Source organism: Cohnella rhizosphaerae (genome assembly GCF_029525575.1).
GTDB lineage: Bacteria > Bacillota > Bacilli > Paenibacillales > Paenibacillaceae > Cohnella > Cohnella rhizosphaerae.
In genome coordinates this window covers 403701-634386 of sequence record NZ_JAPDIA010000009.1, presented here as the reverse complement: position 1 = coordinate 634386, position 230686 = coordinate 403701, and the positions used below count along the sequence as shown (strand labels likewise).

Annotated in this window: 177 protein-coding genes and 32 pseudogenes (2 of these 209 only partly in view); 50 read left to right on the top strand and 159 right to left on the bottom strand. The window is 59.8% G+C overall.

All coding sequences use genetic code 11. The features are described from left to right. The 7 genes from OMP40_RS37090 to OMP40_RS37060 all read right to left on the bottom strand — a co-directional run. Positions 1-618: the 5' portion of a sugar-binding transcriptional regulator gene (locus OMP40_RS37090; RefSeq protein WP_277539089.1), read on the bottom strand. The gene continues 333 nt to the left of window position 1, outside the view; only the first 618 of its 951 coding nucleotides appear in the window; its start codon is at positions 616-618; its stop codon lies beyond the left edge, outside the window. A gap of 104 nt (positions 619-722) precedes the next feature. Next, complete coding sequence (locus OMP40_RS37085) at positions 723-1394, bottom strand: HupE/UreJ family protein (protein WP_277539086.1); 672 nt, start codon at positions 1392-1394, stop codon at positions 723-725. After that, positions 1345-1941, bottom strand: coding sequence for a hypothetical protein (locus tag OMP40_RS37080; protein WP_277539085.1), 597 nt, complete (start codon positions 1939-1941; stop codon positions 1345-1347). Before OMP40_RS37080 ends, OMP40_RS37085 begins: the two co-directional genes overlap by 50 nt. A 158-nt stretch (positions 1942-2099) precedes the next feature. Continuing rightward, positions 2100-8918, bottom strand: a complete 6819-nt coding sequence (locus OMP40_RS37075) for an S-layer homology domain-containing protein (protein WP_277539083.1) — start codon at positions 8916-8918, stop codon at positions 2100-2102. A gap of 726 nt (positions 8919-9644) precedes the next feature. After that, the gene (locus OMP40_RS37070) at positions 9645-9968 is read right to left on the bottom strand and encodes a hypothetical protein (protein ID WP_277539081.1); all 324 of its coding nucleotides are present in this window, start codon (positions 9966-9968) and stop codon (positions 9645-9647) included. Positions 9969-10542: 574 nt separating this feature from the next. Continuing rightward, the gene (hisJ, locus tag OMP40_RS37065; protein ID WP_277539078.1) at positions 10543-11382 is read right to left on the bottom strand and encodes a histidinol-phosphatase HisJ; all 840 of its coding nucleotides are present in this window, start codon (positions 11380-11382) and stop codon (positions 10543-10545) included. A gap of 12 nt (positions 11383-11394) precedes the next feature. Then, a complete protein-coding gene (locus OMP40_RS37060) occupies positions 11395-12558 on the bottom strand; it encodes an iron-containing alcohol dehydrogenase (protein ID WP_277539076.1) in 1164 nt (387 codons plus the stop codon). Positions 12559-12796: 238 nt separating this feature from the next. On the opposite strand from OMP40_RS37060, the pseudogene ddl reads away from it, so the two are divergent. From ddl to OMP40_RS37035, 5 genes and pseudogenes are all read left to right on the top strand, one after another. After that, a pseudogene (ddl, locus tag OMP40_RS37055) lies at positions 12797-12946 on the top strand (D-alanine--D-alanine ligase); the annotation flags it as partial. Continuing rightward, positions 12909-13889, top strand: coding sequence for a D-alanine--D-alanine ligase family protein (locus tag OMP40_RS37050; RefSeq protein WP_338131403.1), 981 nt, complete (start codon positions 12909-12911; stop codon positions 13887-13889). The pseudogene ddl and the gene OMP40_RS37050, both read left to right, overlap by 38 nt. Further along, positions 13883-15061 (top strand): alanine racemase, encoded by a 1179-nt coding sequence (alr, locus tag OMP40_RS37045; RefSeq protein WP_277539074.1) that lies wholly within the window; start codon positions 13883-13885, stop codon positions 15059-15061. The genes OMP40_RS37050 and alr overlap by 7 nt, the downstream gene beginning before the upstream one ends. Next, complete coding sequence (locus OMP40_RS37040) at positions 15010-15867, top strand: D-alanyl-D-alanine carboxypeptidase family protein (RefSeq protein ID WP_277539072.1); 858 nt, start codon at positions 15010-15012, stop codon at positions 15865-15867. Before alr ends, OMP40_RS37040 begins: the two co-directional genes overlap by 52 nt. Further along, positions 15860-17023, top strand: coding sequence for an acyltransferase family protein (locus OMP40_RS37035; RefSeq protein WP_277539069.1), 1164 nt, complete (start codon positions 15860-15862; stop codon positions 17021-17023). The genes OMP40_RS37040 and OMP40_RS37035 overlap by 8 nt, the downstream gene beginning before the upstream one ends. 279 nt (positions 17024-17302) lie before the next feature. On the opposite strand, the gene OMP40_RS37030 is transcribed toward OMP40_RS37035, so the two are convergent. The 11 genes and pseudogenes from OMP40_RS37030 to OMP40_RS36990 form a co-directional block, all read right to left on the bottom strand. Then, positions 17303-18373, bottom strand: a complete 1071-nt coding sequence (locus tag OMP40_RS37030) for a glycoside hydrolase family 2 protein (protein ID WP_277539067.1) — start codon at positions 18371-18373, stop codon at positions 17303-17305. 89 nt (positions 18374-18462) lie between these two features. Continuing rightward, positions 18463-18873, bottom strand: coding sequence for a glycoside hydrolase family 2 TIM barrel-domain containing protein (locus OMP40_RS37025; protein WP_277539065.1), 411 nt, complete (start codon positions 18871-18873; stop codon positions 18463-18465). A 343-nt stretch (positions 18874-19216) separates the two neighbouring features. Beyond that, a pseudogene (locus tag OMP40_RS42875) lies at positions 19217-19453 on the bottom strand (hypothetical protein); the annotation flags it as partial. A 61-nt stretch (positions 19454-19514) separates the two neighbouring features. Further along, positions 19515-20042, bottom strand: a pseudogene (locus OMP40_RS42870) (glycosyl hydrolase 2 galactose-binding domain-containing protein); the annotation flags it as partial. Positions 20043-20138: 96 nt separating this feature from the next. After that, the gene (locus OMP40_RS37015) at positions 20139-21149 is read right to left on the bottom strand and encodes an OmpL47-type beta-barrel domain-containing protein (RefSeq protein ID WP_277539061.1); all 1011 of its coding nucleotides are present in this window, start codon (positions 21147-21149) and stop codon (positions 20139-20141) included. Further along, positions 21031-24234, bottom strand: a complete 3204-nt coding sequence (locus tag OMP40_RS37010) for a stalk domain-containing protein (RefSeq protein WP_277539059.1) — start codon at positions 24232-24234, stop codon at positions 21031-21033. Before OMP40_RS37010 ends, OMP40_RS37015 begins: the two co-directional genes overlap by 119 nt. After that, complete coding sequence (locus OMP40_RS37005) at positions 24224-25918, bottom strand: hypothetical protein (protein WP_277539057.1); 1695 nt, start codon at positions 25916-25918, stop codon at positions 24224-24226. Before OMP40_RS37005 ends, OMP40_RS37010 begins: the two co-directional genes overlap by 11 nt. A 101-nt stretch (positions 25919-26019) precedes the next feature. Beyond that, on the bottom strand, positions 26020-26274 hold the full coding sequence (locus tag OMP40_RS40930) for a DUF3502 domain-containing protein (RefSeq protein ID WP_338131381.1): 255 nt from the start codon (positions 26272-26274) through the stop codon (positions 26020-26022). After that, a complete protein-coding gene (locus OMP40_RS40925) occupies positions 26255-27625 on the bottom strand; it encodes a type 2 periplasmic-binding domain-containing protein (protein WP_338131380.1) in 1371 nt (456 codons plus the stop codon). Before OMP40_RS40925 ends, OMP40_RS40930 begins: the two co-directional genes overlap by 20 nt. Positions 27626-27701: 76 nt before the next feature. Next, positions 27702-29468, bottom strand: a complete 1767-nt coding sequence (locus OMP40_RS36995; RefSeq protein ID WP_277539055.1) for an ABC transporter permease subunit — start codon at positions 29466-29468, stop codon at positions 27702-27704. An 838-nt stretch (positions 29469-30306) separates the two neighbouring features. Beyond that, positions 30307-31518, bottom strand: a complete 1212-nt coding sequence (locus OMP40_RS36990) for an L-fucose/L-arabinose isomerase family protein (protein ID WP_277539052.1) — start codon at positions 31516-31518, stop codon at positions 30307-30309. Here OMP40_RS36990 and OMP40_RS36985 point away from each other — a divergent pair. Further along, positions 31499-31795 (top strand): hypothetical protein, encoded by a 297-nt coding sequence (locus tag OMP40_RS36985; protein WP_277539050.1) that lies wholly within the window; start codon positions 31499-31501, stop codon positions 31793-31795. The genes OMP40_RS36990 and OMP40_RS36985 overlap by 20 nt on opposite strands. A gap of 679 nt (positions 31796-32474) precedes the next feature. Beyond that, on the top strand, positions 32475-33278 hold the full coding sequence (locus tag OMP40_RS36980) for an AraC family transcriptional regulator (protein ID WP_277539048.1): 804 nt from the start codon (positions 32475-32477) through the stop codon (positions 33276-33278). A 10-nt stretch (positions 33279-33288) separates the two neighbouring features. Here OMP40_RS36980 and OMP40_RS36975 read toward each other — a convergent pair whose 3' ends face one another. The 20 genes and pseudogenes from OMP40_RS36975 to OMP40_RS36885 all read right to left on the bottom strand — a co-directional run bounded on the left by OMP40_RS36975 (position 33289) and on the right by OMP40_RS36885 (position 52815). Further along, positions 33289-33540 carry a helix-turn-helix domain-containing protein gene (locus OMP40_RS36975; protein WP_277539733.1) on the bottom strand — a complete coding sequence of 84 codons (252 nt, stop codon included), beginning with the start codon at positions 33538-33540 and terminating at the stop codon, positions 33289-33291. 952 nt (positions 33541-34492) lie between these two features. Then, the gene (locus OMP40_RS36970; RefSeq protein ID WP_277539046.1) at positions 34493-35632 is read right to left on the bottom strand and encodes a hypothetical protein; all 1140 of its coding nucleotides are present in this window, start codon (positions 35630-35632) and stop codon (positions 34493-34495) included. 87 nt (positions 35633-35719) lie between these two features. After that, a complete protein-coding gene (locus tag OMP40_RS36965; protein ID WP_277539044.1) occupies positions 35720-36484 on the bottom strand; it encodes a sugar phosphate isomerase/epimerase family protein in 765 nt (254 codons plus the stop codon). A gap of 805 nt (positions 36485-37289) precedes the next feature. Then, the gene (locus tag OMP40_RS36960) at positions 37290-38648 is read right to left on the bottom strand and encodes a hypothetical protein (RefSeq protein ID WP_277539042.1); all 1359 of its coding nucleotides are present in this window, start codon (positions 38646-38648) and stop codon (positions 37290-37292) included. Next, a complete protein-coding gene (locus OMP40_RS36955) occupies positions 38624-38962 on the bottom strand; it encodes a hypothetical protein (RefSeq protein ID WP_277539039.1) in 339 nt (112 codons plus the stop codon). The genes OMP40_RS36960 and OMP40_RS36955 overlap by 25 nt, the downstream gene beginning before the upstream one ends. Positions 38963-38990: 28 nt before the next feature. Then, a complete protein-coding gene (locus tag OMP40_RS36950; RefSeq protein ID WP_277539037.1) occupies positions 38991-39434 on the bottom strand; it encodes an SGNH/GDSL hydrolase family protein in 444 nt (147 codons plus the stop codon). Continuing rightward, positions 39358-40104, bottom strand: coding sequence for an SGNH/GDSL hydrolase family protein (locus tag OMP40_RS36945; protein ID WP_277539034.1), 747 nt, complete (start codon positions 40102-40104; stop codon positions 39358-39360). Before OMP40_RS36945 ends, OMP40_RS36950 begins: the two co-directional genes overlap by 77 nt. A 1-nt stretch (position 40105) precedes the next feature. Continuing rightward, on the bottom strand, positions 40106-41185 hold the full coding sequence (locus OMP40_RS36940; protein ID WP_277539032.1) for a Gfo/Idh/MocA family protein: 1080 nt from the start codon (positions 41183-41185) through the stop codon (positions 40106-40108). 714 nt (positions 41186-41899) lie between these two features. Continuing rightward, positions 41900-42982 carry a sensor histidine kinase gene (locus OMP40_RS36935; RefSeq protein WP_277539030.1) on the bottom strand — a complete coding sequence of 361 codons (1083 nt, stop codon included), beginning with the start codon at positions 42980-42982 and terminating at the stop codon, positions 41900-41902. Next, positions 42972-43673 carry a response regulator transcription factor gene (locus OMP40_RS36930; RefSeq protein WP_277539027.1) on the bottom strand — a complete coding sequence of 234 codons (702 nt, stop codon included), beginning with the start codon at positions 43671-43673 and terminating at the stop codon, positions 42972-42974. The genes OMP40_RS36935 and OMP40_RS36930 overlap by 11 nt, the downstream gene beginning before the upstream one ends. 157 nt (positions 43674-43830) lie before the next feature. Next, on the bottom strand, positions 43831-44796 hold the full coding sequence (msrA, locus tag OMP40_RS36925; protein ID WP_277539024.1) for a peptide-methionine (S)-S-oxide reductase MsrA: 966 nt from the start codon (positions 44794-44796) through the stop codon (positions 43831-43833). 54 nt (positions 44797-44850) lie between these two features. Beyond that, positions 44851-45924 (bottom strand): ABC transporter substrate-binding protein, encoded by a 1074-nt coding sequence (locus OMP40_RS36920; RefSeq protein ID WP_277539022.1) that lies wholly within the window; start codon positions 45922-45924, stop codon positions 44851-44853. Then, a pseudogene (locus tag OMP40_RS36915) lies at positions 45921-46725 on the bottom strand (ABC transporter permease). Before OMP40_RS36915 ends, OMP40_RS36920 begins: the two are co-directional and overlap by 4 nt. Beyond that, positions 46722-47528: an ABC transporter permease gene (locus OMP40_RS36910; RefSeq protein ID WP_217591659.1), complete on the bottom strand. Its 807-nt coding sequence runs from the start codon at positions 47526-47528 to the stop codon at positions 46722-46724. The pseudogene OMP40_RS36915 and the gene OMP40_RS36910 overlap by 4 nt, the downstream one beginning before the upstream one ends. Then, positions 47518-48633, bottom strand: coding sequence for an ABC transporter ATP-binding protein (locus OMP40_RS36905; protein ID WP_277539017.1), 1116 nt, complete (start codon positions 48631-48633; stop codon positions 47518-47520). Before OMP40_RS36905 ends, OMP40_RS36910 begins: the two co-directional genes overlap by 11 nt. A 220-nt stretch (positions 48634-48853) precedes the next feature. Continuing rightward, a complete protein-coding gene (locus OMP40_RS40920; protein ID WP_338131379.1) occupies positions 48854-49060 on the bottom strand; it encodes a hypothetical protein in 207 nt (68 codons plus the stop codon). Between the two features lie 34 nt (positions 49061-49094). Continuing rightward, positions 49095-49742, bottom strand: a complete 648-nt coding sequence (locus OMP40_RS36900; RefSeq protein ID WP_338131378.1) for an RpnC/YadD family protein — start codon at positions 49740-49742, stop codon at positions 49095-49097. A 133-nt stretch (positions 49743-49875) separates the two neighbouring features. After that, positions 49876-50754 (bottom strand): sugar phosphate isomerase/epimerase family protein, encoded by an 879-nt coding sequence (locus OMP40_RS36895; RefSeq protein WP_277539015.1) that lies wholly within the window; start codon positions 50752-50754, stop codon positions 49876-49878. Positions 50755-50866: 112 nt separating this feature from the next. Continuing rightward, complete coding sequence (locus OMP40_RS36890) at positions 50867-51721, bottom strand: sugar phosphate isomerase/epimerase family protein (protein WP_277539013.1); 855 nt, start codon at positions 51719-51721, stop codon at positions 50867-50869. 29 nt (positions 51722-51750) lie between these two features. Beyond that, positions 51751-52815 carry a Gfo/Idh/MocA family protein gene (locus tag OMP40_RS36885; RefSeq protein ID WP_277539011.1) on the bottom strand — a complete coding sequence of 355 codons (1065 nt, stop codon included), beginning with the start codon at positions 52813-52815 and terminating at the stop codon, positions 51751-51753. A 116-nt stretch (positions 52816-52931) separates the two neighbouring features. Here OMP40_RS36885 and OMP40_RS36880 point away from each other — a divergent pair, with 116 nt between their 5' ends. The 7 genes and pseudogenes from OMP40_RS36880 to OMP40_RS36860 all read left to right on the top strand — a co-directional run bounded on the left by OMP40_RS36880 (position 52932) and on the right by OMP40_RS36860 (position 58431). Beyond that, entirely contained in the window at positions 52932-53810 is an 879-nt protein-coding gene (locus OMP40_RS36880; protein WP_277539009.1) for an AraC family transcriptional regulator, read from the top strand. Between the two features lie 201 nt (positions 53811-54011). Then, positions 54012-55049: pseudogene (locus OMP40_RS42865) on the top strand (class I adenylate-forming enzyme family protein); the annotation flags it as partial. Positions 55050-55056: 7 nt separating this feature from the next. Continuing rightward, a complete protein-coding gene (locus OMP40_RS43260) occupies positions 55057-55866 on the top strand; it encodes a hypothetical protein (protein ID WP_459076934.1) in 810 nt (269 codons plus the stop codon). Then, positions 55791-56705, top strand: coding sequence for an acyltransferase family protein (locus OMP40_RS42850; RefSeq protein ID WP_420872137.1), 915 nt, complete (start codon positions 55791-55793; stop codon positions 56703-56705). Before OMP40_RS43260 ends, OMP40_RS42850 begins: the two co-directional genes overlap by 76 nt. Then, positions 56593-56892 (top strand): hypothetical protein, encoded by a 300-nt coding sequence (locus OMP40_RS36870; protein ID WP_277539002.1) that lies wholly within the window; start codon positions 56593-56595, stop codon positions 56890-56892. The genes OMP40_RS42850 and OMP40_RS36870 overlap by 113 nt, the downstream gene beginning before the upstream one ends. 97 nt (positions 56893-56989) lie before the next feature. Next, positions 56990-57892: an alpha/beta hydrolase gene (locus OMP40_RS36865; protein WP_277539000.1), complete on the top strand. Its 903-nt coding sequence runs from the start codon at positions 56990-56992 to the stop codon at positions 57890-57892. Positions 57893-57918: 26 nt separating this feature from the next. Then, the gene (locus OMP40_RS36860) at positions 57919-58431 is read left to right on the top strand and encodes a phosphoesterase (protein ID WP_277538999.1); all 513 of its coding nucleotides are present in this window, start codon (positions 57919-57921) and stop codon (positions 58429-58431) included. Positions 58432-58494: 63 nt separating this feature from the next. Here OMP40_RS36860 and OMP40_RS36855 read toward each other — a convergent pair whose 3' ends face one another. From OMP40_RS36855 to OMP40_RS36835, 5 genes and pseudogenes are all read right to left on the bottom strand, one after another. Further along, positions 58495-59094 carry a response regulator transcription factor gene (locus tag OMP40_RS36855; protein ID WP_277538996.1) on the bottom strand — a complete coding sequence of 200 codons (600 nt, stop codon included), beginning with the start codon at positions 59092-59094 and terminating at the stop codon, positions 58495-58497. Then, positions 59091-60231: pseudogene (locus tag OMP40_RS36850) on the bottom strand (sensor histidine kinase). The gene OMP40_RS36855 and the pseudogene OMP40_RS36850 overlap by 4 nt, the downstream one beginning before the upstream one ends. Positions 60232-60297: 66 nt before the next feature. Next, positions 60298-61314, bottom strand: coding sequence for a Delta(5) desaturase DesA (desA, locus tag OMP40_RS36845; RefSeq protein ID WP_277538994.1), 1017 nt, complete (start codon positions 61312-61314; stop codon positions 60298-60300). Positions 61315-61522: 208 nt separating this feature from the next. Continuing rightward, the gene (locus OMP40_RS36840; protein ID WP_277538991.1) at positions 61523-62932 is read right to left on the bottom strand and encodes a LuxR C-terminal-related transcriptional regulator; all 1410 of its coding nucleotides are present in this window, start codon (positions 62930-62932) and stop codon (positions 61523-61525) included. Continuing rightward, positions 62884-64026 (bottom strand): MalT transcriptional regulator family protein, encoded by a 1143-nt coding sequence (locus tag OMP40_RS36835; protein ID WP_277538989.1) that lies wholly within the window; start codon positions 64024-64026, stop codon positions 62884-62886. Before OMP40_RS36835 ends, OMP40_RS36840 begins: the two co-directional genes overlap by 49 nt. A gap of 313 nt (positions 64027-64339) precedes the next feature. Between OMP40_RS36835 and OMP40_RS36830 the strand changes: the two genes are divergently transcribed. Together OMP40_RS36830 and OMP40_RS36825 are read left to right on the top strand one after the other, a co-directional pair. Beyond that, positions 64340-65983 carry a Kelch repeat-containing protein gene (locus OMP40_RS36830; RefSeq protein WP_277538987.1) on the top strand — a complete coding sequence of 548 codons (1644 nt, stop codon included), beginning with the start codon at positions 64340-64342 and terminating at the stop codon, positions 65981-65983. Positions 65984-66009: 26 nt separating this feature from the next. Continuing rightward, positions 66010-68112 (top strand): S-layer homology domain-containing protein, encoded by a 2103-nt coding sequence (locus tag OMP40_RS36825; protein WP_277538985.1) that lies wholly within the window; start codon positions 66010-66012, stop codon positions 68110-68112. A 70-nt stretch (positions 68113-68182) separates the two neighbouring features. On the opposite strand, the gene OMP40_RS36820 is transcribed toward OMP40_RS36825, so the two are convergent. The 10 genes and pseudogenes from OMP40_RS36820 to OMP40_RS36780 all read right to left on the bottom strand — a co-directional run bounded on the left by OMP40_RS36820 (position 68183) and on the right by OMP40_RS36780 (position 73375). Beyond that, complete coding sequence (locus tag OMP40_RS36820; RefSeq protein ID WP_277538983.1) at positions 68183-68407, bottom strand: hypothetical protein; 225 nt, start codon at positions 68405-68407, stop codon at positions 68183-68185. Beyond that, positions 68404-68925, bottom strand: a complete 522-nt coding sequence (locus tag OMP40_RS36815) for a GerAB/ArcD/ProY family transporter (RefSeq protein ID WP_277538981.1) — start codon at positions 68923-68925, stop codon at positions 68404-68406. Before OMP40_RS36815 ends, OMP40_RS36820 begins: the two co-directional genes overlap by 4 nt. Further along, positions 68879-69514: a GerAB/ArcD/ProY family transporter gene (locus tag OMP40_RS36810; RefSeq protein ID WP_277538980.1), complete on the bottom strand. Its 636-nt coding sequence runs from the start codon at positions 69512-69514 to the stop codon at positions 68879-68881. Before OMP40_RS36810 ends, OMP40_RS36815 begins: the two co-directional genes overlap by 47 nt. A gap of 136 nt (positions 69515-69650) precedes the next feature. Beyond that, positions 69651-69755 (bottom strand): annotated as a pseudogene (locus OMP40_RS42845) (Ger(x)C family spore germination C-terminal domain-containing protein); the annotation flags it as partial. Further along, the gene (locus OMP40_RS36805; RefSeq protein ID WP_338131377.1) at positions 69718-71367 is read right to left on the bottom strand and encodes a spore germination protein; all 1650 of its coding nucleotides are present in this window, start codon (positions 71365-71367) and stop codon (positions 69718-69720) included. The gene OMP40_RS36805 and the pseudogene OMP40_RS42845, both read right to left, overlap by 38 nt. Beyond that, positions 71294-71446 carry a hypothetical protein gene (locus OMP40_RS36800; RefSeq protein WP_338131376.1) on the bottom strand — a complete coding sequence of 51 codons (153 nt, stop codon included), beginning with the start codon at positions 71444-71446 and terminating at the stop codon, positions 71294-71296. Before OMP40_RS36800 ends, OMP40_RS36805 begins: the two co-directional genes overlap by 74 nt. 76 nt (positions 71447-71522) lie before the next feature. Further along, positions 71523-71735: pseudogene (locus OMP40_RS36795) on the bottom strand (spore germination protein); the annotation flags it as partial. A 13-nt stretch (positions 71736-71748) separates the two neighbouring features. Further along, positions 71749-71994, bottom strand: coding sequence for a spore germination protein (locus tag OMP40_RS36790; RefSeq protein WP_277538979.1), 246 nt, complete (start codon positions 71992-71994; stop codon positions 71749-71751). Between the two features lie 507 nt (positions 71995-72501). After that, positions 72502-73036, bottom strand: a pseudogene (locus OMP40_RS36785) (gamma carbonic anhydrase). Between the two features lie 72 nt (positions 73037-73108). Next, positions 73109-73375, bottom strand: coding sequence for a hypothetical protein (locus tag OMP40_RS36780; RefSeq protein WP_277538977.1), 267 nt, complete (start codon positions 73373-73375; stop codon positions 73109-73111). Positions 73376-73524: 149 nt separating this feature from the next. Between OMP40_RS36780 and OMP40_RS36775 the strand changes: the two genes are divergently transcribed. After that, on the top strand, positions 73525-73749 hold the full coding sequence (locus tag OMP40_RS36775; protein ID WP_277538975.1) for a helix-turn-helix domain-containing protein: 225 nt from the start codon (positions 73525-73527) through the stop codon (positions 73747-73749). Between the two features lie 177 nt (positions 73750-73926). Here the strand turns inward: OMP40_RS36775 and OMP40_RS36770 are convergent, their stop codons facing one another. From OMP40_RS36770 to OMP40_RS36745, 6 genes and pseudogenes are all read right to left on the bottom strand, one after another. Beyond that, complete coding sequence (locus OMP40_RS36770) at positions 73927-74235, bottom strand: hypothetical protein (protein WP_277538973.1); 309 nt, start codon at positions 74233-74235, stop codon at positions 73927-73929. 911 nt (positions 74236-75146) lie between these two features. After that, positions 75147-75401 (bottom strand): hypothetical protein, encoded by a 255-nt coding sequence (locus tag OMP40_RS36765; RefSeq protein ID WP_277538971.1) that lies wholly within the window; start codon positions 75399-75401, stop codon positions 75147-75149. Positions 75402-75406: 5 nt separating this feature from the next. Further along, positions 75407-76054: a hypothetical protein gene (locus OMP40_RS36760; protein ID WP_277538969.1), complete on the bottom strand. Its 648-nt coding sequence runs from the start codon at positions 76052-76054 to the stop codon at positions 75407-75409. 113 nt (positions 76055-76167) lie between these two features. Next, positions 76168-77407 (bottom strand): annotated as a pseudogene (locus OMP40_RS36755) (IS110 family RNA-guided transposase). 170 nt (positions 77408-77577) lie between these two features. After that, complete coding sequence (locus tag OMP40_RS36750) at positions 77578-77820, bottom strand: hypothetical protein (RefSeq protein ID WP_277538967.1); 243 nt, start codon at positions 77818-77820, stop codon at positions 77578-77580. 22 nt (positions 77821-77842) lie between these two features. After that, on the bottom strand, positions 77843-78625 hold the full coding sequence (locus OMP40_RS36745; protein WP_277538965.1) for a recombinase family protein: 783 nt from the start codon (positions 78623-78625) through the stop codon (positions 77843-77845). Positions 78626-78829: 204 nt separating this feature from the next. Here OMP40_RS36745 and OMP40_RS36740 point away from each other — a divergent pair, with 204 nt between their 5' ends. Continuing rightward, positions 78830-79054, top strand: coding sequence for a helix-turn-helix domain-containing protein (locus OMP40_RS36740; RefSeq protein WP_277538964.1), 225 nt, complete (start codon positions 78830-78832; stop codon positions 79052-79054). Between the two features lie 27 nt (positions 79055-79081). On the opposite strand, the gene OMP40_RS36735 is transcribed toward OMP40_RS36740, so the two are convergent. The 3 genes from OMP40_RS36735 to OMP40_RS36725 form a co-directional block, all read right to left on the bottom strand. Further along, positions 79082-79390: a hypothetical protein gene (locus OMP40_RS36735; protein WP_277538962.1), complete on the bottom strand. Its 309-nt coding sequence runs from the start codon at positions 79388-79390 to the stop codon at positions 79082-79084. A 198-nt stretch (positions 79391-79588) separates the two neighbouring features. After that, positions 79589-80035 (bottom strand): HGGxSTG domain-containing protein, encoded by a 447-nt coding sequence (locus tag OMP40_RS36730; protein ID WP_277538960.1) that lies wholly within the window; start codon positions 80033-80035, stop codon positions 79589-79591. Between the two features lie 88 nt (positions 80036-80123). Further along, positions 80124-80819, bottom strand: coding sequence for a hypothetical protein (locus OMP40_RS36725; protein WP_277538957.1), 696 nt, complete (start codon positions 80817-80819; stop codon positions 80124-80126). A gap of 139 nt (positions 80820-80958) precedes the next feature. Between OMP40_RS36725 and OMP40_RS36720 the strand changes: the two genes are divergently transcribed. After that, positions 80959-81312: a helix-turn-helix domain-containing protein gene (locus OMP40_RS36720; RefSeq protein ID WP_277538956.1), complete on the top strand. Its 354-nt coding sequence runs from the start codon at positions 80959-80961 to the stop codon at positions 81310-81312. 563 nt (positions 81313-81875) lie between these two features. On the opposite strand, the gene OMP40_RS42840 is transcribed toward OMP40_RS36720, so the two are convergent. The 8 genes from OMP40_RS42840 to OMP40_RS36685 form a co-directional block, all read right to left on the bottom strand. Next, entirely contained in the window at positions 81876-82160 is a 285-nt protein-coding gene (locus tag OMP40_RS42840; RefSeq protein WP_420872136.1) for a CDI toxin immunity protein, read from the bottom strand. A 69-nt stretch (positions 82161-82229) separates the two neighbouring features. Continuing rightward, a complete protein-coding gene (locus tag OMP40_RS36715; RefSeq protein WP_277538954.1) occupies positions 82230-84431 on the bottom strand; it encodes an RHS repeat-associated core domain-containing protein in 2202 nt (733 codons plus the stop codon). 1126 nt (positions 84432-85557) lie between these two features. After that, positions 85558-86025, bottom strand: a complete 468-nt coding sequence (locus OMP40_RS36710; protein WP_277538953.1) for a hypothetical protein — start codon at positions 86023-86025, stop codon at positions 85558-85560. Between the two features lie 26 nt (positions 86026-86051). Then, on the bottom strand, positions 86052-90446 hold the full coding sequence (locus OMP40_RS36705; protein WP_277538951.1) for an RHS repeat domain-containing protein: 4395 nt from the start codon (positions 90444-90446) through the stop codon (positions 86052-86054). Further along, positions 90361-90657 (bottom strand): hypothetical protein, encoded by a 297-nt coding sequence (locus tag OMP40_RS36700; RefSeq protein WP_277538949.1) that lies wholly within the window; start codon positions 90655-90657, stop codon positions 90361-90363. Before OMP40_RS36700 ends, OMP40_RS36705 begins: the two co-directional genes overlap by 86 nt. A gap of 13 nt (positions 90658-90670) precedes the next feature. Further along, positions 90671-92401: a glycoside hydrolase family 78 protein gene (locus OMP40_RS36695; protein ID WP_277538947.1), complete on the bottom strand. Its 1731-nt coding sequence runs from the start codon at positions 92399-92401 to the stop codon at positions 90671-90673. 1 nt (position 92402) lies between these two features. Beyond that, positions 92403-92693, bottom strand: coding sequence for a hypothetical protein (locus OMP40_RS36690; RefSeq protein WP_277538945.1), 291 nt, complete (start codon positions 92691-92693; stop codon positions 92403-92405). Between the two features lie 31 nt (positions 92694-92724). Further along, positions 92725-93420, bottom strand: a complete 696-nt coding sequence (locus OMP40_RS36685; RefSeq protein WP_277538943.1) for a hypothetical protein — start codon at positions 93418-93420, stop codon at positions 92725-92727. 712 nt (positions 93421-94132) lie between these two features. On the opposite strand from OMP40_RS36685, the gene OMP40_RS36680 reads away from it, so the two are divergent. Further along, positions 94133-94672, top strand: a complete 540-nt coding sequence (locus OMP40_RS36680; protein WP_277538941.1) for a hypothetical protein — start codon at positions 94133-94135, stop codon at positions 94670-94672. Between the two features lie 81 nt (positions 94673-94753). On the opposite strand, the pseudogene OMP40_RS36675 reads toward OMP40_RS36680, so the two are convergent. Further along, positions 94754-95678 (bottom strand): annotated as a pseudogene (locus tag OMP40_RS36675) (S66 peptidase family protein). A gap of 119 nt (positions 95679-95797) precedes the next feature. Here OMP40_RS36675 and OMP40_RS36670 point away from each other — a divergent pair. Together OMP40_RS36670 and OMP40_RS36665 are read left to right on the top strand one after the other, a co-directional pair. Beyond that, positions 95798-97302, top strand: a pseudogene (locus OMP40_RS36670) (FAD-dependent oxidoreductase). A 98-nt stretch (positions 97303-97400) separates the two neighbouring features. Then, complete coding sequence (locus OMP40_RS36665) at positions 97401-97634, top strand: hypothetical protein (protein ID WP_277538940.1); 234 nt, start codon at positions 97401-97403, stop codon at positions 97632-97634. Between the two features lie 53 nt (positions 97635-97687). On the opposite strand, the gene OMP40_RS36660 is transcribed toward OMP40_RS36665, so the two are convergent. From OMP40_RS36660 to OMP40_RS36625, 8 genes and pseudogenes are all read right to left on the bottom strand, one after another. Beyond that, positions 97688-98716: a DUF7309 domain-containing protein gene (locus OMP40_RS36660; protein ID WP_277538938.1), complete on the bottom strand. Its 1029-nt coding sequence runs from the start codon at positions 98714-98716 to the stop codon at positions 97688-97690. A 401-nt stretch (positions 98717-99117) separates the two neighbouring features. Further along, positions 99118-99318 carry a hypothetical protein gene (locus OMP40_RS36655; RefSeq protein WP_277538936.1) on the bottom strand — a complete coding sequence of 67 codons (201 nt, stop codon included), beginning with the start codon at positions 99316-99318 and terminating at the stop codon, positions 99118-99120. Continuing rightward, positions 99312-100862 (bottom strand): glycoside hydrolase family 5 protein, encoded by a 1551-nt coding sequence (locus OMP40_RS36650; protein WP_277538934.1) that lies wholly within the window; start codon positions 100860-100862, stop codon positions 99312-99314. Before OMP40_RS36650 ends, OMP40_RS36655 begins: the two co-directional genes overlap by 7 nt. Continuing rightward, a pseudogene (locus tag OMP40_RS36645) lies at positions 100859-101740 on the bottom strand (carbohydrate ABC transporter permease). The gene OMP40_RS36650 and the pseudogene OMP40_RS36645 overlap by 4 nt, the downstream one beginning before the upstream one ends. A gap of 125 nt (positions 101741-101865) precedes the next feature. Continuing rightward, positions 101866-102754 (bottom strand): annotated as a pseudogene (locus OMP40_RS36640) (carbohydrate ABC transporter permease). Positions 102755-102833: 79 nt separating this feature from the next. After that, a complete protein-coding gene (locus tag OMP40_RS36635) occupies positions 102834-104177 on the bottom strand; it encodes an ABC transporter substrate-binding protein (protein WP_277538933.1) in 1344 nt (447 codons plus the stop codon). A gap of 131 nt (positions 104178-104308) precedes the next feature. Continuing rightward, positions 104309-105460 (bottom strand): response regulator transcription factor, encoded by a 1152-nt coding sequence (locus tag OMP40_RS36630; protein ID WP_277538931.1) that lies wholly within the window; start codon positions 105458-105460, stop codon positions 104309-104311. 17 nt (positions 105461-105477) lie between these two features. Beyond that, positions 105478-107265: a sensor histidine kinase gene (locus OMP40_RS36625; protein WP_277538930.1), complete on the bottom strand. Its 1788-nt coding sequence runs from the start codon at positions 107263-107265 to the stop codon at positions 105478-105480. 124 nt (positions 107266-107389) lie between these two features. On the opposite strand from OMP40_RS36625, the gene OMP40_RS36620 reads away from it, so the two are divergent. The 3 genes from OMP40_RS36620 (at position 107390) to OMP40_RS36610 (ending at position 109738) form a co-directional block, all read left to right on the top strand. Beyond that, positions 107390-107725, top strand: coding sequence for a L,D-transpeptidase (locus OMP40_RS36620; RefSeq protein ID WP_277538927.1), 336 nt, complete (start codon positions 107390-107392; stop codon positions 107723-107725). 105 nt (positions 107726-107830) lie between these two features. Further along, positions 107831-108460, top strand: coding sequence for a hypothetical protein (locus tag OMP40_RS36615; RefSeq protein ID WP_277538924.1), 630 nt, complete (start codon positions 107831-107833; stop codon positions 108458-108460). 330 nt (positions 108461-108790) lie between these two features. Beyond that, on the top strand, positions 108791-109738 hold the full coding sequence (locus OMP40_RS36610; protein ID WP_277538922.1) for a transposase: 948 nt from the start codon (positions 108791-108793) through the stop codon (positions 109736-109738). 246 nt (positions 109739-109984) lie between these two features. Here OMP40_RS36610 and OMP40_RS36605 read toward each other — a convergent pair whose 3' ends face one another. The 22 genes and pseudogenes from OMP40_RS36605 to OMP40_RS36515 form a co-directional block, all read right to left on the bottom strand. Next, on the bottom strand, positions 109985-110116 hold the full coding sequence (locus OMP40_RS36605) for a hypothetical protein (RefSeq protein ID WP_277538920.1): 132 nt from the start codon (positions 110114-110116) through the stop codon (positions 109985-109987). A 4-nt stretch (positions 110117-110120) separates the two neighbouring features. Beyond that, the gene (locus OMP40_RS36600; protein ID WP_277538919.1) at positions 110121-112448 is read right to left on the bottom strand and encodes an ATP-binding protein; all 2328 of its coding nucleotides are present in this window, start codon (positions 112446-112448) and stop codon (positions 110121-110123) included. Further along, positions 112366-113127, bottom strand: coding sequence for a hypothetical protein (locus OMP40_RS36595; protein WP_277538917.1), 762 nt, complete (start codon positions 113125-113127; stop codon positions 112366-112368). The genes OMP40_RS36600 and OMP40_RS36595 overlap by 83 nt, the downstream gene beginning before the upstream one ends. 110 nt (positions 113128-113237) lie before the next feature. Further along, positions 113238-113900 (bottom strand): response regulator transcription factor, encoded by a 663-nt coding sequence (locus OMP40_RS36590; protein WP_277538915.1) that lies wholly within the window; start codon positions 113898-113900, stop codon positions 113238-113240. Between the two features lie 314 nt (positions 113901-114214). Then, positions 114215-115264: a lactonase family protein gene (locus tag OMP40_RS36585; RefSeq protein ID WP_277538913.1), complete on the bottom strand. Its 1050-nt coding sequence runs from the start codon at positions 115262-115264 to the stop codon at positions 114215-114217. Positions 115265-115294: 30 nt separating this feature from the next. Next, the gene (locus tag OMP40_RS36580; RefSeq protein ID WP_277538911.1) at positions 115295-116239 is read right to left on the bottom strand and encodes a hypothetical protein; all 945 of its coding nucleotides are present in this window, start codon (positions 116237-116239) and stop codon (positions 115295-115297) included. 6 nt (positions 116240-116245) lie between these two features. Further along, positions 116246-117122 (bottom strand): annotated as a pseudogene (locus tag OMP40_RS36575) (ROK family protein). A gap of 217 nt (positions 117123-117339) precedes the next feature. Beyond that, positions 117340-117837, bottom strand: coding sequence for a hypothetical protein (locus OMP40_RS36570; protein WP_277538909.1), 498 nt, complete (start codon positions 117835-117837; stop codon positions 117340-117342). Positions 117838-117963: 126 nt separating this feature from the next. Then, complete coding sequence (locus OMP40_RS36565; protein ID WP_277538907.1) at positions 117964-120300, bottom strand: ATP-dependent helicase; 2337 nt, start codon at positions 120298-120300, stop codon at positions 117964-117966. Between the two features lie 195 nt (positions 120301-120495). Next, entirely contained in the window at positions 120496-121578 is a 1083-nt protein-coding gene (locus tag OMP40_RS36560) for a lactonase family protein (protein WP_277538905.1), read from the bottom strand. Between the two features lie 1024 nt (positions 121579-122602). Beyond that, positions 122603-123829: an MDR family MFS transporter gene (locus OMP40_RS36555; protein WP_277538903.1), complete on the bottom strand. Its 1227-nt coding sequence runs from the start codon at positions 123827-123829 to the stop codon at positions 122603-122605. A 172-nt stretch (positions 123830-124001) separates the two neighbouring features. Continuing rightward, positions 124002-124466, bottom strand: a complete 465-nt coding sequence (locus OMP40_RS36550) for a DinB family protein (protein ID WP_277538901.1) — start codon at positions 124464-124466, stop codon at positions 124002-124004. 131 nt (positions 124467-124597) lie between these two features. After that, on the bottom strand, positions 124598-124798 hold the full coding sequence (locus OMP40_RS36545) for a CLC_0170 family protein (protein ID WP_277538898.1): 201 nt from the start codon (positions 124796-124798) through the stop codon (positions 124598-124600). Positions 124799-124822: 24 nt separating this feature from the next. Next, entirely contained in the window at positions 124823-125296 is a 474-nt protein-coding gene (locus tag OMP40_RS36540; RefSeq protein WP_277538896.1) for a Ger(x)C family spore germination C-terminal domain-containing protein, read from the bottom strand. Positions 125297-125429: 133 nt separating this feature from the next. Next, positions 125430-125951, bottom strand: a pseudogene (locus tag OMP40_RS43255) (Ger(x)C family spore germination protein); the annotation flags it as partial. Positions 125952-126087: 136 nt separating this feature from the next. Beyond that, positions 126088-126411, bottom strand: coding sequence for a GerAB/ArcD/ProY family transporter (locus tag OMP40_RS40915; protein ID WP_338131375.1), 324 nt, complete (start codon positions 126409-126411; stop codon positions 126088-126090). Continuing rightward, positions 126392-127192, bottom strand: coding sequence for a GerAB/ArcD/ProY family transporter (locus OMP40_RS36535; protein ID WP_338131374.1), 801 nt, complete (start codon positions 127190-127192; stop codon positions 126392-126394). Before OMP40_RS36535 ends, OMP40_RS40915 begins: the two co-directional genes overlap by 20 nt. 5 nt (positions 127193-127197) lie before the next feature. Continuing rightward, a complete protein-coding gene (locus OMP40_RS36530; protein ID WP_277538893.1) occupies positions 127198-128850 on the bottom strand; it encodes a spore germination protein in 1653 nt (550 codons plus the stop codon). Positions 128851-129063: 213 nt separating this feature from the next. Next, positions 129064-129351, bottom strand: a complete 288-nt coding sequence (locus OMP40_RS36525) for an alpha-L-rhamnosidase C-terminal domain-containing protein (RefSeq protein WP_277538891.1) — start codon at positions 129349-129351, stop codon at positions 129064-129066. Continuing rightward, the gene (locus OMP40_RS36520) at positions 129284-131203 is read right to left on the bottom strand and encodes a family 78 glycoside hydrolase catalytic domain (protein ID WP_338131373.1); all 1920 of its coding nucleotides are present in this window, start codon (positions 131201-131203) and stop codon (positions 129284-129286) included. Before OMP40_RS36520 ends, OMP40_RS36525 begins: the two co-directional genes overlap by 68 nt. After that, positions 131196-131252 (bottom strand): annotated as a pseudogene (locus OMP40_RS40910) (hypothetical protein); the annotation flags it as partial. The pseudogene OMP40_RS40910 and the gene OMP40_RS36520, both read right to left, overlap by 8 nt. Positions 131253-131301: 49 nt before the next feature. Further along, positions 131302-131817, bottom strand: coding sequence for a hypothetical protein (locus OMP40_RS36515; protein WP_277538887.1), 516 nt, complete (start codon positions 131815-131817; stop codon positions 131302-131304). Between the two features lie 414 nt (positions 131818-132231). Here OMP40_RS36515 and OMP40_RS36510 point away from each other — a divergent pair, with 414 nt between their 5' ends. Continuing rightward, the gene (locus tag OMP40_RS36510; protein WP_338131402.1) at positions 132232-133119 is read left to right on the top strand and encodes an AraC family transcriptional regulator; all 888 of its coding nucleotides are present in this window, start codon (positions 132232-132234) and stop codon (positions 133117-133119) included. 409 nt (positions 133120-133528) lie between these two features. On the opposite strand, the gene OMP40_RS36505 is transcribed toward OMP40_RS36510, so the two are convergent. From OMP40_RS36505 to OMP40_RS36495, 3 genes are all read right to left on the bottom strand, one after another. Beyond that, positions 133529-133828, bottom strand: coding sequence for a glycoside hydrolase family 2 protein (locus OMP40_RS36505; protein WP_277538885.1), 300 nt, complete (start codon positions 133826-133828; stop codon positions 133529-133531). Positions 133829-133919: 91 nt separating this feature from the next. Then, entirely contained in the window at positions 133920-135590 is a 1671-nt protein-coding gene (locus tag OMP40_RS36500; protein WP_277538883.1) for a glycoside hydrolase family 2 TIM barrel-domain containing protein, read from the bottom strand. Beyond that, positions 135529-136305: a glycosyl hydrolase 2 galactose-binding domain-containing protein gene (locus OMP40_RS36495; protein ID WP_277538881.1), complete on the bottom strand. Its 777-nt coding sequence runs from the start codon at positions 136303-136305 to the stop codon at positions 135529-135531. The genes OMP40_RS36500 and OMP40_RS36495 overlap by 62 nt, the downstream gene beginning before the upstream one ends. Before the next feature lie 112 nt (positions 136306-136417). On the opposite strand from OMP40_RS36495, the gene OMP40_RS36490 reads away from it, so the two are divergent. Both OMP40_RS36490 and OMP40_RS36485 read left to right on the top strand, forming a co-directional pair. Beyond that, positions 136418-137497 (top strand): LacI family DNA-binding transcriptional regulator, encoded by a 1080-nt coding sequence (locus tag OMP40_RS36490; RefSeq protein ID WP_277538879.1) that lies wholly within the window; start codon positions 136418-136420, stop codon positions 137495-137497. A gap of 77 nt (positions 137498-137574) precedes the next feature. After that, positions 137575-137991, top strand: a complete 417-nt coding sequence (locus OMP40_RS36485; protein WP_277538877.1) for a pyridoxamine 5'-phosphate oxidase family protein — start codon at positions 137575-137577, stop codon at positions 137989-137991. Positions 137992-138626: 635 nt separating this feature from the next. On the opposite strand, the gene OMP40_RS36480 is transcribed toward OMP40_RS36485, so the two are convergent. Next, entirely contained in the window at positions 138627-139187 is a 561-nt protein-coding gene (locus tag OMP40_RS36480) for an NUDIX hydrolase (protein ID WP_277539729.1), read from the bottom strand. 2 nt (positions 139188-139189) lie between these two features. Next, the gene (locus tag OMP40_RS36475) at positions 139190-139945 is read right to left on the bottom strand and encodes a Cof-type HAD-IIB family hydrolase (RefSeq protein ID WP_338131372.1); all 756 of its coding nucleotides are present in this window, start codon (positions 139943-139945) and stop codon (positions 139190-139192) included. 216 nt (positions 139946-140161) lie between these two features. On the opposite strand from OMP40_RS36475, the pseudogene OMP40_RS36470 reads away from it, so the two are divergent. Next, positions 140162-141800 (top strand): annotated as a pseudogene (locus tag OMP40_RS36470) (MDR family MFS transporter). A gap of 108 nt (positions 141801-141908) precedes the next feature. Here OMP40_RS36470 and OMP40_RS36465 read toward each other — a convergent pair. From OMP40_RS36465 to OMP40_RS42830, 5 genes are all read right to left on the bottom strand, one after another. Further along, positions 141909-142484, bottom strand: a complete 576-nt coding sequence (locus tag OMP40_RS36465; RefSeq protein ID WP_277539727.1) for a 5' nucleotidase, NT5C type — start codon at positions 142482-142484, stop codon at positions 141909-141911. A 443-nt stretch (positions 142485-142927) separates the two neighbouring features. After that, entirely contained in the window at positions 142928-143575 is a 648-nt protein-coding gene (locus tag OMP40_RS36460; RefSeq protein WP_277538875.1) for a cupin domain-containing protein, read from the bottom strand. A gap of 167 nt (positions 143576-143742) precedes the next feature. Continuing rightward, a complete protein-coding gene (locus OMP40_RS36455; RefSeq protein ID WP_277538872.1) occupies positions 143743-144603 on the bottom strand; it encodes an S-layer homology domain-containing protein in 861 nt (286 codons plus the stop codon). Between the two features lie 201 nt (positions 144604-144804). Then, entirely contained in the window at positions 144805-146451 is a 1647-nt protein-coding gene (locus tag OMP40_RS36450) for a fibronectin type III domain-containing protein (protein ID WP_277538870.1), read from the bottom strand. A 34-nt stretch (positions 146452-146485) separates the two neighbouring features. Beyond that, on the bottom strand, positions 146486-149896 hold the full coding sequence (locus OMP40_RS42830; RefSeq protein ID WP_420872116.1) for a carboxypeptidase-like regulatory domain-containing protein: 3411 nt from the start codon (positions 149894-149896) through the stop codon (positions 146486-146488). A 2118-nt stretch (positions 149897-152014) separates the two neighbouring features. Here OMP40_RS42830 and OMP40_RS36435 point away from each other — a divergent pair. From OMP40_RS36435 to OMP40_RS36415, 5 genes are all read left to right on the top strand, one after another. After that, positions 152015-152527 (top strand): SRPBCC family protein, encoded by a 513-nt coding sequence (locus tag OMP40_RS36435; RefSeq protein ID WP_277538866.1) that lies wholly within the window; start codon positions 152015-152017, stop codon positions 152525-152527. 46 nt (positions 152528-152573) lie between these two features. Further along, complete coding sequence (locus tag OMP40_RS36430) at positions 152574-152906, top strand: ArsR/SmtB family transcription factor (protein ID WP_277538864.1); 333 nt, start codon at positions 152574-152576, stop codon at positions 152904-152906. 172 nt (positions 152907-153078) lie between these two features. Further along, positions 153079-155805, top strand: coding sequence for a DUF4073 domain-containing protein (locus tag OMP40_RS36425; protein ID WP_277538861.1), 2727 nt, complete (start codon positions 153079-153081; stop codon positions 155803-155805). A 49-nt stretch (positions 155806-155854) separates the two neighbouring features. Next, positions 155855-156412, top strand: coding sequence for an S-layer homology domain-containing protein (locus OMP40_RS36420; RefSeq protein WP_277538859.1), 558 nt, complete (start codon positions 155855-155857; stop codon positions 156410-156412). 186 nt (positions 156413-156598) lie between these two features. Further along, on the top strand, positions 156599-157831 hold the full coding sequence (locus OMP40_RS36415) for a ParB/RepB/Spo0J family partition protein (protein WP_277538857.1): 1233 nt from the start codon (positions 156599-156601) through the stop codon (positions 157829-157831). Here the strand turns inward: OMP40_RS36415 and OMP40_RS36410 are convergent. The 5 genes and pseudogenes from OMP40_RS36410 to OMP40_RS36395 all read right to left on the bottom strand — a co-directional run bounded on the left by OMP40_RS36410 (position 157818) and on the right by OMP40_RS36395 (position 167089). Beyond that, positions 157818-158261 (bottom strand): hypothetical protein, encoded by a 444-nt coding sequence (locus OMP40_RS36410; RefSeq protein WP_277538855.1) that lies wholly within the window; start codon positions 158259-158261, stop codon positions 157818-157820. The two genes, OMP40_RS36415 and OMP40_RS36410, sit on opposite strands and share 14 nt — an antisense overlap. 139 nt (positions 158262-158400) lie before the next feature. After that, the gene (locus OMP40_RS36405) at positions 158401-158817 is read right to left on the bottom strand and encodes an S-layer homology domain-containing protein (protein WP_277539725.1); all 417 of its coding nucleotides are present in this window, start codon (positions 158815-158817) and stop codon (positions 158401-158403) included. 18 nt (positions 158818-158835) lie between these two features. Next, positions 158836-158943, bottom strand: a pseudogene (locus OMP40_RS42825) (S-layer homology domain-containing protein); the annotation flags it as partial. A gap of 422 nt (positions 158944-159365) precedes the next feature. Then, positions 159366-160154 (bottom strand): hypothetical protein, encoded by a 789-nt coding sequence (locus OMP40_RS36400; RefSeq protein ID WP_277538853.1) that lies wholly within the window; start codon positions 160152-160154, stop codon positions 159366-159368. Positions 160155-162172: 2018 nt separating this feature from the next. After that, the gene (locus tag OMP40_RS36395; RefSeq protein ID WP_277538852.1) at positions 162173-167089 is read right to left on the bottom strand and encodes a hypothetical protein; all 4917 of its coding nucleotides are present in this window, start codon (positions 167087-167089) and stop codon (positions 162173-162175) included. A gap of 87 nt (positions 167090-167176) precedes the next feature. On the opposite strand from OMP40_RS36395, the gene OMP40_RS36390 reads away from it, so the two are divergent. Further along, the gene (locus OMP40_RS36390) at positions 167177-167392 is read left to right on the top strand and encodes a hypothetical protein (protein ID WP_277538850.1); all 216 of its coding nucleotides are present in this window, start codon (positions 167177-167179) and stop codon (positions 167390-167392) included. Positions 167393-167524: 132 nt separating this feature from the next. Here OMP40_RS36390 and OMP40_RS36385 read toward each other — a convergent pair whose 3' ends face one another. The 5 genes and pseudogenes from OMP40_RS36385 to OMP40_RS36370 form a co-directional block, all read right to left on the bottom strand. Next, on the bottom strand, positions 167525-168079 hold the full coding sequence (locus OMP40_RS36385; protein WP_277538848.1) for an S-layer homology domain-containing protein: 555 nt from the start codon (positions 168077-168079) through the stop codon (positions 167525-167527). Between the two features lie 13 nt (positions 168080-168092). Beyond that, positions 168093-169535, bottom strand: coding sequence for a cadherin-like beta sandwich domain-containing protein (locus tag OMP40_RS36380; RefSeq protein ID WP_277538846.1), 1443 nt, complete (start codon positions 169533-169535; stop codon positions 168093-168095). A 283-nt stretch (positions 169536-169818) separates the two neighbouring features. Next, a pseudogene (locus tag OMP40_RS42820) lies at positions 169819-170139 on the bottom strand (hypothetical protein); the annotation flags it as partial. Continuing rightward, positions 170057-170461 (bottom strand): NHL domain-containing protein, encoded by a 405-nt coding sequence (locus OMP40_RS36375; RefSeq protein ID WP_277538844.1) that lies wholly within the window; start codon positions 170459-170461, stop codon positions 170057-170059. The pseudogene OMP40_RS42820 and the gene OMP40_RS36375, both read right to left, overlap by 83 nt. A 776-nt stretch (positions 170462-171237) precedes the next feature. Continuing rightward, positions 171238-172092, bottom strand: a complete 855-nt coding sequence (locus tag OMP40_RS36370; RefSeq protein WP_277538842.1) for an AraC family transcriptional regulator — start codon at positions 172090-172092, stop codon at positions 171238-171240. A 167-nt stretch (positions 172093-172259) separates the two neighbouring features. On the opposite strand from OMP40_RS36370, the gene OMP40_RS36365 reads away from it, so the two are divergent. Then, a complete protein-coding gene (locus OMP40_RS36365; RefSeq protein ID WP_277538840.1) occupies positions 172260-173576 on the top strand; it encodes an alpha-L-fucosidase in 1317 nt (438 codons plus the stop codon). Positions 173577-174005: 429 nt separating this feature from the next. Here OMP40_RS36365 and OMP40_RS36360 read toward each other — a convergent pair whose 3' ends face one another. After that, the gene (locus OMP40_RS36360) at positions 174006-174857 is read right to left on the bottom strand and encodes an aldo/keto reductase (RefSeq protein WP_277538837.1); all 852 of its coding nucleotides are present in this window, start codon (positions 174855-174857) and stop codon (positions 174006-174008) included. 171 nt (positions 174858-175028) lie between these two features. Between OMP40_RS36360 and OMP40_RS36355 the strand changes: the two are divergent. Both OMP40_RS36355 and csaA read left to right on the top strand, forming a co-directional pair. Next, positions 175029-175479, top strand: a pseudogene (locus tag OMP40_RS36355) (MerR family transcriptional regulator). A 32-nt stretch (positions 175480-175511) separates the two neighbouring features. After that, entirely contained in the window at positions 175512-175844 is a 333-nt protein-coding gene (gene csaA, locus OMP40_RS36350) for a chaperone CsaA (protein WP_277538834.1), read from the top strand. A gap of 101 nt (positions 175845-175945) precedes the next feature. Here the strand turns inward: csaA and OMP40_RS36345 are convergent, their stop codons facing one another. The 4 genes and pseudogenes from OMP40_RS36345 to OMP40_RS36330 all read right to left on the bottom strand — a co-directional run bounded on the left by OMP40_RS36345 (position 175946) and on the right by OMP40_RS36330 (position 179365). Continuing rightward, positions 175946-176641: a polysaccharide pyruvyl transferase family protein gene (locus OMP40_RS36345; RefSeq protein ID WP_277539724.1), complete on the bottom strand. Its 696-nt coding sequence runs from the start codon at positions 176639-176641 to the stop codon at positions 175946-175948. A 109-nt stretch (positions 176642-176750) separates the two neighbouring features. Beyond that, positions 176751-177050 (bottom strand): annotated as a pseudogene (locus OMP40_RS36340) (polysaccharide pyruvyl transferase family protein); the annotation flags it as partial. A gap of 266 nt (positions 177051-177316) precedes the next feature. Next, on the bottom strand, positions 177317-177865 hold the full coding sequence (locus OMP40_RS36335; protein WP_277538832.1) for an NADPH-dependent FMN reductase: 549 nt from the start codon (positions 177863-177865) through the stop codon (positions 177317-177319). Between the two features lie 729 nt (positions 177866-178594). Next, positions 178595-179365, bottom strand: coding sequence for a hypothetical protein (locus OMP40_RS36330; RefSeq protein WP_420872115.1), 771 nt, complete (start codon positions 179363-179365; stop codon positions 178595-178597). Positions 179366-179578: 213 nt separating this feature from the next. On the opposite strand from OMP40_RS36330, the gene OMP40_RS36325 reads away from it, so the two are divergent. Further along, positions 179579-180187 (top strand): TetR/AcrR family transcriptional regulator, encoded by a 609-nt coding sequence (locus OMP40_RS36325; RefSeq protein ID WP_277538831.1) that lies wholly within the window; start codon positions 179579-179581, stop codon positions 180185-180187. A gap of 379 nt (positions 180188-180566) precedes the next feature. Here OMP40_RS36325 and OMP40_RS36320 read toward each other — a convergent pair. The 7 genes and pseudogenes from OMP40_RS36320 to OMP40_RS36295 all read right to left on the bottom strand — a co-directional run. Continuing rightward, positions 180567-181955, bottom strand: a pseudogene (locus tag OMP40_RS36320) (alpha-galactosidase); the annotation flags it as partial. Positions 181956-182040: 85 nt separating this feature from the next. After that, positions 182041-182571: pseudogene (locus tag OMP40_RS40905) on the bottom strand (glycoside hydrolase family 36 N-terminal domain-containing protein); the annotation flags it as partial. Positions 182572-182601: 30 nt separating this feature from the next. Next, entirely contained in the window at positions 182602-185673 is a 3072-nt protein-coding gene (locus OMP40_RS36315; protein ID WP_277538829.1) for a discoidin domain-containing protein, read from the bottom strand. A 24-nt stretch (positions 185674-185697) separates the two neighbouring features. Beyond that, positions 185698-188385, bottom strand: coding sequence for a glycoside hydrolase family 97 catalytic domain-containing protein (locus tag OMP40_RS36310; protein WP_277538826.1), 2688 nt, complete (start codon positions 188383-188385; stop codon positions 185698-185700). Between the two features lie 34 nt (positions 188386-188419). After that, positions 188420-189305 (bottom strand): annotated as a pseudogene (locus OMP40_RS36305) (carbohydrate ABC transporter permease). A gap of 16 nt (positions 189306-189321) precedes the next feature. Beyond that, positions 189322-190218 (bottom strand): ABC transporter permease, encoded by an 897-nt coding sequence (locus OMP40_RS36300; protein ID WP_277538823.1) that lies wholly within the window; start codon positions 190216-190218, stop codon positions 189322-189324. A 36-nt stretch (positions 190219-190254) separates the two neighbouring features. Continuing rightward, positions 190255-191376: a type 2 periplasmic-binding domain-containing protein gene (locus OMP40_RS36295; protein WP_277538821.1), complete on the bottom strand. Its 1122-nt coding sequence runs from the start codon at positions 191374-191376 to the stop codon at positions 190255-190257. A 19-nt stretch (positions 191377-191395) separates the two neighbouring features. Here OMP40_RS36295 and OMP40_RS36290 point away from each other — a divergent pair, with 19 nt between their 5' ends. Then, a complete protein-coding gene (locus tag OMP40_RS36290; RefSeq protein ID WP_277538819.1) occupies positions 191396-192022 on the top strand; it encodes a hypothetical protein in 627 nt (208 codons plus the stop codon). A 161-nt stretch (positions 192023-192183) separates the two neighbouring features. On the opposite strand, the gene OMP40_RS36285 is transcribed toward OMP40_RS36290, so the two are convergent. Continuing rightward, complete coding sequence (locus OMP40_RS36285) at positions 192184-193215, bottom strand: response regulator (RefSeq protein ID WP_277538818.1); 1032 nt, start codon at positions 193213-193215, stop codon at positions 192184-192186. Next, positions 193190-194953, bottom strand: a complete 1764-nt coding sequence (locus tag OMP40_RS36280) for a sensor histidine kinase (RefSeq protein ID WP_277538816.1) — start codon at positions 194951-194953, stop codon at positions 193190-193192. Before OMP40_RS36280 ends, OMP40_RS36285 begins: the two co-directional genes overlap by 26 nt. Before the next feature lie 278 nt (positions 194954-195231). On the opposite strand from OMP40_RS36280, the gene OMP40_RS36275 reads away from it, so the two are divergent. Then, the gene (locus tag OMP40_RS36275; RefSeq protein WP_277538814.1) at positions 195232-196083 is read left to right on the top strand and encodes a copper amine oxidase N-terminal domain-containing protein; all 852 of its coding nucleotides are present in this window, start codon (positions 195232-195234) and stop codon (positions 196081-196083) included. A 273-nt stretch (positions 196084-196356) separates the two neighbouring features. Here OMP40_RS36275 and OMP40_RS36270 read toward each other — a convergent pair whose 3' ends face one another. From OMP40_RS36270 to OMP40_RS40900, 3 genes and pseudogenes are all read right to left on the bottom strand, one after another. Next, positions 196357-197106: a TSUP family transporter gene (locus OMP40_RS36270; RefSeq protein ID WP_277538812.1), complete on the bottom strand. Its 750-nt coding sequence runs from the start codon at positions 197104-197106 to the stop codon at positions 196357-196359. Positions 197107-197112: 6 nt separating this feature from the next. Then, complete coding sequence (locus tag OMP40_RS36265) at positions 197113-198030, bottom strand: MFS transporter (RefSeq protein WP_338131371.1); 918 nt, start codon at positions 198028-198030, stop codon at positions 197113-197115. A 67-nt stretch (positions 198031-198097) separates the two neighbouring features. Continuing rightward, a pseudogene (locus OMP40_RS40900) lies at positions 198098-198247 on the bottom strand (MFS transporter); the annotation flags it as partial. A gap of 279 nt (positions 198248-198526) precedes the next feature. On the opposite strand from OMP40_RS40900, the gene OMP40_RS36260 reads away from it, so the two are divergent. Continuing rightward, a complete protein-coding gene (locus OMP40_RS36260) occupies positions 198527-198931 on the top strand; it encodes a VOC family protein (protein ID WP_277539722.1) in 405 nt (134 codons plus the stop codon). Positions 198932-199837: 906 nt separating this feature from the next. Here the strand turns inward: OMP40_RS36260 and OMP40_RS36255 are convergent. The 8 genes and pseudogenes from OMP40_RS36255 to OMP40_RS36220 all read right to left on the bottom strand — a co-directional run bounded on the left by OMP40_RS36255 (position 199838) and on the right by OMP40_RS36220 (position 206938). Then, positions 199838-200255, bottom strand: a pseudogene (locus tag OMP40_RS36255) (VOC family protein). A gap of 115 nt (positions 200256-200370) precedes the next feature. Then, positions 200371-200775 carry a DeoR/GlpR family DNA-binding transcription regulator gene (locus OMP40_RS36250; RefSeq protein ID WP_277538810.1) on the bottom strand — a complete coding sequence of 135 codons (405 nt, stop codon included), beginning with the start codon at positions 200773-200775 and terminating at the stop codon, positions 200371-200373. Beyond that, complete coding sequence (locus tag OMP40_RS36245) at positions 200696-201139, bottom strand: DeoR family transcriptional regulator (RefSeq protein ID WP_277538807.1); 444 nt, start codon at positions 201137-201139, stop codon at positions 200696-200698. The genes OMP40_RS36250 and OMP40_RS36245 overlap by 80 nt, the downstream gene beginning before the upstream one ends. Positions 201140-201177: 38 nt before the next feature. Then, entirely contained in the window at positions 201178-202233 is a 1056-nt protein-coding gene (locus OMP40_RS36240; protein WP_277538805.1) for an aldose 1-epimerase family protein, read from the bottom strand. Between the two features lie 78 nt (positions 202234-202311). Further along, entirely contained in the window at positions 202312-202863 is a 552-nt protein-coding gene (locus tag OMP40_RS36235; RefSeq protein WP_277538803.1) for a D-lyxose/D-mannose family sugar isomerase, read from the bottom strand. Positions 202864-203726: 863 nt separating this feature from the next. Then, on the bottom strand, positions 203727-204926 hold the full coding sequence (locus tag OMP40_RS36230; protein ID WP_277538800.1) for a carbohydrate kinase family protein: 1200 nt from the start codon (positions 204924-204926) through the stop codon (positions 203727-203729). Between the two features lie 3 nt (positions 204927-204929). Next, complete coding sequence (locus OMP40_RS36225; protein WP_277538798.1) at positions 204930-206099, bottom strand: Gfo/Idh/MocA family protein; 1170 nt, start codon at positions 206097-206099, stop codon at positions 204930-204932. Then, positions 206099-206938 carry a class I fructose-bisphosphate aldolase gene (locus OMP40_RS36220; protein WP_277538796.1) on the bottom strand — a complete coding sequence of 280 codons (840 nt, stop codon included), beginning with the start codon at positions 206936-206938 and terminating at the stop codon, positions 206099-206101. Before OMP40_RS36220 ends, OMP40_RS36225 begins: the two co-directional genes overlap by 1 nt. Positions 206939-207253: 315 nt before the next feature. On the opposite strand from OMP40_RS36220, the gene OMP40_RS36215 reads away from it, so the two are divergent. Further along, positions 207254-207469 carry a hypothetical protein gene (locus OMP40_RS36215; protein ID WP_277538794.1) on the top strand — a complete coding sequence of 72 codons (216 nt, stop codon included), beginning with the start codon at positions 207254-207256 and terminating at the stop codon, positions 207467-207469. A 127-nt stretch (positions 207470-207596) separates the two neighbouring features. On the opposite strand, the gene OMP40_RS36210 is transcribed toward OMP40_RS36215, so the two are convergent. The 3 genes and pseudogenes from OMP40_RS36210 to OMP40_RS36200 form a co-directional block, all read right to left on the bottom strand. Continuing rightward, positions 207597-207797: a hypothetical protein gene (locus OMP40_RS36210; RefSeq protein ID WP_277538792.1), complete on the bottom strand. Its 201-nt coding sequence runs from the start codon at positions 207795-207797 to the stop codon at positions 207597-207599. A gap of 110 nt (positions 207798-207907) precedes the next feature. After that, positions 207908-209247 (bottom strand): annotated as a pseudogene (locus tag OMP40_RS36205) ((Fe-S)-binding protein). Positions 209248-209299: 52 nt separating this feature from the next. Beyond that, positions 209300-210716: pseudogene (locus OMP40_RS36200) on the bottom strand (FAD-linked oxidase C-terminal domain-containing protein). A gap of 398 nt (positions 210717-211114) precedes the next feature. On the opposite strand from OMP40_RS36200, the gene OMP40_RS36195 reads away from it, so the two are divergent. The 3 genes from OMP40_RS36195 (at position 211115) to OMP40_RS36185 (ending at position 213036) form a co-directional block, all read left to right on the top strand. Next, a complete protein-coding gene (locus OMP40_RS36195; RefSeq protein ID WP_277538790.1) occupies positions 211115-211306 on the top strand; it encodes a hypothetical protein in 192 nt (63 codons plus the stop codon). Positions 211307-211495: 189 nt separating this feature from the next. Next, the gene (locus OMP40_RS36190) at positions 211496-212251 is read left to right on the top strand and encodes a FadR/GntR family transcriptional regulator (RefSeq protein ID WP_277538788.1); all 756 of its coding nucleotides are present in this window, start codon (positions 211496-211498) and stop codon (positions 212249-212251) included. Between the two features lie 2 nt (positions 212252-212253). After that, positions 212254-213036, top strand: coding sequence for an SDR family oxidoreductase (locus OMP40_RS36185; RefSeq protein WP_277538786.1), 783 nt, complete (start codon positions 212254-212256; stop codon positions 213034-213036). A 192-nt stretch (positions 213037-213228) separates the two neighbouring features. Here OMP40_RS36185 and OMP40_RS36180 read toward each other — a convergent pair. The 4 genes and pseudogenes from OMP40_RS36180 to OMP40_RS36165 form a co-directional block, all read right to left on the bottom strand. Continuing rightward, positions 213229-214009: pseudogene (locus OMP40_RS36180) on the bottom strand (SDR family NAD(P)-dependent oxidoreductase). Positions 214010-214122: 113 nt separating this feature from the next. Further along, a pseudogene (locus OMP40_RS36175) lies at positions 214123-214912 on the bottom strand (substrate-binding domain-containing protein). 791 nt (positions 214913-215703) lie between these two features. Beyond that, on the bottom strand, positions 215704-216672 hold the full coding sequence (locus tag OMP40_RS36170; protein WP_277538784.1) for a glycoside hydrolase family 172 protein: 969 nt from the start codon (positions 216670-216672) through the stop codon (positions 215704-215706). A 150-nt stretch (positions 216673-216822) separates the two neighbouring features. Then, on the bottom strand, positions 216823-218844 hold the full coding sequence (locus tag OMP40_RS36165; protein WP_277538782.1) for a glycoside hydrolase family 88 protein: 2022 nt from the start codon (positions 218842-218844) through the stop codon (positions 216823-216825). Positions 218845-219048: 204 nt separating this feature from the next. On the opposite strand from OMP40_RS36165, the gene OMP40_RS36160 reads away from it, so the two are divergent. From OMP40_RS36160 to OMP40_RS36145, 4 genes are all read left to right on the top strand, one after another. Beyond that, complete coding sequence (locus tag OMP40_RS36160) at positions 219049-219945, top strand: helix-turn-helix domain-containing protein (RefSeq protein ID WP_277538780.1); 897 nt, start codon at positions 219049-219051, stop codon at positions 219943-219945. Between the two features lie 155 nt (positions 219946-220100). Beyond that, entirely contained in the window at positions 220101-220469 is a 369-nt protein-coding gene (locus tag OMP40_RS36155; RefSeq protein WP_277538777.1) for a hypothetical protein, read from the top strand. Positions 220470-220508: 39 nt separating this feature from the next. Then, a complete protein-coding gene (locus OMP40_RS36150; RefSeq protein ID WP_277538774.1) occupies positions 220509-220928 on the top strand; it encodes a hypothetical protein in 420 nt (139 codons plus the stop codon). A gap of 9 nt (positions 220929-220937) precedes the next feature. Continuing rightward, entirely contained in the window at positions 220938-221096 is a 159-nt protein-coding gene (locus OMP40_RS36145) for a hypothetical protein (RefSeq protein WP_277538773.1), read from the top strand. Between the two features lie 367 nt (positions 221097-221463). On the opposite strand, the gene OMP40_RS36140 is transcribed toward OMP40_RS36145, so the two are convergent. The 6 genes and pseudogenes from OMP40_RS36140 to OMP40_RS36115 form a co-directional block, all read right to left on the bottom strand. Further along, entirely contained in the window at positions 221464-223785 is a 2322-nt protein-coding gene (locus tag OMP40_RS36140; RefSeq protein WP_277538771.1) for an S-layer homology domain-containing protein, read from the bottom strand. A gap of 449 nt (positions 223786-224234) precedes the next feature. Then, positions 224235-225008 (bottom strand): annotated as a pseudogene (locus OMP40_RS36135) (DUF4185 domain-containing protein); the annotation flags it as partial. Positions 225009-225448: 440 nt separating this feature from the next. Next, positions 225449-227470, bottom strand: a complete 2022-nt coding sequence (locus tag OMP40_RS36130) for a DUF6259 domain-containing protein (protein WP_277538767.1) — start codon at positions 227468-227470, stop codon at positions 225449-225451. 294 nt (positions 227471-227764) lie between these two features. Continuing rightward, entirely contained in the window at positions 227765-228355 is a 591-nt protein-coding gene (locus OMP40_RS36125; RefSeq protein ID WP_277538764.1) for a carbohydrate ABC transporter permease, read from the bottom strand. A gap of 270 nt (positions 228356-228625) precedes the next feature. Further along, positions 228626-229279, bottom strand: a complete 654-nt coding sequence (locus OMP40_RS36120; RefSeq protein WP_277538762.1) for a carbohydrate ABC transporter permease — start codon at positions 229277-229279, stop codon at positions 228626-228628. Between the two features lie 344 nt (positions 229280-229623). Next, on the bottom strand, positions 229624-230686 hold the 3' portion of the coding sequence (locus tag OMP40_RS36115) for an ABC transporter substrate-binding protein (RefSeq protein WP_277538759.1). 374 nt of this gene lie beyond the right edge of the window; only the last 1063 of its 1437 coding nucleotides appear in the window; its start codon lies beyond the right edge, outside the window; it ends in the stop codon at positions 229624-229626.

Genomic DNA, 230686 nt, shown 5'->3' with positions numbered 1-230686 from the left:
CGCCTGCCGTCCGAGCGCCAGGATGCGGCCGATATGTCGGTCCGCCTCGATCGTATGCCGCACGATCGCATGGTCGACGATGGCGGGCAGATGAATAAAGTAAGGCACCGTGTGAAACGCCTTGCCGAACAGCTGGACGATCTCGTATGCATAGGTGTTCGTCTCCGAGTGGCTGACGCCGCCGTTCAGCTGCACGACCCGCACGTCCTTGAGCTGCCGGTCCCGCAGCCGGCAAGCCACCTCGTAGAGCGTCGTGCCCCAAGTCACGCCGATCGTGTCGCCGTCCTCCAGCGTCTCGTGCAAATACGCGGCGGTCGCTTCGCCAAGGTACTTTTTAACGACGTTGTCCTCGTATTGAGGCACGGGTACGATGACCGCCTTGCGCAGCTTGAACTTCCGCTCCAGCCCGACGGCGAGCGAGTCGTTGCTCTCCCGCGGATCGACGATCTGAATGCGGACGTAGCCCTCGTCCTTCGCCTGCTGAAGAAAGCGGGACACGGTCGGCCGCGAAATGCCGAGACGCTCGGCGATCTCCTGCTGGCTGTAGTTCAGTTCGTAATACATCTTCGCCGTGTCGATCATGCGGGCCAGCCGGTCTCCGCCTGTCTCTGGGTTCATGCGCAACACTCCGTCCGGGATTTGGAACCATCATAATGCATTCCCGGCCCTGAGTTCAACCGCTTGCGACAGGTTTATCCGTCTCGGCGCCTATCGCGATTCGCCTATCCGCCGAAAGTACGCTCGAACAGCCAGAGGCCGCCGAGCAGCAGCGCCAGACTCGAAGCGGCATAGACGACTCTTTTTTCATGCTTGTACCGGTGCAGCGCGTACAGCAGCGGCAGACAAACGGCGATCAGGCCCAGTTGCACCGCCTCGATGCCGAGATTGAAACTGGCCAGATCGATGCCCAGACTGGCACGCGGCAGATTCATTTCGACGAGTATGTCCGCAAACCCCATGCCGTGAACCAAGCCGAAAAGAAAAGTCAGCACCCAGCGATAGCGCACGTTTGCGCGGAGCATATTGTCGACGGCCACATAGCAGATGCTGAGCGCGATCAGCGGCTCTACGATGCTGCCCGGCACGGATATCCATCCAAGCACGGTCAGCGTGAGCGTAACGCTGTGCGCGATGGTAAACGCCGTGATCATCGCCGCGTACTGCTTAAAGGTTTGGCGGGCAACGATCAGCGAGAACAAGAAGAGAAGATGATCGTATCCGCCTAAAATATGGTTCATGCCCAGCTTGAAAAAGCTGAACCAGCCCGATGCGACGCTGGCTGTATCATGGGATGCGCCTGCCTCCTGCGGCTCGGCATTTGCGGCGGAATCCGATTCCGCCTGCTCAGGGCTCTGCGTTGTCTGCTGCTGCAGGTCCGCGGGGGAGCGACGCATACTCCTCGTCCGTCATTCGCAAAGACCAGGTGCGGTCCTTGCCGGACAGCGCCGCCGTACTCTGGCTCGACCCGTATTTAACCGTCAGCAGGTCGACGTAATTTGTTTTCCGATCGTCGGCGTACAGCTTGTCCGATAGCGAGATTGTGCCGTCATCGGACAACGCAGGGTACGCGAGCTCCAAAACGACGTCGGACGCGTCGCCCTTTCGCTCGAGCCGATAGCTTTCGATTCTCGACCACGGCAGCTCGCTGCCGCCCGTCTTAAGCGTGAGATGCTCTTTAAGTATGGCAGCGAAGGAATCCTTCACCGCTTCGAACTCCGCTGGATCGAGCATGAAGTCTCCGTTAACGTCTCCGCCTGCCCACTCGATGACGGACAGCTCGTCTATCGTATATTCCAGCCGGATCTCCGACTTCGCGATGGTCAGTGTCGAATAGCCTGCGCTGTAGGCATGCGCGGAAGCTGCTCCGCCGTACGGCAGCATGGCGAATAAGGCGATCGCGGCGATCCAGAAGCTTTTCAGGCCTGCGCTTCGTTTGCTCATCGGTTGGGGCCTCCTCGGCGTCGGTTGTTCGTGCGTCATACCAACGTCCAAAAATAGGTTCATAAGCGCTTTGCTCGTCTATGAACCTATTGTTCGATGTTCGTATGTTTCGGAGCGGGACGCCACGTCGCGTGGCGTCCGGTCCCGAAGTGCATGTTTTATTTCATTTGAATCAGATTGAAGATCGCTTGCGCGGCTTCCGCGCGCGATGCAGTGCCTTTCGGCGCGAACGTGCCGGCAGCGCGTCCCTTGAGCAAGCCAAGCGCGGTTGCCGTATCGACGTCGGCCTTCGCCCATGCGGCGATGCTGCCCCCGTCGGAGAATGCCGCAGCGGCAAGACCTGCGGTGCCGATATCCGCATGGCGCATCGCATAGGCCTTCACGAGCATCACGGCCATTTCTTCGCGCGTGATGCGTCCGTTCGGGTCAAAGATGTCCGCGCTTTTCCCGGAAACGAGACCGGCCTTCACTGCGATCGCGACATATTGGGCGTACCAGGTATTCGAAGCGACGTCCTTGAAGGAAATCGCGCCTTGGTCCGTCAGCCCGAGCGTCTCGACGAGCAGCTTGGTGAACTCGGCCCGGGTGACGGCGCGGCCCGGTTCGAACGTCGTGTCCGTCACGCCGGAGACGATCTGCTTCGCCGCGAGCGAAGCGATCGCGCGGGACGCCCAGAAAGTAGCGGTCACATCGGCGAACGATCGCTTGACCTCCAGAACCGCGTATTTGCTGAAGTGACGGACATCGACTGTCCATACGCCGTTCGCGAGCGTACCCCCGACGTACGCAAGCTTGCCGTCGTCGCCGATGTAATATACGCCCGTCAAATCCGGATCCGTGGCTGCATTCGCTGCCAAGCTGAGCGTAATTGGCGTACTGAATTGGCTCATCGTCGTTGTCGTGCCGTCAGAACCGTTTGCTTTTAAGCTGAATTCGTACGCTTCTCCCGCTAGCCTGATCGTGCTTCTGCCGTTTTGAGCGTTTTTCCCGATCGTCGCTTCCGTATCGGACGCGCTGACAGGGATCATTTGCAGCTCAATGCTCGCATCCGCGCGCGCGCCAGTCGGCAGTTGAGCCAGGAGCTGCGTCAGCAAGACGGATGGCAGCTGCACCGACAAGCCGCCTTTGTTCAATACAAGCGCGCGATCCCCGATCGCCGCCATTGCGTCGGCGTTCAGCTTGACATCGGTCGTGCCGGCAGCCAGTTCCACGCTTGCCCGGCCGCTGTCCAGCTTGATGCTGTCTTTCGAAATCGTTACCGTACCTGCTGGCGTCGGTGTCGGCGTTGGCGTTGGCGATGGTGTCGGAGTCGATGTCGATGGCGGAGGCGTCGACGAGGTTTCCGTCTTCGCCGGCACGACCACGCTGATCTCGCCCGTGTCCGCGATCGTCGCATCCGACGTACGCGTGACCGTCAGAATCAGCTTCACCGTCGTCTCCGCTGCCGGCGGCACGATCTTGCCGTCCGTGCCGATGACCGCGGAGTCGCTGCTCTTGATCGCGACCGTATATCCGCTCGGTACCGTCGGCAGCTCAAGCTGCGTCGCATCCTTCGCCGGCGCGGCGATGCTTGTGATGCCGGCTGCGATCTCCGCTGCCGTCGCTTCTACTTTTTTAAGCTCGGTCGTATTTCTGACGCGAATCCGCGTGCCTTCGGAGTAACCTCCGGACATGCCTACCGCTTCAAGCTTGTCGCCGATCCGCAGTACCGGAATCGGTCCGCTTTGATTGATGATATAGCCATCCGCAAATACGAGCACCGGTCCCGATCCGTCGTCGATGACGTAGGAGGTATCGTCCGGAATGTCCGTTACGGTTCCCGTCACTTTCACCAGACGACCCAGGTTGTCCGCGGATACCGAAGCGGCCGTCGACACTTGCGTCGGCTCCTTCGGCGCGCCTGCGCTCACCTTAACGACGCTTTTGTCGAAGCCGTCGAATTCGAGCTCGAGATTGTTCTCAAATACTTTGACGTGTCCATAGACGCGTACGACGTCGCCAAGCGCCAACGCATTGTCCGGCACCTCGTTGAACGCCATGATCCCGCCGGTCCCATCCTCCAGGTAAAAGGCGTCGAAGAATACGCCGGCCGCGCTGGTGACGGTCCCTTGGACGACGGCTTGCGAGCCCTCGGGAAGCTTGCGCGCATCGCCGATCGAAGCGACGACCGTCTCGCGGTGCGCAAGCCAGTTCATCGCGTTCATGGCGAGCTCGTTGTTGCCTTTTTCGTTGTAGCTCTCGTCCATCTGCTTGTCGTTAAATACGTTCATGCCCGACACGATAATCCGTCCGGTCCCGAGCTGCTCGCTCGCGATAGCCGGGATGACGGCGCCGCCGGTCAGATTCGCCGGCGCCGGCGAAGTCGAGACGTTGTAGGTCGCCGTATCGGATTTCATCTGTGCCGAGATCTGGAACGTCGAGTCGTTGCCTCGCGCCAGGATCGTGACGGTGTCGCTGTCCGCGAGCGGCATCTTATTGCCCGCGCCGTCGTTTTTGGCCAAGCTCGAGCCGCTGTAGTATTCCAGGGTCGACACGAAGTCGGTCACGTAGCCGGCCACGGGCGACGGGTGCAGCCGCACGGAATAGTTGGAGGTCAGCGGCGTGCCCCAGAAGTTGCCGTATGCCGTCTCGTCCGCGATGCCGTCGTTGTTGATCAGGATCGACGAGCCGATCGCCGACAGAAGCGGGTTCAGATTTTGATTCGAGCCGCCGTAATTGCTCTTGTCCGCCAGCCAGAGCGAACCGCCGCCCGCGACGAACGCTTTGATCGCGTCGATCTCCGACGATCCGTAGGCCGAGGACGGATGCGAAATATAGAGAATCGATACGCCGCTAAGCGTCGCGCCCGTAATCGCGTTCGCATTTTCAGCGACGGTATAGCCTTCCAGCCTCATCTGCTTGGTGAAAGATTTCAAGTTGTCCTTGTACGTGCCTGTGTCCTTCGTCGTATTCTCATTGTTTTTGGAAGCGTCGATCAGAATCGTTTTCCCGAGCGGCGCCTTGATGGATAGGGATTTCTCGTACGTGTTCAAATCCTGGTCCGCGGTCTTCAGCGTCACGATCAGCTTGTGCTCGCCTACCGGCGGCGAAGCCCAGACGACGCTGGCCGTCGCGGACTGGCTGCTCGCAAGCGCCTCGATCGAAGCCGTGCCGATGAGATGCTCGGCATCCTGCTTGTCCACATAGAACGTCGCCGTAATCCCCGCGACATCCTCCGTTCCCTGATTGCTGACGATCGCATTCAGCGTGGCCGCGTTGCCGCCGACGATCGCGCCGTCAGCCGCTTCGACGCTGCTCACCTTAACCGCGACCGGCACCTCTTCGGACCAGAACGGCGCCGAGTAGATCTGATCGCCGTCCGCCTGCGTCACGCGCACGACGAACCATTGCTGCCCGCCGGACACCGTCACGGTCGGCTTCCAGTTGAACGAGGTCGAGGCCGAAGACGGCTTGTACGTCTCCGCGACGGTACCCCCGTTGGTGATCAGGTCGACCTTGGCGACATTGTCGTTGGTCGTCGTCGTCATATACGCGTAATGCGGGTCCGACTTGTCCTCCTGCACGTCGTCGCTGCCCGAGATATCGAACGACAACGTCTTGCTATCTACGGTCGACCCCATATACCAGCCGTTCGCGGTCGCGTCCAGCCTGGCGTTCGGGTCTTCCGTCATATACACGCGCATTTTTTGCATGGCATCCATGAGCGAGTCCATCGTCAGATCCTTGGCGACGATAACCGTGCGCCGCTTCGTCTTGCCCCAGGTCGCGTCATGGTTGTCTTCGCCGTAGGTCGGCGCGATGTGCCAGCCTTTGTCGAGCGCGCTGAAATAGATGTCTTCCTCATTGGTGTAGGAGTACTTGCCCGAGCCGTTGCCCACTTCGAACATGGTGAACAGCTTGTCCACGTTCTTGTCGTAAGGGAGGAAGCTGTTAAATGCCCCGGTCGGCGCATTCGCATGGTTGAATTGCGCGACGATGTCGTCATACGTCATCACCCAGGCGTAATACTGGCTCAGGTTCTGGTATTTGCCGCCATCCTGCATCCGGTCGATAAAGTTGTCCGTCCCGAATACGTTGGAGTGTCCCCAGGTCGTCGAGGTCATCTCGAACGCCGGGAACACGACGAATTCTCCATCCTTCGTGTTTTCTCGCGAAATGTCCTTCGTCAGCGACCAGTCGGCGCCGCCCTTGCGCTCCGGCATGCCGCCGTGCGAGGCCGTGTCCGCGTCCGTGCCGCGGATCGCGGCGTCGATGTCGTGCGAGTGATCGGAAAAAGCGAACCAGTCGTAGCCGTAGTACTTGGCATCGTCCAGCGCCTTTTGCGGCGTTCCCGCCGCATCGTGGGAGATGTTCGTATGGTTGTGCGTCGTACCGTAATAATGATTGCCGCCGGAGAACCGCTCTTCAATGGTGAACGTCCACTTTTTCACTGCGGCATTGCCAAGATTGTCCTTAACCGCAATCGCGACCTCGTGATCGCCGATCGCCAGGTCCTGCGCCGAAGTCAGCGTCAGCTCGACGCTGCCGGAATCGACGACCGCAGAAGTCGTATAATCCGTTCCGTCGATCTTCAGGCTCACAGAACCGGCCGCGATGCCGTTCGGGTCGGACAGATTGGCTGAGATGACCGGGTGCTGCGTCTCGATTCTCGCGCCTTCGGACGGCTTCAGGTTCGTCACTTCGGGCCCGTCCAGATCCTCGACGATATCGACGACATAGGGCTCCGCCGCGGAGCCGGAAGTGACGCTGTCGGCGCCGGAGACAGCCTTCACGTAAAAGTAAAGCTTGCCCGACTGCGGCACGCTCGCTTGCGCGATTTTGCCGTTGTAGTTCATCTGGTCGGCCGTCGTGAGCGGCACGGACGAATATGCGTCGCCCTCCGCACCCTTGTAGAATAGCGTCACGGCGTCGGCGAACTTGGCCTTCGCGTCGAAGGACAAGTCCATGCCCGTATAAAGCTTGGCCGGCGGCGTATACGCCAGTTGAAGCTCGCCCTTGATGTCCGCTGCGCTGCGCGGAAGCAGCTTGTAGCCGCCGTCGTACGGCGAGACCAGATCCGATTGGGCCAGAATGCCCGTGAACGTAAACGTCTCGTTCAGCGCAACCGCGGCCGCCGCCTGGATGCCCGTCGATTTGAGCAGCTGCACGACCGCGGTATTGCCCGCCGCGTCCGTCACGGTCAGGCTGACGTCCGAATCCGATGTCGGGATGTTCGTGACCTTGCCTTTTAAAGAGACGAGCTTGCCTTCTAGCGGCTCGGCTGTCGCGGCGGCATTCATGGTCGCCGCATCGACGGCGACCGCTGCCGGGACCGCGTCGGCGCCGATCTCTTCCGCGCCGCTCGCCAGAATCTGCGTCGTGCCGCCTGCGAACGCGATCGTGCCGCTCACCTTGACCTTCGCGCCGAGCATGATCGGAGCGGCCGGAGCGGCTGCGCCGATCACGTTCACGGCGCCGGTAGCGTCCTGGATGTAATAATGCGTCGGCGAGCTGCCGAGCGCGCCATTGCCGACCGTGACGACGCCCGTCAGCTCGGCGCTCTCGCCGGTATGCACGGGAATGCCCCGGTTGTCGACGATCTTGGCGTCGGCGATCGTCAGCGGATCCGGCGTATACCCGACGGCATTGACACGCGCGTAGACGCTCTCGGTGCCGGCATACGTATGGGTCACATAAACGCTTTTCACGCCGCCCGGATTCGCAATGGACAGGCTGAATGCGCCGTCCGTGCCTGCAGTTCCGCTGCCGGCAGGCGTCAGAACGCCGCCGCTTAACGTATAGGCGCGCACGTTGGAGCCGGCTGTCGCCGCGCCTGCCGCCCCCGTCAAGCCTGTCGAGCCGTCAAAGGCGATTTTGCCTGCTGCAGGCTGGCTCATGTAGGCGCTGTTCTTGGCGACGATCTCGACCGGATTGGCCGCAGCCTTGGGCACCCAAGTCGTGAAATCCTTGGAGCTGTCCTTGGTGTAGCAAACGCCGGTAAAGCCGAACGCCGCCCGCGGGTCCGTGCAAGCCGCGGTCTTGCGGATGACGACGCCGTTCGCGATATCGGTCGCGATAAAGGGAGCGCCCCAATACATCGTCTTGCCCGCGAAAACCGAGTCGGCGTTGGCGTATGCCAACAGATCGACAAGATTGGCGTCCGTCGGGCTTGTGACCGCGACGCCGCTCTTTTGGATCAGCCCGATGACGCCGCCAGTACCTGCCGAGCTCGCGCCAGAGGTGTTGAGCGTTTTTTCCGCTGTGGCATCCGAATCTGCGACGAACGGCAGCGCCGGCGCCGTCGTACTGGTCGAAGTCGAGCCCTGCACGAGGAAGTAGCCGTGCGCTTTGATCACGCCGCTGATCGGCATTTGATTGCTGGTCGCCGAGAAGCTCGAGGCGCTGGACGAGGAATAAGCCACGACCCATCCCGAGAGATCGATGTCGCTGTCCGTCCGGTTATAGAGCTCGAAGAATCGGTTTTTAAAAATGGCGCCGCCGCCGCCGTTCAGCATCACCTGGCTGAACACGACATCGCCGGCGTTGACCATCGTCGAGGTGGAGCTCGTGCGATTGACCGTAATGGCGTCGCTTAGGAGCTTGCCTGCCGCCTTGGCGACGATCGTCAGCTTCTCGGCGGTAAGTACGGGCGAGAAGGTCAGTCCGAAGGAGCCGTCAGACACGGCCGTCGTGTCGCCGACGGGCGTTCCGTCCGCAAGCATCGCGTAGACGGCAGCGCCCGCGGATACGGCACCCGGCAGTCCCGTCACGGTCTTGTAATCTTTATAAGAAATCTTGGAGGAGACGGGAGTGGCCGTAACGGGAGCCGAAACGCTAACTTTAACGCTTTCCGCTTTGCCGGCTTCTACAGCGGATACGAGCAGCGACGTTTTGCCCGAAGGGTTGTCCACCGTCAGGCTGAACGCGCCGCTGCCGTCGGCTACCGTCTGGTCGATCAGCGTCGAAGCATCGGCGTAGACGTATACCGAAGCATTCACGGACACTGCGCCCGCTTCTCCGGACAGCGTCTTCAGATCCTCGGCGAGCGCGAGCTTGCCGGCTACGGGGGGAGGCGGTCGTTTCGACCGGCGTCTCTCCTCCGCCCGAGATCGGGGTACCGGAGATGACGATGTCGGCAATTCTACCGTTGCCGTTCGATTGCGCGACGGTTCCGCCGTTTACGGATACGCTTGTTGCGTTCACCCAGCGAATCTTCAGATCTGCCTGATTGTCTGCCTCGGCGGGCAGAACCACTTCCCTAGCTTCAGAAGGCAGGGAGCTTGTAACGGCATAAACTTCCGAAGCGTCCTTAAATTCTCCGCCGTTCACGCTGTATTGGAGCTTAAAATCGCGCGGTCCGGTATTTGTCCCGTACTGCTTGGACGAAACCGAGATACCCGAATAGCCCAGCGTTTGAACGGAGGCTTCCCAATAACCCAGTGCCGGGGAAGACCAACCATCGGTGTAAAGCGTTGCCGAACTCGGCGTAGCCTGCCTACCCCCGCTTAACTGGAGGATGGCTCCGCTGGCCATTGTGCCGGAGGTCGCTTCAAAAGAAGATGCTTTGGGCGAGCCGGATGCAAAACTCCAGTTCCATGCGGCAATCTTAGCAGGGCCTGCAGCCGCGACCGACTGTACGCCGACCATTTGAACAAGCAGCGAGAACAGCATGATTAGGACCATTGCCGCTGCCGGCCACTTTTTCGTATATCTGATGCGATTGGTCATGGGAGACCTCCTGAAAAGTTACGAATAAATTCGGTATCGTTCGTGAATTCGGCTTGAAATAAATTCCTTAATCCGGTAAATTGAAAAAAGACTTTGCGCGCAGCAGGAATAACCCTGTCCAAGTGCAGTCGACGAACCGTTATCCGAGCGCCCCGCCAAAAGCTATCGGATAGCGGTTTAATATTTAGAAGTTTGCCTTGCCCCCATCGCAACGCTCCTTCCGCTTCTATTTCAACTTCGATTTTAAACAGCAGCAGTTGGTCAAAACCGAAATGAACAAATGTAAAAAAAGCGATATTACATATGTTTTCCTCTTTCAAATATAATTTAGAAGCATCGCCTTGTAAACGAAAAAAGGCAAACTTTATCGCAATATGTTAGTTTAATTTACACTCACATTACATTCCCAAATGAAAGGGAACTTCGCAAATTTTCATATAGCCGATGATTTCAACTTTACATTTGCTTCGAAAAAGCCGCCTGCACCTTTGTTTGCGCAATGGCGCGAAGCGGTCGGACCGAGGCGCCCTTATTTTTGTTCCTATCGTGATTTGCGGCCCGCTCGCGGACACAGGAGCCTTTATTGCGGGATTGGAGACCCATTTTAACCTGGATCCGGTTGATTAACGACTCTCCAGTCCGAAATGATCGCAATTGGACCGTTTTTTACGAAATAGCGTCATCTGAGTCCGGCGTCCCTGCCAGAGCCTGCATTCGGCTGCTCCCGCAGCGCTCATTTGATTCCCCCCGCTTCCCCTTCCGCTCACCGCCCCGCTCAACGATCCGCTTACCTCCCGCCTAGCGTCGCCCTAAGGTTAACAAATCAAGCCGCCATCGCTCAGACGTAAAAAGACGCGAACCCTCGCGGGTTCGCGTCTTTTTCCATCCGATCGGTCAGCGCGCGCCGCCCTTGGCGACCGCCCGCTCGAACCATTCCCAATCCGCGCCGACTTCGGCCGGCTTGTGCGTGTCCGAGCCGTACACCAGCTCGATGCCTTCGGCGATGCAGCGATCGATGAGCCACTGCGGCACGTACGCCTCGCCGCAAGTCGGCTTGCGGAAGCCCGCCACGTTCACGTCGAGGCCGAGATCGGCAGCCTTCAGCTTCGGCAGCAGCGCCTCGAGCCGCACTCGCGCCCGCGCTTCGTCCATCGGCGGTAGCTCGCGATGGAACTTGCGGATCAGGTTGACGTGGCCGATGCGCCTGCGGATCGACTTCGGCAGCGTCGCCGCCCAGCCGATCGCGCCTTCCACTGCATCGTAATAGGCGTCCGCCACCGCATCCATCGTGCCATAGTGGTCCAGGAACGCGTCCGCGAAGTCCGCCGGCGTAAAGTCGATGCAGCGCATGCCGCCCTTGCCCGGCAAATAATGCACGGACACGACGATGTCCTCCAGCTCGCCGAGCCAAGGCCCGAGCAGCCCGTCGGAATAGTCCGTCATTCCGGGCAAATAGTCCATCTCGAGACCGACGGCAACCTCGATGCGCCCCGCGTAGCGCGTCTTGACCGCGGCCGCATAAGCCATATATTCAGGCAGCTCGCGCCCTGGCATCGCGAGCTCCGCCATCAGCTTCGGGTCGTCCACGTACCGGTCGGGCAGCGGCGGATGCTCGCTCAGCGTATATCGGTCGAAGCCGAGCTCGATCGCGCGATCCAGGTAGGCGTCCGATTCCGCCGGGCTGCCGTGATAACAAAATTTCGTATGCGTGTGTCCGTCCCACTTCAAAGCCATGCCGGCTGCCTCCTACAGACTCATCTCGAGAATTCGCTTGACGTCAGCCTTCCCGAGCTTCTTGAAGGAACCGATCGGACCGAACTGCACCGCTTCGTCCGCCATGCGGTCCAACTGATCGTCGCCGATGCCCAGCTCTCCGAGCGTAGCCGGCGCGCCGATGCGCGTGAAGTAGTCGCGGGTCGCCTGGATGCCGGCGAGCGCGAGTTCGTCCGCCGACTTGCCCGATGGATCGATGCCCCACACCCGCTCGGCGAACTGCGCGAAGCGTTCGGGCTTGGCTTCGTACACGTACTTCATCCAGTTCGGGAAAATGATCGCGAGGCCGGCGCCGTGCGCGATGTCATAGATAGCGCTGACTTCGTGCTCGATGCCGTGGGTCGCCCAATCGGTGACGACGCCGTTCGGCAGCGTGCCGTTCAGCGCATAGGTGCCGGCCAGCAGCAGGTTGGCGCGCGCCTCGTAGTCTTCGCCGTTCGCCAGCGCCTTTTCCCCGTTTTCGATGACCGTCAGCAACACGGATTCCGCGAAGCGGGACTGCAGCGGCACGCCGTCCGTCAGCGTAAAATACTGCTCGAACACGTGCGACATGATATCGACGATGCCGTTCACGGTCTGGTCGCGCGGCACCGAGTAGGTCAGCTGCGGATCCAGGATCGAAAAGCGGGGATAGACGAGTTTGCTCCCCAATCCGCGCTTCTGCTTCGTCTCCCAGTTCGAGATGACGGCGTTGCCGTTCATCTCGGAGCCCGTCGCCGCCAGCGTCAGCACCGTGCCGAGCGGCAGCGCGTCCTCGATCTTGGCTTTGCCGATCGTGAAGTCCCAGGGGTCGCCCGCGTACTTCGCGCCCGCCGCCACCGCCTTGGCCGCGTCGATGACGCTGCCGCCGCCGACGGCGAGGATGAACTCGATCCCTTCGGCGCGCACGATGTCGACGCCTTTATGTACCGTGGTGAGGCGCGGATTGGGCTCGACGCCGGGCAGCTCATGCACCGCCGCGCCGATCGCCGCGAGCTCGGACAGCACGCGGTCGTACAGTCCCGACTTCTTGATGCTGCCGCCGCCGTAGACGAGCAGAATCTTCTTGCCGAACGGCTCGACCAGCGATCCCAGCTTCGAGACCGTATCCTTGCCGAACACCAGCTTCGTGGGGTTGTATAATTCAAAATTGTTCATGGAGCGGCAAACCTCCGATAGCGATTAGTTTGGGGACGCGGCCTCATAGCGACAAGCCGTGCCAACCTCCCTATTATACAGCGCGCGCGCGCCGGTAATCCAACGCAAAGAATGATCCTCTCCTCCGAGCCTTCAAGCAATCTTAAGCAATCCTTAAACTTTCGTTTCAACCTTTTTAAAAGTTGGCGGTTATCTTGTAATCATCGAAGCCAAATCGCGATCCGGAGGTACCAAACCGATGAAAACCAAATTGTTCGTCGTGTACGGCGGCAAATCCGTCGAGCACGACATCTCGCTCAAAACCGCCCGCACCGTCCTCGGCGCGGTCGACGCATCCAAGTTCGAGCTGCATCCCATCTATATCGCGAGGGACGGACGCTGGTGCGCGCCGGACGCGCAAGGCCCCGCGAACTCCGAAGCGGCGGAGCGACTCGTCGCCGAGCCGTCGCACGACAGCGAAGCCGCCTCCATCGGCGATATTCTGCTTCGCAAGCTGGCGCTGCCCGGCAAAAAAGGTCGTCCTGCCGCTCATTCACGGAACCAACGGCGAAGACGGGACGCTTCAGGGGCTGCTGGAGATGCTGAACGTGCCTTACGTGGGAAACGGCGTGCTCGCCGCGGCCCTTACGCTGGACAAGGCGATGTCGAAGCTTGCCCTGGCGCAGGCCGGCATTCGGCAGGTCGAGCACCGCGCCGTCCGGCGCGAACGATGGCTGGCGGACGAGCAGGGCTGCATCGCATGGCTGGAGGACACGATCGGCTACCCTTGCTACGTCAAGCCGTCCTCGCTCGGCTCGAGCATCGGCATCAGTCGCTGCGAGAACCGCGGCGAGCTGACGGCCGGCATCGCGGAGGCGCTGCAGTACGACGCGAAGCTGGTCGTCGAGCGGGAGCTTCCCGGACGGGAGATTCAGGTCGCGGTGATGGGCAACGAGGAGCCGGTCGCTTCGCTGCCGGGCGAATTCATTCACGACAACCGCTTTTTCGACTTTGCTTCGAAATACTCCGACCCTCGGCTGCGCATGTCCATTCCGGCCGAGATCGGCGAAGCGCTGATCGGACAAGTCAGGGCGCTCGCCCTGCAGGCGTACCGGACGCTTGGCTGCGAAGGTCTCGCCCGCGTGGACTTTTTCCTGGACCGGGACGGGCTGCTGTACTTGAACGAGATTAACGCGCTGCCCGGCTTCACGTCCGCCAGCATGTATCCGGTCATGTGGGAGAAAACGGACGGTACGACCTACGCCAAGCTGATCGAGCGGCTGATCGACTACGCGTTCGCCCGCCACGAAGCCAGGCAATCGCTCAGTTACGAGAGGCTGGCCCCATGCTGAGGGAAACGTGGGCGGAGATCGATCCCCGGCGGATCGTGGACAATGTGCGCGCCATTCGCGGCACGCTGCCCGCCGGCGTCAAACTGATGGCCGTCGTTAAGGCGAACGGCTACGGCCACGGCGATCTGGAGGCGGCCGAAGCGGCAAGGCAAGCGGGAGCGGATTGCTTGGCCGTCGCCTTTCTGGAGGAGGCGCTGCGGCTGCGGGCCGGGGGCGTACGACTCCCGATCCTGATTCTGACGCCGATCCGGCCGGACCAGGTCGAGCTGGCGATGGCGCGGGATCTGACGTTGACGGTCACCGGCGCGGACTGGTTCAGGGAGCTGCGGAGGCATTCTCCAACGCTTGCCGGCCGCAAGCTGCGCGTGCATGTCAAAGCGGACACCGGGCTCGGCCGGATCGGCTTCCGGACGGAAGCCGAGTGGGACGCGCTCGTCCCGTGGCTCGCCGCGCCGGATATCGACGTCGACGGTTTCTACACGCACTTCGCGACGGCAGGACAGGCTGACACGGCTTACCTGGAGCGGCAGGCACGCCGGTTCGCGGAGCTGATGACGCGGTGCAAGGCGAGCGGGATCACGGTCCGGCACTACCACTGCGCCGGCAGCGCCGCCGCCCTGCGGTTCCCGGGCCTTGCGCTCGACATGGTGCGGATCGGCGCCGCCATGTACGGCTTTTATCCGGCCCGGCTGACGCCGCCCGTGCCGCTTAAGCCCGCGCTCAGCCTGCACAGCACGCTGATGCAGGTCAAGCGCGTACGGCAGGGCGAGTATATCGGGTACGACAACGCCTACCGCGCCGAGGCCGACGAGTGGATCGGCACCGTGCCGATCGGCTACGCGGACGGCTGGTCGCAGCGTATGCAGGGCGCCCCTGCGCTCGTGCGCGGACAGCGCGCGGCGATCGTCGGCCGAATCGCCATGGATCAGCTGATGCTCCGGCTGCCCGGCCCCTGCGCGACCGGAGACCGGGTGACGCTCATCGGCCGCCAGGGCGGACAGCGCATCGCGTTCGCCGAGCTGGCCGCCCATATCGACGGCGCGGCTCAAGAGATCACGACGGCGCTGACGGACCGCTTGGCCAAGGTTTACGCGAATGCAAAGAAGGAGGCCGAATACGCATGGGACAACGCCTATTTTCAACCGCAGCGGCGGGAGCCGACCGTGATCTGAGCACGCATCGCACGATCCGCGTCGCTCCATCCGCCATCCATGAGGGACATCTCATCCTGGTCAACCGGACGCATCCCGTACGGGAGCCATTCCCGGCGGACAGGCTATCGGCGCTGGACGATTATCCCGCGATATGCGCGCGCTCGCCGGGCATGCTGCTGGAAGCGACGGCGCTCTCTCGTTTGGCGGAGCTGCTCGCAGCTTGCGGCGGGGCGTCCGACATCGTGGCCGTGAGCGGGTATCGGTCTGCCGACGAACAGACCGATATTTATGAATCGTCGCTGCGGGAAAACGGACCTCGGTATACGGCCGCCTACGTCGCCCTGCCCGGCTGCAGCGAGCATCAGACTGGCCTTGCCATCGACGTCGGCCTGGCGGGCGGCGGCGAGCTCGACTTCATCGCGCCCGATTTCCCGGACGGCGGCGTCAGCCTCGCCTTCAAGCGGATCGCCGCGCAGTTCGGCTTCGTCCAGCGCTATTGCGCGGGCAAGGAAGCCGTCACCGGCATCGCCTGCGAGCCGTGGCATTTCCGCTACGTCGGAACCCCGCACGCCGAGATCATGGAGCGGGAAAACCTGTGCCTCGAGGAATACGTCGCGCGACTGCGATCGTTCGCGTTCGACGGCGAGCGCTTGTTGGCGGAGGACGAACGCGAACGCATCGAGATTTATTACGTGCCTGTCGAACCGGACGCTTTTGCTGACGTACCGATTCCGGCCTGCGATTACTTCCGTCTGTCCGGCGACAATACGGGCGGCATGATCGTGACGGCTTCAACCGGCAAAAGGCGGCGGTCCTTTGTCTGATAGACTCGCCAGACCGGCAATAACGGCTAAAACGGATTACCTCGGCCTGTCCTGGCTCAAATTCATAGCCGCCCTGCTCGTCATCGCCAACCATACGGGCCCGTTCGCCGTCTTCGGCTCGTCCGCGGACTTTCTGGTCGACGGCGCGCTTACAAGAATCGCCGTTCCGATCTTTTTCATGACCTCCGGCTTCTTCTACTTCCGCAAGCTGACGGGCGACCCGCTCGCCGACCGGCGCCATCTTCGGCGCTATCTCGGCAGCATCGCCAAACTATACGCCATCGCCATCCTGCTCTATGTGCCGCTCAACGTATATAACGGCTATTTCTCCTCCCCGAAGTTCGGCATCCTTTCCCTCCTGCGGGATCTGGCGTTCGACGGCACCTTCTACCACCTGTGGTACTTGCCTGCCCTGATGATCGGCATCGCCATGCTGCACGGACTGTACCGCGCGCTGAAGCCGGCCTCCGTCATGATTGTCGCCTGCTTGCTGTACGCCGTCGGACTGTTCGGCGACAGCTACTACGGCTTGATCGCGGGCAGCGGCGTTCTGACGGGATGGTACAACGGGATGTTCCATGTCTTCGACTATACGCGCAACGGGCTGTTCTTCGCGCCGGTCTATCTGGCGCTCGGCGCGTTCGTTGCCCGAAGCGAGAAGTGTCGTTCGAGCCGTCCGGCCGCGCATGCGGCGCTTTTCCTCGTCTCGCTGTCTGCGATGCTTGCGGAGGCGCTCTGGCTGCGCGAAGGCGGCATCCCCCGGCATGACAGCATGTATATTTTCGCGGTACCGGCCGCCTATTTTCTGCTGCTGCTGGCGCTCCCCCTACAAAGGACCGGCGAGCCGTACGCTGCGGGAGGGCCGGGCGTGGATCTACGTGCTGCATCCGCTCGCCATCGTGCTCGTACGCGGCGCCGCCAAAGCAACGGGACTGCAGCCATTGTTTATCGGCAACAGCCTCGTTCACTTCGTCGCCGTCTGCTTGCTGTCGGTCGCTTTGGCAGCCGTCGCCGTCCGCCTCCCTTCCCTGCGAACGATTCGGACCGCCTGGCGTCCTCGCGCCAAAGAAGCCGGGTCGGCATCGACCCGGCATTAGCGCTAGCACGAGATTGTAGAGTAACTTTTTTACCGTTACCTATTACAGCGAGGCTGTAGAGCAACTTTTTACCTTTACAGCTTCATTTGTAACGGTCCGCGAGGCTGTAGAGCAACTTTTTACCTTTACAGCGCCATTTGGAACGGTCCGCGAGGCTGTAGAGCAACTTTTTACCTTTACAGCGCCATTTGGAACGGTCCGCGAGGCTGTAGAGCAACTTTTTACCTTTACAGCGCCATTTGGAACGGTCCGCGAGGCTGTAGCGTAACTTTTTGCCTTTACAGTTGCTGGACTAGCTTGGCAACCCCGCTTCTCTTGTACCGCCGCTTCAGGCCCAACTAGTTCCAGGCGATCAGCTCAATCGCCGGGGCTTCGCCTGCTTGGGCGCCCGCGCCGGCGTCTCCTGCTTCGTCATGCACTCCGCCTCCAGCTTCATCGCGCATTCCGTCTCCTGCTTCGTCGCGCACTTCAACTCCATCGCGCACTCCGCCTCCAGCTTCGTCTTCCGGCTCGCCGGAATAGGCCGCCGCCTCCAGACTGCGGTAGGCGATCGTTCTGCGTTCCCCCGGCAGCAGATCGAAGTAGTTGTCGGAAAAGACGAAAGCGCCATGCAAATGAACGGCTTTGGCGTAGCGGTCGGCCGTAACGGTCACGCTGCCGACCCTCGGCCCGCCCGCGCGGGATTCGATCCGCAGACCCGAAGGCGCAAGCTGCATCTCCGCCGGCAGCCCGGCAAAATAGATGCAGCGGTCCTCGCCGAATTCGCCGGCAATGTCCATGATCAGCACGCGGCCGTGGTCCAGCAGCGCGTCCAGCTCCGCCGCCGGAATCGACGCCGCTTCGATCGACGCGCCCGCGCCGGCCGCGAAGTCGAACGACCTGGACCAAACCGCTGCGTCTTCGGCCAGGCTGCCCAGCGTCAGCACGCGCAGCGTCGCCGTTCCCCGGATCACCTCGGGCTTGTCGCTGCATACCCAGCAAGCGTAAGTGCCGGCTTCCTCGTTTTTTTCGATCGACGCGATGACCGGCCGTGCCGCTTTTTGGAAGCCGTAATACCCGCCCTTCGGATACCCGTAATAATCGACCAGACTCCATCCGCTCGCCGGCCAGCAATCGTTGTACATCCAGAACAGCAGACCGCCCGTATAATGCCGGTTGCGCCTGTAAGCTTCCACGGTGAGCCGGGTCAGCTCGTGTTGGACGAACGACATGCGCCGGATGTGCTCGATGGTAGACAGGGCCGGCGGCGCCAGCTTGTCGGCCAGCGTCCGAAGCGCCCGGAAGAGCGAGAAGTCCTTCAAGCCCGGGTGGTTTTTCGTATGGTATTCGAGCATGTCGAACGCCGGATCGGCCAGATCCTCTTCGTTCATCATCCGCAGCAGCGTATGAATCTCCGGCGTGCCGAACAAGGGGGAATTCAGGGCAAAAACGGCTTAACAGACCGGCAAAATAAGACCGGTAGCCGCGTAAATCCGTGTTGCGGAAAACGTCGAACATCTCAAACAGCGCGCCCGTATAGTGCGCGGTGCCGATGGTGAACGAATTGTTCGTGCTCCCCCCCATAAGGACTCGTAGGCTGAAAGGGTCTGGACGGATCGAGCGCCTTGCATAAGCTGCCCGTAATCCGGTTCGCGATCGCCTTCCCCGGATAATCGGGGTCCTCCTCGCCGGCGAACATGCCGTTCTCGTTGTCGCCGTTCCACCAGACGAGACTGGGATGGTTGCGCAGCGAACGGATCGCGCCTTCGATCTCGGCCCTCAGCGATGCCGTCCAATCCCGGTCCGATTCGGGATACGTCCCGCATGCCATCATGAAGTCCTGAACGACGACGATCCCGAGCCGGTCGCACCAGTCCCAGAACGGCTCCGGCTCGTAGATGCCGCCGCCCCAGCACCGCAGCATCGTCATGCCGGCATCGCGGGCCAGCGTGAGCAGATGCGCATAATGCGTATCCGGTACACGCGAGGGGAACGGATCGCAAGGCACCCAGTTGGCCCCCCTTGCAGAAAACAGGAACGCCGTTGACCAGCAGCCGGAAACCGCTGCCGGGGCGATCGCCGTTCGCCTCCCAGACCATGCCGTCCGGATTTTCGGCGGCGGCATCCCCAGTCGTTGCTTGCGCGCGAAGCTTCGCGGTCAACCGCGCCTCCGGGCTTCCTTCCCGGTCCGGAAGCTGCTCGATCCGAACCGTCCGGATGCCGAACGCGCGCGAACGCTCGTCGAGCAGTCCCGAGCTGCCGTACAGCTTCGCGACGAGCCTGTACTGCGCCTGATCGCCGTATCCCGCCGGCCACCAGAGCGCCGGCTCCGCCAGATCCGCCGTCAGCTCCAGCTTGCCGCCGACCGACCGGCGCTCGGCCTGCCATACGATCGAACCGGCCGGGTCCGCGATCGCAAGCGACAGCCGCAGCGGCGCTTCGGCGCGGCAACGCGTATCGACCGCGACGGCGAGAGACGCGCCGCGCGCGTCCAAGGCCTTCGTATACACAAAAAAGATCCTCGATCGCAGCCACGTCCTCGAAGACGAGACGAACGGGCCGCCATATGCCGTAGCTGACGAGCCGCCCTACCCAGTCCCAGCCGAACGTGCACTGCATCCGGCGCACGAACAGCCGCTCGTTCGTGAAGGCTGCGCCCAGACCGGCGTACGACTTGCCCGCAAGCCCTTCCGCGACCGTCCGGAACCGCACCACGAGCTCGTTCGTGCCCTCCCGCAGCAACCCCGACACGTCGAAACGGTAGCGGACGAACATGTTGTCGGTCCGGGCGAGCGGAATGCCGTTCAACGCGATCTCCGCGTACGTATCCAGCCCTTCGAATTCCAGCAGGGGACGTCCCGGCTCCATACGCTCAAGCTCGAACGTCCGGCGGTACGTCCACCGCCAATGCTCCACCCATTGGCAGTCTTCCGCTTGCTTGCGGTAGCCCGGGTCCGCGATCAGGCCGGCCTCGAGCAGATCCTGGTGCACATGGCCGGGAACCTGCGCGTCGATCGCGACGGTCGCTTCCTTTCCCGAAGGGTCTATGCCTTCGCCTTTCAGTTGCCAGGCGCCTGTCAACGCTATCGATCTTCTCATTTGCAATCTTCCTCCCCAAAAAGAGGATGCTCTCCGACGCGGACCGACGCGCAAGTCCAAGGTCCGGCGGGAGCATCCTCTTGCGTTCTTATAACCTCAAGGCAGTTGGAACACGACGGTCGGATCCGTCCCGATATCCTTCGATATATTCGGGAGCGCCGTACCGGACGTCATGCCGAACGTATACGTGCCGGGCAGCAGCTCCGTGCGGATCTCGCCGCCTGCCGTGATGCCGATCGTCCGCCAACTGCCGCCCGCATACACGCGAGCCGTGCCGCCGTCTACCGGGTTGCCGCCGGCATCCTTCAATTGGATGAGAACGCTCGCCGTCTGGAATACCACGGCCGGATCGTCGCCGATGTTCTGTGCCTTCTCCTTGTACACGCCGTCATAGGTAAGACCGAACGTATACGAGCCGGGCAGCAGCTCCTTCGTCGCTTCGCCGCCCGCGGTCGTCCCCATCGTCTGCCAGTTGCCGCCCGCATACACCTTCGCGTCGGCGCCGTTCAGCGGATTGCCCTGGCTATCCTTGAGCTGCACCTTCGCCTTTACCGTCTGGAAGACGACGGACGCGGGACCTGTCGACGTATTTTGCGTCAGTTGCTTGGTCGTGCCCAGATAAGTGACGGAGAAAATGTAGCTCCGCTCCGGCAACGCCTTCGTCACCTGCCCCGAGGCGTCCGTCGTCCCCATGTCCTTCCAGCTGCCGTCGTAATATTTGACGACGCCGCCGACCAGCGGCTGACCCGCGCTGTCCTTCAGCGAAACCGTGGTCACCGTGGCGGCCAGGCTGAAGCTGACACTCTGCTGCGTCTCGGCATTGCCTGCCAGGTCGGTCGACTTGTAAAGAATCGTATACGAGCCCTGTTTGCCGAACGGCAGCGGCGCCGTGTACGGGCTCCAGGTCGTCCCGTTATCGACGCTGTACACGGTCTGCGCGACGCTGGATTCGCTGTCCGATGCCGCAAGCGTCAGCGTAACCGGGCCGTTATACGCGCCGCCCGGACCGTCGGGCACAGGCGGATTCAGCGCGGCCGTCGTGACCGGCGGGGTACTGTCCGCTATGACCGGACGAACCTCGATATCGTCGACGTAGAAGGTTTGCACCGGACCGCTTTGTTCCGTATACAGGTACACCCGAACATCCGTTACGACTCCAGTCTCCTCGATTTTGTAGAAGCCCGATGCCTGCGTCCAGCCCCCCCCTGAGCAGCGGCGCGCTGGTGAACAAAATTTTCTGCTGCGTGACGCCGTCCAGCTTGTATTGCAGACAGATGCGGAACAGCGCAGGCTGCGCGGGTGCCGCATCCAGTTTGGCCCAGGCCGAGTAGTAGTACGTCTTCCCCTGCTCGATCGATGTGGGCATGAAGAACGACGCGTATTTGTTGTTGTTCAGCTTCGTCACCTGCAAAGACTGCGTCCCCAGGCGATGCTCCGACGTCGTCAAAGTCACGCTGGCGCTGGAGCCGTAATAAGACGAAGGAATCGCGGTGCCCTCCATGTCGGGGTTGAGAATAAGATTGCTTCCCAGCACCGCGCCGGCTGGCTGCCCGGAACCGAGCGCCACCGTCACCGCCGTCGTCGCCGTGAATCCGCCGTCGATGGCCTTGGCCGTAATATTCGCGACTCCCGTCTTCTTCGCGAACACCGTGCCGCTGATGTCTACGACGGCCACGTCCGGATTGTCGGAGTTCCAGATCAGCGCTTGGTTATTGACGCTGCTCGAGGGCTGGAACGTCGGAACGAGCGTCTTCGTCTCGCCCATGTTCATCGTCGTCGTCGGGTTGATACTCAGTCCCGTCGCATAGGTCCATGCCGGACTGGACGAGTACGTCACGAGCCTCGCCTCGACATCGTCGAGATAGTAGTCGTGGTTGGTACCGTCGATCTCCGTGTAAAAGTAAAGCAGCACATTGGAAATGGGACTGGTCTCCGCGATCGTGTAATTGCCCTGCAGCTGCGTCCATTGATCGGCGGAGAGCCCGGCGCTGGTGTAAATGATCATCTGCTTGACATTGCCGTCGACCGTATACTGCAAGCAAAGCCGCAGCGGTTCGGTGAGCGTCGGCGCCTTCGCGAGCTTCGCCCAGACCGAATAATGGTACTCCTGGCCTTGCGTGACGGCGATCGGGAAGGAAGCGCTGCCGTAACGGCTGTCCTTGACGACCTTGAGCGACTGATGGCCGCTGTGATACTGCGTGACGTCCAGTCCCAGTGCGCCGTTCTGCACGCGCGCCTGAATCGTGCTTCCTTCCATGCCGGGATCCGCGACCAGATTGGCGCCCAGCGTCGGCAGCGAGGTTGCCGTATCCAACTGCACGGAATCGATGGTGAAGCTGCCGGCCGACAACGTAGGCACGACCCGGATTTGCTTGATCGTCCCTGTCCAGGCCTCCGCGGAAGTCGTATCGAACACGTACTCGCGGAGGGTCGAATCGCTTGGCAAGATATAGGTCGTGAACGACTTGGCCGCATTCCATACGGGATCGGCATCCGTCGTATAATAGAGCTTCGCCTGCGAGCCGGTCGTCTGGTTGCCGAGCTGCACGCGAACCCGCTTGATCGTGGACGCGTCCAGCCCCAGCTGATCCGGCGATTCGACCGCAGGTTCTACCCCGCCGGATACGCCCAGGGAGGTGCCGCCGAATCGGCCGCCCAGCGCCTGTCCGCCGGAGATGCTTCCGTTCGCCGTCCAGCCGTCTCCGAATTCAAAGTCCCAGACGACGCCAGCCGGATAGATCTGGATCTTCTGCGCGGCCGCGTCCCACTTTACGGTAGCTCCGAAGGCTTGCTTGAGGTAGGAGAGCGGGACGAGCACCGTTCCGTTGGCCAGCTTCGTCGGCGCATGTTCGAGCGCGATGGACTGATTGTCCTTGAGCGCCGTCGTACTGCCGACCGTTAATTCGTAGACGCTGCCGCCCTTGACCGCGATAAACTTCTGATTCGCCGCGTCCCACTCGGACCGGACGCCGAGCTGCAGCCAGATGTCCTTGATCGGCACCATGACGACGCCGTCCTGCACGAGCGCCGGCTGGCTGAAGTTCTTCCGCTTGCCGTCGATATACAGCTTGATGTCCGTAGAATCGTCGGCGACCGCCCGGATGTAATCGATGCTGATCGTGCCGATCGCGGAGATCGGATCGATCCGGATCTGCCGGATATTGCCGGTCCAGCTCTTGTTCCGCCACATTTCCACGTAATAATCCGTGTACCCGTCGTCCTGCGGCTTCACGTAGAAGCCCATCGCCTTCGTCTCGTTCCAGTCGCCGTCCAGCTCCGTCGTGAAAAACACTCTGCCGTCGATATCGTACGCGCTGTTTTTCATCCGGATCTTGAGATAAGGCGCGTCCTCCGCCTTGATTCCCAGATGGTCTGCCGAGATGATGCCCGGGTCGGTGTTGTTGGTGGTGCCGGTGAAGGTGCCGCCCGCGACGCTCACCGTGTCGATCTGCTTCAGCACGCTCCAGCCTTCGCTGTCGCCCGGCGTGTTGAACTCCCACGCGGCGACCGAATTGGCGGATATCGCCGGTGGCGTCAAGGTGCGGTTCTGCACGACGCGCCCTTCCGGATACAGCACGTTGATCCGCGCTTTCTGCGTTGCGGTCGGCACGGCATCCGTATGGGTACTGACGCCCGCGAATACGTCGCGGATCGCATCCACGTAACCGAAGCCCGCGAGCCCTGCCGGCATGATGAAATGGCCTTCCCCGTATTCGTTCCAGTTGTCCAGCATGACGAGCTTCTTGCCCAGATTGCCCGCCGACAATGATGGAATATAGGTGTCCTTCGTCCACTGCGCCAGCGACTTGAATTCGGCCGGGGTCGCATAATACCCGGAGCTCAGCCCCCAGGCGGTATCGTCTCTGCCCATGCTGAGGCCCGGAATGACGTCCATCACGCCGGCGTTGTTTTCCAGCGTCAGCTTGAGCTTCTGAAAATCGGGATGCCCGCCGAAGGAGCCCCACGAATAGGCGTAGACGCCGTCGAAGCCCGCGGCCTTGCGGTTCTGCAGATCCTGGGCGCTCGTGCCGTTATACACGTTCAAGATGGTTAGCTCGCCGACGCCGGCATCGCGCGCCGCGTCCCGAAGATCATCCATCAAATCCTTGGCCAGCTCTTTGGTGCCGCCCGCCAGCTTGACGAATTGATCGTAGTTATAGATGGTGAACACCGGCTTGCCGTCAACCTTCAAATACCGGGGGGTCCTTAAAATAATATTCGATCCAGTAGGGGACCAGATTGTCGCGAAAATCGGCGATGTCCTTCGCCGCCGAGTTCAGGTTTTCCCACATGATGGCAAAGTGCGCCAGATTGCTGTACTTGGCATTGAAGTAGCCGTCGTCCAGCGCATCGGACAGGTAGGAATCCTTGATCGGCGCGCCTTCTCCCCCGATCGGCCTGAACCAGCAGGACATCTGGAAGTCGATGCCGTGCTCGAGCATCCACTTGATCTCCCAGTCCGCCGTCTCCGGATTGCCTTCGTCGTAGAAGCCCAGATACGGCGTCCGGTCCGGGAACGGATTGATCACGTCCCAGCCCAGATGATGCCCTTCCCGCCACATCGGGCAGCTCTGCACGCCGACGAGCTGGCTGCCGGTACTTACGACCGCCGGCGCGGGCACATAATCCGCAGGCTCCGGCGTATTCGCATAGACGAGGATATCGTCGAGCCACATCAGGCCCTTGTTCGCGGCCGAGGTGGAGAACCGGATGCCGTCGACGGAAGCGATGCCTGCCGCGATATTCACATCCGCTGCCTTCAATTTGCCGTTGATGTAAAGGTCGGCCTTGTGCGTGGCCGGCTTCAAGACCACTTTAAGGCGGTACCACAAGTTAGCCTTGTAGTCTTCGTAAATCGTCGCGGGCTGTCCGCTCGTGTCCTCATAAACCAGCTTCCCGTTCGAGGTGAACAGCTTGAGCGCCGTCGTACTGCCGCTTCTCAATTCGGCTGTGAGACCGTCGGTCTTAACCGGGATAAAAATCTTGTATTCCGCGGTCAGATCGCCCGAGATCGCGGCGAAGCTCTTCCCAAGCGTCATGCTGCCGGTCGAGGCGGACGCATCGATCTTCAGGCTGTTGACGTCCGGTTTCGGGGCGCTGAGCATCTGGGCGACCTGGATCGTGCCTCCGTTAAGGACGGCCGTCCAATCCTGCGGCAGGTTGCCCGATTCAGGGGTCACCGACAGCAGCCTTTCGTTGACCGCGTAGCCTTTGTAGATATGAAGCGGCGTAAAGAAGAAGTCGCCCGTCGAAGCGACGCCCGTCGTCAGTTGGAAGCGATTCAGCGCGGACACCGCGTTCGCGAAATTTTGGGCGCTCGCCCGCAGGATGCCGTTGACGTAGACATCCGCCTTTTGCGTGGACAGATTCGCAATCACCTTGACGCCATATTCGACATTGGCCGAATACGCCTGCAGGGTCACCGTGCCGCCTCCGGACGTCTCCAGCACGAGATTGCTCCCGCTGGCGCTGGTCGCGATGCTGACGCCGGGCGTGTTGTCGCCCAGCAACTGCCAATGCAAGCCATTAATGACGCTAAACGGCTTGAATCGAAACTCCATCGTCAGCGTCCCTTCGCTCTGGGCCGGAAACTTGCGGCTCATCGAGACGGGAAGCTTCGTACTGGCATCGCTGATTTTTAACGTGTTGTTATAAATGCTCGTCAGCGCGCCGCCCGCGGCGCGGATGTCCCAGCCGGACGGCTGGCTCTCCCCCGGCACCAGGTTGGACAGAAACGCAAAGTCTTCGTCCACCAAATATCCGGCTCCCGCCGGCGCGCTGTCGGCCGAGGCGGAGCGCGGCGCGGCCGCCAAAAAGAAAACGCATACAAACGCAATCGCGCAAAAAGCGGTCCAGCCGTTCTTCATTGAGCGCATAAATGAAGATTCCCCCTTTGCTTGGTTATTAGAGGCAGACGCTTATTCATAAAGGCGGCCCGACTTTCTCCAAGCTGGGCCGCCTTTGCAAAACCGTTCGTTTAGCTGTTATCCGCCTTCCAGGCATCGAACTGCTTTTGCGCTTCGGCCATGATCTTGTCCATGCCCGCCGCATCCAATCGTTTTTGAAGATCGGTATAGTAGCTCTCGAAGTCCGGCATCGAGCCGGTCGTCAGAATCGGATTCGATTCCTTCTGGATGGCGCTCACCTGCGCGATCTCCGTCTTGACGGGCTCCGGATTGAAGATGAAGCCGAGGATGCCCGACGCCTTGCCGTTATCGTTGTTTTTCTTCATCTCCTGAAGCGCTGCGGTGGAGTTCCAGTTCGAATCCCATTGATCCCACAGCGGGCCGAGCCAGTTGTGCCAGATCGCCCAAGTCTGATCCGCGCCGGTCGTCGCTTCGATCGTCGGGTTGTCGTCCTTCACCGTGCCGGACTTGACCGTATAGTTTTTGCCCTCGACGCCGTAGGCCAGCGTATTCAGCAGGTACTTGTCGCCCCAGATCTCGTTGAGCAGCATCATCGCCCGCTCGGGGTTCTTGGAGGTGGCGCTGATCGCCGTCGCGGCGGAGGTCATCGAATTGGTCGAGATCGTCGGGTAGCCGGCCAGCGTCTCTACCGTCGGGAAGCCGTACGTCGCCGTCGACTTCGATCCGTCCTCCGTATAGCCGCCCGAATCGCGCATGACCGCGTACTTGCCCGACTTGGCTTCGGCCAGATAGTCCGTCTTGATGGCCGCATCCTTGGCAATATAGCCTTTTTTTGTAAAAGTCGTTGATCGTCTTGTAGTTCTCCTTGTTCTCGGGCACGCCCAAAATCTTGACGATCTTTCCGTCCTTCTCGCTATAGGAGATGCCCGGCGTGATCGTCGTATAGTCGTACAAGGTGACGCCCGCCGCGGTACCGTTCGCCGTAGCCAGGAGCGGAATCATGCTCGGCTCGTTTTTCTTGATCTCGGCCAGGAACGGCTCCAGGTCCTTGATGCTCTTGACGCTCTTGTAATCGAACTTGTATTTCTCCACCATATCCTTCTTGAAGACGTGCGCGCCGGCCGGCGCGTACGGCGTTTGCGCGGGAATGGCCATGATCTTCCCTTTATACGTAACGGCCTTCCAGGCGCGAGGGTCGACCTTCGCCAGAATGTTTTGGCCGTACTTTTGCAGCAGCTCGTCGAGCGGCAGGAACGCGCCCTTTTGAACGTTGTCGCTGATCCGGTTGGAGGCATACGTGGAAAAAACGATGTCGTAAGGCTCGCCTGCAGCCGAGATGAGCTTCATCTTGTCTTCCCAGCCGGCATTGTCGATCAGGTTGAGATGCAGCTCCGCGTTCAGCTTTTCCTTGATGACCTTGTTCGCTTCCGCCTCGACGGCGGCTTGATCCTTCATATTGTCGATCGGCTTCGGCATGTACCAGCTGAGCTTGACGAAGTCCTTGGTATCGGCTCCGGTATCCGCCGGCTGCGAAGCGGGCGCGCTGGCGCTCGGGCTGGCGCTTGGACTCGCGCTCTCACTGGCGCCGGCGCTTGCGGACGGGCTCGAAGCGCCCTCTTCCTTCGAACTGCAACCGCTTACGATCATGGCCGCCGCCAGCATGGCGGACGTCCCCGTTCCAATCCATCTTGCCTTTTTCCTGCTTGTCGGACTCACTTGGATTGCCTCCCTTGTATATGCCTTTCATTTATAATCAGCAGCCGTAAGCTCAAAAGACTCACGGCTGTAATTATCACCCTTTGACCGAGCCTACCGTCAAGCCCTGTACGAAATATTTCTGAAAGAGCGGGAACACGAGCAGCATCGGACCGGCCGCCAAAATACACATGGCCATTCTGGCGCTTAAGGAGGGCACAAGCATGCCCGGTTTGACCAGTCCGTATTGAATGGCTTCAGCCGAATTCAGATACTCCATGTTTTTCAGCACGCGAATGAGCAAGTATTGCAGCTTCATCAGGTTGTCGTGCTCGACGTAAAGCAGCGTCAGCCACCAGTCGTTCCAATATTGAAGGGCGAAGAACAAGCCCAGTGTCGCCAAGGCCGGCTTGGAGATCGGGATGACGATCTGCGCGAAGATACGCAGCTCGCCGGCGCCGTCGATCTTCGCCGATTCGATGACCGCCTCCGGGATTGTCTGGAGGAAGCCTTTCATCAGCAGCACGAACCAGCCGCTGATCAGATAGGGCAGGATGAGCGCGAGAATGTTGTTCTTTAACCCCAGCCACTTGACCATCAGAATGTACGAAGGAACCATCCCGCCGTGGAAGAGCATCGTAAAAAAGATGAAGAAGGCGAGAAACGACCGGAAACGGTAGTCCTTGCGGGATATCGCGTAAGCGTAAGTCGTCGTCACCCACATCCCGACCAGGGAGCCAATGACGGTCGTCGCGATCGTGACGAAGTAAGACTGGAACAGCACCTTGGGCTCGTGCAGGATGACGCGGTAGGCGTCGAACGTAAAGTTTTTCGGAATAATGGAATAACCGAACTTGACGATATCGTTCTCGCTCTGGAACGACGTGCCGATGATGACGAGAAACGGAAACAGGCTGGCGACGCACAGAGCGATGAATACGAGGTGAATGAACATCTTCCCGGCGGTCGGTCGACGCCGCAGGAGGGTCGTGACGGAATCGTTCATGGCTGCGCTCCTTAGAAAAGAGAATTTTCCGGATTGATTTTTTTTGACGATGTAGTTCGTCGCGAGCACCAGACAGAAGCCGACGATCGACTGGAAGAAGCCGGCGGCCGACGCCATTCCGATGTCGCCCATGTCGATCAGCGACCGGTAGACGAACGTGTCGATGACGTCCGTCGTCTTGTAGAGCAGGGACGAATTGAGCGTCACGTTGTAGAACAGGCCGAAGTCGCTGTAGCAGATGCTGCCGATCTGCAGGATGACCATCATGATGACGATCGGCTTGATCATCGGCACCGAGATGGAGATCGCCTGCCGGATCTTGCTCGCCCCGTCGATCTTCGCCGCGTCGTAATATTCGGAATCGATGCCCATCAGCGCGGCGTAGTAGATGACCGAGCCGTAGCCGAGCCCCTTCCATACGGCGGCCGCCACCAGAATGTAAGGCCAGTACTTGGGATCGCTGTACCACAGAATCGGCTCCTCGCCGAGCGACACGAGCACGCGGTTGATGACGCCGTAATCCATGTCGAACAGCGAGCGGAAGGCGAAGCCCGCCACGACCCAGGAGATGAAGTAAGGGATAAACAAAATCGTCTGATACGCTTTGACGTACCGGCGGCTAAGCTCGTAGAGCAGCAGCGCGATCGTCACGGACAGCGTCGTACCCAGCACGATGAAGGTCATATTGTAGAGGAGCGTATTTCGCAGCACCCGGTAGAGCACGTCCCCGTTGAACAGGAAACCGAAGTTGTCGAAGCCGACCCAGGGGCTGTTCCAGATGCCCAGATTGTAGCGGTAGCTCTTGAAGGGAAGGAGCATGCCGTACAGCGGCACGTAGTTAAAAAGGATGATGAGCAAAAATCCCGGCAGCGCCAACATCGATAATCCGAAGTTTTTTTTTGATCGCCCTGATCATGTGTCCTGCACTTCCTTTTCGCATTGCTTGTCGTGTTAAGCCCAACTTTAGGCGCGGGAAGCGGGAATGTATATTTTAAAAACGGTATTTTCCTGCAAAAACATGCATGAAAGCGCGCGATTGGAGCAATTTGCGAAATCACGAACGGCTCGCAAAAGAAAGCGCCAGCAATGCTCTCGCAATCGATTCGTGCAGCAGTCGCGCATGAGCGGCGGTCAATCCTCGTCCCCGCTCTCTCTCCCGCACTCGACCGCTTGAACACCTGCACGCACGGATTGCGGAATTGCGCCAACTTCTCCGGCGCAGACCGGCAGCGGAGGCGCTTGGACGTCGCCGCGCCTTTTCGTCATTCGTTTATTGGAGGGATAACCGACGAATGTCTGCAAGGCGCTGTACAACGTTACTTGGCGGGACTGCGGCGCAGTCCGGGTGAGGCGGCGATGAACCCGCGGCTTATCGTTTGCTGATCACGCGCAGTAGATGGACCGTGGAGACCTTATTCTTGCTCCTATCGCGATTGGCGACTTTCTTGCGGACCCAGTAGCCGTTGTTGCGGGATTGTCGGTCACTTTTAGCCACTTTTAGCCCTGACTCGAGCTAATAAGGTCCCTCCAGTCCGATACGATCGCCAGGGGGGACCGTTTTAATTAGAAATAACGCCGCCTGTGTCCGCCGACCCTGGCTGACTGGCATTAACGGCTCCGCAGCCTCGTTCGCGCCAACCAAAAAAAACGAGTCCCGCACCGCTTCCGGCGCAAGACTCGCTTCTTGGCTAACCTTCTAAATCTCCTGAACCTCGATCCCCATCATTCCCGCGGTGCGCTTGATCTCAGCAGCCTTGCGGCCGACGCCCAGCGCGAAGTGATGGGTGGGACCGGCGCTGCACCACTGTTCGACGAACGCCGCGACCGGACGGCCGAAGCTGCAGCGCGTGTTGGTGTTGCCGGTTTGCGGAATCGGCCCCTTGATCGACTCCCCTTCGGCGACGATCATCTTGTAGCGGCCCTGCGCCGTCTGCCCGATGCTGAGCAGCGTCACCGGCCCGGCCTGGATGCTGAATTCGACGCCGATCCCCGAGCCGCGCTTGCCGTGGAACAGCTCCAGTCCCCGGATGACCGGACGGTCGTCCGCGATCTTGATATTGTGCGGGCCGTCGTGGCCGACGAGCACGATATCGTCCTTGAAGTCGCACGGGTGCAGCTCGGCAAAGGAGCCGCCCGCCTCGAGACGGTCCATGATCAGCATCGCCGCGCAGGTCTTCAGGTCCGCTTCGCCCGCTAGCGGGATGCCCTTGCCGGTAAGCAAAGAATTGCCGAGCACCATGTTCGCGCCGATCCGCTCGTACTCGTTGTCGTCGAGTCCCTTGTAATAGTAGGCGAGCCCCGTCAGGCCGAAGGCGTCCACGAGCTTGTCGAGACCGACCGCGACCTTGGCGGACCAGGCCAGATCCTCGGACTTGATCGGCCGCGTGACCGGATCGATGAACGGATCGGAGACGGTAAACACGCCGTGGATCTCCTCCAGCTTTTCATCGATCTCCCGCTGGGTGGCGCCGTTCACGGCCTTGGCCAAATCGCACATCTCGAGCATCTGCACGTGCGAGCCAAAAGTCGCCGTAAAGGCCGTCGGATCGCTATTCATGTCGTACATGCCCTCGTACGTATGTCCGAGGTAGCCGATCCGCGCGTACTTGAACGCGCGCCGCGCGTTGGCCGCCCGGCACCAGGACCGTACCTCGGCCATGGCCGAAGGATCGTCGTACAGCGTGCCGACGACCATGCCGGCAGCCGGTCGCCCCGCCCGTACGAGCACGCCCCCGATCTCGGGCAGCGAACAGATGTTGTCGTTGGCCAGCTGCATGTAAGTGGTCGTGTTCGTGTAGTCCAGACGCTGCCTGGGCTGCAGCGCCACGAGCACCGTCGGCACCGACAGGCCCAGGATCGGCGTTGCCGCCGTCGAGGACGTGACGTACGTGCTGAGAAAGACGAACAAAAAAGTCGACATCCTGCTTCTTCAGATGCTCGGTCGCCGCGAACGCCTTGTCCACCGTATCGACGAAACCTGCGCCGACGACCTCGACATCCATCTCGCGCACCCGGTTTTCAAATTCCTGTCCGTAACCGGCGAGCTCTTCGCGCAGTCCAGGGAATTGCTCCCAATAAGGCTCGTGCCCCACCGTCATGACGCCGACGCGAGCGCGCGCGCGCCGGAAATGATTCACCATTCGTTAACGCCTCCTCTTGATCTATACCGCTCCTTTCTATCGTAGAAAATCCCGGCGGAACGAACAATGAAGCCATCCATTTATTTATAAACGATTCTACGATTAAAATAAAAAAAGTAATCTGGAGAAACGAAAACATCCCGACATTCCATCTAATCAAAAGTTATAAAAGCGGATTCAGACGTTCACATTCGATTAGAATAATATTACGGCGCCTGTTATACTAGTACAGCATGTCGAAAATCATCAATCGATTAAATTGCAGGATCTTTACCTCAAACACGCTCTTCAGCGTCGCGGGCCGGTCCAAAAGTTGCTGTAAAGGCAAAAAGTTACTCTACAGCCTCGCGGCACGGTCCAAAAGGTGCTCTAAAGGCAAAAAGTTACTCTACAGTCTCGCGACACGGTCCAAAAGGTGCTGTAAAGGCAAAAAGTTACTCTACAGCCTCGCGGACCGGTCCAAAAGTTGCTGTAAGGGCAAAAAGTTACTCTACAGCCTCGCGAACCGGTCCAAAAGTTGCTGTAAGGGCAAAAAGTTACTCTACAGCCTCGCGAACCGGTCCAAAAAGGTAAACGAACTACCTTGCACTTTTGCGCGATAGATCGCAAGAGTTCGCCATATCAGCCTTAGATGAGCACTTTTTTTGCAAGGCAGCGAGCGCTAGGAGCATGTTTCGAGAGCGGGGAAGCGTGATGTATTCGATATAAAGGGGGAAAGCGGTCGATGATCGAACCGGTGGCGATTTATTACGAGCATTGCGAGCCGGGGTGGCTCGTGCCCAGATCGCGGACGAACAACCATATTGCCGTGCTCGTGACGGAGGGGAATGTCGTATTCGACACGGAGCAGGGAAGCTTCGCGTTGAGCCGGGGGGACATGCTGTTCATGCCGAAGGGTCTCGAACGCCGCGCGTCCCATTCGTCCGAGGCGCCGCACGAGATGTACGTCGCGCATTTTCAGCATGCCGGGGAGGCGGAAGGGCTGCCGCTATGGACGGCGCCGCAGGCGCGCGTCGTCAAGATCCACAACTACGACTATGTGCGGAACCGCTTCGCCGCGCTTGTCCAGTATTGGCTCCGGCAGTCCCCCTTCCGGCCGGCGCTCTGCCATGCCGCGCTGCTGGAGCTGCTCGCGCTGTTCGCGGAGACGTCCGAATCGGCCGCTTCGCAAGGCGCGGCATCGGGTCTCGTCTATCGGCTGGAGGCGTACATCTTGCTCCACTACCGCAGGACGATCACGGTAGGCGAGCTCGCCGCGCACGTCGGCAAGACGCCCAACTATATCAGCGCGCTGTACCGCCAATCGACGGGGCGCACGCTGACGGACTACATGCAGCAGATTCGGATCGCGGCCGCCTGCGACTTGCTTCTGACTTCGCAGATGAACATCGGAGAGATCTCCGATTACCTCGGCTTTTGCGAGCAATCCTACTTCAATAAGGTGTTTAAAAAAATAACCGGCACCCTGCCTTCCGCATACGTGCGGCACAAGGTGAACCGGTCGGCGACGGTCGGTAACTGTCGATGAAGCGTAACGCTTAGTTGATTTGGTTCGCTTTTCGCTGGAGCGCGTATTCCTTCGGCGTCATCTTGTACTTCTTCTTGAACAGACTGAAAAAATACGTTTCGTTCGTAATGCCGACCTTCTGCACGACCTCGTAAACGCTCAGATCCTCCTGGATGAGGAGCTCCGCCGCCTTGGTCAGCCGGACGCCGTTGATCAGATCCGCGATCGACAGCTGCGTCGCGTCTTTATAGATCTTGCTCAAGCTCCGCGTCGAAATTTTCATCATCGAGGCGATCGAAGACAAGCTCAGGCCGGGATCCTGATAGTTGCGATGGACGTACTCCGTCACCGCGTCCACGACAAAGTAGTTGAGCGCATCGGGATCCTCGGCCGTCTCCTTGTTGAACGAATCCCGCAGGCCGCCCCAGACGATGCGCTCGATCTCGGCCATCGTCTCCTTCTCCAGGACATGCCTGCCGATCGAAACCTTCTGAAGCGAGGGCGCCGGCGTCACCTTCGCCTTCTCCAGCGCCTCGATCGCCGCGTCCGCGAGACGGAGAATCGAGATCAGCGCATTGTGATAGTTCAGCGCCGCTATCTCCTCGAACAGGCTCGCCAGCACGTCTTTCATCGCGGACACGTTCCCCGACTTGATCGTCTCCACAAGCCACGTTTCCAATTCCTTGGAATAGGTCGTCTTTTTGTTGTCCGCGCGCCCCCGCAGCCGCTCCTGCGTGATGACGGAGCCGTGGCCCAGCTGGAGACGGTACATCGACTGGTCCATCGCTTGCGTATACAACGCGTGCAAGCCGCCGAGCGTCTCCGTCTTGGCGCTGATCGAAGCGGTGAAGGTCACTTTGAAAAAGCGGGAAAAATGGTCCTGCGCCTCCGCCAGATACGCCGCGAGCCCGTCGAGCCAGCCGGCGTCCGTCTCGGGCACGCCGACGATCAGCAGCACATGATCTTCCTTCATGTCGATGCCTTCGTTCGCATACTTGACGGCCACGATCTCGGAGGCGATGTTGATGAGGGCGAACCGGATCGTTTCCTTGTCCTTGGCGGAGAAGCGCTGCTGGAATTCCTTGTAGTTATCGATCTTGAGCAGGCAGACCGCGTACGCGCCCGACAGCGGCAGGGCGATTCTCGTCTCCTCGAACAGAGGCGCCAGCTCGGCCGCCGGGATGGAGAAGCGCTCCGCAAGCAGCCGGCTGAGCCAGTAATGCTTAATGACGTCTTTATACCGGTCTTTTTCCTGGTAAAAGATATGCAGCTCTTCCATCGATTTTTGATAGACCGTATTCAAGTATGAAATCTCGTCGACGCCTTCGGCTTCGGTCTCGACCGATCTGCCCGGCCTGTTTTGCCTCACGACGTTCACCAAATTGCCGATCGGCCGGTAGATCGTCCGGGAGATGAGGATCGAGACGCCGAGCGCCAGCAGCAGGGCGATCAAGGTAATGAGCAGAATGCTGGTCCGCAGCCTGTCGATCGATCGGTATACTTCGAGGACCGGCTGCGTTTTGAGCAGCGTCATCCCAGCGTCGTCGACGTTCGTATACGTGATTAAATACGGCTTGCCGCCGTACTTGCGTTGAAAAAAAGCCTTCCTCATCGGCTTCGGGGTGAGCGGCTCGGTAAGCCGCCAAGTCGCCTTTAAGCCGCTGCATGATTTCCCGGTCGCCCGTGCCGTCATCCAGGTATTCGCCGGCTTGATCCATGATAAAGATGCTGTCGCCTTTGCGCTCGTCGATCATATTGATCTGATTGATATTGTCGAGCAGCCATTTGGATCGGACATTCACGATGATGACGCCGTCGGGCTTCAGATCGTCCGCCGAGGTCTCGTACATCACGTAGGAAAACACGTACTCGGGCTCGGTCTTCCCGTTCACCAGCTTCTCGATGTTGCGGAAGATCGGCTTCATCTGGGGCAGCAACCGGTCCGAATCGTACAGCGCGCTCAGCAGCTTGTCTTCGAAAAACAGAGGTCTGCCTGCGTTGTACGTCTGGTCCAGATTCCGGTTATAGATGGTAAGAGAATGGATATACGGATTGGCCGACGTGACGGCGCTGGTCACTTTGTTCAGCCGGTTGGCGACCTCGACCATGTTTTCCTGCCTGGCGTACATGACCGCGGCTACGTCGCTGTTCAAATAAAGCGATTGACAAAGGCTGGCGATCGACTGGTCCATGAACGCCATATTGTATTTGACCTGATACAATATTTTCTGGTTGGAGGCGTACTCGTTTTTGACGAGCAGCTTCCGGGCATTGAAGTAGACGACGGCGGACAGCACGACGACGATGAGCAGAATCGCGACGCCGATCCATAAGAGCATTTTTATATAATAGGCTTTGGCCCCGAATCGCTTCATGCTGGCGTCTCCTTTGTTCGGCTTTATGCCTGTCAATGCCGAAGAGGACCGGCATTCGCCGGCCTCTCGCTTTTTTGAAATGACGGTCTAGCGGCCAAGCCTGTCCGCCAGCGCGTGCAGGTTGTCCAGGCTGATCTTTACGCTGTCCATGGCCTCGCCTTCGCAAATATCCTGCTCCACGACGTACCATTCCACGCCGCTTTGCTCTCCCCAGAGGAGCAGCGGTTCGAAATCGATGATGCCCCTGCCGATCTCGGCATACGTTCTGCGTTCGTCGCCGGTCATGTCCTTCAGATGCATCGTCGGCATGCGGCCGCGATACGGCGCGATGAAAGCTGCCGGGTCTTTTCCGGCTTTGCTCACCCAGTATACATCAATCTCCGCCAATACGGCATTGTCCGGGGACGGATCGAGCAAGTACGACAGCGCATCGCGTTCGCCGACGCGCGTCTCGAATTCGAAGGCATGGTTGTGAAAGGCGACCGTGAACCCCTCGTCCCGCAGCTCGGACGCCGCCGCGTTCAATTCCTCGCGCAGCCGGATGTAGCCCTGCTCGTTGCGCCATTCATGCGGCACGGACGGGCAGATCAACCGGTTCGTGCCGAGCTGCCTCGCCTCCGCCTTGACGCGCTCCGGCTCGGCGCGCAGACGCTCGACGGAGATATGCATGCCCGCCGTCTTCAGCCCCGCTTCGCGGAGCACCTCCGCGATCTCCTCGGCCTCGCGGCCGTGCAATCCGGCCGTCTCGACGCCGGCCCAGCCCATACGGCCGAGCGCGCGGAGCGTCGCGGGAAAATCTTGCTCGCATTCCTTGCGCAGCGTGTACAGCTGCACGGCAAATTTGCGCTTCAAGCGGACTCCTCCTTTATTCTACCAAGTAATCTCGATCGCGCCGCTTATCTTGTTCAGCACGAGCCGGTCGTGGCGGATGCAGTCCGCCAAGTCCAGAAACGCAGTCTCGCCTCGCACTTCTACGCGGCCCGCGCGCAGGCTCGCCAGCGGCGGGAATACCGTCACCTCCGCGTCCCGCAGACCGGCGACGAACAGCATCCGCTCCGAGCTCTTGTTCGGCGTCGGACCCGGCGCAAGCTCCCGGCAAGAGACGGACGTCGTCTCGTGCTGATTGACGAAGACGCGGCATTCGTCGTGAAAGGTGCGGTTCGGCCGATAGGCTGCGGCGCCTTCTCCCGTCCGCGTCGTCTGGCCGATCATCGCGGGCACGCCTTCGGGAAAGCGCAGCCGAAGGGTGACGGACGTGTCCTGACGGCAGCCCGTGAAGAAAAAGCCGTTATCGCGGCGCGTGACGAACAACAGCGCCGGCTTGTCCGACTCCGCCGCCTTGGACTGCAGGAGCTCGTAGCCGAACTCGGCGAGCAGCTGGCGGGACAGCGCCGAGATATCCTTGAATCGCTCGGGCTGGCGATTCGGCAGATGGGACACGCCGCCGGATTCGAAGGGCAAGGAGCCGCGGATCCAGCCGATCTTCCCGCCCTTCCATTCCGGCCGTTCGCGCGTCAGCGCCAGGACGCGCACCCGATCGCCCTGTCTGCCCGTCGCGCATACCTTCGTGCCCGAATCGTCCGCGTCGCCTAGCGCCTCGCCGATCGCGCCGCCGCCGAGCAGCGGATCGTGCCTGAATACGGACGAGATCGTCGCCTCATCGGTTATAACATCCTGCGGCAGACCGCTGGAAAGCGCGATCTCGCCCGCTATGCCCTCGTCCTGACGAATGTTCAGCAGCCGCTGCAGCTCCGCGTCGAGAACGCTGCCGTAGACGATCGCGCGGCCGCCCTCCCGGACGTAAGCGGCCAATCGCTCGGCGCGCTCCCCCCGTCAGCCAGGAGGCCGGCGTCCATAAGATCGTATCCCGCAGCCTGCCGCGCGCCTCGCCGGTCATCGCTTCGAACGCGTCCGTGCTCAGCACCGTGTTAAGCGGCAGCCCCTCGTTCACCGCGTTGCGCACGAACCATTCCTCGAAAAAGACGGCTTTGGCCGCTTCGGCCGACCGTTCCACGGAAGCGTGATACTCGCTGAACGGATACAGCCAAGTGAGCAGGCCGGGCTGGTCGGGAAAATCCCGGATCGCTCGCCGCAAGTGGGGAATCACCTCCGCGGGACAATCCGCGTTCAGCTCGCCCTTCTCCGTATCGATCGTCAGCAGCTCGATAATGCCCGGATTCTCAAGCTCGCCGTCGGCATTCACGCGGGCGACCGACAGCGGGCAATAAATATCGTGCGGCTCCCGGTCGTACAGATCCCACCAGGGATTTTGCCAGAACCAGGGGTCGTTCGGGTAGAAGCGGTACGGATACGTTTCTCCCGGCAGGACCGCGATGCGCGACATATAGGAGGCCACTTCCAGCCCGAAGTCGAAGTTCAGCGCGCCCCAAGGCGAATTCGGAGGCGGCAGCTCGATATATTTTCTGCGGTACATCTCCTCCAGCGGAATGAAGTCCTTGGCCAGATCCATGCCCGTCCCGAAGTTCGTCCCGCGCACCTCCGTGCGGTAACCGGGACATTCCCGCTTGAAATGCTCCCAGAACGAGAGGGTCCGGTCCGCGACTTCCCGGTAGTCCGCCGTCGGCATCGACGTGCCGTCGTAATTCGCGCCCAGGTACGTCCAGGGAAAATAGGAGAAGCCGAAGCCGTTCGAAAACCAAATGTAATCGAAGCCGAGCGCCGGGAGGAAGCTGGCGCACTGGCGGCCGAGAAATTCCCCGAACGGGGTGCCCTCGGGAATGCCGTCCGGGTAAGCCGCATAGGCGACCGTGTCCGCATGAAGCTCCGACCATGTGCAGACGACCGTATAATCGGCCTTCAGCGCGACCTCCCGCCCCCCCCAGCTTCGCGCGATTGATCTCAGGGTGCCGTTGATATTTGAAGTCGGAGTAGGCGAACTCGGGTCCAGCGTCGAAGGTGGCGCCGACTTCCATCGCGATGCCGAACCGGTCGCGGGCGATCCGCTTGAACGCCGCGACGATCGTCCGCAGGTTATCGTATGTAATCTCGCAGGCATCGGGCCTGTACAGCTTGGCGATCCGGGGATCGTTCGGCACGATATGTCCGAACCGATCCTCGTTCGCAAAGCCGATATAGCGCCCCCCACTCGATGTTGCGCTCCCCGTTGCCGTCCCAGTCCAGTATCTCGCTGCCGTCCGCCACCCACAACAGCATCGAGCAGCCTTCGGCCATGCCGATCAAGGGCAGCCACTGCCGGATCGCTTCTTCGCAGACCGCTTCGATCGCCGGCAGCGCCATGCTTGTAAATGGCTTTAAACTCATCTCCAGCGTCACCCGCCGGAGTTTCTTGTCCGTCTCGGACCGGCTCATTCGATCAGCCCTTCCTTTATGCTTCTACTTATGCTTCAACGATGGGACGCAGCAGTTCGGCCAGCACGGGCCGAAGCCGGCCCGCGATGCGGTCGTAGCCCAGATCCGAAGGGTGGATGCCGTCCGTCGTGCAATCCTGGTCCGCCTCGCCGAGCAGCGCCGTACCGTCGAAGAAGTGAACGCGATCGTCGCCCGCCAGCCGCTGCCGCTCGACCTCCTCCCGCTGGAGCCGTCCGCGCTCGGCGCGGCGGGCCGCCGCGTCAACGTCGAAAGCCTCCCGTGCCATGCGAATCTGCGACAGGACCAGAATCGGCACGTCGGGATGGCGGCTGCGGTAGATGCCGATGAACGCAGGCAGCGTTTCCTTCAGATGCTCCGTGCTCGGCGTATTGGCTTCATAATCCAGAATAAGCAGGGCCGGATTGTCGATCTGACCGATCAGATGGGCAAGCTCGGGCTCCCCCCTGCGCATTGCCGGAAAATCCGAGATTGACGAATTCGAGCGGGAACATCCGGCTTAAAATATTGGGATAGGCCATGCCGGGACGGGTCGCGCAGGCGCCGTGGGTGATGGAGGTGCCGTAGAGCAGCACCTTCTTGTCGGTAGGAAAGCCCGGGAACTCGGCGATGTTCGATGCCGGTTCGACGCCGACCCATAGCGCCTCCATGCCTTGATACAAAGGCAGATTCAGCGTGATGTCCCGCAGTCCGCGCGGAAGCGTCTCGAACAGGACGGAGACATACTCGGTTTGGGTAAAGTCGAATCGCGTCGTATTGATGTACTTTTGATCGCCGAGCCCGCCGATATAACAATCGATCCCGCATTGGCCCGTGGCCGCCAGCTGGTACATGCTGTACTTGTCCGCCAGCTTCACCCGCACGTACAGCCTTGGTGAATCCGTCCTGAACCGGACCTGCACCCCTGTCGTAAAATTGGCCAGCCGGTCCACTTCCGGTCGAATCGGGTGGCTCGGCCGGAGCGGCAGCCTCCGGAAGACGCCGTCCTGCGCCAGCCACGGAAGTCCGGTCACGCGAAACGGCGAGCCCGGCACGGGCAGCCAGCTCAGCTCCGGCAACGCTTGGTCGCCCACTCTCATATTCGCGTCCGCTTGCCTGTCGTCGCGCGGTTTCTTTTCGCTCATCTCAAACCTCATTGCCGATCGCTTCCATGATCATTTTGACCACCTTTAAGTCTTGCCGGTAGTCCTCCGGCGTCGTTTTCGGCGTCAGGCCGTTCGCGACGACCTCGTAGAAATATTCAAGTTCGCACGTATACGCGTCCTTGTACGTCGGACGGACGACCGTCTCCGCCAGCGAATCCCCGATCGTATCCCGAATGCGCAGCGTCGTCGGCAATTGCCGCAAATACGGCGTATCGTACTGAACGAGAACCGACCGGCGCTCGCCGTACACTTCGATATGGGCGTCGAACCGTCCCTGCTGGTCCACGCCGGTCTCGAACATGACATCGAAGCCGTCGTATTCCAGAATGGCGTTCTTGAATCGGCCGCCCTGCCGGGAGGAGGCCGCCTTCACGCGCAGGGGCATGCCGAGCATCTCCCGCATCGCCGAGAAGTCGTGGCTGTTCAAGCCCAGCAGCAGACCGTACGCGGCATACGCTTCGGCGGAGGCTTCGCCGATGGCTTCCTTCATCAGCCTTGCGTTTCTGTCCTTGCGATCCTGGACGGCCTCGGCCGGCAAATCGCCGAATCGGTGCACATGAATGCCCGACTGCCCGGTGAAAAAAGCATTCGGGCCGATCATGTCGCGCACTCGCGCGTAATTGATCGGTCCCAGCGCCTTCACTTCCTCGAGCGCGCGCATGTACGCCGGCGCGAATCTGCGCATATAGCCGACCATGACCTGAGCCTGCGACGCGTCGCGCGCAAGGATGATTTGTTCGGCTTCCGCGTCGCTTATGCACATCGGCTTTTCCACGAATACGTGAACGTTCTTTTTCAGCGCGGCCACCGCGCATTCGGTGTGGTATTCCATGTTATTCAGCACGAACACGGCGTCCATGTCGACGCGGTCCAGCATCTCCGTAGCGCTGGCGTACAAATGTTCAACCCGGTGCTTTTCCCCCATCAAGGCAAGTAAGCCCGGAGAGACGTCGCAAAGGGCGACGAGCTCGAAGCGATCGGGCATCGACTGCAATATCGGCAAATGAATGATTTGGGCGATCTCGCCCAATCCGATCATGCCGACCTTTAGTTTCTTCATCTCGCAATCTCCTTCGGAACGAATGCTGCGCGCTAACGCTCTGTATCCTGATATTGTCTCGATCTCGCGTCCCGCGGTTCTCCGCCGGCGCGATGCAGCTTGCGCCGCTGCCGCAACCTAAATCTAGCGTCCCGCTCCGGGCTCTGTACACTTCAATTTGCGTCAATTCATGCGATTTGGTGCACGACGGAAAGAAAAGAGAGGAATTGCCTGAAAATCAAATGGCTCGCAGCGGGTTGCTGTCTATGATTCAAGCTGCTCATAGCCGCGTGGCGGCGAGTTAGCCGGAGAAACCGTGCTACTTGGACAGATGGGGCTGTGGGGTGGCGAGTTAGCCGGAGAAACCGTGCTGCTTGGACGGATGGGGCTGTGGAGCGGCGAGTTACCCGGAAAAACCGTGCTACTGTGGCGGATGGGGGATTGGGGCAACTGCACTCAGGCAAATAAGTGTCAAAACGCATGTATTTCACGGATTCAAGCCGTTGCCAGGAAAATAAGTGTTAAAAGGCAATTAATTTCCAAGATCCCGACGTTTTCAAGATAAAGCGGAACCATTAACTGCTTTTTAACAGTTATTTTCAACAGTCAAAGATAATCAGGCAAATTAATTGCTTTTTAACCATTATCGCCCGTTGCTCTAGTGATATGAATGTAAGCCAAGCGCGCCGGATCGGCGTCGACCCGGCGCGCTTATGAGGAACGAGGCTTGCGCCCCTACTTGGTCAACGGCAACCGCACCTGAAACGCCGTGCCGCCCGCTCCGCTGGACGCGGAGATCGCGCCGCCGTGCAGCTCGACGATGTTTTTTGCGATGGCCAGACCGAGGCCCGAACCGCCGCTATGCCGCGCACGGGATTGCTCCACCCGGTAGAAGCGGTCGAACAGCAGCGGGATCGCCGAGGCCGGCAGCGGTTCGCCGTAATTCACGATTTCGGCCACCGCCTCAGTTCCTTCCCGCCGCGCCCGAATATCCACCCTGCCGCCGTCCTTTCCATATCGGATGGCATTGTCGATCAAGTTTTCAAACACCCGCACCAGCTTGTCGCCGTCCGCCGCCACGGCCAGCTCCTTCTCCGCGAAAATCGGGACGCCTTCGATCCCCGCCTGCTCGAACTGAAGCCTGAACTGCACGGCCAGCTGCCCCAGCATCTCGACCAGGTTAAGCGGAGAGAGCCGCAGATGCAGCCCGCCGCTCGTGCGGGTATATTCGAACAGGTCATTGATCAGTCCCTGCAGCCGCAGCGCCTTGTCGTAGGCGATGCCGGTATAGTAGCGCAGCTCCACTTCGTCGCGGTAGCGGTCCTGCTCGATCAGGCCCAAATAGCCGACGATCGAGGTGAGCGGCGTGCGCAGGTCGTGAGAAACGTTCGTGACGAGCTCCGTCTTGGCCCGCTCCGCCCGCCGTTCCTCGTCGATGGAGCGCTTCAGCCGCTCGCTCATGCCGTTGATGCGATCCGCCAGCACGCCAAGCTCGTCTCCCGTCCGGACGGGGATGCGGCTGTCGAAGCGTCCCTCGGCGATCTCGCCGACCCCCTGCGTGATCCGCAGCAGATAACGGATGGTGCCATGGCTGAAGACGAACAAATAGACGATAAACAACGCAAGAATCGCGAACGCGAGCGTGATCGACCTGCCAAAGCGTTCGTAAAACCACCATGTCAGCGCATTCAGGATCGAAATATCGAATTGGACGGCAAGGACATACAGCAGCGCCGCCGTACAGCCCGCGAACCCGAGACTGAGCGCGACCAGCATCAGCAGCTTGAAGCGCAGGCCGAACAGCGGGTTAGGGTTCAATTTTATAACCTACTCCCCATACCGTCTGGATCGGCTTGGCGCCGTCCAGCGCGTGCTCCAGCTTGTCCCGCAGGTTGCTGATGTGCACCATGACGGTGTTGTTGGATTCCAGGAACTTGTCCTTCCAGACCGCTTCGAATATCGCTTCGGCGCTGAACACCTGTCCGGGATGGCCGGCGAGCAAAAACAGAATATCGAACTCCGTCGACGTCAGGTTGATATGCTTGTCCTCCGCCATGACGGTGTGCGTCTTCTTGTTGATCCGCAGCGACTGGATTTGAATCTCGTCCTCCTCGCGGCCCGGCTTCAGCCTGGCGTTCAGTCCGTACGAGCGGCGCAGCAGCGACTTGACCCGGGCGACGAGCTCCAGCGGGTTGAACGGCTTCACCATGTAGTCGTCCGCGCCGGTCATCAGCCCCATGATCTTGTCCATATCCTCGGCCTTGGCGCTGAGCATCAGGATCGGCACCGCATCGTCGGCCCGCACCGCGCGGCATACCTCGAGTCCGTCCATCTCGGGCATCATCACGTCGAGAATGACGAGCTGGACCGACTCCGAACGGATCATCGACAAGGCCTCGCGACCGTCCGCCGCCTTCAAGACACCATAGCCCTCGTTCAGCAAATAGATGGCGATCAGGTCCGCGATCTCGCGGTCGTCGTCCGCGATCAGGATCTGCGCGGCGTTCATCCGGTTTTCCCCCTCTGTCCGTTTATCTCTCAGTATAAAAAAGCATCTCCGTTCAAGCTTCGGATAAAGCTGAAGGATTTATAAAGTTTTCCTAAACAAAAGGACCGTTCAGGCAGCCGAGAACTGCTTAACGGTCCTATGGTAGTCGGGCGGCGGGTTACGCTTGGCCGAACAGGCTCTTATACCGCCCGTAGCCCTCCTGCTCCAGATCCTCGACGGGAATGAAGCGCAGCGCGGCGGAATTGATGCAGTAGCGCAAGCCGCCGAGCTCGCGCGGACCGTCGTTGAACACGTGGCCGAGATGCGAATCGGCCTCGCGGCTGCGCACCTCGGTGCGGATCATGCCGTGCGTGAGATCCTCTTCCTCGCGGACGCCGCCCGAGTCGAGCGGCTTGGCAAAGCTCGGCCAGCCGCAGCCCGAGTCGAACTTGTCCTTCGAGCTGAACAGCGGGGCGCCGGACACGATGTCCACGTACAGCCCTTCGCGGTGATTGTCCCAGAACTCGTTGCGGAACGGATGCTCCGTCGCGTTGTTCTGCGTCACCTCGAACTGCAGCGGGGTGAGGCGCGAGCGCAGCGCTTCCTTGTCCTTGTCCGTGTTCCAGTGCCGCTTGATATAGGCGTCGCGGCCGGAGCCCTTGCGGTACATTTTGTACCGAAGCGGATTTTTCTTATGATAGTCCTGGTGATAGTCCTCGGCCGGGTAAAATTCGGAGGCGGGCTCGATCGTCACCGCGATCGGCTTGTCGAAGCGTCCGCTGGCGTCCAGCTCCGCCTTCGTCTCCTCCGCCGCCTGCCGCTGCTCCTCGTCGTGGTAGAAGATGACCGGCCGGTACGACTCGCCCCGGTCGAAGAACTGCCCGCCGCCGTCCGTCGGATCGACCGACTGCCAGTAGATGCCGAGCAGCTTGCGGTACGGGAACACGTCCGGATCGTACGTGATCTGCACCGCCTCCTGATGGCCCGTCGTCTCCGAGCACACCTGCTCGTACGTCGGATTCGGCACATGACCGCCCGTATAGCCGGATACGATCCCGTGAATGCCCGGCAGCTCGTCGAACGGCGTCACCATGCACCAGAAGCAGCCTCCGGCAAACGTCGCTTTTTTCAAATTCTCGCTCATATCGATATTCCGCTCCTTCCGCATGGGCTTCGCAACTGTATATTTACCCAATTGTTACTTTTTGTGCATCTTGAATTCCAGGAACAGCTCGTTGTAGTGGGCGAGCATTCGCTTGCCCAGATTATCGTACACTTCGAGCTTGTCCGTCAAATCGGGCGCCGGATAAAACCGTTCGTCCTCCGAGATCTCGGCCGGCAATAACGGCATCGCCTTGCCGTTTGGGGTCGCGTAGCCTACGTATTCGGCGTTTTGGGCCGCGTTTGCCGGATCGAGCATGAAGTTCATGAACTTGAGCGCGCCGTCCAGGTTGCGGGCCGTCTTCGGGATGACCATGTTGTCGAACCACAGGTTCGAGCCGTCCTTCGGAATGACGTAATCCAGCTTGTCGTTCTCGTCCATGATCTCCGAGGCGTCGCCCGACCAGACGAGCCCGACCGCGGCCTCTTCGCCCGCGAGCAGCATCTTGATCTCGTCCCCGACGAGCGCCTTGACGTTCGGCGTCAGCTTCTTCAGCTTGGCGAGCGCCTCCTGCAGATGCGTCTCGTCCGTATCGTTAAGCGAATAGCCCAGGCTGTTCAGCCCCATCCCGATCACCTCGCGCGCGCTGTCGACGAGCAGGATGTTGTTGCGAAGCGACGGGTCCCACAGATCGTCCCAGCTGTCGAACTTCAGGTTCCCCACCAGCTCGGGATTGTACACGATGCCGACCGTTCCCCAAAAATAAGGGATCGAGTAGACGTTGCCCGGATCGAACGACTGGCTCAAAAACCGGGGATCGATGTTCGCAAGGTTCGGCAGTTTGGCATGGTCGATCGGCAGCAGCAGATTTTCCTGGCGCATCTTGCCGATCGCGTAGTCGGACGGAACGGCGATGTCGAACGTCGTGCCGCCCTGCTCGATCTTGGTCATCATCGCCTCGTTCGAGTCGAACGTCTGGTAGATGACTTTGATCCCTGTCTCTTCCTTGAACTTGTCCAGCAAGTCGGGATCGATGTAGTCGCCCCAGTTGTACACGGTGAGCGTATCGGCGCCCGAGTAGCCCTGCGAAGAATTCAGCCGGTTGATGGCGATCAGCAGGCCGGCCGCGACGACGATGACGGCGATAAAGGTCCGTACCAGGCTTTTCATCGCGGCACCCCCGTCCCGAGGCGCTTCGCGCTGCGCCGGTTCAATACGTAGTAGCCGAGCACGATCAGCAGCGTGAACAGGAAGATGAGCGCCGACAGCGCGTTGATCGACAGCGATACGCCCTGCCGCGCGCGCGAGTAGATCTCGACGGACAGCGTGGAAAAGCCGTTGCCGGTGACGAAAAAGGTGACCGCGAAGTCGTCGAGCGAGTACGTCAGCGCCATGAAAAATCCGGCGAATATGCCCGGCTTGATAAACGGCACGACGACGCGCGACAGCACCTGCCATCCGCTCGCGCCCAGATCGCGCGCCGCATCGATGAGCGTCGGACTCATTTCCTGCAGCTTGGGCAGCACCATGAGCACGACGATCGGCACGCTGAACGCGATGTGCGACAGCAGCACGGACGTGAAGCCGAGCCGGATGCCGGCCATCGTGAACATAACGAGCAGCGACGCGCCGATGATGACGTCCGGGCTGACGATGAGCACGTTGTTCATCGACAGCAGCGCATTGCGCGAGCGCCGGGTCCGCGTCCGCATGATGGCGAGCGCGCCGACCACGCCGAGAATCGTCGAGATCGTCGAAGACAGCAAGGCGATGACGACCGTGTTCAGCACGATGATAAGCAGCCGCCCGTCCCGGAACACCTCGCCGTAATATTCAAGCGTGAAGCCCTCGAAGCCGTGCATCGTGCCGCCGCTGTTGAACGAGTAAAAAAATCATGTAGGCGATCGGCGCGTACAGCACCGCGAATACGACGATCAGATAGGCCGACTGCCAGCGTTTTGCCGCCTTCATCGTCTCACCCTCCCCGCCTGGCCGGTCCCGGTCAGCAGCATGATGACGACCATGGCGATGATCAGGAACACGGCGATGGCCGCCCCCATGCCCCAGTCCTGCGTCACCAGAAAGTGCTGCTCGATCGCCGTGCCGAGCGTGATGACCCGGTTGCCCGCGACGAGCCGCGTGATCATGAACAGCGACAGCGCGGGGATGAACACGGCCTGACAGCCCGCCTTGACGCCGTCGAGCGTGAGCGGGAACACGACCTTGCGGAACGTCGTCCAGCCGGACGCCCCGAGATCCCGGGCCGCGAACACGAGCGACGGGTTGAGGTCCTCGAGCGCGTTGTACACCGGCAGGATCATGAACGGGATAAAAATGTACACCGACACGAACACGAAGCTGAAGTCGGTGAACAGAATCTGCTGGCGGCCGATCCCGAGCGCCTCGAGCGCGCCGTTGACGAAGCCGTACGTGCCGAAGATGCCGAGGAAGGCGTAAACCTTCAGCAGCAGATTGACCCAGCTCGGCAGGATGAGCAGGAGCAGCCACAGCTGCTTGTGCTTCATCTTCGTCAGCGCGTAGGCCGCGGGATAGGCGATCAGCAGCGAGAACACCGTGATCAGAAACGCGTACCAGATCGAGCTGACGGTCATTTTCAGATAGATCGGCGTCAGAAACTTCTCGTAGTTGCCGAACGTGAAGCCGCCGTCGATGTCGAAGAAAGAATCGTAGACGATAAGGGCGATCGGAATGACGATGAACAGCGCCATCCAGGCCAGGTACGGCGCCAGGTAGACGTTGCGCTTAGCGTTCATCGGCGCTCTCCTCGTACGCGAGCAGCCGCCGGTCGAACTCTTCCTCGGTCTCGCCGAAGCGCATGACGTGAATCGCCTCCGGATCGAACCCAAGTCCGATGCGGTCCCCTACCGTCGCTCGCTTCGTCGAATGGACCATCCACTCGTTGCCCGCGTCGTCGTAGCCGATGATCTCGTAGTGGACCCCGCGGAACAGCTGCGAGTCGACCTTCACGACCAGCTTGCCCGCCTCGGGGGGCGTAATCTCGAGGTCCTCGGGCCTTATGACGATCTCTACCGGCTCGTCCGGCCGGAAACCGCCGTCCACGCATTCGAACGTGCGCCCCGCGAAGCGAACCTCGTAGTCGCGGACCATCTGTCCGGCCACGATGTTCGACTCTCCGATAAAGTCCGCAACGAAGCGGTTGATCGGCTCGTCGTAAATGTCCGTCGGCGTACCGCTCTGCTGAATCGTGCCTTCCTTCATGACGAAGATCTCGTCCGACATCGCCAGCGCTTCCTCCTGGTCGTGCGTGACGAAAATAAAAGTGATGCCGAGCCGCCGCTGCAGCTCGCGCAGCTCGTACTGCATCTCCGTGCGCAGCTTAAGGTCGAGCGCCGACAGCGGCTCGTCGAGCAGCAGCACCTGCGGCTCGTTCACGATCGCACGCGCGATCGCCACCCGCTGCCGCTGGCCGCCGGACAGCTCGGTGATCTGCCGCTTCTCATAGCCCTTCAGGTTGACGAAGCGCAGCGCCTCGAGTACCTTGTTCTCGACGTCCGCCTGCTTCATGCGCTTGATGCGCAGGCCGAAGGCGACGTTCTCGAACACGTCGAGATGCGGGAACAGCGCGTAGTCCTGGAACACCGTGTTCACCTGGCGCTCGTTGGCGGGGACGCGATTGATCACTTTCCCGTCGAAATAAATCTCGCCCGACGACGGTTCCTGAAATCCCGCGATCAACCGCAAAATCGTCGTCTTGCCGCAGCCGGACGGCCCGAGCAGCGTGTAGAACTGCCCGCGGCGGATCTCGAAGCTCACTTCCTTCAGGACGGTCTCCCCGTCCTCGTAACATTTGGTCACCCGCTCGAAGCGGATGATCGGCTGCTCAGCGCTTGCGCTCATTCCGACGCTCCCATCTGCGAACCCTGTCGATTCTCTTATTATCTCCTATTACCCGGATATCGCAACCGCCGCGCGACAGAAAGCCCGTGCGACGGCAGGCGATCGCGCTTGCGCGCCCCGTTTTCGGCAAATCGTCTTCTGTACGGCGGGAGACCGCACGAAAAGCCGGCAGGGCGCCCAAGCATGCGCCATGTCGGCTGTACAGCGTTACGTCTGCGTCTTATCTAGCCTCGGCGCGCAGCCGTTCGATCTCGTCGATCGGCAAGCCGGTCAGATCCTGGATGAGCTCCGGCGCCATGCCTTTGCCGAGCATGCGGGCGGCGATCGCGCGCCGGCTCTCGGCCATCCCCGCTTCCCGGCCTTCCTCACGACCGTCGGCCCTGCCTTGCTTCCACCAGCTGTTTTCCCACTCTACGATCTTGGCCACTTGACTCGCCTCCCCTTGCTTCATACGGTCGACTTCAAGTTTTAACAGCTCTTCCTCGTCCGGTCCGAGCCTGATGTACGATTCGAAAAAAGACGGCCAACAGCTCCATCCGCGCCGGATCCAGCTCCAGCCGGATCAGCATCCGCAAAAACGCCAGCTTGACTTGCAGCGATTCGCTTTTATTATAGCCCAAACTGCTGAGCAGCGCAGCAGCGACAGGATTGCCGGATCCGACGAACTCCCGCCAATTGCGATGTTTGAGCTGCAGTCTGAGATAGCGAAAGCGCATAACGTCGAGAAACGGAAACGACCAACCGAACCGGTCCGGCTCGGCTCTCTTGCGCCCGTGGCTGAACACCGCAATCGGCAGGATACGCCTGCGGTGCGTCTCGTATAGCTTGGACGCGTACAAAAACATTCGCTCCGCAAATGCCGGCTCGTAATAGGATTGCGGTTCGACGTGAATGATGATCAGCGCCTCCTCGCCCCGCAGTCGCGTTTCGATGAGCAAATCCACGCGTCCTTTCCGGCCGCCCGCCAGATCCGTCGCCACTTCCTCCGACAGAAACACCGTATGCGAAAAATCGATTTCCTTCGCGACGTCGGGAAAAAACAGCTCCATGAATTCCCTGAAAAACGTTCGAATAAGCGTCTTGAACAACTGATCGTGATCCAGCTTCAACCTTCGCGCCTCCTCGCCCCGAACGCAAAAACGCCGCCCGGGTCCCGTAGGAACCGAGCGGCGCATGCTTTGCGTCCGTGTCGCGTCTATGCGATTATCTTACCATCGCGGCACGATCGAAACAACAACGAAATTACCTGAACTTGCGAAGAAAATCGACCGCCAGCTTGATATCCCGCTCCGGGCTCGCGCCGACCTCGCGCTCGATCGTCAGGAAGCCTTCGTAGCCGATATCCTTCAACGCCTGAAGGTATGCGGGCCAGTCCACGCCGCCTTCGCCGAGCGGCACCTCGCGGAAGTACTCGCCGGACTCGCCCTGCTCCGCCAGCTTCTCGTGCGACATCGCCTCGTAGCCGAGCGCGCCGTAGATATTGCGGGGATCGGTCTCCTGCAGCCGGATGCCGTCCTTGGCGTGCGTGTGCACGATATACTCGCGGAGGTTGTAGACGCCTTGCACCGGGTCGTCGCCGGTCACCATGACCATGTTGGCCGGATCGAAGTTGACCGACACGCCCTTCGTGCTCATCTTGTCGAGGAAGCTCTTCAGGCGCGCCGAAGTCTCGGGACCGGTCTCGATCGCGAAAAAGGCGCCCCGCTCGCTCGCGTATTGGCCGAGCGCTTCGACCGCGTCGCGCATCGCGGCGTACACGTCGCTCGTCTCGTCCTCGGGCACGATCCCGATATGCGTCGTGACCACGTTCGTGCCGAGGTCGAGCGCCAGGTCGAGGATCCGCTTGGACTTCTCGACCTTCCAGCCGTTCTCGCGCCGGTCCTGAAAGCCGTGTCCCGCGAGATCCCCGACCAGCGCGGAGATGCGCAGGCCGAGCGACTCTACGTATGCGCGCAGCTCGGCTCTCGCAGCCGCATCCAGTTTATCCGGATCCATCTCGCCTTCCACCGCGTAGATCTGCACGCCTTCGGCGCCGATCTCCTTCGCCTTCACCAGTCCGTCGCGCACGCCGACCCGGAAGCTGTCGACGATGACGCCGATCGGATTCGCGATTTGCACCATGCGTATATGTCCCCTTCCCCGTTCATGCTGCCATTCCCTTGATGATCTATGCCTCACTGTCCTAGGCTTCTGTCCTAGGCTTCTGTCCTAGGCTTCTATCCTGTACTTCCGTCTATACTTCCGACCAGATGCGCCGCGCGTTCGCCAGGCCGATGCGCGAGCCCTGCTTGCACTCTTCCATGCCCTCGAACTCCAGCGACAGATAGCCGTCGTAGCCGGATGCCTTCACGACGCGCAGCACCTCGCGCACATCGATGTCGCCCTGTCCGAAGATCGCGCCGCGCAGGTAGTTGCCGGACGCCGTCTTGAACCAGCCCTCGCCCGGATCCTGGTCGCCCCGCCGCAAATAAAAATCTTTCAAATGCACGATCGAAGCTTCGCCGATCGACCGCTTGACGGCAGCCGCCGGGTCCTCGTCCAGGCACATATAGTTGCCGACGTCGAGCGTCAGGCGGAAGTTCGGGTGGTTCGTCTCCGCCAGCAGGCCGAGCACCCGCTCGCTCGACTGCATGTAGTAGCCGTGATTTTCAACGCTCGTCACGACGCCGGCCGATGCCGCGTATTCGGCGATGCGGCGGCAAGCATCCGCAAGCCGCGGCAGCTCGCGCCAGAACTGTCCGACCGTCGCGCCCTGCCGGGAGGCCACGTCATGGCGCATCTTCTTCGCGCCGAGCGCACGCGCGATGTCGACTTCGCCTTTGACGCGCGCGATCTCCGCTTCGTACGCCTCGTCGTCGTCGACCGCGAAGTTCGCGCCGACCGCGTAGTTCGAGATGTCGAGCCCTCTGTCCGCCGCGCGCGACACGATCTCTTCGATCAATCCGGGCGTCCGGATGTCGAAGCCGATCGGCACGATCTCGACGTGCTCGCAGCCCTGCTCCGCCATCCAGTCGATCGCGCCCGTCACCGTCAGCTCGCCCGATTCGATCGCGCGGTACAAGCTATACGTGCTCAGTCCCAGCTTCATTCCCGATCGCTCCTTTATTTCCCCTGCTTTTATGATTGCAGCTCGATCTCTTTGCCCTGCTCCGCCGACTCGTAGATCGCGCGCAGAATCCGCATCATCGTCAGACCGTCCTCGACCGGGCTCAGCGGCTCCGTGCCCGTGGTCGCCGAAGCGACAAAGCTGTCGATCTCCGACTGGAACGCTTGCTGGAAGTTGAACTTCAAGCTGTCGACCTGCGGCGTCACGTTCAGGATCGTGTCATGCCGCTCCGAGACGATCGCGAGCTCCGGATCGATCTCGAAGCCGCCCTTCGTGCCGTACAGCCGGACCGCGGACTCGTCGCTCTTGGCATGCAGCGCGTAGCTGACTTCGACGAGCAGGGACGCGCCGTTCTCGAATCGGATGAGCGCGTTCGCCAGATCCTCGACCGTGTTGCGCGAAGCGTCGTAGTCGGCCGCCTGGTAGAAGGACAGCCCCTTGACGTTCGAACGGTTGCCGAGCTTGTTGTAAACGTTGCCGCTGACCGACTTCACCTTCGGACGCCCCATCAAGTACCAGGACAGATCGATGACGTGCACGCCGATGTCGATCAGCGGGCCGCCGCCCGAACGTTCCTTGTCCGCGAACCAGCCGCCCGGATTGCCGAGACGACGGATCAAGGACGCTTTTGCATAATAGAGCTCGCCGAACTCGCCCTGCTCCGTGAAACGCTTGGCCAGCTGGGCGTTCGCGTCGTAGCGGCGCACGAAGCCGACCTGCAGGATGCGGTCGGTCGAACGGACCGCGTCGCGTACGGCTTCGGCTTCTTCAACCGTCATGCTGAGCGGCTTTTCCACGAGCACATGCTTGCCCGCCTTCACGGCGGCGATCGCGATCTCCGCGTGCGTATGGTTCCACGTGCAAATACTGACCGCTTCCACTTCGGGATTCGCCAGCAGATCATGATAATCCGTATAGACGCTCGAAGCGCCGTACTTCTCCGCCGCCTTGCCCGCGCGCTCCCGGTTCAGGTCGCAGACCGCGACGATCGCCGCGTTCTCGTTGGCCGCGTAAGCGTTCATGTGCGATTCGGAGATCGAGCCCGTGCCGATGACGCCGATGCCAAGCTTTTTCAAGGTAATGCCTCCCTCTACTCATTTGTCTACCTGTACTATAAAATGAAAGGAGACGACCAGCCATGAATAGCTATGCTGGCGATTTGTACGATTGTGCGATACGGAGGTGCCGCCGCGTGGAACGAAATCCCGATCTGCTGGAGCCGATGGATATGCCCGATCCGCAATTCCCGCTCAAGATCCATCTTTGCCGGCTCGAGCGAGCGGGCACGCCCGCCTTTTATCCCCACTGGCACGAGCATATGGAATTTCTATATATCATCGAAGGCGCGGCGCGCATCACGTGCAACGCCGACGTCTACGACGTCGGTCCGGGAGACCTGATCGTCGTGAACTGCGCGGATCTTCATCAAGGCGTATGCATGTCCGACCGTTTGGCTTATTATGCGGTCATCTTCGATCCCGATCTGCTGCACAGCCACCGGCTGGATTCGGCGGAGACGAAGTTCATCACGCCGATCGTGCGCTCCCGCATCCGCTTCGCGAACCGGATCGACGGCGACGTCGCCATCAAGGAGAGTCTGGACGAGCTGATCGAAGAGTTTCAGAAAAAGGATATCGCCTACGAGCTCTCGGTGAAGTCCTGCCTCTACCGGCTGCTCGCGGCTATGCTGCGCGGACATGTCGCCAAGCGCATGCCCGAAGGCGAGCTGGCTTCCCGCATCCGGCGGCTGACCCGCATCGAGCCCGTGCTGCAGCATATCGAAGCCAACTACGCCAAGCGCCTCGACGTAGAGACGCTGGCCGGCATCGCCGGCATGAGCCGCTATCATTTCAGCCGCGTTTTCAAGGAGCTCACCAGCCGTTCGGTCACCGACTACGTGAACTTCGTGCGGATCGGCCGCTGCGAACAGGACCTGCGCTATACGAGCAAGACGATCTCGGAGATCGCGCTCGAGCACGGCTTCAGCGATATTTACTATTTCAGCAGACTGTTTAAAAGCTATCGCGGCGTTTCCCCTTCGACCCTTCGAAGCCGAACGTCGCATGCCTGACCTCTCGCCTGCCTGACCCCTCGCCTGCCTCTACAGGCCGGATTCGGCGCCGTTGCGGGATTGCCCGTTCGGGCTTGATGTCGCATTCGATCGTTTCCCGGGAAATAAAGTCGGATGCCGGCGATTCGTCCATTTTCCTATATCAACACTATGTATCGTTATGTATACTAAATGTATCATAATCGATAAGGAGGATGCCCGATGCAGGACAGGGCATGGACGATGCCGCTCGACACGGTTCCGGAAATGCTGCGCAACCGCGCCCGACGATCGCCGGACGATATCGCGTTCAGCTTTCCGGGCTTCGATCAACATTATACTTGGCGGACGATCTGGGAGGAGGTCCGACGGTTGTCCGAAGGCATGCTGGCGCTCGGTATTCAGCCGGGAGACAGAGTGGCGCTGCTCATGCAGGGACGCATCGAGCTGGTGCTTCTCATCTTCGCCTCCGCCTGCATCGGGGCCGTCGCCGTACCGCTCAATACATACAGCAAAAAAGAAGAGCTGCGCGCGCTCCTCGCCGACTGCAAGCCGGCCGCCTTGCTGCTGGACAAAGAGGGCCAGCGACAATCGTACGTGACGATGGTGGCCGAGCTGCTCGCTGAAAAGGGAGGCATGCATGGCGACGAAGCCGACTGCCCCGTGCCGGCGCATTTATTCGCGCTGGCGGACCGGGCGGAGCTTCGCGCGCCGTTCCGCGCCTATGCCGAGCTGGCCGACGAAGCGTCGCAGGCCGGGCCCGACGCGTTCCGCGACGCGGCGGCCGGTCGCCACGTCCGCGACCCGCTCGTCCTCCTGTATACGTCCGGCACCTCCGGCAAACCCAAAGGCGTGCTTCGCTCCACCGCATCGTTTTTACCCGCCGCCCGCTCGCCCAAGCGGACAAGCCTCGCCTCCGCCGCGCTTATGCGCATAACGGATCGTCTGACGCGCAGACTGTGCGTCATGAGCCTGCTGCCGCTGTACCACATGGGCGGATTCGGCACGCTTTTCACCGCCTTGAAGGCGTGTTCGATCCGCATCGTCCTGCTCAGCCACTACAGCCCAAGCAGCGCCCTCGCCTTCGTCGAACGCTACAAATGCCGGGTCCTCATCGGCACGCCGTTCATGATCGAGCAGATGCTCTCGTCCGAGGCAAGGGACAAGCACGACCTGCGCTGCCTGCTCGGGCTCGTCTTCACGTCATCCGCCGTCGACCGCCGCGTGCTCGAGCGCATTACGCGCGAGCTGCATATTTACTTTTTTTATGGTCAGCTACGGCTCGACCGAAGCCGGCGCCGTCGCGAACGGCGTATGCGTGACGGATCGCAAGCCGCATCCGCTCTTGTCGCCGCTGTACGGCCTGTTCATGCAATCGCGTCTGGTGAGCGGGTTCATCCGACTGGAGCAATTCATCGCTTGCGAGCACAGTCTGGCGGGCAAAGTGGACAAAAACGTCGAGGTGGCGATCGTAGATCCGGCGACTGGCGTCCGGATGGCCGTAGGCGAACAAGGCGAGATATGCATCCGAAGCCACCGGGTCATGCGTTATGCCGGACCGTCTGGCGCGGAGGATGCGGGTCCTTCGGCGGACGGCTGGTTCCGCTCCGGCGACCTCGGCTGCCTGGACGCGAACGGCCATCTGATCGTCGCCGGGCGGATCAAACGCATCATCTCCCGGGGCGGCGAGAAAATCTCGCCGGTCGAGATCGAGCAGGCGCTGCTGAAGCTCCCCCGGCATCGAATCGGCGTTCGTCGTCGGCGTGCCGGACGACAAATACGGCGAGCAGGCGTGCGCCTGCGTCGTTCCCGGCCGCGATGCCGTCCTCCTCGCCGACAAGATCAGGCACGATCTGGGCGGCATGCTGTCCGCCTTCAAAATTCCCGCGTTTATCGTTGTCGTGCCGTACCTGCCGATGTCGCCGACGGGAAAAATCGCGGTCGCGGACGTGCGAGGGCTGGCGCTCGCGCAGCTCGAAGCGCCCGCGGAGAACAGGCGCAATGCGTAGCTACTATCCCGGCATCACGCTGTTCAAGGCGCTCGGCTGCGTGCTCGTCGTCTTTTCCCACGGGCTGATCATTCCGTTCATGGCGACGCTGGACAACCGCCAGCTGTCGTTCGCCGGCCTGTCGCTCGGCACGCTCGTGCCGGGCTTCTATTTGATCGCCGGCTTTCTCGCTTATCAAGGCTGGACCCATGCGGCGAATGCCGGGGCTTATGTGCGAAGGTATGTCTCGCGGATCGCGATCGCGTACGGGCTGTTGTGCCTGCTCAACACGGGGCGTCAGATCGCAGGCGCGATGCTGCACGGCGATACGAGCGCAAGCGGTATGCTCGCTTTGGGACAAAAGATCGCGCTCCGGATTTTTATCGAAGGCGCGTACCAGCAGCTTTGGTTCATCCCGCCGCTTATCTTCGGCTCGATCGTCTCCTATGCCCTCGTCTCGGGCGGACGCGAGCGGCTATTGATCGGTGTCGCCGCGACCGCATTCGCTGCGGCAGCGTGCCTTGCCGGCACGCCGGGCGGGCTGGTCAGAGCCGCCTGGCCCGCCTTGTTCGTCACCGAAGGCGCGCACGTGGCGGCGAAGGCGCTCGTCAACTACGGCGGCTTCGGACTCGTCTTCGTCGGTACGGGCGTGCTGCTGGCGAGGCATGAGGACGCGTTCAAACGGCTGCCCGTTCGGCCGCTGCTCGCTTTCACGGCGCTGCTGGCTGCGGCGGAGACGGCCTTTTTTATGGGAGACGGCGGACTGGAGCGAGGATTACAGACTCGCCTTTTCCACGCTGCCGGCTTCGCTGCTCATGTTCTACGGCATCTTGCGCATCCGTTGGAATGCGGTCAGACGGCATCATCGGCTGCTCAACCGGTTCAGTCTGATTACGTTTTTCGCGCACACGCTGCTGATCAAGCTTAATCTGCTCGCGCTCGGCTGGACCTACGTCGAGACGAACGTGCCGCAGGAGCTGCTCGTATCCTGCCTTGCGCTGGCGCAATGCGGCGCGCTGACCTATGCGTGGATGCGCTTGGACGTCATGTCGCTGCGCGGCAGAAGCCCGTCCGTGGAGAGCGATGAGACGACTGCGGCGCCTCGGGCAGGCTAATCTCGATCGCAGCTTCGACCGTATAGCTTCGATCGTTCTTCTAGGCATATAATAGAGGAAAACGCCTCGACGACGATCGAGCGAAGGAGTCCTCCCGGTGAACTATCAACCTTTCTCATGGACTTTGTCCGACGGGACGGTCATGGCGGCAGGCGAATGGGCGGCGGACGAGTGGGCGGCGGGCGGCGAAAATGAACGTGCCGCCTCTGCCGCGCCATCGGCCGTCGTCCTTATCGTGCACGGCATGGGCGAGCATATGGGACGCTACGAACACGTTGCGCAAATGTTCACCGATGCCGGCTACGCCGCGCTCGGATTCGACCAGCGCGGACACGGCCGGACGACCGGCAAGCGCGGCCATACGCCCAGCTACGAAGGGCTGCTCGAAGGCGTGGACCTGCTGTTCGCGGAGGCGGCCCGCCGCTATCCGGGCGTGCCCGTCATTCTGTACGGGCACAGCATGGGCGGCAACGTCGCGCTGAACTACCTGCTGCGGCGCAAGCCGGACGTGGCCGGCGCGGTCATCGGCAGCCCGTGGCTTCGGCTGGCGTTCGCGCCGCCGCAGGCGCAGGTCGTCATCGGACGGCTGGTCGAGCGGCTGTATCCCGGCTTCACGAACAAACGCCCAATGAACGCCGACCATCTGACGACCGACCCTGCGATGGTCGAACGGTATCGTACCGATCCGCTCGGCCACGGCCACATTACCGCCCGCTTCTTCTTCGGCGTGCAGCGCGCGGGGCTGTGGGCGACCCAGCACGCGGGCGAGCTTGGCGCGCCGATCCTGCTCATGCACGGGGACGACGACCGGGTCACCTCGGTCGCGGCCAGCCGGCAGTTCGCGGAACGGGCTGGCCCCCTATGCGATTACCGGGAGTGGCCGGGCTACAAGCACGAGCTGCACAACGAGCTGGCGCGCCAGCCGGTGCTGGCGGCGATGCGCGGCTGGATCGCGGAGCGGCTGACGGACGAAAAGCGAAAAACAGCCATGAAGCGCTAAGCTTTCTAGACGGGAGGGGTTTTCAGTTGGCCAACACCTTTTTCATATCCGACCACCACTTCGGACATCGCAACATCATCGACTTCGAATCCAGACCCTTCGCGGACGCGGAAGAAATGACGGAGGTCATGATCGCGCGGTGGAATGCCGTCGTCGGCAAGGATGATGCGGTGTTTCATTTGGGCGATTTTTCGTTTTTGAACATGGCGCGGACGCGGGACATCGTGGCCCGGCTGCACGGCCGCAAGACGCTCATCCTGGGCAATCACGATCGAGGAAGGTCGCGGAGCTGGTGGCTGGAAGCCGGCTTCGAGCAGGTGAGCGAGTATCCGATCGTTTACAAGGACTTCTTCTTCCTGTCGCACGAGCCGATGTACATGAACAAGCATATGCCGTACGTCAACGTCCACGGGCATATCCACGGCCAGAAGTACGAGGGGAAAAACTACTTTAACGTCTGCGTCGAGCACTGGGACTATACGCCGCTGACGTTCGAGCAGATCCGGGACGCGGTGGTCGCGAGCGAGGAGCAGGACTGAGCAGGGCCGAGCAGGACCGGGAAAGGCGATATGCGCCGCTCTTCCCGCGACGGCGCAAGCCGCTTACTTGAACCAGCCCTTCTCCCTGAACTGCTTGATCGCCTCGATCCGGTTGCTGACGTCGAGCTTGTCGAGGATGACCGAGATATAGTTGCGGACGGTGCCGTTCGACAAAAACAGCTCGCTCGCGATTTCCTTCGTGTTTTTGCCGTCGGCCATCAGACCGATGACTTCCTTTTCCCGCTCCGTGAGCGGGTTTTCTTCGTTGTACGCCTCGTCGACCAGCTCGGCGGCGTAGATGCGGCGGCCGGACATGATCGTGCGCAGCGAATCGGCCAGCTCGTCGCTCGGACTGTCCTTGAGCAGATAGCCGTGCACGCCCGCCTTGACCGCGCGCTCGAAGTAGCCCGCCCGGGCGAACGTCGTCAGAATGACGACCTTGCATCCGGAATCCTTCAGCTCCTCCGCGGCGTCCAAGCCGCTCTTGAGCGGCATCTCGATATCCATCACGCACAGGTCCGGCCGGTGAAGCTTGACGAGCCGCAGCGCTTCGACGCCGTTCTCCGCCTTGCCGACCACTTCCATGTCCGCCTCGAGATCGAGCACGGACGCGAGCGCGCCGAGCAGCAGACGCTGGTCTTCGGCGATGACGATTCGAATCATGGCTGCGTCTCCCCTTCCGCCTGAATCAGAATGTTGGGCACCTTAATGACGATCTCCGTGCCTTCCCGCGACGCGATCTCCAGCGAACCGTTCACGAACTCGAGCCTTTCCTTCATCCCGCGAATTCCGTTCCCTCTATAAAAAGGAAGGTCCGCTGCCGAGGCCGATCCCGTTGTCGCGCACGCGAATGCGCAGCTCGGACGGCGTCTGCTCGATGTCGATGGCGCAGGTCGTGGCGCCGCTGTGCTTCACGACGTTCGTCACCGCTTCCTTCAGGCACATGCTCGCCACGTTCTCGTTCAGCAACGAGGTATTCGCCAGCTTCGGATCGCCCGTTAAGGCGAACTCGATGTCCGCCGCCTTCAGAATCTGCCGCAGGCGGAAGATCTCGTCCTCGACATGCGTCCCCCGCATCTGCGTCACCAGCTCGCGCAGCTCCTTGAGCACGTTGCGGGCGGTCTGCCTAACGTCGTCGATCTCGGCTTCCGCGCGCCCCGGATTTTGCCGGATGAGCTTGGCGACCAGATCGCTCTTCAGACCGATCAACGCCAGCTTCTGCCCAAGCGTGTCGTGCAGATCCCGCGCGATGCGCTGGCGCTCCTCCAGCTTCACGAGCTCGGAGATCCGCTTGTTCGCGTCGTTGAGCTCTCCCTGGAGCAGCTCGCTTTTGTTGCGGTTGTAGGTCGTGACCGGCAGCAGGATCGCCGCGATCAGACAGACGAACACGAAGGGCGCCTGCTCGATCAGCACCGAGTTGGCGTGCATGTACCCGATGTAGACCGCCAGCAGCGTCATCGCCAGATGGATCGTGTACAAGGTGATAAAGCCGGCCTTCCGCTGGATGTTGCCGATAAAAAAAAGCGGTAAAAATAGAAAAATAGACGTAGCCGAACATCATCGTCATCGCGATCGAAAATAAAATCTGCACGGACGTCCAAAAATAAACGAGCCAGCCCTTCGAGCTGAACGACAGCAGATAACAAACAAAAAACGCGACGATCATAAAAATGCCGATCAGCGCGTGGTACATCGTCGAGGAACGGAACACGAAATAAAAAAAGGGAGGATGTAAAAGACGACCCATATATACGGGCTGAGCCCCGTGCTTCGCTGGAAGATGTGATACCACTTTTGCACGGCGCCCGCTCCTCCCTTGTTTTTCATCGTCCTCTCATTGTAGCTTAAACCGGCCGGATGCAAAAATCACTTGCCCGCCGCTCTGGCCGGCTTTTTCAATACGACGCCGGGAGCATGCATGCCGACGGAAGGCCGCTTGACTTTGCGATAGCCGACGAACGTCTTGTTCTCCTCGTCCCACAGGCGGAACCGCAGCGATTCCAGGCTGGTCGCGAGCGTCAGCGTGGCGGCGCGCTGAAGCGGGGGCGTCGCCAGATGCGCCTTCTCAAGATTATAGTTGGGCACCTTCGGATTCAGATGATGCACGTGGTGGAAGCCGATGCTGCCGGTGATCCATTGCAGAACGCGAGGCAGCTTGTAGTAAGAACTGCCTTCGACGGCCGCTTGCACGTAGCTCCATTCCGGATCGTTTTCAAAGTAAGAATCCTCGAACTGATGCTGTACGTAAAAGAGCCAGATGCCGAGCAGGCCCGACACGAAGAACACCGGTCCCTGCACGAGCACGAAAGCTTCCCAGCCCATCGCCCAGATCATGCCCGCATAAAGCGCGACGATAAGTACGTTGGTCAGGTACGTGTTGAGACGCTCCTTGCGCCGCGCGCCTTTCACGTTGAAGCGGTATTGGATCAGGAAAACGAAGATCGGGCCGAGCCCGAACATGACGAGCGGATTGCGATAAATGCGATAGGCCAGGCGCTTCCACAACGGAGCGGCCGCGTATTCGTCCACCGTGAGGATCCAGATGTCGCCGTCGCCGCGCTTGTCGAGATTGCCGCTCGTCGCGTGGTGCTTGGCGTGGCTGCTTTTCCATTGCCGATAAGGCACGAGCGTCAGCACGCCGAGGAGCGTGCCCAGGATGTCGTTCGCCCGCTTGCTCTTGAAGAACGAGCCGTGACAGCAGTCGTGGAACAATATGAACGTGCGTATGACGAATCCCGACGCGACGATCAGGATCGGAAGGGCGAGCCAATAGGATACGGAGAGGCTGGCATAACCGGCGTACCACAGCAGGAACAGCGGTCCCAGCGTGTTGATCAACTGCCGTATGCTGGATTTCGCGTCCGTTTTTTCGAAAGGAAGCATGCTTTTTTTTAAGTTCGGCGATTTCGCTTGCGTGTTTCATATATGCACCATTCCCCCTCGATGAACGCCCGGCGGGCAAGATGGCCGCGACGTTATATTCATTGTAAACGCCGGGAGGAGGGCCTATAAGTCACAAGCGTCATGACCGGATATGACAAATGTCATGCCGGCGATGCCCGACGCGCAAAAAAACGCCGGGCTTGCCGGGCTACAGCAGCTTCAATTCCGACGCGCGCTGGATCGCCTTTATCCGGCTGTTCACGCCGAGCTTGCGATAAATATTTTTCAGATGCATTTTGATCGTCTCCCGGCTGACGTTGTAGCGTTCCGCCATTTCCCGGTTGATAAGCCCTTCCCGGGCCGCCTGCAATATTCTCGTCTCCTGGACGGTAAGCAGCGCGACCGACGCGACGGCCGGGACAGCCGACTCCAAATTCAGCAGGTGCAGCAGCTGCTTGACGTATTCGAGCGAGACGGGATCAGCCGGCCGTATGAAGCCGTGCTGCCGAAGCTGCAGGTACTCCGCCAGCAGCTTCGCCAAGTCCGCGCCTCCGTCAAGAAAGCTTCGAATATAGCCCTGCGGCCGGGCCAGGTGAAGCGCGCGTTCCAGACGCGTCATGGCGCGGGCGTCGTCGCCATGACGGGCATGCGCCAGGGCGAGCAGCACGAGCAGCCTGATCTGCTCCCTGCTCCGACGGTCGCGGATCGCCCTCAGGTACATCCGCTCCAGCAGGTTCAGCGCGTCGGAGACGGCGCCCTCCGCCATGAGCGCCCTCGCGTAATGCAAGTATTCCGTGAACCGGTAATACGGCGCCTCATCGGAAGGCGCGAGGCCGCATTCGGCCAGCCAGGCAGCCGCCTCAGCCCGTTTGCCCTGCTGCAAACCCAAAAACGCCTTTGCCGCATTCAGCTTTTTCAGAAAAAGATCCTTGTCCGAAGAACGAATCAGCGGAACCGCCTGGTCGAGCACCTGCCAGGCGCCCTCGGCGTCGCCCTTGATCATCAGCAGATAAGCGTAAGAGACGGAGGAATTCACGACGATTCGCGCATACGGCTGCATCGCCTTGTCCATCCGCGCGCGGTGCAGCAGCTGCTCGGCTTCCTCCAGGCGATTCCACTCCAGCAGCAGCTCTCCGTAGGACACAAAAATATATCCCGCAAAGGGATATTCTTCTCTGGTCTTCCAACGCTCCGTCCAGAAGCTAAGGAAGCGGTCGGCTTCGTTCAGGTCGCCGAAGAAGGAGAGCAGTCCTTCGAAGTTGAAGCCTCGAAGGGCATTTCCCCCCAGCATCTGCATCGCGATGCCCTGCGGCGCATGCAAATCGAACTGCTCCAGATAAGCGGAGCTGCCCGCGGGATCTCTGCGGTAGAGCGCCTGCTCCGCGCTCATGAAAAGCACGGTCGCCGCCCAAGGCTGCCACTTGGCCTCGCCGAGCTTGCTTCGTATTCGCTCCAGCGCGACTTCGGCGAAGGAGATATCCCCCGCCTCGACATGAAGCTTGATCGACATGCACTGCAAGCCGGGATGCTCCTCCAGCGCCCACGAAGGGAGCCGGTCCAGCCAGCGCTTCAGCAGATTTCGTCTGCGTCCCCACTCCTCGACGTGCCGCTCCAGCAATCCGGCGGCTTCCCCCGAAGCGCTCGCCTTCCAGAAAATGCTCGACCGCTTCCTCGTATTGCCCTTGCGCGGCATACCAATGCGCGGCGGCGGCGTGCGCGTCTCGCCACTTGGCCGGATCCTGGCCGCGCAGCTTGCTGCTGCAAAAATTCGCCGAACAGCTGATGATAGCGAAACCAGCCATGCTCGAAGTCGAGCGGCGCAATGAGCATATTGCTGCGGTAAAGCTGCTCGAGCAGCAACTCGCTGTCCGCCAGGCCGGAGACGGCGCGACAGAGGTCGCCGTTCATTTTGGCGAGCATCGAGGTTTGAAGCAAAAACTGCCGTGCCTCGGACGGCTGCTCGGCCAGAAACTCCTCCATCAAATATCCCGCAATGTCGCGCTGCCGGCCGCCGAAGCTCTGCATGAAGCGAGCCGGATCGCCGCTCTGCCGAAGGGACTGCACCGCCAGATGAAGGCCGCCGAACCAGCCCTCGGTACGCTCGACCAGCAGCGCCAGCTCGTCCTCCCCCAGCGGAACGTTCAACCGGTCGCTCAAATACCGGACACCCTCCTGCGGCCGCAAGCGCAGATCGCCGACCTCTAGCCGACAAAGCTGTCCTTTGGCGCGCAGTCTGGCCAGCTTAAGCGGCAATGTCCCCCGGCTGGCGGCATACAGATGCGCATGATCGGGCAAGTAATCGAGCAGATAGGCGATCGTGTCGAAGATCGGCGCCAGATCGATGACCTGCAGGTCGTCCAGCAGGAGGACGAACGGCTGTCCGACCGCCTGAAGATCGCGCAGCAGCGCCAGCTCCAGCCGCTCCGTCCGATGCGCCTCCGAGGCGGCCAGATAAGCGGTCGTCGCTTCGCCGGACGAAGGGAATGCCTGACGGAGCGCCGTGACCAGATGGCTCCAGAATCGCTCCTGGTCGTTGTCCAGCCGATCCAGCGACAGCCAGGCGACCGGGTAAGGACATTGGGCGGCCCACTGGCTCAGGCAGGTCGTTTTTCCGTAACCCGAAGGGGCGATCACTGTCGTCAGCTTGCAGTGAAGGCCCTGGTTCAGACCGTCGAGGAGCGGCTGGCGCGTCAGTAGATCGCCCGGCCGCAAAGGGGGGAATCGAAAATTTGCTCATTCGCATGGCTGCAGCTCCGTGAACTTGAAATCGTGCGTCGCGAGGAGGAAATACCTCTGTCGTCTAATAATAAATGAAGGAATTGCTTTCTGTCGAAAACAAAATGTCGAACCGCGCACGGCTGCGCGGCCCGGCCCGATCGGCATCCTATTCCCCTCCCCCATTCCCCGCTCGGGGAATAGGACGATCCCCTTTACTCTCCTATAATTAGCAAGCAGTCGCCTTTTGTCGTGTTTTGGCGACGCCGCAAGGGCGGGTGCAATTATACATAAAAAGGGTGATCGTAGGGTGAAGTTTGTATCATGGAAAAAATCGATCAGGTGGCGAAGCCTGCTGTTGAAGGCGATGACGGTGCTGCTGCTCATGCCGTCCTGGGCGGCGACGGCCGGCGCGACAGGCGCGAACGACGGCGCGAATGACGGCCTTTCGGCCGCCGGCTGGTCGTCGATGGAGGCGTTCGATCGCTTTCCCGACTGGCAGATAAATAATTTCGTCAGTAAAGACGGACGCGCCTACGCGCAAGGCGTGAGCGGCTTCGTCTGGCAGTACGACGACGGACGCTGGCTGACTGTGTCCAAAGGAGGCCCCGCCGTGCGCGCGATCGCGTACGATGACGGCGTTCTTTACGGGGCGGGCGGACAACCGGGCTCGTTCCGTCTCTGGAAGCGGACCGATTCGGCGCGGACATGGATGGAGATCGCATCCTTCAATGCCTACGATGTTGCGAGCATGCATGCCTATGAGGGCAAGCTCCTGATCTCGGCCGTCGTTAACGGGGATTGGAACAGCACGCTCGTTTACGACCTTGCTCAAAATGAATGGAAACCGGCGTCGGCCTCGGGACCGGTAAATCAATTCGTCGAGCTCGGCGGTACCCTCTACGCTTCGATTAATTTAAAAGGCGAAATGGGCTTGCGCGCCCTAAATGCCTCGGACCTGACCTGGTCCGAGAAGGAGCCGCTTGACAACGGCCAAGGGAAGACGCTTCAAAGCTTCGGCGGGAAGCTGTACGCCACCAACAACAACGGCGTATACGAATGGGGAGAGGACGATAATGAATGGACGCTGATCGGGGACGTCGACGAGTTGGGCTATATCGACTTCGTATATGCCGACGACACGAAGCTCTACGCTTACTCCAGCGCTTCGTCTTCCCTCTATGCCTACGCCGAGGGACAGTGGACGCTGTTCAGCGACACGGGAGACTTTGATATCGGCTCTTTATACGCCGTGAACGGCGTATTGATGGCCCTCGCGAGAGAATCGTCCAAAGGGATAAGGTATTATGCGAACGGCGAATGGATGTCCGCGTCCAATCCCGTGGCCGCGACGGCCGAAGCGGACGGAACGATCTATACGGGCTGCGGCCAAACGGATACAGGCACGTGCCACTACGTCTACGCCTATAAAAACGGATCGTCTGCGATCGTCGAAGGGCTTCCCGATACGCAAATTTATGCGTTGGCCGTATTAAACGGCACGCTGTATGCAGGCGGGAACGAAATTTATGCGCACGCGCTGAACGATGCGAACTCAGGCTGGACGACCTTGTCGCTGCCGAGTCCTTCTCCATATTTTCAAGTGCCGTCTCTCGTCGCGATCGACGACAAGCTGTACGCCTCCATCCAGGGCTCCGGACTGTGGTGCTACAATCCCGACATCGGGTCGTGGACGATGATCTCCGAGAGCACCCCCGCGCTGCCTCTTCAAACAGACGGCGCAGCGCTGTACTTCGGCAATTACACGTTCGACTATTCTAACTTCACGGTTCGAACCCAGTTGACCAGGTATGATCCGATTGCCGAGACAGCTGTCCCGCTGGCTATGGCGCCCGTGCAGTTCAGAACCTTGCTTGCCGTCGACGGCGAGCTGTATGGGGCGGAGACGACGTCTACCGATACGATTCCGAGTCGGACGACTGGCAGCCGCTGACGAGTCTGCCCGCATCCGTTCGCGCTTTGGCAAAAGCAAATGGCAAGCTCGTCGCGGCTGCGTCTGCGAGAGGCCCCGACGGCTCCATCCAGGATGGGCTGTACGTATACGACAGCGCGGCCGGCATCTGGCAGGCAATGGCCGACGCCCCGCCGATGGTCGCCTCGCTGACCGTCATCGGCAATGCGCTGTATGCGGGAGCGGCGACAGGGCTGAAAAAGCTGCCGCTGCCGCCCGTCGGCGATCCCGAGCTGTCTGTCGCGGACGAGACCGGGACGACCTCGGTCACGCTGAGCTGGTCGGCCGTGGCGTATGCCGACAGCTACAAGATTTATAGCAGCGCGGATGACGGCGATACCTGGACGGTGTCGGCTTCGGAGGTGGCGGCGACGTCCGCCAAGGTGACCCGCCTGAAGACGAACACAGCCTACTGGTTCCGCGTGAGCGCCGTCAACGCGGCCGGCGAATCGCAGCCGGGCAGCGCGGCGCACGTGACCACGACCGGCGCGCAAGAGGTGCAGGCATCGCTTGACGCGTCGCGAACGGTCGGCGAAGGAACGGTCGCGATCGACGGCCTGGTACTCGACATCAACCGGCAGGCCGTTCCGGATACCGAGGTCAGTCTGGCTTATCGCTTCGCACAGGGGGATGCGGAATGGACCGCGATCGGCACGGCAGCGACCGACGCCGAAGGCCGCTTCCACGCTTCCTGGCGCGTGCCTTCCGTGCAAGCGTCGACCGAAGTGCTCGTGAAGGCGACCACCGACGACGTCTCGTCCGCCGATCTGCCGCTGCAGATCGCGCCGGCGCCGCAAGTCGGCACCGCCTCTCTGCCGGCTGCGAAGACCGGCGAGTCGTACGCGGTGACGCTTGCCGGTACAGGCGGCTACGCGCCATACGCCTGGCGCATCGCGGCAGGCGCGCTGCCCGCAGGGCTGACGCTGGACGGCGCGACCGGCGTCATCGGCGGTACGCCGACCGCGTCGGGCTCGTCCGAATTCACGGTCGCGTTGACCGATGCGGACGGCTTCTCGGCGGAGCGGTCGATGGCGCTGACCGTCGATGCGCCGCCATCGCCATCCCCATCGCCTTCGCCGTCGCCTTCCCCGTCTCCATCGTCGGGCGGGACGACACGGCAGCCGACTGCGCCGACGACCTCAAGCAACGGCAAGCTCACGCTGCCGGCTGCGACGGAAGGTCAGGTCAGCCTCGGCGAAGAAGCGGCGATCCGCATTCCGGCCAACGCCTCGGACCGGGAGCTGAGCATTACGATTACGCGGCTGACGGCCTCGGACAGTCCGAACCCGGACGGTCGGACATTTGCCAGCGCGACGTACGAGATTCAGAAAAATTTCGTCTCGAACTTCCTAAGTCCGATCACGCTCACGCTCGCCTTCGATCCGTCGAAGCTCGCAGCGGGCAGCAAGCCTGCGGTCTATTACTTCGATGAAACGAAAAAAACCTGGGTGCTCGTTCCGGGCGGCACGGTGGCCGGCAACCGGATCACGGTGCAGGTAGACCATTTTACGAAATTCGCCGTACTCGCCGAGCGCGAGAATGAAACGCCGGTCGTACCTGCGGGTGCCGGGACCGTGTTCGGCGACGTCGCCGGACACTGGGCGGAGGCCGCGATCGCGAAGGCGGCAGCGGCCGGGATCGTCAAAGGCTACGCGGACGGCTCCTTCCAGCCGAACCGGAGCGTGACGCGCGCCGAATTCGCCGTCATGCTGGCGAACGCGCTGAAGCTCGATGCCTCCGCCGCGCCGCTGACATTCGCCGACAAGGACAAGATCGGCGCGTGGGCGCAGCAGGCTGTCGGACAGATGGCGGCCGCCGGTCTGGTCAACGGTTATACGGACGGCTCCTTCCGCCCGAACCAGCCGATCACGCGCGCAGAGATGGCCGTCATGCTCGCGAAGGCGCTGGGCGACGCTTCCGCAGCGGCGTCGGCGTCGACCGGGTACGACGATGACCAAGCCATTCCGGCATGGGCCAAAAGCGCGGCTGCCGCGCTTCGCGAGCGGGGCATCATGAAGGGCAAGGCACTGAATCGCTTTGCGCCGAGCGACTCGGCAACGCGCGCGGAGACCGTCGCGGCGGTGCTCGGCCTGCTGGCGCAGCGCCAATAAGAAAAGCAGCTTCTGAAAGCCAAGCCCGCGGGCTTGGCTTTTTCTTTGACGACAGCACCCGCCTTTTCCGCTACCACTGCCCGAGCAGCACCCGTTCCAGCGGCCCGAATACCGCTTCGATCCAGACCGACATTTGAAACCATTGTTTGATCGCAAACAAAAATTCGCTCAGCAAAAACAGAAAAGACATCGAGCCGAAGATGATATAATAGGTGCGCTTTTTCCGCTTGCTGCGATGGATATACCGCCACTCGGCGACGGCGACCGACGCATACACGATCAGGATCGCGATCACTCGGACGACGCCTCCTTCTCTTGGCCCCAATTTCGACGGATCGTGTCGACGAGGTAATAAACGACCGGGATCAGCTCGGAGATCCAGAATACGGTCAGCAAGCCGCCCCCCATCATGCTCCTGAACTGCGTGTTGGACTTGACGATCGCCAGCGACCCGACCGCGATGAATACGGTGATCGGGAACACAAACGGCTTCGTATCCGTCAAACGGAACGAACGCGCCAGGATGAGCGAGATGACAAATACAATAAAGCCGAGCTTGACGAAGATGCTGATCAGCCACAGCGCGATCAGCGCGGGGTCCAGCGTCTCCAGAAAGGAACCGCTCCGCATGAAGCGGAGCAGCTCCAGCTCGGGATAATTGAGATTGGAGCTCAGCTCCGGCCCGAAGATGAGCAGCAAAGGAACGATATGAACCAGCACGACGGCCGCCGCGACCGACATCGACGCGAAGAGCGAGCGGAAGGTTTTACCCGGCGAAGACAGGTACGGAAAAATAAGCAGCGCAAACGACATCTCCCCCGAACACCGAGGACGTATAGTACGCGGAAGACCAAGCCTCCCGCACGCTAAAATAAGTCGCAATGCCCCGAATGGAAAACCAATTGAAATTTTCGCTAACCAGGATCGGAATCAGTAAAAACGAAAGCAGGCTGAAAAAGAACAGACCTTCGGCCGCCCTGAAAACCGACTTGACGCCAAAACGGACGGTATAGGCGATGCAAAGCCCGCAGAGCGCGGCGATCGCCCAAGGCGGCGTGCTGACTAGGTAAAACTGGATCATCACGTCCTGCAGCTCCCAAAAATTAATGATCGCAATCAACAAATTCGACACCGCGATGAACAGCAGCAGCGGATAGTGCAGCCAACGTCCGACGATCTCCTGACCGTATTCGATAAAGAAGCGGTCGGGTCGTCGCAAGCCCAGCTTGAAGGCGAAATAGGAAAACGCAAGTCCGAGCAAGGCGCCGCACAGCACGCCGAGAGGCGCGTTGTAGCCGCTGGACTGCAGCATGATTCCCACCATGAAGGCGATCATCGTAGAAAACAGATGCAGCGCAAACAGCTTGAACAGCTGACTTTGCGTCACGGATTGAAGTTCCACGCCTGATCGCCCCCTTTTTCTCTCTCCCCCCGTGTCCGGGATTCATGAATCCGGTGCGGAAGGAATCCGTCGATGAGCCGACCCTTCTCAGCGAGATGACGGATTCGACCCGGATACGCAGGCGATTTTGGTAGTACGCTCGCCATTCGCCTTTGAGCTTGCCCCAATCCTTCGGATATTGAACGGATATATAGCGTCCGAAATTAAATGCGTCCGCTCCCGCCGCCTGGGTTTTGGCGATTACGGACGATAGCGACGCATCCGCGATTTTTTTTAATCTCCTTTTCAAGCCGAGCGATATTTTCCTGCTTGCTCAGGTCGATGTCGGAGTCCGAAGCGATGATGCCCGCGTTGGAATAGGAGCGAATGACGATGCCCAGCCCGTCCCTGTCTTTAAACGGCCGAATCTGCGTTCTCAGTGAAGAGGTATAAAATCCGATCGCCTTGCCGTCCGTCGGGGATGGCACGCTGTAGATGTACTCCCTGAGCTGCCCCGCCGCCGCGCGAACCGACGAAGTCTCTTCGGGCGAAAAAACGGGCGGGATCATTTTTCCCTCGCGAAGGATCGCCGCGCCTCCCGTGCCGACATTCTCGGTCATGTCCGACTTCACGGAAGGCTCCATCGCCTGGAATCTCAGTATGGGGAGAAATCCGTCTCCGCCGTTCGCCTTGGAGAACATTAAATCCTTGACCGTGGTATTTAAAATCTGATGGTTGCGGACATAGCCATTCAATACCGAAATGAAAAATCGTTCAAACGTAGTGGACGTTTCCGACACTTTGTTTCGCGCGATCCCTTCGACGAGAAACAAGCTTGTATTCAGCTTTAAAAACGGATTTCGGGAAATAAATTCAATCAGCGGCCCGATGCCCCTCTGCGCGAAGCGGCTCCCCATGATGATGCTGTGGGTCTGGCCGAAGGCGACTTTGCGGGGAATGTCTCCCTGAATTTTTTGCAGCGCCTCTTCGACGGTGCGGCCGCTGCGGGTGACATAAGCGACGGGACGTTGGCTGCCGCCTCCGGTTCCCCCCGTCTGCCCGGGAATCAACCGATTCGTCAAGGGAATGCCGAGCGTCAGCTCGACTTCGTCATTTTTCGAATCCAGGATCATGACGCTCACAAATGCGCGGTTGTTAAGCTCGGTCGCCGACCAACAGCCGGCAAGGAAGACGATGGCGGCGGCTAAACCGGTCATTTTCCACAGCCGGAGCAATGCCTTCAATCTTCTCCCTCCCCGCTGCTTTGCGCCCAAGCGCGCGTTCCGCCCTTTTGTCTGGTCCGATTCGCTTCGATCGCCGTCGTCGGCCGCTTCCGCATCTTCCACCACGGCGTCCGTATGAACGTATCCTTGAGCGCATTCGCGATCTGGGGGGGTCAATGGAGACAGATACGGCATGCCGAAGGATTCAAGATTGAGCATATGGACATAGATCAAGATCATGCCGCATGCGATGCCGAAAATGCCGAACGCGCCGGCAAGCAGCATCATCGGGAACCGAAGCAACCGAAAAGAAAGGCCCAGGTCGAAATTCGGAATAATGAACGAAGCGATGCCCGTCAACGACACGATAATGACCATCGCCGCGGACACGATGCCTGCCTGAACGGCCGCCGTGCCGATGATGAGCGCGCCGATAATCGAGACGGCCTGACCGATCGACTTGGGAATGCGAACCGATGCCTCCCGCAGCGCCTCGAACGCTACCTCCATCATCAAAGCCTCCATCAGCGCCGGGAAGGGCACGATCTCCCGCGACGAAGAGACGGAGATGAGCAGGTCAAAGGGAATCATCTCCGGATGAAACGTCGTAATCGCAATATAGAACGAGGGCAGCAGGAGCGAGGTCAGCAAAAAAAACGAAGCGAATCCAGCGAATCCACGAAGCCGCGATATAAGGCTGGTAGTAGTCCTCTGCGGATTGAAGCATCATAAAAAAAATTGACGGGCGCCAGCAGCGCGATCGGCGTGTTGTCCACGACCACCGCCAGTCTGCCCTCCAGCAGGGACGCGGCCACCGTATCGGGGCGCTCCGTGTACTGCAGCTGCGGAAAGGGCGAGGACGGGTTGTCCTCGATCGATTCCTCGATATAGTTCGAGCCCAGCACGCCGTCCATGTCGATGCAGGCGATTCTTCGCTTCATTTCCCGTACCAGCGCCTCCGGACAGACATGGTCCAGATAAACGAGGATGACGGCGGTCTTTGTGTCGCGCCCGAGCACGAGCTGCTCCGTTTTAAGATGGCTTGCTGCGAATACGGCGCCGCAGCAGCGTCAGGTTCGTATCCAGACTTTCGACGAAGGCTTCCCGCGGCCCCCGTATGACCGATTCGTTCGGCGCCTCCTCCACCGCTCGTTTCTCGAACCTCGAATACGGAAGGCCCAGCATCCGAAGATCGCCTTCGATCAACAGCACGCCGAAGCCTTGCACAATCCAATTGACGCTCTCGGCCGGATCGGTCAGCGCCTTGCTGCCCGCCATCGGCACCCGTCGCTCCGAGAACAGCCGTTCCGTCTCGTCCCCGCCCTCCCCCGCGAGAGGCCATCAGCGGCTTCAGCAAGTGCTCTTCCACATCGCGGTAATCGAACATTTCGCGAATATAAATCAGCGCGCATTCAACGCCCGACCCCAGGGTGAAGCTGTAAAACACCACGTCCGAACAGCCGGCAAAACGAGACTTGAACCAGTCCAGTCTCGGCTCCAGCCGCAGCGTCTCCGGGCAATCGCCGCCTTCGTCCGGCGTGTCCGGCAAAGCTATCGTTTTCGCGCGCACAGAGTCGCCCCCTTCCGCGGTTGCCATCATTTGCTTATCCTTGTCCGCCAGGAAGGAAAATATTCGGATTCAGAGAGCGAAGCCAGAAGGCTAACGACCCGGCAGGCAAACAAGCCGGCAACGAAAAAAAAGCCTGCCGGCGAAGACGCGGACAGACTCGAAAACGAAAGCGGGATTGGCGATTCAAGATGCAATTATCGGCAGTTATCGAGCAATTATCGAGAATCTGGCTCCACCTGCAGCTGCTTGTAAATCCGACCTTTCTCTGCATACTCCCTCACGATTCGCCGCATGTCGGCCTCGTCCGCTTCGTTCGTCGCGCGGAGCGGCTTCGCCGGCGAACCGACGACCAGCGTGCGGGGCGGTATCACCTTGCCGGGCGGCACCAATGCGCCGGCGCCGACCATCGCGCCCTCTCCGACCTCCGCGCCGTCCAGCACAATCGCGCCCATCCCGATCATCGCGCCGCGCCTCACGATGCAGCTGTGCAGAACCGCATTGTGCCCGACGATCACCTCGTCTTCAATAATCAGCGGTTTGCCCGGGCTCTGATGCAGCGTCGAATTATCCTGAATGCTCGTCCGCTCGCCGATGACGGTCGGCGCGACATCCCCCCGGATCACGGCATTAAACCAGATGGTCGAGTCCTTGCCGATCTTCACGTCCCCCCGTCACGACGCTGCCCGCTGCCAGGAATACAGTCTCATGAATGCTCGGCCGTTTGCCGCCGAAGGGTTGTACGGTTGCCATGGTATTGCCTCCTATGAATACGAATCGTTGAACGCAGCTTGCACGATGGCATCGACGCGTCAGCGCTCCCGCTCAGTTCTCACGCTGCGTACCTATGCAAGCGGACAGCAACGACTTTTCGAACCGGACATTCAGCAGATGCTGCCGCCGCTCGCACTCCACCGCATGCACCGCCTGTACGATCTCCTCAATCGTCGTCATCGAATATTTTGCGCCATGATGATATGTAAAGTCCAGCATCGCCTCCAGGTAGGTTTCGCAGGTCGCGATCTCGGCACTTAATTGCGCTGCTTTACGGGCAAGCTGTTCGTAGCGGGCTGTTAGTTCGGTCATATTCAAGACCCCATTTTCTTTCTATTGTTTGTCTACTTTAGAAAGGGAAATTATTGAGTTATTTAGCTCAATGGTACTTAATTACGTACCATTTTGCAAGTTTTATCATGTTACGCTTTTGCGTAATCATTTCACAAAAAAAGTAGGGGTGCCTCTTGGCTAAAAAAGTAGTGCTGATGATCCAGGAACTACTGCACCAATACAATATAAGTTTACGTGAGCTGTCTAGAATAACTGACATTCGTCATGCCGCTTTAAGTGAGTTGGCCAACCATAAGAGACAGAATGTTAATTTCGGGCATATAGAAAGAATTGCTGAGGCGTTAAAAATAGAGGATATTCGGGAAATTATTGATCTTAGGGATGTGGAAGAAGATTAAGATTTATTCGAATGGATCATGAAGTTCGCCTAATAAAACGGAGCGAGAGAAGTTTTAGCGATATTTAAAAATAGAAGAAGAATAACGTTAATCAAGTTATCCTTAATCCGATTACTGCATTGATAAAAACCACATGGACTTATTATGCTCGCATGTGGCCTTTAAGATAATTGTTCGTTATTCGTTAAGCTTGTTTTCGGAAACAAAATCATCAAGCAATTGATAAAATGCATCAAATGCTGCATCATCACTACTTGAATGGAAAGTGATGATATCTGCCCAGCTATGTGTAATCTCGATTTTGAATCGCTTTTGGATGTATTCTTGAAATTGCGGGAGAAAGAAATAGTTCTGCTCCACATTCACTTCGTTGTGGTAAGCTACATAACCATTTAGATACGCCTGAAGAAAGAATAGTGATGTTTTTCCAATATACAAACCAGGCCTCTTTTTCATCTGTTGAATTTTATTGTACAGTAGATCCATGCCTTTCTCTCCTCGCTGTATGAAAATCCATTTGAACTAATAGCTTCTGTTCCATCCGTATAGCTATCACTGACAATAAACCCTGATTTATTGTATTTTATCGATAATTGTTCACCCTATAAACATTTTTGACGATTTCATATCTTTTCAGATTTAAATTTTTTTACATTTTAATACTTATTTAGAATTTAGAAACTACCTTACTGTATTCAACTTTGATTTCGCTGTTTACCAGGACCTCCCCACCTTCCAGCTCCTCCAGCTCCTCCAACTCCTCCAACTCCTCCAACTCCTCCAACTCCTCCAGCTTCGTCTATTTTCGCTCAAAGGTAAGCGTCAGGAACAGGTCTTCGCAAGCGAAGTTCGCTTCCACCATCGTCTCTAACGCTTCCCCACTCGGGTCCAGATTTGGAACTTTCTTCCTCAGAGGCCGGTTGGTCACGTTTAGTTAGGCGATCTTTTAGCAGACGGTTCTTCTCCGGGTTAGTACGCAAGCCATAGCACTTCACTCCCAGACGATCATGGTCATTGCATATAACTGGAGCATACGAGGAAATTTAGAACATTTTTACTGGGGATAACAAAGTCATAAGGAAGGGATATAGCGGCGTTACAGCTTTTCTAATTGATGCTTAGACGCATCAAGGACATCGGACAGGTTATTCGGTTAGTAAGGCAAAAAGAAGCCCCCAACGTCGACATCTGAACGCTCAGCGTCCGTGTTCGCATTTGGGGGCAGAAAAGGGTTTCAATTCGTTTTAGTGCTAATATAGAAGCCATATAAAAATGATTCTTTCAGGTTAAAGAGTCCCGAGAGAGAAAGAAACCTGTAATCGCGACCAGATTAGCCAAAAAAAGAAACCTTGAAAGCTTTAAGCCAAGCAAGATTGAAATTGAGCATGCCTTATGACTTATTCGGCAACTTTTCTATCAATGAATTCTAATGCTTCATTTAATGAATCAAAAGCTACATCATGACCGCTGAAATCAACCTCTTCAACAAATCGTCCAACAGAAACTCCTACACCTTCATTAGGTACAATTTCAACTTCAAAGAAGTGAGTATTACCGTCGTTCATTCTGACCCAGGTAGCTATGCCATATTGTTCAAAGTAAATATTCCAACTTGAAAATCGCTCATTAAATATCCTTTTAATCTCATCCATTTTTATCAACCACCTGCCCCAGGTTTTGTAAGAACTAAAGCTCCTTGCGTCTTATCCGCATTTTTTGCAAAGATTTTGATTGTACCATCTGCAGTAATTTCAATGAAGTTTCCACTAGTCACTGCTCTAATACTGCCATCAGACATTCTAGCCGTTTTATCCGGTCTTGGAGCGTACATTCTTCCTTGATATGCAAGTCCTGGATGGTCGACTTTTGCAACGCCGCTATACGCATCCTCAACTTCAGTCATGATCTTGTCAAGTTGTGCTAGTGCTTCATCTGCTGATTTTGCGGAGGGAGCATCTAAAAGTCTTTGATTGAAAATTTTTATTCTCTCTCCTTTTGAGAGGACTTGAATCGAAACCTTGACTTCCTTACTTCCTGTAATGGCTGCCTTAACCCACTTCGCGCCATTCCAAACGTATCCTGCTCCCTTAACAATAATGTATTCGCCTCCTGCAACAGGCGGATAGGCTAATGCTGCTTCATTCGATACATACCAGACAGCTTCTGCTGCATCCTTAAAATCACCCCACATGGTATTGCCGACATCCGCTGCGGTCTCTTTGATATTTGACCAACTAAATGCTTTAGAGTAAGCCTTAGCATACGTCATCAAACTTTTATTCCCAGTTGGGTCAAAATAAATCAACGGATTATTCTCAACATACGTAAAGAGGTTAAGCGTCAGCGGATTATTAAACTGCCCCTCATACGTATCCTAGTTTATAAACCACACACCTCTTCCTGTTAAAATTCAGTATATCAACTCACTTGTTTTTCTGGGATAGCGGGCATCTGATTTACGCTCTTATGTTTCAAGATATGATAGACAACGTTGACCAGCTTGCGCATTATACAGACGATGGCTTGCCGCTTGGACTTTCCTTCGGTGATTTTCTGTTCATAGTAATGCAGTAAGTAGGCGTTGCGAGGTTGCATTGTCTTCTTGGCTACAACCAATTGGCGTACCGCTAGTTGCTTAAACAAATCATGCAGTACCCGATTTCCTTGTTTGCTCTTATAGTTCTTCGTCTTGCCTCCTGTACCGTACATGACCGGAGCGATTCCCGCGAAACGAGCCAGCTTCTCGGCACTTGCGAACCGCTCCACATCCCCGATCTCGGCTAAGAAGCAAGCTGCTGTCACTCGATCAATGCCCGGTAGGCTGTCGAGTGTACAACCTCCGTCTCGGAGCAGAACCCCTAACTCTGCTTCCAGCTTTGTCATTTCATCCGCGCTGGCGCGTAGACTTCTAACGAGGGATTGCACAATCAAGTCTCGCTGATCCTGGTATTCGCGTTTGGTACAGCCGACTTCGGCGACGAACTGTAGGATTTGCCTTGCCTTCGCAAGAGACAGAAAGTGGTTGCTCTCGTGCTTCAGAAAGTCTGCTAACTCCGATTCGCTGACATTCTCCAAGCAACGTGGAGAAGGGTATTTCGACCAAAATGCCAGTGCCGTCTTTCCATCTACCTCCGAGAAGAACGCCCTGTAGCTCGGGTAGTGATAGCTAAGCTGCTGATGAAGTCTTCGGACATTGCCGGAATAATGCGCAGCTTCCCCCCGCTCTCACTTTAACAATCTGACCGATGGCCCAATATTGGTCCAACGGATTCGCATCCGGCAAGCTGTCCCATTCGTCCCGAACGACCCGCGCCACGCATTCGGCGTCCCAACTATCGTGTTTCTCGACCGTTGTACGTGTCTTTCGCTTGTCGCTGCTGAGTGTCGGGTTTACTTCCTTGACATTTTGACCGTTCTCCCGCAGGAAAACAGCCAACGAACGCCCGAACCCGCCGACATCCTCAAGTCCGTAAACTGGCGTTTGTCCTCGCTTGGTATGTCGTTTAACTGCCTTGACCAGCTCCGGGAATGCCGAAGGACGATTGTCTACCGTCACTTCACCGAGCTTAACGTTCCAACAGTCGATGATCACCGCGACATGCTGCCGTTTATGGAGGTCAACGCCGACATAGATATGCTTCGTTGGTTTGGTTTTCAAACTGCGCCACTCCCTTACATATATTCAGGCGGCCAGCGTGAAGGCTTGCATCCTCAGTTCGAGCGGACGTGATCGCCGCAAAGATACGTAAGCAAATGCCTCCACGCTCGCCGACTGACCTAACATAAAAGATTTCAAGTCGAATATTTAAGTGGCATTGAACCTTTTTTTCAATTCTTCTGCAATCTGTTCGACAGCAGGGCCTTCTCAAACCGAACATGGAGCAGATGCTGACGGCGATCACTTTCTAACGCGAATACGGCGTTCAGAATGTCCTCGATCATCGTCATTTGGAATCGGTCACCTTGTTTGTGCGTGTAGCGGAGCATCCCATCTACGTAGGCTTCAATCGTTTCAAGTTCCTCTATTGGCTTGTCTTCCTTCTCGACAAGGCTGTTGTACCAGGCGTTCAAGTCTTCTATGCCGACCGCCCTCCTATATGATCGCGGTGTAGCGACCCGGAGCCGTGACTTCGCCGTATGAATAAATCCCTTTGTAGAAGTCCTCACGGTCGAATATGCGTTTGATCTGCACCTTAGTGAACGACTTGCCTTGCGTCGTCTTGTAACCATCATAGTTGAGCTGCTTAGCGAACTCTGACAGCGGCCAATGCGGGAACAGTTCTTTCAGTTCAAACAACCGATGAACGATAATGGCACAGTCCCAATCAATTTGAAAAGCCTTCTGCCCCTTCGCAGCGCGGTATCCAAACGGAACGCCACCACCCGCATAGCCACCTTGTTGGGCTTTCTTCTTCCGTCCTCGGCTCAGCTTCAAGGCTATCTCGAGTCGTTGATACTGGTCTAACAACTCCAACATGCCATTGACCAGAAAGTCGTTAGGGTCATGAGCGTTGATGCTGTAGTTTGGTTGCTCAATGGCGGTTACATCCACATTATGGCGTTTCAGTTCCCGTTGAATGAGCACCTTAGCCATATCCGAACGCCACAGCCGTGACGTGTTCAGGACGACGATTGCAGATACATTCCCGCCCCTCAGATCGGCAAGCATCTCCTGCAAGCCTTCACGTTCAACAGTCAGTCCTTCTTCATCGACCGCCGCGCCGCTGATGCCTTTGTCCTCGTAGATATTCAGCAGATCCATGTCGTTCTGATGACAGTACCGCTCGATCTCCTCCACTTGGTAGGTCAAGCTGTAACCTTCCTTCGCCTGTCCATACGTGGATACTCGTACGTAGCCGACGACCTTCTCCCTCAAAAAAATCCCCTCCCGTTACATGGACTTTAGTTCCTTTAACGCTCGCCCCGTTTTCTGCGGATAACTTGCCGCCGTCAACGGTTAAACGTTGATGCGTAGTATACGACCCTTTCCAAAATCTGCACAACCCGCAAATTTATGCTCGTGTTTGCTCCGGAAAAGATCGTACACTAATCGCAATTATCTCGTTGGAGGAAGGAACCCATGACGAAAACCATCGTTCGTATCCGTCTTAGTGAAATTTTGAAGGAGCGCTGCATGACTCGTCAGCAGCTTGCCCTATTGACCGGACTACGTCCTTCTACGGTCAGCGACTTGTGCAAGCCAACGGCCAGCCGAATATATCTCAGTACTATCGCCGCTGTGTGTGATGCATTAGATATAGCCATCGATGAACTCATCGTCAGCGAAGGTATCGAAAACAATTAAGCCACTTCTCCCTTTCTCTCTTCCGTTCTACACAGTATCAAACGACCCTACGGACATTGATTCCGATTGCGCCATTGAAAGGGGCAGCATCTCTATCGCTCGTTCCTTGCAGACTTGCTCCAGTTGTAGCCGCATTATCCGCTGCTGCTGATCGTTCTCCATCTTCAGGATCGCCCGCATAATTGCCATGCTTGCTTCCATATCCTCTTCCCTCATGGCATTCATAGCTTGCTGTACCGACTCCTTGATCACGTTGTAAGCGAACAAAGTCCTTTCTACTCGAACGATCTCCCAGTTCAATGCTTCCAAGCCCAATTCCTTAATCGATTTCTTCATGTCCTCAATCCCTCTCTGTTCGGAATATTAAGCCAGAACGCAAAAAAAACACCCGACTAACACCGCTGAAGCGATGAAAACCAAGTGTTTTAAGTGTTGTGTTTGTTAAGTTGATAAGTTGCTCACAGCGGCAATCCGCTGATGCGTTCTCATTATTGCACAGACCGTTGTCTGTGGTCAACAGAAGAAGTGAAATATCTATTCAACCTTCTGAATAAGCCGTTTCATTATCCTACCTGAAACACGGGTCATTGCATCCTCTATTTGAAGCAATCGATTCAAATTGCTGGCTACATCCTTATCCCATTCATTCATTCGACGGAGCATTCGAGCTTGACGAATAAATTCCATTTCAAGCGATTCCGTTACCTGTTCATTCGGCCCCAGGCAGTATAATCGACGAATATAATCCTGCTCCCACTCTTCAAGTCGCTCCCAAGTGATCGACTCATACTCACCTGTGACGAGCCGTCCTTTGTTACCAATGGCATTCTGATTGCCTTTAAGCTTGTCCGGTTGCTTCGGCCCCGTACTCTTACCTCCGTGCATACGACAGCGGCCGTTCTTCATGGGAATGTTTATACAACAAGCTCCGTTTCTTGTCTTCGCGCCGCAGACAGACGTTTGCCCTCTCATCTTCATCATTCATTGCACCTCCATTTACCTGTATAGGGTTCGTGGAAGAAAAAAATGCCGCCTGTACAATTCGTACAAGCGACACATATCCACTCCTTCAGTTCAATTCACCACTCTTCTTTTCCCGGATTGCCGGACTCTCCCAATAGCTATCAGCTACCTTTTCAAAGTTATCTTTATCAAAGCCGCTCCAGTTGATCTTGGCGGCAGTTTCTTTCGTGAGTGTTATTTTAAGTGCCGTTGTCGATGCGGAGTTACCATAATCATCTACTGTCGGGAACTGCCACAATAGGGCTACTTCTTCAATGCCTGGTATCTGGAACAATGCCTTGAACACCTTGATCGAGTCCATTTGCATGCCGCCTTTTATCATGCCCGCTGTCAAGTTATCGTTCCCTCTCAGGGAGGCGACGACGATTTTATCGCCTTCTTGTACCGTACCGGAATGGTCGTTTACTTGAAGGCTAACAACTCTTTGTTCGTCCATATTGGTTGTATCCCCGATAGCCTTAGTTATTGAGGAACGGACTTTATCTTCGATTCCGTTCACTGTGCTGTTTTCTACAACAGGTGAAGCTACCGCGGCCTTATGCTCGTCGTTGTCTTTCTCTTCTACGATCGCTACGATAACGATCCCGATCAACACCAGAGCTACCAGCATCCCTAAACATCCTAGACATCCAGTTAAAATACTCGACTGCGGCTTCTGTCTGCTTGCTTCTTTCTGGTTGGTTCTACTTTCCGACTGTACGTTCGTCCCACTCTTCAAAGAATTCTTCTGCTTTTCCTGCATCTTCTGCACCCCTTCGACAATTTCCGATAGGGAAAATTATACAGGATAGGAGTGTATTTTAGTATTATTTATTTTGATACTTTAATATTAATTACCGCATCATCTGCCATCGTCTACTCTCTCTATAGAGGTGTTTACAGTGGCAGAAATCCTAAATTTAGTAGGTTCTAAAATACGAGACTACCGAAAAGCTAAAGGGCTCTCTCAAGATCAACTTGCCGAACTATGCGGGTTTCATTTCTCCTATATCGGCGGCGTCGAACGTGGCGAGCGTAACATTTCCTTAGAGAACTTGGCCAAGATTGCCGAGACGCTGAAAGTGGAACCGAAGGTGTTCTTTGATTTCAATCACTCCTTCGTCCAGCCGCCTTCCGACAAGAAGGAAGCGGCATTGCAGGAGGTGCTCACGTTGCTTCAAGCCAAAGAGCTCCGCCATATCCAGATGACTAAGAAGCTGCTAATGGAGATATTCAAGACGTTCCCTCGGCAATAATAGGACGTTCGTCGTCATCGTTCACCGTGCCCGACTCCTGTTTAACCGTGTCTCGTTTGCGCTTTCCGGGGGCTGCGCCCCTGCAATCCCCTTGTCGGTAAAAACACCCGTTCACCATCGTAGAAACCTGCAAACCGAAAGCTCGACGTTCACGTCCGACTTGGCTCCAATCAAAAATAGAGCACATGAGCCTCCTCTATTAAAGGGCCCATGTGCTCATTCAATTCATACATTGCCTCAATGTCAACGTCTATTCCCCAAAACCGAGGTCCCGTCGGACTTTAGTTTCCACCTCCTCCAGTTCCTTTCTCCGTCGAACGAGTTCAAGAAACCACTCCTTGTCTCCATTCGCTAACGCAAGTTCGATCAAATCATCAAAATCTGATAATGCCATATATATTGGTAACGGTTGCAAAATTTATTCTCCTTCAACTATACCTCTATTTTCGGCGATAAGAAAGGCCACATGGAGTTGTTACGCTCGCATGTGGCTCAGCAGTTACTTTATCCCTACGGTTTTTTCTCCTTCATGAAAAAACTCAATTACATATTTACCAGACGGATCAAAAAAACCAAGTGTCAGAACCCACCGCAGTTACATCATCTATAACATTAAGGGCTTGAAACAAATCACATCTAACTACGGGAGCGTCACTATAATTCCATAAAAGGAATACTTCTTTCGAGAAATCCTTCAACTTATTTTTTAAAATCTCTTTTAGTTCAACAATGCTTGTAAATTGAATACTTGAGGAAACCTTTCCCCAATCTATTCTGCCCCAGGGCGTAACAGGGAAAGTTTCGACTAATTTCTCAAATGCCAGTTTTGTTTCGTATTCTGAAAGAATCTCAACTTTCGGTCCTAAAGCTTGAATACATTCCTTAAAAAAGAGTCATTTTATCACCTTTAAATTTTATTAATTTTGTAAATGCTTTAATAGCGTTTTAAAAGTGTCCTCATTTCCAACAAATGGTATTACCAATTTAATTGCTTTATCTCCTTTTCCATTTCTATAATCCTCAATATTAATATGAGTTCCTTTGATGGGATCATAATCTAATCGCCATAATACTTTACCGTCTGCAGATTGTCTTCCAACAACTTTTCCATATCCAGCACTGCTTGGTAGTCGGCCTACAACCGCTTTAGAATCAGCCCCCAAATCACCGATGATATCCAAGGCTAAATTTCTTGCCTGTTCATATGAATTTAAAGTTGAATCAAGTGTTTTCTCAACCCCTTCTCCAGAGAATTTAACAGCCCGCTCAATAACCGCGCCTTCTTTGTTAGCTAATTTAATTATTAGCGATCCTTCTTTATAAATCTTACCAATGGGTATAAACCCCATCGCGGCTAATGTTTTATCAAATCCGGATGCATTGGGATCGAGTATTGTATTTATATCATCAACAAACATAAATTTCATAAAGCTCTTGTAGTCTTCAACTGCTTGCTTGGGTTTCTTACTGTACCTATAACCGGCATATTGAAATAAATAGGGCAATAATTGCGCGATATTTCCACTCGGATCAGTATATATAAGTGGATTATTATTTACATACGTATACAGATTTAAACTTAGAGGATTATCAATCTGCCCCTCATACGTATCCTCATTCATAAACCTTCCCAGACTCGGATCATACCACCGTGCTCGCAAATATTGCAGCTTTGTCGTATTATCCGTCATCTCACCCGAATACTTGAACGGCTGAGCTGCGGTCTCCGTCTGAGAAGTGATGTTGCCAAACAGGTCGTAAGCATAGCTGTTCAGGCGCGTGTTCCCCGTGCTGTCCCTAAGTTCAACGACATCGCCGTGTCCATTTTGCAGATAGTAAGCCATCGCCTGTTCATCTTGGCGTGCGATCAGCCCTTGGCCACGGATATATCGTGCCTTAAACGTAGCCACTCCACCGCTAACCGTCGCTTCCGCTGCTACCTGATCGCCATCCCAATAGTAACGCGTCGTCTGCCCGTTTTCGGTTCGTTCCCAGAGCAGCCCGTCACCATTGTACTTGTACGTCACTATTCCGGTTGGCGTAGTAACGGAAGTCAGGCGATTCCACTTATCATAGACATTGGCGGTTCCCGGGCTATCGAACAAGTTGCTCGAGGTCATGTCCGTACGGTTGCCTCTGTTGTCGTAGGTGAAGGATTCGCCGTATTGGCTGGATGTCTGAATCCGATTCAGCGGATCGTAGCCGAACGTGCTTCCTGTCCCGTTCTCCGTCTTTGTCTTCTGATTCCCGTTGTTATCATAGGTATATCCGTATTGATTGACGATCGTACCGTCGGCTTTCTTCTCGATCAACGAGCCGATCTGCATACCATCGTAGGTAAAGGTAGAGACGATCCCGTTTTTCTGAAGCTTCTGCTTCGTCAGATCGTTTTGATAATAGTTGTATCTCTCCTCTGCATCGTTCGTGAAGTCCAGAGACGACGCAACCGCTGACAGACGATTTTTAGCATCGTACTTGTAATAGGTATTGTATCCGAATGGGTCCGTCATGGCGGTTCGATTGCCGGCGGTGTCGTAGTCGTATTGGATCTTGCGCGCGTCCGGGAAGGTGACACTAGTTAAGGAGCCATCCGCTGCATAACCATAGCTGGTTTGTCCAGTGGCATCCGACATCGCCGTGCGTTTTCCTGCCTTGTCGTACCCGAATTCGATTACTTCCTGGTCAGCAACCGGCGTACCGGCGCTATCCGTGATTTCACGTTTGGTCAGGAAGTTGCGATCGTTGTACGTGTTCTTGAACCAGACACTATTGCGATCCAGCGTTCGGATCAAGTTGCTGTTGTTATCATAATAGAACTTTTCGAGTTTGCCGTTAGCATCCTGGGATTTAATCAAACGTCCGATGGCATCGTATTCCTTGACCATCGTCTTGGTGTCCGGATACGTGATCAGCTTCAGATTGCCGAGTGCATCGTATTGGTAAGCCGTGGTCTCACTCTTGGCGTTCGTCACGCTCGTGAGGTGTCCAAGAATGTCATACGCGTAAGTCGGCGTCAGGTTGTCGGAAGCAGCCGTGACGTTGCCGACGTAGTCATAGGTATAGGTAGCTAGCGTTACAAGAGGCGCCCCGGTTGTCTTTGCCTCTCTTTTGGTCAGCACACGCCCCAACTTGTCATATGCCCTCTGCATCCGTACTTAAGGAACCGTCTCTCGTTTGCGCTTTCCAGGGACTGCGTCCGTTCAATCTCCTTGTCGGTAAAATCCACAGTGTGCCATTGAAGAACCTTGCAAAACGAAAGCATGACGTTCGTGCCTAACTTGTCGGTTTTTTTCAAAAGGAGCACATGAGTTCCATGTATTGCGGGGAACCATGTGCTCTTTTCATCTCGTCCTCTTGGTATATTATCCCCTATTCCTCGAAACCGAGGTCAAGACGAACTTTAGCTTCCGCCTCTTCCAGTTCCTTACTCCGTCCAACGAGTTCAAGGAACCACTCCTTGTCTCTATTCGTTAACGCTAATTCGATCGAATCATCAAAGTCAGACGATGTTATATATCTTGGTAACGGTTGCATGATTAGACTCCTTCAGCTATACCTCTATTTTCGGTAAAAAGAAAACCACGTGGAGATGTTACACTCGCATGTGGTTTAGGTTCGATATTTTCTTAACGATAACTATGTTTTTAACTTTATAACAAAGTCGATACTTCTATTGCCCGCACTAAAGTACAATATAATTCTCCGGCTTTAATTTGATTTCCGAGTAGTATTTTTTTTAGTGTCCTGCGATACGAACTCTAGTTTTTCTCGATTCGTGGGCGTTACAACATATCCTTCATTATTACTCCAAGAAAATTCCACCAACTTTTTGCCCCTTACCGCCTTAGCGTATCCTTTTACTCCTAAATATTTCTCCAATGGAGAAATGTCATTATCGTCTGGTTTTCGACATGATAAGGTTTATTGAAAGTTTCCACTACGTCGATCTCTGTTATAATTCCTCCCCATTTATCGATAATTCCGACCGCAACTACAATGAGTTTTTCTTTATTGTCCGCGTAAATGTTAACTTGCTTATGATCCATTAATTCTTCACTCCACTTGGAATTATCCATTCATTAGGAGATGTGGAGAGAACGCTAAGTTACGGACGCTACTACGGGAACCAGACAGGGATTCGGTTGGAAGATGGCAAGCCCTATAGCAACAGTACTGGGCATGCATGCCCCCCAAAGGAGGCATGCACCGATCTCCCCCCCTTAAAAATATGGATATAACACCCAACTATATATTCGCAGTAATCTTAGTAATAGCACAGTGCTTTGCATACTTTTCAAGTATTTTGACAACTTCTTCTGTAACGACCAAATAGGCTTTTTCAGTTAAACAAAAATGATGTCCAGACCATCCATCATAGGAATTGCCAATAATATTGACTTTTCCTTTGGGAATCATTCTAAAAAAGTTAGGCAACGACTTATCCCCGTATAACTCTTCAAATTGATTTGATTTAGTCACCAAACATTCTTGAACTAAATAGTCTCTAATGTTTAATTGCTTGAAAATTTCATCTAATTCTTGTGTGATTATAAAACATGGTGTTGATTCAATTAGATGATCTCCTAACCACCCGTCAAACTGATAATGGAGAAAGTCAACACTATCCAATGGCTTTACTCCAATTTCTCGCTTATATACGGTGTACTCTCCATGACCTCCACTAACTTCGGGTTCTAAAAGAAAAAGATTCATATTCATTCTCCTAGTTAACTGGTGGATTAAAAAAGACTACCATATTTTTTGTCAAGTTGATACATATATTCTATTACTTGTTGTCTAGTGGGGTTGGGATTTTCCTTATAGAATTTATTCCAATCCACTCTAATCTGAGATAAATGCAAGTCACTGTTTATTTCTAACGGAATTCCTCTCAAATTGTCTAGTGCATTTATTTCTTCTTTTGTAAAGAGTCCTGGAAACCTCTGCATAGCCTGCTGTTCAATTGCATGATGAACAATAACTTTATTACGTAAATCGGGATGCTCTTTAAAAAATGTCTCTCTATAATTCAGACTAAATCCCTTAACTTCCTTGCTTGTCAAACTACTGCCTTTTGTATCTCGTAATGTAGCTAATATCACGGCATCTTCATAAGTCATGTCGGCGGGATGCAGTATAGTATCAATTGAATCACCATACATAAATTTATAATACCAAGAAAAATCGCTCATTTCTTTATTTTGGCTATCAACCCAAGCATAAGCCTTCTTTACTGCCTTAACTGTGCTCTTCCATATTTTCTTCAAGTTAGGCTTTGCTAAAGTATTTCCTGTGGGATCGAAATAAATTAATGGATTATTATGCACATACGTATACAAATTCAACGTCAACGGATCGTCAATCTGCCCCTCATACGTATCCTCATTCATAAACCTTCCCAGACTCGGATCATACCACCGTGCTCGCAAATATTGCAGCTTTGTTGTACTGTCCGTCATCTCACCCGAATACTTGAACGGCTGAGCTACGGTCTCCGTCTGAGAAGTGATGTTGCCAAACAGGTCGTAAGCATAGCTGTTCAGGCGCGTGTTCCCCGTGCTGTCCCTAAGTTCAACGACATCGCCGTGTCCATTTTGCAGATAGTAAGCCTTCGCCTGTTCATCTTGGCGTGCGATCAGCCCTTGGCCACGGATATATCGTGCCTTAAACGTAGCCACTCCACCGCTAACCGTCGCTTCCGCTGCTACCTGATCGCCATCCCAATAGTAACGCGTCGTCTGCCCGTTTTCGGTTCGTTCCCAGAGCAGCCCGTCACCATTGTACTTGTACGTCACTATTCCGGTTGGCGTAGTAACGGAAGTCAGGCGATTCCACTTATCATAGACATTGGCGGTTCCCGGGCTATCGAACAAGTTGCTCGAGGTCATGTCCGTACGGTTGCCTCTGTTGTCGTAGGTGAAGGATTCGCCGTATTGGCTGGATGTCTGAATCCGATTCAGCGGATCGTAGCCGAACGTGCTTCCTGTCCCGTTCTCCGTCTTTGTCTTCTGATTCCCGTTGTTATCATAGGTATATCCGTATTGATTGACGATCGTACTGTCTGCTTTCTTCTCGATCAACGAGCCGATCTGCATACCATCGTAGGTAAAGGTAGAGACGATCCCGTTTTTCTGAAGCTTCTGCTTCGTCAGATCGTTTTGATAATAGTTGTATCTCTCCTCTGCATCGTTCGTGAAGTCCAGAGACGACGCAACCGCTGACAGACGATTTTTAGCATCATACTTGTAATAGGTATTGTATCCGAATGGGTCCGTCATGGCGGTTCGATTGCCGGCGGTGTCGTAGTCGTATTGGATCTTGCGCGCGTCCGGGAAGGTGACACTAGTTAAGGAGCCATCCGCTGCATAACCATAGCTGGTTTGTCCAGTGACATCCGACATCGCCGTGCGTTTTCCTGCCTTGTCGTACCCGAATTCGATTACTTCCTGGCCAGCAACCGGCGTACCGGCGCTATCCGTGATTTCACGTTTGGTCAGGAAGTTGCGATCGTTGTACGTGTTCTTGAACCAGACACTATTGCGATCCAGCGTTCGGATCAAGTTGCTGTTGTTATCATAATAGAACTTTTCGAGTTTGCCGTTAGCATCCTGGGATTTAATCAATCGTCCGATGGCATCGTATTCCTTGACCATCGTCTTGGTGTCCGGATACGTGATCAGCTTCAGATTGCCGAGCGCATCGTATTGATAAGCCGTGGTCTCACTCTTGGCGTTCGTCACGCTCGTCAGGTGTCCGAGAATGTCGTACGCGTAAGAAGTCGTATTCGTCGGCGCCAGGTTGTCGGAAGCAGCCGTGACGTTGCCGACGTAGTCATAGGCATAGGTAGCTAGCGTTACAAGAGGCGCCCCGGTTGTCTTTGCCTCTCTTTTGGTCAGCACACGCCCCAACTTGTCATAGGTTTCTTCGACGGCATAGCCCTCTGCATCCGTACTTCTGACCTTGTTACTTAGATCGTCATAGGCCAAGGTTGAGACCGCTGCTGAGATCGGCGTAATGTTGCCCTGCTCGTCATAAGCAATCGTCGGAGGAGCGGTAACTTTATTCTGGCGGCTCCACTGGTCGTAACCGAACAAGGTCTCGTTCCCGAGGGCATCCTTGTGAGACAAGAGCCGGCCGTTCGCATCATAATCGTATTGGACCTTCGGCTTATAATCGCCATTAATGACAAATCCTTCTTCGATCTTTCTGCCCACCGGGTCCCAGCGCGTGTAGACTTTGACGCCGGACTCGTCGGTTTGCTGAATCTCATTGCTGTAATCGTAATATTGAATTCTAATGTTCCCGTTGTCCGGCTTAACTGCACCGATCGCACGCCCTAGCGCATCGTATTGATAGGTTGTCGTTTTTCCTTTGCCGTCCGTGTAACTGGATAAAGTACCGTCAGCCGTGTTGTACGTATAGCCTGCGGTAATCGTCGTGCCGACGCTGTCCGCGTCAGTGACAGCCACGCTGGTGCTGGTCGGATAAGCGCCGAGATAAGGAGCTGCCGCATCGTAGCCGATATTCACGGTCGAATACTGCCCTGCTTCACGCAGTACCTTGAGCTGCGTCACATTGCCATAAGCATCAAACGCGTTGTTGAGCGTCTCCTGCAACACTGGCCCGCTCGCATTTCCACTCCGGACACGCGTCGCAGTGACCGCGCCATTTGTGGCGTTTCGTACGTATTCGGTGTACTGCGTTTGCGTCCCGCTGATCGGCTGAGAGACGCCGATCAGCAAGTGAGAAGTCGTGTCGTACGTGTACGTTGTCTGGATGCCGTTAGGGTCTGTGGCGCTTAAGACGTTGCCGTAATCGTCGTAAACATTGCTCGTCTCGACGATATAACTGCCCGTTGAACCTGATTCGCTTTTCGTCGTCTTGGTCTGAATGGGCACAGGCCAGTTGCGGTAACGCTCGTACGTGTAGTCTGTGGCATTTGTATACGTCTTCCCGCCGTAATTCGATACCGACACGATCTTTGTATTGTAAAAGACCGGCGGCTTGTTCTCGTCAATGTAGTCCTTCTCATTGGTAAAGGTGGTCTCGGCGAGACCGTCGTTCAAGGCTACCGTAAAGGTCAGGTCGGTATTATAAGCTGAACCGATATCGCCGTTCGGATACGAGACGTTGGTGACATTAACCGTTTTAACGCTGTTATCCCATTGGATGAATTGATCCTTGCGGGATTTAACCCGGTATACCTCGTTCGTCGCATTGTATTCCCCGATCTTGCGCGTGATGGGCGGCATGTACTCGAAGACCGTCTTTGCGCCCGTGGGATACGTAATCCCTGTAAGGAGGGCATAGGGATTACTCGCTGGTGTTGCCTGATCGTATAACGTGAACATAGCGTTCTTCAGATCATAATCGTATGTGGTAGCACGGCCTGCGACGTCAACGACTTGGGTCAGGAGTTCCTTTCCGTTTTGGGTCGCCTTATAGTAGATCACTTGCCGTGTTCCTTTGGTTAAGGTCACTTGCGATGCGGAATAAGAGATCGCGATACTATTTCCGATCGCATCCGTAATGCTTGTAAGCACCGTTCCGTATGTCGGATCGGAACTATAGGCAAACTGCACTTTATTGTTGAATGCGTCCGAGATCTGAATCAAACGCCCGTCCGCGTTGAAGTACTGATTGACTTTCTGGATCGACCGGAGGACGTAGGCAGACGTAGAGCCCGATACCGTCACGGTCGTATCCGCAGCGAAGGTTAAGTCCTTCCATGGGTACCCTAGCAAGGATAAGTCGGAACCGAGCTTGAACACGCCCGAACCGGCGAGATGCAGATACTTGGTCGATTCGACGGTTTCGATAAAGGAGATATCCCAGGTCCAGCCCTTGCCGATCGGAAATCTCTTTTCCTCCGCCGGTTGCACGGTCGTATTATAGCCCGACGACATTGACATTTGATTGAGCTGAGAGGCGTCGCTATCGTATCTGCGTACCAGCGTGAATCCTAAGCCATTCCGTCCGGGCAGGGAGAGATCGGCTGCGCTCTGCGACAAGCTGCCCGAGAGCGTAGAGATGCTTTCCTGTCCGAGGTTAATCGCAAAGGGGGGCTTCGTCCGGCTTGGTTTTAACGAAGCTGTAATCAGGAACGACCGTGCTCGCTGCAGCGCTAATCGCATAGCTCTTGTTGCCCAGATCGCTGGTGATTTTACTTTTAGCCGAACCTGACTTATTAATCGAATAAGGAGCTGGCTCGATCGGTGTCTCGGAGACGTCGATTGAGCCCGTAGACGAAGGCGTAGCTGCGAATCCAGCAGCTTCCGGATAAATTCCTGCAATTAGAGTTAACGCTATAAATACCGCAGCGATCCTGCCCCACCAGCTTTTCAACGCGAAATCCTCCTCAATTTGTGATCGTCACGGTCTTGCCGGTAATATTGCCGTTAAAGTCGTATTGGTACGTCGTCGTATACTGTGCCGCTTGCCGGTTCAAGGAGAAGCCGTAGCTGGCCGTTGCGCTGTAGCTGCCTCCGACGCCAACGATCTTAATGTAGTAAATAGCGCCTGCGCTCACGTTGTAGATGATCTCTTCAGCCAATCCAGTGCCTCTGACGCCGGCCGCGATCAAGTTCATAGAAGCGTCATAGACGTAGACATCATAGTTTAGCCCCGTTGGTACGGTGAGCTTAAACTTTTCGATGCCGGCCGCTGTCGCTGTATATTTGTAAAAGTCGACGTCCGTAGCTGTTGTAATCAAAGAAGTATAGTTCTGCGCGTAGCTGATGGGGTATGCTTGGGCTGTTGTGTCGTTTGGCTCATACGCGTTTGGGAGCACTAAGCTACGCGTAGCCGCAGCAGACCATTCCAGTCCGTCTTTGGCAGTTATTCTAAAGCTCCATGTTCCGCTCGCCAAGGGAGGCGTCGTAAGGGACGCAGCATTGCCGCTAAGCGCACCGGAGTTGTAGGCAACCGTCGTCCAGTTATCCTGCGACCCCTGAATTTGATAATGACTCTGGGCTTGTCCGTCCGCATCGCTATACGTCCAGGCAAAGGTTAGGACATTGTCCGTTACCTGCTGACCGTTCGTATAGGAGGTTATGCTGACTGTTGGAAGATTGTTGACCTTGATGTAATACTTTGCCGATACTGCAGAGATGGCTCCTTTATTGTCCTTGGTGCGAACCTGCCAATTGTACGCCCCGTTCCTGCTTAGTGTACCAGTAGGAACTGTGTAAGATGCAGCGCTTGAGCTGACCCATCCGCTGTCGCGAATTAATGTGCTTCCATTGTAAATATAGACCTGGTACTGCCCCTGCGTATCTCCCGCATCCGGATCAGAGAAGGTCCAGTTCAGCGCAGGCGTGGTGGTGCCCATTAATTGAGGCGTTGTTGAATTGGTGCTGCCAGGGTTTAGTCCGGTTGGCGCATTCGGTACTGTGTTGTGCTTGATCGTAAATGTCGGTGATTGTACCCATGAACCATAATCGATTCCGTCAAAGGATCGAATCCGTATGATCGCGTTCGTTGTATTGGCAATTGAGCTAAAGTTATATGTGTAAGAGGATGCGCCAGCGGCGGTCAGTGGGACGATATCGCTCCAAGTGGCTCCACCGTTGGTAGAGAGTTGAATGTTATACTTCAAGTTCGATTGTGGATCGTCTTGGTCGATTGCGGCGTTCCAGGTGATGTTGTAGTTTGAGTCGACGATCGTGCCGTTCTGAGGTGCGGTGATGGAGGCGGTGCCGGGGGCGTATAAATTATAGCCAATTACCATTTTTGCTTCAAATGGATATGCATTAAAATACAAATAACTTGAACCTGTAGATTCCGTAGTAAATTCAAAAGAAATTGACCGGTTTCCAGCATAATAATTAGATGAAAACCAGGCTCTAATTGCGTTACTTAGATCAAAAGAAGCAGTTCCTTCAGTGCCTTGAATATTAACTGAAGGAACCGAACCAAAAACTTGGGAGCTAAACGAAGGAACAAATGAATAATTAATATCTACAACTTGTTGTACACCATTTCCATAATAGTTAGTTTGTAGATAAGCATATTGTATTCTAGTCCCACTCGTTGGAAATGAATATAACCCAAACTCTACGCCTCCGAAAGACCTATATAACTGATTCAAATTATTGTAATCTTTTATTAACTGAAAAAAAACCGACATCAGGAGTCCAACTACTACCACTGGGGTCAGAAGAAAAAGAGTTAAACTTAATTCCGTCGGAGCGGCCGCTGTACGTCAAAATAGTCGGGTCTATCGTAATAGGAAATTTTAAATCTTTCGTATCGACTGAAAGGTCCAAATACATTTTATCGTTCTGGTTTTTAACGACTAAAGGAACATTTCTACGCTTCCCTTCACTATCTATTAACCAGGGAGCCAGCAATTTTAAGTTTTCCGTCTGAAGCGTCTCCAAGTCTATCTTCCCTTGGAGTTCAAAAGAAAACTCAGAAGGTGAGCTTGAGCTTTTTTAAAATAATGTCTTCCTTTAAACCGTCGTTTAATACTGAAAGTATAACATCCGTGTCATCCCATACATTTTCGTACTTTACTCCATTCGATTTATAAACAGTTCCTATTACAGAAGATGCCCCCATCGGAATTAACTTTAATTGAGATGCACTTTTCTCAATCTGATAACCTTGGCTGTAGTCCTTAGGAATAACAACTCCGAAAGGAACTTGCGGCGCTCCAAAACCCGATACTTTTGCTCTGCTGGTCTTTTGTCTATTTAGACTTCCTCGAGCATCCTTAGAGGCTTGCAACTTTGTTAAATCCAAAGAATCTAAATCTGTTATTGTTGTATCTACATCATGCCAGGCACCATTCTCGTCTTGATAAAATGGTGTTCCGGAAAAATACTCTGCAATCATGGAACCGTCATCAACTTGATAATGCCTGCTGCTTTCCGTTTGAAGTTCCTTCGCTACCCTCTTTATTTTTTTTCCACGTTTCTTGACCTCGTTTAAAATGTCTAAAGGCACGTCCCCCATAACGCTGTATGTTGAGGAACTAACGGACACTACATCTTTAATTTTGTCTGCATTAACTGAGGCAACTATTGGGGCTGCAGCAGCTGTAGTACTGAGTAGTGATGAAAGTACAAAAAGCATTAGAGTGTAACAAATCAAATAACGTTTCATCAAACCTGGCTCCTTTTTATAAATACTGATAATACGTTTCAATACTAAAGGACAATACTCAAAAAAAATGTCGAATTTAGTTGCAAATTACACTTCTCCTAAAACTTTTGATTAAAATGTCAAACCCTATATAAAGTCGCCTCGATGTGGACACGCGGCCCCTTACTAAAGACCCCAGCGTTTTAGCCCAATCCCTAGGCAAGCGCTCTAGGTCCTGCAATCAACGAGTTTAAATTAATGAGAGATCCGTTGTCAGCACGAGACTTCCTCTGCTATACAATCACCTCAACTCAAAAAGAACCAAGGCGATAAGCGGCCATGGCTCTTGTCGTATATTGATAGTGCGCGATTAAAAGGAGCGCCGTTACTATAGGTCCAACTCCAGAAAGGATTACTGGGCCTACTTTATAGATGGCATTCGTATGACAGACTGTATCTAGACGTGTAGACATGTAATGAATATGACCTTCCTAACTGTCGGATATCGAAATCCATAAGCCACTAACCCACATTACTTTTACCAAGCATATTCGCTTTGTTGCTGTTCACGCACCTAAACCCTGTCGAATTTCCCCGGAAATACCCGCCCAAAAATTAAGCCTTTCCTCCCCCTTTCTCCGGCAACAAAACGCCTGTTTAAAACGTCTTCTATTTGTCTAAGTATTAATGATACATAACATCAAGTTTTTAACCGGAGAGAGGGGCTGAGCCGATGCGCAAATTGCTGCTGTGTGTCGTATTGTTGGGGATCTGCCTGATCCCGCTGAGCGTGTCGGGCGTGAGCGACAAGCAGGAGACCGCCGTCGCACAGGAGAATGGCGTCGAGGCGGCCAACTTTGCTTCAGCCCCTTCTTATCCCGCTTATATCAGCAAGATCACGTCGATGGACGGCGTTACTTATTTGACCGTCGACTACATTCAATTTCTGCAGGGCGAGGAGGCCGACCGGGTATTCCGCCAGCAGGAGCCGGATGCCGGCATGGACGAGGCGCCGGACGGCTACTACATCCTCAACGAGGAGAAGAAGACGTATACGCTGCCGGTTGCGGCCGACGCGCAGGTGCTCATGCAGATCTACAATCGTTCGGGCAGCTGGGACGATGCGGATATCGTGGAAAACGAGCCGATCAGCGTCGCCAAGCTTCGCTCGCTGTTCAGCGGCGACAATCAGGAGCTGATGGGGAACTTCCCTTATTACGTCACGGTAGTCGACGGCAAGGTCGTACGCATCGTGCAACAGTTCGTGCCGTGATGTAGAGCTCGACCGAGCGCAATTCTCGCCTCATCTTGAAGAGCCGGCATCTCCTCGGGTGCCGGCTCTTTTTGCGTAACATCATACCGATATGGCAGGCTCCAGCAGCGTCAGCATCCCGGCGCCTGCGTCCAGCCGCGCTTGGGCGCCGATCGGCACAGCCGCTTTGTAAAGGTCGTGCCCGCTCGCGAAGCCGGCGATCAGGGGTTTGCCCAGCGGCACGAGCACGTCGCGGACGAGGTCGGCGTAGGTCCGGCCGTAGGCGTCCGGACATTCGTGGCAGCCGCCCATGACGATGCCGGCGCAGGCATCGAGCTTGCCCGCGAGCTTCAGCTGCTCGACGTAGCGGTAGACGGTGTTCACCGGCTCGTGCGTCTCCTCGAGCAGCAATATTTTGCCGCGCGTATCGATCTCGTACGGCGTGCCGAGCGAGCCGGTCAGCGACGTGAGATTGCCGCCCGCGAGCGATCCCGAGACGACGCCGGGCACGAGCGGCTGAATCGGCATGCCGGGCGGATTGGCGATGGGACGCGGGACGACGAGCGACGAAGTGGCGGCGAAAAATTGCTCGAAGTTGTACGCCGGCGTCTCGGGCTTGAAATCGATCAGCAGCAAGCTGTGCAGCGTGACGAGATCCGCGAGCTGAGCGAGCGCGTTGAGCAATACCGTGATATCGCTGTAGCCGGACACGATCTTGGGATGGCGCCGGATGAATTCGAAGTCCAGGTAGGGCAGGATGCCCTCCACCCCGACGCCGCCGCGCGACGGCAGGATCAGCCTGACCCGCTCGTCCGCGAACATCGCCGTCAGGTCCCCCCGCCCGCTCTTCGTCCGTTCCCGCCAGATAGCCGTCCGCGTCGTAGGCATGCTGTCCGACGATGACATTCAGTCCCATTTGCCGCAAATACGCGATTGCCGCGTCGATCGTCTCCCGCGCGAGCGGGCTTCCGAGCGTAACGATGCCCACCGTATCTCCCTTTACCAGCGCCTTCGGCCGTATCGCCATCCGTTCCTTCCCCCTCTCCTTCTACCAGCTTATGTGCGGGCGCGTTGGGGCATCGTATCATTTTTCGGTTAAAAAAGGAATGATGAGGATAAAACGTTCCATTCGAGGAGGAAATCGCCATGCAGCTGCCCGAATATCCCGAATCCTATTGGCGCCGGACGGCCGACCTCCCCGCTTTTCCGAAGCTGACGCGCGATCTCGAGACGGAATTCGCCGTCGTGGGCGGCGGTCTCACCGGTCTGACGACCGCCTATCTGCTGGCCAAGGAAGGCCGCCGCGTCGCGCTGCTGACGGCGGACCGGCTGCTCGGCGGCACGACGGGCTACACGACCGCCAAGATCACCGCCCAGCACGATCTGATCTACGATGAATTGATCGCGCACTTCGGCGAGGACAAAGCAAGGCTGTACTACGAGGCCAATGCCGGCGCGCTTGCGTTCATGCGCGGTCTGGTCGCCGAGCATGGCATCGCATGCGATTTCGTCGACGAAGACGCCGTCGTTTACGCGACGCGCGAGGAAGGGCTGCACAAGCTTGAAAAGGAATACGCGGCGTATCAACGGCTCGGCATTCCGGGCGAACGCTACGATACGCTGACGCTGCCGTTCGGCGCCACCGCGGCGCTGTCCATGAAGCGGCAGGCCCGCTTCCATCCGACGCCGTACGCGGCCTTTCTCGCAGGCGAGATCGTGCGCCTCGGCGGCGAGATTTTCGAAGAGACGACGATGGACAAGTTCCACGACGGCGAGACGGCCAAAGTCACGACCAAAGACGGCAATACGGTCACCTGCGATGCGGTCGCCGCCTGCTCGCACTTCCCTTTTTCGACAACGGCTTTTATTTCGCGCGTCTGCATGCCGAGAGCTCGTACGTCATCGCGATCAAGTCGCCTTACGACTATCCGGGCGGGATGTACATTACGGCGAACGAGCCGAAGCGCTCGGTGCGCGAGGTCGCTTACGGCGGAGAGAAGCTGCTCCTGATCGGCGGCGAGTCGCACAAGACCGGGCAAGGCGAGTGCACGATCGCGCACTACGAGACGCTTCGGCGTTTTGCCGAAGACACCTTCGGCGTTGAAGAAATCCGCTATCGCTGGTCGACGCACGACCTCGTGACGCTCGACAACATGCCGTATATCGGCCTTGCCCGGGAGGGCACCCCGAATTTGCTCGTCGCGACCGGCTACCGCAAGTGGGGCATGACGACGAGCGCGGTCGCCGGCCGCCTCTTGACCGATCTCCTGATCGGACGGGACAATCCGTACGCCGAGCTGTTCGGCCCGTCGCGTTTCCAGCCGGATCCGGACATGGGGACCCTTGCGAAGGAAACGGCCGACGTCGCCTACCGCTTCGTCAAGGGCAAGCTGGAGTGGCTGAAAAAGGACCCCGAGGAGCTCGGGCTCGACGAAGGCGCGGCCGTCCGCATTCACGGCCGCCGCTGCGGGGCCTATCGCGATCATGAAGGCAAGCTGCACGTCGTCGACACGACCTGCACGCATATGGGCTGCGAGACGGAGTGGAACGCGGGCGACCGCACATGGGACTGCCCGTGCCACGGCTCGCGGTTCACCTTCGACGGCGAAGTGATGCACGGACCCGCCAAAAAGCCGCTGGAGCGGCTGTAGCTTCAAGCAGCCCGTCGGCGCGCGTGAAGTAACGACGATTTGTTTCAAGTGTTTGTCCGAAGGGGGAAGAGTCCGCATACGCAAAGGAGGAGATCCCGATGAACGAATTCGAGCGGCCGCCGGATCTGGAAAAACCGGGCGCCGGCCAGCAGGGCGAGCGCGATCATCCCGAGCAGTATCCGACCGACAAGAAGAGTCTGTTCGACAGCTTCCTGAGCGAACGCAACGTCGACGCGATCCCGGTCGAGGACCTCGGCATCGAGAACCGCGACGAAGCGAACAAGCCGGACAGCAAGGACGACTCGTCGAGCGAGCGGAAGTTTCCGGAGTAGAAAAACAAGGCCGTCTCCCGATCCGCGGGAGACGGCCTTGTTCTGCTGTGCCGCTAACTGAATCGCTGCTCCATCGCGGCGCGCGCCTCGGACAACGCAGGCAGCTCGGGAGACCACAGCAGCTCCAGCTTCAGCGCCTCGGCGATCGGCAGCAGCGCATCGCCTGCCGCCTCGCTGCCCACCCACAGCTCCTGCGGAAGCATCCGCTGCTCTTCGATCAGCTTCAGCAATTGTTCCGCGGCGGCGACTGCCGCTTCATCGCCTTTAGTTAGCGCGAACTTCAGAATCTGGCCCGTCGCTTGATCCACGATAAGCGTCATCTTCGGATAGAAAGGCCTTTCGCCCTCTTGGATCGGCATCGCCACGTAGAAGCTGTCGGCTTCCCAGACGCCGCCTCTCGTTCTGACTGCTTTGAGCGCCTTGGCGATCCGAAGCTCGTCCAGCGGCATGGCGGCCGCAGGCCGCTCCGCCTCCGATGGCGGCGCCTCGGGCGTCACCCATGCGTCGTGCCAGACGTGCCCGCCATCTTCCGAAGGACGGATCTCCCGTACCAAGTACATGTTTTTCTCGTCGTCTGTCATCAGTCCGTCAGGGTTGGACTGGTACGCCTGCCCGACTTGAACCGCCTGCTCCAGCGCCTGCGTAAAATAGACGACCTGCGCCTCCGTCAGCTCCGGCCAGGGCATGTAGCCCGGCTCGTGCAGCCGGAACGTCGGCCAGCTTTTTTTGCCGCGATAGCCGAGTCCGAGCTGCTTGATTCGCTTGTGCTCCGACGGATCGAGCTCCGCCCGGTCGTCCAGCGAAAACAGCAGGCAGCGCTGGCTGAACATCGGGTCCTCGTCCAGCTCGCCGGCGAGCATCTCCACGATCGTCCGCAGCCCCTCCGTGCCCATATACACCGCAAGGCCGAACATCTCGCCGCCGTTGCCGAACACGCAGCAATAGCCGATCTCGCCAGACGCCGGATCCCTTACGCCGAACAGGTGGCCGTTCGTCATCCATCTCCAGATGGCCGCCTCTTTGTATCTTTCCGCAGCCAGGTACAGTTCCTTCCATTGCTGCGCTGTCGGAGCTCCACTCATCCCCACGCCTCCCAGTGTCGTTTCGCTTTTCGGTCAGCGAACGCCTTTCTGTTTTCTCAGGTATGCTTCTATTGTAATGAATATCCGTACGTCACTCAATTCGCGATCTGCACAATTAAAAACGTCAGATGGCACGACAACGCCTATCGAATAACGGTTGAAAAGCAGTTATTTCCCGTGATCGCGACGTCCATGGGCAATTAAGTGTTGAAGCGCTATTAATTTCTCGCATTATAACATTTCGACCCGGTTCTGATCCAAATAATTGCGGTTGAACACTTATTCCCTCGAAGCATGGATCAGCGCGCCGATTAACTGCTTTTCAACACTTATCTCCACCTACCCTGTCAAAATCATAAAAAAAGCCGCCGTCCCTCCGAAGAGAAACGACAGCCTTCCCGTCAAGACAACAACGCCATCCATGCGACGCCGACCGGACGATCGGCCGCTTCAATCACGATCCGTCCGGCGGCTCCCGACACATCGCCTCGCGCAAGCTCCGCCGATACCGTATGCCAGCCGCCTTCCTGCCACTCGACCGCGGTCGCCGGCGCATCCCGCCCGTCGGACACGTACAGTTCGCCGCCGCCTTCGCTCAGCACGCGCAGGCGGATCGCCCTGCGGTCCGGCGAGCCGCCGCCGTCCGCTGCCGCCCGCGCCCCCGCGGCCTCGCAGCCGTATGCGAGCCAGTCGCCGGGCTGCAGCGCCACGTACATCCATTCCTCCTCTTGCCATTCCTCGCCGCCGCCGTGTTGAAAGTTCGGCGTCGTCCGTCCGGGGACGACGAAGCGAATATCCGTGCCGTCGGCGGTACGGAAGCCCTCGGCTCTCGCGCCGGCGCCCAAGGCGGGCAGCACGCCCCGATTGCCGTCCGCTCCCCCGATCCCCTTCGCTCAGGCTGCGCCCCCCCGAAGCCGTAGCTCGCGCCTTCTCCGGTATATCCGTAGAACGCGGCCGGAATGCGCACCGGCGCGCGTACGAAAAGCGACGATACGACGCCGGGCTCGTAGTCGCAGCGTTCAAGCGGCAGGTTGTCGAGATATTCCCACAAAATGCGCTCCGCTTCGTCAGGCGACGGCTTTTCCCCGTCCTCCAGATAGCGAACGAGCAGCTCCCAGCCATCGGGGCGGCGAATCGAGCAGGGCGAATTATCGGTGTCCATCTTTTTCCATGTCCAGAAGTTCCACGAGATATCGTGATCCTCGAAAAGACGAAAAGCCCCCGCGTACCAGTCCTTGTTGTTCTCGCCGCCCTCGCCCATGAACAACGGCGCGTTCAGCCGGTCGCGGTGATCGAGGTAAACCTGGATGCTTGCCGTATCCGGCGCATTCCAGTACTTGTGGAACTGCAGCAGCACGTTATCGTCGGGCAGCTTGTCGAAAATCGACCAGTCGGTCGCCCAATGGACGCCTTCGAGGATGATCATATGCCGGTCGTCCACTTCGCGGATAGCGGCGATGACCGCTTCATAGAACGGCATAACGCCGGCGTTGTGCGCCGAAAACCATTCCGGCAGCGGCTCGTTCAGCAGATCGTAGCCCGCCACGATCCATTCGTCGCGATACCGCTCGGCCAGCAGCCGCCAGAGCGCCACCGTTCGCGAACGGTGCTCCGCGTCCAGGAACAGCTCGGGCAGATCGCGCTCAGAATCGTCGATGTTCGTGCCCGTCTGCCCGCCCGGCGCGCCGTGCAGATCCAGGATAACGTACAGTCCGTAGCGCTCGCACCAGCGAACGACCCGGTCGATGCGCGCGATCATGTCCGGCCTGAAGCGGACCGGCTCGCCTTCCTCCAGCAGCGTGCGCGCCAGCAGCGGCACCCGCACGGAGTTGAAGCCCTCCGCCGCGATCCGCGCGATATCGGCCTCGGCGACGTAGCGGTCGTAATACAGCGCCCAGAAGCGCGCCGCCTTTTCTTCGCCGACCAGCTCGCGGATCATCCGCTCGATCCGGCGGGGCCGGTCGCCCCCCCTTCCGGGAAACGCCACATATAGCCCTCCGGCAGCAGCCAGCTGCCCGAATCCGACGCCGCGCAGCAGAATCTCCTCGCCGCGGCCGTTGCGCAGCGCCTTGCCGTCCGCGCGAACGTAGCCGTAGACATCGTTATTTCCGCCGCGTTCGGCTTTTACCGTTTCGTTTCCGTTCATCCTTTGATCGCTCCGTCCGCAATTCCGTTCAGAATGTATTTTTGAAGCAGCAAATACAGCACGACGACGGGCAGCAGCGCCAGCACGAGCGAGGCGAGAATCGCCGACCAGTCGTTGTTGCCGTACTGGCCGAACAGCATGTTCGTCGACAGCAGCAGCGTGTAGCTCGCCGAATCGGTCAGCATGAGCAGCGGCAGCAGAAAGTCGTTCCACATCCAGAGCGCGTTCAGAATCGCGACGGTCGCGGTGACGGGGAGCAGCAGCGGCAGAATGACCGAGAAAAAAAAGCCGGAACTCGCCGCAGCCGTCGATGACCGCCGCCTCGTCGAGATCGCGCGGGATCGACTTGACGAATCCGTGGTAGAGAAAGATCGCCATCGATACGCCGAGGCCGATATAGATGAGTCCGAGTCCGACGGTCGAGCCTTGGACGGCGAGGTTTTTGGCGATGCGAACGAGCGTGATCATGATCGAATGGAACGGAATCAGCATCGACAGCACGAACAGGCTGAACAAAAAAGCCGCTCAGCTTGCCCGGCGTGCGCGACAGCTTGTAGCCCGCCATCGCGGCGAACAGCACGATGCCCGCGAGCCCGACCGCGGTCACGGCCGCCGTATTGCCCAAGCTGCGCAGAAAGTCGATTTTCCGGTAGGCGTCCGCATAGTTCCCCCCAGGCGAAGTGCCGCGGCCAGGAGAGGATGCCGTTCAGCATCTCGCCCTCCGTCTTCACGGAATTCAGCACGCCCATGTAGATGGGCAGCAGCGTAAATGCCGCGCCGACGATCAGAGTCAGCAGCGCCAGCAGCCCCGGCAGCCTGCTTCGGCGTCGTCCGCCGAAAGCCCCCGGTCTCGACGGCCTCTGTGGCCTCGCTGTCATCGGCGAACTCGCTGGCCCTGCCGGCTCTGTTGAGCCCACTGGCCCCGCCGGCCACGCTCGTTCCGCTCGGGCGGCAGCGCCGGCAGCCTCTTGTCCGACCATCCCTGTTACATCGTCAAGCGCGCTCATGCTTCCACCTCCCGCCGCTTCATCAGCCGCAGCTGGACGATCGTGATGACGAGCACGATGAGGAACAGGATCATCGCCTTCGCGCTGGCGTAGCCGTACCGGTTGCTGAAGCCGAACGCCTCCTCGAAGATATTGAGCGCGATGACCTGTGTCTCCCGCCCCGGGCCGCCGCCCGTCAGCGCGAAGACCGCGTCGAACACCTTGAACGAGGAGTTCAGCGTTAAGAAAAGGCCGATCGTAAGCGCAGGGTAGATCATCGGCAGCGTGATGTACCGGAAGGTCTGCCAGATGCCGGCCCCATCGATGGACGCCGCCTCCTTGAGCGAGGACGGCACGCCTTGGAGCGCGGCGATGTAGATGACCATCAGATAACCGACGCCGCCCCACAGCGAGACGATCAGAATCGCGTAAAAGGAAAAAGACGGATCGCCGATCCAGGAGCGGTCGAGGAAGCTCAGCCCGGTCCGGACCGCCAGATCGGGCAGCACGCGGGTGAACACGAACATCCACATGAAGCCGCCGATGATCATGCTGAGCATATTGGGCATGAAGAAGATCGTGCGGAAAAGAGCTTTGGACCTGGCGCGCGATTCGATCAGCACGGCGACCAGAATGGCCAGCGCGTTTTGCAGCACGACCATGAAGAGCACGTATTTGAGCGTAAAAAAAAACGGCATGGCCGAACGACGGGTCCTCCGTCAGCGCCTCGGCGTAATTGTCCAGCCCGACGAACGCGTAGCGCGGGTTCAGGCCGTTCCAGTCGGTCAGGCTGTACCAGATGCCGCCGAACGCCGGCGCGAGCAGGAACGTCGCGTAGAACGCCAGCGCCGGCAGCACGAACGCGAGCAAGATGCCGTGCCGTTTGAGTTTGAGCCTGTCGAGCATGTCGTAGATCCCTCCTTCGCCTGCGAAGCCGATCCGGCCCCGCGCCGCGGACGAGACCGCGAGACGGAGCCGGAAGGGATCACTTGCTGTTCTTGACGGCGTTCGCCCACGTGCGGTCGAGCGTCTTGATGATCTGTTCCTTGGTCACGCTCTTAGCGTAGTAGCTCTGCAGCAGCTTTGCCGTTTCGTCGGTCACGCCGTTCGGCAGCGACAGGTCGAGGTAAGCTTTGCCCTGGGCGACGTACGAGCTCGCCTCGGTGATCCACGGGAACGTATCGTACTTATGCATCTCCGCGACAGGGTTGAACTTCAGTTCTTCGAACAGGGCGGAGGAATCATTGTCGTCGAGCATGTAGTTCAGCAGGTCGAGCGCGACGTCCTTGTTCTGGCTCGTCGGCGACACGGCGAGCGACGTTGACGTGGCGAGGTTGATCATCGTGCCGGCCGGATCGTTGCTCACCGGCAGCGGCGCGACGCCGAATTCCATATCGGGATTCGCCTTCAGGATCGTCTCGGCCTGCCACGGGCCCATGACCCACATCGCGGCCTTGCCGTTCGCGAAGTCCGTCGAGCCGGCTGCGCTGCCGACCTCGAACGGCTTGGCCGTCCCGTTCGCCATGATCAGGTCGATGATGTTGAATACGTCCTGCACGTCCGCATAGGAAGCCTCGCCTTTGTTCATCTTCTCGATCCAGTCCGGATGCGCCGAGGTCACGACGCCGCCAAGCGACAGCGCCATCATGAGCTGCGGAATCCACGACTCCTGGAAGCTCAGCTCGAACGGCGCCGCTTTCGTCGTCTTGATTTTCTCCACGGCTGCCTTCATTTCATCCAGCGTCTGCGGCGGCGCGATGCCGAGATCGGCGAACATTTTTTTGTTGTAGAGGTAGCCCCACGACAAACTTTCGAGCGGCAGCGCGACCACCTTGCCGTCGTACGTCACCGTCTTGCGCACGCTCTCGTACACCTTCGGCACGAACTGCTGGTCGGACAGATCGCTCAGGTATCCGGCTTTGTAAAAAGTCGGGATATCCGCGATCGCATGCAGCGTGAACAGATCGGGCGCATCGTTGGAAGAAAGGCGGGTCTTGAGAATTTGCCCGGCCTGGTCGGAGTTCGGCATCTCGAGCTTGATGGTAACGTCGACGTTCTTTTCCGCTAGCTCCTTCGCTTTAAACTGCTCGAAGTACTTGTCGAACTGGTCCTTGAAGCGAGGCAGGCTCATGAACACCTTGAGTTCGACCTTGCGGGCCGGCTCCTGCGCGGACGCGGACGGCGAAGCCTGAGTGTCGGGTGCGGATGCGGACGCCGAGCCGGACGGCGCGGCCGACGGAGAAGCATTATCGTTGCCGTTGCCGCCGCAGCCGGCGAGCATGGCGGCCGCGAGCGTCATCGAGGACGCGGCGTAAAGCGCTTTTTTCATCTGTGGTACCCCCTCTATCGAATGACTGCAAGCTCAGTATAGAGAGATTTGTAAGCGGAAACATTCGAGAAAATTAGCGTCTCGGATTGGACGATATTGATATAAGGCGCGGGCGGCCGGCGCATTTGCCGCTACTCTCCGCCCCTCAGCTCGCCGGGGGAGATGCCGAAGCGTCTCTTGAACACGCGGTAAAAATAAGCCAGGTCCTCGTAGCCGGCAAGCTTCGCCGCCTGCTTGATCGACACCTTGCCCTCGCGCAGCAGCGCCTCCGCATAGACCATGCGCCGCATGGTCACGTAGTCGGTGATGCCGGTGCCGACATGCGCCTTGAAGGCGCGGCTGAGGTGCTCCTTGCTGACGAAGTAGCGATGCGACAGCGACTCCAGCGTCAGCTCCTCGGCAAAATGCGCGTCGATATAGGCGCGAATCTCGTCCAGGTCGAGCCGGGAACGGCCGCGAATCGCCTTCGCAGCCGCCTCCGCGGCTTCTCCAAGCCGCTCCGCCAGCGCCATGGCCGCCTCCTCGGGCGAGGCGCCCGGACCGATCCGCTCCTCGATGCCGCGCCAGATCGGGACGATATCGATCCCTTGCCCGGACGCGAACGGCTCCAGCATCGCCAGCGCGTCCTGCGCCAGGCGGGCCGGCAGCCCCTTAAGCTCGTCGGGCGACAACGCCCGCGCGAGGTACCTGCCGAGCGCGGCATACGCCTCCGCGATCCCCGCCCGGTCGAGCTCCTGCAGGCTGGCGTAGATCCTGCGCTTTTCCAAGGCGTAGCGCTCCAGCACGGCCGAATCGGCAAACGCGGTCGGAAGCGGCCAGACGGCTGCGATCGCGTCGCTTCCCGTCGCGGGCTCCGCCGGCGCGACGCTTGGCGCGGCGGCAAACGCGGGACTTGGCGCTGCCGCCGCCTCCAGCTCCCGGACGCAGGACGCCAGCGCTGCGTTCAATTCGGCCGGATCGAGCGGCTTCAGCAAGTAGTCCACCGCTTTGGAGCGGATCGCCTGCTTCAAATACGCGAAGTCGTCGTAGCCGCTCATGACGACGATCTTGGCCGCCGGGAAGCGCGCCCCAAGCTCGTTGAGCAGCTCTTTCCCGGACAGGCCCGGCATCCGCATGTCGGTCACGACGATATGCGGCGCGAGCTCCCGCATGCGCCGCATCCCTTCTTCTCCGTCCTCGGCTTCGCCGGCGACCGCCAGTCCCAGCCCTTCCCAATCCGCGAGACCCTTCACGATCTCGCGGGACCACGGCTCGTCGTCGACGATCAGCACGTTATATGTCATTTCCATAACCTCCTTCGCTAACCGCCGGCACGACGATCGCTACCAGCGTTCCCTGCCCCGCTCCGCTCCAGACGCGAATGCCGTAGCGCCCGCCGAATTGCAGCTTCAGCCGCGCGTCGACGTTGCGAAGCCCGATGCCGCGTCCTCGCTTCGGCTCGGCCGCAGGCGCGGCATGCTGCGCCGCCCCCCTCGCCGCTTGCGCCCAGGCGCCTCGCGCCGCCGGCGGAACGCAGCTCCGCCCTGATGCGGCTCAATTCGTCCGCCTGCATCCCTGCGCCCTCGTCCAGCACGAGCATGACGATCCTTCCGCCTATGCGCCGGATCCGAATCGCAAGCCGCCAACTGCCGGGCTTGCGCTGCAGCCCATGCTCGAAGGCGTTCTCGACGATCGGCTGCAGCGTGAACTTCGGCAACCGCCCTTCGAGCGCCGCCGGGTCCGCGTCCAGCTCGATCGTGCAGCGGCCCGCGAACCGCCGTTCCTGGATGAACAAGTAATTGCGGGTGTGGGTCAGCTCGTCTGCGATCGGCACGGTCCGATCCTCCGATCCGATCGCGTAGCGCAGCAGATCTCCGATGACCCGCGTCACCTCATAAATCTCGGGCGCCTTCTTCTTGAGCGCCATGCCGCCGATCATATGGAGCGTATTGTTCAGGAAGTGGGGATTGATCTGCGCCTGTAGCGCCAGCAGCTGCGCGTCCTTCACCTCGATCTCCCGCTCGTACTCGTCCTCGATCAGCTGTCTGATTCTTTCCATCATCGAGTTGTAGCCGCGTTCGAGCAGGCCGATCTCGTCGCGGCTGATGACGGACGTCGACTCGAAGCCTTGGACCGGCGTCGTGCGCATCGTCCGGGCAAGCCGGACGATCGGGCGGCTAATGCCAAGCGAGACGAGGACCGACAGCAGCGCGGAAGCCGCGGCGAACAGCGCGCCGGTCCAAATGCCTGCCTCGATCGTCGGCCGTGCGCTGCGGCTGACCGACGAGAGGGGCACCGCCTTGATTACCGCAAGCTGTCCGTCCCCGATTCTTTTCTGAAAAACGAAATAGCGGTCCGTCCGCTCGAACTCCATGTCTGCGAACGCCGGCGCCGGACCGCGGAGCAGCTCGGTCAGCCGGGCGTCGTCGGGCAGCTCCGAGGAACCGGACAGCAGCTCTCCTTCGTCGTTCAGCACGTAAACCAGGCTGTCCGGTTCCGACCGCAGAATCCGGCCGACCTCCTGCCACACCTCCCTGTCGATGCGGACGGAGATCCCGCCGATCAAGGCGCGGTCCTCGAACCGGTTGATCCCATGGTAGGCGTAAGTGCCGTCCGGCGTCTGCTTGAAGTACATATTGACCGGCCCGCGGGAGATTCGCGACCAAGGTTCATTGGCGGCGATGTCGAAAGTACGAATCAGTCCGCTGGTCGTATAGTTGACGGTAAACGCTTTCCGATAAGCCTGCATATATAGCGTCAAATCGTCCACCTTGCGCGAATTGGCATGAAACGCCGAAGTCAGCTTGTCGCGAAGAAGCTCTTGCGTCTGATATTGGACGACCGGATCGGGATTGTCTATGTTCCCAAGTCCCCGCATCAGCTCCTGATCGATCTGCAGCGTATAAAAGAGGATGTCGATCTGCTCGATCAGCTCGTTCATATACTGATCCGCCCACAGCATGCGCGACGTGTCGGCGCGAACGATTTCTTTTTCGACCGAGCTCCGCGTATTGCCCGCCGCCAGCCAAGTGACCGTGACGACCGGCAGCGCTGTCAGGCAGATCATCAGCACGGTCAGCCGCATGCGCAGGCTTGTTCGTTTCAGCATGATGCGCTCCTTCTCTCCTCATACGTCCTGATGCCAAGCTTAGCGGATGCATGACCGGCGCGCAATAAGCGAACGCAGTCCTTTTTTTGCGCATAAGCTGGCCATTAGAAAGGGAGGGATCCGCATGGCTTATCGCATCATCGTCGATTTGTCCGACCGCATGCTTTATCTGCTGCAGGACGATACGGTCGTGAACGGCTACCCCGTCGGCATCGGCCGAATGGTGACGCAGACGCCGACCGGCGAGTTCCGCATCATCAACAAGCAAGCGCATCCCGGCGGCCCGTTCGGCGCGTTCTGGATGGGACTGTCCGCTCCGCATTACGGCATTCACGGCACGAACGATCCCGCATCGATCGGCCATTACGTATCTCACGGCTGCATCCGAATGTACAATGAAGACGTCGTAGCGTTATCGCGTATCGTACCGATCGGAACGCGGGTGACGATCCGCCCGTAATTTCCGGCCGGCAGCCCTTTGCAGATTAACTTTTCCTGAGAAACTCGAATCCGAGCCCGTTCTTTGGTAGGATAGGAAGCATTCGAGTATAAAGGTTGGGATGACATGACGGAAGCTGCCGGCACGGAAGCGCTCGATCTTCAGGAAGCGGCCGAATTGTTCAGATTGATCTATCCCGCTTTTGCGGCGCTGCTCGACAAAGCGGAGGCCGCGCGGGGACCGCTGAAGGAATTCCACTTGGCGATGGCGGCCGAGCATGCCAAGAGCGGCGTGCGGATCCTCGGATGGGACAGCCGCCGAGCCATTAACGCGATATTCGAGCTGTACAAGGAACGCTATTTGGCGGAAGGGCGCATCGCTGCGGATCTGTGGGCGGCCGATCAGTTCGGCTGCGACCTCGAGGCCGCAATCGTCGAATCCGAGGATATCCGCGAGCTTGAAGACCGCATTAAGGGCATCGTACACCAGATCAGACAGCGAGAATCCGAACTGCAGCGCCTTAGGCGAGAGCTGGGACAGCTGGAGGAGCTCCGGGCGGAGCTCAGTCGTCCGGTCATTCTCCACGGCTCTATCCCGGGCGTCGTCGGAGGCAATGTGTCGGGCGAGCCGGCAGGCTCCTACGAAATTACGGATTCCAACATCGCCGAAGGCTCCGGCACCGATTCGGATGCTTCGTCGCAGGCGCGCGCGGGCTCATCGCAAAACGATTCTTTATCCGCAATGCCGCAAGGATAGATTTTGAATGGTACGAAGGCGGGATGGTTCAAGCGGATCGCCCGCCTAATCGTTTTTAATTTCCATTTTTATACATACGCCCTCCTATACATGTACCTCTCTCCCGTTTTAACAATATCCCCTTCCGTCAGGAACTTGCGTCCCGAGAGGTTCGCCTCAGCCTCCGATCAAGCTATCGATGCGCATTATACGCGTTGCATCAATAATTCTTTGCCGTCAGTTTACCTGCGCTCCTCCACCCGCCCCCGACCACTTCTTTCCAATTTTTTATTGCAAGGCGCTCCAGATCCTGTTAAAATAAGAACAAACGTTCGATTCGGAGGTCTTGCGATGCCAAGCCGTTTTTCCATTCGGGACGCCATGCCCGCCTTCAGCACGACCGACTGCGAGCATGCGCTTTTCGCCGCCAAATGGCCGGACGGCTTTCGCTGTCCCCGTTGCGGCCACCCGCACTATTACGAGGTGTCGTCGCGTGCGCGCACGCTTTTCGAGTGCCGTTCTTGCACGCATCAGGCTTCCCTGACGGCCGGCACCGTGCTCGAGGGCTCGCGTACGCCGTTGACGAAGTGGTTCCAGGCGATGTTTCTGATGCAGCTTGGCATCAGCGCCCGGCTGCTGTCCGAGTTGATCGAGGTGACGTACAAGACGGCTTGGCTGATCAACCACAAGCTCCGTCATGCCATCGGCGTCAGGGATCGCGAACGGCCGCTCGAAGGCGATCTGCAGCTGCTCGACGAGTATTACGGCTACGAGTATCATCGCTACCTCGGCAGCGTCCTGATGCAGCAAGCGTTGAAGCCGCAACCGGTCGTCGTCGGGGCTGCGCTCGATGCCGCAGGCGATTTTGTTCATCTTAAAATGAAAGCCGTCGACGGGCCGGATGGCGACGATGCGGCAATGCGCGGAGGCGCGGGCGGCGAGGAGGCGGTGGCGCTTTTCGTGGAGAAGCATGTCGCCGGCCAGGCAGCCGGCGATCGCGCAGAAAGGCTGGAGCGCGGACACCAGGGTCGATCCGCGCTGCATATCGCCTGGCGGGAAGCCGTGCGCTGGCTCAATTGGACGTTCGGCGGGATCGGCCCGAAGCATTTGCAGGCGTATCTGAACGAATTTTGCTTCCGCCGCCTTCTCGTCCGCACAGACATGCTGGCCGAGCTCATCGCCTGCTGCGGCGCGACGAAGACGATTACGTACCGAAGGCTGGTTGGCTTAAGTTCCAGGATCCGTCCGATTCCATGGGCATACAGGCGACCCGAGCGCGGCGGCCGATGCGCGGTTTAAGCGGCATTGCACGTCCGTTTTTCCCGGCGGATTGTCCGTTTCATTAGATGCTATGATTTGAATGCGTGTCGTGCGGCCATCTACTTTAAGCTGATAACGCCGGACTGCTGCCGGCACGAAGTCGGGTAGCTGCCGACGCCCTTTTCGATTGAACCCCTCCTGACGCAAGGGGATATTGTTAAAACGGAAAAAACACAGGCGTTACGCCCGCGAAAGCTCAGCGCCACCCTGCGCTCAAGCATATTGTTAGGCCGGCAGCTCCGGCAGCCGATCGTCGCTATCCTCGAGCGGAAGCATGATGCGCAGCCTGCAGCCGATCCCCTGCGCAGCTTCGCCTATAGTGACGGTGCCGCTCAGCAGATGGACGCGTTCCATCATGGCGCTAAGGCCAAAGCCTGGCTTTGAAGCCCCGTAAGGCTCTCCGTTGCTGACAAGTTCGAAGCGCAACCAGCCTTTTTCCTCGGCGAGCTCGAAGCGGAACCGCGTGCAGCGTCCATGGCGCAGGCCGTTTGTAATTCCCTCCATCAAAGCGTGATAGATGACTTTTTTGCGCCAGTCCGCCCATTTTCGGCAGCGGTTCGGGTTGATATTCGAAAAGGACGTCCGCCTGTCCCGCGCTCTCACGGATCAGCTCTTGCAGCGCAACGGGCAGGTCGAAGCCGGCCTCGTCGTCCTTCAGCATCCGAACCGTCCGTCTGACATCGTTCAAGCCTTTGCGGATCATCTCGCCCGCGGCGTTCATCCGCTCGACGGATCTCGGCAGGTCGCGATCCGCCAGTTTTTTGGCCGCTTCGATCTGCACGATGGCAGCCGTCAGCGAGTGTCCGACCAGATCGTGCATATCGTGCGCGATCCGATTGCGCTCCTCCAGCACGGATACTTCCGCCAATGCCTCTGCCGTCTCTCGGACCGAACCTGCGAGATGACGGTTCGCCGCAACCAGCTCCTCCGTCCGCGTGCGAACCAGTTCCTCGAGCGAATGGTGAAACTGAGCGAGCTTGAGCTGGATATCCACTCTCGCCAGCAGTTCGCCCTGGGTGAACGGCTTGGTCAAATAGTCGTTCGCGCCCGAGTCGAAGCCAAGCATCAGCCGGTCCAGCCGATTTTGCGCGGACAGCAGAATGATCGGCAGCTCGCTCGCGGACCACCGTTCGCGCGCGATTCGGCATACTTCGTACCCGGTCTTCCCCGGCATCATGGCGTCCAACAGGAGCAGATCGGGCTTCTCGCCGTGCGCAAGAAGCGAAGCAGCTTCCGTACCGTTCGCGGCCTCGAGCAGACGGTAGCCGCTCCGCCGCAAATAATGCCGCAACACCTCAAGATTGACCGGTTCGTCGTCGGCGACCAGAATGAGCGGCCGCCGTTTCTCGTTGCCGGCTTCGCGCGATCGGTCATCGAGCGTTTCCTGAATGGATGCTGCACCGTATGTCTCCAGGTGTGCGGGCAGCACCGGCAGGCCGATAGTGCCGTACGCCGCGTATTCTCCCATTTTGCCGGGCGAGCCGTAGCCCGAACCTTCGTCCTTCGTCTCCGCCGCTTCGGCGCCGACGGCCGGCAGCGCGAAAGACAGCGTCGTACCTTCGCCAACAACGGAATCGATCGTCAGCTCGCCGCCGTGCAAGCGAACCATGCGGTTGGTAATGGGCAGGCCGAGCCCCATGCCTCCGCCATAGTCGGACGAAGCGGTGGCGAACGGCTCGAACAATTGGGCGGCCCGATCCTCCGGAATGCCCGGTCCGCTGTCCGCCACGACGATCCGAACGCGATCCCCTTCGCGGGCGGCTTTCACCCGGACATAGCCCGACTCGGTATAGCGAATGGCGTTGCCGATCAAATTGTACAGAATCTGCTCCAGCCGGCCCGAATCGGCGCTGACTGTCAGCTTGTCGCCTCTGCCTCGTTCGTCCGGACGCTCCACCGTCAACTCGAGCCCTTTTCGCCTGGCCAGCGGAGCGAGCGCCGCGGCAACCGTTTCGCATGCGCCAAGCGCGTCGACCGAAGTTAACTTAAGCTTCATGTCGCCATGCCTCAGCCGGTCCATATCGAGGATGTCGTTCACCAGGTGCAGCAGCCGGTCTGCGCTGCCCCGGACAAGTCGCAGATTGCGCTCCATCTCCTGCCCGACAGGTCCCGCCGCGCCGTCCAGGAGTGCGTCCGCCAGCCCTGCAATGCCGTGAAGCGGCGTACGCAGTTCATGGGAGGTATGACTTAAAAAGTCGTCTTTCAGACGGGATAGCGTCTCCAGCTCCCGGTTCGCCGTCTCCAGCTCGGCGGCGTTGCGCTGCAGATCCCGATATACGCCCGAGAAACGCCCGAGCACGACCATCAGCAGACAGCCGACGAAAAGCAGCAAGCCGATCTCGAGGGCGAACGTAAGCGCATAATACAACCATATCGGCAGCGCACGCTCCAAGCTGGTTCCGAAAAAACGAAACGCGTTTGCCGAAAAGAGGTAGAACGACATGCCAACCGTGAGCGAGACGAAACCGAACGTCAGCCAGCGGAACTCTTCGACGTCCTTTAGCGCCAGCATGTGCCTGCTGCGGATCAGCGAGTAGCTCATCGCGGCGAACACCGGAATCATGAGCAGCGGGGACCATTCGAAGATCGCCTTTTCGTAAAGATGGCTATCTATGAAAGACAAGCAGGCCGCGAACATCGTATAGAGCAACGCGCAGACTGCCTGCACCCTGTACAGCCGGACGTACAAGCCGCGCAGCGCCCTCCCGTAAAAGCAGACGAAGCCTAGCACGCCGATCGGAATGAGCAAATCCCTGAAATACTGAAAGTGCACGACTGGCAGATCCAAAAAAGAACCGCAAGGACATCAGCATCGAGAAGAAACCGATGCCTGCGCAGCCGGTAATAAGAGCAAACCAGGCGTATAACGTCTCCGAACGCCGGCGAAGAAAAACGAGCAGGGAAACGGCCGACGCGGTCGTCAGCAGCACGCTGAAGACGGCCGGCAAAAAATCGTTTTGCACGATGAGCCGATCCAGCATGCGGCGGTCGCCTACGACGTTCCAGTCCTTCGGCAGGGAATTCCGGTTCCACAAAAGCTTGAAGGCCAGCGTTCGCGGTTGGTCGCCCTGCGACAGTTTGACGATGCGCGCAGGGATATAGTGGTTCACGTACGGGTCCGGTTGAAGCATATTGTAGCTAAGCAGGAGACGCCCGTTCTCGTACGCTTCGAACGAACGACCGTACAGCAGCATCACGTGGGGATCGTTCGTGAGCAGTTTAGGCATGTCCTTTCTCAACCAGACGACGCCTTTGTACTGCGCGAAGCGCGACAGCGCCGCCGCGTCCAGAGGCTGCCAGCCCTCCGTTCCGGCGACGTCTCCGTCTCCCCAACGCACCTCCCAATTGTCCCGGTACGACGCAAGCACGGAGCCTTCCGACTCGGCATGGGAGCCTTTAAAAAAAAAGCGGCAGGAACAAAGAAACCAGCATAAACGCGAGCAGCAGCGCGGCCTTCAACGAAAAGGGAAGTCTTCGTTCAGCGGTAGTCACTCAGCAGCAGCTCCTTCATGATCCCGACTGCGGCGCGCCGGTCGTTGGTGCCGATCTTGCCGTAGATGACGCTGACGTAATTCCGCACCGTGCCTTCGCTCATAAATAGCGTGACCGCGATCTGCTTGTTCGAATAGCCTTCGATCAACAGCAGGATAATTTTGCGCTCGCGCTCCGTAAAGTAGAGTCCCATCCCCTGCAGCTTGGCTTCGTCGAAGTCGTACGAATCGTTCGCCGTCAGCCTCGACGCAAGCTTGGCCGCAATCGCGGGGGGCAGCATGAGTTCGCCCTGCATCGCCTCCCGTACGGTCTGGACGACGCGTTCGGCGGCGATGTCCTTGAGCAGGAAGCCGTCCGCGCCGCCGGCCATCGCGCTTACGATATATTTGTCCTCCGCGAACGTCGTGAGGATCAGCACGATCGTCTTGGGATAATCCCGCTTGATCAGCTTCATCGACTCGATGCCGTCCATGTTCGGCATCTTGATGTCCATCAACACGATATGCGGCCGATGGATGCCCACCGCTTCGTAGGCCTCTCTGCCGTTCTCCGCCGTGCTGACGACCTCCATGTCGTCCTCCAGCTGCAGGATTGTCTGCAGGCCCTCGCGCATCAGCCGCTGATCGTCTGCGATGACGATTCGGACCATGATGTATGCCCCCGTTCTCCGGGTACGCTCCCCGTTTCTCCCCTGATTCTAGCAGACGCCCCGGCGAGCGAACAGAGCCGCGGACAAAGCAGTGACCGTTACATGACCGTCGCAATCGCGTCATAGGCCGAATGGTCCATGTCATATGACGGCAATGACCGAATGTCGTGACAGACCGTCACTGGTGGGATTACGGACGCCTTCATTAGCTGGTAGGGATCGATCGACAGGCGTTAAGATTGAAGCGCATGTTAAAAAGGACAGTCCCGCAGGCGAATCGCCTGGAGGACCGTCCTTTTTTATGTCATAGTCGCTTAGCCCAATCGCACGCATACCGGCTTCGTCATCTTGTACTCGCTGCCCGTCTGCTGCGGGAAGCCGTCCTCGTCGATGCGCATGACGACGATGTTGTCGCCGTTCTGGTTGGCCGCGAGCAGCCAGCGGCCGTCCGGAAGCGCCAGGAAGTGGCGCGGAAAGTGTCCGCCGCTCGGCGTGTGGCCGATCAGCGACAGGCCGCCGTCTTCGCCGACGCGGAAGGAGACGATGCTGTCGTGGCCGCGGTTGGAGCCGTATACGTACCGGCCATCGGCCGATACCGCCACCTCCGCGCAGTAGCTCTCTCCGCCGTATTCCATGGGTAGCGTAGATACGGTCTGCAGCGGCTCTAGCGATCCTTCGTCGGCGTTCAGCTTAAACGCGACGATCCGGCTCATCAACTCGTCGATCATATAGACGAACGGTCGGGTCGGATGCAGCCCCAGGTGCCGCGGTCCCGAGCCCGGCGTGGCGTCCGTCTCGCGGACGGCTTCGAGGCGGCCGGCGGCGGCATTCAGCCGGTACGTGTAGATCTTGTCCGTCCCCAGATCGCAGGCCAAGTAATACGGCGTGCCGGGCACCGCATAGATCGAATGCGGATGCGGTCCCTCCTGACGCTCGGCGTTGACGCTGCCGCCTTCGTGGGCGACCGACTGAACCGGCTCGCCCAGCGCTCCACGCTCTCCGATCGGATAGAGGCTGATGTTGCCGCCCGAATAATTGACTACTACGAGCCAGGCACCCGAAGGATCGATCGCCAGGTGGCACGGCGCGCCGCCCTGCGAAGGCTGCCGATTGATCTCGGTGAGCGTATGCGTTGCCGCATCGTAAGCGTAAGCGACGACGGCGCCGTCCGGCTCGGTCTCGCCGACCGCATACAGCACGCTGGTCGCGGCGTTGTAGGCAAGGAAAGAAGGATTGTCGATGCCGGCGACGCCGCCGAGCTTGGACAGCGAGCCGGACTCGGCGTCCAACCGCAAAATATGAATGCCTTGTCGATCCGCCGATTGGTACGATCCGACGAACAGCGGTGCGTAGGATTGCGGCATATGAACCTCCTGTGAGAATGTGGCTGGATTTCAAATCATGCAAGTCACTGAAGCAGCGAGAGCATCTGGACGACGGGGCGCAGATCCCCCCTTCAGCGAAGCCTCGCGGCTGCGGAGCTGCGAGGAGCCGTCGCCGTCGAGGAAGATGCCGTCCGCGAGCGCGGGACTTCCCCGGCCGCCGAGCGTCGCCAGGATCGCGTCGCGAAAATCGGCCAGCGTCCCCCGGTTCTCGCTGACGACGAGATACAGGCGGCCTTCTTCGTCAAAGACGGCCCCCGAGCGCAGCCTGGGCTCGTCCATGAACGGCGCGTGCTCGGCGACCGCCTGGTCGCGCCAGGACGCGTCGCGGCCGAGTCCCATCGAGATCCCGCCCTGCGCCCAATATCGCGACGTATCCGTCACGTCGAGTTCTCCCGCCTTGCTCGCGACCTGAACGCTGAGCCGCTCCGACGCGCGGTCCCACACCAGCGTGCCCCGGGCGTACTTGACGTTCTCCGCGCCCGAGCCGAAGCCGCCGGACGGGCTGCCGTCTCCGGCGACCGGCAGCCCGTCGACGATCGCCATGCTGAGCAGCGCGCTGTCATAAAAGAAGCCGCCGTTGATGCCGTAATAGGGCGCGATCGCGACATTGTCCCGCACGACGGTAAGCGTCACATTGGCGGGATCCGTCTCCAAGTAATGAAGCGTCATGCCGTTCGCGGCCGTGGCCGTGCCGTAATCGTATTGCGCGGGCGGATTCGGGATCGGCTTCGCCTGCAAGCCCGATCGGCCGTCGCCCGCACGCAGCACGAGGAAGGCGAGGAAGGCCAGCGCGGCCGCAAACGCCAGCAGCGCGACGCCGACCCGCAGGATGCGCCTGCCGCGCCTGCCTTCGGGACGCTCGGACGCAGGCGCAGCGGCTGTCTGCACGCCGGCCGGCGCCGCGCCCGCCCGGGGCGCTTGCGGCGATCCGCTCGGCCGGGGCGACGTGTCCACCGGCCCTTAGCGGCCCAGCGCCCGCAGGCCCAGCGCCAGCGCGCCCGTCAAGCCGGCGTTGTCGCCGAGTCCCGGCGGCACGATGTAGCCGTCGATGCCCGCGGCCAGCGCGTCGGAGCTCACGTAGCCGTTCAACGCCTTCAGCACCTCCGCGCGCACGAGCGGGAACAGCTGCGGCTGATGCATGACGCCGCCGCCTAGAATAACGCGCTTCGGCGACAGCATGAGCACCGCGTTCGCCACGGCTTGCCCGATGTAGAAAGCCTCCATCGCCCAGGCCGGGTGGTCGGGCGGCAGCTCGCTGCCCGGCACCTTCCAGCGGCCTTGGAGCGCAGGCCCCGCCGCCAGACCCTCGAGACAATCGCCGTGATACGGGCAGAAGCCCTGGTACGCGTCGTCCGGATGGCGCCGCACGAGCACGTGGCCGCCTTCCGGGTGCACGAGCCCGTGCACCAGCTTGCCCTCGGCGTAAACGCCGACGCCGACGCCCGTGCCGATCGTGTAGTAGACGCAGCTGTCGAGTCCGGCCGCCGCGCCCCAGGTCGCTTCGCCGAGCGCGGCCGCGTTGACGTCCGTATCCCAGCCCATCGGCACGTCGAACCGCTGCTTCATAGCCGGGAGGAACGGATAGCCGGACCAGCCCGGCTTCGGCGTCGTCGTCACGTAACCGTACGCGGGACTCGCCTCGTCGATATTGATCGGGCCGAAGGAGCCGATGCCGATCGACGCGACCCCCCTTGTCCTCAAAGTATTCGAATACTTGCGCGAGCGTCTTCTCCGGATGTTCCGTCGGGAAGCTCACCCGGTCTTCGATCGTTCCGTTCTCGCTGCCGATGCCGCAGACGAACTTGGTGCCGCCCGCTTCGATTGCCCCTATACGCATGAAAAATGCTTCCTCCTATGTATCTGCTATACGTCCATTTTACTCCGAACCGAACGCCGAGCACAACGAATCAGGCCATCTCATGCCGCAATTGTTGGCCGCATGCGCCCGCGGAACGCGAAAAAGAGCCCTCCAAAGGGCTCTCTCGTCCGGAGAACCGGGCGGCCGATCGTCGTCCTGCGCTCGCGTCGGCGTGCTCCCGCGTCCTGCCAGCGCGTCAGCGGGCTCCCGCGGACGCGAGCGGCCGTTCACGCCGATCGGGCTTGTCGACCGCTGCACCGTGCGTAACGCCCGCAAACCCGGTCGACCTGGGACGCCCTTTTTTCGGAAATACGAATTTGCGTCCCGTCCACGTCTCGTCGATCTCGCAGTCCTTGACGCCGGAGAGACCGCATGCCGTCCCGATTTTCGCTACGGCTTCTTCGCCGATATCGGTATGCTGCAGCGCGCGGCCCTTCGGCCAGGACACCCAGAGCATGCCTCTTGGCGACAGATGCTTGGCCAGCAACGGCACGCGCGATTCCAGGTCGGCGCGCGACTTCACGAACACATGTATAAAGTCGATCGGCCCTTCCGGCGCATCCAGAAACCGGATACCCGCAGGCGACGGTCCGAGCGAGTTCAGATAGATCAGCGTCGCGCCTTCAAAATAAAGCCTTTGATAAGGCCTAAGCCCTAGTCTCTCGGAGAGGGGTTTGGTCGAATAGCGGGACACGCGAGGTCCTCCTTCTCGTCTGCTTCCCCCTATCATAGCCCAATCCGCGGCCGCCAGCAGTCACCCTTGTTGTCCGGCCGGTCACCGAATTGCGTGACTCCGGTCACGTTCCGTCACCGCATCGCGTCATGTGACACGCTGCTTGATCGGCTTCAAAAGTCCCATCTCCACGCACACCTGCGTGAGCAGCTTCTTGTCCCCTTCGGCGAACGAGACTCGGATCGCCTCCGCGTCCGCCGACAGCACGATGCCGGGGCCGAACGTCCGGTGCGATACGCGCGCCCCCGGCTTCATATACGCGGGCAGTTCGCCTTGCCAAGCCGTCGACGCAGGACGCGCCGACTGTCCGGGACGCCCCGCGACTCTACCGGCGCCGGGCCTTAACGTTCCAAGCGATGCGCCGACCTTTGCTGCGCGTCCTGCGCCGTCCGGGCCCTTCGGGCCGACAGCCCCCCGTCCGCCTGCCCCTTCGCCGCCGGCCTCGCCGTAGCTGCGCACCGCCGTCATGAAGCGCGACTCCTTGACCGCGACGCCGTCCTTTTTCTGGTAGGCGACGAGCTCCAGGTGCCGCTTCGCCCGCGTCATGCCGACGTAAAACAGGCGCACGGCCTCCTCCATGTCCGCCGCATCGCCCTTGTCGTACTTTTTGATGTCTTCGTTCGAAGGAATGACGCCCTCCGCAAGGTCGATCATGTACACCCGATCGAACTCGAGCCCCTTGGCGCTGTGAAACGTCGAGAGCGTCACCGCCTCCGGATCGCGGCTGCGGGACTTGGCGCTGCGCAGCAGCGTCTCGAGATACTTCAGCCGCTCGGCGAAGTCCGTCATCGACGCGAGACCGTCGGCGATATCCTCGAGCGTGTTCAGCACGCCCAGCAGCATCTCCTGCCGGAAGCCGAACCGTTCGCACAATCGCTCGATGGCACGCTCGTAGCCGAGATTGTAGCGGATCGTGCGGATTGCCTGGCGCGCGTTCATCGCCTGCATCCGTCCGAACGTATCCTTGTTTTCCCGCAGCTGCTTCACCTGGTACTCCTTGAGCGGCACCCGCTCGATCAGCGTGTCGAACACGGACGCCGAGGACCCTCCGATGCGCAGCAGCGCCCCCATCTGCTCCCGCGTGATATAGCCGGCGAGCTTCGGATAGATCTTCTCCAGCAGCTCGGGCCGGCGATCCGTGTATGCCATCCGCATGAAGTTGAGCACGTCCTCGACCACCCAGTGGGAAAAGAAGCGCTTGTCCCCGTCCTTCAGGTTAAACGGGATGCCTGCCCGGTCGAGCGCGTTGACGAGGACGAGCGCGGACGTATGGTTGCGGTACAGCACGGCGGTCGTCTTGTCCGCGCCCCGATCCGCCAACGCGGCCGTCAGGTACTTCGCCTGCGCCTTGTAGTCGGCGAGCATGCGCAAGGATACGCGGCCCCCGGACGGATTTTTCGTGTACATCGCCTTGTCGTACCGGTTTTTGTTGCGCCGGATGAAGCGCGCGGCCGTCTCCACGATCTCGGGCGCCGACCGGTAGTTGCGCTCCATCTTGAGCACCTCCGCCGCCGGGTAATGCGACTTGAAGTCGAGCAGGTACCCGGGCTCCGCTCCGCGCCAGCCGTAGATGCTCTGGTCGTCGTCGGCGACGACGCACAGGTTGCCGTGCGAAGCGGCCAGCAGGCCGACGATGCCGAACTGGACGAGCGAGGTGTCCTGGCTCTCGTCGGTCATGAGATAGTCGTATCTTTGCTGGTAGCGGCGCAGCAGCCGCGGGTCCTCGGACAGCGCAAGGTGGCATACCGTGAGCATGTCGTCAAAATCCAGCAGCAGCCGGTCGGTCCCCTCGCGCTTGTATCGCTCGTACGCGCGCAGCAGCTTGTCCGCGTCCTTCAGCTCGCACTTGGCCTCGGCCCAGCGGTCCTCGGGCAGCATTTTATTTTTGATATAGCTGATATAGGTCGTCAGATCGTCCATCTGATCCTCGGTCAGGCTACTCCCGCCGGTCATCGTCCGGTAAAGCTGGCGCAGGATCGGCTTCTTGTGCAGCACCGGCAGATCGGCCGCCCGCAGCTCGTCCTCTTCCGCCTGCTCAAGCTCGCCCTCGATGAGCTGATACGCTTCGCCTCGCGCCCGGTAGTATGCGCGCACCACCTCGAACGCGAAGCTGTGGATCGTCGAAAAGCCGACTTTGGCGCCCGCAAGCTCGGGGAACAGCGTCGCGAACCGCTCCGACATGTCCCGCGCCGACGCCCGGCTGAACGTGACCGCCTTGATCCGCGCCGGGTTCACCCCTTTTTCCGCGATCAGGTAACCCGTCCGCATCATTAGCGTCGTCGTCTTGCCCGATCCGGGCGAAGCCAGCAGCAGAAGCGGCCCCTCGGTATGAAGGACCGCCCGCTGCTGGACTTCGTTCAACTGTACGCCGGCTTCCCGCCGCTTGCGCTCGAAAAATCGTTCGTGGTTCGTCGTCGTATTCATGGTTCGATTATAGCACGAGCTGCCGGAAAACCAGAACGTCCGATCGCAAAAATCAAAGCTGCCGTAGCTGGAATCGCGCGGAGCCAGAGTGGATCCAGCGGCGATTCCGTGTAGAAATCGTTGGAGACTCGGCATGAGATTAAGCAGCCGACTTTGCCTCTTCGCAGGCAGCGGCGTCCGGCTTCGCTCGATTGATTATTCGCCTGCGAACGCCGCGAAGCGGACGCACACCGGCTTGGACACGCTCAGCTCGCTGCCGGTGGGCAGCAGCTTGCCGGTGTCGGCGTCGCGGCTGAACGTCACGACGTGATTGCCGTCCCGGTTGGCGACGAGCACGAAACGGCCGTCCGGGGACACCGCGAAGTTGCGCGGATGCCCGCCGAGCGTTGGCGCGTATTCGACCGGCTCCAGCAGGCCGTTCTTCGGATCGATTCGGCAGACGACGATGCTGTCGTGGCCGCGGTTGGAGCCGTACAGGAACTTGCCGTCCGGGGACAGGTGGATGTCCGCGCAGGCATTGTCGCCTTCGAACGCTTTGGGCAGCGTCGAGATCGTCTGCGCGACCTTGAGCCTGCCTGCTTCGGCGTCGTACGCGTACACCGTCAGCGTGCTGTTCAATTCGTTGATCCCGTAGCCGAAAGGGAGCTGCGGGTGGAAGACGAAGTGGCGCGGCCCCGAGCCCGGCGCGATGTCGGTCTCGCTGTGGCGCTTCAGGCTGCGATTCGCCGGGTCCAGCTTGTACAAAAACACCTTGTCCAGTCCCAGATCGGACACGGCGGCGTAACGGTTGTCGCGATCGACGATAACCGAGTGGACGCGCGCCTGGCTCTGGACGGGCAACGCGCCCTTTCCTTCGTGCCGGTGGAGCTCGCGCGGCGCGCCGACCCCGCCGTCGTCCCGCACGTCGGACACGCCGAACAGGCCGCCGTGATAGCTAGCGGTCATGACGAGGCGGTTCGTCCGGTCGAGCGCGATATGGCAGGCGGTCGCGGGGATCGCCTGCGCCTCGTTTACCTTTTGCAGCCTGCCTTCGGCGGGCGAGAAGCGGTATGCCGCGGCCGCGCCGCGGCGCGTGCCCTCGGCATCCTTGATCTCCGTAAGCGGGTAGATCGTGCGGCTCTCTTCGTTTACGGCAAGGAACGTCGGGTTCTGCAGCCCGTCCGCCTGGTCGAGCAGCGTCAGCGCGCCGGTGCTTTCGTCGTAAGCGCAGGCGTACAGACCAGGTCCCTCCGCGTCCGCATAGGAACCGATAAAGGCAAATGTTCGTGTCGCCGTCAAGGCAAGGCACCTCCAAATATTGCGACTCCAGTCGCGCATGGCCTGCATTTTAACACGATTCGCTGGAGAACGCACGCAGGGACGTGCGGTGAGGAAAGCGGGAGCTGCAGAAAATGGAGCGTAATTGCGGTTGTTACGAAAGTTGGTGAGCGGCGCCAAGCGCGGAGTTGTTTCTGGGTAGACTAGTCTACCAGAGAAGCGGCGCCAAGGCGCGGAGTTATTGCCGAATAGGACTCGTCTGCTAGAGGAGCGACACAAAAGTGCGGAGTTGTTGCCGGATAGGACTAGTGCAGCACGGCGTAAATCATCAATCGATTAAAAGTGCAGGATTTTCACCTCAAACACGCTCTTCAGCGTCGCGGACCGGTCCAGGGTGGTGTAAAGGCAAAAAGTTACTCTACAGCCTCGCGAACCGGTCCATATGGTGCTGTAGAGGCAAAAAGTTACTCTATGGCCTCGCGAACCGGTCCAAAAGATGCTGTAAGGGCAAAAAGTTACTCTACAGCCTCGCGAACCGCTCCATATGGTGCTGTAAAGGTAAAAAAGTTACTCTACAACCTCGCGAACCGGTCCATATGGTGCTGTAGAGGCAAAAAGTTACTCTATCTATGGCCTCGCGAACCGGTCCATATGGTGCTGTAGAGGCAAAAAGTTACTCTACAGCTTCACGATCCGGTCCAGCAAGTGCTGTGCTTCATACCCAAGCTTCGTATTTGATAGATCGATGATGTACGCATGCATGTACTAGTCTGCCATAGGAGCGGTGCCGAGGCGCGGAGTTGTTGCCGGATAGGACTAGTTTGCCACAGGGGCGGCACAAAAGTGCCAAGTTGTTGCCGGATAAGACTAGTCAGCCAGATGAGCGGCACTAAGACGCGGAGTTGTTGCCGGATAAGACTAGTCTGCCAGATGAGCGGCGCCGAGGCGCGGAGTTGTTGCCGGATGATGGGACTTTCCCCCTCCGTCCGGACGCAAAAAAGAGCCGAGACCGCCTACGCGACCTTGGCCCTTCCAATGCTGCGCGCTACAGCGCGCCGCTCTTCCCCGCGGACATCGTCTTCCGGCTGTCTCGGCTTCCCGCCCGATAGACGAGCGAGGAGAGCAGGACGACGACCGCCATCGCCGCGAACATCGTCCGGCCGCCGTATTCGCCGAGGAGCCAGCCGCCCGCCCAGGGCCCGATGAACTGGCCCAGATTGGAGAACGTCTGGGCGCCATAGTAGGCGCCTCGCAGGTGCTCCGGAGCCAGCCTGTCCAGCAGCATCGTGGCAGCCGGGTAGTTCAGGATCTCGCCGACGGTGAACAGGATCATGGCGACGACCTGCAAGGCGAACGTCTCCGCATAGCCGATGCCGGCGAGTCCAATCGCGAAAAACAGGTTCCCCGCATGCAGCGCGAATAACGGCGGGCGCTTGTTCGCCAGCCAGCCGAGCGGAATCTGGAGCGCGATGACGGTAACCGCATTGATCGTCAGCAGATAGCCGAACAGGCGGTCCCCGTGGCCGAACACGCGGTCCAGGTGCGGCGCCATGTTGCCGAACAGCTGGCTGTAGCCGATGCCGACGACGATGCCGCCCAGCAGGAACAGCCGCAGCGAGGCGTCTCCCATGAGGACGCGTCCGGCGTCGGCGATCGTCGCCTTCGCCGCCCGGTTGCCTCCCTCGATGTCTTTGATTCCGAAGCTTATCATCATGCTGTAAAGCGTGATGGCGTAAACGAAATAAATGGCTCCCGTGATCACAAAAGCGAGGCCGCCGTTGCCGAGGCCGAGCCAGACGCCGAGCACCGGCCCGATCGCGACGCCGACGTTGGCCATCAGGTAGCGCATGGAAAATACGTTCATCCGGCGTTCCTTCGGCGTGAGGTCGGCCATGAGCACCTGCGACACGGGCTCGAACCAGGATCGGCACAAGCCGTTCATCAGGCTAAGCAGCAGCAGGACGGCCGGAGAGTCCGTGAGCGCGAAGCCGACAAACACGCCGCTCCATACGAAAAGCGAAGCGAACATGACCAGTCGGCGGCTGTAACGGTCGGACAGCGCGCCGCCGAGGAAGCCGCCGAACGTGGCGGCCAGCGCGCCAGCGCCTACGATAAATCCGATGCCGCCCGGCCCCATGTCCGTATGCGCGGCGAGATACAGCGCGAGAAACGGCATGCTCATGGAAGTGGCGATGCGGGAAATCATATGGCCGATCAGCAGCGAAAATACGATAGGGTGATAGGAGGCTAAAAATCCGCGAAGTTTGTTCAAGCAAGCTGCACCACGATTCTGCGATAGTAGGCTTCTATCATACCGGATCGGGGCAGCGTTGTGGATAGGGAGAATGTTCCATTTTTGAACAAATGATTAATTGTTAAACGATCGATTAATCGTATTGGGCACGCATTAATCTCAAATTGGGCACGCCCACAATTCACATGAATCAATCGATTTTCATAGCCCGAAGGTGGTGCTCTAAATGCAGGACGTAGTCGTCCGCCCACAGTTCGAGCGCGACCGTCGTCCCGTCCGGACGCAAAAACGTCCACGCGCCGCCGCCCTCGGGCAAGCCCGCCCATACATCCGCGATCCGCGCATTCAAGGCGAGCCACAGGCTCAGCACGTCATCGTAGGACGCCGCCTGGTAACGCTGCCCGCTCACCCAATCGTCCTGCGCGTACGGCGTCAACGGCTGCGGCCGCGGCTCGATCCGGATCCGGACGAACCGCATCAGATTGTGCAGCGCCGAGTCGCACAGATGCCCCAAAATCTCGAGCTGGGACCACTTGCCCGGCCCTGGGCGCGCCTTCAGCTCCTCCTCGGATCTGTCCGCGAGCAGCGGCGGCAGCTCCCGCATCCACCCGCGCAGCCTGGCTTCCGCCTCACGCAAAGTCATCGCGTTCGTCATTCAAGTTCGCCCTCTCTCCATTTGGATATGAACTTGATTGTAGCGAATCGCGCGGCGCCGGGGCATGAACGTTATCGATGGCGGCGATCGGCGCAGCCGATGCGACCGTGCCTTGCATACCCCGCCACCCTTTAAACCACCCACTCCCGAACCAGGAAAAAAACGCCTAGGGCGATGTTCAGCCAGCCCGAGAACTTGGCGACCAACTCGTCCTTCCGATGACCGGCCATTTTGCAGCGGCGGGCATCCACGAGGAGGACCAGCATGCCGCCGAGGAACCAGATCGGGATGGAAAATGCGGAATAATTGACGCCATGGCCGAAAATCGGCATCGCTTTCGCCTCCGTTCTCGCGCGTCATTCGGCTTTCATGCCGATGCGGCGTATTTTCATGTCGATTTGTATCTCGTATTCGATCTCCTTGTACATCCGCTGCCAGCGTTCCTTCGTCCTCACGTTCCGGTTCCAGTAGTCCGGCGCTTTGGCCCGTACGTACTCGCCGAGCCCCAGCACATCCGAACCAAGCGCCTGCGTTTTTTCGAGAAACGACTCGATCAGCTTGGTTGCGCCCTTCGTCTGGCTTTCTTCGATATCGCGGATGACCGACGGATCCTGGATGTTCAGGTCGTTGTTAATCTTCTCCTCCAGGTTGAGCTCGAAGGCGGTCTTGAATTTGAAGTAGGGCTTGCCGTCCCGAATCTCGAAGGTCGTCTTGGCTTCCCGGTGCGTGACGTGGGTCATCACTTCCGTGCCCCGCACCTTCACGAAAGCGCTGTAGCCGCCCGGGTTGTTGCCCTTGAGCGCCATATATACGGCGATGTCGAGCGGCATCGTCGCGCCGACCATCCGGCTTCCCTGGAACAATGCGAGCCCCCCGCGTTTCAAGCGTCTGATTTTTCCTCAGCTCGACATAAGGCAGGAACCCTTCTTGCCCCAGCTTCGACTTGCGGCTCCAGAAGATGCCGATATAGTCCTGCGGAAATTTGCCCATCCGAATGCCCTCGTCGAGCGTCGTCATCAGATAGAGCGACGGCACCCGTTCCAGCTTCGGCGAGGCCTTCATGAGCGCGAGCGCTTCTCCCTTGGCCACCATCATCCACGCCATACGGCGCACTTCGGGGTTGCGGTGGAAGTAATCGTTGACGTTTTCCAGACCGAAGCGGGCCATCTCCTCCGAGATCACGATGACGCGCAGATGGCCGAAAAACAGCTTGGCCGACAGCTCCTGCTGCAGGTTCATCAGCGCGTCGTTGACGGAATGGCCTACGACGTCCAGCACCCATACGGTCTTCTGCGGATCGTTGCCGCCGCCGCCGCCCCCGCCGCTCTCGCCGGGACCGAGCGGGATGCGTCCGGGCAAGGCGATCTGCACGCCGACGCGAATAAGGTCCGATGCCGGCGGCCCGAGCCCCTTGACATAGTGGGAGACCGGTTCCTCCTCGCTTTCCGCTTCCGGCAGCGCCTTGTCGATCGAGACCCCGAGCACGATCGCCCGGTCTTCGATCTCCGTTCGATCCCAGCATCCGCACAGGAGCGCCGCGGCCAGCAGCGCCGGACAGAGACGCGACGCGCGGCGCGCGGCCCGCTTCAATAGATTCGGCGCGTCATCGGGATATTGCGCGTTATCGTCCAAGCGCGCTCCCTCCTTTCTTGCGCAGGACGGCGATCAGCAGGAGCAGGCCCGGATAGACGGTCGTCAGCACGAGCCCGATGCGGCCGACGGACACGACGGATTCGTACATTTTGACGATATTGGCCGGCACCATCGCGAGCACGAATACGAAGGGCAGCAGGAAAAACGTAAAAATACGCGGTTCCTGAAGGCGCAGCAGTTGCATGAGCGATTGGCTGGTCAAGTAGTAGCTGGACAGCAGCGTCGTGAAAACGGCGGTGACCCACACGGCCAGAAACGCGCCGTCGAGGCGTTCAAGCACGTTCGCTGGCAACGACGTCGCCTTGGCCAGCTCCAGCGTCGGCCACAGCAGCTCCCCGCGTCTCCTCCGCGCCGAACACGCCGATGACGGCGATGACGATGACGACGTACAGGCCGCCCGCGATCAGGATGGAGTACAAGCTCACCGCGAGCGCCTTGGCGGGCTTGCGCATCCCGGGAATGACGATCGTCAGGACGAACGAGCCCTGGAACAGCGCGGCGATCGTCACGATCCCCTCGGTCATGCCCGCCGGCCGGTTGCCCCAGATCGGCTGCAGATTGAGCAATTCGGCGTTTTTGAGCGACAGGATGATGATCAAGAGCACGGGCACGAGCAGCAGCGGAACGTAAAAGAAATGAATATAGGCGAACGTCGTCATCGTGTTGCGCGCGGAGATGGCCGCCAGCATCAGCATGACGATGACCGTCACTTCGACCGGCGTCTGCTTCAAGACGGAGGTGACGACTACCTCGCCGAACTCCCGGGCGGTCAGAGACGTAAGCAGCGCAAAAAAAACGACGACGCACAGACCGACGGCTCGCGCGGGCCACCTGCCGATCAGGCGCTCGCTGTACTGAATGATCGTTTCGTCGGGAAAACGCATGCCCAGCAAGGCGACGAACAGAAGGCCGACCAGCGCGCAAACGCACGCCAGCAGCGTGACCAGCGGTCCGCCGGTGTTCGCCGCCCGAACGGCGAAAAGCGGCAGCGGCAGCACGCCTACGCCGATGATCGTGCTCACCAGGACTGCCGTTGCCTGCAAGGCGCTGATGTCCCTCGTTGCTTTGGTCATCGTCGTCATTCCTTTGCGGTTGATGGGGGATGGCCGCCGTCTTCTCCCCGGCCGTTCGTCTCGGGCGGCTCGGTCATGTCGGGACCGACGCGGACGCGATTTTTGGGCTTGAGGAATTCGGGCCGTCGCTTCATCCACCAAAGCGGCCCGCGGATGAGCACGTCCTTCATGCCTTCGGCGTTGGCGGGCACGAGCGGGCTTAAATAGGGAACGCCGAACGACTTGAGCGACAGCAGGTGGTTGGCGATCAAGATCAGGCCGATCATGACGCCGTACAGACCGAATATCCCGGCGATGATGATCAGCGGAAAACGCAGCAGGCGAAGCGCCAGCGCGGCATTGTACGCCGGGGTCGCGAAGGAGCCGATCGTCGTGAGCGCGATGATGACGACCGTGATCGGACTGGCGAAGCCCGCGGCCACGGCAGCCTGCCCGATGACGAGCACGCCGACGATGGACAAGGCGCCGCCGACCTGCTGCGGCAGCCGGATCGTCGCCTCCCGCAGCACCTCCATCGAGACCTCGATGATCAGCACCTCGACGACGGCCGGCCAAGGCACCCCCGCGCGGCCGCCGGCGACGGCGACGGCGAACTCGGTCGGGATCAGCTCGGGATTGAACGAGATGACGGACACATAGATCGCGGGAAATACAAGCGAAAATACGAGCGCCACGAGGCGCGCCATCCGGATCGCGCTCATCTGCAAGAACCGCTCGGTATAATCCTCGACCGCCTGATAAAACTGATTGAACACGGTCGGCACGATCAGCGCCAGCGGCGAGCCGTCCACCAGAATCGCGACTCTGCCTTCCAGCAGGTTCGCCACGACTTTGTCCGGACGCTCGGTATATTGGACTTGGGGAAAAGGCGACCATTGGTTATCCTCGATGAACTGCTCCAAATAACCCGAGTCGAGCACCGCATCGATGTCGATCGCGTCGAGCCGTCTGTCGACTTCAGCCAGCAACGCCGGATCGGTCAATCCTTCCATGTAGCAGACGACGACCTTCGAGCGCGTTTTGCGACCGACCGTCAGCTGCCTCGTCCGAAGCTCGGCGGCCTGAAGCCGGTAACGGATCAACGCAATATTCGGACCCAGCGGCTCGACGAAGCCTTCGCGCGGACCGCGGATAACCTGCTCGGTGCCCGGCTGGTCGATGCCGCGCTTGTCGATCTGCCGGGTCCCGATGACGAGCGCCGTCTCCGAGCCTTCCGCCGCCAGTACGGTATCTCCGTGCAGAAGCGCCTCGACCAGCGCATCGAAATCTACCGTCCCACGGCAATCGCTGTGCCACAACGCCTCGCTTGCCAGCCGGTCCAGCAGCTCCGGAGCCGTCCAATCGGACGAATCCAACCCGACGGGCGCGCTCATCGCAGGCTTCAGGATCGTCTCGTTCAAGGTGTTCTGGTCGAGCATGTTGGGGAAATAAAGCATCGCCGCCGGGAACATGCCGAAGATGCGGAATTTGCGGACGGTCAACGTCGTGTCCGTGCCGAAGACGCGCGTCGCCCGGGCAAGCAGCTCGTCCAGCCGTCCGTCCAGCCGTCCGCCGCCCGCGCCTCCGCCGTCTCCGCCGGTCGACGGTCCCGCGTTCCCCGCCGCCCGCTTGTTCCGTCGCGACTTGCGAGATAGAAGATGCGTTCGATTTCCGAACAAAGGCAATGCGCGTCTCTCCCTGAAGGCTGACGTGGATGCAGAGTGTTATGCAGTGTCGGCTAACCGCGGCCGGTTTAAACCGGCCGGTCGAAAGTAGGCCCCGAAGATCCGTTCCGAAACGATGCGCCTAAAATAAAAAGCTCTCCCGGCGATGCGATTGCGCATCTTGGGGAGAGCCCATTGCTTGTGTATTTCGCCCGATCTTCGTCCTGCTTAGCTCATATACGTAACCTGCGTCACTTCGCCTTCTATTCCTTCGGGCAGCGTCACGTTCACCTCGATATCCTCCGGCGCCTCGATTCTAAGCTTCAGCTTGCCGGCGGAGACGAACTCCCAGCTCACCGCGATGTGACCGCCCTGCGGCAGCGGCACGACGCCTTCGGCCCAGGTCAGATCGCAAGGCTGCGGCGCGATATCGACGGTTCGCCACCCGTCAGCTCCCCCGCTTGACGCCGAGAATGCTCGAGCCCAGGAAATAGCCCGGCGCCGCCGACCATGCATGGCAATGGCTGCGGGTCAGCATGTCCGGGTTGCTGCGGTTTTCCGCAAAGTTCGGATACATCTCCCAACAGGTCGTGGCATCGTAGCGCAGCATCTGGCCGTAATTGCGGCGGATGTCGTCGAGCATCAGCGTTTGACGGCCGGCCTTCTCGAGCGCCTCGTAGTAGAAGAACGACATAAACGGGCTGCCGATCTGTACGAAAGCCGGCGGCGGGGACGACAGGTAGCCTTCGATGACGGCTTCGCGTTCGCCCTGCGCAACCCCGCACAGATAAGCGACGACCTGCGTCTGCATGCTGTATACGTCCGAACGGCGCCCGTCCGCGTGGATGCAATCGATATAAGCGCGCTTTTCCTCGTCCCACAATACCGCGTTGATCGTCTCGGCCAGAAGGTCGGCGCGCGCCGCGAACGCGTCTGCCTCTTCGGTTGCGCCGGCCGCGGCGGCAAGCGCCCGCGAATCCCGAAGCGCCTTGACGAGGAACAGGTTCTGGTGGGTGACGATGCCTTCGTTCGGCTGGTCGATCGGCGCCCAGTCCAGCAGATTCCAGCCCGCCATGTTCAGCAGGCCGCTGTCGTCGATGTGTTCTAAATAATGCGTCAGCGTGTGCTTCACCTCAGGCCAGATGCGGGCGGCGAAGGCTTCGTTGCCCGTATGCGCGGCATATTCCCGGCAAGCGAGAATCCAGAAGAACGTCCAGTTCGGGATGACGCTGCTCCATGCGCTCGGCACCTGGTCGAGATAAAGCGGCGTCTCGTCCGCCGAGCCCGGCACGAGATTCAGGCAGCGCTCCACGATCTCGGTCTCGCCGAAAACGTAATAGTTGACCAACGCCTCGTTGCGGCTGTCGCCCACCCAGAACACCTGTTCATAGGACGGGCAGTCGACGAACGTGTCCTCCATGCACAATCTGGTGGTATGCCTGCTGATCTCCCACGTTGCGTTCAGCAGCGCGTCGGAGCAGCGGAAGCTGCCTTGTTCCGCGACCGGGTACGTGCTCTGGCGGATATAAATCTCGTGCAGCTTCACCGGCGCGGTATTGCCTCTGACGGTCAGGAACAAGTACCGGAAACCGCGGCGCACGGGGGACACGTACGATTGTCTGCCTTCGCGGCAAATATAGCGGAACGTGTTGTCGAGCCCGTACGTGTGCTGCGTGTAGCCTTCTCTCATATATTCGACGCCATAGGCATCGATGATCGTACCGGCGGGCGCTTCAAGCTCGAAGCCGATAAACCCGGAGCGCTCCGCGCCCAGATCGATGACGAGCTCGCAGTCTCCGTCCTCGAATACGGGCAGGACGCCCGGCTCGGGAACCGGCAATATCGCGTTCAGAACGGATCTCGGCACCGCCCTGCGTTCGGCGAGCGTCCGCCATACGTTAGATCCGAACACGTTTTCCTCCGTATAAAGCGAAGGCTCGAACGGCTTGACCCAGGAAGCGAACGCTTCAAGCGCGGCGGCGGTAGGCGCGGCTTCCGGCAGCGCCCGATAATCCGGATGGTCCGTCTGCATCCGTCTGCCCGGGCGATGATCGATGTATTCGGACTGGTCGAACGTACCGATCGTCGCCAGCGGCACGCCCTTGTCGCCGGCCGGCGAGCGCAGCGTGAACGCCGCTTCGCTGTCGATGGCGAAATGGCTGCTGCCGCCATGGTCGGAGCTCGTAATATCGACAAGAACCAGATGCTCGCCTGCAGCGAGGTTCAAGCTGTAATATCGCTCCGGCTGTACGCCCGTCCACTCGGTTTGCAGGACGCCGTCGACCCATACGCCGCTCCCCCCGTACGCCGGTCGGGAATCCGAGCGTGACGACGCCGCTTGTCTCGAGCGTGAGGATCGTCGCCACATAACCGCAGTAGGAGACGGGGTTCGCATGGTTAACGCTCTCGGGCACCATTTGATTGCGCAGATCCAGCGCGGCTGCGTACTTGGGCGCCTTCACCCGGCTAAGCGACTGGATCGAGGCGGGATACAGCTTTTCTTCCGTCAAAAAAGGAATATCGCGCGGAACGAGCGAGGTCCAGGGCGCCGTGCCTGCTGGTCCGATCGATCGGGCTTGCGCCCAGCCGCCGTCGTCGAACGCCGGAAGGGCCCAGTCTTCCGCCAGCTCGCGCGCGTCGATGACTTCCCCCGAATCCCTGCTGGCAGGCCATCCGAGGGGAATTGGAACGCTGTCCGCCCAGCCGCTCCGTCCGCCATGCGGCATCCGTCGCCGCAAGCGTGCGGCCATCGGCTTCGATCTCGGCGATCAGCCCGCCGCGTCCGCGCAAGTAATAAAAGTTCGACACGCCGAAATGAAGCACCAGCACCGCGATCGTATTGCGGACGCCCGGGCGCAGCTGCCCGCCGATGTCGTACGAATCGTAAAACTGCTCCTTCGGCCAGGAGCGCACGGGGCCTCTCCCCACTTGCTCGCCGTTCACGAACAGTACGTATCGCGAATCCGCCGTTATATGAAGCATGGCCGGTCCCTCGACCGACGCAGGCGCGTCGAAGCTTCCCCCGGAAGCACCGCCACTCGTTGCGCGGACTCTCCTCTTGTCCTCCCCAAATCCACGAAGCGTTCCAATTCCTGCCTGCCATCGCGCTGCCTCCATCCCCGGCCTCCGGCCGTATGTGTTCCTATCCTTCATTGTAGCCGCGCGACCACGCAAGAAAAGGGTTGATCGTGCCATCTAGACGGTGTATCCTGCCATCATAAGCAGTTGAAAGGATGGCGCGGTTCGCCGGCATGCGCGGAGGTGCGGAAGACGCATCGCCTTCACGACATCAGGGGATCGGGCTGGCCGGCGCAAATCGATATAGCGGGAGCTGTCGCGCGATGATCAAGCAGAGAATCGAAGTAACGCCCTCCCACATCTTTTTTTGACGGGGAGCTGCCGTTCTACATCAATCGCGTTTCCGAATCGTACGAGATTGGTTACCATGCCCACGAGTTTACGGAGATCAGCTACGTCGGCGAAGGCGAGGGGCATCAATACATCGGAGAAGAGCGGCTGCGCGTTCGCCGCGGAGACCTGTTCACGCTGCCGTTGGGGGCCTCGCATGTGTTCCGCCCCAGCTCGGCGAACGCCGGCAAGCCGCTTGTCGTATACAATTTTATCTTCGAGGCCGAACGCATGGCCGAAGCGCTGCGCGGCTTCCCGGGACTCGATCGGCTTGAGCGCGCGCTGTCCTGTCTGGACCTTGCGCCGGGAGACGGCGGCTGGCGGAAATTGCAGGATCGTACGGGCGCCTTCGAAGCTTTTTTCTCGACGGCCTACGCGGAGTTCGCGGGGCGGCGGACAGGTTACCAGACACGTATTTATGCGCTGTTCGTCGTGCTGCTGACGGAGATCGAACGAAGACTCGCGGACGAGCCGGAAAACACGCGCACAGGCCATGCTGGCGGCATCGAGGACGCGCTCGCCTTCATTCGCGCCTCCCTCGCCTTGCCGATCACGGCGGCGCGGGCAGCCGAGGCGGCCGGCTTGAGCGAACGGCATTTTTACCGGCTGTTCGCCAAAGCGACGGGACTCACCTTCAGCTCGTATGTCCAGCGTCTGCGGATCGAGCGGGGCTGCGAGCTGCTGCGGCATACGCGGCTGTCCGTTCAGGAGATCGCGGAGTCGGTCGGCTATCAGGACAGGGGCCACTTCCTCGATGTGTTCAAAAAAATAACGGGACTTGCGCCCCGTGCATACCGTTCGTCCTATGAGAAGCTTCCCGATGAGGGGGGCGCGTGGGTGAGGGGATGTGATCGCGCGGGGCATAGGGTGCTGTAGAGGCAAAAAGTTACTTTACAGCCTCGCGAACCGGTTCATATGGTGCTGTAGAGGCAAAAAGTTACGCTACAGCCTCGCAAACCGGTCCATAGGGTGCTGTAGAGGCAAATAGTTACTTTACAGCCTCGCGAACCGGTCCATAGGGTGCTGTAGAGGCAAATAGTTACTTTACAGCCTCGCGAACCGGTCCATAGGGTGCTGTAGAGGCAAAAAGTTACTTTACAGCCTCGCGAACCGGTCCATAGGGTGCTGTAGAGGCAAAAAGTTACGCTACAGCCTCGCAAACCGGTCCATAAGGTGCTGTAGAGGCAAATAGTTACTTTACAGCCTCGCGCCGGTCCAAATGGCCTTTTCTGAAGTTGTTGGGATGTCGCGTTCTTTGGGAGCACAGGTCCTCACTGCCAACATTTTAAAAGCTTTTGAAAATCAACTCCGGCAGCGCCGCCGTTAAGCCTGTATCGCCGGCCAGGAATCCGCCCGCGCGCTTGCGCCAGCAGGTGACGACCACTTCCCGGCTCTCGCCTGGCAGCAACGTAAAGTACAGGTCGTCGGCCGCCATCCACCAGCCGTTCGTGGTCTCCTCCGCATGCACGTGCAGCGCCGCATGATCGCCCGAATTCGCGAGCCTGAAGCGCCGCGCGACAGCTTCAAGCCGCCCGGCTCGCGCTCGGCCGAATTTCGCCGCCCGCCCCTCCCCCTGCCGTCCCATTTTCTTCCTTCGCACAGTCGCCTTCCGAGATCCAATCGCCCTCCGCCATCCAATCGCCAAGCGGCGTGGCCGCCAGACGCCCCCCTGTCGCCTATCGCCAGCGCAGGCGCATAAATAGCCCGCTCCAGCGCGGAGAAAAATAATCGTTCGCATGCAGCAGCGCGCCCGCCGAATCGAACAGCTCGAGCCGCAGCAGAAACAGCGAACCGAACGCTTCCGTCACGAGCGCGTGCAGGTCGCCCGCATGCGCCGCGTGCTCGCCGTCGACGCTGACGGCGTCCGACTGCGCGTGCAGCAGCTCGCCGTCCATACCGAGCAGTCGGCTGCGTACCGTCAACCCTTCCGTAGCCGAATGCGCGCCCGCGAACAGCTTGACCTCGAACGTTTCCCCGGTCCGGAAATTCAGACGCCTGTACTCCGCCGACGCAAAGAACGGGCCGTACGCCCGAAGCGTCCAATAATAGGCCATCTTGCTCTCGCCGTAGTAATCGACCAGGCTTGTGCTCGAGGCGTTCGGGTACGGCTCGTTCAACTGCCAGATGACGCTGCCGCTGTTCCTGAATTGACGCCGCCGGTTCGCCTCCAGCACGTAGCGCAGCCCCTCGGCCTGAATCCACTGGCTCGCGCGGCTGAAGACGCCGATCTCGGACGCGACCTCCGCGCCGAACAGCTCGATATCCCGATCGTACGTGTCCCACCATTCGCCGTGATGACGCCAGACGAGACTGTCGTTCATCGAGACCGGCCGCAGCTCGGACGCCGGCAGAAACTTTTTCAAACTCTTGACCGCGCTCACGCCGTCGACGCCGAATTCGCTGTGGAACAAGTTGTCCACGTCCGAATACAGCTCGTAGTGACCCGGATTGCCCTGGTATTTCCAATGGCCGTGCACGTCGTGGCTGACGCCCTTCTCCGGCGTAATGTACTGCACCGGACCCGACGCCGAAGTCGGCAGGAAAAGCCGGCGCGGATCGTTTGTCTCTACGAGCGCCTTCAGCATCGCCAGATTCGCGTCCTCGCAGGTCGAAGGCAAGTTAGGCTCGCTCATCAGCTCGTTGCCGCCGCTCCAGACGGTCAGCGACACATGATTGCGCTTCGCCTTCAAGGCGCTCGCGGCGGTCAGCGCGATCAGCTCGAGGAACGCCGAGCGCTTCGAAGGAACGTTGTCGATGCCCGAGCTCGACTGGATGAACTCCTGCCATACCAGAAGACCGTGGCGGTCGCAAAGCTCGTAAAAACACGCTTTTTCGATAATGCCGCCGCCCCACACGCGTACCAGGTTTACGCCCGCACGTTTCATAAGAAGCACGTAATATTCGTATTGCTCCGGCGTCACGTTGCCGTACAGGTGATCGAGCGGCGTCATGTTCACGCCCCGGACGTAGATGCGCTTGCCGTTCACGACGAACGTATAGGGCAGGGCATCTTCCGGACTCTCCTCGTTTTGCGCGTAGGAGAGGGAACGGATGCCCGTCTTGAACGCGCGCGTGTCCATGACGCTCCCGTCCTCAAGCAGCGTCAGCCGCACGTCGTACAACGGCTGCTCGCCGTAACCGTTCGGCTGCCACAGTCTCACCTGATCGATGGGGATACGAAGCTCTCCCGTCCTGCCGTCCGCGCCGATCGGCGCTTCGCTGCGCGCGATGAAGACACCTTCCGGGTCGGTCACGTCAATGCGCAGCGTCAGCGTTTGCGCGTCGTTATCCTTTGCGTCTTCGGCGTTCTCTTCCGCCTCTCGCTCCCCGCCCCCCGTCAGCATCATCCCGCACCGCGAAGCTGCGGACCGCCGCCGTCACGAGAATCTCGCCCGTCCCGGCGTCCGGATCGGCGTCCGTCGCGACCGAGACGTCGTCGAGCGTCCAGGCCTCGTGCACGCGCAGCAGCACGTCGTCCCAGATGCCGATATTGACGAGCCGCGTGGAGAAGTCCCATTTATAGTTGAACCTGCTTTTTTGCGTATGCGTCCGCGAGGTCATCCCGATCTGCGACATCTCGTCCGGGGCGTGCTTGAACATGACGGTCACTTCCATTCGCTCCTGTCCGCGCGCAAGCTCGGTCACGTCGAAGACCGCCTCGTGGTACATGCCTTCGTGCTCGCCGAGCAGCCTGCCGTCCGCGAACACCTGCGCTTCATAGTCGAGCCCCTTGAACACGAGCTCGGTCCGCCCGCTCCCCGGTTTCGGACAAGCGACGGAGGCGCGGTATACCCACCAACGGTTTTCCACCCATTCGCACTTCCAGCTATTCAAGCCGAACCACGGGTCCTCGATCAGTCCCGCGCGCAGCAATTCCGCATGCACGCCGCCCGGCACCGTCGCCGGCATCCAGTCGGTCACGCCCAGCAGCTCCTGGCCGATCTCCATGCTGCTCACCTTGAGCGGCACCCACGGCCAATAGCCTTTGACTTCCCACTTCTCGCCGTTCAGCAGCCATTCCTTCATCTCCAGCTTCCGCCCCGTTCCTCGTTCGTGCGTCATCGTTCGCCCCCATCATAGAGCATTGCCCAATGCGCATCAATTGACAAACGGCTTGACAAACTTCAAAGTGTAAAGCAATAAAAGCCACTAACGATCCGAGGGCTGAGCGACCATGAACGGAAAAGTATCGATGCAAACCATCGCGGATGCGCTCGGCGTCTCTAAAAATGCCGTATCGCTCGCCCTGAGCGGCAAATCCGGCGTAAGCGAATCGCTGCGGGACCGCGTTTTCGAGACCGCGAACCTTCTCGGCTACCGCGCGCGGACAGATAAGGAAGGCAGGCGGACGCGCAACCTGCTCGTTCTCATTCCGAAGTATCTGAGGCACGATCAGGGCTTCTACAAGGAAATTTATTGGGCCATCGACAGGCGGGCAAAGGAAACCGGGTGCGCGGCGTTACGATGCGAAATTACGGAGCAAATGGAGGAAGCGCTGCTGCTTCCGCAAGAATGGCATCAGGCCCTGTACGAAGGCTTGCTGCTGCTCGGGGTGTTCCGCGAAAAATATGTACGCCGTCTGCTGGACCTCGGGGCGCCCCTCGTCATCGTCGATCACGACTACGATACGCTGAAGCTCGACGCCGTCGTCACCGCGAATACGACCGAGGCGTTTCGCATCGTGTCGTACCTGATCGGCCTCGGCCACCGCGAGATCGGATTTATCGGCGCGATCGGCATGACCCGCAGCTTTATGGAGCGCTGGCTCGGTTACTGCCAGGCAATGAGCGAAGCCGGACTCGCCATTCCCGACAAATACTGCCTGACCGGCGAAGCGCCGCTCGCGACGCTCCACTCGCAGCCGTCGGAAGTACAAGCCTGGCTGGAGGGGCTGGACGGCTATCCGACGGCTTGGTTTTGCGCCAACGACCGCATCGCCGTCAATCTGATCGAGATGTTGACCGCGGCAGGCGTCCGAATTCCCGGGGGAGCTGTCCGTGGCGGGCTTCGACGATATCGAAGAGGCCGCCCGCGCGAAGCCGCCGCTCACGACGGTCCAGGTCCAGCGCGAGCAGCTGGGCTACGAGGCCGTGGACTTCCTCATCCGCAAGATCGACTACGGCGGCAATCCGACCAAGCTGTCCATTTACGGCGCGTTTATCGCGCGCGAATCTTGCGCCCCGCCTCTGGAAGAACGCTGAGGAGCTGCCGATTCGTTCAGCATCGCCCTCGCCCGTCACATCGCAGCGAATAAGGCCCGGCGGCTGATGGTTGGCGATTCCAAGATCCGGGTACGATAATCGAGACCAAACTTGAAGGGAGCTGATTCGCATGAGCGATCTGGAAAAGAAGCTGACAAAGGCGATCGAAAAATATAAGTTCGGGGCGTTCGCGACCGTCCACGACGGCCAGCCTTCGCTGCGCTATATGCAGGTGTTCAACGACGGACTGACGATCCTGCTCGCGACGCACCGCGATACGCACAAGGTCGACGAGCTCGAGGCGAATCCGAAGGCATCCTTGCTCCTTGGTCTCGAAGGCCGGCTGTGGCCGGGCGAGATCGTCGAGGTGCAGGGCGAGGTGGCGATCTCCACGGACGAGGAGCTGAAGTCGGACGTGTGGAAAAGCTACTTCAAAAAGTGGCTCGACGGCCCGCACGATCCGGACTACGTCATCCTGAAGCTTGCGCCGACGCTCATTCTGTACACGGAGAAAGACGGGGAGCAGCAGACTTGGCGTCCGGCGTGAGCCCGCCCGTGTAGAATTTGCCGAAGCGGTCACTTCATTGAACCTCAAAAAGGCAGGTCCGGAGCCGCGCTGGCTGTATCGGACCTGCCTTTTTATGCGTCCAGCGGCCCGCGGGGCGGCCGAGGTGGCTTGTTTGTTGCTGGTTGAGACTTCTCACGGTCCGATGGGCGACGCAGGGGCTTGTTTGTTGCTGGTTGAGACTTTTCGCGGTCCGAGGGGCGGCGCGGGGGCTTGTTTGTTGCTGGTTGAGACTTTTCGCGGTTCGCGGAGCGGCGAGGTAGCTTGTTTGTTGCTGGTTGAGACTTTTCGCGGTTCGCGGAGCGGCGAGGTGGCTTGTTTGTTTCTGGTTGAGATTTCTCGCGGTCCGATTGGCGGCGCGGGGGGAGGCGTTTGTTTCTGGTTGAGACTACTCGCGGTCCGAGGGGCGACGCGGGGGCTTGTTTGTTTCTGGTTGAGACTTCTCGCGGTCCGAGGGGCGGCCGAGGGGTCTTGTTTGTTTCTGGTTAAGACTTCTCGCGGTCCGAGGTGCGGCCGAGGTGGCTTGTTTGTTCCTGGTTGAGACTTCTGCGAACTTCAGGGGCGGCGCGTACCTGCCTTTAAAGATAACGCGCCGCCCCTAACCGGCCGATCGTGCTTCAGCACCTGAACAGACCGTACCCCGGCAGCGGCACGATCGGCGCTTCGTCGACTGCGAGGCCCGCGGAACCGCCGCGTTTTAGCGCCACGTCGACGAGCCAGCGCGTGAACGGCGCGACGTTCATCGTGTCCATCTCCGCCAGCGAGTAGAAACCCGCCGCATCCACCTCCACGCCGTCCGGCACCGCTTCGCCGCCGACGTATGTCATCGAGAACGCGACGTACAAATTGTGCACGGCTCTCGGCTGGTCCCGCAGCGCCGCGACGCCCGTCACGACCGCCTCGATGCCGGTCTCCTCCAGCACCTCGCGCCGCACCGTCTCGTTGATTTGCTCCAGTTGCTCCGCGTAGCCGCCCGGGTTCGTCCAGTACCCTTTGCCCGGCTCCTGCGCTCTGCGTACAAGCAGGATCTTGCCGTCGCGCTCTACGAGCGCGCCGACGCCGATGCTGTAATTGCCCCAATGCACGAAGCTGCATGCCGTGCAGGCGCGCCGCGGCGTGCCGTCGACGTCGCGCGTCTCCATGGGGGACCCGCACGACGAGCAAAACTTCACTTCCATGCTCATACCGCCGCCCCCTTCCCGTCCGGAATGCATTTCGCATAGACCAGACCTTGACGGATGCCGCCCGCGTCCGCGCGCCCCGTCACATAGTCAGCATGCGCCAGCAGCTCGGGATGGCTGTTGCCCATCGCGATGCCGAGGCCGACGAGCGCCAGCATCTCCTTGTCGTTCAATCCATCCCCGAAGGCGATCGCTTCTTCCGGCTTTATACCGAGCGCGTCCAGCATAGCCTGGATGCCCTCGGCCTTGGAGCCTGTATGCGGCAGCACGTCCAGCGCGTTCGGATGCCAGCGAATGAACCGCAGTCCCGGCAGCTCCGGCAAGTATGCCGTTTCCTCGCCTTCCGTACAATGCAGAAACACCTGATAAATGCCCTCTCCCCGCCAAAAATCGGCATTGAACCCCGGCCGCTCCACCCGCAGCGAATCGACGGCTTTCCACATGCCTTCGTCGTTCTCATGGTTCGTATGATAGGTCGCTTTGCCTTCGAATACGAGCGGATGCCCTGCGCGTCCGGAGAACTCGACAAGCTTCTCCAGATCGCCGATCGGAATCGGCCTGTCGTACAGTTCCTTGCCCTTGTAGACGACATAGCCGCCGTTCAAGCTGACGAACGACTCGATGTCGAGCTCCTCCAGCAGCCATTTGAAAAAGTACGGCGCGCGCCCGGTCGCGATGACCGGCTCGATCCCGCTCGCCTTCAGCTCCGCGATCGCGAGGCGCGTATCCTCGGGAATGCGTTTTTCCTCGTCCACCAGCGTTCCGTCGATATCGAAAAAAAACGATTTTGTAGCTCATGCCAGCTCCCCATCCTGTAGTCTGTCTATTTAAAAACCATTCCTCTTATCATCTTACAAATTCGTCCTTGCGTAAACGGAAAACTCGCGAATACTGACAGACTGTTGTCAAGGACGCTCCCATACAATGAGTACAGACAGCGAGAACGAACAGAACCAAACCAGCGCAAAGGAATGATTCGAGTGGTACGAACAACGCAAAATACCGGCATCGTGATCGCAGGGCTCTTGCTCTCCATTCTGATGGCCTCGATGGACAACTCCATCACCGCGACGGCCATGGGCTCCATCATCGGCGAGCTCGGCGGTCTCGACAAATTCGTATGGGTAACGTCGGCCTACATGGTCGCGGAAATGGCGGGCATGCCGATCTTCGGCAAGCTGTCGGATATGTACGGTCGCAAGCGCTTCTTCGTTTTCGGCGTCGTCTGCTTCATGATCGGCTCCGCCCTCTGCGGCACGGCGGATTCGATCCTTCAGCTCAGCCTGTTCCGGGCCGTCCAGGGGATCGGAGCGGGCGCGCTCGTGCCGATCGCGTTTACGATCATGTTCGACGCCGTGCCGCCGGAGAGCCGCGGCAAGCTGGGCGGCCTGTTCGGCGCCGTATTCGGCCTCTCCAGCATCTTCGGACCGCTGCTCGGCGCCTATATTACGGATCATATCGGGTGGAACTGGATCTTCTACATCAATCTGCCGCTCGGACTGATCGCGTTCGCGATGATCGCCTTCTTCTACAAAGAGTCGGCGCAGCACGAGCGCCAGGTCATCGATTGGACCGGCGCGGCCTCGCTCGTCGGCACCATCGTCTGCCTCGTATTCGCCATGGAGCTCGGCGGCAAGACGTTCGCTTGGGACTCCGCGGAAATCGTCGGCTTGTTCGCCGGCGCCGCCGCGCTCGCGCTACTCTTCGTATGGGCGGAGCGGCGCGCCGCCGAACCGATCATCTCGTTCGCGATGTTCCGCAGCAGATTGTACGCGACGAGCAATGCGCTGGCCATGCTGAGCGGCGCCGCCTTCATTACCGCGTCCGTCTACATTCCCATTTACATGCAAGGCGTTCTGGGCGGCTCCGCCACGAACTCGGGGATGGTGCTGCTGCCGATGATGCTTGGCACGGTCGTCACCGCGACGCTCGGCGGCAGCCTGCTGAACAAGCTTTCCTACCGCACGATTCTCATCCCGAACGTCGTCATTCTTGTCGTCGGTATCGCGCTCCTGACGACGCTGACCGCGGACACGCCGCGCTGGATCGTCACGGTCTACATGGTGCTCGTCGGACTCGGCGTCGGCGCGACCTTCTCCGTGCTCGGCAATGCCGCCATCCACGCCCTGCCGGCGAACAAGCGCGGCTCCGCCAGCTCTACGCTGAACTTTCTCCGCTCGCTGGGCATGACGCTCGGCATCACGGTGTTCGGCATCATTCAGAGTCACGCGATGGCCCGCAGGCTGTCGGAGGCGCTGGGCGGCGCGCTTGCCGGAGGCGCGACCGCAGACGGTACGGCTGCGACGGCCGGCGACACGGGAGCCGGTTCGTTAGCCGGCGCAGCAACGAACGGAGGCGCAGGCGCAGGCACGGGCAGCCTTGGCGGCCTCGACCTGAGCGACCCGCATGCGCTCATGGAACCCGCGGCCCGCGCGCACATTCCGCGCGATCTCCTGGCCACGGTCACCGACGGGCTCTCGTCCTCCATCTCGACGACCTTTTTTATGGAGCCTCCTCCCGGCCGTGCTGGCGCTCGCCGCCGCGCTCCTTATGAGCCGGGAACGCATGGATCCCGCACTGGAGGCTGAAGCTTACGCAGCCCAGCACTGAACGGAGCCGCAGCATCGCCCGCAGCCCCGCCAACTATCCATCGTCGTTCATGCTTGACCGCCGCGCTGCCCGCAGCCAGACTTCTTACATTGCGTCGCTGCCCGGCAATTATTTAGGCGGATCCATGCTTAATAGCTTAAACAATTCGTCCCACGAAACGATACGTGGCAACGTCACATGCCGATTGTACGGTTGGTCGCGCACGTAAACTTGCATGCGGAGCTCGGCCAAAGTGTCCAGCACGACAGGCTTGTCGTCGAAATAATAGTCGAGGGAGAGCTCGCGAATCACGTGGATTTTTTCCGCGTCGCCCATGCCGCAGTAGAATCTGCCCGGACGTACGGGAAAGCCCGCTGCCTTCAGCCATGCCAGCGTGCGGTCGCAATGCCCCTGGCCTCTGGCCGTAATGTAATATATCTCGTGCCCCAGCCTGTCCAGCTCGCTTAGCGCCTCGACGGCGCCCGGATAAGGCGGGCAATCGCTGAAGTAGATCTGTTCGCGCAGTTCGTCCCACATCCGCTTGCCCTCCTCGGGCGTCATGCCGAACGCTTCGTGGATCGGAATGCACGCGAGCGCATGCAGCTTGGCGATGTCGACCTGTCTGCCCAGCTTCTTGTTGTAGAGACGAAAAGCATGCTCCCGCAAACGGATGAGCGTATCGTCGATATCGAATCCGAGCTTCATCGCAGTCTCCTTGGACATCGGAATTATCCGCTTATTTTACCAAAAGGGCGCCGGACTTCCTAATCGGGCTTCGCGGCCGGGGCCGAAACGCAGTCATTCAGAAGCACATTAGCGCTCGGTCGAAGCAATGCAGGCGAAGTGCTGTCGCTGGAAATTACTTGGGTACGCGGACGGAGCAACGTAGTCGAAGTGCTGTCATGGGAAAGCATTTAGGCGCACGTACGTAGCAACGTAGACAACGTACTTTCGCTGGAAAGTACCTGATCAGATTGGGCTGACCGAACCATTGCATATAAAACGAACCCCGACCTGCTACAGGTTCGGGGTTCGTCGTTTGCTGTTTAGGATTTCTTTAAAACTTTGCCGATCGCTTCAGCCCCGGTCAGCACCAAGGCCGCGCGATCCCGGTCAGCCCCCGCTTCCAATCGCGATCGCGGCGTCGTTTAGGGGTGCCGGGCATCCGATTTTCCGACTTCGTAACTACGCTTCAGGATACCCCCCGCATACCGCTCGCCCGATCCCTTCTTCGCCCCGGACTTCGGACAGTACGCATCCAGCAGCCTCCGCTCAATGCCGCGCCAACGCGCGATCCGGTACAGCAGACCGAACATGCCCTTCTGTAACCAGACCGGCGGACCGATGAGATAGCTCTCGCCCATCCGGATCACCACGGCCAGCTCCAGCATGCTTTTCGGCATGCCGTTCGCGCCGGTTCTGCCGTCCCGCGCCAGGCCGTACTGCATGCGCAGGAACTTCTCGAAGCTGCGCGCCGGCAGTATCTTCACGCGGAACGCGATCTCCGTCTTCTCCTGGTTGTAAAAGCGATGCTTCGATCCCAGCGGCGCTACCGCCTTCTGGCCCGGTTCAAGCAGCAGCGTCTTGCCGTCGCAATCGAGCGACAGCCTGCCCTCGATCGCTTCGAACTCCTCCTCGAACGTCGTGTGGTAGTGCAAGGGCGTGCCGCCCCCGGGCTGAAGGCGGACCTCCACCCATTCGTAAGCGCCGCCCGATTCCTGCGCGGTCTCCAGAAAGGTGACCTCGTCGCCGATCTGGGGATTGCGAATCGTACGTTGCGTTTGCGTTGCTGACATAGGATCATTCTCCTTATTTGGCGATAACAGCTGATTCTAGCGTAAGTTTTAGCGGCCGATCCCACTAGTGAACAGCCGTCATCGGTTTTGTCATGCCGGTCATGACTTCGCTCCTTCGTCATGCGCATGACAGAAGGAGCGGTTTCTTATTTAACCTTGACCTATTGTTATTTCTCTATCTTTCCTTGCGCTTCCAGAACGCGGAGCAGCACGGTTGCCGCCTCGGCTCGCGTGGCGGCAGCGCCCGGATTCAGCCTGCCGCCGCTGCCCTTGAGCAGCCCTGCCTTGACGGCATAGGCAACCTGCATCCTCGCCCAGCCCGACACTTTAGCGCCGTCGTTAAATACGCTCAGCAGCTTCTCGGGATCCAGATCGTCCGTGACGATCCCGAGCGCCCGATACAGCATGACGGCCATCTCTTCGCGCGTGACCGGATCGGTCGGCCTGAACTTGCCGCCCGCGCCCTGCACGATGGCTGCCGTCGTCGCGATCGATACGGCTTCTCCATACCAGGCGTCCTGCGGTACATCGGCAAACGTTCCGGAGGCTCCCTGATTCGCTCCCGCCCGGTTCGCAAAAACCGGCAGCAAAAGCTTCACGAATTCCGCCCGCGTGATCTTCCCGTTCGGACGGAACGAACCGTCCGGATCGCCGGTCACGATTCCGCGCGACGCCAGCGCTTCGACATCTTCGCGGCTCCAATGATTCGCCAGATCGCCGAACTTGTACTCGGCTATCAGCACTGCGTAGGCGCCCGGCTCCGATACATCCGCCTCCACCGAGCCTGCCGCGCGGTCCACGACGCCGCCGACATAGGTCCAACGCGTCTTATCGGCGGCATCCTGACGGTACACCCCCAGCTTGCGCGGATCCGCTCCGTCCAGCCGCGCCGCATCGTACGCGATCGTCAGCTTGACGGCGGCTGACAATCGGCTGCCCGCTTCAAGCTTCCAGGCATAGACGTCCGACAGCAGCCGAAGATGCGTGTCCGCCGGTGCCGGCGAATTAAGCGCCTTCGATACCGTCACCTTTTTGGCGGCGCCGGCCGCGCCGCCGCTGCCAGGCAGCTGCAGCTTGAAGTTGCCGCCGAAGAAGCTCAGGCTCGCGCCCGCTTCTCCGAGATCGCCGCTCTCTTCGTTCGGATCCGTCGGACCGCCGCCCCCGAGCCTACCGGTCCGTCGCTCGGTCCGGACGCGCCGGTCGAGGCCGACGCGCCGACGGGCTTCGATTCATTCCCCCGAAGCGTCAACCGCAATTACGCGAAGCTCATATTCGGTGAGCGGCTTCAGGCCGTTAGCCGTAAACTCGCCTTTGCCCTTCTCCACCTCGGCCGTCGCGTATTTGTCTTGTGAACCGGAGATTCGCCATTCGATGCGCAGCTTTGCCAGATCGACGGACGACGAATCCGTCCAAGTCAGCCGGATCGCACCGTCCCCTTGCGCTTTTGCCGCCAATGCGGAGACCGGCAGCGGCGCCGTTAAGTCCGCGCCGCCCTGCGGCGTCCAGTCGAATGCGACGCCGCGCGCTTCATTGCCTGCCTCGTCTACCGCAGCAACCTTGAATTCGTACTCGGCGTCCGCGTCAAGACCGGGGACGGCTCCCCACATCGTTCCGGCGGACACCGTGACAGGATGGCCGTACGCAGCGTCCGCAGCCTTTTTCCAGTAAATGTTCACGGCGGCAAGATCCTTGTCGGACGGATCGCCCCATGTCAGCACGGCGCCTTCGTCCGTCATTCCGCCTTCAAGAGCTGTGACATCGGCAGGCGGCGTCATGTCGGAAGCTTCCACCTTAAATGTCGCTGTCTCATCCTCGCCCATCGGTACGCGCGCATAACTCTGTACCGTGCCGAGCACCGTCAGCGTATAGCTGTCGCCGACACGAAGCGCGGCATCGGGAACGAATTCGGCCTCCATCGTGAGCGCCAATCCGTCTTTGTCCGTATAGACATCTTTGGCTTTGACCGTTCCCGCGACATCCGCCGCTGCCGCATCCTTCAGCGTGAACGCATCCTCAAGCGACTCGACGTTCACCGGCTTGGCGAAGTATACGGTCACGCCGGCTCCGCCCGGTGCCGGACGCACGGACTGCACCTCCGGCGCCGCGTAGGAGACGATCGGCACGTTGACCTCGAGCTGAGGCGGCGGTACGTCTAGTGCATCGCTGTACGCCGTCTCGTAGCCATCCTTCTCGTAACGAACCTTCCACTTGCCCTCCGGCACGTCCCAGCCGTACCTTCCCTCACGGTCCGTCGACTGCGGGTTTTCCTGTCCGTACCACGCGCTGTCCCATACGGTCCAAGCGTCGCCGACCAGCTCCATCACCGTAGCGGTCGCGCCTTCTACGCGATTGGACGGCATGCCTTCGTAGACGTAACCGCTCGGATCCCAGATGTACTTGGGCGACGCCGCCGGCGGATCCTTGCGATCGGTCGGCGGGTAAGGCTTCAGCTTGCATGAATACTGCTTGATATGCGCTTCGAGTTCGTCCATCTCGTTGTTTTCGACTTCCTTGAACGTCACGGACGCATACTCGCTCGCGGCGCTGAACAGCACCCCAGGCCCTTTATCGATCTTACCGAAGTTTTTGATCGCCTTCAGCGTCAAAGACGCCATATAGTGGGCTTTTACGTCGAACAGTGCTTCCCGCGCAAACTCCGAATAATATTCTCTCGCCTGGGGATCGCATATCGCTTCCGCAGCCTGCAGCAGATCTTGGGCACGCCGATAGTTCTTCAGCGAATCCTGCCCCGCTTTAGCAGCAGACCAGCCTTTAAAGCCGGCATCTCCAAACTTGATCAGCCCGTTCAGCGTGATCCCGATGCCTCCTATCGAGACGCCCTGAATTCCGCGGGCCGCAGCAGAAGCGGCCGGCATTACGAAGCTGACGGTCGTCTGCAGCGATCCGTCCTTAAGCTCTGTATGGCTCTCCTTGAAGTTGAAAACGGATAAGCCCGTACGCGCTTGCCAAGCCAGATCCTTGTCGCTTACCGTATAGGCAACCGATTCGAACGTTCCCCCGAATCGTGGACGTGACGCCTTCCGCGACCCGCACGTCGGCTTCGAATGCGCCTTCCGGCATCCGCTCTCCGCCCGGCGTCACTTCTCCCGCATTGGTGACTCTCGACACCGCGATGTCCCGCAGCGCCGCCGGCAGCGAATTCCGCAGCTCCTCCTCGGTAATCGCCGGACGGGCGGCCAGCTCGGCCGAATCGCTCTTCGTCCGGTAGTCGATCCACACTTGACCGAAGCTCTTCGAGAAGGGCATCACGCCCCGGTATACGCCGTCGGCTCCCTTTGCCGCCTGCGACAGCGTATCTCCGTTCTGCACGCGAACGTCGTACACCCGCTCCGGATCCCTGAAATTCAGGCGGTAAGCGATCGGCGCGTTGGTAACGACGGAGAGCGGAAATACCGCGACGCCGCCTTCAACGTTAAAGGTTACTTCCTTGTGATTCGACAAAATCGTCATCGATACCAGACCTGGATCGTTCGGATCGTAGACGACGACGGCCTCTTCGCCGGAGACTCGCGCCCCTGTACCGTCGTCGGCCTCAACGCTTAGTCTATGCTCCATATAGACGCCGTCACTTCCGGTCAGCGTCGAGTCAGCCCACCATATACCGTCTTTATTGGCCGTGGCGGTGCCGATCGGGTTCCTGCCGTCGTAAATCGTTACGGCGGCTCCCGCAGGCGCCGAACCGCCGAGCGACAGCTGGCGCTTGACCGTCAGCGCCGGCGCCCTGAGCGAGACGCGAACCTTGGACAGCACGGCCATGCCCAACATCTCGCTTGACTGCTCGCCCTTCATCTTGTAGCGAATGGAAGCCTGGAGCGCGGGCTCGTTGCCCACCGCTTCGTCAAACCGAAGCTTGACTTGCGCGCTCTGCTGCTTGTTGTCCGCCACTGTGCCGACCGGCAGGATCAGATTCCGTCCTTCTACGCTATAGGAAGCCGCCTTGCCTGCCACGACTGCCGTGCCTTCGACAGGCTCGGCGCCCGCCGGCAGCGCGACGACGATCTCCGCATCCTCGGCGGCGAACGACTGCGCATAGTAATTCTGATAGAGAACGCGCAGCGTCGTCGTGCTGCCGGGCGCCACCTTCGAATCGGACACGGTGACAGCCTGCTTGACTTTGCCGCTCGCGAACGCGCCGTACGGCTGCAGCACGACCGCGCCCAGGTCGGTCGTCTCTCCTTGCGAGGTGCTGAATGAAACTTCTGCAAAGCCGCCGTTCGCGTAGAAGGTCGCTTTATAGCTGCCCGAGCCCTGCAGCGTCAGGATGCCGCGTTCTTCGCCTGGCGCAAGATTATAATTAATGTTAGGTATATATTGACCTTCGCCGTTGAGCAGTTCCACGAAGGCGCTTGTCAGCGGCTGTCCGTCCGCGCCGAGCAGTCGGACCGCGGCTTTGGAGGTTTCGTTTTTAAGACGGAGCTCGACTTCGGCCTTGCCGTCCTCGCCGATCTTGACCGCTTTGCATTCGGCGGACAGGTTCAGATCCCGGCCGTCCGCGCAGATCTGCACGGTCTCACCCGGCAGCGCGCGCAGGATCATGCGGGATTGCAGCGATTGAATGATGCGGTCGGATGATAATTTATATGCGCCTGCGACGAATGCGTCGATCGGTATCGGTCCCTGCCAGGTGCCGCCCGGCTGCAGCGTGTACAGCTTCACGCCCACATCGGCAAAATCCAGAATCTGAAGCGCTTTTTGCGCTGTCTTGCCCGCGGCGATCCGGACGGACTCCTGTTGGCTCTGATAGCCCTGAACGGACGATGTCGCGATCGCGCGAATCAGAATTTGACCTTCCGGCAGCTGCAGCGAATAAGCGCCTGAAGCATTCGTCCTCGCATAGAAAAGCTTGCTCTTGCCGTCGTCCAGCAGCTCGGCTACGATCTGGGCGTCTGCCGCTGCCTTGCCGTCCTTGCCCTTTACGACGCCCTCGAGCTTCCCGAGCGGCTTCGGACTTAGCGTCACGCTCGCCGCGACGTTGAGGCGATCCATGAGGATCGGCTGCTCGGCAGGTTGATAAGCCGGATCGTTCGGCACCAGCTTCAGCCGGTAGGTTCCGCCCGAGGACAGCTTGAGCGGCAGTCTAAGCGTGCTGTCCCGGCCGATCCAAGCGGTTCCTTCGCTTACGACAGCGCCGGCCGGATCTTCCAACCAATACTTCGCCCCGCCCTCCGCGCCGTCTTCAAATCGCAGAACTGCTGCCAGCGATACAAAGTAGGCTGCAGGAATATCTATTAAGTCGGTGCGCCCATAGCCTGTTTGCTTGGCGTTAAATTGCAGAATGGAGAGCGCCGAGCCGCTCTTGGGCATCAGTGTCGCCGCATACTCGATGCCGGAAAACGGTACGTCGAAAGTAAGCGCCAGGTCATCTCCGAGAATGCCGTTCGCGGAATAATTCATGTATCTGTCCTTGAAATAGGCGACCTTCAACCAGCTTCCCACCGCGGCCGATTCCCAGCCCGTCAGCGGCTGCTCAGGCTCGGGCATTCGAAAGGTCATTCTGCCGGCGACATTTTTCCCGATCGCATAGTCCCTGTCGACGGCATGCCCGTTATAGATGACGCGAGCCGATTCGATTCTGGATATGCCGGCGACGATCCGGAAGCTGCCCTCGTATCTGCCGCTCCCTTCCCGCTCGGCGAGCGCGATGCGCGCCGTCCGCTTGACCGGCTCGGCGTCATCTTGGTTCTCCCAGAACCAGTAGCCGACGTCCGCGGCCAATTGCTGGCCGGGGTCCGATTCTACGACAAGCGTCGCGTCGCTGTCCTGCACGGGCAGCGATTCATATGTTGTTCCGGCTATCACTTTCGCGTAGGTCATGAAGAGATCACGTACTGCCGCGTCTTCTTTCTTTACGGTGAAGCGCAAAGCATTCGCACCGAGCTTCAGTACGATACGTTGCTCCCCGCCTGCGACATAACCGGCCGGAACGGCGATCGACACTTTGAAGGCCTCGCCTGCCAGGTGGCTGCCGGGAAGCGTCGCGATCCCGCTCCCGTCCGGCTTGACCTCGGCCACCGGCTCGTCGCTGCCGTCTTTCTTAAATATGACCTTAAGTTCTTGCGTAGGCTCGCCGAATAGTTCGACCTTGACCTGCAACGTTGCCGGCAGCGTCGGCGTTAGCGCAAGCTGCGTCACTGCGCCCCCCGTCACCTGAATGCCGGCGTCCGAAGCAAGCACGATCTCTTCTCCGCCCTCGGTCTCCGCCGACAATTTGACGGCATAGGCCGCTCCCGCAGCGAGCGGGAGGTCGTATGACTGCGCGCCGGGACGAATCGTCGCCGATACGGGGGGCTTTGCCCTCATGAGTAGCCGTCAGCGTCATCGCCTCCGGAAGTCCTTCCTTTCCGGAAATCGCGACGCGCAGCATACCTGCAATCCGTACGGGCAGCCCGGGCGCGGAGACAGCTTCGCCTGCGTCTTTCTCCCTCGCGGACAGCTTGTCGACTGCGCTCGTTCCAGAAGGCGGCTGCCATTGTGCGCGATAGATGCCCGCAGCCTGCGCATCTTCGCTCAGCGGGACGACCGCCTGTTTTTTCTCGGGCGGCCCCGCTTCGGACAGCAGGCTATAGTCGACGATAGCCTCGAGCGCTAGGCTCGGCTGGCCGATTGCCTGCAAGCTCATTGTCGCTCCCTGCTTCAGCTCGTCGCCTGCCCAAGCGTCGCCCGGCACGCTCCAGGACACCGTTTGAATATGACCGCCAGGCTCGCCTGCATCGCACGTCTCGCTGCACTCGACGTACAGCGTTGTCACGTTCAGGAGATACAATTTTTTTCCGTCGCGATCGAGCGTATTGCGAGCCGTCGTATATGCGGGATTGAACGTTTGCGAAGCCTTCGCGACGACGATGCCTCCGTCCTGGTTTTCGGTCAGGTCGAAACGTTCGCCGAAAGCGCTGGCTTGGCCGGGCGCCTTGTCGTGGTGCAGTAGATCCGCCGCCACCGTACGTCCGTCTCCGCTGATGGAAATGTTCAAATACGATTTATTTTTGTCTTCCGATTGGGGACGATCGTTGTTGAGATACTTGGTCTCGCCTGTGGTCCTGTCGTACACGAATGGCTTCGCGAATCCTCCGTACCGCGCCGTGAAGGCAATCCTTGAGCCGTCATCGCTAATCGCGAGCTGATTATACCTGCTTGCCTCCTGCGAATAGCTGTCTACGGCGTGCGAATCAACATCGTAAACGACCAGCGTCTGCTCCGGACCGTCCGCCGGAACGCCCGCGAGATCCGATGCGGAGGAGTAGTAAGCAATATACTTGCCGTCCGCGCTGATCACGGGGCGGTAGTTGAGATCGTCGCTCGGCAGCGACGCCGTATTGGCGCTCACGAGAATACGCGTATTCGACTGCCGCTCGTAGAGATAAATCTGGGAGGCTTCATCGTAGACGATACGATTGCCGTCTGCGCTGATCGAAGGTTCGGTACTTCTCGCACCCGGCTGGCTGATCGCTTGCAGCGTGTCGCTGCGGACATCGTATACGTAAACGGTTTTCTCGCCGCCCGGCTGCGGAATTCCTTTCAAATTATCGGATGCCGTGGCAAAAACGATCGCCGAACCGTCTCCGCTGACGGACAGCCCGTTGATCGACGCGTTGAGCGGTTCCCCGTCTTGCGTCAATGGGAGGGCGCGCAGAACGCCTGTCGCCGTCTTGAATTCATAGATGGAGGACCCCGCGCCGTTAGCTAGCAGCAGCGTAGATCCGTCCGCGCTTAAATCCATCATGCGCTCGTCTCCGCTTCCGATGGAGGCTGACGCCAATTCGGCCGAGTATTGAGGAGACGTGCCCGGATACGTTGTTTCGCCCGAGGATCGTTCGCCTTCCGCATTCACGGCCTTGACGATGAATCTGTAAATTCGCTTTTCAGCCAGGTCGCCGATGACGACATGCGTATCCAGCGTTTCCGCGAACACCGCATTGGACCCCGCTTCGTAAATCTCGTATTTCTCGATATTCGGATCTTCCTCTGCACTGTCGGGCAGCAACGGCTTCTCCCATTGCAGCTGCACGCGATTGTAATCGATCAAGCTCCAGTCCAGATTCCTTACGTCCTCCGGCGGTGCCATCGTTTCCTCCGGCGGATCCCCGGCCATCGCCGACCGCGGCACTCCGCCAGGCAGCACGCTGCCGAGTAGCAGGGCCAGCACGACTAACACGCGCAGCATCGAGTGCCGTTTTTGCATTCGTATAAACCTCATCACAATACCTCCGTATTCTCGACGACTCTATGCTCTAGCGTAAGTTTTAGCGGCCGATCCCACTAGTGAGCAGCCGTCATCGGTTTTGTCATGCCGGTCATGACTTCGCGCGACCTGAGTCATGTAGCGAGGGGCAAAAAATGTATAGGTTACCCGAATATGCGTTGACAGCTATATATCCAATTGGATATATTGTTGCTAATACGATTAAGGAGGAACGAAAAATGAATCAAAACGGGACAAATCAGCCGGTCACGCGCGTCGATGGCCGGACGTTCATCATGGAGCGCGTATTCGATGCGCCAAGGGAGATGGTGTACGAGGCGTTCGTGAACCCCGACCTGCTGGCGAAGTGGTGGGCGCCCAAGCCGTATACGATTCCGGTCTGCCGGATCGACCTCAGGCCGGGCGGCAAATGGCACTACTGCATGCGTTCGCCTGAAGGTCAAACACAGTGGGTGCTGGGGATCTATGAGGAAATCCATCCGCTTGAGCGCATATCGTACGCCGTCACCTTCGCGGACGAGCAGGCGAATCCGACGGATGTCATTCCGAAGCAAGAGGTTACGGTACGATTCGCGGACGCGGGCGACGGCCGGACGACGCTCGTCTTAAACTTCCGCCTGCCTACGGAAGAAGAGCTGCAAGCGACGCTCAAAATGGGCATGAGCGAAGGTACCGCGATGGCCCTGGATAATCTCGCGCAAGACGTATTGCCGCAGATGAAGCGCGGTTGAACGATTTTGGAACTTGGCACTTGCAAGGGTCTAGGAGGTTTCGTTTATGAATACGGCTACGTTCGGCGCGCTCGCGGAGCCCCACCGCCTCGGCATGGTCGAGCTGCTGCGGGAAGGCCCTCTTTCGGTCGGCGATATCGCCGAACGGCTGGCGATGGGCCAGCCCCAGGCGTCCAAGCATCTGCGCGTGCTGAGCGAAGCGGGGCTGGTCGAGTCCCAGCCGGCGGCCAACAAGCGCATGTACAAGCTCCGCCAGGAGCCGCTTCAGGAAATGGACGAATGGCTCTCGGCGTTTCGCGCGTCGTGGGAGGCGCGGCTGGATCGGCTGGACGCTTTGCTCGCTGAAATGCAGGGTAAGGATGGGAAAGACAAGCAATAATGATTCACTATTCATTCAGGCCCCGTCTGCGTTCAGGGCCTTTTTTTGCCGTTTTTCGATCAATTTCAGAACACCTCTTTCTTAATCTTATGGAAATTAATGTGTTTAACAAGCTTCGCAGCGGTGTTAATTTTTATTGAGGTTAAATACAACAGGAGAAGGGAACTGAGAGATGATTCCAAAAAACTTCAGATTTGTCGCTCGACTGCTCGCTGTCCTCTTATTGCTTCAACCGCTGCTGGGCGTTGTCGGCGGTTGGGAAATCGCCAGCGCCGCTACCGCGCCTAACAACACGGTCACTGCGGTCAATGAGGCAGAAGACGAACCGGCCTTAATGACAGCGCTTACCAACGGCGAACAAGCGGGAGACCTCGATCTCCCCGACAACTTCTCCAGTTGGAGCCAAGATGACTTGTCTGATGCTATGGATTTTATCAAAGGTTTTTTCCAGCCCAGCGAGGATAACCTGTATGAGAGCCTTGCGCAGATTCAATTCAAGCTGGACGTACTTGGCCTTTTGTTTGAGTCGCGTAATGATGTAAGCATGGGAGGTATAAGCGGCAAGATCAATCAGATTCTGTCGCTGTCTTCGGGAATCGAGACGTTGTTCCCCAATTCTCCCGATGTCGCGTATTTGAAGGAAATGGCCGATCACATCGCTGCCATGTCGCCCGCCGACCGGCAAATTTACGACACCTTTATTCAAAATCAGGCTGCAATGGCCTTAACCGGCGAAGAATATTCGCCTTTGTTGCTCGTTATGTTGATCTTCCAGCCGGAAGGCCAAGTGCCAGGCTTTAGCCAGCCTGAGTCCGCCGAAGAAATGATCTATGTTATATGGGGTTTAATGGATTACTTGGGCGATCTCGCCGACTTCAAATCCGAGTACCCTAATGCTCCCCTCGCCGATATGGGACTTGACTTCAGCAAAGCCATAACACTGGGAGACCCGGAAGCAGACGAGGGAGCCCAAGTCAAATGGATGGCGCTCGGCCAGTGGATGATCGACCAACGTCCGGAAGCCGGCTACGCAAGCGTCGCTGCCATTCAGTCCAACTTTGACAACTTCTTTACCCTTCGCGTCGTCAATGAAGCCATAGAGAACCAAGACGTCGAAGGCTTGCTGGATGCGCTGATCGATGAAGATCTGGGCTTGACGTTGCCCGATGACTTCGAGAGCTGGATCACAGAACTCAAAATGTCCTGGGCCGCGACCGTCATGAACCTGTTCGGATCAGGCAGCCCAAGCGAAGGCTCCCGCATGTATTATGACAACCTGGCGCAGCTCCAGTATGTCTCCGATCTGGCCGCCATTCCCGTTAAGCTGCTGGATAATCAAAGCTTCACTTCGATGAGCGACGTCATCGATGCGGCATTCGCGAAGCTAGGCGGACTTGAGACGGTTTTCCCTGAGTATGAACCGGCTCAGATGGCTACCCAGATGAATGAAGCCTACGATGCATTAACGCCTGTCGAAAAATATATTTATAAGTACACCCTCTATATTACGTTTACAACGCTGATCAACGAAGAGCCACCGGCAAATGGCAATGGCGGAGAAAACGGCAATGGCAGCGGAGTCGGCACCGGCAGCATGCTGACCTTCCTGTTGGGCTCCTTTTCCTTCTATCCGCAAGTCGCCATTAACAGCGTAACGACGCCGGAGGGCATGACAAGCTCGCTCGGTATTTTATTTCAACAAATCCAAAAGACGTATGAAAGCTTCAAGCAGACTCACCCGGACATCGATATCGAAGAATGGAATCTCGACCTTTCGAAGATGGAAAGCCTGAATCCCGAAGACGAAATAACGGCCGAGCTAAGCAGCTGGATGCTCGACAAGCGCCCCGAAGGCGGCTACGCCGATCTGGCCGCGATTCAGTCCACTTTCAACCAATTCTTCACGCCGGCTGCGCCTTCGGTCACGGCGGACGACAATGCGGACAAGCTCGTCGGCGCCGATGCGACGATGGAGTACTCGACCGACAACGGCACGACCTGGAAGAGCTACGATCCTGAAAATGCGCCGGTCTTCTCCGGATATGTCACCGTGCTCGTCCGCGTCAAAGAGAACGGCGTGAGGACGGCAAGCCCGACGACCAGCGTCTCTTTTAACGCACCATATGTGTATGTACCGTCGAACAACACCGAAACGCGCTATGTCGACGTCCAAGGCAGCGACGGCAGCGGCCTGGCCCGCACGCCGGTCACCCGTACGACCGATGCGTCCGGCAAAGTGACGGACAGCGTAACGCTGTCTTCCGATATCGCCAAGGAAGCTGTCGACAAAGCCAAGGCGCAAGGCGGCAGCACTGTCCGCATCGCCATCCCCGATGCCGAAGACAAGGTATCGGAAGTGTCGGTGACGATCCCGGCTGCGGCTCTGACGCAGATCAACGACGGTAAAATGAATCTCGAGCTGTCGACCGGCGACGGCATCGTGTCGATCCCGACGGCTTCGCTCTCCGGCTTCGGACAGGATCTGTACTTCCGTCTCGTACCGGTCAAGTCCGAGGACGGACGCGTTCAGGTCGAGACGAGAGCCAAGCAGGAAAAGGCCGTTCAGGATTACGCAAAGGACGAATCCATTAAAATCTACGGTCGTCCGATGCAGATCGAAACGAATCTGCAAAGCCGCGAAGTCAGCCTGTTCCTGCCGCTGAAAAACGGCTTGCCGACAGATGCGGCCGAGCGCGATCGCATCATGAACCATCTCGGCGTCTATGCCGAGCACAGCGACGGCACCAAGGAACTGATCCAGGGCAAAGTCGTGACGATGAACAACATGACAGGCATTCAGTTCACCGTTAAAAAAATTCAGTACCTTCGCGATCGTTTATGCGGACGGCCTGAACGGCACCACAACCCCGACGACGACTACGCACACGCCTTATATTAACGGATTCGGCACGGACTTCCGTCCGAATGCGTTCGTGACGCGCGCCCAAATGGCGGCGATGCTCGCTCGCAACCTGCCTGACACGACGGTATCGGCCGGCACGACGGCCGGCTCGGACGTCAAGGCCGGACATTGGGCGATGGACGAAATTCTCAAAGCCAAGTCTGCGGGCATCATGGGCGGCGTCTCCGAGACGATGTTCGATCCCGAAGGCTCCGTCACCCGGGCCCAGATGGCTGCGATCGCCGCCCGCTGGATGCAGAAGGGTCCGACGACGTCGCAAGGCGTAGAGAATCCCGGCAACGGTAACTATAGCGACGTATCCGACAGCCACTGGGCTGCGGACGCGATCTCCTACGTCACCTCTGCAGGCATCATGACGGGCTATGCAGGTCAGACGTTTAAGCCTGACCAGAAGCTGACGCGCGCCGAAGCCGTCAAGGTGCTGAACCGTCTGTTCGGCCGCGGTCCGCTGAACGGGGCGACGACGGTTACCTTTACGGACGTGCCGGCTACCCACTGGGCATTCGCCGACATCGAAGAAGCGGCGACCAACCATAAGTACACGGTCGATGCCCAAGGCGCGGAGCACATCGCTGCGCAGTAAATACCGGATCGAGAAAGAGGCTGCGACGCTTCGGCGTTCGCAGCTTCTTTTTTTACGCAGAACAAAGTGGATCGCGACGACAGCGGGGAGCGTGCGTTCCTATCCGCTACAACCTGTACTATAATAGATAGATAAGCCGATGGCGCCCGCGCGGCGTCCATTATTCGTACAGGAGATTATGCCGACATGCAAATCATCGAATTGCCTATGAATCTGATCGACGAAGACAAGGATCAGCCCCGTTACCGGTTCGGCGAGGAGTCGCTGCAGGAGCTGGTGAACAGCATCGGCGAGATCGGCCTGCTGTCCCCGATCAAGGTGCGCAAGGCCGAGGGCGGACGCTACAAAATTATTTACGGCAACCGCCGATACCTCGCCTGCTCGAAGCTCGGCCGCGACACGATCCCCGCGATCGTGTCGGACGCGACCGACGAGACGGAGATCTACCTCGAGCAGGTCGCCGAGAATTTGACGCGCGAAGGCTTCACGCCGATCGAGGAAGGCGAAGCGTTCGACAAGCTGCTGAACGATCCGAAGTTCGCGAGCTCGGTGAAGTTTCTGGCGGCCAAGCTCGGCAAACCGGAGTCGTATATCAAAAACAAATGCGAGCTGCTGAAGTTCGGGCCCGCGGTCAAGAAGCTCGTCGTCAGCGGCACCGATATCCGCAAAGGCACGTTGACCGAGGACCAACTGCTCCCGCTCAAGGATCTGCCGATGGAGTACCGCGATCCCCTGGCCCTTACGATGGCGAAGGACGAGATGCCCGTCGTCGACGTGAAGCGGATCGCCAAGCTGTTCAAGGACGCTTCGATCTCGGAGCGTACGAAGAGCCAGCTGCTTTACAAGGACGGGCCGGGGCTGCTGGACACCTGGTCCGCCTACGAGGCGAGCCGCAAGGAACGGGCCCGCGCGGCGGCGGACGCGGAGCGGCGCAAGGCGGAGGCCGAAGCCGAGCGCGCGGAGACGGAACGCGAAGAAGCGCAGCGCCAAAAGGCGGAAGCCGCCGGCGGTGCGGGAGCGGGCGACGCAGGGCTGCGTCCCGACGCCGGGGCGGCGGGCGGAGCCGGGACGTCGGGCGCCGCCGGAGCGGCGGCGAGCGGCGGAACCGCGCAGGCCGCAGCGGCGACGGCATCCGCAGCGGCAGGAACGCAGCCGGGATCGGCAGCGCTTAGCCAGTCCGATTCGGCTGCGGCCGTGGCGGCAATGGCTGCAGCGGCAGCCGGCGCGCGGACGATGGTCACGCTGCGCGATTTGCTCGCGGCGCTGCCGACGCCGGAAGCGCTGGCGGCCGAGCTGCAGGCAGCCACCTCCGTCGATCCGGAGGCGCTGCGGGACGGGCTCGACGACCTGATCGGCCGGCTCGAAGGCCATCTGAACGCCTGCCGGACGGCGAGAGCCGAAGTCGTCAGGCGCATTTAAAAAGAGGAACGTCGGGAGCGAGCCCCTGACGTTCCTCTTTTCGTTTCGTCGCGTAAATAACGATGTCTCGCATCCTTATTTCCTCGCAAGCACCTAATGTCGGCACATTAACGATGTCTCGCATCCTTATTTCCTCGCAAGCACCTAATGTCGGCACATTAACGATGTCTCGCATCCTTATTTCCTCGCAAGCACCCAATGTCGGCACATTAACGATGTCTCGCATCCTTATTTCCTCGCAAGCACCCAATGTCGGCACATTAACGATGTCTCGCTTCCTTATTTCCTCGCAAGCACCTAATGTCGGCACATTAACGATGTCGCGCTTCCTTATTTCCTCGCAAGCACCTAATGTCGGCACATTAACGATGTCTCGCATCCTTATTTCCTCGCAAGCACCCAATGTCGGCACATTAACGATGTCTCGCATCCTTATTTCCTCGCAAGCACCCAATGTCGGCACATTAACGATGTCGCGCTTCCTTATTTCCTCGCAAGCAAGTCACTTTGGCTCATTAACGATGCGGCACATGCTTATGTCGCAGCGAGCATCCGCCTGTTACGACCTCTTAAGCGTCGATCAGCGCCATGAGCATGACCACGATCTCCGCTCGCGTCGCATGGGCTCCGGCCATGAACGTTGAATCGGGATAGCCGTTGATTACCCTCCGGGACGCGAGCGCGCTAACGCTGTCTACCGCCCATGAAGGAATCGTGTCACCGAAAGACTTGAGGTTGCTCGCATCCGCAGCAAGCCGATATGCATTTTGCAGCAGCACCGCAACTTCCGCTCTCGTAATGGGCGAGGCCCCGTTAATATAATACTTGCCGTTGCGAACGGTGCCGGTCACCAGTCCTTTCGCGAAAGCGGCAGCAATATAGGGCTTGCTCCACTCGGCCAGTCCGTTCCAATCGGCGAAGTAGGCGGCTGCCGCATCCAGATCGGCCTGAACGCCAATGGTCAAATGTCGGGCTCTTGCGAGCATCACGATTGCTTCGTCTCTTCGCGTATCGCTTTTCGGAGCGAACTGTTCGGGCGTTCTGCCGGATACGATACCCAGCTTGTATGCTCGCTCGATCGCAGCTTCTGCCCAAGGCGTCTGGGCGCGCACATCCTTAAACGAAGAGCCCGCAGTCGTTCCGTTATCCGTCCCGCCGTCGGTTTGTCCCCCCGGATTGCCCTGGCCCCGTCTGCGGCGTGTTCGGGTTCGTACCTGGATTCGTACCAGGATCTGTACCCGGGTTCGTTCCCGGGTCCGTTCCCGGGTTCGTACCGGGGTCCGTTCCCGGGTTCGTACCAGGATCTGTACCGGGGTCCGTTCCCGGATTCGTACCAGGATCTGTACCCGGGTTCGTACCGGGGTCCGTGCCCGGGTTCGTACCTGGATCTGTACCCGGGTTCGTTCCCGGATCTGTCCCAGGGTCCGTTCCCGTGTCAGCCTTTACGATCTTGACATCGTCCTGCGCGACGTTGCCCAACGCATCGATAGCCGTGATCGTGCTATAAGCTTGCGTGCCGGCGCTTAATGTCCCGCTAATGCGGAAGCGTCCCGATTCGTTCGCCGTTATGCGATTCCCTTGGCTGTCCCATACGGTCGCATAAGGCGCGGTACTGCCCTGGATCTCGTATTTGCCCTCCGAATCGGTTAATATCTTCCCTTCCTGATCCGTATCGACGAACAAAGCCGGGGGGAAGATTGCTGTAGCGCACGGCCAGCCCGTACTCCGATACGTCGCCCTGATCGTTCTCGGCCACGATCCGAATCAAGCTCGAGCCCGCATCGCCGTCAACGGTCACCGGCACCGCGATATGATTTTCATAATCGGCGCTGGCATAGATTTGCGTAAAGTTCGGCATATTCGTCGCTTCGTCCAGCGTTCCGTCGCTCTGCCATACCGTAAACTTCGCGGCCAGGTCACGGGACTGCCCGTCTTCGGCTCCGATGTAAGTCGTCGCGATATTCAGCTCGAAGTCGCCGTTCACCGCAAGGACATTGCCGAGCGCCGAATCGCTCGCGATCGCGCCGAGGTTCGACGCCACATGCAGGACCGGCATCTTCACCAGCGGCACTTCGACGACGTCCGTCGCCGTCGTAGCGCCGTAGATGTAGGAGGAGCCTGAATCGTCCGTAAGGGCGAACGGCGTGACCGCAAGCATGTAGCTGCTGCCGGATTCCATTCCGCCAAAATCAAGACTGAAAGCGCCGTTGACCGCATCGTCCGCCGAGATTTGATACTCGATCGGCCTGCCTGCGTGCGCGATCCGGTTGCCCGTCGGGTTGCCGTCGCCGTCGAGCTCGTCCGTATAGGAGGTCGGCGACATGACCGCATTGCCGTCCGCATCGAGCAGGCGCACCAGATAGCCGTCCGCTCCCGCGACGCCGCTCCATGACGCATGGATCGTGCCGCCGCCGCCCGCAGAGCCCGCAACAGCGCTGATCGCGCCAGGCGCGAGCGAATTGACGACGTTCATCGGCTTGCTTCGCGTTCAGGCTCGAATACGGAATCGATCTGGACGTGTCCGCGTTCGGCGTCCCGACCAACGTTATCCGAGGGTAATACGTACCGCTCTGCAAGTAACGCAAGTCTTCCTCCGTAAATACGTAGCTGCCGCTAATGGCGCGGTCCGTCACCTGCGCAGGATCGATATCGATCGTATGGATGAGTACGCCAGCGCCCGTATCCGCCGGGTCGTCGCCGTTGTCCGAGGACAAGCGGACTTCGACGCGATAGTTTTCGGCGTCCGTATCGAGTCCGGTCAAATCCCAGCTTGCCGCCCCGGTTCCTCCGTCGTACGCTGCACGCGCAAGCTCCGGCACCGGCGCAATCGCGATAATGGAGCTGTCGAACGATTGACTCGACGAGATCGTCCAATCGCCCGTCTGCGCGCCCAGTCGAATCATAATCGTACGATCGGACACGACCGCCGCATTCGCATTCGGATCGTCGTAAAACGGCGTTCCGTCGCTTAGCGTGCCGGGATAGGTCAATCCGTACGGATGGCCTTCCGGATCCAGAATGCCGATGTCCTCCGGGTCCGCATTGACGAGCACGGCATAATCGTCCGTCAAGCCGTCAGGAAACGTCACCGTATGGACGGTACCCGCGTCATTCGTCGAGGTCGTCGGCGCAAGCGCAAGTCCTCTCATGAAACCGGCCGTGCCGCTCGAAGCGACCACGCTCACGTTGGAGAAAGCATTCAACTGCCCCACCGCATTGCCGTCCTCGTCGTAGAAGGCCTGTCCGGTCGATTCCGCCATGAGGCTCCTGCGTCCTACGCTGACAGAGCCGCTTCCGAACGAGTAGTTCACTTTGAGGCCGAAACCGAGAATGCTGAACGCCGCGTAAGCGTTAGAATTGCTGAGTCCTACAGTTTGGTTGGCCAACGTATACGGACCGATATCGAACAGCCCGACGTCGATCTCCGGAATTTGAAGACGTCCGTACAGTTGACCGTTCAAGTTAAAGCCGTTGTTTCTGTAATAGGTAAGATTGGCATTGCCGCCAGCCAGAATGACCGAGAAGTTTTTCAAAATGTTGGCTGCGATGTCCATTTGATACGATACCGACGTGTTCGTGATGTAGATGCCTGCCTTGAACTTGTCGAACAGCTCCATCTTGAGCAGCGTAGGGTTGCCGGACAGGGTAATTCCGGACGGTCCGATCGCAAGCTCGACGTCGTTGAACTCGAGCAGTCCCTCGCCGGCGACGAGGCTGCCTACTTCAAGGTCGCCATTGATCGTGATCATGATCGGCGCCACGCCCTTGTAGTTGCCCGTGATCGTGTCGGCCAGGCCCGATACCCCGCCGCCGATGCGCGTCAACTGCGCGATCGGCACCATCGGCGTCACCGGAATGCCGTTGCTCAATCCGACGACGATCTTGATCGTGTCCGGGATAAACAGGCCGTTCGCGCCGTTTTTCTTCATACTCATGCTCGCCGCGAAGTTCGCCAGCTTCGCATCTACGTCGAAGCCGATCGCGTATTCGTTCTCGAACGTATCGATCGAGCCCTCGGCCGTTGCGCCGATGCCGAAGCCGCCCAGAAGCTTCTTGGACATATCGTTCCCCGGGGTAAAATAACCGTCCGCCTTGACCCCTTGGAAATCCAGGCTTCCCTGCCCGTTCATACCGTATTGGAGACGGTCGATCGTCAGACCGAATCCCACGTTGCCGCTGCCGGGCAGCGCCATTCCGAAGTAAACCTTGCCGTCGAACATGATGGCATTTCCGAGCAGCGTGGCGCCCGTAATCCCCGCCTGCATGCCGCTGCCCAGGACGATCAGCTTATTTTGACGGCCGATGGCAATCTCGATGTTTCGTTGGCCCGGGTCCAGCAGATCACCGTCCGAGTCCTTCGCATACTCGTCCACGTACTCGATGCCCTTTTCCAGCTCGATCGAGCCGTCGGAGGCCTTCAGCAGGCTGTACGTGCCCGCGATCAGATTGACGTCGTCCATCGTGATCGAGACGTCGCCGTCCCCCCGAGTCAAACACGCGAAGCTTGCTGTCGGCGGTCGGCAGATAGCTCGTCAGCCCGCCGTTGACGATCGTCGTGCCGCTGAAATTGTACTCGCCGAACCTGTTCGCGTTCGACTTGAAGCTGCCCTTCAGCGTCATGAGCGCCTTGCGGTTGCCCAACTGCTGATTCAGCGCCTTCTCGCTCTCGGCGACGAGCACCGAATGATTGAACTGTGCATTCGATACAATCGCCATATAGCCGAATTCCGTATGACTCAAATTTTGCGCCGATGCGATCGTGATGGACCGCTGCACGCCGTTGGCGGATACGTAATAAGTGACGTCCTCGGTGCTGGACAGCATGCTCGCCGGCACGTTAATGACCAGCGAGGCGGCGGTCACGTTGACGAGGGCGGCCGGCAATGTCGGATTGGGCGACGTGCCGATGTACACCTGGCCTTTGCCGTCCATATTCGCGCCGAACACCACGATCGTCTTGAACACGCCCGCCAGCCTGGAGTTCGGCGCGATGGACGAGATGTTCCGCAGCTTGGCCGCCCCGGACGTCGGCGAGCCTGCATCGACCGAATCGTAGAGCAGCTCGACCGAATCGATCCGGCTCTTCGTGACGGCCGGGCATGTATACACACTTTTCGTCTGGTCTTGCGGATCGGACTTCACGTACGTACACGGATAGACGTTCGACGTATTCGTAACCGCATCGTGCAGTTTGATGGCCGGCGAATAAATTTTGCTCGTGTCGGCAGGCGGCGCGAAGGAGAACTTAATCGCCTCGTTCAGCCGCACCTGCGCCGGATAATTCGAGAACTGCGCGGCGCTGTTGGTCGACACAGGCACCGTGACCTCGCCGAACTGGACGACCACCTTCAACGTCGCGCCGGCCGTCAGCTCAGAATCCGACGGATAGGGCGTCGTGCCGAACACGATCTGCGAGGCGTACGGATCGGCAGGCTTGCCCTGCTTGAGCCGTATGCTGCCGCCCTCGATGACGCGCCAGACTTGAATGCTGGCTACGAACTTCGTCGGATCAGTATTCGCAATCTGCACCTGCAGCGCATCGCCCGGATAATAAGTGTCCAGATTCAGATCGACCTGCGCGCTCGCGTTGTTGACAATCTCCGTCTGAAGCGGGTTCGATACGATACGGTCGACGAGCACCGTGACGATCGCATCGGTAAAAGGCATCGCAAACGAATAGGTGCCGTTGCCGTTCGCCGTAACCGGCAATGTCACGTTCAGCAGCTCGGATCTGACTTCGATGCCCTTAACTTTATAGATTCGGGTATTGTAACTGCCTAAATCGACGGTGACGATGTCGCCCGAATGATCCGTCGCGGGCTTCCCTCCGGTCGCCTTTACGAAAGTCGAACCTCCGGACAACGACGGCGATACGGCGCCGGAGATCGTAGACTTCACCAGGATGTCGTGCGCGGCTTTGCCGTCCGTCGAGGTCACGGACAAGAAGGCGGGCTCGTTCGGCATCGTAAACGTATAGCCGAATTGGTAGTTTGTCGTATCGAACAACGTATTCGTTACAGGCGTCGTCTTGGACGTTTGCTTGCCGACCAGTTGTACGCCGGCGGGAATTAGCCCGAACGACGAAGTCTTCATCGATACGCGGTCGCCTGTCTCGAAGTAATAGTAGTTGCCGTATTCGTAAGGAAATGCGCTTTTGGGATTCGGCAAAATCGCATATTCGAGCGTCGGGCTCGCGAAGCCGATAAGGTTGCGAATATCGACTCTTCGGCCCGTCCCGCTCACGACCATGATCTTTAAATTTCGGACGGATGCCGACGTATTTTTGCCGATCGTCAGCTTCAGGCTCCAAGGGTGATTCTGGGCGACGCCGCTTGACACCTTTTGAATGCCCTTCAGCACATTGTTGCCTTGATCGTCGATGACCCGCAGGCTGCCTACGACCGCTGCGACAAGCGGCGCGGACGGATCGGACGAGTCGATGCTGCGGTTCACCAGCGTGAGGGTGTAGTCCTCCTCGGCGGCCGCAGTCAGACCCTGCTCCGGAATGATCGTACTGCCCGAATAAGCTTGAAAATCGGTCGCGTTGGACGAGACGAGCTTCAGCGTGTCGGAGATCGCCGTCGCCGGCCAGGAGACGACGATCGTCAGCGTATCGTTCGCTGCGCTTGTCGTCGACACCTGGGCGGTGAAGGTGCCCGCACCCAGGTTGGCGATGCCGATCGCCGCATACGCCCCCGCGGTCGTATCGAACTGGTAGCCCGATGCCGCAGTAAGCACATATCTGGTCTTGTAGCTCGTTCCCAGCGCATACAGCCCGCTCGCAGGCTGATAGGATGCGCCGTTGTCGGCGGACCAGGCGATGCTCGCGGTCGCATGCGCAAAGGTGCTGCTGCCGTTCGCCTGGGCGGCGCCCGTCACCGGCGCGAGCGTGCCGATCGTCAGGTCCGAAGGCAAGATCTTGATGGCGTTTGTGACCGGCCAAGATACGATCAGCGTCAGCGTATCGTTCGCCGCTGTCGTCGTCGATACGGTCGCGGCGAACGTACCTGTGCCGAGGCTTGCAATTCGCGCGGAGAGATCTCTTGCGCCGTTTTTGTTGTAGACGCCCGCCGTCGAATCGAACACGTAGCCGGCGGCAGCCGTTAGTACATATTTGGTCTTGTAGGCGGTCATCGGCGCAAACGTGCCAGAGGCCGCCGCATAAGTCGCGCCGCCGTCGCCCGACCAGGCAACGACCGCCGAACCGTGCGCGAATGTATTCGTGCCGTTCGCCTGCGCGGCGCCCGTCACCGGCGCGGCAGTGCCGATCGAGAGGTCTGCAGCGGCGATCGTCGCCGGTCCCGTCACCGGCCAGGTGACCACGATCGTCAGCGTATCGTTCGCCGTGACCGCCGTCGACACGCTCGCGCTGAGCGAACCGCCGCCGATATGGGCGACGGACACGTCGTCATAGGCGTTCGCTGCCGTTTGAAAGGCATAGCCGCTCGCCGCAGTTAGCACATACTTCGTCTTATAGACCGTATTCGGGTCGAAAACGCCGCTGGCAGCCGCATAATTCACACCGCCGTCGCTTGACCAGGCGACGACGGCGGAGGCGTGGTCGAATGCATTCGTGCCGTCCGCGACCTGCTCGCCGCTCGCCGGCGCGACCGTCCCGATGGACAGGTCGGACGCCGCAATCGCCGCGACAGCCGTCGCCGGCCAGGTTACCGTGATCGTCAGTGTGTCATTCGCGGTGCTCGTCGTCGATACGACAGCCGCGAACGAGCCGGCGCCCAGATTCGCGACGGCAATTCCGTCATAAGCGCCCGCTGTCGCATCGAAAATATAGCCCGCGTCCGCAGTCAGCACGTACTTCGACTTGTAAGCCCGCCCAGGCGCGAACGTGCCGCTTGCCGCCGCATAGCTCGCCCCGTTATCGGCGGACCATGACACGCTTGCGCTTGCGTGCGCGAACGAATTCGCGCCGTCCGCGACAGGCGAGCCTGTCGCAGGCGCAGCCGTGCCGATCGACAGCCCCGAAGCGGCGATCGTCGTCTGCGGCGCGGAGGCCGTCTTCGGCCAAGTCACCGTAATCGTTAACGTGTCTTTCGACGCGCCGGATACGACCGCCGTGTAGGTGCCTGAACCGAGATTGGCCATACGGCTCGTCAACGCCTTTGCGCCGCCCGCCTCGTACGCCCCGGCGGCCGCGTCGAAAAAGTAACCGGATGCCGCCGTGATGACGTATTGCGTCTGGTAGGTCGTTTCGTAGGCGAAGGCCCCGCTTGCCGTATCGAAGGTCGCGCCGTTGTCGGCAGACCACTTGATCGAGGCGGCGGCGTGACCGAACGTATTCGCGCCGTCCGCCATGCTCGCTGCCGGCAGCGGCGCAACCGTGCCGATCGAGAGATCGGCAGGGACGATCAGACCGGTCTGCGGCCAGGTCACCTCGATTAATAAACCTTCATCATAGCCGTATACGTAAAACGTCCCTGTGCCAAGGTTCGAGATCCGGCTCGACAAATCTCTGGACTGCCCTTTCGTGTAAGCGAAAGGCGTGTCGAAAGCATAGCCGTTGGCCGGGAGGATGGCATAGCTAGACTTATAAGTTTTTCCGGATACAAATGAAGCCGTGCCTTCGTCAAAGTAAACCGATTGATCAAACCACTCGATATAATCAACCGTTGCATGATTAAAGGTATTCGTGCCATTCGCCGCCAGCACCGACGGCGCCGGCGCCGCGGTCCCGATCCGGATGTCGCCGGCTTCGATAATGGTCTGCCCCGTCGCGGTCGCCGTCGTATTCCACATCACGAAGACGGTCAAGGTGTCGCCCGCGCGCACCTTCGTCGAGACGTTCGCTCCCGCCAGGAAGCTCGTGCCGAGATTGAAGATGCGGCTCGCCAAAGACTTCGCCCCGTCGTTGTAAATACGGCTGGTAGTGTCGAACGCGTACCCTGCGTCGGCTGTAATCTCGTATTTGGTGAAATAAGTCGTGCCGGGGGCAAAAACGCCGCTGGCCGGATTAAAGCTGGTGCCGTTGGTGGACCAGGTGACGACGGCGGTAGCATGAGCGAACGAATTCGTGCCGTCTTCGATCGCCGCGCCCTTCACCGGCGCGACCGTGCCGATCGAAATATCCGACGGTTCGATCGTCGCATTGGGCCATGTGACCGTGATCGTCAGCGTATCGTTTAACGTAAACGCCTGACTGACGGTGGCGGTAAAAAGTCCCCGCGCCCAGATTGGCGATGCTGCCCGACAAATCTCGCGCCCCGCCCTGCTGATACGCACCGGCTGCAGGATCGAATACATGGCTTGAGTCGGCCGTGAACACGTACCGGGTCCGATAGATGGTGCTCTGCGCAAAAAAAGCCGCTTGCTGCGGCATAGGCGCCGCCGTTGGCAGACCATTGCACGGACGTCGTCGATCCGCCGCCGAACGTAATCGCGCCATCGGCGATCGCCGCCCCGTTATACGGCGCGGCCGTTCCGATCGAGATGTCGGCCGCAGCAACGACGTCCTCCGCGGATGCCGCGACGGGCAGCATCGTAAATACGACGGCAATGGATAACATCATCGCTACCAGCTTGGAAGCCAATCTTGTCCTCATATAAAGCTTCAATCGTTTCATGGGATCCTCCTATTAAAGCAACAAGGCCGATTTCATACTAAAAGTGACAAAAGCGCATCTATAAAAGGTTATAGACACGCTCTGTTGTCAAAAAAAGCCGCTTTTATTGGGTTCTTTATAACTCTATAAGCTTCAGATCGATGTTGCGGCTCACGGTCAGCATCCGAAGAATCATCGTTACCGCTTGTTCGCGCGTCGCGGCGGCGCCCGGATAGAACTTGCCGTCGTCCAAGCCTCTGACAATGTCGGCGCCGGCCATTTGCTCGATATAAGCGCGCGCCCAGCTGTAGGTCGTATCCGGGAAGTTGATTTCTTCGGCCGTCTGATCGAGAACCATCAGCCGTGCCAGGATGGCCGATATTTCGGCGCGGGAAATCTGCTGGTTCGGCTTAAAGGCACCGTTGCCTACGCCTTCGACAACGCCGGCGGCCGTCAGCACATCGATGGCCGGCTCGGCCCAGTGGCCCTTCGTATCGGAATAGATCGAGCCCTCATCGCTTGCCCTATCGAGATGCAAAGCTTTCGCCACCATCGCGACAAACTCGGCGCGCGTGATCGGGTCGCTCCCGTGAAAACCGCCGTCCGATCTTCCGCGCACGATGCCGAGCTGCTGAGCGACTTGAATCGCTTGAGCGCTCCAGCTGCCCGCCTGCACATCCGCGAACGGCATAGGTGCAACGCTATTAAGCGCAGCTTGAAGCGTTTCTTTTAACTTCGCCACATTCGAGATCTTTTTCATTAAGAATAGGTCCGCGGGATGCGGGCGGCGTGTCGTCGGTTGCAGGCGGCGTGTTAACCGCTGCGGGCGGCGTATCATCGCCGCTTGCCCTGGTGACCGTCACCGCGTATGCAATCGTCGTCGTACCGTCCTCTGCCGTTACCGTAACCACAATCGGGTTGGTGCCCATGTTCAGCGGAATCGCGCCGGATGCCGAGCCGCTGGGGACTAACGTGCCATTCACCTTGATCGAAGCAGCAAGATCGCTCGCGATCGGCGTCAGCGTCACGCTGTATACGCTATTGCTCACGCTCGCCGTATAGCTTGTCGTCCCCTCCGCAAAAGCCGGGCTCAGGCTCCCGCTCGATAAGCTCAAGCCGCTCAAGCTCGCATTCGCGCTCAGGCTCGGCGCCCGCGTCACCGTCACCGTATAGGTCTGTGTCGTCGTCCCGTCCTGCGCCGTCACCTCAACTTCAATCGGAGCGTTGCTCCCTACGCTCAGGCTGATCGCCCCCGATGCCGTGCCGCTCGTCACGGGCGTGCCGTCAACCGTCACCGTCGCGTTGCTGTCGCTCACGGTCGGCGTTATCGTAATGCTGTCCACGCCATTCGCGACGCTTGCCGTATAGCTTGTCGTCCCCTCCGCAAACGCCGGGCTCAGGCTCCCGACCGATAAGCTCAAGCCGCTCAAGCTCGCATTCGCGCTCAGGCTCGGCGCCCGCGTCACCGTCACCGTATAGGTCTGTGTCGTCGTCCCGTCCTGCGCCGTCACCTCAACTTCAATCGGATCGTTGCTTCCAACGTTCAGGCTGATCGCGCCCGATGCCGTGCCGCTCGTCACGGGCGTGCCGTCAACCGCCACCGTCGCGTTGCTGTCGCTCACGGTCGGCGTGACCGTGATGCTGCTCGCTCCGTTCGCGACGCTTGCCGTATAGCTTGTCGTCCCCTCCGCAAACGCTGGGCTCAGGCTCCCGCTCGATAAGCTCAAGCCGCTCAAGCTCGCATTCGCGCTCAGGCTCGGCGCCCGGGTCACCGTCACCGTATAGGTCTTCGTCGTGCCGTCCTTCGCCGTCACCTCGATCTCGATCGGACCGTTGCTCCCAACGTTCAGGCTGATCGCGCCCGATGCCGTGCCGCTCGTCACCGGCGTCCCGTCGACGGTCACCGTCGCGTAGCTGTCGCTCGTCGTCGGCGTCAGCGTGACACTGCTCGCCGTGTTCGCCACAGTTGCCGTGTAGCTCGTCACGAATGAGGAAAACGCCGGACTTAAGCTGGCGCCGCCGGACATCGTCAGCCCGCTCAGATTCGCATTGTTGGACGGAACAAGCTTCCGGATCCGGCTGTTGGCCGAATCCGAGATAAAGACCGTACCGTCGCTGTCGACGGCTACCCCCATCGGAATATTCAAAGTGGCTGACGTCGGCGCTCCCCCCGTCTCCCGAATAAGAAGCCGCGCCGTTTCCTGCCACCGTCGTAAGATACCCTGCCGTATCGATCATCCGAATTCGTTGGATCCCCGCATCCGCGATATACAGATTCCCGTTGCTGTCGAATGCCAATTCCATCGGGAGACCCAAATAGGATGCCGCCGCCAAGTCTCCTTCCGGCGACATGCCGGAAATTCCGGCGACGCCGGCCACGGTGCTGATTTTCTTCGACACGGCATCTACTTTTCGAATAACATAATTATTAGAATCCGCGATATACAGATTGCCGTCATCGTCGAACGCCAAGCCGTACGGAAAGTTCAATTCTGCATCCGTAGCCAGGCCGCCGTCTCCCGAGTAGCCGTAATAGCCAAAGGATCCCTTGCCCGCCACCGTGGAGATATCGCCCGACGACAAATCTAATTTTCGAATCCGGTTGTTTCCCGAATCCGCGATATACAAATTGCCGTCGTCAAAAGCCAGTCCGGTAGGAATGGACAGTTCAGCCGACGTGGCAGCTCCCCCCGTCTCCCGAAACCCCGGAATTTCCGTTGCCCGCCACCGTCGAGATAATCCCCGATGCATCTACTTTTCGAATTCGGTTATTACTAGAGTCAGCGATATACAGATTGCCGCTGCCGTCAAATGCGATTCCCTCGGGAGCACTCAAATTCGCATACCGAGCCAAGTCTCCGTCTCCCCAAAACCCGTGATTCCCATTGCCCGCTACCGTGGAGATCTTCCCGGTCGATCGATCGACCTTTCGAACCCTCGCTCCGCTCGCTTCGGATATATATAAATTGCCGCTGCCGTCAAAAGCGATATTCTTCGCGAAATTCACTTGCGCCTCCGTCGCGTCGCCGCCGTCTCCCGAGCTGCCGGGAACGCCGGTGCCGACGGCCGTCACGATCATGTCTCCTCCGGCGGCATAGGCTTTGCCCCCCGAGCCATTCAGGCAGGGAGGTCATAATCAGCATAAAAACCAGGATGCAAGCGATCGGCCGGTTTATTTTTCGCACGCGTGTTCCTCCTCTTTGGAAATACCAGGGCCACTTCACGATAAAATGCTATAATTCGACAGCATCTCCTCATAAAAAAAGAAAGTTCGCATAAACCAGACCGATTCTATCATACGCGAATAAACAAAGACTAAAATTTCACTCAACAAAATCAAAACAACGAGGCTATATAGTCGATCCGCGACCTGAAAAACGAGAAAGCCGCTGCGGCCTTTGTTTGCACAATGGCGAGTAGCGTACGGACTGAGGAGCCCTTATTTTTGTTCCTAACGCGCTTTGCGTCCCACTCGCGGACCCAGATGCCTCTATCGCGGGATTGGAGACCGTTTTTAGCCTGGATCTGAGCGAATAACGACGCTCCAGTCCGAAATGATCGCAATTGCACCGATTTGTACGAAATAGCGTCATCTGAGTCCGGTCTCTTCGCTCGGCTTGCCTTCGGTACTTCCATGCGCGAGGGATGGCCTACGAATGCTGTACAGCGTTACTTGTCGGGACTGTGGCATTCCGGGTAGAAGAGGCGCTTAAGGGTTTTGCCTGTCGATTTTCGATTTACTTACTTTCGTATTAAAAAAAAGCCGCGACGCGGCAAGCGATCGCGGACAGTAGCGAAAATCGATAGGATGAAAGATCGTAAAAATATCAGAAATGGCCTTAACGCAGGCTATCCTTCGCCCGGAACCCCGCCCGCCGCGCGGTATGCGGACGGGCTCGCGCTCGTCTCGCGGCGGAACGCCTTGGCGAAGTGGTTCGTGTCCGGATAACCGACGGCCGCGGCGATCTCCTTGATGCTGCGGTCCGTCGTGCGAAGCAGCAGGCGGGCCCGCTCCATGCGCTTGCGGTTCACGTACCGGATCGGCGGCATGCCGAAGCGTTGGTTGAAGTATTTGACCAGATAGTTCGGGTGCAAATGCAGGTAATCGGCCAGGCCGTCCAGCGTCAGTTCTTCCGCCAGATGCGTCTCGACGTAACGCGTGATCAGCATGATCCGCTCCGCGTCCTCCGCGGTTCCGCCCGTTCGGCTGAGCGCTGCCCGTTCGACGACCGGCGCCAGCAGCTCCAGCAAGTACGCTTTTTCCCGCAGCCTGGCGCCGATTCCCCGTTCGGCCGCGCACGCGACGAGCGCCTCGAACTTGCGGCCGACCTCCTCGCGCAGCTCGGCGTCCACCGTCAGGCGATACGGCACGTCAAGCCACGAAAACAGCCCCGCATCTCCGATATCCGCGGTAAAATGGCACCAATATTTCAGAAACGGCCTGCGCCCTTCGATCGCGGAAAACGACTGGAGCACGTTGGCCGGCATGACCACCAACTCCCCCGGCTCAGGCAGGAGCTCCTTGTCGCCGATGCGCAGCCAGCCCTCGCCTTCGCATATGTAATAAAGCTTGTTGTGGGCAGGTACATAATCGATCTCCCGCCACACGGGACTGCACTGCGAAAAATACGCCCCGATCACGTCGATCCGGAGCTGGGACAGTATATCGTCAAGCGCGCCGATTCCGGCCGTTCCGTCGCCCATCTGTTTTCCCCTGCGCTTTCAGGTAAGTATGGCAGCGTTTCCGAACGAGGTTAATCTCGTACCCGCAAGCCTTAACCTTGTCCCTCCCCCGCCTGCCGTCCGATGCTGGTACACTGGGCTGGCAAGGCCGAGAGCCTATCCCTATTATAACGGAGGAAGTCGCGACGATGGCACATAATCAGGAATGGCTGGACCGCCAGGAGCGGACGCGCTGGTTTTTGCAGGACCGGTTCGGCATGTTTATCCATTGGGGACTGTACGCGATTCCCGCGCGCGGCGAGTGGGTCCGCAACGTTGAACGCACGACGGTCGAGGACTACCAGGCTTATTTTGACGAGTTCGATCCCGTAGACTACGATCCGCGTGCCTGGGCGCGCGCGGCGAAGCAGGCCGGCATGAAGTACGCGGTGCTGACGGCCAAACATCACGACGGCTTCTGCCTGTTCGACAGCAAGCTGACGGACTACAAGTCGACGAAAACGAAGGCCGGGCGCGACCTCGTGGCGGAGTTCCTGGAGGCATTCCGCGCGGAGGGGCTTAAGGTCGGGCTCTACTACTCGCTGATCGACTGGCATCATGAAGACTATCCGGCTTATGGCGACGCCCACCATCCAATGCGCGACAACGAAGCGTACAAGCGCGATCCATCGACGTTCGACCGTTACCTCGACTATATGCACGGTCAGGTCCGCGAGCTGCTGACGAACTACGGTAAGCTGGACCTCATGTGGTTTGATTTCTCCTACGACGAAATGCAGGGCGAGAAGTGGCGCGCTTCGGAGCTGATCCGGATGATGCGGACGCTCCAGCCGCACATCGTCATCGATAACCGGCTGGAGGCCGGCGGCGAAGGCGGAGGCAGCATATATACGAAGGAGCCGCTCGCGTATGCCGGCGACTTCGCCTCGCCCGAGCAGATCATCCCGCCGACCGGCGTGACCGACGCAGACGGCCAGCCGATTCCGTGGGAAGCCTGCGTGACGCTGAACAACAACTGGGGCTACGTCGCTTCGGACACCAACTACAAGACGCCGACCCTCGTCATCCGCAAGCTGATCGAATGCGTCAGCAAAAACGGCAACCTGCTGCTGAACGTTGGCCCTGACGCGCGCGGGCGCATCCCGCGGCAGTCGCTGGACATCCTGGCCGAGGTCGGCGACTGGATGGCGCTGAACGGCGACAGCATCTACGGCTGCGGACAGGCGGAGCTGCCCAAGCCCGATTGGGGGCGTTATACGCAAAAAGGGAACAAGCTGTACGCGCATGTCTTTGAGGAGAGCGTGGGCGCGATCAATCTGGCGGGGCTCGCCGGACGCATCAAACGCGCGCGGCTGCTCGCCGACGGCTCGGAGCTGCCGGTGTCGCGTCCATGGAACGCGGCGCTTTTCGAAGCCGACGCATTCTTCAACTTCGCGCGTCCCGAGCACTACACCTACCCGCTGCCGGATGCGCGCGGGACGGTCGTCGAGCTGGAGCTGAAGTAAGCGGCTGGCATCGCGTCGTGGAGCAACTTGTAAAAGCCGCCGGCGGGCTTTTTGGCTTGCGCATGGGCACGTCGCCGGCGCCGGCGGACTGAGGAGCCGGTATTCTTCTTCCTAGCGCGAATTGCGGCATGCTTGCGGACTCAGGCGCCGCTATTGGAGGATTGCCCGTCTTTTTTAGCCTGGATCTGGGTGAATAACGGCTCTCCAGTCCGAAATGATCGCAATTGCACCGTTTTTTACGAAATAACGGCATCTGAGTCCATCTGAGTCTGGTATCTTCACTCGACTTGCCTTCGGCTGCTCCCGCCATGCTGTGGGCGTATTCCGAGCCGAAGAGGCGCTGAAGGGCGTTACCTGTCGATTTTATACATGCTATCTTATTGCAGAAAGGACAGGTGCGCGCACCTGTCCTTTCTGCATCTTTTCTGCTTAAAGCTCGACCCGCCACGTTCCCAGCATCTTGGCGAACTTCGGATCGTGATAGGACAGGAACAGCGTCTCCCGCGTATCGAGGCCGGAGATTCGTTCGAGGTCGTCCGCGTCCAGCTCAAAATCGAAGATGTCGAAGTTTTCGACGATTCGCTCCTTGCGCACCGACTTCGGAATGACGACGACCTGTCGCTGAACGAGCCAGCGCAGCACGACCTGCGCGACGGACTTGCCGTGCTTTTCCGCGATCGAGGCCAGCGTTTCGTTGCCGAACATGTTGCCCAGTCCCTCGGCGAACGGCGCCCACGACTGATGCTGCACGCCCTGCTCTTTCATAAACGCGGCGCTCTCATGCTGCTGGTAGAACGGATGCGTCTCGACCTGGTTGACGGCGGGAACGATCTCGTTGTGCACGATGAGATCCATCAGGCGGTCGGGCAGGAAGTTGCTGACGCCGATCGCCCTGATCTTGCCCTCACGATAGAGCTCTTCCATCGCGCGCCAAGCGCCGTAGTAATCGCCGAAGGGCTGGTGAATGAGGTACAGATCGAGATAGTCCAGTTGAAGCTTCTTAAGCGACTTGGCAAAAGCAAGCTTGGCGCTCTCGTAGCCGGCATCCTGGATCCAGAGCTTGGTCGTGACGAACAGCGCCTCGCGCGGCACGCCGCTGCGCTTGATCGCGCGCCCGACCGCTTCCTCGTTCAAGTAGCCGGCGGCGGTATCGATCAAGCGGTAACCGGCTATCAGCGCTTCGTACACCGCGTTCTCGCATTGTTCCGCATCGGGAATCTGGTAGACGCCGAAGCCGATGATCGGCATTTTCACGCCGTTGTTCAACGTTACGGTTTGCATGGTATTTCCTCCCACTGTCCTATTTGTAACGGCAATCGGCGCGTCCCCTGGTATCACGCCTGCTGCGCGGGGTTCCGCGGACGGCCGATTTGCGTTACAGTAAGCTTAAAGCCTTCGTGTTACACGAAGGCAAGCCGTATCGAATTCATTTTTTTACGGGGAGGATTACGCATGCATACGGTCAAAGAAGCCGCCAATATTACGGGACTGACCGAGCATGCCGTGCGCTTTTATACGGACAAAGGACTGGTGCCGAGCGTGCGGCGCGATAAAAACAACATCCGGATGTTCGACGAAGAAGCCGTCAATTGGCTGCACGGCATCAAATGCCTCAAGCAATCCGGCATGCCGATCGAAGTCATCAAGACGTACGTCGAGCTCTGCATCGAGGGCGATTCGACCGTTCCGCAGCGCGCGGCCCTCATGAAGGAGCATAAGGAAGCGGCGCTCGCGAGGCTCGAGGAAGCGAAAAGGCATATCGCCCATTTAGAGCAAAAAAACGGCGCTGTATCAAGCCATCATGGAAGATCGCATGCCGGACACGACCAATCCCGCCAACTGGGGCGATATGAGGCACATGCACAGCGATGTCTTTTACGCGTCTGCCGTTCGCAGAGCGTGATTCGCGAGTATAGAAAGCGGGAGGCGGAAGCATTGGCAACGATCGACGATTTTACGGAACTCGATATTCGGGTGGGAACGATAAAGGAAGCCGAATTTTTTGGAGATGCGAAGGTTCCTGCGATCAAGCTGCAAATCGATTTTGGACCGGAGATCGGGATCAAATCGTCCAGCGCGCAAATTACGAAGCGGTACGCGGCAGAGGAGCTTGCAGGCAAACAAGTGGTCGCCATCGTCAACTTTCCACCCCGGCGCATCGCCGGATTCAGATCGGAAGTGCTGGTCCTTGGCGGCGTTCCGGAAAAGGGAGACGTCGTTCTCTTGCAGCCCGAGGTTGAACTGCCTAACGGGACGCCTATCGCTTAAGCAAGGCGCTCGCAAGGGAGAACGTAAAGTAAGCGGCAGCACGGGATCTCGTAGTCCCCGCCTGCCGCTTATTCGCGTCGCTCCGATTTTCTATTGTCCGCTTACAGCGCGAACGCCTCGGTAAATATGCTCTCGCGATGAATCTCTCTGAGGGTGTCGTCGATCTTGGCGGCTTCGACGTCGCGATTTTCGATCATGGCGTCGAGCTTCGCGATCATATTCGCTTCGATATGCGCGCTGTCGCGCACGTCGAATACGTATTCGCCTTGACCGAATCGTCCCAGCAGCTCGCGGTACTTGGTCGCCCAGCCGAGCGCCACGACCGGAATGCCGTTCTTGTACGCGTGCACGATCGAGTGATAACGGGACGCGACGAGAAATTCGAACTGCACGAGCACGTCGTGAATCGCGATGCAGTCGTATTCCTCTTCCAGCAGCACGACGCGTTCGTCGTTCGGGAATCGGCGCTTGATCTCCTGACAAATGATCAGATCCTCCGTGGAGTGGCGGAACAGATAGACGTTTTTGCCGCGGTCCAGCAGATGCTGCGTCATGCGCTCGTACATCGCCAGCATCGATTGGCGCGTGCCGTACTTCATCGTTTTGACGTTCGGCACGATCCCGACGGCATTCTGCATGATCGCGAGCGGCTCTCCCTTTATGTAGTTGCCGTCGCGGAACAAGTGGGCCAGATTGTACGGGTTCGCGCCCTGCAGCACGATGTCCACGGACCTGCGCAGATTGCCCGACGTATACTTGCCGAGATACTCGGCCCCTTCTTGCTCGCGGGCGTAAATGTATTTCGGATAGCGAATATACTTTTTTGATCATCGGCGGTATGACGTACTTATAAATGCCGGTGTACTCGAACGGGCCGAACGACTGGGACAGCAGCACCATCGGAATCTTATTCTGCCGGGCGAGCCGGATGTTCGCCAAATAATTGATCGTGTGGCGGATGCTGAACTGCGAGGAGAGGGCGAAGCCGCTGATGTCGACGATGAGATCGGTTTCCTTCAGAAGCTCCTTCATCCGCGCCTTGGTGATGCTGACGCGCTCGTCGTTCGGGATCAGTTTGCCGATCAGCGTATAGACGCCGCCCAGCAGCTCGATCTTCATTTTTTTCCCCATCTTCACCAGTTGAAACGCGTAATTGCGGTCCTCGTCCGGACAGATGAGCACGAGCTCCTTGTCCGGGTATCGCATCTTGATTTCGTTCACGACGGTGAACGTCATCGCCTGGGCGCCTTTGTTCTCCATCTGGCCCCCGACAATCAATATCTTGCCCATGCGTCGATCTCCCTTTCGCTTTAACTTGATGGAATGGCCGGCCGCGACGAGACAGCCGTCGCCCGGCTTGACGACTTAACACAGCGGATAGTCGCTTTTACCCCCTGCTTGACCATCCCAAACAAGAAAGAAGCCCGGACGCCGCCGCAGCGGACGTTCGGACTTCATGCGTCTTGCGCGGATTAACGCTGCCCGATCAGGTTGAGAAAGCGATCGACGATGACGTCGATATGCGTGAGCGTGCGCTCGTCCGTCAGGCGGGCGCCGCCTTCGCCGAACTTTTGCGGCGCCTGCGCGACGGCGATCTCATTGCCCGCCGGAGGCAGCATGACCGCTTGGATGCCCGGGCTCGACAAAATCTCCCGCAGGTGCAGCTGGCCCCGCAGCGTACCGTACATGCCGGGACTCGCGCCGGCGGCGAGAACGGGCTTGCCGATCAGCACCTTATCTCCGCGCGACAGCCAGTCGAGCGCATTCTTGAGCACGCCCGGCACCGACCAATTGTACTCCGGCGTCAGAATCAGCACGCCGTCCGCAGCGGCGACCTGCTCGCGCAGCTTCAGCACGGACGCAGGCGGACTCTCCTCCTCGTCCTGATCGAAAAACGGCAGCGTGCCGAGATTCGCGATCTCCAGCTCGAACTTGCCGCGATACCTCTCCTGCATGGTCAACGCCAGCTTCAAATTCACGGATTCCCTGCGCAGACTGCCTACTAGCGCGATCAACTTCATCTGGCTCAGCAACCTTTCTCCCGATAATCGGTCATGGCAAATTAAAACGTCTTCCTCACCATATCAGTCCGCATCCGGTGATTTCAAGCCAACTCGTCACGGACACCGTCCCACACGCGCTGCCGATACGCGCATTTCGTCACTATCTCCGCTCACGTGGCCCCTCATGCGCCGCCGATAATCGCATTTCGGCACGATCTCCGCTCCCATAGCCCCTCATGCGCCGCCGATAAGCACATTTCGTCACGATCTCCGCTCCCTTAGCCCCTCATGCGCCGCCGATAATCGCATTTCGTCACGATCTCCGCTCCCTTAGCCCCTCATGCGCCGCCGATAATCACATTTCGTCACGATCTCCGCTCCCATAGCCCCTCATGCGCCGCCGATAATCACATTTCGTCACGATCTCCGCTCCGTTAGCCCCTCATGCGCCGCCGATAATCGCATTTCGGCACGATCTCCGCTCACGTGGCCCCTCATGCGCCGCCGATAATCGCATTTCGTCACGATCTCCGCTCCCATAGCCCCTCATGCGCCGCCGATAATCACATTTCGTCACGATCTCCGCTCCCTTAGCCCCTCATGCGCCGCCGATAATCACATTTCGTCACTATCTCCGCTCCCATAGCCCCTCATGCGCCGCCGATAATCGCATTTCGTCACGATCTCCGCTCCCATAGCCCCATCTATTCTCAACCAGACTCCCTTTTAACGAATTGCCCACTCACTCTATGAGCCACCGCCTCTCAGCAGCTCCTTCCCCTTTACTCCAAGCTTATATCCGAAATCTCTGCAATCGCTGCCTCCGACACGCGTTATGAGCTGAGATTGCTTCATGCTTGCAATTAACTCACGCGTTTTTCTATGGCCGATATCCAACCAATTTCTAACGTCCTTTGGCGTAAACATTGTTGAATCGGCCGCCATTCTAAGCAGTTCCCTTTCATGCACGGGCAGCTCGCGAAGACCTTCTCCTCCACGCCCCCGCCTCCCCAACGCCTCGTACACCGCTCGCCTGCACATCTCGATTTTCTTGTCCAACTCGTCCCGGCTAAAAGGGAAATACGCATACCCGCCCAGCGCGAACGTCCGTACCCGCATGCGCTCGAACGAGAAGCGATCCCTTGTGATCAGCTCGACATGGGGCACGTAGCCGTCGCATTCAAACACCAGCCCAAGCGGCTCGTAGAATACATCCGCATAAATCTTCACGCCGTTTGTCCCGACAATCTCATATTCCAAATGGAAGCCCTCGAGCGAACCGAACACCGGCAGCAGCAGATCGGTCAACAGCTTGATCGTGCCGCTGAGATCCCGCTGCAGCATCTCCAACCGCTGCCCCTTCGCCGTCTTTCTTTGCTTTTCAATAAACGCAGCTACGATAGACGCCTTCGCCTCAACCGCCAACTGCCGAACCTCTCTTTTGACCACAACCATGCCCGCCTTCCCGACATTTTTTGCACCAAACACAAAAAGCCGCTTACTCCCCATCAGGAGCAAGCGGCGTGTGCTTCACGCGCATGTTCGTTTTAAAACGCAAGTCATTCAGCATCAGAATAGCATACTGCGGCGAAGCTGCCAAGATGCCGAACGGCCAAGCGGCTGCGCATCCCCGGCCGCATTATTGCGCCCGACTGCTCGTCACGGTATATTCAATCCATCATGTAATTAACGGAAAAGTGACAGTCCCGGCACAGGAAAGGAGCGAGCGCAATGTCGCCCAGAGTGACGGAAGCGTATAAGGAAGAGAAGCGAGCCACCATCCTGGCGGGGGCGCTTCATTGCTTCCTGGACAAAGGATTCCAGGCGACGAAGGCCGACGACATCGCGCGTCATCTTCGTATCAGCAAAGGCACGCTGTATAGCTACTTCGCCAGCAAGGAGGAGATCTACATTCAGCTGGCCCACGCCCGCATGGACGATATGATCGAATCTCTCAACGCACTGCACGAAGAGACGTCGAGCGCCGAAGCGATGCTCCGGCATATGTTCGACCGCTTCCGCCGGCAGCCGCTGGACGAGCTCCGCAAATGGCTGACGTTTCACCTGGAATTCACGACCTACGCGTCGCGCCGTCCCGAACTGATCGCCTCCAATCGCGCCTATCTCGATAAAGCCCTTAAACTCCTAAGCCGAATCCTTGCATCGGGCAAGCGATCCGGCGAGTTCCGCTCCGACCTGGACGAGTCTTCGGCCGCGTATCTGTTCTGGGCCGTCCGGGACGGACTTGCCATGAGCTTCCTGCTTGATGGTAACGAGACGGAGTACCGGCGAATTCTGGACGACATGGAGGCCATGGTAATGAAGCATTTGACGGCGTGACTTCCTGATCTCCTGTCCGCCTGACCGCGCCGATGGATGCCGATCGAATCCCCGATGCGTTTACCCCCGCAGCGCTCGAATGCGATACATCAGGCTGTCGAAGTCGCCGCGCAGCGGCAGCTCGACGCCGATTCGCATCAGCGCCCGCCCGCTGCGGACGTCCTTCGCGCCTTCGCTCCCCCGCACCATCGTCCTTCCCGCCTTCGCTCCCCGCACCATCGTCCTTCCCGCCTTCGGTTCCCGCACCATCGTCCTTCCCGCCTTCGCTCCCTGCACCATCGTCCTTCGCGCTTTCGCTCTCCTGACCGTCTCCTTTCGCGCCCGCTGTCTGCTCTCCCAGGACTTCATACCATTGGTCCGGATCAAGCCCCTGCAGGCACAGCCGCGGCAACCCGTCCCCAAGCCGCTGTGCGTGCAGAAAGGCGAACAGCACACTCTCCTCGCCATCTTCGCCCTCGCCGACGTACTGCACCGCGTCCACGCCTTTATGCTTGAGCGCGGACAGCCGGTACTGCCTGCCTTCCTGCACGAGCGGCCGTATCGCCTTGTACTGCGCGACGAGCGCGGCCGCCTCCGCCAATTGCTCCTCGCTCCACTCGTTCAGGTTGGCGCCGATGCCGAGCGTGCCCGTCATGGCGCTGTGGAAACGGTACCTCAGCGAGGTGACGCGCTTGTTCATTCCGCTCGCCGCCTCCGTCACCCAGCAGGTCATCAGCTTCGGCGCGTACGCATACGAGAAGCCCTCCTGGATGCCGAGCCGGTCGAACGCGTCGGTATTGTCGCTCGGCCAAGCCTGGTCGGCATAGCGCAGCATCCCGAGATCGATGCGCGAGCCGCCGCCCGCGCAGGTCTCGAACGCCACGCGCGGGAAGCGCCGCCGCAGCTCCGCCCAGATCTCGTACAGGCTCCGCACGTGGCGGATCCATAGCTCCTTTTGCCGGTTCAGCGGATGCTCCTGCATGCCCGGCTCGGTGATCGTGCGGTTCATGTCCCATTTGACGAAGGAGATGTCGTGCTCGCCAAGCAGACGGGACATGAAGTCGAGAATGTAGCTTTTTACCGCCGGCTTCGACAGATCGAGCACCAGCTGATTGCGCAGCTCCGTCCGCGGGCGCATCGGAAAGTGGTACACCCAGTCCGGGTGGCTGCGATACAGCTCGCTGTCCGGATTGACCGCCTCCGGCTCGACCCAGATGCCGAACGCCATGCCTAGGCCCCGCACCCGGCCGATCAGCTCATCCAGCCCGTTCGGGAATTTGTCCGGGTTCACGGTCCAGTCGCCGAGCCCCGCCCGATCGTGATGCCGCTGGCCGAACCAGCCGTCGTCGACGACGAACAGCTCCGCGCCGACCTTCGCCGCGCGCTCCGCCAGCGCCATCTGGTCTTTGGCGTTGACGTCGAAATAGGTGGCCTCCCACGAATTGTACAGCACCTTGCGCGGCGCCCGGCTTGGCGATACATGCTCGTGCTGGTATCGGTGCAGCGCGCGGCTCATGGCGCCGAAGCCTTCCGCGACGCAGCCTCCGACGAACGACGGCGTCTGAAAGCGCTCGCCCGGCCCGAGCGTCCATTCGCTGTCGAAGTCGTTGATGCCGCCCGTGACCCGCAATCGGCCGAACGCCGTCTTCTCGAGGACGAGCTTCCAGTTGCCGCTCCAGCCGAGCGCGCCGAACCACACCTGCCCGCCTTCCTCGGTCGCCGTCCCCTCGTCGATCGCAAACCAGGGGTTCGCATGGCTGTCGGTGAACCCGCGCCGCGACTCCAGCACCTTTTTTGCCCTCGGACAAGACCGTGTCCCGCAATTGGAACTCGCCGGCCCACTTCCCCGTCACGTGCGTCAGCCGGTAATCGCGGAGCTCGGGCAACGACCAGGCCGCCGACTGAACGCTCTCGAGCACGATGTCGCGATCGCCGGTATTGACGATCCTGGCGGACCGCTCGATCAGGTCATGCCCGGGCCAAACCGTATAAACCAAGTGCGCTTCGAGCGGGTAAGCCTCGTCCCGGAGCAAGATCGTCAGCGTCTCCTTGCCGTCGTCAGCGTCGTCAGCGTCGCAAGCGTCGTCTGCGTCATCCGCCCGCTCGATCCGGTGACCGGCGTAGGCCATGCGCAGATCGCGTACGCCGTCGTGCCAGCGTACCTTGAGCGACGGCTCCATGTACGACAAGCCGCCCCAAAAGGCGAATTCCTCCATGTCGCGGTCGAGCGCGGCATCGAACGAGCTGTGAAGCCGGGAGCCGAGCAGCGGCGCGCATTCCGCGGCCGCCACCGGAGCTCCCCAATACAGATGCTGCAGGACGCCTTTTTCGTTCAGCCCGAACACATACGAGCTGCCCTCCGTCGAGATCGAGAAAAGGCGTCGGTCCGAATCGAATTGGATCATCATGAGGTCGCATGCCTTCCTTCAGTTCGCTTACTTGTAAATCGTGAAGATCAGATCCCGATTGCCGCCGTTTTCCGTGGTCCACGTCGCGCCGCCGTTCGTCGACAACCGCTCGGCGCCGCCGGCATAGGGATTGCTGTCGCTGTATGCGATGCCATACTTGTTGCTCGTCGAAGCGTCATCGATCGTCGCCGGCGAGCGAACGATAATCGCGTACTTCTTGGTCGTATCGAGGCCGGTCAACCGCGGATAGACGGCGTAAGGCGTCGGCACGCCCGGGATGTTGTTCGGCGGCAGCGCGGCGGTAAACAGCCTCGCGACCGGGTTGTCGCTCGCATCCAGCCGGACGATATCGATGTACAGATTATCCTCGGGCACCTTGCTCACGTAGCTCTCGTACAAGTACAGGTCGAGGCGAGGCAGACTGGTCTGCGTCAGCTGGAACGTCTGCATGCGCTGTATGCCCGCCCGCAGGTCCGAATAAGAAGAATACGCGGCGCCGCTGTCGTCCTGATCGATGACCGCGCCTGTATTGCCGACGACGTTGTACGCTTCGAACTCGTTCACGGAAGGAATGAAATTCGACGTCGTCGCGTACAAGCGGAGCTTGGTCGTGGACACGGTCGGGAAATCGATCGTTTTGATGTCACCGACGGTGAAGCCCTTCGTCAGATTCGCGTAGCTCGTGCCGTTCCAATACTGAAGCGCGTACGTGTTGATCTTGAAGTCTTGCGCGCCGTAGCCGTATTCGCGAAGGACGACCCGGTTGACGCTGGCGGCGCTGCCGAAATTCACTTCGATCCACTGGTTGTTGTATGCGCCGCCGTCCGCGCTCCACCGCGTACCGGCGTCGCCGTCCGTCACTTTGGAAGCTTCGTAGCCCGTGCCCCATACGGTCGAAGCGGTCGCCGTCTTGCCGAGCGCCAGGTTGACCGCGGGCGACGGAAGCGAGGACGCCGTCGTCGAGACGCGCAGGATGACGGACTCGCCGGGCTGCTGGGTCCGGGTATAGCTGCCGGTGAACGTCCCCAGCTTCGTGCCGCCGTACAGCTCCGTAACCGTGTAGGCAGTCGTCGGGCTGAGGCCCAGGTCGGCGAACGTCACCGTTCTGGACGCCGTCGCGGTCATGCTCCAGTTGGACAGGCCGACGATCTTGTCGCCGTTCGTGTCGGTCAGATAAATTTGAGGCGGCGCATGCTCCCCTTTGTGATAATAGTTCGTCATGCTTGCCGGCCTCGCGGCGATGCCCTTCTTGGCGAGGTTGATCAAGGTCGGATTGAGGAACGGCGCGATCCGGTCCTCCGCCAAAAACGGCGTATTGTCCCCCATCAGCAGATGTCCGCCGCCCAGGATGTTCACGGTCGCCAGGAGTCGGCCGTAATTGCCGCTGAATTTGCTGAAGCCGTTCGCGATATTTTCCGGAATGGCCATATCGGGGTCGTTGTGCTGATACAGCGTCCCGTTGGTCCACCAGGAGGCCGCGGAATTAAGCGCCTGCCGTTCGATGCCCGGATACAGATTGCTCTGCAGCGGAATCGTGGTGTCGACGCCCGATCTTCTCCCGTGCGTGTAGCCCGAAGGCAGCAGCGGCGCGATCGACGCGTCGATATAGATCGGCCGCGGCGCCGCCAATACCGTATCGCGGATGATCTGCATGCCGATCCGGTACGCCTGGATGCCGTTTTTCGCCGGATCGTAATGGTTGCCCTCGAACATCCCCAGGTCCAGATAATCCAGTTTGACGTAATCCATGCCCGCGTTGACGAAATAGTAATTCATCAGGTAAGCCAGATAGGCCTGCGCCCCGGGATGCGTCGCGTCCACGATGTAGGAATTCACGTAGGACTTGATCGGCGTTCCGCTGCCGTCCTTCAACGCGATGTCGTTAAACGTGTAGGAAGGCGCGCCCGGCACCGTATTCGTCAACGGCTCGTAGATGCCGAACGGCGAGCTGTAGTTGCCGGCCTTCATGCCTTTGCTATGCACGTAATTCGCGAACGCCAGGAAGTCCGCCGTCGTCTTCGTCCCCGTCGGTCCGCTGTAGCAGCAATCCAGGTTCATGTACGTATAGCCGAGCGGCTTCAGATTCGCGGCATAATAATCCACCGTCGCGTTCATGGCGTCGACCGTCGGCTTGTCGTAGAAGCTGTAGAAGCTGTTGTAGCCGACCGGTACGTCCCCGCTCCACGCGAGCTTCGGCTCGCCTACCGCATAGACGCTGCCGAACTGCTCCAGACCGTCACGATAATCGTTGTAGTACCCGAGAAAAAACGTATCCGACGAGACGGAGGCGCCGCTCTGGCTGCCGCCGGCATTGTAAACCGAGAAGCCGGTCAACGGCCCGTTCGCGGCCGTCGCTTGCTTGAGATACTGCATGCTTTTCCAGGTCCGGGTCGTAGCGGCTCCCGCGACGAAGCCTTTCTTGTTCGTATTGTCGAACATGGCCGCTACCCAGTAGCTCGTGCCGTTGAAAGGAGACCAGGTAAGCGTCGAGCCGTACGGACGGTCGAAGCCGTTCTCGCTGTTGCCGAAGTCGTTCACCGGCGCGACGCCGAAGTCGAAGTTGTTGCTGTACGGCGTCGTGTAGATGCGCTTGTCCGAGCCTGTGCCGATGTCCAGGTTTTGCGCCGCGATCGGTTCCATGAAGTTCAGGCTCTGGGAGGTGCTCTTGTTGACGGTCATGCGGGCCAGAATGAAAGGCTTATCCTCGTACATGGTTAGATTTAAAATAATCGTCGTGCCGGCAGTCAGTACGTTCGTAATCGTAAGCTTCTTGCCGTTAATGCCATAGCCGTCCGTGCCGATCGTGCTCCAGGAGGCCGTCCGCGTGCCCGTATCGTACGAGCTGATCCGCGTCGCGCTCCCGGTCACGCCGTAGTCGGAGTAAAAGTTGCTCATGATCGCCGTGGCGCCCGCACTCAGGTTGCCCTTGCCTGTCGAGAGATCGTAGGTGACGGTCAACGTGCCGTTGGTCGCCGTCACCACGGTGCCGGTCTGCGAGATGCTGACCGCGGACGCGAACGTACGGGTCAGCCCCAGCGAGAATAAACCGGCAAGCAGCAATGAAGCGACGATAATGCCTTTCAGGAGCCGCATGAACATGAACGAATCCCTCCGCATGGCTTGTTATGGGTCGAGCCTTTTCTCCAGCCGTACGCCGATTCTCCCGATCTCGGGGGCAAGCTCTTCGTCATGGTACAGCTTGACGCGGTTCGCGCCCTTCCTGAGCCGGATCTTCACCTCCTTGATGCCCGATATGTCCCAACGGGCCGGTCCCCAGCCGCCGGTGTTGAAGAGCACGGAACGGATGGGCGGCTCGTCGTTTACCGCGATGAGCAGCGCCCGGTTCTCGCCGGAATAGTAGTCCAGGGTGAGGATATGCTCGCCGTCCGCATCCGCCATGACCGAATCGAACGCGATCGAGCCGCCGCGGCCGATGCCGACCGCCTTGCGCAGGCCGGCGGCGCCGTCGACGTAGCAGAGTCCCGCGCCGCCCGCCAGCAAGCCCGTCTCGGCCGGATAGAATCTATCCTCGTGGGGCGCCCAGCCCATGACCCGAATGTGATCGATGCACGGGGCCGGCTCGCCGTCGCCCGTCTGTTCCAGCGCGATCGTATTGCCGCCCTGCCGGAGCGTCACGACGAGGTCCGACGTCCGGACGACCTCGTCGCCGCCCGAGGATTCGAGGCGCGCGACCTGCGGCTCGCCCCCATTGACGCTCACGCGGAGGCTGCTCGGCGCCGCGGACATATAGAACAGCCGCAGCGTATGCCGGCCTTCGCGCGCCGCCGCGATTCCCTCGAACGCGAGCCCGCCGTCATGGCCGAAGCGCACGACGCTGCCGTCCGCCGCGTTCTCGCAGGCGACGCGGTCCGCGCTGCCGCGAAGCGCGGCGTTCAGCGAAGCATAAGCCTTGGCGTCGGCGTCCATGTAGCCGCCCTGCGTACCGGACTTGAGCGCCCGCTTGCCGTCGCTGATGTACAGCGCGAAGCCGCCGCTTTCGAGCGACTGGACGGACAGACTCTCCCGGTTGGACAACCTGCGGACTTCCTTTTTCAGCACGTCGCCGTTCTTGCCGTCTCTGTAGATCTCCGCCTGGTACTCGCCTTCGGGCAGGAAGTCCAGCGGCAGCGTCAAGCTCCGCGCCGACGTCACGATGCCGCCGACGAACCATTCTTGATCCGCCCTGCGCATCAGTACCGCATGGTCGCCCGGGAAGCCCGACAGCACCTTCACTTCGTCGAACCTCGCAGGCAGCCTGCGCAGGAATTCGGTGCCCTTCCACGCCTCGTACGTATAGATCGAATCGGCAAAGTGCTGCACGCCGGAATCGAATACGACCGCGAGGGCCAACTGGTGCCCCTGCGTCGTGTTGCGGTTCAGGTTGGAGAAGCCGGTGACCGTATAATCCATCGGCCCCACGACGTTGCGGGTGAACGGTACGGTGCAGTTGTGCGCGGCATGCGGCAGTCCGCTCCATTTGTAATGCTCAAGCCCGAGGATGCCTTCGGCCGTCATGATGTTCGGGTACGTCCGGCCCTCGCCGGCCGGCTTCGTGCTGCCGTGGAAGTTGATCATCAGCTTGTGCGCGGTCATGAGGTCCGCGATCATGTTGTACTGCCACATCGTATGCTGCGAATCGTTCATGAAAAAGTCGACCTTCAGCCCGACGACGCCCCAAGCCGCCCAGCGCGGAATCTTCTCCTGCGCCTTCTCCAGCGTATCGATCGCCTGCATGTCGGACCACAGCCAGACGTCGACGCCGCGCGCTCTGCCATAGTCGCACAGATCCTTCACCCAGCTGTCGTCCCAGCCCGCATCCACCGTGATCGCCTCGAAGCCCATCGCCGCGGCGAAGTCGACGTAGCGCTTCTGCTCGCTGTACAGCTGCGCGCCGTTCTCGAACGCCCACCAGGACCAGATGCTGCGCGCCGGCTTGATCCAGGACGTATCCTCCCAGTCGCAGGACGGGTTGAGGTTGTAGTTCAGCGTGCTGTTGACCAACCGATCCAGCGTGTCGCAGACGGTGACGATCCGCCAAGGCGTCGCGAGCGGCAGTTCGGCCTGCATCGGCTCAAGCTGCTCCGGCGCGAAAGCGATCTTCATCCGGCCGTCCGGCTCGGTCTGCAGATGGCTGGAGCAGTAGCTGCCGCCCGTGTTCAGAATGCCGGCTTCCGTGATCATCGCCCAGCGGCCGTCCCCGGCGCTGTGCAGGAGCGCCGGCATGCCGTAGTCGCGCCGGCCCGCCTTTTCCCAGCCGCAGCGGTTGTACGTGCCTTCGTACGTGTTGACCCAGTCCTGGAGCCAGAGATCGTCGTAGGCCGCGGGGAAAACGAAGTCGGTATATTCCGCATAGATGCGAAGAGTCCGCATATCCAGGCCTGCGTTCAGGCCTGCGTTTAGGCCCGCACTCGTGCCTGCGTCCATGCCCGCGGCTGCGCCTGAATTCCCGCCTCCGGCGCCCTCCGCGCCCCGGTCGATCGTATAGCGGAAAGCCAGACCGTCGTCGAACAGACGGAAGCATACGGCCAGGGCCAATCGTTCGATCCTGAAGTGCAGCGTCAGCTCGTTGGCTTCGTTGACGTAGACCGACTTCTTGCTCACCGGCAGCGAATAACGCTCCGAGATCGCGGCTTCCTCGCTTCTCGCGAACCGGAATCCTGCGCGCAGGTCGCCGAGGCTCGTCGCCATGCCCAGCCTGGACCGGCCGAGGACGTCGCGTCCGTCCGACGCCAGCGAATAATAAAGACCTTCTTCCTGATCCTGAAAAACGGTAAGCGTAAGCTTCCGATCGGGCGAATCCAATTTCCACATATGCATAATCTCCGTTCGATAGTTGATGGATGCGCTATCCCTTCACGCTGCCCATGACGATGCCTTCGGCAAAGTATTTTTGCAGAAACGGGTACACGAGCAGCACCGGCAGCAGCGCGACGATGACTTGGGCCGCGCGCGACGTCCGGTCGGAAATCAAGGACCACTTGGCGACGTCGACAGCCGACAGGAGCGACATATCGCGGTTCACGATGACGGTCTGCAGATAGCTTTGAAGCGGGTAGTGCTCGGGGCGGTTCATCAAAATAAGTCCTTCAAACCACGAGTTCCAATGATTGACGATGCAGAACAGCGTCAGCGTCGCGATCGCCGGCGCGGACAGCGGCACCGCGATGCGCCAAAGCGCCTGCCAACGGCCCGCGCCGTCCATCAGGCCGGCTTCCTCGATCTCGTCGGGCAGCGACTTGAAGAAATTGAGCAGCAGGATAACGTTCATCACCGGCACGGCGCCGGGCAGGATCAACGCCCAGAACGTATCGACGATGCCGGTCATCTTGATCGTCATATACCAGGGGATGAGCCCGCCGCTGAACAGAATCGTGATCACGAAGTACCAAGCGTACGGCCCCCCGGTACCGGAAATCCTTGCGCTCCTTGGACAGCGGATAGGCGACGAGAATCGTCAGCAGCATGTTCAGCGGGACGCCGACCGCCACGCGCAGCAGGGACACGGTGAACGCGCGGCCGAACTCCGGCTTGCCGAGCACGAATTCGTACGACTTGAGATTGAAGCCGACGGGCCACAGGTTCACCTGTCCCGAGCCGACGGCCGCGCTGCTGCTGAGCGAGATCGCCAGCACGTTCACGATCGGCAGCAGGCACGCGAGCGCCACGAGAGCCAGAAGGAAGTAATTGAGCGCGACGAAGGTTCGTCTTTCCCAGGATGCATCGTTGTACATAGCCGACCCACTTTTCCTAAAAAATCCGGTAATTGGCCCATCGATAGGCGAGGACGTACGAGGCCCCGATGAGACCGAACGAGACGACCGACTTGAACAGTCCCACCGCGGTAGCGACGCCGTAGTTCGCGTTCTCCAGTCCGATCCGGAACACCAGCGTATCGATGATGTCCCCGGTTTTGTAGACCTGCGGGCTGTACAGGTTAAAAATCTGCTCGAAGCCTGCGTTGAGCACGTTGCCGAGACTTAAGACGGACATGAGGATGATCATCGGAAGCAGCCCCGGCAGCGTGACGTAGAGCGTCTGGCGCAGCCGGCCGGCGCCGTCGAGCGCCGCGGCCTCGTACAGGGCGGGGTTGATGCCGGTCAGCGCGGCCAGATAGACGATCGTGCCGTAACCGAACTCCTTCCACGTATCGGACAGCACCATCGTATAAGGGAACCAGCCCGGGTCGCCCAGGAAGTAAATCTCTTTCATGCCGAGTCTGCGGAGCAGCTCGTTCACGATGCCGGTGGACGGCGAGAGGATGTCGATCAAGAGGCCGCTCAGAATGATCCAGGACAGAAAGTGCGGGAAATAAATGATCGTCTGCACGCTTCGCTTGAACAGCCGGCTGCGGGCTTCGTTCAGCATCAGCGCGAAGGCGACCGGCACCGCGACGCCCGCGGCCATCTTCATGACGGCGATAAAAACGGTATTCCAGAGAACGCCCGAGATCTCGGGCATATGCAGCATGTACTCGAAGTTGCGCCAGCCCACCCAAGGGGACCCGAACATCCCCTTGGACGGCGCCAGCCGCTTGAACGCCATGACGATTCCCGCCATCGGCACGTAGCTGTAGATGAAGACCAGAACGACGCCCGGTATCAACATCAGGTGAAAAGGCCATTCGCCGCCGTGCTTGCGCTTCATCGTGTTCGCCTCTTCCCGCAATCGTCCTGCGATTCGTTATTGCGACGCTTGCCAGGCATTGACTTCGTCCGTAATGGCTTTGCCGCCGAGCGAGTTCCATTGGCCGACGAATTGATCGAACGCGTCGATGGAGCCGCCCATGACAATTCGCGTGAAGGCTTCCAGTTGAAGCTTGCCGAGCGTCGCGTTGTTGTCCGTCATGCCCTGCGTCGGCGCGCCGTAGAACGCGTCGTCCAGGTGAGCGCCGTCTTTGGCGTAACCCTCGATGACCGCCAGCGAGCCTTCCGGACCGTACATTTTCTCGCTGTCCCAGAAGTTTACGTCGCCGCCGCGATAGGAGACGATCTTGTCGTAATAGCTTTTCTCCTCCGCATTAAGCGCGGCTGGATCGTTCGCCGAGAGCGCCTTCACGACGTTCAGGTGCGCGTCGAGGTTTTTGCGCGGCGCTTCGCCGTACAGCAGCGCGTATTCGAACACCGCGTTGCCGCTCTTGTCGGCGTTATATACTTCCGGCTCGGCCGTCTTCCCCCACAGCTTCTCCAGGTCGAAATTCAGCAGCTTGACCGCGGCTTCGGGATGCTTGGCATCCTTCTTCACGACGTAATACGTGCCGATCGCGAACGGCACCTGCGCCTTCGCCGGCTCCGCGTCGACCGAGGGCAGCGCGATCGGCTTCCAGTCCATGGCGGCATCCGCCTTCTTGCCGTCGAGCAGCCAGCCCGCGTTCCAGAAATAGCCGTAGAACAGGCCGAGCTTCCCTGCATTGGCGGCGTCCTTCACCTTGGTGGCGTCCTTCGTGCCGAACTCCTTGTCGATCAGGCCGCCCTTGTACATGTCCTGCAGCTTCTGCAGCGCGGCTTTGGTCTCCGGCTGCACGCTGCCGTAGGCCAGCTTGCCGTCGCCGGTCTTCACCCAAATGTTCGGATAGGCATGATAGCCGTTGAAGAAGCCTTCCAAGGCGCCGAAGAAGCCGAAGATGTCCTTGGTGGCGCCGAGCCCGTACGTATCCGGCTTGCCGTTGCCGTCGGGATCTTGCTTGACGAACGCTTCGGCGATTTTTTGCACGTCGTCCATCGTTTTCGGTTCCGACAATCCGAGCTTCTTCAACCAGTCCGTCCGCACCCACAGCACGTCCGCCTGCCCGAGTCCGGAGCTCATCTTCGGGATCCCGTACAGCTTGCCGTCGAACGTGCCGGACTTGAGCGCGTTGCCCCCCGTCCTCGGCGAGCAGCTTTTTCGTCAGCTCGGAGCCGTACTTGTCGTAGACGGCGGACAGGTCCATGACCTGCCCGTCGTCTACGAGACGCTTGAGCTGCGCCGCGTTCACCGACATGATGTCGGGCAGGTCGTTGGACGCGATGGCGATGTTGAGTTTCTGGTCGTACTGCGCGGCCGGCGTCGTCCACATGTAATTGATCTTGATGCCGAGCTGATCGGCATAGGCGCGCGACCAGACGTTGTTGTCGATCGACTCGCCTTCGCCGAACTTGGTGCCCTCGGAGATCGCGCGTACCGCGGACACCTCGATCGGCGGGTCGTACTTGCCGAGCGGATCGGCAGGGGTTTCCGCCTCGCCGGATGCGGTCGCGCTGCCAGTGCTGCCGGCGCTCGCGGAGGCGCTGCCGCTTGCCTGATTTTCCGCGTTGTTTCCGTTATTGCCGCTGCATGCCGCGAGCGCCGATACGAGCGCGAGCGAGAGCAGAATCGTGCCGACCCGTTGCCTTTTCATCGTGCCACTCATCCCCTTGTCGTCGATGGATCTGTCTTCAACCGAATTATAGCAACGCGCGAAGCGGGATCGTGAGCGACGGGATTCCAAGCGAAGTAGGGTGATTTTCCGCATTCGCCCGGCATCCGCCGACGATCCTCCCCCCCTCTTCGCGGAAAATCGTCTACATGCGACGAACACCCAGCCGAACAAAACGGACGACGTTCTCCGCTTTTCCCGCTGGGTGCCGCGATTGGCTATTTGCCGTGCCGCTGCCTGTACTCGCTCGGCAGCAGTCCCGTCTGTTCCTTGAAGAGCTTGGAGAAGTATCGCTGGTCCGCGAAGCCGCACCGCTCCGCGATCCAATAAACCGGGTAATTGGTCGTGACGAGCAGTTCCCGGGCGGCGCGGACGCTGACGGTCTGCAGAAAATGGCTGAACGTCAAACGCATAATGTCGCGGAAGCTCGTGCTGAAGTAGTTTTTGCTCAAATTGACCCATTGGCTCACTTCGCCCTGCTTCACGTGCGCGACCGGCTGCTCCGCGATCCGTCCGACCGCCTTGACGATCGCCTGGATAATGTCCTCGGAATAGCCCGAACGGCGCAGCCAGGCCTGCAGGGCTTCGCGCAGCTTGCGCAGTCGCTGCTCGAGTCCGTAAGCGTCGGCCGACGCGGACTCCCCGCTCTCCTTCTCCTGCCAGTCGAACATCGGGAAGCTCAGCTGCAAGCGCTCCATGGACGTCCGCCACAGTTCCCCGAGTTGTCCCGCGTCCGGATTCAACTGCCGGATCCCCGCCAGGAGCGATTCGAATTCGTCGTCGTCCATCACCCATCGCACGCTGCCCGCCCGTTCGGCGACGTCCTTGAACGCCGATGCCTGCCTGCCGCTTGGCCGCGTCTCCGGCGTCTCCGCGCGCACGGCTCTCACGATCCTTGCCAGCGCCTGGTCGAGATCCATCTCCTCCAGCTGCGTCTTGACGATATAATCGACGGCGCCCATCCGCAGCGCCTCCTGAATGTACTCGAAGTCCTGGTGGCAGGTGAGGATGACCGCCTTGATCGAGGCGTCGTGCCGCTGCGCCTGGCGGATAAGCTCGAGCCCCGACATGCCCGGCATCGTGATGTCGGTCATTAACAGCTGCACCGGATGCTCCCGCAGGAACTGCATCGCTTTCTCGCCGCTCGCCGCCTCGCCCGCGACCTCCACGCCGTACTTTTGCCAGGGAAACAGCATACGGAGTCCCTTTCGCACCAAATGCTCGTCATCCACGATCAACGCCTGAATCAAGGCCGAACCCTCCTGTCTTGTCGAACGGCAGCCGGATCGAGATCGTCGTCCCTTCGCCGCGTTTGCTCTCCATCTTAAGCTCCGCCGAGCTGCCGTAGTACACGCCTAGCATCTCGCGGACGTAGCGGAGTCCGATGCCGAGGCCCGACTTGTGGAGCGGCTCGCGGCTTTCCAGCAGCTCCGCCAGCTTCTCCTCCGCGATGCCCTGCCCGTTGTCCTGCACGCGCAGCAGCAAACGTCCGTCTTCCTCGGAGACGACCACGTCGATCTCCCCGCCCTCGTCCGCGTCGAAGCCGTGATACAGCGCGTTCTCGACGATCGGCTGCAGGATGAACCGCGGGATCGGCAGCTCGAGCAGCGCGGGATCGGCTCTTACGCCGACGTTGAACGCATGATCGTAACGGTATCCCTGCAGCTCGATATAATCCTGGATCGCCTCGACTTCCTCCCTGACCGTCACCATCATGTTCTTTTTGCCGAGATTGTAGTGCAGCACCCGGGTGAATACCGAGACGAGCTTGGAAATGTTGGTCTGGCCCTGCATGCGCGCGAGCCATTGAATCGTGTTGAGCGTGTTGTGGAGAAAGTGCGGGTTGATCTGCACGAGCAGCTTCTCCACCTCCAGTTGGCCGCGGCGCTTTTCCTTCTCCTCGACGTCCGAGATCAGCTCCGCGATGCGCCGGCTCATCTGCTGGAAGTTGGTCAAGATCCGGTTGAACTCCGCGAGGCCGGTGGCGGATACTTTGGTCGGCGATTGATTGTAGCTGAAATGCGTAATCTCTTTGTTAATGATGCGGATCGGACGATACACCATGCGCCAGATGAGCCAGGCGAGGAAAATGCCGAGCAAGAGCGACAAGGAAGCGAACAGTCCGAACTCTCGCAGCCAGCGATTCAGCTCGCTGTTGTAGGAAGCGGTCGGGATGAGCTGGATGACGGTCCAGCCGTGGCGCCCCTCGGCGCGAAACGTTTTGTATCCGTTTGCAAAATCCGCCTCGCGGACCTCGCCCGGCCGATCGGACTTTAGCGTGCTGTATACGATTTTTCCGTTCGGATCCGCAAGGACGTGGTACACGGGCGAGTTGGGGTTTTCGGCGGCCGAACCGCCGGCAGGGGCGAACATATCCTCAAGACCCGCGATCTTCGTCTCGATATAGGCGTACAGGAATTGGCCTTTGCCGTACGGCAGCTTGCGCAGCAGGGAAAACACCGGGTATTTGCGGTCCCCGGGGTCGAGCGAAGGATAAGGCCCGAAGTAGGAGAACAGCTTCTGCGTGTAGAAGACCGGCAGCGCTTGCGGATCGAACGCCAGCTTCGCGCTCGTATTGGGAAAAAGCAGCGGTTCCGCGAGGTCCGGGGCATAGAAAAACATCGCGCCGACGTTCGGGTTCGAGAAATTGACGTTGGCCATCGACTGGGCGATATTCCGGTACAGCACCGACCGTTCGAACGAATCGGCGCTTCGGATGAACTGCACGACCTCCCGCCCGATGCCGCCTTCGACGTCGAGCAGCTGCGACACCTTGGCGAGTTCCTCAAGTTTCCGGTCCAGCTCGTCCCGGTCCCGCGCCGCCTTCGCCACCCAGTCCCGCTCGATTTTTTGCGTCTGCACGATATAGATCCAGCGATAGGAAATGTACCCGGTCAGCAGGCTCGGAATGACCGCCGCGATAATCAGGATCACGATCAGCCGCCCTCTGAGGGAAGGAAGGAACGCGTAACGTCGAATGAAATTCATGGGCAGCCTCCGCTTCGCAGCCGGCATTGATGGACGGACCTTTTGCTGCCGCTATTATAACAGCATTGTTCGTCCGTGGAATAGGGCGTTTGTTCGGGCGCGCGAAACGCTTGGAACTCAGCAACTATTTACCGCAAGTCTCGTCTAATCGGTCAGAGAGGAGCGTGTACGCATGTTCAAGCGAATCGTCTGCATCGCCTTTGTCGCAAGCGCGTTGGTTGCAAACGCAGCGGTCGGCGCCGACTCGGCCTTTGCCGCGCCCCCCCGCGCATATTTACGTGAAGGACAAGCTGGTCCCGGCGGCCGACGCCCCCATCGTAGAAAAGGGCCGGACGATGGTGCCGCTCGCCGCCGTCGCCGGTCCGCTCGGCCTGTCGCTGTCCTGGGACCCGGCGGCCAAGACGGCCACGTTCGGCAAATGGAACGAGCGCGTCAAGCTTGCCGTCGGCAGCGGCGTCGCGATCGCGAGCGGCAATCCGGCGCGTATGGGGGGCATCAAGCTCGACAGTCCCGTGCGGATCGTAAACGGCCGCGTGTATGTCCCGCTGCGGTTTCTGGCGGAGCAGTTCGGATACCGGGTATCCGTGGAAGGACGGGACGTGCGCATTCGTGCCCCGCTGGACGCGTCGCAGCTCGCGCTGCTCCGCGAGGGCGATCTCGCAGACGCCAGACGCCTCGCGATGTCGCTTCCGCCCGGACTCACGCACTATGCCGTGGACCTGCTGCCCAACACGCACGAACGCGAAGGCTACAACGTCACTTGGTTGTTCCCCGAAGGCCGTTCCGACCGCATGATCGTCGTGAACGGAGATCAGGCGTCATACGCCGAGCTGTCCGAGGACGGCTGGATCGTGAAGTGGCAGGCGCATATTCCGGTCGGAGAGAAAGATACGATCGAGCTGCTGTGGGAGAATAAGGTGACGGATCAAAAGGGCACGGCTCCGAAGCTGCAAGGCAGCTATCTGTTCTGGTCCAGCACGGACCAGGTCGCGACGAACGTGCTGTCCTCGGGCCGTCTTAGCGACGCGGGAAAGGAAATCCTCGGCTGGCGCGCCGCGACCGCAGGCGAACCCGGCGGCCAGACGCAGGGCGAGCTGTCGTTGACGCTGCCGGGCGAGACGCGACGGTAGTTTACCTCCCAGACAGAATAGCGATGCCGCGCATCGTTGTGCCCGGGCTGCGGACCCAGCGGCCGCTATTTTCAGAAATAAGGTGTGTTTGAAGGCTTAGCGGACTGAGGGGCCGCAAATTCCCTTTTTTGAAGGCGGAATTCGATTCGTTTGGAGGGAATAGCGACTTTCCGGTCCGCACGCGTCAGTGATTCGCGCGAATCGCGACAAATAGCGGCCGCTAGGTCCGGATGAGCGAGGGAATGCGCCAACGGGTTGCGGCGAAAGTGACGTTTACAGCAATTCGAGCGCCTGCTTGCCGATCAGCAAAGCGCATACGACGAGGAAGAGCGGCTTGATATAAGCGCGGCCGCGGCGGATCGCGAAGCGCGAGCCGATCCAGGAGCCGGCGACCATGAGCAGCCCGACGCCGTAGTGGACGGAGCCGAGCGCGAGGAAGGTCGCGAGGCTCGCCAGATTGCTGGCGAAGTTCAGCGCCTTCGCGTTGCCCGCGGCCTTCACGAAGTCGAAGCCGAGCAGCAAAAAAGCGAAGATTAAAAACGAACCGGTGCCCGGGCCGAAAAAGCCGTCATAGAAGCCGAGCGCGAACGCGGCGCTTCCCGTCAGCCAGGCGGTACCTGCGGTAAAGCGGACAAAGGCGCCGCGCTCGCCCCAATCCTTGCGAAGCAGCGTGTATACGGCGATGACCGCCAGCATCGCGACGACCATGGGCTTCAGGAAGCCGGACGGCACATGCCGAAGCGTCAGCGTTCCGGCGGCGGCGCCCAGCAGCGACAGCGGGATCAGCCCCCGCACCGCGCGGACGTCGACATGGCCCGACGCGAAAAAGGACAGCGTGCTCGTGAGCGACGACAGCGTGCCGGCCAGCTTGTTGGTGCCGAGCGCCGCCGCGGGCGGCAGTCCGGCGGTCAGCAGGACGGGCACCGAGATGAGTCCGCCCCCGCCGACGACCGAGTCGACGAAGGCGGCCGCGAATCCGCCCGCGACGACCAGCGCCAGCATCCCGATGCTTAGATGATCCATGGCGGCTCAGTACCTTTCCCCTCTTTTGCGCAAATATAGATACAGCACGACACATGCGGCTGCGCACAGCAGCGCCATCGCACCGATAAAACCATACCCCGCCTGCAGGCCGATCAGCCTGCTCGCGTCATCGCCCCTGTCTGCATACAAGTCGCGCACCCCCTCGATCAAACCGCCGATCGCGAGATTGCCGAGCACGCTGCCGATGCCCATGAGCGTGACGGTAAAGGTGATCGCGGTTCCTGTGCCTCGGGGATAACGCTTGGCTAGCAGCGCCATGACGGTCGGATAGATCGGCGCGATGCCGACGCCGGCAAGGGCGAACAGAATCGCGCCGCCCTCCCCCGCAATCAGCGCCGCGATACTGCATATGCCCGAGCTCAGCGACAGGACCATGATGGACATCGTGTAGCCGAAACGGTCCGTTAACGGTCCGAGCAACAATCTCGCAAGCGTGAAGCAGAGGAAAAAGGCCGACAGCATGCCCGACGCATCGGTCGGGCTCCAATCGTACGCTTTTTCCAGAAAATTCGCCAGCCAGCTTCCGATCGACAGCTCCGAGATGACGCCGGAAGTAAGCACGAGCACGATGAGCCAAGCGACGGGATCGCGAAGCAGTTTGCGGTAGGAGATACGCTCCTCCGACTCGTCGTGCGCCGGCTCGATCGGGAGGCGTCCGAGGAGCGCCGGAATGACCGGCAGCAGCGACAGCATCAGCACGATAACGTACATGCCCCGCCAGCCCAGCGCGTCCCCGCCAGGCAGTCGCCAGCCCATCATCGACGCGGCCGCGATCGGCGCGACGATCGAGCTCAGGCCGTAGAAAAAATGCGAGAGATTCATAAGGAAGCCCGTATGCTTGACGAAGATGCGCGCGGCGAGAATGGCGAGCGCGATCTCCAGCATGCCGTTGCCGATATACATAAAAAAAGTACGAAGCCGTCAGCGCCTGAAAGCCGTTCGAGACGCCGATCAGCACGCCCCCCGCCGCCATCGACACGAACGCCGCGATGCTGGTCGCCTTGATGCCGACTTTGTCGGCGAGATAAGAAGTGAAGGAGCAGGCCACCAGATAGCCGAGAGAGTTCAGCGCGAGCATCAAGCCCAGTTGTCCCTCGTTTAAGCCAAAGTCCAGCTGCATCCGAGGAATCGCGGGACCTTTTACGTTTTCCGACAATCCGAACACGAGGAAGCCGCCGAATACGATCGACAGCAGCCATATTTCGTTCAAGCTCATTTTCGAAGCGCGCTTGATCAATGAATAAACCTCCGTACGTTGCGTTAGCAGGTTGGCCGGACAATAGGAACATTTTCCCCCAAAGCGCGCAAAAGAGCAATCGAAAAGAAATGGGCAATGCGCCCCGATGATAGAATAAAAGAAGATCGGCACACGCATGATGAATTCAGGAGGCTGATAATGATGGCAAGGTTGGTTCCCTACATTTTTTCCGAAGACGCGAGGTCGCAAGCCCAGTTCTACGTCGACGCGCTGGGCGCCGAGCTCCTCTCGGTCATGACGTTCGGCGACGCGCCGGGCACGCCCGAAGCGCTGAAGGACAAGATCATGCACCTGCACATGGTCGCGGGCGGCATCACGATCTTTATGTCCGACAGCCCGAGCCGGCAGATCGAACGGGGCAACGGATCGGCGCTCAGCCTGCTGTTCGACACGCCCGAAGAAGCCCATGCGGCATTCGACAAGCTGGCGGCCGGCGGCACGGTCCACGACCCGCTGATGCCGCAATTTTGGGGCGCCTTGTTCGGCGCGCTGCGGGACAAGTACGGCGTCGAATGGCAAGTGTCGACGGAGCAGCAACAGGGCTGAGCGCGCAAAGTGAGCGCACATTCGTTAAAAGACCGCTTCCGGCGGACTTTTAACGAATGTGCGCTTTTCTTGCGGAAGATCGTGCGTATATGCGATTTGTTCCTGGTCGGGACTTCCGGGAGGCGAGTGGCTGCGGGGAGGCGCGATTTGTTCTTGGACGGGACTTGCGGGAGGCGAGAGGTTGCGTGGGGGCGCGATTTGTTCTTGGTCGGGACTTCCGGGATGCGAGAGGTTACGGGCGGGCGCGATTTGTTCTTGATCGGGACTTCTGGGATGCGAGAGGTTGCGGGCGGGCGCGATTTGTTCTTGGTCGGGACTTCCGGGAGGCGAGAGGTTGCGGGCGAGCGCGATTTGTTCTTGGACGGGACTTCCGGGAGGCGAGGGGCTGCGGGCGGGCGCGATTTGTTCTTGGTCGGGACTTGCGGGAGGCGAGTGGCTTCGGGGAGGCGCGATTTGTTCTTGGACGGGACTTCCGGGATGCGAGAGATTACGGGCGGGCGCGATTTGTTCTTGGACGGGACTTGCGGGATGCGAGTGGCTGCGGGCGGGCGCGCTTTGTTCTTGGTCGGGACTTCCGGGATGCGAGAGGTTGCGGGCGGGCGCGATTTGTTCCTGGTCGGGACTTGCGGGATGCGAGTAGCTTCGGGGAGGCGCGATTTGTTCTTGGTCGGGACTTGCGGGATGCGAGTGGCTTCAGGGAGGCGCGATTTGTTCTTGGACGGGACTTGCGGGAGGCGAGGAGCTGCGGGCGGGCGTGATTTGTTCCTGGTCGGGACTTCCGGGAGGCGAGAAGCGGCGGTTAGGCGCGGTCAAGACTTCGGATTGTAAGGACTGCTGCATATGGAAAAGCCCGCTGCGCGTCCAAGGGACGGGTTCGCGGGCTTTTATTGGTGTCCGTTTAAGCGATCAGGACTCCTGTACGTACGTCGGATCCATGTGAAATACTTCCCACAGGTGGCCGTCCGGATCCTGGAAGCTCTCGGTATACATGAAGCCGTGATCCTGCGGATCGTTGGATGCCGAACCGCCGGACGCCAACGCCTTGCGGACGAGCTCCTGCACTTCATCTTTGCTGCTCACGGAGACGGCCATGATGAACTCCGTCGTTTGCGCCGCGTCGGCGATATCTTTTTTTGATAAACGTCTTGAAGTACGGCTCGGTCAGCAGCATGGCGTATGCCGTATCGCTTAAGATCAGGCAGGCGGCATTGTCGTCGGTAAATTGCGGGTTAAACGCGAAGCCGAGCGCTTCGAAGAAGGCGATGGAACGCTTCAGATCCTTGACCGGCAGATTGAGAAACGTTTGCGAAATTTGAAAAGCCATCGTCGTCACCTCATGGTTTCGTTTTGTCCGAACCGGACTCTGACTTCAGTTTACCATATCAGGGAGACGTGCATTTCTTCTCGATTGCTCAATCGGGAAAAGGAAGCAACCGCGCTCATTCGGCCGCTTCGATCTTAACGCCGGCTTCCGCGCAAGCCCGCGCGAGCTCGCCGTCCGGCGGAAGATCGGTGACGATGCGATCGACGTCCGGGAGCCCGGCGAACGATACGAGGACGCGCGCGCCGAACTTGGTGCGGTCGAGCACGATCGTGGTCTCCTTCGCCTGCCGTATCGCGATGCGTTTGATCTCGGCCTCGTACAGGTTGGAGTTGCTGAAGCCGTGTTCTTCGCTCAGCCCCGTCGCGCCGAGGAACGCGCGGTCGAACGCCATCCCGGACAGGCTCTGGGCGGCGATCGGACCGACGAGCGAATGCGTGGACTCAAGCAGCATGCCGCCGGTCATGATCGTCGGTATCTGTTTGGACGCCAGTTCGGACGCGATGTTCAGCGCATTGGTCATGACCGTGATCTGCTGCCCGGACTTCATCGCCCGCGCGATCTGCAGCGTCGTCGTCCCCCCCGTCCAGGAACACGGACTCGCCGGGGGCGATCAGCGAAGCCGCGTGCCGGCCGATCCGCGCCTTTTCGTCCGTGTACAGCCCGGTGCGGTCCTGAAGCGCGACGTCGCGGTAGACATAGATCGCCCCGCCGAACGTGCGCCTGACGCTGCCGCCCTCCTCGAGCTTCTCCAGGTCGCGCCGGATCGTCATCTCGGTCACGCCAAACCGTTCGCTCAGCTCCGCGATGCGAACCTCTCCGCTCTGCGCGATCTGCTCATGAATCTGGCGCTGCCTCGCGTTCCAGTCCGCCTGATGGTGAATCATCTGCCGCCGCTCCTCCCGTCCGCCGTGCGCGTCCCTCGTTATTCCTCTATCATCGCTCGTTCGGTCTCGATTTTCAACTCCAGCCGATGCGTAACGCTAGCGCCAGACGCAAGCATGACCGGTCCGCCTTCGCGAACCTCCGCTTCGTAACCTTCGACCCGGCAGTTGGCGGGCTCAAGCCCGAGCACGTGCGCGCCGGCGCCCGGCATGCGCCACTGTACGAGACGGGGCAACGTGTCCGCGGACCAGCGCAGCCGCACCGATAAGTCCGCGGTTCCCGGCCCCGCCGGGAAAGCCGGCTGGCGCAGGCAGGCTTCGGCCATTCCTTCGCGGTCGTTCAGCTCGTGGTAGAAAACGCGTTCCCCGACGTTCGGATCGGGCCGTTCCCAGCCGCCGCAGTCCGCTGCCGTTCCCGATCCGCCGCGCTCCGAGGAGATCGCAGGCGGCAAGGTCAGCGAAGTCCGCTCGTCCAGCAGCGGAAATCCGAAATTGAAGTGGTACAGCATCATATGGGGAGCCGGGGCGAAGCCCAGATTTTCCACGCAGTCTTCGATGCGAATCGAGTTGTCGCCGAGCTTGCCCGATATTCGGCGGCGCAGCATGAGGTTTGTCCCGAACAGCGCGTTTTCCTCGATCGTGCCTTCGACGCTCCAGACGAACTCGTCGCCGACCCATTCTTCCCGCGCGGACACCTGCGAAGCGGGCGTATGATGCGCTCGCCCATGCAGCCCTTGCGGACCGCCCGGCGTCTCCGAGGGCGATCCCGCATGCGTCAGGCCGCACGTCATCAGCAAGCCGCCCGACGCGGTTCGCAGCCAATTCGCGCCGGAGGCGTCGTAGTAGGCCGGGTGCGCGTCGCCCGCCGCGGATTGCCACGACAGCGGCGCGCCCCACAGCTCGGCGCGCGAGATGTCGAGCCCCTTGGACGGCACGATGTCCAGCGTCAGTCCCGCGCCGGTCGTCACGCGGATCAGCTCGACGCCCGCTTCCTTGCCCTCAGACAGCGTCATGCGCCGCACGCCGCCGATCTGGCTCATGCGTCCGACGCGGGCTTCGATCTCGCGACGCGTCCAATCCTTGCCGTACAGTCTCATTTGACCGCCTCCGCATCCTCATTTACTCGTAATGCCGCTACCCGCAAAGTCTTTCTTTCACCAGGCAAGCCATCTCCCTTAATCCTCGACGATCGGCGGGATCCGGACGACGGCCGGGTCGGTGAACACGTCGAACTCGTCGCGGCTCGTGCTGGAAAATTCGGATACGATCGCGCCTTCCGGCCCGCCCTGGAACCAATGCTTCGTGTTCGGCGGTATCGTATATTGCTCGCCCGGGGTCAGCACGATCTCGTGCCGCACGGTGTAGTGCGCCGCGCTTCGCTCGGGAATGCGCGCCTTCGCTTCCGCTACCGGCTCGCCTTCGACGTACAGGTAGACGAGCCCCCAGCGGCAGCGGAAAGTCTCCATCTTGCCGGTCTCGCCGCCGACGTCGGGATGGAGATGCTCGGGACAGGTCTGATAGGGAAAAAGCGCGAGCTCCTTCGCGCAGTAGCGGTCCGTATTGACGTAGGTGACCAGCTCGAGCCCCTCCGTCTCCAGCTCGCCAAGGCCGAAGCCCGCCACTTCGATGCCGGCGCGCTCCTCCTCCGTCAGCACGATGCCGGCCTTGCGGAATAGCTCGTCGGTGCGCCGCTGCGCCTCGCGAATCTCGCTGCGTCTGATGCTCATCGGTATCGCTCCTCTGAAGGGTTTGTTTGTGTACATAAACACCTGCTGTTGCGCGGCGCAACCGCGTAACTCCGGGCAAAGCAGGGCTGCGAGTGCCAGTTGTGCGGTGAAACCGCATAACTCGGCCGAGGATCGGCTGCGCAGCGCGAGTTGTGCGATAACATCGCATAACTCGGCCTAGGATCGGCTGCGCGACGCCAGTTGCGCGATAACATCGCATAACTCAGCTGAGGACTGGCTGCGCGACGCGAGTTGCGCGATAACATCGCATAACTCGGCCGAGGATCGGCTGCGCGGCGCGAGTTGCGCGATAACATCGCATAACTCGGCCGAGGATCGGCTGCGCGGCGCCAGTTGTGCGATAACATCGCATAACTCAGCTGAGGACTGGCTGCGCGGCGCGAGTTGTGCGATAACATCGCATAACTCGGCCGAGGATCGGCTGCGCGACGCGAGTTGTGCGACAAAATCGCATATCTCGGCCGAGGATCGGCTGCGCGGCGCGAGTTGTGCGATAACATCGCATAACTCGGCCTAGGATCGGCTGCGCGACGCCAGTTGTGCGATAACATCGCATAACTCGGCCGAGGATCGGCTGCGCGACGCCAGTTGTGCGATAACATCGCATAACTCGGCCGAGGATCGGCTGCGCGGCGCGAGTTGTGCGGTGAAATCGCATAACTCGGCCGATCATCGGCTGCGCAGCGCCAGTTGTGCGATATAATCGCATAACTCGGCCTAGGATCGGCTGCGCGACGCGAGTTGCGCGATAACATCGCATAACTCGGCCAAGGATCGGCCGATAAGCGTATTCGCGCCTTATCCCCCAGCCGGACGGCCCAGCCTACAGCGGCTGCGCCAACCTAGCGCGTGCCGCTCCACAGCCCGCTGTCCGCCAGCTGCGTCCAGCCCGGCAGCGCCAGGGCGGGCGTCCGCTGGCGCCAGCCGGCATCGATCCGGCGCTGCAGATCGGCCCAGCGCGGAATGCCGCTGACGGCGTCGGACCGCTCGACGTTGCAGGCGCCCGTGCCCACGGCGCTTAGCAGCGACCGCTCGAGCCTCAGGCCGCTCGCGAGCCCGCCGAGCAGCCCCGCGATCGTGCAGTCGCCGGCGCCGGTCGTGCCTTCGACGTCGACCGCGAAGCACGGCGCGAGCAGCTCGCGCGCCAGCCAGCCGCCGATTGCGTCCGCGCCAGGCGCGCAAGCGCCCATCGCCGCAAGACGCGCGGCATCCGCCGTCGTGCGGACGTACAGTCCGTGCTCGCCCAGCTTGATGCCGGCCACCGCGACGCCAAGGGCGAGCAGCTCCTCGCCCAGCGAAGACAGCAGCGCGCCGTCCGCCAGGCCGAGCAGCTCCTCGCCGCCGCTTCGCGCGGACAGCTCCCGGTACGTATCCGGCCGGAGCATAAACAAAATTTCTTCCAGGCTCGGCAGGAACACGTCGACATGCGGCAGCGCCCCGGCGAGAATCGCGGGCCAATCCGCGCGGCCGGCGTCCGAGGCCGGATCGGGCCTGGCCATGTCGAGCGAGACGGTCGCTCCGGCCGCCTTTGCGCGCGCAAGCAGCCGAATGAGCTCCTCGCCGCCGCGCTCGTACATGCCGCGCATCAGCGGCGGATAGCCGAAATGGAACAGCCGCGTGCCCGCCAGCGCTTCGGGCGCAACGTCGGCGGCGGCGAACGTATCGTTCGTTCCCGTCGCGTGCAGGAAGATGCGATCGATGCCCGGCGGGCTGATGACGATCGTGTAAGAGCTGCTCTCGCCGGCCGACACGATCATGCCGTCGCTCGCGCCGGCGCCGTAGGCGTCAAGACATTCCTTGATCGAGCGGCCGAAGGCGTCGTCCCCGATCTTGCCCATGAGGCGCGCGTCGAAGCCGAGCCGCCGCAAGGCGAGCCCCGTGTTCGCCACGGCCCCGCCCGTCGACAGGCTCGCCGGCCCGATCTCGACCAGCTTGCCCGGCGCCAGCAGTTGGCTTAGGCCTTCGGGATGCGAGGGCAGCGCCGGGATGATATCCAGGCAGATATGCCCGGCGACGACGATGTCCGCTGCGCGGTCGGTCACGTTTTATTCCTCCCAGTCGATCGCGATCGTGTTGCCCGTGCGCTCCGATTCGAGCGCGGCGGTGAAGACGAGATGGCTGGCGGACGCCTCCTCGGGCGTCGCGCAGCGGAACGGCTGGCTCATCCCGGCGCCGCCCTGGCCGACCAACTCGTCGCAGAAGGCCGCCCACATCTGCAGGATCGAATCGGAAAAGCCGAATTCGAAAATGCCGCCCGTAATGGTTCCGTACGCCGATTTGTAAGGCGCGTCGACGACGTGCCAGGCCTGCGCGCCGCCCGGCTCGTAAGGAAGCGAGGCGACCTGCTTCGGATTTTTGGTCGTGAACTCGGCCGAGAAATCCGTCCCTTGAATGCGGATAAACCAGGTGTTGGCATGTCCGGGCGCGATCCGCTTCGTGGACAGCACCATCGGGAACCGCTGGTCGTCCGTCTCGACGTCGCAGGCGAGAATGGCGTTGTCCCACGTCTCGCACGGCACCATGCCGCCCTTGCCGTCCGGACGCTCCGGCACGATCTTCGACAGCAGCGAGCGCACGCGCTTCGGCTTCCATCCGAAGCGAAGCGGGAGATGCAGCACGTGCATGCCAAGATCGCCCATGCAGCCGTATTCGCCGTTGGTGGCGATGCGCCGCTTCCAGTTAATCGGCTTGGTCGGATCGAGGTCGCTCGAGTGCCAGAAGCCCGCCTCCACCTCGATGATGCGGCCGAAGCGGCCCTCGTTCACCCATTTTACAATCTGCTGCGCGCCCGGGTAAAACGGAAATTCCGACGAACAACGCACGATGACGTCCGGGTTCTCCGCAAGCGCCTGCGCGATGGCACTGTTGGCTTCGGCATCGATGCCGAACGGCTTCTCCCCGAGCAGATGCTTGCCCGAACGAATGATGTCGACGTAGATCTGCTGATGCAGGTTATGAGGCACGGCGCAGTATACGGCGTCCACGTCGGGATTCGCAAGCAGTTCGCGGTAATCGCCGTAAGCATGGACGACGCTCGGCACGTTGTCGACGAACCACTCCGTCGCAGCCGGATTGGCGTCGCATACGGCGACGATGCGGGGTTCGAAGCCGACGTCCGTCAGATGGCACCACCTCGCGGCGGCGCTGGCGAACTCCTTGCCCATCAGGCCGCAGCCGATGACGCCGAAACGGATAATGCGCTTGTCCTTCGCCATTATGCCCGGCCTCCCTTCAAAATTGCGAGCGCCTCGTCCGCGGAAGCGCCCTGGTGCACGATCGCCATGAGCGCTGACGTCATGCCGGCCGGGTTCGGATGCTGGATGACGTTGCGGCCGTAGACGATGCCCGCGGCGCCTTGGTTCATCAGCTCGACGGTGCGGGCGACGATCTCTTCGTCGCTCGCGCGGCCGCCGCCGCGGACGAGAACCGGAACGCCGGAAGCGATCTCGATGACCCGGTGATATTCGGACACGTCGTCGCACGGATCGGCCTTAATGACGTCGGCGCCGAGCTCGACCGCCTGACGGACGAGCGGCATGATCTTTTTCAGATCGCCGTCGACCATGTAGCCGCCCTTCGCTTCGTTCGGCAGCATGACGAGCGGCTCGACCATGAGCGGCATGCCGTAGCGCTCGCACGCGACCTTCAGCGCGGTCACGTTGCGCACGCATTGATGGTGCAGCTCAGGCTGCTCCGGCAGCATCAGCAGGTTGACGCACACGGCGACGGCGTCCAGACGAACCGCCTCCTCGATCGCGTCCGCGATCAGCTCGCTGAAAAGGAAGCGCGGCAGAACGCTGCCATAAATATTGGCTGCATCCGTGCGCAGGACGAGACCCGGCTTCTTGCCCGGAAGCGACTGCAGGCGGCGTGCCTGGCCGGTGCTGAGCTGCACGCAGTCGGGACCTGCCTCGACGATCGTGCGGACGGCGGCGTCCATCTCCTCGATGCCCGCCAGAAACGTATGCTCGTTAAAAAAGCCGTGATCGATCGCGACGTCAAAACATTTTCCCTGCGCGCTGAACATCCGGTTCAAGCGATACTTGTGCGACATTTTTGCATCTCCTCTGTTAGACAATGTTATTTTGTAACATAAATTTATCACAATAAACATCATGAGGCTACCATTATATTTTTAAAACGAAACTATTTTTTCGTTTTTAACATTTCAGAAGAAAGTAATGATGAAGAATCATTATGGATTATCTTTTACGTTAAGCCGTATCCGAAACGCCTACCATTGAGCCATCCGACAACCGTTCCCATGGATTCGCGTATCGTCGCCCCCGTCTTTCTTTCGCCGGGACTTTAGTGGAGAAATGTGGAATTACATGCGTTCTTCAGATGCGGAGCGAGGCTGGGAGCCGAAGTGTCGACCTACGTGCATACTTCAAGCGTGGAGCGAGCCTTGGGCCCTGAAGTGTCGACCTACATGCATACTTCAGGCGCGGGGCGAGCCTTGGGCCCTGAAGTGTCGACCTACATGCATACTTCAGGTGCGGGGCGAGACTTCGGCCATGAAGTGTTGACGTACGCGCATACTTCAGGCGCGGAGCGAGACTTGGGCGCCGAAGTATTCATCTAGGTGCATACCCAAAGCGCAGTTTTACAAAAAAAAAGGCCGTTCCGATCATGCCGTTGACATGTCGGGACAGCCTCTCGAAGCCGATTAGGATCTATGCGTTAAAGGGCGCTTGCGATACGGACAGTCTTCACTTGTCCGAGGGCTTGCGACGGTTCTTGTTCATACGGGAGAAGATGACGAAGGCGGCGACGATCATGGCCATGAATCCGACGCTCGACGCCGGCTCGGCTTCCATGCCCAGCAGTATGCAGGCGTTGGTCACGATGCTTCTGACGAGCAGCGCGGTCACGATGAGCAGCACCGGGCGAACGAAGTTGTACTTCCTCAAGAGCGAACCTCCTAGACTGTTTAACTATCATTATATAGGTTCGGCCGCCCGTTCGCACGCCAAGTATCCGATTCGCCGAAAAAACGCTGCGCCCGCCTGTCGCCTCGCCGTTACGACTCGCCGCCGGGAGACGCGATACGCTCGTACAGGTAGTCCACGATATGCATCGCCTTCATGTCGCCGCCGCGGCCGTGTTTGTCGATGCCCAGCTTCATCTGCAGCAGGCAGCCCGGATTGCTGGTCAGCAGATACTGCGCACCCGTCGCATTGGCGTGCTCCATCTTGTGTTCGAGGATCTGGCCCGCCATCTCTGGCTGCGTGACATTGTAAATGCCGGCCGAGCCGCAGCAGCGGTCGGACTCCCGCATCTCGCAAAATTGAGCGCCGGCCACCGACTTCATGAGCTTGCGAGGCGCGGTAGAGCCCTTCATGACGTTGCGCAGGTGACAGGAGTCCTGGTACGTGATCGTCGCCGAAGCCCCAGTCGCCCCAACTGCCGCGGACACCGCGCCATCGGCAGCCGTTTCCGCAAAAGCGGGCACGCGCCCTTTTTCAACGAGGATCGTGCTGATATCGACGACGCGCTTCGCGAACCAGGCCGCGTCGGCCGCCCAGGACGCATCCTCGTGCAGCAGGTGATCGTATTCGACGAGCAGGGCGCCGCAGCCCCCCCGCGTTGCTGACGATATAGTCGACGCCGGCGTCCTTGAACGCTTTGACGTTGACGCGCGCCAGCTCCCGCGCCTGGTCCATCTCGCCGCTGTGCGCATGAAGCGCGCCGCAGCAGCCCTGCGTCTTGGGGATCACGACGTCGAATCCCGCCTCGGACAGCAGCTTCACCGTGTTCACGTTGGTGTCGGCGAACAGTACGTCCATGATGCAGCCGCGGAACAAAGCGACCGTACCGATCCGCTCGCCCTTGGCCGGGTAGCGCTCGCCGATCCGTTCGACGACGCCCTTGGACGCCGCTTCCGGCAAGATCTGCTCCATCTCCCGCATATGGGCGGGAAACAGCTTCATGACGCCCGCGCCGCGCGCGATCTTTTGCAGGCCGGACTTCTGGTACAGCCGGAGCGACTTGCCCAGCAGCTTCATGCGGTTCTGATGCGGGAATACGCCGCGGAAAAACAGCTTGCGCGTCCCGCTGACGACGGCGCCGTGATGCGCGTGATCCTCGATCGCGTCGCGCGTTTGCTCGATGAGCTGGCCGTACTTGACGTCGGCCGGACAGACCGGCTCGCACGCGCGGCAAGCCGAGACAGTGGTTCATCTGATCCTCGAACGCCTGATCGGGCTCCATCACGCCGTCGACGACCGCCTTCATGAGCGCGATCCGGCCGCGCGGCGATTCGGGCTCGACGCCCGTCTCGCGGAAGGTCGGACAAGCCGGCAGGCAGAAGCCGCAGCGCATGCAGTTGGTCAGCTGATCGTAATCGAGCTTCTTCAGCATCGTGCGCGCGAGCGGGTTGGCATGCTCGATGTCAGGCTTGCCGAAGGTTTGACTACTCATGATGCAGCACCACCCTTTTTCTCGTCTCCTTGGCGAACAGCTTGCCCGGGTTCAGCAGCCTGTGCGGATCGAACGCCTGCTTGATGCCCTTCATCATGTCCAGGCCCGCGGATCCGACCTTCCACTCGAGATAAGGCGCCTTCACGATGCCGACGCCGTGCTCGCCCGTGATCGTGCCGCCAAGCTCGATGGACGCTTCGAAAATTTCCGCGAACGCCTGCTCGACCCGGTGCACTTCGTCATGGTCGCGCGCGTCGGTCGTCGCCGTCGGATGCAGATTGCCGTCGCCGGCGTGGCCGAACGTCGCGATCGTGACATTGTACTTGCGCGCGATCTCGTTGATGCGCAGCACCATGTCCGCGATCTTCGAGCGCGGCACGGTCGCGTCCTCGAGGATCGTCGTCGGACGCAGACGCGCGAGCGCCGTGAACGCGCTCCGCCGGGCGGTCAGCAGCCGCTCCGCCTCCTCGCGGTCGGCGGCGACTTGTACCCGGTCCGCGCGCTCCGCGATGCAGATCTCCTCGATCAGGGCGATATCCCGCTCCACCGCTTCGGGATCGCCGTCCTGCTCGATGAGGAGGATCGCTTCCATGTCGAGCGGCAGGCCCAGCTTGGCGAAGTCGTCGACGACGCGGATCGTCGGATTGTCCATGAATTCGAGCGTCGCCGGAATGATCCGCGCTTCGATGATGCGCGACACGGTGCGCGCCGCGCCGTACAGGTCGCGGTACATCGCGAGCATCGTCTTCTTGGCGCGCGGCGGCGGGACGAGCTTCAGCGTCGCTTCGGTGATGATGGCGAGCGTGCCCTCCGAACCGACCAGCAGCTTGGTCAAGTCGTAGCCGGCCACGTCCTTCATCAGCTTGCCGCCCGTACGGATGATCTCGCCGCTCGCGAGCACGGCTTCGAGGCCGATGACGTAGTCCTTGGTCGTGCCGTACTTCAGCCCGCGCAGGCCGCCGGAGCACTCCGCGATGTTGCCCCCCGATCGTCGAGATGCGCATGCTGCTCGGATCGGGCGGATAGAAGAGCCCGAGCGACTCGATATGCGCGATGAATTCGGCCGTGATCAGGCCCGGCTGCACGGTCGCCGTCAGATTTTCGAGATCGACCTCGAGAATGCGGTTCATGCGGTGCATGACCATGACGATGCCGCCCTCGAGCGGAACCGTGCCGCCGCACAGGTTCGATCCGGAGCCTCTGCTGACCAGCGGCACGCGGTGCTCGGCAAGAACCTTCATGACAGCCGATACTTCGGCGGTCGAGGCCGGGTAGACGACGCCGTCGGGCAGCGCCTGCAGCATCGGCGTTCCGTCGTAGGAATGCGCGACGCGGGCCTCCATATCCTCTCTATAGTAACGATCGCCGACAATGGCTCGCAGTTTGGACGCAAGCGCCGTTTCCGCCATGTTACGTTCACCCCTAATTGTTCAGGTCATCTGATGACTTTAATTGTACCGGGAAAGGACCGATTCGTAAATCCCCAATTATGCCGCAGCCGACGATTGTGCGCGAAGAAGCTCCGAAGAAGACTCCTATGTCAAAGCTTGCGCGTATTCCAAAGCTTGCACATACTTCAAAGCATGCGTGTATGCCCAAACTTGCGCATATGTCAGAGCTTGCGTGTATGCCAAAGCTTGCGCATTTCTCAAAGCTTGCTCTGATGCCCATGCCTGCGCGTCGCCCCCCCTTCGCTTCGACCAACGCGACCGTTCGCCCCGCTCGGCGCGATTTCCCGCTGCGCGGTTGGGTACGGGCGGCCGAGTCTGGGTAATCTTAGATAAGAAAGCGCCAAGGAGGGATTGCCATGATACGCAAAGACGGAGACGTCGAGTCCTATACCGAAGCTTCTTCCCCGACGCCGCCAGGCAAGGAAGATCTAGTCGCGACGGATATGCTGAACGACGCCGTGGAGGAAATGGTCGATTCGGTCGAGGAGACGTTCACGGACCACAAATCCGCCGAGGAAAACAAGAGACCTCCGGGGGAAAACCAATAAGGTTCCGGGCAAAACAACCCAGCTTCGAGCGAGCCGCGGCCTTCGGCCGCGGTTTTTTCGTGGCCGCCGCCCGGCCAAGGCCGGCCGCGTCCCTGCCGTCGACATCTTGCGCGGTCGACCTTCGCAAGACATTTGCTTTTAAATGCATTATGCTAATAACTAACAATCGCGAGGCAAGGAGCGGCAGGCATGCGACCGACCAAGATCGAGACGCAAAAAGGACATGAGATCGTGTCGCGCGACATTAGGCGGCAGCTGGAGAGCGGCGAGCTGGCCCCCGGGCAACGGCTCCCTTCGCTCGAGAAGCTGGCCGAAGCTTACGGCGTCGGCCGTTCGACCATTCGCGAGGCGATCAGCGCGCTCAAGGCGATGGGCTGGCTGGACGTCCGCCACGGCGGCGGGACGTACGCGGCGAAGACGCTGCCGCAAGCTTCCGCGGCCGGACTTCTGGACTTGTCCCATGGCGCCGAGGCCGTAATGGAGATTCTGGAGGTACGCAAAATTTTGGAGCGGGGGACGGCTGAGCTAGCCGCGTTGAAGCGGGAGGAAGTCGATCTGGCCAGGCTGCGAGCGATTCTGGCGAGGATGGCGACCGCGCTCGAGGACGACGACGCCTCCGGCGGCGAACGCGCCGATCTGGAGTTTCACCAGGCGATCGCATCCGCTTCCGGCAATCCGGTCCTTAATCAGTTGATGGATTCGATCTCGCAGCGGCTGTCGGAGACGATCGGCCGGACGCGGGAGCTGTGGTTCTATCAGGAGGAGGCCGAAGCCTCCCGTCTGCTGGACGAGCATCGGGGCATCTACGAGGCGATCGCGGCGCGCGACGCGGCCGGGGCTTCCGAGCGGATCGGGCTGCATCTGGCGAAGGTGGAGAAGGTGCTGCAGGAGGCGCTTGGCCGGAGCGCGCAAGATGGAACCGCCGCAAACCAAAAGGAGGAATAACGATGGACCTGGGATTGAAAGGCAAGACCGCGATCGTTACCGGCGGAAGCAAAGGGATCGGACTTCATACGGCGCTGCTGCTGGCGGAAGAAGGCGCGAACGTCGTTATCGTCGCCCGCGGGGCGGACGATCTGGAGAAGGCAGAAGCGCTTATCCAGGAAAAAACGGGGCATGCGCCGCTCGCGATCGTCGCCGACGTAACGAGCGACAGCGACGTGGAATATGCCGTCGTCAAGGCGGCGGAGCGGTTTGGCGGCATCGATATTCTGGTCAACAACGCGGGCACGTCCAACGCAGCCCCTTTCGAAAAGGTCGAGCCCGGCGTCTGGCGCGACGACCTGGACCTGAAGCTGTTCGGCGCGATCCGCTTCACGCAGTCCGCGCTGCCTTACCTCAAGCGCAGCGGCGCGGGCGCCATCGTCAACGTCACCGCCGCCTTCGCCAAGACGCCGGGCGCTTCCTCGCTGCCGACCTCGGTCAGCCGCGCAGCCGGTCTGGCGCTGACCAAGGCGCTAAGCCGCGACCTGGCGGCGGACGGCATCCGCGTCAACACCGTCTGCATCGGGCTCATCCGCAGCGGCCAGCTCGAGGCGCGGTGGCGGCGCGAAGCGCCGGACGTGCCCTGGGAGCAATATGCGCGCGATCCGAAGCACAACATCCCGCTCGGCCGCATCGGCGATACCGAAGAAGCGGCGCGGGTCATCACGTTTCTCGTCTCCGGCGCGGCTTCTTACGTGTCGGGCACCGCGGTCAATATCGACGGCGGTTCTGCGCCGGCGCTGTAGGCAACAGGCGAAAAGGGGCTGCCCTGCGGGTCGATAGGACCGGGGCTGCCCCTATTTTCGTTCATTCGTTCGGCCCGCGCCTCGCGCGGCGAACCGCGCGACTTGAGGTCGACGGCTTACGCGCCGCAGCGAAAGACGAAACTTGAACCTTGTTCCGATGCTTGGCGGTCTCTTCCATTTTCCCGTACGTATCTACCAGGCCGTGTAGCCGCCGTCGATCGTAAAAACGCTCCCGGTCGCGAAGGACGACGCATCCGACGCCAGATAGACGGCAATGCCGCCCAACTCGTCCGGCGTACCGGGCCTGCCCATCGGCGTCATCGACATCCACCGGTCGATCATGTCGCCTCCCCCTTCGAAAAAAGGGCGAGTCAGCTCGGTTTTCATATACCCCGGCGCGATCGCGTTCACCCGGATTCCGTGCGGCGCCCACTCGGAAGCGAGGCTTTTGGTAAGCCCGATGACCGCAGCCTTCGACGCGTTGTACGCGCTCTGGCATTGCGGCGTATTGACGATTAGACCGGACATGGAGGAGATGTTGATGATCGACCCTTTGCGCTGACGGATCATGGCGCGTCCCGCCGACTGGGACATCAGGAAGACGCCATTCACGTTAACGTTCATGACGGCGGACCAGTCCGCGTACGACATGTCCTCCGCAGGCACATGCTTGACGATGCCCGCGTTGTTGATCAGGCAATCCAGCCTGCCCCCCGCTCCAATCCAGCACCTGCCGCACGACCGCCTCCGCGTCCTCCGGCCGGGTGACGTCGCCCCGAAGGCCGATCGCCCGCACGTCAAGGCGGGCGGAGATGTCCTCCGCTGCCTGTTCAGCCGCGGCCCCGTCCAGATCCATCACCGCGATCGCCGAGCCCAGCTCCGCCAACGCTTCCGCCATGGCCCGGCCGAGCCCGACCGCGCCGCCGGTGACGAGCGCATATCTTCCGCTCAGATCGAATCTGCTTGCTCTCATCCTTTTCCCCCCATTCGTAAATTCAGTCCGGCCCGACCGCCCCGGGCGGCACTGCCGGCTGTCAGATCTTCCGAGGCGCAATATGCGCAGTGTCTGCCGCCGCCGATCACGCCTTAACCGTTCCGGACAAACCGACTGGATTCCCGCGTCACCAACGCCGGCGTCAGCCTTACCGTCCGCTGGTCCGAGTCCTCCCCCTGCAGCCGTTCCATCAGCACCTGCGCGGCCTGCCGGCCGATCTCCTCCTGCTGCATCGCGACCGACGTCAGCTTGGGATACACGCGCGAAGCGATGTCCAGATTGTCCATGCCGACGACGGCGATGTCGGCAGGGATGCGAAGGCCGGCCTCTTCGCAGGCCTCCATAATGCCGATCGCCATCAGATCGTTGGCGGCGACGATCGCCTCCGGCCGCTCTGCGCCCGACAGCCACTGCCGCGCGATCGCGTACCCGCCCTTCTCCGTATAGTCGGATTCCGCCACGAAGCCTTCCTCGATCTCCAGCCCGGCCTCCTCCATCGCCGCCCGGTAGCCGCTGAACCGCTGATAGCCCGTCTGCTGGCTCAGGCTGCCGCCAAGGTACCCGATCCTTTTCGCCCCCCTGGCCGATCAGATGCGCCGTCGCCATCCGTACGCCCTCGTACGTATCCACGTACACGTAGTCGAAGCGGTCCCGGCCGTGCGGGGACGTGTAGTTATTCGTAAGCACGACGGGAACGCCGAGCTTGTTGATCTCCCCGATGTTGTCCTCGCAGAAGTTGAAGGAGACGAGGATCATGCCGTCCGCGACCTTCTCCCGCAAGTTCTGGATCGCCTTCAGTTCTTCGCGCAGGCTGTTTTTCGTGTAGATCAGAATCATCAGGTAGCCGTAAGCCTCGAGTACCTGATTGATTCCGTTGATCATATCGAAGTAGAAGGGGTTGCAGATATCGGGCACGGCGAAAATAATTTTGTTCGTGCGTCCCATTTTGAGCATCTTGGCCGCATTGTCCGGCGCATAATTCAATTCCTTGGCCACGGCCAGAATTCTGGCCTTCGTCTTTTTTGCCGCAGTAGCCTCTCCCCGACAGCGCGCGGGATACGGTGGACGGCGACATTCCGACCCGATCCGCGATATGGTAGATCGTATTTTTGTCCATCTGCCCCTCCGATTCGGTCGCCGCTATTGCCCGCGCGACCGCGGCCCGGCACTCAGGGCGGTGCGGGAGGCGCTATTGCCCGCGCGCCCGGCCTGACGGCCGCATAGCGGTATTTTCTTTTAAGTGTAAGGCACGCGAATCGAATATGCAATCGATTACACACTGTTGTTTATGGAAAAAATCGCGTCCGCGGCCTTTTGTTTTTCGCATTGGCGCTTAGCGGACGGACTGAGGCGACGTTATTCATGTTCCTGACTCTTTTTGCGGCCCGCTCGCGGACCCAGGCGCCGTTATTGCGGTTTTTCCGGCCTTTTTTATGCCTTTATTCGGGCAGATAACGTCGTTCCGGTCCGAAAGGATCGCCGGTGGACCGGTTTTTATGAATATAGCGCCCCCTGTGTCCGGTGCCCTGCCTGACTCGCATCCAACCGCTGCTCGGCGAATATCCGAAATTGGTTTTGCGTGAAACATCTTTGAAAAAGGGCCGTCCCGCGGTCGCGCAGGAACAGCCCTTTCGTATGAGAAGCCGCATCGGCAGGCTTTGCCCGCCCTCCGGCTAAATAACCTCGCGCTCGTCGTTGCCCGGCAGCTGCGGATGCGGCGCATGCGGCTCGGACTGGTACCAGAACGCGGTGGAGGCGATGTCGCTCCGCTGCGGCAGGTAGCGATGTCCGGAGCGCCAGCCGAGGTCCTGGATGGTCACGCGCAAATCGTCCTCGAAGCGGATCGGGTCCATCACGTGCCAGCGGTACATGCCGAACCGCTGCTGGCTCTGGTACAGGCCGTCCGGCTTGATGACCTGATGCATGCCGAGATAAGCCGTCGAATACGTGCGATACGTGCCGTTGGGCTGCTCCCAGTTCCAGGCGCCGCCGAAGTAATCCTCCGTACCGGTGCCGCAGATCGTCGGAAACTCGCTGTCGCCGTCCATGTAGAACTTGATCTCGCCTTCGCCCCACCAACCCGTGTTGTTCACTTGCCAGGCCAGATAAGTGCCGACATAATGGCCTTTGCCCTTCACGCCGTCCAGGATCGTATGCACGTCCTTGTACGCGACCGGGTTGCTGCGCCGCCACTGCGCGTGGAAGTAGGCGGCATCGGCCGGCACTTCCGTCAGCGTGTAGTCGATCTGGTAGTAGAGCGCCGCTTTATCTTCATTTTTGTTTTCCATCGTGAAGCGGGCGGACTTGCGGAACGGCATCTGCCAGTAGCTGTTGAAGCCGCCGGCCGGGTTGACCGCGATCGGCAGCGAATTGACGTCGGCGCGCTCCTGCCAGCCGTTGCAGAAAAAGTCGCATACCGGCACCTCGACGGACGGCTGCTCTTCGTCGTCCCAATAAATGCGGAAGATCATGTTGCGCCACTGCTTTGGAAAGCAGGTCATCCAGATGTGCTGAACGTTGCCCGGTCCGGCGATCTCGCCCATGACGAACTCGACGTTCGGCTCGATCATGACGGAGGGCGATACTTTCCAACCGATGCCCAGATCGCGCGCGCAGCCCTCGCCCGTTCCGGTCGTCGCCATCGCGCCCTTGCCTTTTTTCTCCGGTAAAATTCTCGGGGCTGATCGATCTCGTCACTGCGTTCGACAGGCGCGCCAGATTGCCGAGTCCAAGATTCAAGCCGTTGAATTCGATCGTCATTTTGTCGGGTCTCCTTTAAGTTGAAAAAAGAATTAGAGCGCGATGCCGTATTTTTGCTTCAATGCGTCGCCAAGACGATCGCGAATGCGCAGGTACGCCTCCGCCGCCGCGCCGTTGCCCCAGTCGAAAATCGTGAATCTGCCCATCCCGAGGCCGTCCGGTCCCGTCTCGCCGCCATGTCCGTAGTTTTCCATCATAAATCCGTAGTCTTCCTCGCCGAAAAAGGGAAATGCCGCCTCCCACTGCCGCTTCGTCTTCGGATTCTCGGGGGCGTACATCATGACGAACGACGCCTTGAGCGCCGCGATGCCCCGCTCGACGTATTCCTCGCGCTCCAGCTCGAGACCGTAGAGGAGGATCAGCTCCGCGAACAGGCTCTGGCGGGCGTCGTTCCACTCGCCGTCGGCGTTCATGACGCCGAAGCCGCCAAGCGCCTCCACGTAAATATAAGGCGGCTGCCAGGACGCCTGCGTCATGAGCAGCTCGTCCAGACAGCGCTCGCCGGCGGCCAGATAGCGACGCTCACCGGTCGCCTTGTAGCAGGCGTACAGCGCATCGGCCGTCCAGAACATCGACAGATTGCACTGCTTGTACATGCCGTTGCGCGCGACCTGCCGTCCCGGCAAGTCCTCGGCACCGTAGGTGCAGCAGGACCAGTACGTCTCGAAGTCCTCCCAGCGGCCGGTGGGCACGATGTCGGCGAGCACGGCATTCATCGCTTTGACGGCCGCCGCTTTATAACGAGGGTCCGGCTCCGTCCGGTACAGCGCCAGGAGGAAGGCGACCGACACCGACGTCTCCGGCGACTGCGCGAGCTCCGGAAGCGGGCGCAGCGTCTCCTGATCCAGCCAGGCCGGGAAAAAGCCGTCTTCGTCCTGCGCCCCAAGCAGCGCTTCCGCGTACGATCGCGCGTAGGCAAGCAGACGCTCGTCGCGCTCCAGCTCCTCGTGCCAGCGCAGCATCATGAGGGCAGTCCAGCTCATATCGAGGATATGGTACGGCGCTTCGCGGAACGTGCCGCCCGCGGTCCAGGCGCGCTGCGGGTTGCGGTTCGAATTGCCCCAGAACGCCTCGTCCCATCCCTTCGAGCGGTTCACCTCGATGCCGTCGACGAGGACCCGCTCCATCTCGGTCGCGATAACCGCAGGGAACCATCCGCCGCGCTGAGGCGCGGACAGCGCCAGCTCCTTGGCGAGCCGCGCCCGCCGCAGCAGCGCATCGTCCCCCGTCTCTCTAGCGCGCCTGTACATCCCCTGCGCAGATCTGAGCGAGCTGAACCACGCCTGGTTCCAGATTGAGCGCGGCTCGCGCTCGTCATACGGTCCCGCATAGTTCGGGCTCTGGCTCGCGTCGACGATAAATACGCATGCGCCCACCCGCTTTCCGTCCAGATCGAACTCTTGCCAGACGGCGTGCTGCCAGTGCTTGAACGCCCAGTCGTAGACGCGCTCGACATAGCGACCCGGCGGCGCCGTTTCCGGTGCGCCGGCGCGGTAGGCCGGACCGCCCCATCGGCGCCAGAGGAAGTCCAGCGCGGGCCGCCACGGATTCGCCGCGACGCCGGCATCGTCGAACGCCATCAAGTAAAATCCGATCCGCACCGAGCCCGCGGGATAACAGGCGCCGGGACGGCGGACGAACAGCACGTGCTCCTCCGGCCGGCTCTCGCTCATGCCAAGCGTCAGGACATTGCGCTGCGCGTCGAGATCCATATACCATCTCGCCGGACTGTCCGCCGTCAGCAGGTCAAGGTCGGGGATCAGAATCAGCGTACGTTCGCCTTCCTGCGCGATCAGCGCCGGCGAGCGGAAGCAATGCTGGTCCATGACATGCCGGTCGGTCGGCGCCAGATGCGGCGCCCAATGGAAGGCCGGCGCGAAGGCCGGCGTCAGGCGCAGCTGCCAGTCATCCTGGCGAACCTCCGCGTCCAGTTCAAAGGTTACGGTGCAGCGGAATAGATGGTCGCTCAGCCGGGCGAGCGCCACGACCGGCTCCTTGCCGCCTAACCGGTCGATATGCAGCTGCGAGACGAACGATTCCGGAAGACCTTTCATCGGGAATGCCTCCTTGCCGGCGGCCAATCGAAGAGTGGCGACGCTAGGGGCGCCGCCGCTCGTTGCCGCCGTCGCGACTTCATTTTATAATTGAATTTGCTTTGGATATAACGCTTACACAGCCGATCTTATCAGAAGATGACGGCATTCGCTTTATATAGGCTTGTTATAACTTATCCAAAATTGCTTTTTCGGAGGAATGTGATGGACCACTTCGCGGAAGCGCGCAGACGACTGCTGCTGCGACTCTCTCCCCATGTACGCGTGGCGCTGGACCACCGGGAGCCCCGGATGCGGCTGAAGCCGCGCATCATTTTCGACTACGAGCTGCTCTATATGGAAAAAGGGGCGTTGACGCTCCGCATCGAGCGCGACGTCCATACGGTCGTTCCCGGCGACATCGTGCTGTTCAAGCCAGGCAAAGAGCATGAAATTATCGGATCGTCCGGCGAATGCCGCATGCCTCACATTCACTTCGACCTCGTTTACGACGAAGACGCCGAAGCCGTGCCGGTCAACTTCAAGCCGCTGAAAGAGTGCTCAGAAGAAGAGCGCCGGCTCATTCGCCCCGACCCGCTCGGAGACGCGCTGCTCATGCCCGACATTGTGCGAATAGGCAATCATGCAGAGATCCACCGCCAGCTGCTCCATTTGATCCACGCCTACGACCGGCGGGACGAAGCCTTTATCGTGCTGCAAAAATCGCTGGTTCTCTCGATCCTCCATCAGTTGATCAAGGGATTGGAGGCCGAACAGAACGCCCGTCTGACGCTGCACGAAAAAACGCTCGAACAGACCGTGACCCACATCGTCGATAACTATAATCGCGTCGTCGGTCTGGACGAGCTGTCTCGAATCGCTTGCCTGAGCGTGTACCATTTCTCGCGGCTGTTCAAAGAAAAGTACGGGTTGTCGCCTCACCAATTCCAGATTCGCAGGCGTATCGAGAAGGCCAAGGAATATATGCTATACAGCCGCCGTTCGCTCACCTCGATCGCGGAGGAAGTCGGCTACGGCAGCGTCTATGCGTTCAGCAAAGCCTTCAAGCAAGCCGAAGGCCTCTCGCCGCGCCAGTTCGTCCGCGCGTTCGCGGGGAATTAGCGGTCGCGGGAGCTGGCCCGCGGCCGCCGCTTGGCGGGCGATGCGCAGCGGCGCGGGAGCGGGCTTCGCCTGCGGCGCAGGACGCCGCGCAGGGCCGCGGCCAAGTGCTGTCGTAGAGCAGCACCATGCACCGCCTCGCGCAGGGCCGCGGCCGAGTGCTGTCGTACGACAGCACCATTCACCGCGCCGCGCAGGACCGCGGCCAAGTGCTGTCGTACGACAGCACCATGTACCGCGTCGCGCAGGACCGCGGCCAAGTGCTGTCGTACGACAGCACCATGCACCGCGCCGCGCAGGGCCGCGGCCAAGTGCTGTCATACGACAGCACCATGCACGGCTTCGCGCAGGACCGCGGCCGAGTGCTGTCGTACGACACCACCATGCGCGGCTTCGCGCCGGGCCGCGGCCACGTGCTGTCGTACGACAGCACCATGCACCGCGTCGCGCAGGACCGCGGCCAAGTGCTGTCGTACAACAGTACCATGCACCGCCTCGCGCAGGGCCATGGCCAAGTGCCGTCGTAGAGCAGCACCATGCACGACGTAGCGCCGGGCAGCGGCCAAGTGCTGTCGTACGACAGCACCATGCGCGGCGCCGCGCAGGACCGCGGCCAAGTGCTGTCGTACGACAGCACCATGCACCGCCTCGCGCAGGACCGCGGCCAAGTGCTGTCGTACGACAGCACCATGCACGGCGCCGCGCAGGACCGCGGCCAAGTGCTGTCGTACGACAGCACCATGCACCGCCTCGCGCAGGGCCGCGGCCAAGTGCTGTCGTACGACAGCACCATGCACGGCGTCGCGCAGGGCCGCGGCCAAGTGCTGTCGTACGACAGCACCATGCACGGCGTCGCGCAGGGCCGCGGCCAAGTGCTGTCGTACGACAGCACCATGCACCGCGTAGCGCCGGGCCGCGGCCAAGTGCTGTCGTACGACAGCACCATGCACGGCGGCGCGCAGGGCCGCGGCCAAGTGCTGTCGTAGAGCAGCACCATGCACGGCGTCGCGCAGGGCCGCGGCCAAGTGCTGTCGTACGACAGCACCATGCACGGCGTCGCGCAGGACCGCGGCCAAGTGCTGTCGTACGACAGCACCATGCACCGTGCCGCGCAGGACCGCGGTTGGGTGCTGGCTTGCGCGGGCCAAGTGTAGATCTACGTCCTCACTTCCTGCTCGTCAGTAGCTTGCGCGGGCCAAGTGTAGATCTACGTCCTCACTTCCTGCTCGTCAGTAGCTTGCATGGGCCAAGTGTAGATCTACGTCCTCACTTCCTGCTCGTCAGTAGCTTGCATGGGCCAAGTGTGGATCTACGTCCACACTTCCTGCTCGTCAGTAGCTTGCGCGGGCCAAGTGTAGAACTACGTCCTCACTTCCTGCTCGTCAGTAGCTTGCATGGGCCAAGTGTGGATCTACGTCCACAATTCCTGCTCGTCGGTAGCGTGCTCGGGCCAAGTGTGGATCTACGTCGACAGTTGACTTCTTGGCGTGTTTTCGCAAGCTCACACGGCAACCGCTTGGATCAACGCGGGGCCAGCAGCCGGTAAATGACAGCGGCGGCCTGCGCGCGCGTCGTCTCCGCCCGGGGCGCGAAGGTACCGTCGGTGAAGCCGTTGATCAGGCCTGCCTGCACCAGATCGTTGACGGCCCCGGCAGCGTAGCCGGAGATGTTCGACTCGTCCGTGAACGATACGGGGAGCGCCGCCATAAGGCCGCGGCCCTTCCATCCCTTCAGCGCCGTTGTCCGCGACAGCATCACGGCCATATCTTCGCGCGTGATCGTATCGCCGGCGCCAAACGTGCCGTCGCCTCTGCCCTGCGCGATGCCGAGCTTTGCGCCGGCTGCCACGGCGCCGTAGTACCAGGAGTCTGTCGCAACGTCTCTGAAGTCGGCCGTGGCCGACGCATCCTTCAGGTCCAGCGCGTTCAGCAGCAGCTGCAAAAACTCGGCGCGCGTAACCGCCCGGCCCGGCTCGAACCGTTCGCCTCCCGTGCCGCCGATGATCTGCCTGGCGGTCAGCGATTCGATCATCTCCTGCGCCCAAGCGGCGCCGGCGAGATCGGAGAAAGCAACGTCCGCGTAGCCGACCGCATAGCGGCTGAAATGCTGTGGCTCGAACACGATCGTCCCCGATACCGCGTCGTACGCCGTTCTTTTCACCGGCTGAAGCTTGCCGTCGTCCCCAACAAAGTAAATCACGAGCTTCCCGGGCCGCTCTCCAGCCGTCGGCGCGTAGTCGAGCGCCACGCGCACTGCGCCCGAAGAGCCGAATGAGGCCGGATTCGCGCCATCCACGGCCAGACCCAACTCGTAGACCGGGCGGTCGCCAATCCTCTCGCGGGACTCTGCCGGCAGTGCGGCGACATCCGCCTTCGCGATTGTCAGCTCCAGTCGCTTCGCATCCTTCGCGAGCACCCCGGCCGAAACGTCCGTGCGCAGCATGACGGACGCACCTCCAGCGTCGACTTCGACCTCGCCCACGCCCGCATCAACAATATCCGCCAGCGGCAACTGAACCTTGATCGAACGTATTGCACGTGCCAGACTTGTCGAGTCCTCCGTCCCTGAAGCACCCGTCGAGCCTGCCAAGCTTGTCGAACCAGCCATCCCTGTCGAGCTTGTCGCACCAGCCGCGCCAGCCGTCCCTGTCGAGCTTGTCGCACCAGCCGCGCCTGCCATCCCTGTCGAACTTGCCGTCTCTGCCCCAACGTCGATCTTGATCCGCAACCGCCCGTCCTTGACGCCTGCGATAGCCCGCTTGATCACATCCGCGCTCAAGCCGACGACGACATTGCCTTCGGCATCCGGCCTCGCCTTCACGGCAATCGTGCCGTCCGTCACCTGCGGAGTCCCTCCGTCAGGCGCCGTGCCGCCGTTCGCACCGCCCGGATTGCCGCCGACGCCGCCCGGGTCCGAGGATACCGTCGATACGCTCGCGCTCAGGCCTTCGCTCCATTTGCCCGCCTCGTTGATCGCCTTCACCGTAAACGAATAGCTCGTGCCGGCGGTCAAACCCGTCACCTGATAGACGGTCGACGACACGCTCGTCTCTCCGATCAGCGAATCTCCGCCGTATACCGCGTAGGCGACGGTCGGCGATTCGCCCGATGCCGCAGGCCAGCTCAGCTTAAGGCCCGTCTGTCCGATCTCCGACGCGGTCAGCGCCGCGCCTTCCGGCCACTGCGGCGCCGCCGGACCGACGGCCGGCTTCACCGAGACGACCGCGATCGCCGTATAGCCGCCAAGCGCGGTCGTCGCCGTGACGATCGCCGTGCCTTCGGAGACGCCGCGCACTTCGCCGGCTGCCGATACCGTCGCGACAGCCGGACGGTGCGACGTCCAGACGACGCGCTTGTCGTCGGCGTCTTCCGGCGAGACCGCGGCCGTCAACGTCGCCGTACTGCCGACCTCAAGCGCCAGCTCCTCCCGGTCCAGGCCGATGCCCTCCGGCAGCACAGGATCAAGCACCGTCGCCGTACGAACGGCAGCGCCCGTATTGCGCTCCGCGTCGGCCGCGCTGTACGTCAGCGTATACGTGCCGGACTTGCCAGTATCCACGCTGCCCGTCACGACGATCCTTCGCGAGATATCTCCGTCGATGTCATCGATCGCCTTCGCGCCCGGATCCGTGAACGTACCGCCCAGCTTGAGCGTCACCTCCGCTTCGCCGTTCAGCGTCACGACCGGCGCGACGTCGTCGACCGCCACCAGGCTGTAGTCGTCCAGCTGAATCCACGTATCGCCGTTCGGCCAATCGCCGGTATACACCGTCACGGATGTATGGTCGCCCGAATCGAACGTCACCGTCTGCTTTGTATAGTCGTCCAGCCGGCCGAACTTCACCTCGCTGAGCGGCGTCGCGCCAGTGCCTCCCCCGAACGCCGAAGTAGCCGTCCTGATTGCTCGGTCCGGTCTTGATAAAGCCGGTCAGCTTGTACTTCGTATGCGGCTGGACGGCGACGACCTGCTTGATCGCGTTCCATCCGGCGTTCATGCGCAGCCATACGTTATTGGCGCCGCTGCGGGACAAGCCGCCGTTGCGATCCACGCCGCCGTTGCCGCTCTCCAGCGCCCACGGCGCCGAGATCGTGCCGGACGTTTGATCCTCGAAGTTCGGGTCTGCGATCAGATTGCGCGCGGGACTGCCGAGCTCGAGCGTAGCATGCATTAGAAATACGTTGTACGGCTGCCATTGCGACATGAGGAAATAGAGATCCTTGCCCTGCAGACTCCAGGGGTGGATGAACGCGCCGTAGAGCGCGGGGTATTCCTCCCCCCGTGGCGATCTCGGATTCGCCGGACCAGCCGCCCGTCAGCTCCGAGGAGCTGCGGAGCGCGATCGCCGCGCGATCCTCGTTGAGATACGTCATGATGTATTTATCGTAATAAGCGTTGTAGGCGACGGACAGCTCGCCTGCCGGCGCGTCGACGATCCGGACCGCCGCCGTCTCGTCGTTCGCCGTCCAATCCGTGCCGTTCCAATATTCGTAGGATGCCTTCGTCAGGATGTCCGCTTCGGGCACGCGGGAGAGATAGATGCCGCCGAACCGCCCGGTCGGCGTCCCGAACATATAGACGTAGCCGCCGTCCTTCAGATAGGCCGACTGCGCGAACTTGCTGCCGGAATCCCACTTGACGCCCGACTTCGTCCAGGTCTGGCCGTCGTCGTCGGAGTAGGCAATCTCGCTGAAGTTGGTCGTCCAGCGGCCGGCCGCGCCCCACGCTTTGATCTGCATGTATTCGATATAATGCCTGTTGCCTACCGTGACGCCCGCTGCCGGAATCGCCGTAAAATCGCCGTTGCCGCTCGTGTCGTGCGCAGATCCGATGATCTCCTTGGCATAGCCGGGCATTGCCGGATCCGCGATCATCGTCTTGAACGTCAGTCCGTCCGTCAGATCCCGATCCTCCGACAGCGCCAGCAGATTGCTCCGCCAGCCGCCGCCTCCGCCGCCGTCGCCGCTCCAGCTGTCGAACGAATCCCCCGAACAGCACCATCGTCTTCGGATGCGCCGGATCGGTGGTCGCGTCCCACGCGATGCCGAGGTCCGTGCCGCCGAGCGCATAGTTGGCCTTCGTCTCGTTCGGATTCGGGAGCGTCTCTCCGGCCGGCGTAGCTCCCGTGACCCTGGCGACCTTCGTCGCCTTCGTGCCGATCAGCTCGTAGGACGTCGAATCCGCCGGCAGGGACTGCCCGCCGCTTCCGTAAGGATCATCTGCGAACGCGGCCGACGCCGGCGCGGTGAGCGAAGCCGCCAGCAGCAGCCCTGCGAGCGCGGTCGAGATCGACGCTTTCGATTTTCCATGGCGTGCCATATCTCATCCTCCATTAAAAGTCGTATCGATATGCCTCAAAACAAGACCAAGCAATCGGCCTCACAGCCGTCGTCTGCATGGTCGCGACGAGCAAAGCCGTATCTCCCGGCCGGGTCAGCGCCAGATCGACCGGACCGCTCGCGCACGAACCGCCCTCCGATCGCGCACGATCCCCTGCCTACCGCGCCCCTCAGGTCAGCTCGAGCATAACGACGCTTCCGGCGGGCAGCGCGAACGCGACGCCGCCGTCCGCGCCGCGTTCGAATCCCGGCACTTCGACGCCCTCCATCCCAAGCGCGTAGAGACGACCCGCCATCCGGCTCTTGCCGTAAGCGGCCGGGTCCAGGCGCATGGTCACCCGACGCGCCTCCCCGCTTGCATTGGCGAAAAACAGTCCGACGCTCTCTTCTTTGTACTGCCAGGCCGCATGGACGACGGCATCGACCTCGATCCGGCCCGCGTCGTTGAACTCCGGCGTCTCCTTGCCGTGATTGTAGTGATACCAATCGACCGCAACGCGCTCCCTCGCGAACGCGAGCGGACGCAGCATCCGGCCGTACGCCCAATACTTGTTGGCGGCGCCGACGCGCAGTCTCGCGTAGACGCCGACGTAATCCGCCCGTTCTTCGTCAAAGGCGTAGCCTCTCGGATCGAAAGTATAGTAGTGCTCCTCCGGCGGATTTTCCTTGCCGTCCAGCGCCTCCATCGGACTGTACTCGTAGTTCAGCTCGTACAGACCGCCCCACAGATAGGTACGCGCTACCGTGTAATAGAACAGGTCGCCGATCTCCCGGACCAGCTTGCCCCAGCCGTCCATGCGCAGCACGCCGAAGTCGTGATATACGTAGCTGAAAAGCGGAATGAGTTCGGCGTCGCCGGTCTTGAGCAGGTCGCGCTTCGGCCAGATCTCTAGCGGCGCCGCCGGCTGTCCGCCTGCCCGCGCCTGGTAATAATCGATCAGCCCGAGCATCGTCTCGTTGATCATCTCGGTGCCCATCGGCACGTACCGGCCCGCGATGTCGGCCATCGCGGCCTTGGTGTCCGCGTAGTTGCGGCGGTAAGCTTCGTCGATCAGCCGGCCCGCGCCGACCGGATGTCCGTGCGAATCGTCCATGCATACTTTGAGGATGTTGTTGGCCGAGATGTCGTAGTAGATGGCGTCTACGCCGACCGTCCGCTGCAGCTCCGCGTCCCTTTTGACGTGAAAGTCGTGCGTATACGGATGGGCCGGGCACAGGAACGGGAAGTTGTAGGCGTCCACGCTTTTTTTGTTGTCGGGGAACTTCTGGGCCGCCGCGCGTCCGAGCTCGCCGTCCGCGCCGCCGAAGTGATAGAGGTAGTCGAATTCGAAAGGGGCAAACTTGTCGCCGTACTGCCGCATGACGGCGAGATTGGCCGGATCGAACCGGGTCGGGAACCAGTCGTCGAAGCCGCCGGGCACGCCGCTGCCGAACGTCTGGGGCGCATTCGTCCAGTCGGGGCCTAGCACGTGGAACATCGGCGTGCCGATATGCTTGTGGTACGCATGCAGCCAAGGCGTGCGGTCGCTGCCTGCGTTGATGCCGAACGTCGCGACGCCCATGTCCCTGAACAGCCAGTCGCCGTCCCCGCCGGCCCGGTCCGCGAGCTTGCCCTTCGCGCACCAGGGCTGCGCCTCGGCCCACGCTCTGTAGCGGTCCGCGGCCTCGTGCCAGCCGTCTCCGTTCAGGAAGGATATCCGAACCTCGTACGCGGGGGCGACGCCCTTGCCGTTGCCGATATCCTCGCATCCGTGAATGAAAGACGCTTCGAGCAGGTCCCGGCCGTTTTTGTAGAAATTCAGCCACTTCGGATGCGCCTCGCCATCGAGCGCAGCGAAGTAAAGACCGCCGCGCCCCAGTCCGTAGTAGGCGAAAAACTGCATCGAGGCGCCCGAAAAGCATTCGGGGTACGGCATGTGCCGCATCCCGATCCCGCCGGGCGCGAAGTGCTTCATCGGATTGCGGACGAGGACGCCGGTCGCGAACGGATGCGCGACGAAGTCCGCCTCGCCCGAAGGCGTGACGGCTCCGATATCGGGAAAGATCGGATACTCAAGACTGAGCAGCCGCGCTGCCGGCGCGCCCTGGGCCGCGCAGCGGAAGGAGAGCGTCTCTCCGTCCGCGGCCAGCGATACGGCGGCCTCCACGAGGAAGCCGTCCGCCGTCCGCCAGGTCATGGTGATGCCCTTCATCGCATCCGCATTCGCATCCGCCTTTACGTACGCCTTTACGTCCGCCTTTTCATTCGCCGTCGCATCCGCCTTCCCTTCGGCGGCCGACCACGCGAACGACTCGAAGCCGCTATCGAAGCCCTCGTCCGTCTCGATGCGAAAAGGCTCCCCCGCCCTCGTCCGAGGCGGCGATATAATCGATGCCTCGCCGACGGTCGAGCAGGCGCCGGATGACGCCGTCCCGCTCCCCCGAATTCGATCCGCAGCGCTTCGTTTTCCAATACGATCATCGCATCGCTTCCCCCCATTTTTCCTTTATTTCAAGCCGGAGATCTTGATGCCCGAGATGATATGCCGCTGGAAGATGAGGAACAGGACGATCGTCGGCAGCGCGGACAGCGCCGAGCCCGCCATCAGCATGCCCATCTCGGTCGCCCGTTCGGAGCGGAACGTGTACAGGTACTGCATGATCTGGAACAGATGCGGGTTGGTGATCGTCATCGTCGGCCAGACGAAGGAGTTCCAGTACGCCAGGTAAGAGCCGATCCCGACGATGACGAATACGGGGAACGACATCGGCAGGAACACGCCGGTGAAAATCCGGATCCGGCCGGCGCCGTCGATCAGGGCCGCTTCCTCGAGCGCGAGCGGAATATTCAAATAAAATTGCCGGATGAAAAACATATGCCCGGCCGAGGCCACGCCCGGCAGCACGAGCACGGCCAGCGTGTCGAGCATGCCCAGCTTGTTGACGACGATAAAGGACGTCAGCAGGATCGCCATGCCCGGGACGAACATCGTGGTGATGACGTACACCCAAAGGAGCCCTTTGAACTTGAAGTCCAGCCTCGCGAATACATAGGCCGCCAGCGCGTTGACGGCCAGGCTGAGCGCCGCGAACAGCACCGCGCCCCCCGAACGTCACGAGCATCGACTGGACGAACGTCCAATCGCCGAGGATATCGGTATAATTCTGCACGAGCCAGCGCTTCGGAAAAAACCGGAACGGCGTCGCCAGCACCTCGGATCGCTCCTTGAAGCCGGCGATCGCGACCCACAGCAGCGGGAACAAGGCGGCCAGCGTGACCAACGCGGAGATGACCGTGATGATCGTTTTTTGAGTTGCGGTCAGTGTTTTCATGCTTCGCTTCCTCCCTTTCTCGCGCCCGGCGCGGATTAACCGTCGATCGCTTTCTCGGAATTAAGCACCCGGAAGATGACGGCGGAGATGCTGCCCAGCACCACGAACAGCAGCAGAGAGGCGGCGATCGAATTGCCGACCATCACGTCGTTGCGGAAGTGGTTCAGGATATACAGGTTCGGCGTCACCGTCTCGCTGAGCGGACCGCCGTTCGTCATGACGAGCGACAGCTCGAACTGCGAGATCTGGGCGGTAAAGCCCGTCACGAGCAGGAAAAGGATGACGTTGCGCATGAGCGGGATCGTGATGTAGCGCATCTTGGCCCAGGTGCCGGCGCCTTCGAGCTCGGCGGCTTCGTAGTAGCTCTCCGGAATGTCGTGCAGGCCGGACAGCATAATGAGCGACGTGAGGCCGAAGCCGAGCCAGATCGCCGGCACCGCGATGCTCGGCAGCGCCGTGCGCACTTCGGCGAGCCAGGCGACGGGCTCGACGCCGAACCAGCCGAGAATATAGTTCGCCAGGCCGGCGGTATAGTCGTAGATAAAAACGAAAATGACGGATGCTACGATGCCGGATATGATCGTCGGAATGTAAATGGACGTCTTGACGAAGCCGGAAAAGCGAGGCGACAGGTTTTTGACGACGCTTGCGAACAAAAAGGACAAAATCAGCATCGCGGGCACGACCATCAGCGCGAACTTCAGGCCGGTCCAGACCGATTCGAGAAAAAGGTCGTCCGTGAGGACAAGATAATAATTGCGGAAGCCGACGAACTTGGACTCCTGGTAGAAGCTCCAGTCGTAGAAGCTGACGACGAGGGCGTAAAAAAAACGGAATGACGACGAAGATCGTCAGCAGGATCACGATCGGCGCGAGCAGCAGGTACGCGGTCTTGTTGTCCTGCTTGAATTTGGATACGGTATTCGATTTGGCCATCATTAATCACCGCCATGCTCGGGATGAGGGCGGCATCCGCCGGTCGGGTGGCGACCGCCGGATGCCGCCGTTCGTTAAGACGCGCGGGCAGCGAATCTTAAGACTTCGGGTTGGTGCCTGCGAGCTTGTTCTTGGCGACGAAGTCGTTGATATCCTTCTCCGCCTTGGCGATCGCCTTGTCGACGCTGGTGCCCTTCATCGCCGACTCGATGCCGGTGGATACGGCCATCGCGACATCCCACGGATAGATCGGCTCCGCCTTCGCGTACGGGATGATCTTCTCGGCGATGAGCGCGCGCCATTCGTCCTTGGAGGCGTCCGGATCGCTTTTCATCGCTTCGTCCACGGACTTGCGCGGAGAGAACTTGGAAAACTGCGCCGTCTTGAAGAAGTCGATCATGATGGCCGGATCGCCCGCCAGCAAATACTGGATGAAGCCGGCCGCTTCCTTCGGATGCTTCGCCTTGCCGTCGACGGCCAGCGTCCAGCCGCCGAGCGTCGCCGTCGGCTTCGTCTGATCGCCGTCGATCGAAGCCATCGGCGCGATGCCGACTTTGCCGACCATGTCCTTGTACGTGTTGCGCAGCTGCCCCATCGCCCAGGAGCCGTTGACCTGGATCGCGACCTTGCCTTCGCCGAAGCCCTTGATGTCCGTATAGCCGGCCAGCTGCTGCTTCGGCATCGCGCCGGACTGGTAGGCGTCCTGATAGAACTTGAAGAGCGCCTTGTAGCCGTCGTTGTTGATGTCCGCTTTGGACCAGTCGTCCGTCAGCGCCAGATGACCCGCGGCGTTATACTGCAAGCCCCAGCTCGACCAGCCCAGATCTCCCGCGTTCTGCGCGATGGAGAAGCCGAATACGCCCTTTTTGGTGAGCAGCTTCGCGTCCTCCAGCAGCTCCGCCCAGGTGGTCGGCGGCTTCTCCGGATCGAGCCCGGCCGCCTGGAACAGATCCTTGCGGTAGTACATGACGGTCGAAGGCTCGACCAGCTTCGGATACGCATAATACTTGCCGTCCACGGTGACGAAGTCTTTGACGTTGTCGTACAGGTCGTCGAAGACGGCCGGGTCCATCAGATCGTTAAGCGGCAAAATCTGGCCCGTCTTGGCGGAGGTCGCGATGTTGCCGTAGCTCAGCGTGCGAATCTCGGGCGCCTTGCCC

What these genes read in the sequence shown, in the direction of transcription:
- OMP40_RS37085 (WP_277539086.1), bottom strand. Translation starts at nt 1,394, where the DNA reads ATGCGTCGCTCCCCCGCGGACCTGCAGCAGCAGACAACGCAGAGCCCT.
- OMP40_RS37080 (WP_277539085.1), bottom strand. Translation starts at nt 1,941, where the DNA reads ATGAGCAAACGAAGCGCAGGCCTGAAAAGCTTCTGGATCGCCGCGATC.
- hisJ (WP_277539078.1), bottom strand. Translation starts at nt 11,382, where the DNA reads ATGGCTTTGAAGTGGGACGGACACACGCATACGAAATTTTGTTATCAC.
- OMP40_RS37060 (WP_277539076.1), bottom strand. Translation starts at nt 12,558, where the DNA reads ATGAACAATTTTGAATTATACAACCCCACGAAGCTGGTGTTCGGCAAG.
- alr (WP_277539074.1), top strand. Translation starts at nt 13,883, where the DNA reads ATGCTGAGGGAAACGTGGGCGGAGATCGATCCCCGGCGGATCGTGGAC.
- OMP40_RS37040 (WP_277539072.1), top strand. Translation starts at nt 15,010, where the DNA reads ATGGGACAACGCCTATTTTCAACCGCAGCGGCGGGAGCCGACCGTGAT.
- OMP40_RS37025 (WP_277539065.1), bottom strand. Translation starts at nt 18,873, where the DNA reads ATGACGATGCTGCGGTGCTGGGGCGGCGGCATCTACGAGCCGGAGCCG.
- OMP40_RS37005 (WP_277539057.1), bottom strand. Translation starts at nt 25,918, where the DNA reads ATGCGCTCAATGAAGAACGGCTGGACCGCTTTTTGCGCGATTGCGTTT.
- OMP40_RS40930 (WP_338131381.1), bottom strand. Translation starts at nt 26,274, where the DNA reads ATGAAGAAAAACAACGATAACGGCAAGGCGTCGGGCATCCTCGGCTTC.
- OMP40_RS36980 (WP_277539048.1), top strand. Translation starts at nt 32,475, where the DNA reads ATGATCGAACCGGTGGCGATTTATTACGAGCATTGCGAGCCGGGGTGG.
- OMP40_RS36975 (WP_277539733.1), bottom strand. Translation starts at nt 33,540, where the DNA reads ATGAAAATTTCGACGCGGAGCTTGAGCAAGATCTATAAAGACGCGACG.
- OMP40_RS36970 (WP_277539046.1), bottom strand. Translation starts at nt 35,632, where the DNA reads ATGAAGCGATTCGGGGCCAAAGCCTATTATATAAAAATGCTCTTATGG.
- OMP40_RS36960 (WP_277539042.1), bottom strand. Translation starts at nt 38,648, where the DNA reads ATGCCTGCGAGATTACATACGATAACCTGCGGACGATCGTCGCGGCGT.
- OMP40_RS36955 (WP_277539039.1), bottom strand. Translation starts at nt 38,962, where the DNA reads ATGAGCCGGTCCGAGACGGACAAGAAACTCCGGCGGGTGACGCTGGAG.
- OMP40_RS36950 (WP_277539037.1), bottom strand. Translation starts at nt 39,434, where the DNA reads ATGCGCAGGGGGGAGCCCGAGCTTGCCCATCTGATCGGTCAGATCGAC.
- OMP40_RS36945 (WP_277539034.1), bottom strand. Translation starts at nt 40,104, where the DNA reads ATGAGCGAAAAGAAACCGCGCGACGACAGGCAAGCGGACGCGAATATG.
- OMP40_RS36940 (WP_277539032.1), bottom strand. Translation starts at nt 41,185, where the DNA reads ATGAAGAAACTAAAGGTCGGCATGATCGGATTGGGCGAGATCGCCCAA.
- OMP40_RS36930 (WP_277539027.1), bottom strand. Translation starts at nt 43,673, where the DNA reads ATGAACGCCGCGCAGATCCTGATCGCGGACGACGACCGCGAGATCGCG.
- msrA (WP_277539024.1), bottom strand. Translation starts at nt 44,796, where the DNA reads ATGAGCGAGAATTTGAAAAAAGCGACGTTTGCCGGAGGCTGCTTCTGG.
- OMP40_RS36920 (WP_277539022.1), bottom strand. Translation starts at nt 45,924, where the DNA reads ATGAAAAGCCTGGTACGGACCTTTATCGCCGTCATCGTCGTCGCGGCC.
- OMP40_RS36910 (WP_217591659.1), bottom strand. Translation starts at nt 47,528, where the DNA reads ATGAACGCTAAGCGCAACGTCTACCTGGCGCCGTACCTGGCCTGGATG.
- OMP40_RS36905 (WP_277539017.1), bottom strand. Translation starts at nt 48,633, where the DNA reads ATGAGCGCAAGCGCTGAGCAGCCGATCATCCGCTTCGAGCGGGTGACC.
- OMP40_RS36895 (WP_277539015.1), bottom strand. Translation starts at nt 50,754, where the DNA reads ATGGTGCAAATCGCGAATCCGATCGGCGTCATCGTCGACAGCTTCCGG.
- OMP40_RS36890 (WP_277539013.1), bottom strand. Translation starts at nt 51,721, where the DNA reads ATGAAGCTGGGACTGAGCACGTATAGCTTGTACCGCGCGATCGAATCG.
- OMP40_RS43260 (WP_459076934.1), top strand. Translation starts at nt 55,057, where the DNA reads ATGGTCAGCTACGGCTCGACCGAAGCCGGCGCCGTCGCGAACGGCGTA.
- OMP40_RS42850 (WP_420872137.1), top strand. Translation starts at nt 55,791, where the DNA reads ATGCGTAGCTACTATCCCGGCATCACGCTGTTCAAGGCGCTCGGCTGC.
- OMP40_RS36870 (WP_277539002.1), top strand. Translation starts at nt 56,593, where the DNA reads ATGTTCTACGGCATCTTGCGCATCCGTTGGAATGCGGTCAGACGGCAT.
- OMP40_RS36855 (WP_277538996.1), bottom strand. Translation starts at nt 59,094, where the DNA reads ATGATTCGAATCGTCATCGCCGAAGACCAGCGTCTGCTGCTCGGCGCG.
- desA (WP_277538994.1), bottom strand. Translation starts at nt 61,314, where the DNA reads ATGCTTCCTTTCGAAAAAACGGACGCGAAATCCAGCATACGGCAGTTG.
- OMP40_RS36815 (WP_277538981.1), bottom strand. Translation starts at nt 68,925, where the DNA reads ATGTCGTTTGCGCTGCTTATTTTTCCGTACCTGTCTTCGCCGGGTAAA.
- OMP40_RS36800 (WP_338131376.1), bottom strand. Translation starts at nt 71,446, where the DNA reads ATGATGCTTCAATCCGCAGAGGACTACTACCAGCCTTATATCGCGGCT.
- OMP40_RS36790 (WP_277538979.1), bottom strand. Translation starts at nt 71,994, where the DNA reads ATGGCGGGCAGCAAGGCGCTGACCGATCCGGCCGAGAGCGTCAATTGG.
- OMP40_RS36770 (WP_277538973.1), bottom strand. Translation starts at nt 74,235, where the DNA reads ATGGATCTACTGTACAATAAAATTCAACAGATGAAAAAGAGGCCTGGT.
- OMP40_RS36765 (WP_277538971.1), bottom strand. Translation starts at nt 75,401, where the DNA reads ATGGATGAGATTAAAAGGATATTTAATGAGCGATTTTCAAGTTGGAAT.
- OMP40_RS36740 (WP_277538964.1), top strand. Translation starts at nt 78,830, where the DNA reads ATGACGAAAACCATCGTTCGTATCCGTCTTAGTGAAATTTTGAAGGAG.
- OMP40_RS36735 (WP_277538962.1), bottom strand. Translation starts at nt 79,390, where the DNA reads ATGAAGAAATCGATTAAGGAATTGGGCTTGGAAGCATTGAACTGGGAG.
- OMP40_RS36730 (WP_277538960.1), bottom strand. Translation starts at nt 80,035, where the DNA reads ATGATGAAGATGAGAGGGCAAACGTCTGTCTGCGGCGCGAAGACAAGA.
- OMP40_RS36725 (WP_277538957.1), bottom strand. Translation starts at nt 80,819, where the DNA reads ATGCAGGAAAAGCAGAAGAATTCTTTGAAGAGTGGGACGAACGTACAG.
- OMP40_RS36710 (WP_277538953.1), bottom strand. Translation starts at nt 86,025, where the DNA reads ATGAATCTTTTTCTTTTAGAACCCGAAGTTAGTGGAGGTCATGGAGAG.
- OMP40_RS36705 (WP_277538951.1), bottom strand. Translation starts at nt 90,446, where the DNA reads ATGCGATTAGCGCTGCAGCGAGCACGGTCGTTCCTGATTACAGCTTCG.
- OMP40_RS36685 (WP_277538943.1), bottom strand. Translation starts at nt 93,420, where the DNA reads ATGAAACGTTATTTGATTTGTTACACTCTAATGCTTTTTGTACTTTCA.
- OMP40_RS36680 (WP_277538941.1), top strand. Translation starts at nt 94,133, where the DNA reads ATGCGCAAATTGCTGCTGTGTGTCGTATTGTTGGGGATCTGCCTGATC.
- OMP40_RS36665 (WP_277538940.1), top strand. Translation starts at nt 97,401, where the DNA reads ATGAACGAATTCGAGCGGCCGCCGGATCTGGAAAAACCGGGCGCCGGC.
- OMP40_RS36660 (WP_277538938.1), bottom strand. Translation starts at nt 98,716, where the DNA reads ATGAGTGGAGCTCCGACAGCGCAGCAATGGAAGGAACTGTACCTGGCT.
- OMP40_RS36650 (WP_277538934.1), bottom strand. Translation starts at nt 100,862, where the DNA reads ATGAACGGAAACGAAACGGTAAAAGCCGAACGCGGCGGAAATAACGAT.
- OMP40_RS36635 (WP_277538933.1), bottom strand. Translation starts at nt 104,177, where the DNA reads ATGAAAAAAGCGCTTTACGCCGCGTCCTCGATGACGCTCGCGGCCGCC.
- OMP40_RS36630 (WP_277538931.1), bottom strand. Translation starts at nt 105,460, where the DNA reads ATGACATATAACGTGCTGATCGTCGACGACGAGCCGTGGTCCCGCGAG.
- OMP40_RS36625 (WP_277538930.1), bottom strand. Translation starts at nt 107,265, where the DNA reads ATGCTGAAACGAACAAGCCTGCGCATGCGGCTGACCGTGCTGATGATC.
- OMP40_RS36620 (WP_277538927.1), top strand. Translation starts at nt 107,390, where the DNA reads ATGGCTTATCGCATCATCGTCGATTTGTCCGACCGCATGCTTTATCTG.
- OMP40_RS36615 (WP_277538924.1), top strand. Translation starts at nt 107,831, where the DNA reads ATGACGGAAGCTGCCGGCACGGAAGCGCTCGATCTTCAGGAAGCGGCC.
- OMP40_RS36610 (WP_277538922.1), top strand. Translation starts at nt 108,791, where the DNA reads ATGCCAAGCCGTTTTTCCATTCGGGACGCCATGCCCGCCTTCAGCACG.
- OMP40_RS36605 (WP_277538920.1), bottom strand. Translation starts at nt 110,116, where the DNA reads ATGATGGAACGCGTCCATCTGCTGAGCGGCACCGTCACTATAGGCGAA.
- OMP40_RS36590 (WP_277538915.1), bottom strand. Translation starts at nt 113,900, where the DNA reads ATGGTCCGAATCGTCATCGCAGACGATCAGCGGCTGATGCGCGAGGGC.
- OMP40_RS36585 (WP_277538913.1), bottom strand. Translation starts at nt 115,264, where the DNA reads ATGCCGCAATCCTACGCACCGCTGTTCGTCGGATCGTACCAATCGGCG.
- OMP40_RS36565 (WP_277538907.1), bottom strand. Translation starts at nt 120,300, where the DNA reads ATGAATACGACGACGAACCACGAACGATTTTTCGAGCGCAAGCGGCGG.
- OMP40_RS36550 (WP_277538901.1), bottom strand. Translation starts at nt 124,466, where the DNA reads ATGACGAACGCGATGACTTTGCGTGAGGCGGAAGCCAGGCTGCGCGGG.
- OMP40_RS36545 (WP_277538898.1), bottom strand. Translation starts at nt 124,798, where the DNA reads ATGCCGATTTTCGGCCATGGCGTCAATTATTCCGCATTTTCCATCCCG.
- OMP40_RS36540 (WP_277538896.1), bottom strand. Translation starts at nt 125,296, where the DNA reads ATGCCGCTCGACATCGCCGTATATATGGCGCTCAAGGGCAACAACCCG.
- OMP40_RS36535 (WP_338131374.1), bottom strand. Translation starts at nt 127,192, where the DNA reads ATGACCAAAGCAACGAGGGACATCAGCGCCTTGCAGGCAACGGCAGTC.
- OMP40_RS36525 (WP_277538891.1), bottom strand. Translation starts at nt 129,351, where the DNA reads ATGCATGGTCGGCGGCGCCGGGCTATTTCCTGGGCTCGAGCATTCTCG.
- OMP40_RS36520 (WP_338131373.1), bottom strand. Translation starts at nt 131,203, where the DNA reads ATGTGGCGACGATCCTCACGCTCGAGACAAGCGGCGTCGTCACGCTCG.
- OMP40_RS36515 (WP_277538887.1), bottom strand. Translation starts at nt 131,817, where the DNA reads ATGCTTCATATAACGGCGGATTCGCGATACGTACTGTTCGTGAACGGC.
- OMP40_RS36505 (WP_277538885.1), bottom strand. Translation starts at nt 133,828, where the DNA reads ATGGGACGGCAGGGGGAGGGGCGGGCGGCGAAATTCGGCCGAGCGCGA.
- OMP40_RS36500 (WP_277538883.1), bottom strand. Translation starts at nt 135,590, where the DNA reads ATGATGCTGACGGGGGGCGGGGAGCGAGAGGCGGAAGAGAACGCCGAA.
- OMP40_RS36495 (WP_277538881.1), bottom strand. Translation starts at nt 136,305, where the DNA reads ATGACGCACGAACGAGGAACGGGGCGGAAGCTGGAGATGAAGGAATGG.
- OMP40_RS36490 (WP_277538879.1), top strand. Translation starts at nt 136,418, where the DNA reads ATGAACGGAAAAGTATCGATGCAAACCATCGCGGATGCGCTCGGCGTC.
- OMP40_RS36485 (WP_277538877.1), top strand. Translation starts at nt 137,575, where the DNA reads ATGAGCGATCTGGAAAAGAAGCTGACAAAGGCGATCGAAAAATATAAG.
- OMP40_RS36480 (WP_277539729.1), bottom strand. Translation starts at nt 139,187, where the DNA reads ATGGAAGTGAAGTTTTGCTCGTCGTGCGGGTCCCCCATGGAGACGCGC.
- OMP40_RS36465 (WP_277539727.1), bottom strand. Translation starts at nt 142,484, where the DNA reads ATGAAGCTCGGATTCGATATCGACGATACGCTCATCCGTTTGCGGGAG.
- OMP40_RS36460 (WP_277538875.1), bottom strand. Translation starts at nt 143,575, where the DNA reads ATGTCAGCAACGCAAACGCAACGTACGATTCGCAATCCCCAGATCGGC.
- OMP40_RS36450 (WP_277538870.1), bottom strand. Translation starts at nt 146,451, where the DNA reads ATGCCGGCCGCTTCTGCTGCGGCCCGCGGAATTCAGGGCGTCTCGATA.
- OMP40_RS42830 (WP_420872116.1), bottom strand. Translation starts at nt 149,896, where the DNA reads ATGAGGGCAAAGCCCCCCGTATCGGCGACGATTCGTCCCGGCGCGCAG.
- OMP40_RS36435 (WP_277538866.1), top strand. Translation starts at nt 152,015, where the DNA reads ATGAATCAAAACGGGACAAATCAGCCGGTCACGCGCGTCGATGGCCGG.
- OMP40_RS36430 (WP_277538864.1), top strand. Translation starts at nt 152,574, where the DNA reads ATGAATACGGCTACGTTCGGCGCGCTCGCGGAGCCCCACCGCCTCGGC.
- OMP40_RS36425 (WP_277538861.1), top strand. Translation starts at nt 153,079, where the DNA reads ATGATTCCAAAAAACTTCAGATTTGTCGCTCGACTGCTCGCTGTCCTC.
- OMP40_RS36420 (WP_277538859.1), top strand. Translation starts at nt 155,855, where the DNA reads ATGGCGGCGATGCTCGCTCGCAACCTGCCTGACACGACGGTATCGGCC.
- OMP40_RS36415 (WP_277538857.1), top strand. Translation starts at nt 156,599, where the DNA reads ATGCAAATCATCGAATTGCCTATGAATCTGATCGACGAAGACAAGGAT.
- OMP40_RS36410 (WP_277538855.1), bottom strand. Translation starts at nt 158,261, where the DNA reads ATGCGAGACATCGTTAATGTGCCGACATTGGGTGCTTGCGAGGAAATA.
- OMP40_RS36405 (WP_277539725.1), bottom strand. Translation starts at nt 158,817, where the DNA reads ATGCTCGCAAGAGCCCGACATTTGACCATTGGCGTTCAGGCCGATCTG.
- OMP40_RS36400 (WP_277538853.1), bottom strand. Translation starts at nt 160,154, where the DNA reads ATGTCGCCGACCTCCTATACGGACGAGCTCGACGGCGACGGCAACCCG.
- OMP40_RS36395 (WP_277538852.1), bottom strand. Translation starts at nt 167,089, where the DNA reads ATGTATTCGATCCTGCAGCCGGTGCGTATCAGCAGGGCGGGGCGCGAG.
- OMP40_RS36385 (WP_277538848.1), bottom strand. Translation starts at nt 168,079, where the DNA reads ATGCCGTTCGCGGATGTGCAGGCGGGCAGCTGGAGCGCTCAAGCGATT.
- OMP40_RS36370 (WP_277538842.1), bottom strand. Translation starts at nt 172,092, where the DNA reads ATGGGCGACGGAACGGCCGGAATCGGCGCGCTTGACGATATACTGTCC.
- OMP40_RS36365 (WP_277538840.1), top strand. Translation starts at nt 172,260, where the DNA reads ATGGCACATAATCAGGAATGGCTGGACCGCCAGGAGCGGACGCGCTGG.
- OMP40_RS36360 (WP_277538837.1), bottom strand. Translation starts at nt 174,857, where the DNA reads ATGCAAACCGTAACGTTGAACAACGGCGTGAAAATGCCGATCATCGGC.
- OMP40_RS36335 (WP_277538832.1), bottom strand. Translation starts at nt 177,865, where the DNA reads ATGAAGTTGATCGCGCTAGTAGGCAGTCTGCGCAGGGAATCCGTGAAT.
- OMP40_RS36325 (WP_277538831.1), top strand. Translation starts at nt 179,579, where the DNA reads ATGTCGCCCAGAGTGACGGAAGCGTATAAGGAAGAGAAGCGAGCCACC.
- OMP40_RS36315 (WP_277538829.1), bottom strand. Translation starts at nt 185,673, where the DNA reads ATGTTCATGCGGCTCCTGAAAGGCATTATCGTCGCTTCATTGCTGCTT.
- OMP40_RS36310 (WP_277538826.1), bottom strand. Translation starts at nt 188,385, where the DNA reads ATGTGGAAATTGGATTCGCCCGATCGGAAGCTTACGCTTACCGTTTTT.
- OMP40_RS36300 (WP_277538823.1), bottom strand. Translation starts at nt 190,218, where the DNA reads ATGAAGCGCAAGCACGGCGGCGAATGGCCTTTTCACCTGATGTTGATA.
- OMP40_RS36295 (WP_277538821.1), bottom strand. Translation starts at nt 191,376, where the DNA reads ATGAGCTCCGGACTCGGGCAGGCGGACGTGCTGTGGGTGCGGACGGAC.
- OMP40_RS36280 (WP_277538816.1), bottom strand. Translation starts at nt 194,953, where the DNA reads ATGAATTTCATTCGACGTTACGCGTTCCTTCCTTCCCTCAGAGGGCGG.
- OMP40_RS36270 (WP_277538812.1), bottom strand. Translation starts at nt 197,106, where the DNA reads ATGGATCATCTAAGCATCGGGATGCTGGCGCTGGTCGTCGCGGGCGGA.
- OMP40_RS36265 (WP_338131371.1), bottom strand. Translation starts at nt 198,030, where the DNA reads ATGTATATCGGCAACGGCATGCTGGAGATCGCGCTCGCCATTCTCGCC.
- OMP40_RS36260 (WP_277539722.1), top strand. Translation starts at nt 198,527, where the DNA reads ATGGCAAGGTTGGTTCCCTACATTTTTTCCGAAGACGCGAGGTCGCAA.
- OMP40_RS36250 (WP_277538810.1), bottom strand. Translation starts at nt 200,775, where the DNA reads ATGACCAATGCGCTGAACATCGCGTCCGAACTGGCGTCCAAACAGATA.
- OMP40_RS36245 (WP_277538807.1), bottom strand. Translation starts at nt 201,139, where the DNA reads ATGATTCACCATCAGGCGGACTGGAACGCGAGGCAGCGCCAGATTCAT.
- OMP40_RS36240 (WP_277538805.1), bottom strand. Translation starts at nt 202,233, where the DNA reads ATGAGACTGTACGGCAAGGATTGGACGCGTCGCGAGATCGAAGCCCGC.
- OMP40_RS36235 (WP_277538803.1), bottom strand. Translation starts at nt 202,863, where the DNA reads ATGAGCATCAGACGCAGCGAGATTCGCGAGGCGCAGCGGCGCACCGAC.
- OMP40_RS36225 (WP_277538798.1), bottom strand. Translation starts at nt 206,099, where the DNA reads ATGGCGAAGGACAAGCGCATTATCCGTTTCGGCGTCATCGGCTGCGGC.
- OMP40_RS36220 (WP_277538796.1), bottom strand. Translation starts at nt 206,938, where the DNA reads ATGTCGCACAAGTATCGCTTGAACCGGATGTTCAGCGCGCAGGGAAAA.
- OMP40_RS36195 (WP_277538790.1), top strand. Translation starts at nt 211,115, where the DNA reads ATGATACGCAAAGACGGAGACGTCGAGTCCTATACCGAAGCTTCTTCC.
- OMP40_RS36190 (WP_277538788.1), top strand. Translation starts at nt 211,496, where the DNA reads ATGCGACCGACCAAGATCGAGACGCAAAAAGGACATGAGATCGTGTCG.
- OMP40_RS36185 (WP_277538786.1), top strand. Translation starts at nt 212,254, where the DNA reads ATGGACCTGGGATTGAAAGGCAAGACCGCGATCGTTACCGGCGGAAGC.
- OMP40_RS36170 (WP_277538784.1), bottom strand. Translation starts at nt 216,672, where the DNA reads ATGGCGACGACCGGAACGGGCGAGGGCTGCGCGCGCGATCTGGGCATC.
- OMP40_RS36165 (WP_277538782.1), bottom strand. Translation starts at nt 218,844, where the DNA reads ATGAAAGGTCTTCCGGAATCGTTCGTCTCGCAGCTGCATATCGACCGG.
- OMP40_RS36160 (WP_277538780.1), top strand. Translation starts at nt 219,049, where the DNA reads ATGGACCACTTCGCGGAAGCGCGCAGACGACTGCTGCTGCGACTCTCT.
- OMP40_RS36145 (WP_277538773.1), top strand. Translation starts at nt 220,938, where the DNA reads ATGCACGGCGTCGCGCAGGGCCGCGGCCAAGTGCTGTCGTACGACAGC.
- OMP40_RS36130 (WP_277538767.1), bottom strand. Translation starts at nt 227,470, where the DNA reads ATGAAGGGCATCACCATGACCTGGCGGACGGCGGACGGCTTCCTCGTG.
- OMP40_RS36120 (WP_277538762.1), bottom strand. Translation starts at nt 229,279, where the DNA reads ATGGTCGTGCCCGCGATGCTGATTTTGTCCTTTTTGTTCGCAAGCGTC.